The sequence below is a fragment of the Indioceanicola profundi genome (genome assembly GCF_003568845.1).
Taxonomy (GTDB): domain Bacteria; phylum Pseudomonadota; class Alphaproteobacteria; order Azospirillales; family Azospirillaceae; genus Indioceanicola; species Indioceanicola profundi.
This window is the reverse complement of sequence record NZ_CP030126.1, coordinates 3,087,530-3,311,878: the sequence shown is the minus strand read 5'-3', so window position 1 is coordinate 3,311,878 and position 224,349 is coordinate 3,087,530. Positions and strand designations below refer to the sequence as shown.

The 224,349-nt window shown below is 68.7% G+C and carries 214 protein-coding genes and 2 pseudogenes (2 of these 216 only partly in view); 109 read left to right on the top strand and 107 right to left on the bottom strand.

Translation table 11 applies throughout. The features are described 5' to 3' along the window. Positions 1–2,349, bottom strand: partial view of a preprotein translocase subunit SecA gene (gene secA / locus DOL89_RS15835; protein WP_119680023.1) — the 5' portion only. The gene continues 426 nt to the left of window position 1, outside the view; only the first 2,349 of its 2,775 coding nucleotides appear in the window; its start codon is at positions 2,347–2,349; its stop codon lies off the left edge, out of view. A 370-nt stretch (positions 2,350–2,719) separates the two neighbouring features. On the opposite strand from secA, the gene DOL89_RS15830 reads away from it, so the two are divergent. Further along, positions 2,720–3,646, top strand: a complete 927-nt coding sequence (locus DOL89_RS15830) for a peptidylprolyl isomerase (protein WP_119680022.1) — start codon at positions 2,720–2,722, stop codon at positions 3,644–3,646. Positions 3,647–3,793: 147 nt separating this feature from the next. Here DOL89_RS15830 and pnp read toward each other — a convergent pair whose 3' ends face one another. Next, entirely contained in the window at positions 3,794–5,914 is a 2,121-nt protein-coding gene (gene pnp / locus DOL89_RS15825) for a polyribonucleotide nucleotidyltransferase (protein ID WP_119680021.1), read from the bottom strand. Positions 5,915–6,131: 217 nt separating this feature from the next. Here pnp and DOL89_RS24990 point away from each other — a divergent pair, with 217 nt between their 5' ends. Beyond that, on the top strand, positions 6,132–6,269 hold the full coding sequence (locus tag DOL89_RS24990) for a hypothetical protein (RefSeq protein ID WP_162937563.1): 138 nt from the start codon (positions 6,132–6,134) through the stop codon (positions 6,267–6,269). Positions 6,270–6,282: 13 nt separating this feature from the next. Here the strand turns inward: DOL89_RS24990 and rpsO are convergent, their stop codons facing one another. Beyond that, a complete protein-coding gene (rpsO, locus tag DOL89_RS15820) occupies positions 6,283–6,552 on the bottom strand; it encodes a 30S ribosomal protein S15 (RefSeq protein WP_119680020.1) in 270 nt (89 codons plus the stop codon). A 392-nt stretch (positions 6,553–6,944) separates the two neighbouring features. Here rpsO and DOL89_RS15815 point away from each other — a divergent pair, with 392 nt between their 5' ends. From DOL89_RS15815 to trmB, 3 genes are all read left to right on the top strand, one after another. Beyond that, positions 6,945–9,161, top strand: a complete 2,217-nt coding sequence (locus tag DOL89_RS15815; protein WP_119680019.1) for a TonB-dependent hemoglobin/transferrin/lactoferrin family receptor — start codon at positions 6,945–6,947, stop codon at positions 9,159–9,161. A 23-nt stretch (positions 9,162–9,184) separates the two neighbouring features. Continuing rightward, positions 9,185–10,189, top strand: a complete 1,005-nt coding sequence (locus tag DOL89_RS15810) for a DUF6607 family protein (RefSeq protein WP_205574603.1) — start codon at positions 9,185–9,187, stop codon at positions 10,187–10,189. A 115-nt stretch (positions 10,190–10,304) separates the two neighbouring features. Further along, on the top strand, positions 10,305–11,012 hold the full coding sequence (gene trmB, locus DOL89_RS15805; protein WP_119680018.1) for a tRNA (guanine(46)-N(7))-methyltransferase TrmB: 708 nt from the start codon (positions 10,305–10,307) through the stop codon (positions 11,010–11,012). A 21-nt stretch (positions 11,013–11,033) separates the two neighbouring features. Here the strand turns inward: trmB and DOL89_RS15800 are convergent, their stop codons facing one another. The 7 genes from DOL89_RS15800 to DOL89_RS15770 all read right to left on the bottom strand — a co-directional run bounded on the left by DOL89_RS15800 (position 11,034) and on the right by DOL89_RS15770 (position 16,992). Beyond that, positions 11,034–12,203 carry an ABC transporter permease gene (locus DOL89_RS15800; RefSeq protein ID WP_119680017.1) on the bottom strand — a complete coding sequence of 390 codons (1,170 nt, stop codon included), beginning with the start codon at positions 12,201–12,203 and terminating at the stop codon, positions 11,034–11,036. Between the two features lie 11 nt (positions 12,204–12,214). Further along, a complete protein-coding gene (locus DOL89_RS15795; protein ID WP_119680016.1) occupies positions 12,215–12,928 on the bottom strand; it encodes an ABC transporter ATP-binding protein in 714 nt (237 codons plus the stop codon). A gap of 28 nt (positions 12,929–12,956) precedes the next feature. Next, the gene (locus DOL89_RS15790) at positions 12,957–14,411 is read right to left on the bottom strand and encodes an alpha/beta fold hydrolase (RefSeq protein ID WP_119680015.1); all 1,455 of its coding nucleotides are present in this window, start codon (positions 14,409–14,411) and stop codon (positions 12,957–12,959) included. Positions 14,412–14,506: 95 nt separating this feature from the next. Next, positions 14,507–14,722, bottom strand: a complete 216-nt coding sequence (locus tag DOL89_RS15785; RefSeq protein WP_119680014.1) for a helix-turn-helix transcriptional regulator — start codon at positions 14,720–14,722, stop codon at positions 14,507–14,509. Next, complete coding sequence (locus DOL89_RS15780; RefSeq protein ID WP_119680013.1) at positions 14,722–15,138, bottom strand: hypothetical protein; 417 nt, start codon at positions 15,136–15,138, stop codon at positions 14,722–14,724. The genes DOL89_RS15785 and DOL89_RS15780 overlap by 1 nt, the downstream gene beginning before the upstream one ends. 12 nt (positions 15,139–15,150) lie before the next feature. Beyond that, positions 15,151–15,372, bottom strand: a complete 222-nt coding sequence (locus tag DOL89_RS15775) for a hypothetical protein (RefSeq protein WP_162937562.1) — start codon at positions 15,370–15,372, stop codon at positions 15,151–15,153. A 114-nt stretch (positions 15,373–15,486) separates the two neighbouring features. Continuing rightward, positions 15,487–16,992 (bottom strand): amidase, encoded by a 1,506-nt coding sequence (locus DOL89_RS15770; protein ID WP_119680011.1) that lies wholly within the window; start codon positions 16,990–16,992, stop codon positions 15,487–15,489. 243 nt (positions 16,993–17,235) lie between these two features. Here DOL89_RS15770 and DOL89_RS15765 point away from each other — a divergent pair, with 243 nt between their 5' ends. The 5 genes from DOL89_RS15765 (at position 17,236) to DOL89_RS15745 (ending at position 20,847) form a co-directional block, all read left to right on the top strand. Further along, positions 17,236–17,964, top strand: a complete 729-nt coding sequence (locus tag DOL89_RS15765) for a response regulator (RefSeq protein ID WP_119680478.1) — start codon at positions 17,236–17,238, stop codon at positions 17,962–17,964. 144 nt (positions 17,965–18,108) lie between these two features. Continuing rightward, positions 18,109–18,417: a YggT family protein gene (locus DOL89_RS15760; protein WP_119680010.1), complete on the top strand. Its 309-nt coding sequence runs from the start codon at positions 18,109–18,111 to the stop codon at positions 18,415–18,417. A 5-nt stretch (positions 18,418–18,422) separates the two neighbouring features. Next, the gene (locus DOL89_RS15755; protein ID WP_119680009.1) at positions 18,423–18,758 is read left to right on the top strand and encodes a DUF167 domain-containing protein; all 336 of its coding nucleotides are present in this window, start codon (positions 18,423–18,425) and stop codon (positions 18,756–18,758) included. 51 nt (positions 18,759–18,809) lie between these two features. Further along, on the top strand, positions 18,810–19,721 hold the full coding sequence (gene folD, locus DOL89_RS15750; RefSeq protein WP_205574601.1) for a bifunctional methylenetetrahydrofolate dehydrogenase/methenyltetrahydrofolate cyclohydrolase FolD: 912 nt from the start codon (positions 18,810–18,812) through the stop codon (positions 19,719–19,721). A 76-nt stretch (positions 19,722–19,797) separates the two neighbouring features. Continuing rightward, positions 19,798–20,847, top strand: a complete 1,050-nt coding sequence (locus tag DOL89_RS15745) for a magnesium transporter CorA family protein (RefSeq protein WP_119680008.1) — start codon at positions 19,798–19,800, stop codon at positions 20,845–20,847. Positions 20,848–20,854: 7 nt separating this feature from the next. Here DOL89_RS15745 and DOL89_RS15740 read toward each other — a convergent pair whose 3' ends face one another. From DOL89_RS15740 to DOL89_RS24980, 5 genes are all read right to left on the bottom strand, one after another. After that, the gene (locus DOL89_RS15740; RefSeq protein WP_119680007.1) at positions 20,855–21,859 is read right to left on the bottom strand and encodes a sensor histidine kinase; all 1,005 of its coding nucleotides are present in this window, start codon (positions 21,857–21,859) and stop codon (positions 20,855–20,857) included. Positions 21,860–22,073: 214 nt separating this feature from the next. Next, complete coding sequence (gene infC, locus DOL89_RS15735; protein ID WP_119680476.1) at positions 22,074–22,613, bottom strand: translation initiation factor IF-3; 540 nt, start codon at positions 22,611–22,613, stop codon at positions 22,074–22,076. Between the two features lie 152 nt (positions 22,614–22,765). Further along, complete coding sequence (gene thrS / locus DOL89_RS15730; protein ID WP_119680006.1) at positions 22,766–24,751, bottom strand: threonine--tRNA ligase; 1,986 nt, start codon at positions 24,749–24,751, stop codon at positions 22,766–22,768. A 110-nt stretch (positions 24,752–24,861) separates the two neighbouring features. After that, positions 24,862–25,602: a class I SAM-dependent methyltransferase gene (locus tag DOL89_RS24985; protein WP_162937561.1), complete on the bottom strand. Its 741-nt coding sequence runs from the start codon at positions 25,600–25,602 to the stop codon at positions 24,862–24,864. A 38-nt stretch (positions 25,603–25,640) separates the two neighbouring features. Beyond that, the gene (locus tag DOL89_RS24980) at positions 25,641–26,624 is read right to left on the bottom strand and encodes a hypothetical protein (protein ID WP_162937560.1); all 984 of its coding nucleotides are present in this window, start codon (positions 26,622–26,624) and stop codon (positions 25,641–25,643) included. A gap of 131 nt (positions 26,625–26,755) precedes the next feature. Here DOL89_RS24980 and DOL89_RS15720 point away from each other — a divergent pair, with 131 nt between their 5' ends. Both DOL89_RS15720 and DOL89_RS15715 read left to right on the top strand, forming a co-directional pair. Then, positions 26,756–27,799, top strand: coding sequence for a glycosyltransferase (locus tag DOL89_RS15720; RefSeq protein WP_119680004.1), 1,044 nt, complete (start codon positions 26,756–26,758; stop codon positions 27,797–27,799). An 11-nt stretch (positions 27,800–27,810) separates the two neighbouring features. Then, positions 27,811–28,731 carry a glycosyltransferase family 9 protein gene (locus tag DOL89_RS15715; protein ID WP_119680003.1) on the top strand — a complete coding sequence of 307 codons (921 nt, stop codon included), beginning with the start codon at positions 27,811–27,813 and terminating at the stop codon, positions 28,729–28,731. Positions 28,732–28,809: 78 nt separating this feature from the next. Here DOL89_RS15715 and DOL89_RS15710 read toward each other — a convergent pair whose 3' ends face one another. Then, entirely contained in the window at positions 28,810–29,130 is a 321-nt protein-coding gene (locus tag DOL89_RS15710) for a hypothetical protein (protein ID WP_119680002.1), read from the bottom strand. A gap of 219 nt (positions 29,131–29,349) precedes the next feature. Between DOL89_RS15710 and DOL89_RS15705 the strand changes: the two genes are divergently transcribed. After that, on the top strand, positions 29,350–30,579 hold the full coding sequence (locus DOL89_RS15705) for an argininosuccinate synthase (protein WP_119680001.1): 1,230 nt from the start codon (positions 29,350–29,352) through the stop codon (positions 30,577–30,579). A gap of 183 nt (positions 30,580–30,762) precedes the next feature. On the opposite strand, the gene DOL89_RS15700 is transcribed toward DOL89_RS15705, so the two are convergent. Both DOL89_RS15700 and DOL89_RS15695 read right to left on the bottom strand, forming a co-directional pair. Then, complete coding sequence (locus tag DOL89_RS15700) at positions 30,763–31,230, bottom strand: YqaA family protein (protein WP_318658518.1); 468 nt, start codon at positions 31,228–31,230, stop codon at positions 30,763–30,765. Positions 31,231–31,236: 6 nt separating this feature from the next. Next, positions 31,237–34,023: an ATP-dependent DNA helicase gene (locus DOL89_RS15695; RefSeq protein WP_119680000.1), complete on the bottom strand. Its 2,787-nt coding sequence runs from the start codon at positions 34,021–34,023 to the stop codon at positions 31,237–31,239. A gap of 253 nt (positions 34,024–34,276) precedes the next feature. Here DOL89_RS15695 and DOL89_RS15690 point away from each other — a divergent pair, with 253 nt between their 5' ends. Next, complete coding sequence (locus DOL89_RS15690; RefSeq protein WP_162937559.1) at positions 34,277–35,131, top strand: peptidoglycan-binding domain-containing protein; 855 nt, start codon at positions 34,277–34,279, stop codon at positions 35,129–35,131. A gap of 61 nt (positions 35,132–35,192) precedes the next feature. On the opposite strand, the gene DOL89_RS15685 is transcribed toward DOL89_RS15690, so the two are convergent. Beyond that, the gene (locus DOL89_RS15685) at positions 35,193–35,831 is read right to left on the bottom strand and encodes a glutathione S-transferase family protein (RefSeq protein WP_119679998.1); all 639 of its coding nucleotides are present in this window, start codon (positions 35,829–35,831) and stop codon (positions 35,193–35,195) included. A gap of 97 nt (positions 35,832–35,928) precedes the next feature. Between DOL89_RS15685 and mtgA the strand changes: the two genes are divergently transcribed. Beyond that, positions 35,929–36,618, top strand: a complete 690-nt coding sequence (gene mtgA / locus DOL89_RS15680; RefSeq protein WP_119679997.1) for a monofunctional biosynthetic peptidoglycan transglycosylase — start codon at positions 35,929–35,931, stop codon at positions 36,616–36,618. Between the two features lie 207 nt (positions 36,619–36,825). Here mtgA and DOL89_RS15675 read toward each other — a convergent pair whose 3' ends face one another. Further along, positions 36,826–41,694, bottom strand: a complete 4,869-nt coding sequence (locus tag DOL89_RS15675) for an NAD-glutamate dehydrogenase (protein ID WP_119679996.1) — start codon at positions 41,692–41,694, stop codon at positions 36,826–36,828. Positions 41,695–41,979: 285 nt separating this feature from the next. On the opposite strand from DOL89_RS15675, the gene DOL89_RS15670 reads away from it, so the two are divergent. Continuing rightward, positions 41,980–43,080 carry an NUDIX hydrolase gene (locus DOL89_RS15670; RefSeq protein WP_119679995.1) on the top strand — a complete coding sequence of 367 codons (1,101 nt, stop codon included), beginning with the start codon at positions 41,980–41,982 and terminating at the stop codon, positions 43,078–43,080. 330 nt (positions 43,081–43,410) lie between these two features. Here DOL89_RS15670 and DOL89_RS24975 read toward each other — a convergent pair whose 3' ends face one another. The 3 genes from DOL89_RS24975 to DOL89_RS15660 form a co-directional block, all read right to left on the bottom strand. Then, positions 43,411–43,554, bottom strand: coding sequence for a hypothetical protein (locus DOL89_RS24975; RefSeq protein WP_162937558.1), 144 nt, complete (start codon positions 43,552–43,554; stop codon positions 43,411–43,413). Positions 43,555–43,947: 393 nt separating this feature from the next. Then, positions 43,948–44,337 (bottom strand): VOC family protein, encoded by a 390-nt coding sequence (locus tag DOL89_RS15665; protein ID WP_119679994.1) that lies wholly within the window; start codon positions 44,335–44,337, stop codon positions 43,948–43,950. A gap of 10 nt (positions 44,338–44,347) precedes the next feature. Beyond that, positions 44,348–45,955 (bottom strand): hypothetical protein, encoded by a 1,608-nt coding sequence (locus DOL89_RS15660; RefSeq protein ID WP_119679993.1) that lies wholly within the window; start codon positions 45,953–45,955, stop codon positions 44,348–44,350. 239 nt (positions 45,956–46,194) lie between these two features. Between DOL89_RS15660 and DOL89_RS15655 the strand changes: the two genes are divergently transcribed. From DOL89_RS15655 to DOL89_RS15635, 5 genes are all read left to right on the top strand, one after another. Then, complete coding sequence (locus tag DOL89_RS15655) at positions 46,195–46,851, top strand: LolA family protein (protein ID WP_119679992.1); 657 nt, start codon at positions 46,195–46,197, stop codon at positions 46,849–46,851. Between the two features lie 292 nt (positions 46,852–47,143). Then, complete coding sequence (locus DOL89_RS15650; protein WP_119679991.1) at positions 47,144–48,373, top strand: aminotransferase class I/II-fold pyridoxal phosphate-dependent enzyme; 1,230 nt, start codon at positions 47,144–47,146, stop codon at positions 48,371–48,373. Positions 48,374–48,491: 118 nt separating this feature from the next. Next, complete coding sequence (locus DOL89_RS15645) at positions 48,492–51,107, top strand: DNA translocase FtsK (RefSeq protein WP_119679990.1); 2,616 nt, start codon at positions 48,492–48,494, stop codon at positions 51,105–51,107. 85 nt (positions 51,108–51,192) lie between these two features. Then, complete coding sequence (locus tag DOL89_RS15640) at positions 51,193–51,429, top strand: AbrB/MazE/SpoVT family DNA-binding domain-containing protein (protein WP_119679989.1); 237 nt, start codon at positions 51,193–51,195, stop codon at positions 51,427–51,429. Between the two features lie 9 nt (positions 51,430–51,438). Next, positions 51,439–51,843 carry a type II toxin-antitoxin system VapC family toxin gene (locus DOL89_RS15635; protein ID WP_119679988.1) on the top strand — a complete coding sequence of 135 codons (405 nt, stop codon included), beginning with the start codon at positions 51,439–51,441 and terminating at the stop codon, positions 51,841–51,843. 37 nt (positions 51,844–51,880) lie between these two features. On the opposite strand, the gene DOL89_RS15630 is transcribed toward DOL89_RS15635, so the two are convergent. Genes DOL89_RS15630 through DOL89_RS15625 form a run of 3 tightly spaced genes read right to left on the bottom strand, consistent with a single transcriptional unit; the run spans position 51,881 to position 53,688 of the window. Further along, entirely contained in the window at positions 51,881–52,240 is a 360-nt protein-coding gene (locus DOL89_RS15630; protein WP_318658517.1) for a class I SAM-dependent RNA methyltransferase, read from the bottom strand. Continuing rightward, a complete protein-coding gene (locus tag DOL89_RS25955; protein WP_318658516.1) occupies positions 52,129–53,211 on the bottom strand; it encodes a class I SAM-dependent RNA methyltransferase in 1,083 nt (360 codons plus the stop codon). Before DOL89_RS25955 ends, DOL89_RS15630 begins: the two co-directional genes overlap by 112 nt. Before the next feature lie 12 nt (positions 53,212–53,223). Then, entirely contained in the window at positions 53,224–53,688 is a 465-nt protein-coding gene (locus tag DOL89_RS15625; RefSeq protein WP_119679986.1) for an acyl-CoA thioesterase, read from the bottom strand. Positions 53,689–53,828: 140 nt separating this feature from the next. Here DOL89_RS15625 and DOL89_RS15620 point away from each other — a divergent pair, with 140 nt between their 5' ends. Then, positions 53,829–54,065 carry a hypothetical protein gene (locus DOL89_RS15620; protein WP_119679985.1) on the top strand — a complete coding sequence of 79 codons (237 nt, stop codon included), beginning with the start codon at positions 53,829–53,831 and terminating at the stop codon, positions 54,063–54,065. A gap of 68 nt (positions 54,066–54,133) precedes the next feature. Here the strand turns inward: DOL89_RS15620 and DOL89_RS15615 are convergent, their stop codons facing one another. The 3 genes from DOL89_RS15615 to glgC form a co-directional block, all read right to left on the bottom strand. Beyond that, positions 54,134–56,632, bottom strand: coding sequence for an ATP-binding protein (locus tag DOL89_RS15615; RefSeq protein WP_162937557.1), 2,499 nt, complete (start codon positions 56,630–56,632; stop codon positions 54,134–54,136). 168 nt (positions 56,633–56,800) lie between these two features. Beyond that, positions 56,801–58,291 carry a glycogen synthase GlgA gene (gene glgA / locus DOL89_RS15610; protein WP_119679983.1) on the bottom strand — a complete coding sequence of 497 codons (1,491 nt, stop codon included), beginning with the start codon at positions 58,289–58,291 and terminating at the stop codon, positions 56,801–56,803. A gap of 9 nt (positions 58,292–58,300) precedes the next feature. Next, a complete protein-coding gene (glgC, locus tag DOL89_RS15605; protein WP_119679982.1) occupies positions 58,301–59,602 on the bottom strand; it encodes a glucose-1-phosphate adenylyltransferase in 1,302 nt (433 codons plus the stop codon). 459 nt (positions 59,603–60,061) lie between these two features. Here glgC and DOL89_RS15600 point away from each other — a divergent pair, with 459 nt between their 5' ends. Next, positions 60,062–61,342, top strand: coding sequence for an ammonium transporter (locus tag DOL89_RS15600; protein ID WP_119679981.1), 1,281 nt, complete (start codon positions 60,062–60,064; stop codon positions 61,340–61,342). 153 nt (positions 61,343–61,495) lie between these two features. On the opposite strand, the gene DOL89_RS15595 is transcribed toward DOL89_RS15600, so the two are convergent. After that, positions 61,496–62,467: an NADPH:quinone oxidoreductase family protein gene (locus DOL89_RS15595; RefSeq protein WP_119679980.1), complete on the bottom strand. Its 972-nt coding sequence runs from the start codon at positions 62,465–62,467 to the stop codon at positions 61,496–61,498. A gap of 134 nt (positions 62,468–62,601) precedes the next feature. Then, positions 62,602–63,702 carry an asparaginase gene (locus DOL89_RS15590; RefSeq protein WP_119679979.1) on the bottom strand — a complete coding sequence of 367 codons (1,101 nt, stop codon included), beginning with the start codon at positions 63,700–63,702 and terminating at the stop codon, positions 62,602–62,604. Between the two features lie 132 nt (positions 63,703–63,834). Between DOL89_RS15590 and DOL89_RS15585 the strand changes: the two genes are divergently transcribed. Further along, entirely contained in the window at positions 63,835–64,440 is a 606-nt protein-coding gene (locus DOL89_RS15585) for an RNA methyltransferase (RefSeq protein WP_119679978.1), read from the top strand. A 130-nt stretch (positions 64,441–64,570) separates the two neighbouring features. After that, a complete protein-coding gene (locus DOL89_RS15580; protein WP_119679977.1) occupies positions 64,571–65,053 on the top strand; it encodes a hypothetical protein in 483 nt (160 codons plus the stop codon). Positions 65,054–65,058: 5 nt separating this feature from the next. On the opposite strand, the gene DOL89_RS15575 is transcribed toward DOL89_RS15580, so the two are convergent. Genes DOL89_RS15575 through DOL89_RS24970 form a run of 3 tightly spaced genes read right to left on the bottom strand, consistent with a single transcriptional unit; the run spans position 65,059 to position 68,058 of the window. Next, the gene (locus tag DOL89_RS15575) at positions 65,059–66,048 is read right to left on the bottom strand and encodes a site-specific tyrosine recombinase XerD (protein ID WP_119679976.1); all 990 of its coding nucleotides are present in this window, start codon (positions 66,046–66,048) and stop codon (positions 65,059–65,061) included. Positions 66,049–66,059: 11 nt separating this feature from the next. Further along, positions 66,060–67,937: a hypothetical protein gene (locus DOL89_RS15570; protein ID WP_162937556.1), complete on the bottom strand. Its 1,878-nt coding sequence runs from the start codon at positions 67,935–67,937 to the stop codon at positions 66,060–66,062. Continuing rightward, positions 67,918–68,058, bottom strand: a complete 141-nt coding sequence (locus DOL89_RS24970; RefSeq protein WP_162937555.1) for a hypothetical protein — start codon at positions 68,056–68,058, stop codon at positions 67,918–67,920. The genes DOL89_RS15570 and DOL89_RS24970 overlap by 20 nt, the downstream gene beginning before the upstream one ends. 218 nt (positions 68,059–68,276) lie before the next feature. On the opposite strand from DOL89_RS24970, the gene DOL89_RS15565 reads away from it, so the two are divergent. Together DOL89_RS15565 and aroB are read left to right on the top strand one after the other, a co-directional pair. Beyond that, positions 68,277–68,873, top strand: coding sequence for a shikimate kinase (locus DOL89_RS15565; RefSeq protein WP_119679974.1), 597 nt, complete (start codon positions 68,277–68,279; stop codon positions 68,871–68,873). Positions 68,874–68,878: 5 nt separating this feature from the next. Then, positions 68,879–70,030 carry a 3-dehydroquinate synthase gene (gene aroB, locus DOL89_RS15560; RefSeq protein ID WP_119679973.1) on the top strand — a complete coding sequence of 384 codons (1,152 nt, stop codon included), beginning with the start codon at positions 68,879–68,881 and terminating at the stop codon, positions 70,028–70,030. A 31-nt stretch (positions 70,031–70,061) separates the two neighbouring features. On the opposite strand, the gene DOL89_RS15555 is transcribed toward aroB, so the two are convergent. Together DOL89_RS15555 and rlmN are read right to left on the bottom strand one after the other, a co-directional pair. After that, positions 70,062–72,809: a M14 metallopeptidase family protein gene (locus DOL89_RS15555; protein ID WP_162937554.1), complete on the bottom strand. Its 2,748-nt coding sequence runs from the start codon at positions 72,807–72,809 to the stop codon at positions 70,062–70,064. Positions 72,810–73,185: 376 nt separating this feature from the next. Further along, positions 73,186–74,388, bottom strand: coding sequence for a 23S rRNA (adenine(2503)-C(2))-methyltransferase RlmN (rlmN, locus tag DOL89_RS15550; RefSeq protein WP_119680474.1), 1,203 nt, complete (start codon positions 74,386–74,388; stop codon positions 73,186–73,188). A 169-nt stretch (positions 74,389–74,557) separates the two neighbouring features. On the opposite strand from rlmN, the gene DOL89_RS15545 reads away from it, so the two are divergent. Together DOL89_RS15545 and DOL89_RS15540 are read left to right on the top strand one after the other, a co-directional pair. Further along, positions 74,558–74,812: a hypothetical protein gene (locus DOL89_RS15545; protein WP_119679971.1), complete on the top strand. Its 255-nt coding sequence runs from the start codon at positions 74,558–74,560 to the stop codon at positions 74,810–74,812. 12 nt (positions 74,813–74,824) lie between these two features. Next, on the top strand, positions 74,825–75,025 hold the full coding sequence (locus DOL89_RS15540; RefSeq protein ID WP_119679970.1) for a DUF2283 domain-containing protein: 201 nt from the start codon (positions 74,825–74,827) through the stop codon (positions 75,023–75,025). A gap of 112 nt (positions 75,026–75,137) precedes the next feature. Here the strand turns inward: DOL89_RS15540 and DOL89_RS15535 are convergent, their stop codons facing one another. Then, complete coding sequence (locus DOL89_RS15535) at positions 75,138–75,764, bottom strand: GNAT family N-acetyltransferase (RefSeq protein ID WP_162937553.1); 627 nt, start codon at positions 75,762–75,764, stop codon at positions 75,138–75,140. Between the two features lie 240 nt (positions 75,765–76,004). Between DOL89_RS15535 and DOL89_RS15530 the strand changes: the two genes are divergently transcribed. Both DOL89_RS15530 and DOL89_RS15525 read left to right on the top strand, forming a co-directional pair. Beyond that, entirely contained in the window at positions 76,005–77,726 is a 1,722-nt protein-coding gene (locus DOL89_RS15530) for an ABC transporter permease (protein WP_119679968.1), read from the top strand. Positions 77,727–77,765: 39 nt separating this feature from the next. After that, positions 77,766–78,731, top strand: coding sequence for a retropepsin-like aspartic protease (locus tag DOL89_RS15525; protein WP_119679967.1), 966 nt, complete (start codon positions 77,766–77,768; stop codon positions 78,729–78,731). Here the strand turns inward: DOL89_RS15525 and DOL89_RS15520 are convergent. Continuing rightward, positions 78,719–79,633, bottom strand: a complete 915-nt coding sequence (locus tag DOL89_RS15520; protein ID WP_119679966.1) for a LysR family transcriptional regulator — start codon at positions 79,631–79,633, stop codon at positions 78,719–78,721. The genes DOL89_RS15525 and DOL89_RS15520 overlap by 13 nt on opposite strands. A 71-nt stretch (positions 79,634–79,704) precedes the next feature. Here DOL89_RS15520 and DOL89_RS15515 point away from each other — a divergent pair, with 71 nt between their 5' ends. Continuing rightward, positions 79,705–80,691, top strand: a complete 987-nt coding sequence (locus tag DOL89_RS15515) for an EamA family transporter (protein ID WP_119679965.1) — start codon at positions 79,705–79,707, stop codon at positions 80,689–80,691. Here DOL89_RS15515 and trpA read toward each other — a convergent pair. The 6 genes from trpA to DOL89_RS15485 form a co-directional block, all read right to left on the bottom strand. Continuing rightward, positions 80,688–81,527, bottom strand: a complete 840-nt coding sequence (gene trpA, locus DOL89_RS15510) for a tryptophan synthase subunit alpha (RefSeq protein ID WP_119680473.1) — start codon at positions 81,525–81,527, stop codon at positions 80,688–80,690. The two genes, DOL89_RS15515 and trpA, sit on opposite strands and share 4 nt — an antisense overlap. A gap of 8 nt (positions 81,528–81,535) precedes the next feature. Then, positions 81,536–82,753 carry a tryptophan synthase subunit beta gene (gene trpB / locus DOL89_RS15505; RefSeq protein ID WP_119679964.1) on the bottom strand — a complete coding sequence of 406 codons (1,218 nt, stop codon included), beginning with the start codon at positions 82,751–82,753 and terminating at the stop codon, positions 81,536–81,538. Between the two features lie 88 nt (positions 82,754–82,841). Next, complete coding sequence (vapC, locus tag DOL89_RS15500) at positions 82,842–83,231, bottom strand: type II toxin-antitoxin system VapC family toxin (protein WP_119679963.1); 390 nt, start codon at positions 83,229–83,231, stop codon at positions 82,842–82,844. Continuing rightward, entirely contained in the window at positions 83,228–83,473 is a 246-nt protein-coding gene (locus tag DOL89_RS15495) for a type II toxin-antitoxin system VapB family antitoxin (RefSeq protein WP_119679962.1), read from the bottom strand. The genes vapC and DOL89_RS15495 overlap by 4 nt, the downstream gene beginning before the upstream one ends. 63 nt (positions 83,474–83,536) lie before the next feature. Then, a complete protein-coding gene (locus DOL89_RS15490) occupies positions 83,537–85,327 on the bottom strand; it encodes a stimulus-sensing domain-containing protein (RefSeq protein ID WP_119679961.1) in 1,791 nt (596 codons plus the stop codon). Between the two features lie 154 nt (positions 85,328–85,481). Then, positions 85,482–86,180 (bottom strand): response regulator transcription factor, encoded by a 699-nt coding sequence (locus tag DOL89_RS15485; RefSeq protein WP_119679960.1) that lies wholly within the window; start codon positions 86,178–86,180, stop codon positions 85,482–85,484. Between the two features lie 187 nt (positions 86,181–86,367). Between DOL89_RS15485 and DOL89_RS15480 the strand changes: the two genes are divergently transcribed. The 3 genes from DOL89_RS15480 (at position 86,368) to DOL89_RS15470 (ending at position 91,278) form a co-directional block, all read left to right on the top strand. Next, positions 86,368–87,120: a HugZ family pyridoxamine 5'-phosphate oxidase gene (locus tag DOL89_RS15480; protein ID WP_119679959.1), complete on the top strand. Its 753-nt coding sequence runs from the start codon at positions 86,368–86,370 to the stop codon at positions 87,118–87,120. A 429-nt stretch (positions 87,121–87,549) separates the two neighbouring features. Then, on the top strand, positions 87,550–89,151 hold the full coding sequence (locus tag DOL89_RS15475; protein ID WP_205574706.1) for a phosphoenolpyruvate carboxykinase: 1,602 nt from the start codon (positions 87,550–87,552) through the stop codon (positions 89,149–89,151). Positions 89,152–89,625: 474 nt separating this feature from the next. Next, positions 89,626–91,278, top strand: coding sequence for a long-chain-fatty-acid--CoA ligase (locus DOL89_RS15470; protein WP_119679957.1), 1,653 nt, complete (start codon positions 89,626–89,628; stop codon positions 91,276–91,278). Between the two features lie 75 nt (positions 91,279–91,353). On the opposite strand, the gene DOL89_RS15465 is transcribed toward DOL89_RS15470, so the two are convergent. Together DOL89_RS15465 and DOL89_RS15460 are read right to left on the bottom strand one after the other, a co-directional pair. Further along, on the bottom strand, positions 91,354–91,689 hold the full coding sequence (locus tag DOL89_RS15465) for a hypothetical protein (protein WP_119679956.1): 336 nt from the start codon (positions 91,687–91,689) through the stop codon (positions 91,354–91,356). Positions 91,690–91,700: 11 nt separating this feature from the next. Further along, entirely contained in the window at positions 91,701–92,024 is a 324-nt protein-coding gene (locus DOL89_RS15460; RefSeq protein WP_119679955.1) for a hypothetical protein, read from the bottom strand. A gap of 151 nt (positions 92,025–92,175) precedes the next feature. Between DOL89_RS15460 and DOL89_RS15455 the strand changes: the two genes are divergently transcribed. Then, positions 92,176–92,673, top strand: a complete 498-nt coding sequence (locus tag DOL89_RS15455; RefSeq protein ID WP_119679954.1) for an Lrp/AsnC family transcriptional regulator — start codon at positions 92,176–92,178, stop codon at positions 92,671–92,673. A 65-nt stretch (positions 92,674–92,738) separates the two neighbouring features. Here DOL89_RS15455 and DOL89_RS25580 read toward each other — a convergent pair. The 3 genes and pseudogenes from DOL89_RS25580 to DOL89_RS15440 all read right to left on the bottom strand — a co-directional run. Beyond that, positions 92,739–93,254 (bottom strand): annotated as a pseudogene (locus DOL89_RS25580) (biliverdin-producing heme oxygenase); the annotation flags it as partial. A 21-nt stretch (positions 93,255–93,275) separates the two neighbouring features. Beyond that, the gene (locus tag DOL89_RS15445) at positions 93,276–94,130 is read right to left on the bottom strand and encodes a tryptophan 2,3-dioxygenase (RefSeq protein WP_119679952.1); all 855 of its coding nucleotides are present in this window, start codon (positions 94,128–94,130) and stop codon (positions 93,276–93,278) included. After that, a complete protein-coding gene (locus tag DOL89_RS15440; RefSeq protein ID WP_119679951.1) occupies positions 94,127–95,383 on the bottom strand; it encodes a UbiH/UbiF/VisC/COQ6 family ubiquinone biosynthesis hydroxylase in 1,257 nt (418 codons plus the stop codon). Before DOL89_RS15440 ends, DOL89_RS15445 begins: the two co-directional genes overlap by 4 nt. A gap of 330 nt (positions 95,384–95,713) precedes the next feature. Between DOL89_RS15440 and DOL89_RS15435 the strand changes: the two genes are divergently transcribed. After that, the gene (locus DOL89_RS15435; RefSeq protein WP_119680472.1) at positions 95,714–96,052 is read left to right on the top strand and encodes a P-II family nitrogen regulator; all 339 of its coding nucleotides are present in this window, start codon (positions 95,714–95,716) and stop codon (positions 96,050–96,052) included. 89 nt (positions 96,053–96,141) lie between these two features. Here the strand turns inward: DOL89_RS15435 and DOL89_RS15430 are convergent, their stop codons facing one another. Next, positions 96,142–96,768, bottom strand: a complete 627-nt coding sequence (locus DOL89_RS15430) for a hypothetical protein (protein ID WP_119679950.1) — start codon at positions 96,766–96,768, stop codon at positions 96,142–96,144. A 212-nt stretch (positions 96,769–96,980) separates the two neighbouring features. Here DOL89_RS15430 and DOL89_RS15425 point away from each other — a divergent pair, with 212 nt between their 5' ends. The 3 genes from DOL89_RS15425 (at position 96,981) to eutC (ending at position 100,790) form a co-directional block, all read left to right on the top strand. Next, entirely contained in the window at positions 96,981–98,516 is a 1,536-nt protein-coding gene (locus DOL89_RS15425; RefSeq protein ID WP_205574600.1) for an amino acid permease, read from the top strand. A 157-nt stretch (positions 98,517–98,673) separates the two neighbouring features. Beyond that, positions 98,674–100,059, top strand: coding sequence for an ethanolamine ammonia-lyase subunit EutB (locus DOL89_RS15420; RefSeq protein WP_119679949.1), 1,386 nt, complete (start codon positions 98,674–98,676; stop codon positions 100,057–100,059). After that, on the top strand, positions 100,056–100,790 hold the full coding sequence (gene eutC / locus DOL89_RS15415) for an ethanolamine ammonia-lyase subunit EutC (protein ID WP_119679948.1): 735 nt from the start codon (positions 100,056–100,058) through the stop codon (positions 100,788–100,790). The genes DOL89_RS15420 and eutC overlap by 4 nt, the downstream gene beginning before the upstream one ends. Positions 100,791–100,793: 3 nt before the next feature. Here the strand turns inward: eutC and DOL89_RS15410 are convergent, their stop codons facing one another. Continuing rightward, positions 100,794–102,833, bottom strand: a complete 2,040-nt coding sequence (locus DOL89_RS15410; RefSeq protein ID WP_225889823.1) for a transglycosylase domain-containing protein — start codon at positions 102,831–102,833, stop codon at positions 100,794–100,796. Positions 102,834–103,220: 387 nt separating this feature from the next. On the opposite strand from DOL89_RS15410, the gene DOL89_RS15405 reads away from it, so the two are divergent. Next, positions 103,221–105,164: an alpha/beta hydrolase family protein gene (locus tag DOL89_RS15405; RefSeq protein WP_162937552.1), complete on the top strand. Its 1,944-nt coding sequence runs from the start codon at positions 103,221–103,223 to the stop codon at positions 105,162–105,164. 27 nt (positions 105,165–105,191) lie between these two features. Here the strand turns inward: DOL89_RS15405 and pspF are convergent, their stop codons facing one another. After that, positions 105,192–106,376, bottom strand: coding sequence for a phage shock protein operon transcriptional activator (gene pspF / locus DOL89_RS15400; RefSeq protein WP_119679946.1), 1,185 nt, complete (start codon positions 106,374–106,376; stop codon positions 105,192–105,194). Positions 106,377–106,612: 236 nt separating this feature from the next. Here pspF and DOL89_RS15395 point away from each other — a divergent pair, with 236 nt between their 5' ends. The 8 genes from DOL89_RS15395 to DOL89_RS15360 all read left to right on the top strand — a co-directional run bounded on the left by DOL89_RS15395 (position 106,613) and on the right by DOL89_RS15360 (position 111,126). Next, the gene (locus tag DOL89_RS15395; protein ID WP_119679945.1) at positions 106,613–106,813 is read left to right on the top strand and encodes a hypothetical protein; all 201 of its coding nucleotides are present in this window, start codon (positions 106,613–106,615) and stop codon (positions 106,811–106,813) included. 13 nt (positions 106,814–106,826) lie between these two features. Continuing rightward, positions 106,827–107,507, top strand: a complete 681-nt coding sequence (gene pspA, locus DOL89_RS15390) for a phage shock protein PspA (RefSeq protein WP_119679944.1) — start codon at positions 106,827–106,829, stop codon at positions 107,505–107,507. Between the two features lie 63 nt (positions 107,508–107,570). Continuing rightward, positions 107,571–107,798: an envelope stress response membrane protein PspB gene (pspB, locus tag DOL89_RS15385; protein ID WP_119679943.1), complete on the top strand. Its 228-nt coding sequence runs from the start codon at positions 107,571–107,573 to the stop codon at positions 107,796–107,798. Next, the gene (pspC, locus tag DOL89_RS25575) at positions 107,795–108,520 is read left to right on the top strand and encodes an envelope stress response membrane protein PspC (RefSeq protein ID WP_225889822.1); all 726 of its coding nucleotides are present in this window, start codon (positions 107,795–107,797) and stop codon (positions 108,518–108,520) included. The genes pspB and pspC overlap by 4 nt, the downstream gene beginning before the upstream one ends. Before the next feature lie 3 nt (positions 108,521–108,523). Continuing rightward, positions 108,524–108,766, top strand: coding sequence for a hypothetical protein (locus tag DOL89_RS15375; protein WP_119679942.1), 243 nt, complete (start codon positions 108,524–108,526; stop codon positions 108,764–108,766). Between the two features lie 9 nt (positions 108,767–108,775). Beyond that, a complete protein-coding gene (locus tag DOL89_RS15370; RefSeq protein ID WP_119679941.1) occupies positions 108,776–108,994 on the top strand; it encodes an envelope stress response membrane protein PspB in 219 nt (72 codons plus the stop codon). Positions 108,995–109,058: 64 nt separating this feature from the next. Then, complete coding sequence (locus DOL89_RS15365; RefSeq protein WP_162937551.1) at positions 109,059–109,733, top strand: tellurite resistance TerB family protein; 675 nt, start codon at positions 109,059–109,061, stop codon at positions 109,731–109,733. A gap of 127 nt (positions 109,734–109,860) precedes the next feature. Then, the gene (locus tag DOL89_RS15360; protein WP_119679939.1) at positions 109,861–111,126 is read left to right on the top strand and encodes an MFS transporter; all 1,266 of its coding nucleotides are present in this window, start codon (positions 109,861–109,863) and stop codon (positions 111,124–111,126) included. Here the strand turns inward: DOL89_RS15360 and DOL89_RS15355 are convergent, their stop codons facing one another. After that, entirely contained in the window at positions 111,127–111,651 is a 525-nt protein-coding gene (locus DOL89_RS15355; protein WP_119679938.1) for a hypothetical protein, read from the bottom strand. Between the two features lie 111 nt (positions 111,652–111,762). On the opposite strand from DOL89_RS15355, the gene DOL89_RS15350 reads away from it, so the two are divergent. Continuing rightward, the gene (locus DOL89_RS15350; RefSeq protein ID WP_119679937.1) at positions 111,763–112,209 is read left to right on the top strand and encodes a cyclic nucleotide-binding domain-containing protein; all 447 of its coding nucleotides are present in this window, start codon (positions 111,763–111,765) and stop codon (positions 112,207–112,209) included. 23 nt (positions 112,210–112,232) lie between these two features. Here DOL89_RS15350 and DOL89_RS15345 read toward each other — a convergent pair whose 3' ends face one another. The 7 genes from DOL89_RS15345 to DOL89_RS15315 all read right to left on the bottom strand — a co-directional run bounded on the left by DOL89_RS15345 (position 112,233) and on the right by DOL89_RS15315 (position 118,013). Continuing rightward, entirely contained in the window at positions 112,233–112,529 is a 297-nt protein-coding gene (locus tag DOL89_RS15345; RefSeq protein ID WP_119679936.1) for a hypothetical protein, read from the bottom strand. Between the two features lie 62 nt (positions 112,530–112,591). Further along, a complete protein-coding gene (locus DOL89_RS15340; RefSeq protein WP_119679935.1) occupies positions 112,592–113,116 on the bottom strand; it encodes a L,D-transpeptidase family protein in 525 nt (174 codons plus the stop codon). Between the two features lie 56 nt (positions 113,117–113,172). Continuing rightward, the gene (locus tag DOL89_RS15335) at positions 113,173–114,498 is read right to left on the bottom strand and encodes a bifunctional folylpolyglutamate synthase/dihydrofolate synthase (protein WP_119679934.1); all 1,326 of its coding nucleotides are present in this window, start codon (positions 114,496–114,498) and stop codon (positions 113,173–113,175) included. Positions 114,499–114,521: 23 nt separating this feature from the next. Then, a complete protein-coding gene (accD, locus tag DOL89_RS15330) occupies positions 114,522–115,460 on the bottom strand; it encodes an acetyl-CoA carboxylase, carboxyltransferase subunit beta (RefSeq protein ID WP_119679933.1) in 939 nt (312 codons plus the stop codon). Positions 115,461–115,713: 253 nt separating this feature from the next. Further along, positions 115,714–116,763: a Fe(3+) ABC transporter substrate-binding protein gene (locus DOL89_RS15325; protein ID WP_119679932.1), complete on the bottom strand. Its 1,050-nt coding sequence runs from the start codon at positions 116,761–116,763 to the stop codon at positions 115,714–115,716. A 154-nt stretch (positions 116,764–116,917) separates the two neighbouring features. After that, positions 116,918–117,610, bottom strand: coding sequence for a superoxide dismutase family protein (locus DOL89_RS15320; protein ID WP_119679931.1), 693 nt, complete (start codon positions 117,608–117,610; stop codon positions 116,918–116,920). A gap of 112 nt (positions 117,611–117,722) precedes the next feature. Next, a complete protein-coding gene (locus DOL89_RS15315) occupies positions 117,723–118,013 on the bottom strand; it encodes a hypothetical protein (protein WP_119679930.1) in 291 nt (96 codons plus the stop codon). Between the two features lie 164 nt (positions 118,014–118,177). On the opposite strand from DOL89_RS15315, the gene DOL89_RS15310 reads away from it, so the two are divergent. After that, positions 118,178–118,747 carry a hypothetical protein gene (locus DOL89_RS15310; protein ID WP_119679929.1) on the top strand — a complete coding sequence of 190 codons (570 nt, stop codon included), beginning with the start codon at positions 118,178–118,180 and terminating at the stop codon, positions 118,745–118,747. Here DOL89_RS15310 and DOL89_RS15305 read toward each other — a convergent pair. Further along, positions 118,728–119,453 carry a RibD family protein gene (locus DOL89_RS15305; RefSeq protein WP_205574599.1) on the bottom strand — a complete coding sequence of 242 codons (726 nt, stop codon included), beginning with the start codon at positions 119,451–119,453 and terminating at the stop codon, positions 118,728–118,730. The two genes, DOL89_RS15310 and DOL89_RS15305, sit on opposite strands and share 20 nt — an antisense overlap. Positions 119,454–119,544: 91 nt before the next feature. After that, positions 119,545–120,036 (bottom strand): MarR family winged helix-turn-helix transcriptional regulator, encoded by a 492-nt coding sequence (locus DOL89_RS15300; RefSeq protein ID WP_119679928.1) that lies wholly within the window; start codon positions 120,034–120,036, stop codon positions 119,545–119,547. 142 nt (positions 120,037–120,178) lie between these two features. Between DOL89_RS15300 and DOL89_RS15295 the strand changes: the two genes are divergently transcribed. Next, positions 120,179–121,054, top strand: coding sequence for a TraB/GumN family protein (locus DOL89_RS15295; protein WP_162937550.1), 876 nt, complete (start codon positions 120,179–120,181; stop codon positions 121,052–121,054). 108 nt (positions 121,055–121,162) lie between these two features. Next, entirely contained in the window at positions 121,163–121,675 is a 513-nt protein-coding gene (locus DOL89_RS15290) for a GNAT family N-acetyltransferase (RefSeq protein WP_119679926.1), read from the top strand. A 12-nt stretch (positions 121,676–121,687) separates the two neighbouring features. Here the strand turns inward: DOL89_RS15290 and hslU are convergent, their stop codons facing one another. From hslU to DOL89_RS15270, 4 genes are all read right to left on the bottom strand, one after another. Beyond that, a complete protein-coding gene (hslU, locus tag DOL89_RS15285) occupies positions 121,688–122,998 on the bottom strand; it encodes an ATP-dependent protease ATPase subunit HslU (RefSeq protein WP_119679925.1) in 1,311 nt (436 codons plus the stop codon). Between the two features lie 2 nt (positions 122,999–123,000). Next, a complete protein-coding gene (gene hslV, locus DOL89_RS15280; protein ID WP_119679924.1) occupies positions 123,001–123,558 on the bottom strand; it encodes an ATP-dependent protease subunit HslV in 558 nt (185 codons plus the stop codon). 448 nt (positions 123,559–124,006) lie between these two features. After that, positions 124,007–124,396 carry a GxxExxY protein gene (locus DOL89_RS15275; protein ID WP_119679923.1) on the bottom strand — a complete coding sequence of 130 codons (390 nt, stop codon included), beginning with the start codon at positions 124,394–124,396 and terminating at the stop codon, positions 124,007–124,009. Further along, positions 124,386–126,002 (bottom strand): S1 family peptidase, encoded by a 1,617-nt coding sequence (locus DOL89_RS15270; RefSeq protein WP_119679922.1) that lies wholly within the window; start codon positions 126,000–126,002, stop codon positions 124,386–124,388. Before DOL89_RS15270 ends, DOL89_RS15275 begins: the two co-directional genes overlap by 11 nt. Before the next feature lie 170 nt (positions 126,003–126,172). Here DOL89_RS15270 and hisB point away from each other — a divergent pair, with 170 nt between their 5' ends. From hisB to irrA, 12 genes are all read left to right on the top strand, one after another. Continuing rightward, positions 126,173–126,775: an imidazoleglycerol-phosphate dehydratase HisB gene (hisB, locus tag DOL89_RS15265; RefSeq protein ID WP_119679921.1), complete on the top strand. Its 603-nt coding sequence runs from the start codon at positions 126,173–126,175 to the stop codon at positions 126,773–126,775. Further along, on the top strand, positions 126,772–127,419 hold the full coding sequence (hisH, locus tag DOL89_RS15260; protein WP_119679920.1) for an imidazole glycerol phosphate synthase subunit HisH: 648 nt from the start codon (positions 126,772–126,774) through the stop codon (positions 127,417–127,419). Before hisB ends, hisH begins: the two co-directional genes overlap by 4 nt. A 34-nt stretch (positions 127,420–127,453) precedes the next feature. Beyond that, positions 127,454–128,032 (top strand): GNAT family N-acetyltransferase, encoded by a 579-nt coding sequence (locus tag DOL89_RS15255; RefSeq protein ID WP_119679919.1) that lies wholly within the window; start codon positions 127,454–127,456, stop codon positions 128,030–128,032. Next, positions 128,029–128,757: a 1-(5-phosphoribosyl)-5-[(5-phosphoribosylamino)methylideneamino]imidazole-4-carboxamide isomerase gene (gene hisA / locus DOL89_RS15250; RefSeq protein ID WP_119679918.1), complete on the top strand. Its 729-nt coding sequence runs from the start codon at positions 128,029–128,031 to the stop codon at positions 128,755–128,757. Before DOL89_RS15255 ends, hisA begins: the two co-directional genes overlap by 4 nt. Before the next feature lie 7 nt (positions 128,758–128,764). Next, positions 128,765–129,526: an imidazole glycerol phosphate synthase subunit HisF gene (gene hisF / locus DOL89_RS15245; RefSeq protein ID WP_119679917.1), complete on the top strand. Its 762-nt coding sequence runs from the start codon at positions 128,765–128,767 to the stop codon at positions 129,524–129,526. 12 nt (positions 129,527–129,538) lie between these two features. Then, complete coding sequence (locus DOL89_RS15240; protein WP_119679916.1) at positions 129,539–129,874, top strand: phosphoribosyl-ATP diphosphatase; 336 nt, start codon at positions 129,539–129,541, stop codon at positions 129,872–129,874. 26 nt (positions 129,875–129,900) lie between these two features. After that, positions 129,901–130,266 carry a histidine triad nucleotide-binding protein gene (locus tag DOL89_RS15235; protein ID WP_119679915.1) on the top strand — a complete coding sequence of 122 codons (366 nt, stop codon included), beginning with the start codon at positions 129,901–129,903 and terminating at the stop codon, positions 130,264–130,266. An 8-nt stretch (positions 130,267–130,274) separates the two neighbouring features. Beyond that, positions 130,275–130,808, top strand: a complete 534-nt coding sequence (locus tag DOL89_RS15230) for a hypothetical protein (protein ID WP_225889821.1) — start codon at positions 130,275–130,277, stop codon at positions 130,806–130,808. Then, on the top strand, positions 130,805–131,545 hold the full coding sequence (locus DOL89_RS15225) for a glycerophosphoryl diester phosphodiesterase (RefSeq protein ID WP_119679913.1): 741 nt from the start codon (positions 130,805–130,807) through the stop codon (positions 131,543–131,545). Before DOL89_RS15230 ends, DOL89_RS15225 begins: the two co-directional genes overlap by 4 nt. A 191-nt stretch (positions 131,546–131,736) precedes the next feature. Then, the gene (locus DOL89_RS15220; protein ID WP_449768885.1) at positions 131,737–133,179 is read left to right on the top strand and encodes an NAD(P)H-dependent flavin oxidoreductase; all 1,443 of its coding nucleotides are present in this window, start codon (positions 131,737–131,739) and stop codon (positions 133,177–133,179) included. A 64-nt stretch (positions 133,180–133,243) separates the two neighbouring features. Next, positions 133,244–133,444 carry a hypothetical protein gene (locus DOL89_RS15215; RefSeq protein ID WP_119679912.1) on the top strand — a complete coding sequence of 67 codons (201 nt, stop codon included), beginning with the start codon at positions 133,244–133,246 and terminating at the stop codon, positions 133,442–133,444. A 133-nt stretch (positions 133,445–133,577) separates the two neighbouring features. Beyond that, complete coding sequence (irrA, locus tag DOL89_RS15210; RefSeq protein ID WP_119680466.1) at positions 133,578–133,994, top strand: iron response transcriptional regulator IrrA; 417 nt, start codon at positions 133,578–133,580, stop codon at positions 133,992–133,994. A 12-nt stretch (positions 133,995–134,006) separates the two neighbouring features. Here the strand turns inward: irrA and DOL89_RS15205 are convergent, their stop codons facing one another. Both DOL89_RS15205 and maiA read right to left on the bottom strand, forming a co-directional pair. Then, the gene (locus DOL89_RS15205) at positions 134,007–134,321 is read right to left on the bottom strand and encodes a hypothetical protein (RefSeq protein ID WP_162937549.1); all 315 of its coding nucleotides are present in this window, start codon (positions 134,319–134,321) and stop codon (positions 134,007–134,009) included. A gap of 543 nt (positions 134,322–134,864) precedes the next feature. Beyond that, positions 134,865–135,521, bottom strand: coding sequence for a maleylacetoacetate isomerase (gene maiA, locus DOL89_RS15195; protein WP_119679909.1), 657 nt, complete (start codon positions 135,519–135,521; stop codon positions 134,865–134,867). A gap of 56 nt (positions 135,522–135,577) precedes the next feature. Here maiA and DOL89_RS15190 point away from each other — a divergent pair, with 56 nt between their 5' ends. Continuing rightward, positions 135,578–136,333, top strand: a complete 756-nt coding sequence (locus tag DOL89_RS15190; protein WP_119679908.1) for an SDR family NAD(P)-dependent oxidoreductase — start codon at positions 135,578–135,580, stop codon at positions 136,331–136,333. Positions 136,334–136,400: 67 nt separating this feature from the next. Here the strand turns inward: DOL89_RS15190 and trxA are convergent, their stop codons facing one another. Beyond that, positions 136,401–136,721, bottom strand: coding sequence for a thioredoxin TrxA (gene trxA / locus DOL89_RS15185; protein ID WP_119679907.1), 321 nt, complete (start codon positions 136,719–136,721; stop codon positions 136,401–136,403). A gap of 317 nt (positions 136,722–137,038) precedes the next feature. Here trxA and DOL89_RS15180 point away from each other — a divergent pair, with 317 nt between their 5' ends. The 3 genes from DOL89_RS15180 (at position 137,039) to DOL89_RS15170 (ending at position 140,073) form a co-directional block, all read left to right on the top strand. Next, positions 137,039–138,178 (top strand): hypothetical protein, encoded by a 1,140-nt coding sequence (locus DOL89_RS15180; protein WP_162937548.1) that lies wholly within the window; start codon positions 137,039–137,041, stop codon positions 138,176–138,178. Then, positions 138,178–139,512 (top strand): hypothetical protein, encoded by a 1,335-nt coding sequence (locus DOL89_RS15175; RefSeq protein ID WP_119679905.1) that lies wholly within the window; start codon positions 138,178–138,180, stop codon positions 139,510–139,512. The genes DOL89_RS15180 and DOL89_RS15175 overlap by 1 nt, the downstream gene beginning before the upstream one ends. Positions 139,513–139,644: 132 nt before the next feature. Next, positions 139,645–140,073 (top strand): hypothetical protein, encoded by a 429-nt coding sequence (locus DOL89_RS15170; RefSeq protein WP_162937547.1) that lies wholly within the window; start codon positions 139,645–139,647, stop codon positions 140,071–140,073. Positions 140,074–140,082: 9 nt separating this feature from the next. Here DOL89_RS15170 and DOL89_RS15165 read toward each other — a convergent pair whose 3' ends face one another. Continuing rightward, on the bottom strand, positions 140,083–140,949 hold the full coding sequence (locus tag DOL89_RS15165; RefSeq protein ID WP_119679903.1) for a hypothetical protein: 867 nt from the start codon (positions 140,947–140,949) through the stop codon (positions 140,083–140,085). A 205-nt stretch (positions 140,950–141,154) separates the two neighbouring features. Between DOL89_RS15165 and DOL89_RS15160 the strand changes: the two genes are divergently transcribed. The 3 genes from DOL89_RS15160 (at position 141,155) to hemJ (ending at position 144,986) form a co-directional block, all read left to right on the top strand. Then, positions 141,155–142,759, top strand: coding sequence for a lysine--tRNA ligase (locus tag DOL89_RS15160; RefSeq protein ID WP_119679902.1), 1,605 nt, complete (start codon positions 141,155–141,157; stop codon positions 142,757–142,759). Between the two features lie 1,062 nt (positions 142,760–143,821). Beyond that, the gene (locus tag DOL89_RS15155; RefSeq protein ID WP_119679901.1) at positions 143,822–144,457 is read left to right on the top strand and encodes a MarC family protein; all 636 of its coding nucleotides are present in this window, start codon (positions 143,822–143,824) and stop codon (positions 144,455–144,457) included. Positions 144,458–144,551: 94 nt separating this feature from the next. Further along, the gene (hemJ, locus tag DOL89_RS15150; protein WP_119679900.1) at positions 144,552–144,986 is read left to right on the top strand and encodes a protoporphyrinogen oxidase HemJ; all 435 of its coding nucleotides are present in this window, start codon (positions 144,552–144,554) and stop codon (positions 144,984–144,986) included. Positions 144,987–145,001: 15 nt separating this feature from the next. On the opposite strand, the gene DOL89_RS15145 is transcribed toward hemJ, so the two are convergent. From DOL89_RS15145 to DOL89_RS15130, 4 genes are all read right to left on the bottom strand, one after another. Further along, positions 145,002–147,050: an alpha/beta hydrolase domain-containing protein gene (locus DOL89_RS15145; RefSeq protein ID WP_162937546.1), complete on the bottom strand. Its 2,049-nt coding sequence runs from the start codon at positions 147,048–147,050 to the stop codon at positions 145,002–145,004. Positions 147,051–147,125: 75 nt separating this feature from the next. After that, complete coding sequence (locus DOL89_RS15140; protein WP_119679898.1) at positions 147,126–148,658, bottom strand: YifB family Mg chelatase-like AAA ATPase; 1,533 nt, start codon at positions 148,656–148,658, stop codon at positions 147,126–147,128. A gap of 99 nt (positions 148,659–148,757) precedes the next feature. Beyond that, the gene (locus tag DOL89_RS15135) at positions 148,758–148,946 is read right to left on the bottom strand and encodes a hypothetical protein (protein ID WP_119679897.1); all 189 of its coding nucleotides are present in this window, start codon (positions 148,944–148,946) and stop codon (positions 148,758–148,760) included. 181 nt (positions 148,947–149,127) lie between these two features. Next, positions 149,128–149,844, bottom strand: coding sequence for an NnrU family protein (locus DOL89_RS15130; RefSeq protein ID WP_225889820.1), 717 nt, complete (start codon positions 149,842–149,844; stop codon positions 149,128–149,130). Positions 149,845–150,026: 182 nt separating this feature from the next. Here DOL89_RS15130 and DOL89_RS15125 point away from each other — a divergent pair, with 182 nt between their 5' ends. Continuing rightward, positions 150,027–151,412, top strand: coding sequence for an esterase-like activity of phytase family protein (locus DOL89_RS15125; RefSeq protein ID WP_119679896.1), 1,386 nt, complete (start codon positions 150,027–150,029; stop codon positions 151,410–151,412). A gap of 15 nt (positions 151,413–151,427) precedes the next feature. Here DOL89_RS15125 and DOL89_RS15120 read toward each other — a convergent pair whose 3' ends face one another. Then, positions 151,428–152,000: a sugar O-acetyltransferase gene (locus DOL89_RS15120; RefSeq protein ID WP_119679895.1), complete on the bottom strand. Its 573-nt coding sequence runs from the start codon at positions 151,998–152,000 to the stop codon at positions 151,428–151,430. A 63-nt stretch (positions 152,001–152,063) separates the two neighbouring features. After that, on the bottom strand, positions 152,064–152,660 hold the full coding sequence (locus DOL89_RS15115; RefSeq protein ID WP_225889819.1) for an SH3 domain-containing protein: 597 nt from the start codon (positions 152,658–152,660) through the stop codon (positions 152,064–152,066). 179 nt (positions 152,661–152,839) lie between these two features. On the opposite strand from DOL89_RS15115, the gene DOL89_RS15110 reads away from it, so the two are divergent. Beyond that, the gene (locus DOL89_RS15110; RefSeq protein WP_119679894.1) at positions 152,840–153,829 is read left to right on the top strand and encodes a 2-hydroxyacid dehydrogenase; all 990 of its coding nucleotides are present in this window, start codon (positions 152,840–152,842) and stop codon (positions 153,827–153,829) included. Between the two features lie 77 nt (positions 153,830–153,906). Here the strand turns inward: DOL89_RS15110 and DOL89_RS15105 are convergent, their stop codons facing one another. Then, positions 153,907–154,656, bottom strand: coding sequence for a gamma-glutamyl-gamma-aminobutyrate hydrolase family protein (locus tag DOL89_RS15105; protein WP_119679893.1), 750 nt, complete (start codon positions 154,654–154,656; stop codon positions 153,907–153,909). Positions 154,657–154,736: 80 nt separating this feature from the next. Further along, positions 154,737–155,810, bottom strand: a complete 1,074-nt coding sequence (locus DOL89_RS15100) for a hypothetical protein (RefSeq protein WP_225889818.1) — start codon at positions 155,808–155,810, stop codon at positions 154,737–154,739. 143 nt (positions 155,811–155,953) lie between these two features. On the opposite strand from DOL89_RS15100, the gene DOL89_RS15095 reads away from it, so the two are divergent. Beyond that, the gene (locus DOL89_RS15095) at positions 155,954–157,171 is read left to right on the top strand and encodes a pyridoxal phosphate-dependent aminotransferase (protein ID WP_119679891.1); all 1,218 of its coding nucleotides are present in this window, start codon (positions 155,954–155,956) and stop codon (positions 157,169–157,171) included. 115 nt (positions 157,172–157,286) lie between these two features. Here the strand turns inward: DOL89_RS15095 and DOL89_RS15090 are convergent, their stop codons facing one another. Both DOL89_RS15090 and DOL89_RS15085 read right to left on the bottom strand, forming a co-directional pair. After that, positions 157,287–157,979: a TorF family putative porin gene (locus tag DOL89_RS15090; RefSeq protein ID WP_119679890.1), complete on the bottom strand. Its 693-nt coding sequence runs from the start codon at positions 157,977–157,979 to the stop codon at positions 157,287–157,289. A gap of 304 nt (positions 157,980–158,283) precedes the next feature. After that, the gene (locus DOL89_RS15085; protein WP_119679889.1) at positions 158,284–159,414 is read right to left on the bottom strand and encodes a type III PLP-dependent enzyme; all 1,131 of its coding nucleotides are present in this window, start codon (positions 159,412–159,414) and stop codon (positions 158,284–158,286) included. Between the two features lie 746 nt (positions 159,415–160,160). Between DOL89_RS15085 and ccmA the strand changes: the two genes are divergently transcribed. Both ccmA and ccmB read left to right on the top strand, forming a co-directional pair. Next, positions 160,161–160,820 (top strand): heme ABC exporter ATP-binding protein CcmA, encoded by a 660-nt coding sequence (ccmA, locus tag DOL89_RS15080; RefSeq protein ID WP_119679888.1) that lies wholly within the window; start codon positions 160,161–160,163, stop codon positions 160,818–160,820. Next, complete coding sequence (gene ccmB / locus DOL89_RS15075) at positions 160,817–161,482, top strand: heme exporter protein CcmB (RefSeq protein WP_119679887.1); 666 nt, start codon at positions 160,817–160,819, stop codon at positions 161,480–161,482. The genes ccmA and ccmB overlap by 4 nt, the downstream gene beginning before the upstream one ends. Before the next feature lie 7 nt (positions 161,483–161,489). Here the strand turns inward: ccmB and DOL89_RS15070 are convergent, their stop codons facing one another. Next, a complete protein-coding gene (locus tag DOL89_RS15070; RefSeq protein WP_119679886.1) occupies positions 161,490–161,930 on the bottom strand; it encodes a MarR family winged helix-turn-helix transcriptional regulator in 441 nt (146 codons plus the stop codon). Positions 161,931–162,136: 206 nt separating this feature from the next. Here DOL89_RS15070 and DOL89_RS15065 point away from each other — a divergent pair, with 206 nt between their 5' ends. Together DOL89_RS15065 and DOL89_RS15060 are read left to right on the top strand one after the other, a co-directional pair. Continuing rightward, entirely contained in the window at positions 162,137–163,273 is a 1,137-nt protein-coding gene (locus tag DOL89_RS15065) for a homogentisate 1,2-dioxygenase (protein WP_119679885.1), read from the top strand. 128 nt (positions 163,274–163,401) lie between these two features. Next, entirely contained in the window at positions 163,402–164,424 is a 1,023-nt protein-coding gene (locus DOL89_RS15060) for a fumarylacetoacetate hydrolase family protein (RefSeq protein ID WP_119679884.1), read from the top strand. A gap of 62 nt (positions 164,425–164,486) precedes the next feature. Here DOL89_RS15060 and cobT read toward each other — a convergent pair whose 3' ends face one another. After that, positions 164,487–166,526 carry a cobaltochelatase subunit CobT gene (gene cobT, locus DOL89_RS15055; RefSeq protein ID WP_119679883.1) on the bottom strand — a complete coding sequence of 680 codons (2,040 nt, stop codon included), beginning with the start codon at positions 166,524–166,526 and terminating at the stop codon, positions 164,487–164,489. A gap of 167 nt (positions 166,527–166,693) precedes the next feature. On the opposite strand from cobT, the gene DOL89_RS15050 reads away from it, so the two are divergent. Together DOL89_RS15050 and DOL89_RS15045 are read left to right on the top strand one after the other, a co-directional pair. After that, a complete protein-coding gene (locus DOL89_RS15050) occupies positions 166,694–167,080 on the top strand; it encodes a type II toxin-antitoxin system RelE/ParE family toxin (protein WP_119679882.1) in 387 nt (128 codons plus the stop codon). After that, entirely contained in the window at positions 167,064–167,384 is a 321-nt protein-coding gene (locus tag DOL89_RS15045; protein WP_119679881.1) for an XRE family transcriptional regulator, read from the top strand. The genes DOL89_RS15050 and DOL89_RS15045 overlap by 17 nt, the downstream gene beginning before the upstream one ends. Before the next feature lie 6 nt (positions 167,385–167,390). On the opposite strand, the gene DOL89_RS15040 is transcribed toward DOL89_RS15045, so the two are convergent. The 3 genes from DOL89_RS15040 to DOL89_RS15030 all read right to left on the bottom strand — a co-directional run bounded on the left by DOL89_RS15040 (position 167,391) and on the right by DOL89_RS15030 (position 170,990). Next, positions 167,391–167,786 (bottom strand): nuclear transport factor 2 family protein, encoded by a 396-nt coding sequence (locus tag DOL89_RS15040; protein ID WP_162937545.1) that lies wholly within the window; start codon positions 167,784–167,786, stop codon positions 167,391–167,393. A gap of 148 nt (positions 167,787–167,934) precedes the next feature. Then, positions 167,935–169,860, bottom strand: a complete 1,926-nt coding sequence (locus tag DOL89_RS15035) for an AMP-dependent synthetase/ligase (protein ID WP_205574598.1) — start codon at positions 169,858–169,860, stop codon at positions 167,935–167,937. Between the two features lie 53 nt (positions 169,861–169,913). After that, entirely contained in the window at positions 169,914–170,990 is a 1,077-nt protein-coding gene (locus DOL89_RS15030; protein WP_162937544.1) for an MBL fold metallo-hydrolase, read from the bottom strand. Between the two features lie 144 nt (positions 170,991–171,134). On the opposite strand from DOL89_RS15030, the gene DOL89_RS15025 reads away from it, so the two are divergent. Further along, complete coding sequence (locus DOL89_RS15025; RefSeq protein ID WP_119679878.1) at positions 171,135–172,646, top strand: L-lactate permease; 1,512 nt, start codon at positions 171,135–171,137, stop codon at positions 172,644–172,646. 6 nt (positions 172,647–172,652) lie between these two features. Here the strand turns inward: DOL89_RS15025 and nadC are convergent, their stop codons facing one another. From nadC to DOL89_RS15005, 4 genes are all read right to left on the bottom strand, one after another. Further along, positions 172,653–173,507, bottom strand: coding sequence for a carboxylating nicotinate-nucleotide diphosphorylase (gene nadC / locus DOL89_RS15020; protein WP_119680462.1), 855 nt, complete (start codon positions 173,505–173,507; stop codon positions 172,653–172,655). Positions 173,508–173,623: 116 nt separating this feature from the next. Then, positions 173,624–175,261, bottom strand: a complete 1,638-nt coding sequence (locus tag DOL89_RS15015) for an L-aspartate oxidase (RefSeq protein ID WP_119679877.1) — start codon at positions 175,259–175,261, stop codon at positions 173,624–173,626. A 187-nt stretch (positions 175,262–175,448) separates the two neighbouring features. After that, entirely contained in the window at positions 175,449–176,489 is a 1,041-nt protein-coding gene (nadA, locus tag DOL89_RS15010; RefSeq protein ID WP_119679876.1) for a quinolinate synthase NadA, read from the bottom strand. A 248-nt stretch (positions 176,490–176,737) separates the two neighbouring features. Further along, positions 176,738–177,406, bottom strand: coding sequence for a ChrR family anti-sigma-E factor (locus tag DOL89_RS15005; RefSeq protein ID WP_119679875.1), 669 nt, complete (start codon positions 177,404–177,406; stop codon positions 176,738–176,740). Between the two features lie 298 nt (positions 177,407–177,704). Between DOL89_RS15005 and DOL89_RS15000 the strand changes: the two genes are divergently transcribed. The 8 genes from DOL89_RS15000 (at position 177,705) to metK (ending at position 186,121) form a co-directional block, all read left to right on the top strand. After that, on the top strand, positions 177,705–178,289 hold the full coding sequence (locus DOL89_RS15000) for an invasion associated locus B family protein (RefSeq protein WP_119679874.1): 585 nt from the start codon (positions 177,705–177,707) through the stop codon (positions 178,287–178,289). A gap of 151 nt (positions 178,290–178,440) precedes the next feature. Beyond that, entirely contained in the window at positions 178,441–179,832 is a 1,392-nt protein-coding gene (gene miaB, locus DOL89_RS14995) for a tRNA (N6-isopentenyl adenosine(37)-C2)-methylthiotransferase MiaB (RefSeq protein ID WP_119679873.1), read from the top strand. Beyond that, a complete protein-coding gene (locus DOL89_RS14990; RefSeq protein ID WP_205574597.1) occupies positions 179,829–180,851 on the top strand; it encodes a PhoH family protein in 1,023 nt (340 codons plus the stop codon). Before miaB ends, DOL89_RS14990 begins: the two co-directional genes overlap by 4 nt. 159 nt (positions 180,852–181,010) lie before the next feature. Beyond that, positions 181,011–181,673 (top strand): rRNA maturation RNase YbeY, encoded by a 663-nt coding sequence (gene ybeY, locus DOL89_RS14985; RefSeq protein ID WP_119679872.1) that lies wholly within the window; start codon positions 181,011–181,013, stop codon positions 181,671–181,673. Positions 181,674–181,681: 8 nt separating this feature from the next. Continuing rightward, positions 181,682–182,617 carry a hemolysin family protein gene (locus DOL89_RS14980; protein WP_119679871.1) on the top strand — a complete coding sequence of 312 codons (936 nt, stop codon included), beginning with the start codon at positions 181,682–181,684 and terminating at the stop codon, positions 182,615–182,617. Positions 182,618–182,637: 20 nt separating this feature from the next. After that, a complete protein-coding gene (gene lnt / locus DOL89_RS14975) occupies positions 182,638–184,260 on the top strand; it encodes an apolipoprotein N-acyltransferase (RefSeq protein ID WP_119679870.1) in 1,623 nt (540 codons plus the stop codon). A 112-nt stretch (positions 184,261–184,372) separates the two neighbouring features. After that, a complete protein-coding gene (locus tag DOL89_RS14970) occupies positions 184,373–184,822 on the top strand; it encodes a helix-turn-helix domain-containing protein (protein WP_119679869.1) in 450 nt (149 codons plus the stop codon). Between the two features lie 135 nt (positions 184,823–184,957). Then, on the top strand, positions 184,958–186,121 hold the full coding sequence (gene metK, locus DOL89_RS14965) for a methionine adenosyltransferase (protein ID WP_119679868.1): 1,164 nt from the start codon (positions 184,958–184,960) through the stop codon (positions 186,119–186,121). Positions 186,122–186,195: 74 nt separating this feature from the next. Here metK and truB read toward each other — a convergent pair. The 9 genes and pseudogenes from truB to DOL89_RS14925 all read right to left on the bottom strand — a co-directional run bounded on the left by truB (position 186,196) and on the right by DOL89_RS14925 (position 196,057). After that, positions 186,196–187,130: pseudogene (gene truB, locus DOL89_RS14960) on the bottom strand (tRNA pseudouridine(55) synthase TruB). Then, positions 187,120–187,704, bottom strand: a complete 585-nt coding sequence (gene rbfA / locus DOL89_RS14955) for a 30S ribosome-binding factor RbfA (protein WP_119679867.1) — start codon at positions 187,702–187,704, stop codon at positions 187,120–187,122. The pseudogene truB and the gene rbfA overlap by 11 nt, the downstream one beginning before the upstream one ends. A 164-nt stretch (positions 187,705–187,868) precedes the next feature. After that, on the bottom strand, positions 187,869–188,180 hold the full coding sequence (locus tag DOL89_RS24965) for a type II toxin-antitoxin system VapC family toxin (RefSeq protein WP_162937543.1): 312 nt from the start codon (positions 188,178–188,180) through the stop codon (positions 187,869–187,871). Then, a complete protein-coding gene (locus DOL89_RS24960) occupies positions 188,177–188,461 on the bottom strand; it encodes a type II toxin-antitoxin system Phd/YefM family antitoxin (RefSeq protein ID WP_162937542.1) in 285 nt (94 codons plus the stop codon). Before DOL89_RS24960 ends, DOL89_RS24965 begins: the two co-directional genes overlap by 4 nt. An 87-nt stretch (positions 188,462–188,548) precedes the next feature. Further along, positions 188,549–191,269, bottom strand: coding sequence for a translation initiation factor IF-2 (gene infB, locus DOL89_RS14945; protein ID WP_119679865.1), 2,721 nt, complete (start codon positions 191,267–191,269; stop codon positions 188,549–188,551). Between the two features lie 151 nt (positions 191,270–191,420). Beyond that, positions 191,421–192,155 carry an RNA-binding protein gene (locus tag DOL89_RS14940; RefSeq protein WP_225889817.1) on the bottom strand — a complete coding sequence of 245 codons (735 nt, stop codon included), beginning with the start codon at positions 192,153–192,155 and terminating at the stop codon, positions 191,421–191,423. A 66-nt stretch (positions 192,156–192,221) separates the two neighbouring features. Then, entirely contained in the window at positions 192,222–193,718 is a 1,497-nt protein-coding gene (nusA, locus tag DOL89_RS14935; RefSeq protein WP_119679864.1) for a transcription termination factor NusA, read from the bottom strand. A gap of 75 nt (positions 193,719–193,793) precedes the next feature. Continuing rightward, positions 193,794–194,525: a ribosome maturation factor RimP gene (locus DOL89_RS14930; RefSeq protein ID WP_119679863.1), complete on the bottom strand. Its 732-nt coding sequence runs from the start codon at positions 194,523–194,525 to the stop codon at positions 193,794–193,796. 200 nt (positions 194,526–194,725) lie between these two features. Beyond that, a complete protein-coding gene (locus tag DOL89_RS14925; RefSeq protein ID WP_119679862.1) occupies positions 194,726–196,057 on the bottom strand; it encodes a hemolysin family protein in 1,332 nt (443 codons plus the stop codon). 225 nt (positions 196,058–196,282) lie between these two features. On the opposite strand from DOL89_RS14925, the gene DOL89_RS14920 reads away from it, so the two are divergent. After that, complete coding sequence (locus tag DOL89_RS14920; RefSeq protein ID WP_119679861.1) at positions 196,283–197,419, top strand: alkene reductase; 1,137 nt, start codon at positions 196,283–196,285, stop codon at positions 197,417–197,419. A gap of 40 nt (positions 197,420–197,459) precedes the next feature. Here DOL89_RS14920 and DOL89_RS14915 read toward each other — a convergent pair whose 3' ends face one another. The 3 genes from DOL89_RS14915 to DOL89_RS14905 form a co-directional block, all read right to left on the bottom strand. Beyond that, on the bottom strand, positions 197,460–198,122 hold the full coding sequence (locus DOL89_RS14915) for a GNAT family N-acetyltransferase (protein WP_119679860.1): 663 nt from the start codon (positions 198,120–198,122) through the stop codon (positions 197,460–197,462). A gap of 52 nt (positions 198,123–198,174) precedes the next feature. Next, positions 198,175–199,296 carry a DNA polymerase III subunit beta gene (gene dnaN / locus DOL89_RS14910; protein ID WP_119679859.1) on the bottom strand — a complete coding sequence of 374 codons (1,122 nt, stop codon included), beginning with the start codon at positions 199,294–199,296 and terminating at the stop codon, positions 198,175–198,177. A gap of 167 nt (positions 199,297–199,463) precedes the next feature. Then, positions 199,464–199,976 (bottom strand): GNAT family N-acetyltransferase, encoded by a 513-nt coding sequence (locus tag DOL89_RS14905; protein WP_162937541.1) that lies wholly within the window; start codon positions 199,974–199,976, stop codon positions 199,464–199,466. Positions 199,977–200,181: 205 nt separating this feature from the next. Here DOL89_RS14905 and DOL89_RS14900 point away from each other — a divergent pair, with 205 nt between their 5' ends. The 4 genes from DOL89_RS14900 (at position 200,182) to DOL89_RS14885 (ending at position 203,584) form a co-directional block, all read left to right on the top strand. Next, positions 200,182–200,886, top strand: coding sequence for a CoA transferase subunit A (locus DOL89_RS14900; RefSeq protein ID WP_119679857.1), 705 nt, complete (start codon positions 200,182–200,184; stop codon positions 200,884–200,886). Between the two features lie 18 nt (positions 200,887–200,904). Continuing rightward, positions 200,905–201,564 carry a CoA transferase subunit B gene (locus DOL89_RS14895; RefSeq protein WP_119679856.1) on the top strand — a complete coding sequence of 220 codons (660 nt, stop codon included), beginning with the start codon at positions 200,905–200,907 and terminating at the stop codon, positions 201,562–201,564. Between the two features lie 284 nt (positions 201,565–201,848). Further along, positions 201,849–202,835: a winged helix DNA-binding domain-containing protein gene (locus tag DOL89_RS14890; RefSeq protein ID WP_404813471.1), complete on the top strand. Its 987-nt coding sequence runs from the start codon at positions 201,849–201,851 to the stop codon at positions 202,833–202,835. 113 nt (positions 202,836–202,948) lie between these two features. After that, complete coding sequence (locus DOL89_RS14885) at positions 202,949–203,584, top strand: MarC family protein (protein WP_119679854.1); 636 nt, start codon at positions 202,949–202,951, stop codon at positions 203,582–203,584. 444 nt (positions 203,585–204,028) lie between these two features. On the opposite strand, the gene DOL89_RS14880 is transcribed toward DOL89_RS14885, so the two are convergent. Then, positions 204,029–204,547 carry a metallophosphoesterase gene (locus DOL89_RS14880; protein ID WP_119679853.1) on the bottom strand — a complete coding sequence of 173 codons (519 nt, stop codon included), beginning with the start codon at positions 204,545–204,547 and terminating at the stop codon, positions 204,029–204,031. A gap of 64 nt (positions 204,548–204,611) precedes the next feature. Further along, positions 204,612–207,005: a penicillin acylase family protein gene (locus tag DOL89_RS14875; protein ID WP_119679852.1), complete on the bottom strand. Its 2,394-nt coding sequence runs from the start codon at positions 207,003–207,005 to the stop codon at positions 204,612–204,614. A gap of 292 nt (positions 207,006–207,297) precedes the next feature. Here DOL89_RS14875 and kynU point away from each other — a divergent pair, with 292 nt between their 5' ends. The 8 genes from kynU to ccmI all read left to right on the top strand — a co-directional run bounded on the left by kynU (position 207,298) and on the right by ccmI (position 214,954). Then, positions 207,298–208,533 carry a kynureninase gene (gene kynU / locus DOL89_RS14870; RefSeq protein WP_205574596.1) on the top strand — a complete coding sequence of 412 codons (1,236 nt, stop codon included), beginning with the start codon at positions 207,298–207,300 and terminating at the stop codon, positions 208,531–208,533. A 184-nt stretch (positions 208,534–208,717) separates the two neighbouring features. Continuing rightward, complete coding sequence (locus tag DOL89_RS14865) at positions 208,718–209,467, top strand: heme ABC transporter permease (RefSeq protein ID WP_119679851.1); 750 nt, start codon at positions 208,718–208,720, stop codon at positions 209,465–209,467. A 103-nt stretch (positions 209,468–209,570) separates the two neighbouring features. Then, positions 209,571–209,780 (top strand): heme exporter protein CcmD, encoded by a 210-nt coding sequence (gene ccmD / locus DOL89_RS14860; protein ID WP_119679850.1) that lies wholly within the window; start codon positions 209,571–209,573, stop codon positions 209,778–209,780. Then, entirely contained in the window at positions 209,777–210,244 is a 468-nt protein-coding gene (ccmE, locus tag DOL89_RS14855; RefSeq protein ID WP_119679849.1) for a cytochrome c maturation protein CcmE, read from the top strand. The genes ccmD and ccmE overlap by 4 nt, the downstream gene beginning before the upstream one ends. Before the next feature lie 217 nt (positions 210,245–210,461). Continuing rightward, positions 210,462–212,456, top strand: a complete 1,995-nt coding sequence (locus tag DOL89_RS14850) for a heme lyase CcmF/NrfE family subunit (protein ID WP_119679848.1) — start codon at positions 210,462–210,464, stop codon at positions 212,454–212,456. Positions 212,457–212,478: 22 nt separating this feature from the next. Continuing rightward, a complete protein-coding gene (locus DOL89_RS14845) occupies positions 212,479–213,009 on the top strand; it encodes a DsbE family thiol:disulfide interchange protein (RefSeq protein ID WP_119679847.1) in 531 nt (176 codons plus the stop codon). Next, entirely contained in the window at positions 213,006–213,524 is a 519-nt protein-coding gene (locus DOL89_RS14840; protein WP_119679846.1) for a cytochrome c-type biogenesis protein, read from the top strand. The genes DOL89_RS14845 and DOL89_RS14840 overlap by 4 nt, the downstream gene beginning before the upstream one ends. Beyond that, positions 213,521–214,954, top strand: a complete 1,434-nt coding sequence (ccmI, locus tag DOL89_RS14835) for a c-type cytochrome biogenesis protein CcmI (RefSeq protein WP_119679845.1) — start codon at positions 213,521–213,523, stop codon at positions 214,952–214,954. The genes DOL89_RS14840 and ccmI overlap by 4 nt, the downstream gene beginning before the upstream one ends. A 1,034-nt stretch (positions 214,955–215,988) precedes the next feature. Here the strand turns inward: ccmI and DOL89_RS14830 are convergent. Next, complete coding sequence (locus DOL89_RS14830; protein WP_119679844.1) at positions 215,989–216,957, bottom strand: hypothetical protein; 969 nt, start codon at positions 216,955–216,957, stop codon at positions 215,989–215,991. Positions 216,958–217,079: 122 nt separating this feature from the next. Here DOL89_RS14830 and DOL89_RS14825 point away from each other — a divergent pair, with 122 nt between their 5' ends. The 4 genes from DOL89_RS14825 to DOL89_RS14810 all read left to right on the top strand — a co-directional run bounded on the left by DOL89_RS14825 (position 217,080) and on the right by DOL89_RS14810 (position 220,389). After that, a complete protein-coding gene (locus tag DOL89_RS14825; protein ID WP_449768884.1) occupies positions 217,080–217,904 on the top strand; it encodes an ABC transporter ATP-binding protein in 825 nt (274 codons plus the stop codon). A gap of 118 nt (positions 217,905–218,022) precedes the next feature. Beyond that, positions 218,023–218,898: a transporter substrate-binding domain-containing protein gene (locus DOL89_RS14820; RefSeq protein ID WP_119679842.1), complete on the top strand. Its 876-nt coding sequence runs from the start codon at positions 218,023–218,025 to the stop codon at positions 218,896–218,898. Between the two features lie 90 nt (positions 218,899–218,988). Next, entirely contained in the window at positions 218,989–219,699 is a 711-nt protein-coding gene (locus DOL89_RS14815; protein WP_119679841.1) for an ABC transporter permease, read from the top strand. 15 nt (positions 219,700–219,714) lie between these two features. Next, positions 219,715–220,389 (top strand): ABC transporter permease, encoded by a 675-nt coding sequence (locus tag DOL89_RS14810; RefSeq protein WP_119679840.1) that lies wholly within the window; start codon positions 219,715–219,717, stop codon positions 220,387–220,389. Between the two features lie 148 nt (positions 220,390–220,537). Here DOL89_RS14810 and DOL89_RS14805 read toward each other — a convergent pair whose 3' ends face one another. The 3 genes from DOL89_RS14805 to DOL89_RS14795 all read right to left on the bottom strand — a co-directional run bounded on the left by DOL89_RS14805 (position 220,538) and on the right by DOL89_RS14795 (position 223,458). Next, positions 220,538–221,431 (bottom strand): alpha/beta hydrolase, encoded by an 894-nt coding sequence (locus DOL89_RS14805; protein WP_119679839.1) that lies wholly within the window; start codon positions 221,429–221,431, stop codon positions 220,538–220,540. Positions 221,432–221,503: 72 nt separating this feature from the next. Next, positions 221,504–222,679 (bottom strand): GTP cyclohydrolase II, encoded by a 1,176-nt coding sequence (ribA, locus tag DOL89_RS14800; protein WP_318658513.1) that lies wholly within the window; start codon positions 222,677–222,679, stop codon positions 221,504–221,506. After that, entirely contained in the window at positions 222,676–223,458 is a 783-nt protein-coding gene (locus DOL89_RS14795) for a CDP-alcohol phosphatidyltransferase family protein (RefSeq protein ID WP_119679838.1), read from the bottom strand. Before DOL89_RS14795 ends, ribA begins: the two co-directional genes overlap by 4 nt. Positions 223,459–223,577: 119 nt before the next feature. Between DOL89_RS14795 and DOL89_RS14790 the strand changes: the two genes are divergently transcribed. Both DOL89_RS14790 and DOL89_RS25570 read left to right on the top strand, forming a co-directional pair. Further along, a complete protein-coding gene (locus DOL89_RS14790) occupies positions 223,578–224,342 on the top strand; it encodes a zinc-dependent alcohol dehydrogenase (RefSeq protein ID WP_225889816.1) in 765 nt (254 codons plus the stop codon). Then, positions 224,264–224,349 carry the beginning of an MDR/zinc-dependent alcohol dehydrogenase-like family protein gene (locus DOL89_RS25570; protein WP_225889815.1) on the top strand. Its footprint extends 202 nt past the window's final position, so only the first 86 of its 288 coding nucleotides appear in the window; the start codon lies at positions 224,264–224,266; its stop codon lies off the right edge, out of view. Before DOL89_RS14790 ends, DOL89_RS25570 begins: the two co-directional genes overlap by 79 nt.

Genomic DNA, 224,349 nt, shown 5'->3' with positions numbered 1-224,349 from the left:
CAGATTGATGCCCTGGCGCAGATGGTCCAGATTCAGCAGGTGGTCCTTCCAGACCTGGTCCAGGATCTGAAGCAGCAGGGACTTCTCCACCGACCGCATCAGCTCGGCCCCGAAGGCGGCCTCCTTGGCGGCCATCTTGTCCTCGGCGATCTTCTGCAGCCGCTCCTCGATCTCGGCGTCCGCAATGCCCTCTTCCTTGGCCCATTCGCGTACCGGCAGATCCTCGCCGATGATGCGCAGGCACTCCTCGTGCAGCAGATCGACATTCCACTGCTCGGCATAGGCGTTGGGCGGGATGCATTTGGCGACGATGGAGGAGATGACCTCGCGCCGGAACTCGACGATCTCCTCGCTGATGTCCTCCGCGTCCATGACCTCGCGGCGCTGCTCATAAATGACCTTGCGCTGGTCATTCATGACGTTGTCGTACTTCAGCAGGTTCTTGCGGATGTCGAAATTGTGCGCCTCGACCCGCTGCTGCGCCTTTTCCAGGGCCTTGTTGATCCAGGGGTGGATGATCGCCTCCCCCTCCTGGAGGCCCAGCTTCTGCAGCATGCCGTCAAGGCGCTGGCTGCCGAAGATGCGCATCAGGTCGTCGTCCAGCGACAGGAAGAACTTGGACGCGCCCGGATCGCCCTGGCGACCGGAACGGCCGCGGAGCTGGTTGTCGATGCGGCGGCTCTCATGTCGCTCGGTGCCGATGACGTAGAGGCCGCCAGCCTTCAGCACCAGCTCCTTGGCCTCCGCAACCTCGGCCCGGATCTGCTCGGCCCGGCGCTCCCGCTCGGCCGGGTCGGCGACATCGGCCAGCTCGTGCTCGATGCGCATGTCCTCGTTGCCGCCGAGTTTGATGTCGGTGCCGCGGCCGGCCATGTTGGTGGCGATGGTCACCGCGCCCGGACGGCCGGCCTGGGAGACGATATAGGCCTCCTGCTCGTGGTAGCGGGCGTTCAGGACGTTGTGCGGGATCTTCTTCTTCTTTAGGAAGTCGGACAGAATTTCCGACTTCTCGATGCTGACCGTGCCGACCAGGACCGGCTGCTGCCGCTCCCGGCACTCTTCGATCAGCTTGACGATGGCCTCGTACTTCTCGGTCGCGGTGCGATAGACCTCGTCATCATGGTCCTTGCGCGCCACAGCCACATTGGTGGGCACGTCCACCACGGTCAGGCCGTAAATCTCGGCGAACTCGCCCTCTTCCGTCATGGCCGTGCCGGTCATGCCGGCCAGCTTGGGATAGAGGCGGAAATAGTTCTGGAAGGTGATGGAGGCCAGCGTCTGGTTCTCACGCTGGATGGTCACGCCTTCCTTGGCCTCCAGCGCCTGGTGCAGGCCCTCGGAGTAGCGGCGCCCTTCCATCATGCGGCCGGTGAACTCGTCGATGATGATGACCTTGTCATCCTTGACGATGTAGTCCACGTCGCGGGTGAACAGCTTGTGGGCGCGCAGGGCCTGGTTGGTGTGGTGCACCAGGGCGACATTCTGGATGTCGTACATGTCGCCGGACTTCAGCAGACCCATCTGCTGAAGCACCTGGGCCACCCTCTCCTGCCCGGCCTCGGTCAGGGAGACGGCCTTGGCCTTCTCGTCCTTCTCGTAATCCTCCTCCGTCAGGTGGGCCATCACCTTGTTGACGGCGATGTACAGCTCCGAGCTGTCGGTGGAGGGACCGGAGATGATCAGCGGGGTGCGCGCCTCGTCGATCAGGATCGAGTCCACCTCGTCCACGATGGCGAAGTTGAAGTCGCGCTGGACCATGTCGGCCCGGCGGTACTTCATGTTGTCGCGCAGATAATCGAAGCCGAACTCGTTGTTGGTGCCGTAGGTGATGTCCGCGGCATAGGCCTGCCGGCGCTCCTCATCGTCCTTGCCATGGACGATGGTGCCCCAGCTCAGCCCCAGGAAGTTATAGAGCCGGCCCATCCAGGCGGCGTCGCGCTGGGCCAGATAGTCGTTCACCGTCACCACATGGACGCCCTTGCCCTGCAGCGCGTTCAGATAGACCGGCAGCGTCGCCACCAGGGTCTTGCCCTCGCCGGTACGCATCTCGGAGATCCTGCCGCTGTGCAGGACCATGCCGCCGATGAGCTGCACGTCGAAGGGCCGCATGCCCAGCACCCGCTTCGCCGCCTCGCGCACGGTGGCGAAGGCGTCGGGCATGATGTCGTCCAGCGTCTCCCCCTTCTCCAGCCGCTCCCGCAGCCAGTCGGTGCGCATCTGCAACTCGGCATCGGACAGGCCGACCAGCTTCGGCTCCAGCGCGTTGATCGCGTCGACCTGCTTGCGGAAGCTCCGCACGACACGGTCGTTCGCGCTGCCGAAAAGCTTGCGGGCAATTGCACCGAACATGAATGAAGACCTCAGACGACGATGAACGCGATCGGCCGGGCGTCCCCGGCCGGGGATGGTGCGGTGCCGGTCCAGGCAGCACCTCCGCACCCGATGCGCAATCACATGGGGATGGCGGGCGCCGCGGTCAACGCGGGGACGGCCCGGGAAGCGGCCGCTCGGACGGCGCGCGACCATACCATGATCCCGCCATTTTCCAATTGTCTTGTCGGGTAGGCGTCCCCGGCTGCCGGAGGGGAGCCTTGCCCGGCGCGGCAACCCGTGCTTTAAGGCGGATGGCCGCCTTGCACCCGGGGCCGCGGGCCCCATATGGCCGCCCAAACCGGGAACGGACGAAGCCCGATCGGAACCCCGTAGAGGAAACCCTGGAATGTTCGTGAAGTCCATGCGCGCCACCCTTCTGGCCGCTTCGCTCGCCTCGGCATCGGCGCTGGCGCTGAGCCCGGCCGTCGCCCAGACCACCCCGGCCCCGGCCCAGACGGAGGGCGAGGACCCGGTCGTGGCCCGCGTCAACGGCAAGGAGATCAAGCGGTCGGCCGTGCTGGAGGCGTTGCAGGGCCTGGGGCCGCAGGCGCAGCAGGTTCCGCTGCAGGCGATCTATCCCCAGCTCCTGGAGAACATGATCGCCGGCGAGCTGCTGGAAGCGCAGGGTTACAAGCAGAAGCTCCAGGACACCGCCGAGGTGAAGGAAGCCGTCAAGGCGGCGGAAGAGGAATATGTCCAGCAGGCCTATCTGCGCCGCGCCGTCGACGCCAAGCTGACGGACGAGCTTGTGCGCCAGCGGTACGAGAAGTGGGCCAAGGAGACCGTGCCCGAGGAGGAGGTCCGCGCCCGCCATATCCTGGTGGAGACCAGGGAAGAGGCCGACGCCATCATCAAGAAGCTGAATGGCGGCGCCAAGTTCGAGGAGCTGGCGGCTGAGCAGAAGATCGACACCGCCTCCGCCCAGAACCAGGGCGATCTCGGCTACTTCACCAAGGACATGATGGTGGAGCCCTTCGCCAACGCCGCCTTCGCCATGAAGCCGGGCGAGGTGACGAAGGAGCCGGTGGAGACCCAGTTCGGCTGGCACGTGATCAAGGTGGAGGACAAGCGCAAGCAGGAGCTGCCCAGCTTCGAGCAGGTGCAGCCGCGCTTCCGCCAGGCCGTGGCCCAGGAGATCGCCCAGGAGGTGATCACCGAGCTGCGCAAGGGCGCAAAGATCGAGACCTTCAACATCGATGGCACCCCGATCCCGACCACCACCGGCGCCGACACCGGTGCAGCCGGCGGCGAGGCAGCCAAGCCGAAGAAGTAAGCACCCGGTCCCATTGGCAGAAAAGAGGGGCGGTCCGCAGGGGCCGCCCCTTTCTGCTGTGCGGACGACGAGGAAGCTGACAATGAAAAAGGCCGCCGGATCGCTCCGGCGGCCTTTCTTTTCCTTGGAGGAAGAGCGGGGGCTGGATCAGCCCTCCGCCTGCTCCTTCTTGGAGAGGTCTTCGCCGGTGGTCTGGTCGACCACCTTCATGGACAGCTTCACCTTGCCGCGGTCGTCGAAGCCGAGAACCTTCACCTTCACGGCATCGCCCTGCTTCACCACGTCAGTGACCTTGGCAACGCGCTCGTTCTTCAGCTCGGAGATATGGACGAGGCCGTCCTTGGCGCCGAGGAAGTTCACGAAGGCGCCGAAATCCATCACCTTCACGACCTTGCCGTCATAGATCTCGCCCACCTCGGGCTCGGCGACGATGCCCTTGATCCACTTGATCGCGGCTTCGGCGGCGTTGCCGTCCACGGCGGCGACCTTGACGGTGCCGTCATCCTCGATGTCGATCTTGGCGCCGGTCTGCTCCACGATCTCGCGGATCACCTTGCCGCCGGAGCCGATCACGTCGCGGATCTTGTCCTTCGGGATGTTGATCACGGTGATGCGCGGGGCGTTGGAGCTGACGGCTTCGCGCGCACCGGTCAGCGCCCTGGCCATCTCGCCCAGGATGTGCAGGCGGCCCTGCTGGGCCTGGCCCAGCGCCACCTTCATGATCTCCTCCGTGATGGAGGTGATCTTGATGTCCATCTGCAGCGCGGTGACGCCCTTCTCGGTGCCGGCCACCTTGAAGTCCATGTCGCCGAGGTGATCCTCGTCGCCCAGGATGTCGGACAGCACGGCGAACTTGTCACCTTCCTTGATCAGGCCCATGGCGATGCCCGCCACCGGACGGACCAGCGGCACGCCGGCATCCATCAGCGACAGCGAGGTGCCGCAGACCGTGGCCATGGAGGAGGAGCCGTTGGACTCCGTGATCTCCGACACGATGCGCAGCGTGTAGGGGAAGTTCTCCTTGGCCGGGAGCAGCGGGTGAACGGCGCGCCAGGCCAGCTTGCCGTGGCCGATCTCGCGGCGACCGGGGGAGCCCATGCGTCCGGCTTCACCCACCGAATAGGGGGGGAAGTTGTAGTGCAGCATGAAGTTCTCGCGGTACTCGCCTTCAAGCGCGTCCACGATCTGCTCATCCTGGGCGGTGCCCAGCGTGGCGACCACCAGGGCCTGGGTCTCGCCGCGGGTGAACAGGGCCGAGCCGTGGGCGCGCGGCAGCACGCCGACTTCCGACACGATGGGGCGGATGTCCACGGTGGTGCGGCCGTCGATGCGCTTGCCGGTCTCGATCACGGAACCGCGGAGGATGTCGGCCTCCAGCTCCTTGAACATGGCCGACACGGCCTCCGGCGCGAACTCTTCCTTCGTCGCCTCCAGCGCCTTCTGCTTGGCGGCCTGGATGGCGCCGTAGCGCTCCTGCTTCACGGTGTTGCCGTAGGCGGCGGTCAGATCGCCCCCGACCAGTTCCTTGAGGCGCGCCTTCACGGCAGCGCCGTCATAGGCCGGCGGCGGGATGTCGCGCGGGTCCTTGGCGGCCATCTCGGCCAGCTCGATGATCAGGTCGATGACCGGCTGGAACTCGCGGTGGCCGAACATCACGGCGCCCAGCATGACCTCCTCGGTCAGCTCCTTGGCCTCGGACTCGACCATCAGCACGCCTTCCTGCGTGCCGGCGACCACCAGATCCAGCTCGCTGCCGACGGCGTCGTCCGTGGTCGGGTTCAGCAGGTACTGGCCGTTCTTGTAGCCGACGCGGGCGGCGCCGATCGGGCCCAGGAAAGGCAGGCCGGAGATGGTCAGGGCCGCTGAGGCGGCGACCATGGAAACGATGTCGGGATCGTTCTCCAGGTCATGGCTCAACACGGTGACGACCACCTGGGTCTCGTTCCGGTAGCCATCGGCGAACAGCGGACGGATCGGCCGGTCGATCAGGCGGGAGACCAGCACCTCCTTCTCGGTGGGGCGGCCCTCACGCTTGAAGAAGCCGCCGGGGATCTTGCCCGCGGCGAAGGCCTTCTCCTGGTAGTTCACCGTCAGCGGGAAGAAATCCACGCCCGGCTTGGGCTGCTTGGCCCCGACCGCGGTGGCCAGCACCACGGTGTCGCCGTAGGAGGCCCAGACGGCGCCGTCGGCCTGACGGGCGACCTTGCCCGTCTCGAGCACGAGCTTGCGCCCGCCCCACGTCATTTCCTTGCGGAAAACCTTGAACATCTCTTCGTTCCTTCCATCCGAAACCCGTGTCACCCCGGATTGGGTGGCGGGCCGGGGCCCGATCGGCCAGCCCCGCGTGTGTTGCCCTCAGGCGAAACCCGTGCCCTGGCCGGTCAACCGGCCAAGCGGCAAAATGATACGCCACGCGGATGCGCGTCGCGCATCGGCGTGCGGAAAAGACGAACGGCCAGCCGGAGCTGTCTCCGGCTGGCCGTTCATGCTTTGCAGACAGGATGTGCGCACCCAGCCGGAAAGGCTGCCGGTCACGACGCCCCCGGAACGCTCCGGTCGGGCCGGAGCGGAAATCTGGGGGCGTATGCCGGTGGGCTGCACGGAGGTGATCGACCTTCTGTAGGACGTGGCCGCGGTTAGCGGCGCAGGCCCAGACGGCCGATCAGGCTTTCATACCGGGCCTGGTCGTTCTTCTTCACATAGTCCAGCAGCCGGCGGCGCTGGCCGACCATGACCAGCAGGCCACGGCGGGAGTGGAAGTCCTTGGCGTGGGTCTTCAGGTGCTCCGTCAGGTTCGAAATGCGCTCCGACAGGATGGCGACCTGGACCTCGGGCGAACCGGTATCGCCGTCCTTGGTCTTGTACTCGCTGATAAGCTCGGCCTTGCGCTCGGGCGTAATCGACATCGGATTCTCCATGTCATAAGGGATTGGAAACCGCGCACCGGGCGGAAAGCCGCCCCACGATCCGCATCCGCCGACCCATGCTGCATGGTCCGGAAATGGGTGCGCGCCCGCAGCACCCTTCGTGGCCGGGCCGGGATGTCGTCCAGCACGGTCGCGAACGGTCGCAGGCGTCGTTCGATGGCGGATGGATGCGGCAAATGCCCGCTTTGGTCAAGCGGATTCGGGGCAGCGGGCCGGATGTCGGCGATGCGCGCGATGCAGACCGGCCGCGTCCCGCAGGGACGGGATGACAAGGTCGATGCGCAGGAGCTAAGATGCAAATGCGATTGACTCGCAATTGCATCGGAACTATTGGCCCTACCCACTTCGTTCGAGATAACAGGTTGGTAACCATGACGACCTATCTGGCGCGGGCCACGCTCCCGCTGCTGCTCACAGGCCTGCCCTTCGCCGCCACGGCCCAGATGGCCGCAGGCGGTTCTGCCGCTACGGAGGCGGCGGAGTTGGAAGAGATCACCATCACCGCGACGCGCACCCGGAAGGATGTGCTGGAGGTGCCGGCCACGGTCAGCGTGACCACGGCGGAGGAGATCCAGGACCAGCTCGTCACCGACATCAAGGATCTGGTCCGGTACGAGCCCGGCGTATCCGTCCGCAGCAGCCCGTCGCGCTTCACCGCCGCGGGCGCCTCCACCGGCCGCGACGGCAACAGCGGCTTCACCATCCGCGGGCTGGAGGGGAACCGGGTGCTGATCCAGGTGGACGGCATCCGCACGCCGGACGCCTTCAGCTTCGGTCCCCAGTCCACCGGCCGCGGCGGCTTCACCGATCTGGACCTGCTGAAGTCGGTGGAAATCCTGCGCGGCCCGGCTTCCGCCCTCTATGGCAGCGACGGCGTGGCCGGCGCGGTCAGCTTCGTCACCCGCGATCCCGGCGACTTCCTGAAGGATGGCGAGAGCCTGCATGGCGAAGCCAAGCTCGGCTACAGCTCCGCCGATGAGAGCTGGAGCAAGGGCGCCATCCTGGCCGGACGGTCCGGGCGGTGGGAGGCCCTGCTGGCCTACAGCCGCCGGGACGCGCAGGAGCAGGAAACCCAGGGCGACAACGATGCCGCCAATGTGGACCGGACCGAGGCCAACCCGCAGGACATCTCCTCCGACGCGGTGCTGGCCAAGTTGGTCTTCCAGGCGACGGAGGCGCACCGGTTCCGCCTGACCCTGGACCATCTGAACCAGGATGTGGACACCGATGTCCTCAGCGCCATCGCCCGGCCGCCGTTGACCGCCGCCAGCGTCATCGGGCTGGTGGCGGAGGATGAGACCCGGCGCACCCGCATCAGCTTCGACCACAGCTATGATGCCGGGCTCGCGGCGTTGCAGTCGCTGCACTGGACCGCCTACCATCAGGATGGACGGGTCCGGCAGTTCTCGGCGGAAGACCGCAACGTTGCCGCCGACCGCACCCGCGACAGCCTGTTCGACAACGAGGTCACCGGCCTCAGCATCGACGCCGCCAGCGCCGAGCTGGGCAGCGGCTGGACCCATCGGTTCAGCTATGGCGGCGACGTCTCCCGGACCCGGCAGGAAGGGCTTCGCAACGGGCAGACCCCGCCGGTGGGCGAAAGCTTCCCGATCAAGGCCTTCCCGGACACCGATTACACGCTGGCCGGCCTCTATCTCCAGGATGAGATCACCGGGCTGGACGGCGCGCTGTCCATCTTCCCAGCGGTGCGCGTCGATTACTACCGTCTGGCCCCGGAAGGGAACGACCCGCTGTTTCCCTTCGAGACGGCATCGGCCAGCGACTGGCACATCTCGCCCAAGCTTGGCGGCGTCTACTGGGCGACGGAGGCCATCGGGGTCTTCGCCAATTACGCCCAGGGCTACAAGGCGCCCAGCCCGTCGCAGGTGAACAACGGGTTCGAAAACGTCCTGTTCAACTACCGCTCCGCTCCCAATCCGGATCTGCGGCCGGAAACCAGCGACACGCTGGAGGGCGGGGTGCGCCTGCGGCACCGGGCCTGGACGGCCAGCGTCACCGGCTTCACCGGCTGGTACGACGACTTCATCGAACAGGTCCAGGTTTCCGGCAGCCTGACCCCTGCCGACCCGGCCGTGTTCCAGTTCGTCAATCTGGGGGAGGTCACTATCCGGGGTGTCGAGGGCAAGGTCGAGTTCCAGTCCGGAACCGGCATCGGCGCCGTCCTCGCCGCCTCCTACGCCCACGGCGACTACAAGGTCGACGGGGAGAAGACGCCGCTGGACAGCATCGACCCGGTCAAGGTCGTGGCCGGCCTGACCTACCGCGATCCGGAGGGGCGGTTCGGCGGCCAACTCGCCGTGACCCAGACGGCCAGCAAGGCGCAGTCGCGGGTCTCGGGCACCTGTGCGCCGAACTGCTTCACGCCGGGTCCGTTCACGCTGGTGGACCTCACCGCCTACTGGAACCTGGGCGAGAGCGCGACCCTGCGGGCCGGCCTCTTCAACCTCTTCGACGAGAAGTACTGGTGGTGGAGCGATGTGCGCGGGCTGTCCGCCGCATCGAACGTGACGGACGCCTATTCGCAGCCCGGCCGTAACGCCAGCGTCTCCGTCACCGTGCGGTTCTGACATCCAAATCAGGGAGGTTTCCCATGAAAAGCTCCGTCCGGATGCGGGCCGCACTGGCCGCCGTCATCCTGATCGCCGGCATTCCGGCGGCGCATGCCGCCGACCCGGCCTCTGCCTGCCCTGCCCCGGTGCGGGCGGAGGACTGCGCCAGGTTCCAGCAGGACCGGCAGGCCATCCTGGCCATGGCGGGCGAATACAGGGTCCGCTTCGACTTCCGCGAAACCGTGTTCTTCCTGCCGGACTACACGCCCATCGAGCCGAAGCGCAGCAACGGGCACGAGGTGGTGCGGGTGATCGAGGATACCGGCCCCACCATCCGCCTGCAGCATCTACTGGTGGTGGAGGATGAGAACGAGAAGCCAGTGGTCATCAAGCACTGGCGTCAGGACTGGAGCTGGGAGCCGGCCAGCGTGCTGACCTACCAGTCCTCCGGCCAGTGGGCGATCACGCCGGTTCCGCCCGAGGAGCGGGCGGGCGCCTGGAGCCAGACCGTCTGGCAGACCGACGATTCCCCGCGCTATGGCGGTGTCGGTCGCTGGGCGCACGATCTCGGCGTGCCGCGCTGGACCAGTGGGGAAGGTCTGCGGCCCCTGGCGCGGCGCGATGCCGTCCGCAAGCCGCCCTATGACCGTTATCTCGCCGTCAACCGCCACGCCCTGACTCCCGACGGCTGGGTGCATGAGCAGGACAATGCCAAGCTGGGGCCGAAGGACGGCCGGCAGGTCACCTATGTGCATGAGGTGGTGCTGAACACCTACCGCCACTTCAGCGACTATCCGGTGGAGGCCGCCGACAGCTACATGGACAAGACCTCCACCTACTGGGCCGCGGTGCGCAGGGCCTGGGACGATGTCGCCGCCCGTGACGGCGGCATCCGGGTGGCGGAGGAGGCGGAGAACGGTTCCGTCACCGGCCCGCGCCTGATGGGGCTGGCGGACGATGTCGTCTCCGGCAAGACCTCCACCCCGGACGCCATCGCCCAGGCCCGCCGTATCATCGCCGAGGCGACCCGGCCGGCGAAGGGCTGAGACGGGGCGTCCGGCGCGAGCGCGGTCGAAGCGGCGGCCGATCCCGTGCCGGATTGCGGCGGCGGTGCGAGGCGTCTACAGTCCGCGCCCGCCCGCCACCTGTTCCTGCCGCACGATGACCGACGAGACGTCCCCGAACCGCATGATGCTCTATGGCCGCCGCAAGGGCCGCCCCTTGCGCAAGCAGCGCCAGGGGCTGCTGGACACGCTGCTGCCCCGGCTGGAGCTGACGGTGCCGCCGGGCGGGGGCCGCATTGATGCCGGCGCCCTGTTCGACACGCCGAAGCGCGATCTCTGGTTCGAGGTCGGCTTCGGCGGGGGGGAGCATCTGGCGGAAACGGCGGCGGCGCACCCCGATGTCGGCTTCATCGGAGCGGAGCCCTTCATCAACGGCACCGCAGGCCTGCTTCAGCATATCGATGCCAAGGGGCTGACCAACATCCGCATCGTGCCGGACGACGCCCGGCCGGCGATGGATGCGCTGCCCGACGCCTGCCTGGGCCGGGTCTATGTGCTGTTCCCCGATCCCTGGCCGAAGGTCCGCCACGCCTTCCGCCGCTTCGTCGGGCCGGAGAACCTGCCCCGCCTTTCGCGCCTGCTGAAGGACGGTGGCGAGCTGCGTCTGGCGACCGACGACATGCAGCTCTGCCGCTGGATGCTGGAGCACACTTTCCGCTACCCCGATTTCGAGTGGCTGGCCCGCACCGCTGCCGACTGGCGCGACCCGCCGGACGGCTGGCCCGGCACCCGCTACGAGCAGAAGGCCAGGGAAGAGGGGCGGACGCCGGTGTTCCTGAACTTCCGCCGCCGCCCGCGGGGGTGACGCGCCGAGGAGCGCGGGGGCTCAGCCGGCGCCCAGGATTTTTTCATCCTTCAACTGCCGGGTCGCCTGCCACAAGGCGGCCGCGGCCAGAAGCAGGCAGAGGACGCTGGCGACGGCGACCTTGCCCAGGTCCAGTTCCCCGTCGGCCACCAGCGCGCGCAACAGCTCGATCTGTCCCAGAACCGGCGCCACCTCCATGAAGCCCTCCGGCTCCCGCCCGCCGAAGCTGCCGGAAAAGGCCAGCACCACCGGCGCGAAGGACAGCAGGGTCAGGTAGGTCTGCGCCTCCTTGAAGCTCTTGGCCAGCAGCGCCAGCATGATCTGCAGGGCGGAGGCGGCAAGCGCCAGGGGAAGCACAACCAGGATCATCCTGATCTGGGTTCCCGCATCCAGCGGGATGCTGACCCGCAGCTCCTCCAGCGGCGCGAAGTGCAGCAGGTTCATGCCCAGCACCACCGCGATCGCCGTGCCCGCCATCCCGAACAGCGCCGCATTGGCCCATTTGCCCAGGATCAGCACGGAGGGGTCCACCGGCTGGCTCAGCAGCGGGTGCAGGGATTTCCGCTCACGCTCCCCTGCCGTGCTGTCGATGGCAACGGTCATGCTGCTGAAGAAGGGAGCCGCGACGAAGAAATAGAGCAGCATGGTCGCGATCTGGAGCGTGGCGGCGCCGGCGGCGGCAACGTTCGCGCCGATGACCTGGATCGGACGCATGGTTTCGGCCGGAACGCCGCGGGCGATCAGACGGGCATGGGCGATGTCCGATCCGTAACTCTCGATCTGGGCGGCGACCTTGCGGGCCGCGAGGGTGGAACTGTCGCGCCGCTCGTCCCGGAACAGGGTCAGTTCCGCCGGCTCCCCCGCGCGATAGCGGTCGGGATAGTCGGGCGGAATGACCAGGACGGCGTCCGCGCCGGCCAGGGCCGGGATTTCCGCCGCCGCGCCCTCCCGGCGCTCCACCTTGATGTCGCGCCGCTCCAGCTCCGCCACCAGGGTGGGGGCGTGCGCCGCGCCGTGGACGGCCAGACTGACCGGGCGGTCGTTGCCGACCTGCTTGGCGATCATGGTCAGCATCGCCAGCACCAGAACCGGCCCGAACAGGGCGTACATCAGGGCGGCGAAGAGGGACCGCCGGTCGCGGCTATGATCGATGAACTCCGTGCCCAGCACGGTGAAGAGCTGCCTGCGCATCGGTTTTCTCCTCACGCCGCCAGTTGCACGAAGGCGTCCTCCAGGCTGGCGGCGCCCGTTCTCGCCACCAGCTCGGCCGGGCTGCCCTCCGCCACCGTCCGGCCGCCGGCGATGCAGACGATCCGGTCGGACAGCTCCGCCACCTCCGCCATGACGTGGCTGGACAGCAGGATGCAGCGCCCCTCCGCCCGCAAGCGGCGGAGCGTGTCCCGCAGCAGCCGGATGCTCATCACGTCCAGCCCTCGGGTGGGCTCGTCCAGGATCAGGTTGGGCGGCGCATGCACCAGGGCGCGGGCCAGGGCCACCTTCATGCTCTGCCCGGTGGAAAAGCCCTCCGTCCGCCGGTCGGCGATGTCTTCCATGCCCAGCTCGGCGATGGCGGCCCGGATTGCCTGCTCCATCGCCGGCCCGTCCATCCCGTGCAGCCGGGCGAAATAGCGCAGATGCTCCCGCACCGTCAGGCGGGGATACAGGCCGAAGGCATCGGGGAACCAGCCAAGCCGCTGCCGCGCCCGCTTCGGGTCCGCCGCTACTTCGATTCCGTCCACCGCCACCCGTCCGGCATCGGGACGCAGCAGACCGACCAGACAGCGCAGGCTGGTGGTCTTGCCCGACCCGTTGGCGCCCAGAAGGGTGGTGATCTCCCCGTCCCGTGCGGCGAAGGAGACCCTGTCCACGGCCGTCACCTTCTTGAAGCGCTTCACCAGTCCGCTGATCTCAAGCATGTCCTTGTCTCCTCCGGTCCGGTGCGGGTCAGGGGGTGGGGCCTTGCGGCGTGGTCATGAAGGGCGGACGGCCCCGCTCGCCCAGGCAGGCGGCATCCAGCCTGCTGCCGTCCGCGGCCTCCACGAACTCGGCGATCAGATCGCCGGCGCAGGGCGCGCCGCCCGTCACGATGTGTCCGGTGGCCGGGGCGACCAGATGCCAGGCGCGCGGCAGGTGGGCCGCCGCTTTGTCGGCGGATGCAGGCGGCGTCACCGGGTCCAGCGCGCCGGAGAGCAGCAGCACCGGCACATCCGTGGTGACCGGCTCCGCATAGCCGTCCGGCAGCGGGTCGGCGGGGAAGTCCCGGCACATCGTGCGCCAGCTTGCCAGCCAGCTCTCGCCGGTGAAGCCGGCGGCCAGCGGCACGCCCTCCGTCCGCGGCACCTCCTCCCGGCATAGGGAGGAAAGGGTGGAGCCCAGGAACATGGTGTCGCGCACGACGCTGCCGGCTCCGAAGGCCAGGGGCACGATGGACGTCGCATCCCCTTTGCCGATCAGCCGGTCCAGCGCATAGGGCAGCTTGGCGGCGGTGATGGTGGAATAGAGGACCGCACGCACCGACTGGGCGGCGCCGTCGCGGCTGAGCGTCACCGTCTCCACCTTGCCGTTCAGCCCGTCCGCCATGGTGACGGTGCTGCCCTCCCCCAGCTCCTCAAGCCACTCCTGGAAGCGGGCGCCCAGGTCGGGATAGGTCCCGGCACAGGCGGCATCCGCGGCGCAGGCCTCGAACAGGGCGTCCAGCGCCGCCTGGGAATGGGCGGGCTCTCCCGTCAGGAGAAGGTCGTTGGGCGGACTCACCCCGTCCAGAACGGCGCTGCGCACCGATCCCGGATATGCGCGCATGTAGAGAAGCGCCGTGCGTGTGCCCCAGGAACCGCCCCACAGATCCAGCTTGGCATAGCCCAGCGCCTGCCGCACCGCTTCGATATCCTCCACCACGTCCAGGGTGGAATAGCGGCGAAGGTCGGCGTTCCACCCGGCGCGGCACGCCGTCAGCGCCTTCGCCATGGATTCCGTGTTCAGATCCAACGTGATTGCGTCGTCTCCGGGCAGGCTGCAGGCCAGCGGATTGCTGCGGCCGGTGCCGCGCTGGTCCATCAGCACGATGGCCCTGGAATCCCGCACCTTCGCGAGCGCCGTCCCCACCAGCGGCCCCATGTCGTTCGCGGCCTGCCCCGGCCCGCCGGCCAGCAGGAACAGCGCACTGTCCGGCGGCTTGGCGCTGCCGCGGGCCGGCAGCACCGCCACATGCAGCTCGATTGTCCGCCCCGCCGGAGCCGACCGGTCCTCCGGCACCGTGATCCTGTGGCAGGTGGCAAGGTCCGTCACCCCCGGCACATGACAGGGCCTACCGACGGATGGCTGCGCTGCCGCGGGAGCCGCGGCCAGAACGCCCAGCGCCAACGCGGCAGCCTTCAACATGGAGATGGTCGCCTTTCTCATTGATCCTCCTGCGGTTGCGCATGTCGGCGTGGCGGGGGCGGGATCGCCGGGGTGGGACGGCGATGGTCGGGTGCGGGCCGCTTCGACCCTGTACGTTACTCCGCAGCTTTCGGCGCTTCGTCCGGCAGCAGGAAAATGGATTCCACCGGAAGGGCGAAGAGGCGGCCGATCTTCAGGGCGAGCGGCAGGGAAGGATCGTATTTTCCGGTTTCGATGGCGTTCACGGTCTGGCGCGACACGCCCAGCCGCTCCGCCAACTCCCCCTGCGACCATTTCCGCTCCACCCGCAGCATGGGCAGCCGGTTCTCCATCACAGATATCTCCGCGTCGCCCAGACGCCGCCGGCGATGGAGCCGATGGAGAAGGCGGCTCCCAGTACCAGCGGACCGTTCACCGGCAGGTCCGGCACCCGCTGGAGCAGCGTCAGGGTGAAAAGGGCGGTCAGCATGGCGGCGGCGCCCCATACCATCATGACCATGTGGCAGAGCCGGAACAGCTCATCCTGACGCAGGACGAAACGGGCGTAGATCACGCTGCCCAGCAGCAACGGCGCCAGCGGGGACAGGGCCGTCAGGAGGCCGCCCGGCCCGATCCCGAACCTGAAGGGCAGACGGGCCAGCAGGATACCTGCCGCAATTGCGACGATGGTTGCCAGGACATCGCGCTTGTCGCGGCGGGTCAGGCTGGACCAGCGGAGCCAGAGGCCGGCATGGGTGATCTCCGCCATCTCCTCTCCCCCTCAGTCCCGCAGATGGTCGAGCGTCGCGTCCAGCACCAGCAGGGCGGCGGCAATGTCCAGCGCCACTCCGGTCAGCGGGCCGTGGCGGGAGGGCGCGTCCTGCGGCGGCAGGGAAATCCGGCTGCCGGCCAGGAAGCCGGCCCCGAACAGGGCGACCGCGGCCAGCAGCGCGTATCGCGTGCGGGCCCGCCGCTTACGATCCCTGGCATCCGGGTTGATCACCGCCGCCACTCCCTGTGGCTGGCCCCTTCGGGCGTTCATCTCGTCACGCTATGTGACAAGCATCCTTTACACCTGTCAAGGACCTTTTACACCCCGGCTGCTTCCGCCGGCCGGCTACAGCGGCGGATGGCGGTCGGCCCAGGGGCAAGCCTGCTCCAACTGGGCGGCCAGGGAGATCAACGTCGTCTCCTCTCCGAAGCGGCCCACCGCCTGTACGCCGATGGGCAGGCCGGCGGGAGCCGCTGGTGTCGGCGCGGCCCAGTGCAGGGGAATACTGGCGGCCGGCTGGCCGGTTACGTTCCAGACCGGCGTATAGGGGATGAAGCCGAAGGCGCGGATCACCGCCTGGTCCAGGAACGGCCCCAGCTTCGCCAGCCCGCCCATCCCCAGAACCGCCGCCATTTCCTGCGCGAACGCCTCCGCCCCCGCCGGCTTCAGCGCCCCCCTGGACAGTGGCGGCTGGGCCAGGGTGGGGGTCAACAGCACATCGTATCGCTCGAAGAACGGGGCGATGAGGCGGGACTGGCGGTGCAGCCGCTCGATCGCCAGGGACAGATCCTCCGCAGAGAAGCTTCGGCCCAGCAGGCGGGCCAGCCAGGTAGCTGTCTCCACCTCTTGCCGTCTGGCCTTCGTGCCGGTCTGCGCCTCCGCCATGGCGAACTCCTGCGCCACGGCGGCGAAAAAGACGGTCATGAACCATTTCAGGAAGTCTGGATGCAGGTCGGGCGTTGCTTCCTCGACCTCGTGCCCCAACTCGGCGCAGAGCCGGGCAGCCTGGTCCAGAGCGCGCATGCAGTCGGGATGGACCGGGACGTCCACCGGCGGCTTTGAAGAGACAGCGATGCGGAGCCTTCCGGGCGGCCGGTCCAGCGCCGCGGCGAAGGATGTCTCCGGCGGGGCGATGCCATAGGGCGCCCCGGCATCCGGCCCCGCAACGGCATCCAGAAGGCGGGCGCTGTCGCGGACGGAGCGGGTGACCGCATGGGCGATGCTGGCCCCATGCCAGCCCTCCCCGATATAGGGGCCGTTGGGGGTGCGCCCGCGGCTGGGCTTCAGCCCGAACAGGCCGCAGCAGCTGGCCGGGATGCGGATGGAGCCGCCGCCGTCGGTGGCATGCGCCATGGGCACGCTGCGCGCCGCCACATGCGCCGCGGACCCGCCGGAGGAGCCGCCGGGCGTCCGGCTCCCGTCCCAGGGATTGTGGGCCGGGCCGAAGGTCTTGGGCTCCGTCACCGGCATCAACGACAGTTCCGGCACCTTGGTGCTGCCCAGCAGGATCAGGCCGGCGCGGCGGAACCGGGCCACCAGTTCGCTGTCCCGGTCGGGCGTCCAGCCCCGCCATATGGCGGAGCCGTTATGGTACGGGATGCCCGCCGCCACATTCATATTGTCCTTCAGCAGGAAGGGCACGCCGGCGAAGGGGCCGTCCGGCAGGGGTTCCTTCGCAGCCTTGCGGGCACAGTCGAATGCCCGCTCCACGATCCCGTCCAGCGCCGGTTCCACCGCCTCGATCCGGGCGATGGCGCTGTCCACCAGCTCGGCCGGAGAGACTTCGCGTCTGGCGACAAGCTCCGCCAGACCGGTGGCGTCGTGCTGCCCATAGGCCTGCCCGAGGGACATGCCCGACCTCCCTTTCTGTTCCGCTTCTGATTGCCCGGACATGGCCGGGGACGGAAGGGTACGTGAGGATTGCGGAATGCGCGAGAGGCGCAATCTCCAGCTATAATCCTTAGGGGATAGGTTTCCAGAGTTGCAGCGAACCCCGATCGGGGGCATTCCTTAGATTGGTTGCAGATATGCGGCGGAGCGCTGCCGGCGATGGCCGGCGGCGCCATCCGCGCGCCGGAACGGGGTCCCGGGGTCATGACGGACGGCCGCAAGATCTTGATCGTGGACGATGAGGCGGAGCTGCGCGAGCTGCTGACCGCCTATCTGGGACAGCAGGGATTCGATGTGGCGGCGGCGTCCGGCGGGGATGAGCTGGACAAGCTGATGATGCTCGGCCAGCCGGATCTGGTGCTGCTGGACCTCGGCCTTCCGGGAGAGGACGGGTTCAGCATCGCCCGCCGATTGAAGAAGCCGGACGGCAGCGGCCCCGCCATCATCATGGTGACCGGCGCCGGCACGGTGGTGGACCGTGTCGTGGGACTTGAGCTGGGGGCCGACGATTATGTCGCCAAGCCCTTCGATCTGCGCGAACTGCTGGCGCGGGTGCGCGCCGTGCTGCGCCGGGGTTCTGCCAAACCGACCGCCGCCGCGGCGCCGGAGGCGGATGGGCGGGAAATCATCGGCTTCGGCCCGTGGAAGCTGGACATGGCCGCCCGCTCCCTGCGCCGGCAGGATGGCGACCTGATCGAGCTGACGGCCATGGAGTTCGACCTGCTGGCGGTTTTCGCCACCAAGCCGAACCGGGTGCTGACCCGCGACCAGCTCCTGGACATGGCCCATCACCGGGACAACGAACCCTTCGACCGCTCCATCGATGTCCGGATCGCGCGGCTGCGCCGGAAGATCGAGATCGATCCGGCCCGGCCGCAATACATCAAGACCATCCGCGGCGCCGGCTACATGTTCACGCCGAAGGGCGAGTAGCGGCGGCGGGCGCAAAAGGCCGGACAAACCGGAAGTGGCAGACCGCTTGCTCCGATGGCCGGCGGTCCGCACACGGGCGCACTCTGGACATGTGCGGGGTGCCACATTACGTTCCGGGTGCGCGCAAGACTGCATGGACCCGATATGGCCCCGCTCCTCCTCGCCCTGCTCAGCCTCATCGACATGATTCTGGGACTGTATGTCTGGGTCCTCATCATCTCGGCGGTGCTGAGCTGGCTGATCGCCTTCAATGTCATCAACACACACAACCGCTTCGTCTACACGGTGGCCGACATGCTCTACCGGCTGACGGAGCCGGTGCTGCGGCCCATCCGCAACGTCCTGCCGAACCTGGGCGGGGTGGACATCTCCCCGGTAATCGTCATCCTGATCATCTTCTTCCTGCGCAACCTGATCGCCGGTTACGCGCCCTACATCGCGGCTGCGGCCTGACCGGAATGCCCGCCGCTCCGGCCGCCGCGATCGAGGCTGCCGCGGGCGGCGTGCGGGTGCATCTGCGCGTTTCGCCCAAGGCGTCGCGCACGGCTGTGCAGGGTATCGCCGAATCCGCTCCCGGCCGTATGGCCGTGAAGGTCGCCGTCACCGCCCCGCCGGAGAACGGCAAGGCCAACGAGGCGGTGCTGAAGCTGCTGGCCAAGGAATGGCGGCTGCCGAAGACCAGCCTTGAGGTGGTCGCCGGTGGCGCGGACCGCTCTAAAATTATACACGTAGCCGGAGAGACGGCGGAGCTGCTGCCCCGCCTCACGGACTGGGCCGCCGGGCTCGTCCGTTGAGGGGGCGTGCTGCCGCCCAGTCCCTTGTTTCCAGTCCGGGTGGCACACGACATGTCTGAAGCACGCATCATCGACGGCAAGGCCTTCGCGGCCGATCTGCGCGGCCGCATCGGCGTCGCGGTCCATCGGCTGAAGACCGAAAAGGGGCTGGTGCCCGGCCTGGCCGTGGTCATCGTGGGCGAGGACCCGGCCAGCCAGCTCTACGTCAAGAACAAGGGGGAGCAGAGCCGGATGGCCGGCCTGCACTCCGTCACCCACACCCTGCCGGCGGAGACCACGCAGGAACAGTTGCTGCGGCTGGTCAACCAGTTGAACCACGACCCCGCCATCCACGGCATCCTGGTGCAGTTGCCCCTGCCGAAGCACATCGACTCCAACGCCGTGCTGGCCGCCATCGATCCGGACAAGGATGTGGATGGCTTCCACATCGTCAATGCCGGGCGGCTGGCGGTGGGCTTGCCCGCCCTGGTGCCCTGCACCCCGCTGGGCTGCCTGATGCTGCTGAAGGACGTGATCGGCGAGCTGCGCGGTCTGCACGCCGTCGTGGTCGGTCGCTCCAACATCGTCGGCAAGCCCATGGCGCAACTGCTGCTCCAGGCCGACTGCACCGTCACCGTCGCCCACAGCCGCACCGTGGACATCGCCGAGACCTGCCGCGACGCCGATATCCTGATCGCCGCCGTGGGCCGGCCGGAGATGGTGCGCGGCGACTGGATCAAGGAAGGCGCGGTCGTCATCGATGTCGGCATCAACCGCGTCCCCTCCGCCGATCCGGAGAAGGCGGCCCAGGGTAAGACCCGCGTAGTCGGCGACGTGGCGTTCGAGGAGGCCAAGGCCGTGGCCGGCGCCATCACCCCGGTGCCGGGCGGGGTGGGGCCGATGACCATCGCCTGCCTGCTGCTGAATACCGTCACCGCAGCCTGCCGCAGCCGGGGCCTGCCCCTGCCGGAAGAGCTGGTCTGATGTCTTCCCGGCCGGGCCTGTCCTCTGCCGGCCGCTTCCTGCATTTCAACTGCCCGGACAGTAACGGAGGTGCCGGTTGATCACGGCCTATGTCCGCACGGATGACCGGCTCCATGCCCTGCCGCTGGAAGCGGGGGCGGACATGCCGGCGGGGACCGTCTGGCTGGACGTGCTGCGTCCTGAGGAGGCGGAGCGGGAGGACATCTCCACCCGCCTGGGCGTCGATCTGCCGACCCAGGAGGACATGCGCGAGATCGAAGCCTCCTCCCGCCTCTATACCGAGGACGACGCGGCCTATCTCACCACGCCCGTCATGTCGCGCGGGGAGGATGGCCGGCCGGACCTCGGCATGCTGACCTTCGTGCTGACGCCCACCGTGCTGATCACCGTCCGTCACACCGAACCGCTCTGGCTGGCCATCTTCGCCGCCCGCGCCCTGCGCCAGCCGGGGCTGGTGACCGGCCATCTGGACGCCATGCTCGGCATCCTGGAAGCGGTGGTGGACCGGGCGGCGGACGTGCTGGAGATCGTCCGGGGCGAACTGGACCAGCTCTCCCAACAGGTGTTCAGCGAGCTGGATGAGCGTGGGCCCGCCAAACCGCATGGCCGGCAGCATGAAAGCCGGAAGCGTCAGGCCGTCAAGCGTCGGCAGGAGAAGCGCAAGGCCGAGTCGGACGCCCTCCGCGGCGTCATCACCGCCATCGGCCGCGCCGGCGACCTGACCCACAAGGTGCGCGACAGCTTGGCCGGGCTGGAGCGGCTGGGCGCCTTCGCGGTGGCGGTCGCAGGCCCGAGAATGGCCAAGGACCAGAAGCTCCGGCTGAAGACCATCAGCCGCGACGTCCACTCCCTGGTGGAGCATGCCGGCTTCCAGGCCATGCAGACCAATTTCCTGCTGGACGCCACGCTGGGCGTGATCAACATCCAACAAACCAATATCATCAAGATCTTCTCGGTCGCCGCGGTGGCCTTCCTGCCGCCGACCCTGATCGCCAGCATCTACGGCATGAATTTCGAGTACATGCCCGAACTGTCCAAAGTCTGGGGCTATCCCGTCGCCCTGGTCCTGATGGTGATCAGCGCCGTGCTGCCGCTCTGGTACTTCAAGCGGAAGAAGTGGCTGTGAGTTTGGGCTAAACCTGCCACGCCACGCTTGCCCTGGTGCCCAGCGGCCCGGATTCGATCTCCAGCTCGCCATCGATCTGGGAGGTCAGGGTGCGCAGCAGCATCATGCCCAGGCTGTTGGCGTTGCGCCAGTTCAGCCCGGCGGGCAGGCCGCGTCCCTCGTCGGCGACGGTCAGGCGGATGGTCCCCCTTCCGTCGCGGGCCAAGCCGATGCGGATCGGTCCGGGACCGCCGGCATAGGCATGCCGGTTCGCATTGACGACCAGTTCGTTCACGATCAACCCGACCGGCACGGCCTGCTCCACCGGCACCTCCAGCGGGGCGTCCGGCATGTCGAAATGGAGGCGTTCGGGATCGGCCACGTCCACATTCTCCGCCAGCGGGCGGAGCAGGGCGGCAAGGTCCACATCGCCGGCGCGGTCGCCCTGATACAGCAGCCGGTGCACCTCCGCCACGGCCCGGACCCGGGCGGTGGCATCGTCGAACACGGCGCGGGCGGCCTCGTCCCGGGTGCGCATCCGATGGAGCTGGACCAGGGAGGCCACCATTTGCAGCGAGTTCTTCATCCGGTGGTTCATCTCCCGGATCAGAACGGTCCGGGCCTTGGCGGCAGCGCGGAGTTCCTCCTCCGCCAGCCTGCGGGCCGTGATGTCGGTGAGAACCAGGGTCAGCCGGACCGGCGCGCCGGTCCGGCTCCGCTGCAAGCGCCCGCGCTCCGCCATCCAGCGGATGCCGCCGCCGACATCGACGATCCGCGCCTCGCCCTCGAAATCCTCGCCTGCCTCCAGGAGGTCGGCGATGCGTCGGCGGAAGGCCGGCTGCTCCTCCGGATGGTAAAGAGCCGTGAGCCCGTTGAAGTCGGCATTGTCGGGGCCCGTATCCGGCAGAAGCCCGGCCGGACGGGACATCCAGCCCAGCCGATCCGTCGGGATATCCCAGACAGCGATCAACGCACCGCTGGCCTCCAGGATGGTGAGGAGGGTGTCATCGGGTGCGTCACAAAGGGTGTTCACGTGCCTACTTCCAATGCGCGGGCTGGCGCTCGGCCAAAGAGGTTGCACGTTGTATGAAAGAGGTGGGTAGCGTCAATCGCGGTCCATGCAGGTCACGGGTTCGTCACGCAGCCTGAAAGCACGAAACCCCCGTCCGCGGGATCGCCGCGGCGGGGGTTCGGGGTCCGCTGGCCCTACGAGGCAGGGGCCGGGTCGAGAGGTGCGGGGCGGCCGCTCAGCGCGGCGCCAGCACCATGACCATCTGCCGGCCTTCCAGGCGCGGCATCTGTTCGACCTTGGCCATTTCCTCAAGTTCGTCGCGCACGCGCACCAGCACGTCCATACCGAGATTCTGGTGCGCCATTTCACGCCCGCGGAAGCGCATGGTGACCTTCACCTTGTCGCCTTCCTCGATGAAGCGCCTCATGTTGCGCATCTTGATCTCGTAGTCGTGCTCATCGATGCCGGGGCGGAGCTTGATCTCCTTGACCTCGATGACCTTCTGCTTCTTGCGCGCCTCGTTGGCCTTCTTCTGCGCCTCGTACTTGAACTTGCCATAGTCGAGGATCTTGCAGACCGGCGGGTCGGCATTGGGGCTCACCTCGACAAGGTCGAGGCCGGCCTCTTCGGCGGCGAACAGTGCGTCGCGCAGGCTGACGACGCCAACCATTTCGCCATTGGCATCAACAAGGCGGACGGAACGGACATTGATCTCGCGATTGATCCGGGGGCCATCGCGCTGGGGCTCCCGATCAGTGGTGGACGGCCTGGCTATGGAACCTTCTCCTTCGGCTGTGGGCGGCCGGCGACGGGTTGGACAGCGGCTGCCCCGAACAGAAGCAGCCGGACCCGAGCCCTGTCCGGCGGATAAATCCGCCGGTCGTCGATCCACCCTGTTGGCGCACGCCGGTTGAATCCGGCGTGCCGTTAGAACGCAGACTGAATGGCGCCGTTCCCCGCCGGGGAACGTGCTTCGACCATAAGATTAGCGACAGCTTCGTCCAGGGCAAGGATTTCCTGATCCTTCGACCCCAGACGGCGGATGGCGACGGTGCGGTTTTCCGCCTCGCGCCCGCCGACCACGAGCATCACCGGCACCTTGGCCAGGGAATGCTCACGGACCTTCAGGTTGATCTTTTCGTTGCGGACGTCAAGCTCGGCCCTGAGACCGGCCGCCTTCAGCGCCGCCGCGACATCCGCCGCATAGCCGTCGGCTTCCGAGGTGATGGTGGCGACCACCACCTGCACCGGGGCCAGCCAGAGCGGGAACTTGCCGGCATAATGCTCGATCATCATGCCGATGAAGCGCTCGAAGCTGCCCAGGATGGCCCGGTGCAGCATGACAGGCCGGTGGCGGGCGCCGTCCTGGCCGATATAGCTGGCATCCAGCCGCTCCGGCAGCACGAAGTCGAGCTGCAGCGTGCCGCACTGCCAGGACCGGCCGATGGCGTCGGTCAGGTGGAACTCCACCTTCGGGCCGTAGAAGGCGCCCTCGCCGGGCAGCTCCTCGAACGCTAGCCCGTTGGCGCGGAGCGCCTGGCGCAGCCCTTCCTCCGCCTTGTCCCAGACATCGTCGGAGCCGGCACGCACATCGGGGCGCAGCGCCAGCTTCACCGCGATGTTCTCGAAGCCGAGATCCTTGTAGACGCCGAGCTGGAGCTTGAAATACTCCGCCGCCTCGGTCGGCACCTGATCCTCGGTGCAGAAGATGTGGGCGTCGTCCTGGGTGAAGTTGCGCACGCGCAGGATGCCGTGCAGCGCGCCGGAAGGCTCGTTGCGGTGGCAGTTGCCGAACTCGGCCATGCGCAGCGGCAGGTCGCGGTAGCTCTTCAGCCCCTGGCGGAAGATCTGCACATGGGCCGGGCAGTTCATGGGCTTCACGCCCAGCAGCTTCTCCCGCCCCTGCTCGTCCACGCTCTCGCGGATCTTGAACATGTTGTCGCCATACATGTCCCAGTGGCCGGAGGCCTTGAACAGGCTGCTGTCGAAGAGCTGCGGCGTACGCACCTCCACATAGCCGGCCTCCTCCAGCTTGGCGCGCATGTAGCGCTCCAGCGTCCGGTAGAGCGTCCAGCCCTTGGGATGCCAGAACACGCTGCCCGCCGCCTCCTCCTGGACATGGAACAGGTCCATCTCCTTGCCCAGCTTGCGGTGGTCGCGCTTCTCCGCCTCCTCGATCATGTGGAGATAGGCGGCCAGCTCCTGCTCCGTGCGCCAGGCCGTGCCGTAGATGCGCTGGAGCTGCGGGTTCTTCGCGTCGCCGCGCCAATAGGCGCCGGCCACCTTCATCAGCTTGAAGGCGTGGCCGACCCGGCCCGTGCTGGGCAGGTGGGGGCCGCGGCAGAGATCGTACCACTCGCCCTGGCGGTAGATCGTGATGGTCTGGTCCTCCGGCAGGTCGGAGATGATCTCCGCCTTGAACTTCTCGCCGATGGACTTGAAGTGCTCGATGGCCTCGTTCCGGTCCCAGACCTCGCGCGTGAAGGGCCGGTTCTCATCCACGATCTCGTGCATCCGCGCCTCGATCCTCACCAGATCCTCGGGCGTGAACGGCGTCTCGCGGTAGAAGTCGTAGTAGAAACCGTTGGCAATGGCCGGGCCGATCGTCACCTGCGTGCCGGGATACAGCTCCTGCACCGCCTCGGCCATGATATGGGCGCTGTCGTGACGGATCAGCTCCAGCGCCTCGTCGGACTTGGCCGTGACGATCTCCAGCGCCGCATCCTGCTCCACCGGCAGGGCGAGGTCCTTCACCTGGCCGTCCAGCTTCACGGCAAGTGCGGCCTTCGCCAGCGACTTGGCGATGGAGCCGGCGATCTCGGTGCCGGTCACGCCGCGCGCATAGGTGCGCACGCTGCCGTCGGGCAGCGTAATGGCGATCTGGTCGGCAGCGTTGATCTCGGCCACGGACATGGCGGTTCCCAATGCAAGGATGGTTTCAGGAACCGGGACATTGGGTAGCGGGTCCACCCATTGTCAAGGCCGGCAAAGGCGCGGCTGGGTTGCCCGATGGCGCAACGGCGTCAGGCCGTGGCCTCGGCGATCAGCACCAGCTCGCGGACCAGCGGCCCGCGGGACGTCCAGCGATTCAGCAGCCATTGGCGGAGCTTCTTGCCCGACAGGCGGGCCGGCGGCTCCGTCCCGTAGCCGGACAGGCGGATGTCGCGGAACCCTGCCTCCTCCAGCATGCGGGTCAGCATGTACTGGGTGACGGGGGTTATGTGACCGTATTTGCGGAAATGCTCCTCATCGAAGAAGGGATGCTGCCCGCGGCGCAGCCAGCGCTCCACCATGATGGGAGCCTCGACATTCGGGGTGGTCAGCAGCAGCCGGCCGCCCGGCTTCAGCAGCGCATGCAGCTTGCGCGTGAAGTCCCACGGATTCTCAAGATGCTCGATGATCTCCAGCGCCGTGACGGCATCGAAGGGGCCGGGGAAATGCTCCGGCCCGTCCACGTTCAGGTCGGCGGTCAGGAAGGGGATGCGGTCGGCCAGCCGGAAGGAGCCCGTGGCAAGGTCGCTGGCGGTGACGGCGAACCCGGCCTCCGTCAGGCGCAGGGCAAAGGCGCCGGAACCGGCGGCCATGTCCAGGACCCGGCCTCCCGGCGGGAAGCCGCGCGCCGCAAGCCCCGCCGCATGGGCGTGCAGGCCGGTCAGCGCATGCACCACCAGCCCCTTGTAGGTTTCCATGTCCGGCGTCAGGGCGGCCTCGCCCTGGCGGAAAGTGTCGATACGGGAAACGGGGCCGCTCATCTTCTCATCCATCTCAAGGATATCCGGCAACGCGCCGACAGCGCCGGTGACTACCAGCGCAGTTCCGGCGCGCGCTTGCGGAGCGAGGTCAGGAACCGCTGCCCGGCGCTCTTCTTTTTCTTCTTCTTGTACAGGCCGACGACCGGTTCCGTGCCCCAGCGCCGCACCACCTCCTCCAGCAGATGGGGGTGGCGGTCGTACTGGTGCAGCACGGCGCTGACGCTGCCGTCGGGATTGTGGACCAGCCCTTCGGCGTCGAGGACCAGTTCCTCCGGCCGGGCGCGGCCCACCGTGGCGACCAGCCCGTAATTGGGGCAGATGGCGGTTCCGGCGATCAGGCGGCCATGGGCCAGCATGTTGCAGGTGGCCTGGTCCACGCCGAAGCCGAAGGTGCGCACCACCTCCGCCCGCGGGATGGCCGCCAGCAGCAGCGACAGCCGGCAGAACTCCAGGATCTGCTCCCGGTCGCCCAGCACCGTGCCGACGCAGACGCATCCCCGGTCGCCCAACTGGTCGGCCAGCTTCCGCCCGACCACGCGGCTCATCCAACGCAGATTGATGCCGCCGCCATTGGTGCGGAGCGTGTTGGGCTCGTCCTCCAGATAATAGCAGATTGGCGCGGTGGCTCCGGCGAAGGGGTCGGACTGGAACACCACGTCGCGCACATCCGTCACCAGCGCGCGGGCGGCCTGGGGATAAAGCTCCAGGGCGCGGATGCTGTACAGGAAGCGGGACACCACGATATGCGGCGCATAGGCGCCGGCGAACTCGTCGGGCGCGTCCGCCGGGACGGCGGCGACATCATGCTCCGCCAGGAATGCTTCCATGACCGGATCGGGCCGGATGATCAGGGCGGCGGGCGCGGACGTCACCGCGCGCAGCGACTTCACGAACGGGGTGACATCCGCGACGCCATAGCCGACAGCACAGCCGATCACCATGCCCGGCCCGGTGGAGGCGGCAGGGGCGGGCAGCGGAGTCCGCGCCGGCCAGAGATCGCCGGCCCGGGCCAGCCAGTTCAGATACGCCGTCATCGGGGCCGGACCTCCGCAAGGTTGCGGCGGGTGGTATCCGCCATCGGGGGCGACGGGTCAATGGGCTGCCCTGGACATGGGGGGCCGGCATCCCGTAAAGCAGGCAGGCCGAGACAGGGGCTCTTGCACCGATGCGCATTCTCCACGCCGCCAACTTCAATCTGAAGAAGGACGGGCGCGACTATTTTCTGACGGCGCACAAGCTCTCCGCCGGGTGGACCCGGCTGGGGCACGCCGTCTATGACTTCTCCGACCGGGATGTCGCTAGGGCGGCGACCCCGTTCGGGGCCAAGGCGCTGGGCGTGCGCAGGATGAACCGCCGCTTCCTGGACACCGTGGACAATATGCGCCCCGACCTGGTGGCGCTTGGCCAGAAATGCATGGTCGCCCCGGCCACGCTGAAGGAGATGCGCCGGCTGCATCCGGCCGTGCGGGTGCTGCAATGGAACCACGACCCGCTGTTCGACGCGCCCAATGTGGAGGCGCTGAAGGCCAAGCTGGAGCTGGCGGACGCCACCTTCGTCACCTCCGCCGGGCCGGAGCTGCAGGCGCTGGCCCGGCCGGGGCGGGCCGTGGCCTTCATGCCCAATCCCCAGGACCGCAGCATGGAGCAGGGGCGGAGCTTCGCCGCCGAAAGCCATGCCGCCGACCTGATCTATACGGTGGGCACGGCCGGTTTCACCCGGCAGGTGGGCGGGGAGACGCGGGATGTCCGGCAGTTCTGCCAGGACCTCCGCAAGCGCCTGCCGGAGCTGCGCTGCCGCTTTCCCGGCCTGCCGGGGGAGCCGATGCTGTCCGGCGCCGCCTACCATGCCGCCCTGGCGGAAAGCCGGATGGGGCTGTCCCTGTCGCGGCGCAGCGACCACCATCTCTATTCCTCCGACCGGATGGCCCATCTCATGGGCAACGGGGTGCTGACCTTCATCGACCGGCGCGCCGGCTTCGCGGACATCTTCACGGAGCGTGAGGCCGCCTTCTACGGCAGCGTGGAGGAGCTGGAGACCAAGCTGCGGACCTTCCATGCGGATGAGCCCGCCCGCCGCGCGGTGGCGGAAGCCGGCTGGGCCAAGGCGCACTGGATGTTCGACGGCACCATCGTCGCCCGCTACCTGCTGGAGGTGGCGTTCGGTCTTCCCCTGTCGGGCGATTACGCCTGGCCCCTGCACCAGTATTAGCGGACCCCGCCTTGCCTTCGCCCAAGCGCATCCTTTTCGTCGGCTGGACCCGGATCGGCGACGCCGTCATGTCCACCGTGGCGCTACGCCACATCGTGGAGACCTGGCCGGATGCCCGGCTGACCATCATCGCCGGCACGCTGGCGGAGCAGGTGCTGCGCCATGTGCCCAATGTCGAGCGCATGATCGTCTACCGCAAGCGGTCCTGGAACCGGCACTGGCTGGAACTGCTGGCGCAGACGGTGACGCGGCGCTGGGATCTGGTGGTCGATCTGCGCGACAGCGCCGTCGGCTATCTCGCCCCCAGCCGCCGCACGCTCCGCTTCCGCAAGGGAGCGGTTCCGGAGCTGCGGGTGCGGGAACTGGCCCGGCTGCTGGGGCTGGAAGCCCCGCCATGGCCCGCCATCTGGCTGTCGGAGGCCGAGCGCGCGGCAGCCGGACGGCTGGTGCCGGAGGGGCGGCCCGTGATCGCCGTGGCCGCCAATGCCGGCCGGCCGGAGAAGGTCTGGCCGACGGAGCGGTTCGTGGAGGTGGTGCGGAGCCTGTCGGCGCCCGACGGCCCTCTGCCGGGGGCCAGGGTGCTGATCGCCGGCGGGCCGGGGGAGGAGGGGTTCACCGCGGTGCTGCGCGCCGCCTTCCCCGATGCCGTCGAACTCGCCGGGCGGGAGGAGCTGCTGGTGCAGGCGGCCTGCATCGGCCGGGCGGCGCTTTATCTCGGCAATGACAGCGGGCTCAGCCATGTGGCGGCGGCGCTGGGCGTGCCGACGCTGGCCGTGTTCGGCCCCACCGACCCCCGCCAGTACGCCCCCTTCGGCCCGCATGCCGCCTACGTGGGCGGCACCACGGACGGACCCGCGCGCGGGATCGAGGATGTGCCGGTGAGCGAGGTGCTGGCGGCGACGCGCGCACTGCTGGACCGCCGGATCGGGTAAGAAGGTCCGGCATCGTGACGGGCCGTCGCAGATGCCGGCTCCCGCTACGCCCGCGCCGAGTTACGGCCAACCGCCCCCTTACCGCAGCGGGTCATCATCCGGATGCACCCGCGACTTGTACTCGTCATGCACGGTCTGGTCATGGCCGGAGCGGTTGGAGAAGAAGACCAGCGCCATCAGGCCGCCGCCCACGATCACCGAGCCGATTCCCCCCAGGATCAGGGCGATGATCCCATGCCCGCTGACCTCCCCCTGCCCGTCCGCCTGCGCAGCGGCCCGGTCGGTGGAGGTCCAGACATCCACCGCCATCCAGATGGACACGCCCAGCAGCGCGACCAGGACCACGATGATGAACAGGGCGCCAGTGGACAGGCGCGGACCGGAACGGGGACCGGACATGCTGGTTTCCCTGAAACGAAGCGAACGGTTCGGCGGCGAGCCTAATGGCCGGCCATCCCCCCCTCAACCGGACAGAGCAGCGCAGGTCGCGCATGGCTCCCAAACGCGCGCCGGCCCGTTCCCGCCGGCCCCGCATCTGGACAGGCGGGGAAGCCGCCGCTAACGTCCGGCCCCGTCAAATCTTTCCCTGCAACCCGCTTACACGCAACGGATCGTCCCATGAGCAGCCCCAGCAGCGGTGTGAAGAAAGTCGTCCTGGCCTATTCCGGCGGCCTCGACACCAGCGTCATCCTGAAATGGCTGCAGGAGACCTACCGATGCGAGGTGGTGACCTTCACCGCCGATCTGGGCCAGGGGGAGGAGCTGGAGCCGGCGCGGAAGAAGGCGGAGATGTTCGGCGTGAAGCCGGAGAACATCTTCATCGACGATCTGCGCGAGGAGTTCGTGCGCGACTTCGTCTTCCCGATGATGCGCGCCAACACGCTCTATGAGGGCACCTATCTGCTGGGCACCTCCATCGCCCGGCCGCTGATCGCCAAGCGCCAGATCGAGATCGCCAACCAGGTGGGCGCCGATGCGGTCGCCCATGGCGCCACCGGCAAGGGCAACGACCAGGTCCGGTTCGAGCTGGGCTATTACGCCCTGAAGCCGGACGTCACCGTGATCGCCCCCTGGCGCGAGTGGGAGCTGAACAGCCGCACCGCCCTGCTGGACTTCGCCGAGAAGCACCAGATCCCCATCGCCAAGGACAAGCGGGGCGAGGCCCCCTACTCCACCGACGCCAACCTGCTGCACATCTCCTACGAGGGGAAGGCGCTGGAGGACCCCTGGGTGGAGCCGGACGAGGACATGTTCACCCGCACCGTCGCCCCGGAAAAGGCGCCGGATCAGCCGGAATATGTGGAGATCGAGTTCCTGAAGGGCGACCCGGTCGCCGTGAACGGGGAGGCGCTGTCCCCCGCATCCCTGCTGACCCGGCTGAACGAGCTGGCCGGCAAGCACGGCATCGGCCGCCTGGACCTGGTGGAGAACCGCTTCGTCGGCATGAAGAGCCGCGGTGTCTACGAGACGCCGGGCGGCACGCTGATCAGCATCGCCCGCCGCGGCATGGAGAGCATCACCCTGGACCGCGAGGCCATGCACCTCAAGGACGAGCTGATGCCGCGCTATGCCAAGCTGATCTACAACGGCTTCTGGTTCAGCCCGGAGCGCGAGGCGCTGCAGGCCCTGATCGACAGCACCCAGGCTACCGTCAACGGCACCGTGCGGCTGAAGCTGTTCAAGGGCAGCGCCCGCGTGGTGGGCCGCCAGAGCCCGAACAGCCTCTACCGCCTGGACTACGTCACCTTCGAGGCGGACAGCGTCTACAACCAGAAAGATGCCGAAGGCTTCATCAAGCTGAACGCCCTGCGGCTGCGGCTGGGGACGATCGCCAAGCAGAAGATGTGAGGCGGGTCGGGGCAAAACAGTTCGGCGAGCGCCCCCGCAGGGGATGGCGGTTGCAGGGATTTTGACAGAGTTCCGTAGGTCGCAAGGAGCGGAGCGGATTGCGACAACCCGGTTCCGACACCGGCATAAATCCCGTAGGTCGCAAGAAGCACAGCGGATTGCGACACCCCGCCCCGCCGCCCCCTACCCCAGCCACCCCAGCGTCGCCAGGGTCAGCACCACGTAGCGCGCCGCCTTTCCGATCCCGACCAGCAGGGTGAAGAGCCAGAAATTCACCCGCAGGCTCCCCGCCACCACGGTGAGCGGGTCGCCCAGGAAGGGCGTCCAGGCCAGCAGCAGGGATGGCAGGCCCCACCGGACGAACACCGCCTCCGCCTTCAGAAGCGCCTTTTCCGGCACGGGGAACCAGCGGCGGCCGCTGAAATGGCGCAGCCAGCGCCCGGCTGCCCAGTTGACGCAGCTTCCCAGGGTGTTGCCCGCCGACGCCACGATCGTCAGCAGCACCGGATCGTGGTGCCCGCCGGCCAGCAGCCCCACCAGCAGGAATTCCGATTGGGCCGGGAGGATGGTGGCGGCCAGGAAGCTGACCAGGAACAGCGACCAATAGGCCCAGAGGCCGGGCTCCATCCCGCCGGTGAACCAGTCCAGCACGCGGCCCTAGCCTTCCGCCAGGAATTCGCGCGTGATCGCCACCGCATTCTTCAGGCCGACCCGCTGCATCTCCACCCCCTCCGGGAACGCGCCCTTCAGGCGTGAGGGCATCATCGGGTCCAGCAACACGAAAACGCCGACATCGTCCGCCCGCCGCACCAGCCGGCCGAAGGCCTGGCGCAGCCGGAGCCGCGTGATCATGTCGTCATAGCGCTTGGCCCCGGCGACCTTGTCGAAATGCTCCCGCCGGGCGCGGTGCAGGATGTCGGGGCGGGGCCAGGGCACGCGGTCGAACACGATCAGCCGCAGGCTGCGCCCCGGCACGTCCACCCCGTCGCGCACGGCATCCGTGCCCAGCAGGCAGGCATTCTCCTCCCCCCGGAAGATGTCCACCAGGGTGGAGACGTCCATCCCGTCCAGATGCTGGGCCAGCAGCGGCAGCCCGGCCTGCTCCAGCGGCAGGCCGATCCGCTCATGCACGGCGCGCAGGCGCTGGATGGCGGTGAACAGCCCGATGGCCCCGCCATGGGAGGCCAGGAACAGCTCCCGGTAGGCGGCGGCGACCTGCTTCAGATCGTCCTTGCGCACATCAGTGACCACCAGCACCCGCGTCTGGGCGGCATGGTCGAAGGGGCTGGGCACGGCGGCGCGCAACGGCGGCTTCGCCATGTGGACGGCCCCGGTGCGGATCGCCGCCGCCTGCCAGTCCAGCTCCGGATCGCCGGTGCCGTCGGTCAGCGTGGCGGAGGTCACCACCATGCCATGGGCCTGCCCGCCGACGCTGGCGGCGAAGGGCACCGTGGGGTCCACCCAGTGGCGGTACATGCCGACATCCATGTCGCGGCCGTCGGACCGCTCGATCCCGAACCAGTCCACATATTGGGGCGGCGTGTCCTCCCGCAGGGCGGCCAGCATCTGCCGCCAAGCCGCCACCTCGTTCTGCGCCCGACGCTTCAGGGAGCGGGCGACGCTGTCGATGCGGCGGCGGGTCTCGCTTTCCAGCTCCTCCGACTCCTCGTCCAGCATCTCCTCCAGCCGGATCGCCAGCTTCTCCAGCGGGCGCAGCAGTTTCGCCAGGGCGGCGTCCAGCTCCGCCGCGGTCTCCAGCAGCCCCTCGATGGGCGGGCGCGTCTCCGTCTCCAGGCTGTAGGGGTTGTCGGGGCCGTGGGCGCGGGCATAGGTCTGGGTACGAACCATGGCCAGGAACGCTTCCGCCGGGCCTTGCGTGATGCCGCCATTGATGCGCTGGGACCAAGCATCGCCGGGCAGGGCGCGGGCGGCCTGCACGATCTCCTCCAGCAGCTCCATGGCGGGGGCGTCGCCGCCCACCAGATCCTCCACCCGGCGCTTCAGGCCGCGGGCGCGGCTGCGCCCCGACACCTCCGCCCCGATCAGCCAGCGGCGCAGCTCATGCGTCTCGAAGGCGGTCAGATGGCCGGCGAAGGCGTTGTCGGCGGCGTCGAACACATGGTGCCCCTCGTCGAAGACGAAGCGGGTCGGCACATAGGCGTCGTCCCCGCCGCCCAGCGCGGCCTGGATCATCACCAGCGCATGGTTCGCCACCACCACATCCGCCTTGCGGGCGCGGCGCACCGACTTCTCGATGAAGCATTTCTGATAGTGCGGGCAGGCGCTGAACACGCATTCCCCCCGCCGGTCGGCTAGGGCTAGGGTGCGGCCCTTGCCCAGTATGTCCACCAGCCAGCCGGGGAAGTCGCCGCCCTGCATGTCGCCGTCGCGGGTGCAGGCGGCCCAGCGCGCCATCAGCCCCACGGCGGTCATGTAGGCCGGCTGGGTCTGGGCCACCCCGACCGCCTCCTCCAGGTTCAGCAGGCAGAGATAATTCTCCCGCCCCTTGCGGATGACGACGCGGCGGGCCTTCTTCTCCGGATCGGGGTGCAGCCGGTCCAGCTCCTTGTCGATCTGGTGCTGGAGCTGGCGGGTATAGGTGGAGATCCAGACCGGCCCCTTGTTCTTCTCCGCCCACAGGGTGGCCGGCGACAGGTAGCCCAGCGTCTTGCCGACGCCCGTTCCGGCCTCCGCCAGCACCAGGTTCGGCGTGCCCGCCATCTCCCGCGGGGTGAAGGCGGTGGAGCAGGCGCTGGCATAGTCCGACTGCTGCGGCCGCGGTTCGGCATGGATGCCGGTGGCGACCAGCTCCGCCAGCCGGCGGCGGGCCTCGGCGGGTTCCACCAGGAACTGGCCCGGCGGCGGCTCCGGCGCGTCGGCCTGCCATTCCTTGAGCTGGCCCCACACCATCAGGGAGCGGCGCGGGTCCCCGCCGCCATCCGGCCGGCCGAGTGCGGCGAGCACCGCCGGCCCCCAGCCCCAGCCGGCCCGGCCCATGGCGAAGGCGATGCCGGCGGCATCCGACCGGTCCTTGCGGTGCGGGTCCATCAGCTCCGTCAGCAGGGCGCGGGCGGCGTCCACCACCGCCACCGCCTCCCCTTCCGCATCCTGCGGCATGTCCAGGCCCAGCGCCTCCGCCAGCCCCTTCGGGGTCGGCAGGCAGAAGCGGGCGGGCCGGACGAAGGCGAACAGCTCCAGCACGTCGTAGGCGCGGAAAGGATCGGTGCGCAACCGCCGGGCCACGGCGCGCGCATGGCACAGGATGGGGGGATCGTCGCGCAGCCGCCGGGCCGCCGCCTCCGGCTCCAGCACCTCCACCTCCCCGTCGGGGGTCACCAGAGTGGCATGGCGCGCCCCCACCACCAGCGCCGGTGCGGGCGGCAGCAGCAGGCGGCGCCCGGAATGGGCGGGAGCCGGGCGGTGGAGGTCTGGCGTCAGCGTCATGGCGCGGGAGTATAGGGGGCCGGCCTTTACCGTACACCAACAAAGCGGGAACGCCCGCACTTGTCGCTGCCCGGCCCCGCCGCCGGTTGCCAGTCATCCAGAAGCAGCAGAGCCCGACCCGCATGCCACAAAAGGTCACCACCCCACACCAAGGTGGTACGTGAGGAAATACGGGAAATCCTGTTGGGCATGCACGAAGCGATTGAAGCGGCCGCGCATCGGCGTCAGCCGCACAACTGAGGAAGGAATCACCATGAAGTCCAAGCTTCTGGTCACCACGATCGCCGCTGCGGCTCTTTTCGCTGGCGGCGCAATGGCGCAGCAGGGCGGCACCTCCACGGATTCCGGTTCCATGGGCACCACCGGCACGGCCGGCACCACCGGCGCCACGGCCGGAGGGTCCATGGGCGGGTCGCACGCCGACCCCGAGGTTGACGCCCCCTCCAGCGCCACCGGCGGCATGGGCGGCTCCAGCAGCGTCAGCGGTGCGGACACGGCCGGCGCGCCGGGCGGCCCGGCGGGCGGCATGGGCGACCAAGCCTCGACCGGCGGCACGGACACGAATGTCGGCACCGGCTCGACCGCCGGCGCGGGCATGAGCGACGCCACCGGTTCCAGCGGGTCCACTGGTTCCACCGGCATGGCCGCCTCGGGTTCGGGCAGCAGCTCTGGTTCGGCTCAGGCCAGCATGGAGCCGCCGACCTATAATGGCCAGCAGCTCGACAGCCAGCAGATCCGTCAGGTTCAGCAGGCGCTGAGCGAGCAGGGCCAGGATCTGGATGCCGACGGCATCTGGGGCCCGAACACCAAGGAGGCCCTGCGCTCCTTCCAGGAAGCCGAGAACATCGACGCGACCGGTGAGCTGGATGAGCAGACCGTCTCCGCCCTCGGCGTCGATCTGGAGTCCGAGGTCGGCATGGGCGGCTCCGCCTCCGGCAGCAGCAGCATGGGAAGCACCGGCGCCGCGTCCGAAGGCATGGGCGAGGGCGCTACCCAGGTGACCCCGGGCGAGGGTTCCGACCCGTCCGAGGCGCAGCTCGTCCCCGATGCCGAGGACGACAATGCGGCTCCGGTCCGTGACCTGAGCACCGCCAGCGGCGGCAACTGATCGACCGTTTCCGTTCCATGACGTTCGGGCCGTCCCGCAAGGGACGGCCCTTTTTTCATGCTCAGAAATACGGCTCCGCCAGCCCCTCCCGCTCGAAGGCGCGCCGGACCGCCGGGCGGGACATCATCCGGGCGGCATGGGCGCCGAGATTGGGCAGCAGCCGCGGCGGGCGGTGCTGGAAGTTGCGGCCCCAGCGGACCATCATGAACAGGAAGATGTCGGCAACGCCGTAGGCATCCCCGCCCAACCAGTTCCGTTTTTCCAGCTCCGCGTCCAGCAGGTCGAACATGAGGTTCAGCCGCTGCTCCGCCGTCGCCTTCACATCGGCCACGTTGGCGGGATCGGCGACGTGGCGCTCGGGATAATAGAAGCAGACGAAGGCGGGATGGACCGTGTTGGCCAGATGGACCAGCCACTGGCAGGCCAGCCCCCGTTCCATGGTGCCGACCGCCGGGATCAGCCCGGCTTCCGGATGGCGGTCGGCCAGATACAGCAGGATCGCCGCCGTCTCGAAGACCGGCTGCCCGCCTTCCAGCAGGGTCGGGATGCGGCCCGTCGGGTTCAGGGCAAGATATGCGGCCGTCCTGTGCTCTCCCGCAGCGGTGTCCACCCGCACCAGCTCATAATCCGCGCCGATCTCCTCCAGCGCGATATGGGGGGCGAGGCTGGCCATTCCGGGATTGTAGAAGAGCTTGTACATCCAAAACCTCCACTGATCGGCACCCGCGGACGATCGGGCGCGTTAGAATGGAGCCCACCCCTTCGCGCGATGCAAATTCGAAACGGACCGGACACCCATGCTGCGACGGCTCTTCCGCTGGACCGCCCTGCTGCTGATAGGGCTGGTGCTGCTCAGCATCCTGTGGGTGGCGGCCTACCGGATGGTGCCGGTGGGCTGGACGCTGCTGATGCCGATCCGCGCACTGGAAGGGGCGGCCCCGATGCGCAAGGAGTGGGTGCCGCTGGATCGCATCTCCCCCAACCTCGTCCACGCCGTCATCGGGGCGGAGGACAGCCGCTTCTGCCAGCATGCCGGCATCGACTGGGACGCCGTGCGCGCGGCCTGGGCGGAAAACCAGGAGGGCGGGCGCATGCGCGGCGGCAGCACCATCTCCATGCAGACGGCCAAGAATGCCTTCCTCTGGCCATCCCGCACCTGGCTGCGCAAGGGGCTGGAGGCGTGGTTCACCATCTGGGTGGAGCTGCTCTGGCCCAAGGCCAGGGTGATGGAGGTCTATCTGAACATCGTGGAGTGGGGCGACGGCATCTATGGCGCCGAAGCCGCGGCCCGTAGCCATTTCGGCAAGGCCGCCGCCGATCTCACGCGTCGGGAGGCTGCGGCCCTGGCCGCCGTGCTGCCCAGCCCGCTGAAATGGAGCGCATCCAAGCCCGGCCCCTATGTCCGCAACCGGACCGGCATCCTGGAACGCCGCGCCGCCATCGTCCGCCGGGAGGGGCTGGCGGGGTGCGTGCTGCCGAAAACGTAGCCGACTCTACAAAACGGATTTTCACCAGATAGGGACGAGGGAAGTCGGCCACGCTGCGCGTGACCGACCTACAGCATTTTCAGCCGCCTGGAGCGCCAGTACACGTAGGTCGGTCGGGCAAAGCCCGGCCGACATTACAGCGCCGCTCTACATCGAATAGACCCGAAGGAAGTCGGCCACGCTACGCGTGACCGACCTACGTTTTCTTTATGCCGCCACAAGTGCGCGGAGCTGGCGGGTGGCCACGGCCAGCATGGCGATGTCCACGGAGGTGACGGCGTGGAGTTCGCCCAGCAGGGTCTGGACGCGCTCCACCGGGCCGGGGCAGCCGGCGACGAAGGCGGCGGTCAGTTCCGCTACGGCTTCCGGCCCGGATGCCTTCGGCCCCTCCGTCAGGGTGCGGGTGGCGAGCCTGGCCTGGAGCATCCAGAGCTCATCCGCGATGGCGCTGGCGGCTTGGCGCTGCCAGTGGTTCTCCGCCTTCACATTGGCCGCCCTTTGGCGCAGCCAGTCGAAGCCGAACCGTTCGCCCTGCGCGAAGTAGAGGGCCGCCACCTCCTGCGCCGACCGGCCGGTGGCGCGGGCGATGTCGGCCACGTCGGTGGCCGCCGCCAGCACCGGCAATGCCGCGATCCGGCGCGCCAGCTCCTCCGGGACGCCGGCCGCGACCAGCTCCGCCGCCTGCGCCTTCAGCGCCTCGCGCGCCGCTTCCGACAGGATGCCGTCCAGGGAGGCCGCGAGCGCCTCCACCGTGGGCAGCAGCCGGTCCACCTCCGCCTGGATGTCCAGCGGGTGCCTGCCATTGACCAGCAGCCAGGGGATGGCCCGGCGCATCAGCCGGTTGGTGGCCAGGACCATGCCGGTCTGCACGGCGGCCGGCACCACATTGTCCAGCGCCTCGATCCCGTCCCAGGTGCGGAGCAGCCCGAATGCCTCCCGCACCACGATGTAGGCGCGGGCGACATCGCCCTCCGACCGGCCGGTCTGCTCCACCATCTCCCACACGAAGGTGGGGCCGACGCGGTTGACCATGGCGTTGGTGGCCACGGTGCAGATGATCTCGCGGCGGAGCTGGTGGCGGCTGATGGCGTCGGGGAAGCGCTCCTGCAGGGGAACGGGGAAGTAGCGGCGCAGATCGTCGGCCAGCTTGGGATCGTCCGGCAGCTCGCCCGCCAGGGTCTTCTCGAACAGGTCGATCTTGGCATAGGCCAGCAGCACCGCCAGCTCCGGCCGGGTCAGGCCGCGGCCCTGCTGGGCGCGGGCGGCCACCTCCTCGTCATCGGGCAGGAACTCGATGGCGCGGGACAGCTTGCCGGCCTTTTCCATGCTGCGCATGAAGCGGGCCTGATCCTCCAGGCTTTCGGTGGCCGTCGCCTGCGCCACGGTCAGCGCCTGGGTCTGCTTGTAATTATGCGCCAGGACGAGGCGCGCGACCTCGTCCGTCATCTCCGACAGCAGCGTGTCGCGCTGGGCCAGGCTCATCCCGCCCTGGTCCATGACGTCGCGCAGCAGGATCTTGATGTTCACCTCGTGGTCGGAGGTGTCGACGCCGGCGGAATTGTCGATGGCGTCGGTGTTGAGCCGCACCCCGCCCATCGCCGCCTCGATACGGCCGCGCTGGGTGAAACCGAGATTCGCCCCTTCGCCCACCACCTTGACCCGCAGCTCGTCGGCATCGACGCGGATGGCATCGTTGGCCTTGTCGCCGACTTCGGCATTCACCTCGTCCGACGACTTCACATAGGTGCCGATGCCGCCCAGCCAGAGCAGGTCGGCCGGTGCGCGCAGGATGGCGCGCATCAGGTCGGTGGGCGTCGGCCGGTCGGAGGCGAGGCCGAGCAGCGCCTTGATCTGGGGGGAAATCTGGATCGACTTGGCCTTGCGGTCGAACACCCCGCCGCCGGGGGAAATCAGGGAGGCGTCGTAATCCGCCCAGCTCGACCGCGGCAGGTCGAACAGGCGCTGGCGCTCCGCCCAGCTCGTCTCCGGATCGGGGTTGGGGTCCAGGAAGATGTGGCGGTGGTCGAAGGCGGCCAGCAGGCGGATATGCTTCGACAGAAGCATGCCGTTGCCGAACACGTCGCCCGACATGTCGCCGACGCCGACCACGGTGAAAGCTTCGGTCTGGGTGTCGTGCCCCATCTCGCGGAAGTGGCGCTTCACCGCTTCCCACGCGCCGCGGGCGGTGATGCCCATCTTCTTGTGGTCGTAGCCGGCGGACCCGCCGCTGGCGAAGGCGTCGTCCAGCCAGAAGCCGTAGTCGCGCGACACGCCGTTGGCGATGTCGCTGAAGGTGGCCGTGCCCTTGTCGGCGGCCACCACCAGATAGGGATCGTCGCCGTCCAGCCGGACCACATCCTTGGGCGGGATCACCTCCCCCGCCTTCAGATTGTCGGTGATGTCCAGCATCCCGCGCATCAGGGTCTTATAGCACTCGATGACTTCCGCCATCAGCGCGTCGCGGCCCGCACTGGCGGGCGGCGGGTTCTTGACCACGAAGCCGCCCTTGGAGCCGACCGGCACGATCACCGCGTTCTTGACCATCTGCGCCTTGATCAGGCCCAGGATCTCTGTGCGGAAATCCTCCTTGCGGTCGGACCAGCGGATGCCGCCGCGCGCCACCTTGCCGCCGCGCAGATGCACGGCCTCCACCCGCGGGCTGTAGACCCAGATCTCCACGAAGGGCCGGGGCAGCGGCAGCTCGTCGATGGAGCGGCTGTCCAGCTTGAAGGAGAGATAGGGCTTCGGCCGCTCCTCCGCATCCTTCTGGAAATAGTTGGTGCGCAGCGTGGCCCGGATCAGGTTCAGCATGCGGCGGAGGATGCGGTCCTCGTCGCTGTTGGTGACCTTGTCCAGCGCATGCTCGATCTCGATGATCAGCCCCATGCGCCGGCTGTCCACCTCCCCCCCGCCCAATTGGGCGCGCAAGGCGGGATCGTGGCTGGTCAGGAACAGGTTCAGCAGCAGCCGGGCGACGCCGGGATGGGCGGCCAGCGTGTCCTCGATATATTCCTGGCTGAAGTCGAACCGGGCCTGCTTCAGATACTTGGCATAGGCGCGGACAACCGACACCTCCCGCCAGGTGAAGCCGGCCGTCAGCACCAGCCGGTTGAAGCCGTCGGTCTGGGCCTCGCCGGTCCAGACCCGCATGAAGGCGTCCTCGAAGGCGGGCTTGATCCGGTCCAGCTCCACCGGGCTGCCATCCGCCATTTCCATCTGGAAATCCTGGATGAACAGGGTCTCCGTCCGGTCCGGCAGGTCGATCTCGTAGGGCCCGCCCTCCGCGATGATGCGCAGGCCCAGATCCTCCAGCATGGGAAGCACCCGGGACAGGGTGACCGGGCGGCCGTCATGATAGACCTTGAAATACAGCTCGTGCCGGTCCGCTTCCACCGGGCGATGGAGGTTGAGGGCGATCCGCCCGGTCTCCACCACCCGCTCCATCCGGCCGATATCGACCATGGCCTGATCGGCGGTATAATTCTCGCGGTAGCTGGCGGGCAGGCAGGCGCCGTAGCGCCGGGCCAGCTTCAGCCCCCGCTCCTCCCCCAACTGCTCCACCAGCGCCTGTTGCAGCCGGTCCTGCCAGCCGCGCGCGGCTTCCACCAGTTGCCGCTCCAGCTCGGCGACATCCACCTCGGGCACCTGCCCCGGCACGGTCTGGACAATCAGGTGCACGCGGGCCAGCACGCTTTCGGCAAGCTGGACGTTGCAGGACGCCGTGGCCCCGCCATAGGCCTTCTCGATGATCCCCTGCATGCGGCGGCGCAGATCGGTGTCGTAACGGTCGCGCGGCACATAGACCAGGCAGGAGACGAAGCGCTCGAACGGGTCCTTGCGCACGAACAGCGCCACGCGCTGCCGCTCCTGCAGGTGCAGCACGCCGATGGCGGTCTCGAACAGCTCCTCCTCGGGGATCTGGAACAGCTCGTCCCGGGGGAAGGTCTCCAGGATGTGGACCAGCGCCTTGCCGTCATGGCCCTTGGGGTCGAAGCCGGCGCGGCGCAACGCCCCGGTCACCTTGTTCCGCAGGAACGGCACGTCGCGGACGGAGCGGTTATAGGCGGTGCTGGTGAACAGGCCGACGAACAGCCGCTCCCCGATCTCCACCCCTTGGTCGTCGAACACCTTCACCATCACGGCGTCCAACTGCACCGGCCGGTGCACGGTGGACATCCTGTTGGCCTTGGTGACCATCATGAAGCGCGGCTGGCGCACGAAGCTGCGCACCTCCGGCGGTAGGCTGGAGAAGTTGCGCAGCCCGTCGAACACGCTGACCTCGTCATCAGCCAGGATGCCCAGCCCCTGACCGCGCTGGATATCCAGCGTGTCCTCGCCGCTCTCCTGGCCGAAGCGGTATTCGCGCACGCCCAGGAAGATGAAATGATCCTCGTCCAGCCAGTGCAGGAAGGACAGACCCTCCGTCACCTCCTCCGCCGGCAGGGGCAGCGGATTGGACTTGGTCTCTGAAACGGTCTGAGCGATGCGCCCGCGCATGGCCTGGAAGTCGCGCACCGCCGCGCGGACATCGCGCAGCACGCCGGCGATGTCGCTGCGCAGCCGCTCCAGCTGCTCCGGCCCGGTCTGCTGGTCGACCTCGATATGCATGTAGCTTTCCGCCAACGCATCGTCCGGAGCATCGCCATTGTAAAGCTCCGCCAGCCGGCCGGCCCCATCGCGGCGCACCTTCACCACCGGGTGGATCACCAGATGCACGGTGAGGCCGTGGCGGTTCAGCTCGGCGGAAACGGAATCCACCAGGAACGGCATGTCGTCATTGACGATCTCCACCACCGTATGGGGGGCGTGCCAGCCATCCGAATCGACCCGCGGGTTCAGCACCCGCACCAGCGCCTCGCCCGGCTGGCGCACGGCGCCGAATTGCCAGATCGCCAGGGCGGCGCCATAAAGCTCATCCGCGCTGGAGCGCAGGATGTCGTCCGGGGGCACGTTGGCGTAGAACTGGCGGACGAACCGCTCCCCCATGGGGACCTTGTCGCGGGACAGCCGGTCACGCACCCGGTCCACCACCTGTTCCGTCAGTTCGACCTTGCGCTGCTCGAGCTTGAGCGCCATGGCGATTCTCTCCCGAAATGCTGGGCCCGATCATTGGACGCCGGACCATCATGCTGGCCCGTTTTGTCGCAGGAATCGAGGCTGGGAGCAAACGCGGCCTGACCTTGTCATGCCCGCGCAATGCTTGTGCGTTGGCGGGTTTGCGTCCGCCAGTCCATTGCCTTAAAAGCCGATGGGACGGCATGTTCCTGTCGCCCGGCGAAGACCGGGTATTCGCAGAGGGGGAGGGTGCGCTTGGGCGCGGCGGACTCGGGCATTCCGGGAGGGGCACCGGCGGGCGGCGGAATGGCCGCCCCGCCCCCGTCCAGCGCCATGGTGCTGGGCCTGACGGCCGCGATCGTCGCGGTGACGGAGGAGGTGCCGCGCGTGCTGGTCGTGCGCCGCATGACCCACGACCTGGCTACCCCGGAACAGCGGGCCGAACCCTCCCGCATTCCCGCCGACAGCCTGGACGCCCTGCCCTTCGGTCCCTTCGCGGCGGAGCGCGACCGAACGCTGGAACAGGGGCTGCGCCGTTGGGTGCATGAGCAGACCGGCCTGCCGCTGCGCTATGTGGAGCAGCTCTATACCTTCGGCGACCGCTACCGCGACCCGCGCGAGCTGGAGGGCGGCCCCCGCGTCGTCTCCACCGGCTATGTCGCCCTGGTGAGGGAAGCGCCGCTGAGCGGGTCGGGCGCTGCCGAATGGCACGACTGGTACGATTATTTCCCTTGGGAGGATTGGCGCGACGGCAGGCCGGCGCTGGTGGGCGAGGTGATCCGCCCGGCGCTGGAACGCTGGGCCGGTCTGACCGGCGATCCGGCGCTGAAGGCCCAGCGCCAGGACCGAATCTCCGTCACCTTCGCCCCCGATGAGCAGTGGGACGAGGAGCGGGTGCTGGAGCGCTACGAGCTTCTGTACGGGGCGGGGCTGGTGGAGGAGGCCCGGCGCGACCGCGCCATCCGCGCCCGCCACGGCCTGCTGGACCGCAGCCCTGCCCCCGCCGGCAAGCTGGACGACCAGTGGGCGGAGGAGGCCTGGACCGACCAGCCGGAGGTGGCCCGCCTGCTGGGCACGCCCATGGCGCTGGACAACCGCCGCATCCTGGCCGTGGCGCTGGGACGGCTGCGCGGCAAGCTGAAATACCGGCCGGTGGTGTTCGACCTGTTGCCCGCCGAGTTCACCCTGTTCCGCCTGCAAAGAACGGTGGAGGCGCTGTCCGGCGTCCGCCTGCACAAGCAGAATTTCCGCCGTCTGGTGCTGAGCGGCGGGCTGGTGGAGGCCACCGGCACCCAGGAATCCAACACCGGCGGCCGCCCCGCCGAACTCCACCGCTTCCGCCGCGGCGTGCTACGGGAGAAGGCCGTCGCCGGCGTCGGCCTGCCGGCCATGCGGATCAGCGATTAGGCAGGTGCCGTAGGTCGGATCAAGCGCAGCGCCGATCCAGCACACCGCGCCCCTTCCGCACCACCGTGTCGGAACAGAGCACAGCCTTCGCCTGTCCTCCGGGCCACTCGACGCCGTTCTTCCTGTGCAGGGCTTGGTTCGGGGTGCTGGAAAGGATGAATAGGATGAATGGGATGGCGCGCCGAACCGGCGGAGCCAATTCCTCAGCACCAGCCCGCACCGGCGGAAGAGATGCTTACCCTTATCCTATTCATCCCATTCATCCTTGCTGATTCCAAACTGTCTGCCGGAGCCGGCGCGGGCAGCGCCTGATGGCCGGGCCGGTGACATCTAGAAAGATGAAAATGATGAAGAGGATGAAAATGATGGTGTGGGGCTATTCGGCTTCCGCCTCAGCTCCTGCCCGGTCTTCATCACTGCCTGCGGCGCGCTCGGTTCATCATCTTCATCCTTTCCATCTTTTTCATCATTCATGATGTCTCGGACCTCGATGCCGAAGCGCGGACAGCCCTGTCGGCCACGCTACGCGTGACCGACCTACTCCGGACATTGGTCCGTAGCGCCTGCCGCCTGGGCTTGTACACCGCAGAGCCGTAGGTCGGTCACGCGTAGCGTGGCCGACATTCATCGCTCATCCGCGCCATTGGACGCCGTCCCTCCTGTGGGGAGGCTTGTTTCGGGATATGGGAAAGGATGAATGGGATGGATAGGATAACGGAGCCCCCATCACCTGCCAGTGCAGGTCGGTGATCCAGGACTGGCTCCGCCGGTCCAGCGCGCCATCCCATTCATCCTATCCATCCTTGCCTGACACTAAACCGGCCGCCAGAGCCCGCACGGACAGCGCCGAATGGCACCCGCCCGCCGCTACGGCTTTGGCTCCAGCAGGTCCCATGTGTTGCCGTACAGATCCTCGAACACCGCCACGGTCCCGTAGGGCTCATGCCGGGGCGGTTCAAGGAAGCGAACGCCGGCGGCGCTCATGCGGGCGTGGTCGCGGGCGAAATCGTCGGTGTGCAGGAACAGGAAGACCCGGCCGCCGGTCTGGTCGCCGATGCGGGCGGCCTGCTCCGCATCCGCTGCCTGGGCCAGCAGCAGCCCCGTGCCGGCGCCCTGTGGCCGGACCACCACCCAGCGCTTGCCCCCGCCAAGGCTGGCGTCCTGCGCCAGCTCGAACCCCAGCGCGCCGGTGTAGAAGGCGATGGCCTCGTCGTAGTCGCGGACCAGCAGGGTCAGCAGGGCGATGCGCCGGTCCATGCGGGCTTCCTCAGCTTGCAGCCAGCATCAGCCGCTGGGCGGCGAGGCCGGCGAATTCCTGGAGTTCAGGGCTTTTCCAGTAGCGGGTGCGCTTCAGCTCCGCATCCACCAGCAGGGCCACGGCGCGCAGCAGCGCCGCCTCCCCTTCCGTCACTCCCGTATCGTCGCGCAGCCGGGCCGTCGCGGTCTGCATCAGCCCCTTGTCCAGCAGGGACAGCCAGCCGGCCGGATCATCCTCCAGCCGGCGGGCGAATCCGGCCAGGCGGGCGGCATGGATCAGGCGGTCGCGGGCCTGTTCATAGCCGGGCTGGGTGAAGCTGCGGGCGAAGCCGTCGCGCAGGTCCTCCAGCACATGGCCGCGGAAATCGGTGTAGCCGGTGCCCCAATGCAGATTACGGGTCAGTGCGCGGCGCCAGCGCGCGGCAAAGTTCAGCAGCCAGTCCAGCGCCTCATGGTCCGGCGTCGGGCGGGCAAGGCTGCGGCACGCGGCGACGCAACGCTCGATCAAGGCGGGGTAGAGATCGGCCTCCACCTTCTTGATCATCCGGCCCAGATGGTCGCGGATCACCGGCCCGTGCCGGTCGCTGGAGAGCAGACCGAACTCCTCCGCCGTGATCAGCAGCCCGTCCATCGCCCCAAGCGCCCGGTCCAGCGTCGTACGGCGTGCCGGAAGGGCGACCAAGGGGCCGCGCACCCCGCCGGGCGCGGCGATGGCGGACAGCTCCTCCGCCAAGGCGGTGGCGGCGCGGGCCAGATGGCGGGCCAGGGCCGCGGCCAGCATCTCCCGCCAGGAGGCAGGGGCGACGGAAAGGAAGGCTGGCAGGGCATCATAGGCCAGATGACGGTTCAGCAGGGTCAGCGGCACCATGCGGCCGATGTCCGCCTGCCCGCTCTTCGCGCCCACCGGAACGGCTGGCAGGGCGGCTGCCTGCTCCACCAGGCTTTCGACCGGTTCCGCCCGGCGGCGGGCCAGGGTGTCCAGCGCGCGCTCCACCAGCGCCGCCACATCGCCGCCGCCGGCCAGCAGCCCGCGGATCAGCACCAGATCGTCCCGGACCAGGGGACGGGGAGCAGGAAGGCCGGCGCTGCGCGCTTCCGCGACGCGCCATTCATTCAGGCGGGTGAGAAGGGACTGGCCGGTCTGGGCGCTGTCCAGCACCGGCGTCAGGGCCGCGGCCGCCTCCGCCCGCAACCGCTCCCGCATCGCCTGCGCCTCGCCAGTGGCAAGGGCGCGGTCGATGGGCGAGTGTGCCGCCATCTCCTTCAGCCGCGAATCGCACTGGCCCGCCAGGGCGCGCATGGGCCCGCCCGCCAGCCACGCCCACACGGCCCCCAGATCCAGGGCATGGATTACCCCCGTGGGCGCCAGCTCCGGCCGGAGGAACAGCGGGTCGCGGCACAGGAAGGGATCGAAGATGGCGGTAAAGAGCCGGCGGGCATGCTGGGAGCGCTGGGCGTTCAGCCGCTTCACCAGGGCTTGGCGCACGGCGGCCTTGCGCGGACCGTTGCCGCCCTCTTCCTCGATACAGTCCAGGATCTGGCCTGCGGCGTCCCGCGGCAGCTTTTCGATCAGCGTATCGATCTGCCGGCCGATATCCTCATCCGGGGCCACGGACACTCTCCCTATCCCTGCGCAGGCCGAGCTTACCACGTTCGGACAGGTTATGTCAGAAATGCAAAGCTCCTGTAAGCAATTCCACAGGCGGTATTCCCCATGCGGCATGGCCCGGAAAAGCCCTTGCCAGGGCAGGGGGCGGCTGGTCCAGTGGCCGCCCTGCCGCCACATCTCCCGCAGCCGGCCCAAATCCCGCCTTTTTGAAGGGTGAAGCTTCCGGCATGAGCAAGAGCAGAATCCCCATGCGCACATCCCATCGAACCAGCTTTCTGTTCGCAGCGGTCGTCGCCGGCCTGACCCTGTCGGCCCCGTCCCTTCCGGTTTTGGCGCAGCCGGCGGCCCCGGCCGCCCCCGCCGTCGCGAGCGATGCCGAGATCGCGCGGGTGGAGGAGTATCTGAACGGCATCCGGACCCTGAAGTCCGATTTCGTCCAGGTCTCCAGCGACGGCGCCGCGGCGGAGGGGACCTTCTACCTGTCCCGGCCCGGCCGTATGCGGATCGAGTACGATCCGCCGGTGGAGAACTTCATCGTTGCCGACGGGCGCTTCGTCTATTTCTGGGACGCCGAAATGCGGGAGCAGTCGAACGCCCCCATCGGCAGCACCCTGGCCGACTTCCTGCTGCGCGGCGACATCCGGCTGTCCGGCGACGTGACCGTCACGGATGTGCAGCGCGACGGCAACCTGCTGGAAGTCTCCCTGGTCCAGACCAAGGACCCCGGCCTGGGCCAGCTCACCCTGGTGTTCGAGGACCAGCCGTTGCGCCTGCGCAAATGGCGGGTGCTGGACGCCACTGGTCAGATGACCGAAGTGGCGCTGCAGAACCCGCAGCAGGGCGTGGAGCTGGATCGCAATCTCTTCTTCTTCCGCGACCCGACCCGCCGGCAGGAGCGGGACTGAGCGGGGGGCAGGGGGCGCAACGCCGCCCCCTGCCCGGCGGGCTTGACCGTGCCCCATCGGCCACAGGTCTTTTCACGGTTTTATCCACAGCCTCCGCACACTATCCAGGGCAGATTTCCGACTCTCATCAATGGCTTAGCGGAGTTTTCACCGACTCTCTCAGAGAATATCCACAAGCTTCGGATTCTGCGGGGTTTTTGCCCTTAGGGCAGGCTTGTGCCACCATCCGCTGGCAGGTAAACTCGTTTTCGTTTCGTACCCTATGATGCCTGCGGGCGGGCGGATTCCTGACATGCGCGGCACTGCCGACCTCCATGCCCCGGCGATGAATGGCCGCCTCGGGGCCTTGAGCGACTATCCCTTTCCCCGGCTGGCGGCCCTGCTGGCCGATGTGACGCCCAGCGCCAACCGGCCGCCTCTGGCGCTATCGGTGGGAGAGCCGCAGCACCCGCCCCCGCCCATGATCGCGGAGCGGCTGGCCGCCAACACTCCCCTCTGGAGCAAGTACCCGCCCACCGCCGGCACGCCGGATTTCCGCAATGCCGTCGCAGGCTGGCTGACCCGGCGCTACGGCCTGCCCGACGGCATGGTCGATCCTGAGCGGATGGTGCTGCCCCTGTCCGGCACGCGCGAGGCGCTGTTCCTGATCGCCCAGGTCACGGTGCCGGAGACGAAGGCCGGTCGCCGGCCCGCGGTGCTGATCCCAAATCCCTTCTACGCGGCCTATGAAGGGGCGGCGGTGATGGCGGGGGCGGAGCCGGTGTTCCTGCCGGCATCCGCCGAGACCGGCTTCCTGCCCGACCTGGACGCGATCCCCGAGGAGGTGCTGGCCCGCACCGCCCTGTTCTATCTCTGCACACCGGCCAATCCCCAGGGGGCCATCGCCGACCGCGCCTATCTGAGGAAGGCCCTGACCCTGGCCCGCGCGCACGGTTTCACCCTGCTGGTGGACGAATGCTATGCGGAAATCTGGGACAAGGCGCCCCCGCCCGGCGGGCTGGAAGTGGCGCGCGACATGGGGGGCGAGGAGCCGACGGCGAATCTGCTGGTCTTCCACTCCCTGTCCAAGCGGTCCAACGCGGCCGGGCTGCGGTCCGGCTTCTGCGCCGGCGACCCCGATTTGATCCAGGCTTTCCAACGGCTTCGCAGCTATTCCATGGCCGGCGTGCCGCTTCCCGTGCTGGACGCCTCGGCGGCTTTGTGGCGGGATGAGGCGCATGTTGAGGAAAACCGAAACCTTTACCGTGCCAAGATAGATGCGGCGGAGGCGGCCCTGGCCGGAAGGCTGGGCTTCTACCGCCCGCCCGGCGGATTCTTCCTGTGGCTCGACGTGGGCGACGGGGAATGGGCCGCGCGGGAGCTCTGGCGTCAGGCGGCCCTCCGGGTGCTGCCCGGCGCCTATCTGACCCGTCCGGATGCGGACGGGGCGAACCGTGGCCACTCCTTCATCCGCGTGGCCCTGGTCCACGATACGGAAACCGTGGCGGAGGCCTGCGCCAGGATCGCCGAGATCCTGTCCTGAGCAGCCCGACGCCAAGGGGAAGGGAGCCGTAGCAGCGTATGGGAAGACGACCTGCCCGCCTTCAGCTTAAGCCCGTGGCAGCACGGGCCCGAGACCCTATGCACCGAGTGAATCAGCAATGACGATACGCGCCACCGCGAGCCGATCCGCCCCGAGGGGAGCCGCCTCCCGCCGTCCGGCCAACACCGGCAAGGGCCGCCTGATGCCGGAGGAGGCTGCCCGCTTCCTGAAGCGCCGGATGGTGGAGCTGGGCGGGCTCGTCCTGCTGCTGCTGGGCGCGGCCGTCGCCGCGGCCCTCGCCACTTATGCGCCCACCGACCCGTCCTGGAGCACGGCGGTACCGGGGGACAGCGCCCGGGTGCTGAACCTGCTTGGGCTGCCGGGCGCCTACACGGCGGACGTTCTGGTGCAGGCGCTGGGCGTCTCTGCCTATCTGATCTCGGCGTTGCTGGCCGGCTGGGGCATCGCGCAGATGCGTCACCGCGACATCGGCGGGCGGGCGGTGCGGGTGGTGGTCGGACTGGGTTCCGTCCTGCTGACCGCCACTGCCATGGCCGGGCTCGGAGCGGGCGGCAGCGCCATGCTGCTGGGCGGCAGCACCGGCGTGATGTTGATGAACCTGATCATGCAGGCCAGCCTGGGGCTGATCGGCTATGCCCATGCGCTGGGCACCGGCCTTATCCTGCTGGTCCCTGCCCTGTTCGCCCTGCTGTCCGCCCTGGGCGTCGCCCCGCGGGAGGTGGCGGGCGGCATCCGCGGCCTGCTGAGCGGCAAGGGCAAGGCGGCCCGCAAGGGCAGTGCCGGTCTGGCCGGCATCGTGGGCGGCGTGCTGAACGCGCCAGTGGCGCTGGGCGGCAAAATCGCCGATGCGTTGACCGGCGCTGTCGCCGACTTCCGCGCCAAGCGCAGCGCCGCACCTGCCCGCCCAGCCCCGCGCCCGCGGGCCGAGCCGGCCTTGGCTCCCCCGCGCAGCATCACGCTGAAGAAGGACATGCCCGATCCGGAGCAGGAGCCGGAGCGCGAACGGCTGCGGGCCCCCGCCCCTCCGGCCCCGCCGCCCGCCCCTGTCGAGGAGGAGGATGCGGAGGAGCCCCGCAAGTCCCGCTTCGCCGCCATCGTCGCCCCCCGCCCCAAGCCGCCGGAGCCGGCCCGCAAGCCCGCCCGCCAGCCGGTGCTCTCCTTCGAGCCGGCGGAGGATGGCGTCTACGAGCTGCCGCCGCTGGATGTGCTGCAGATGCCCGATCCGGCCTCCCGCGCCGCCGGCGGGCTGGACGAGGAGGCGCTGCGCCAGAACGCGGCCCTGCTGGAGGGCGTGCTGGAGGATTTCGGCGTCCGCGGCGAGATCGTGAAGGTCAGCCCCGGCCCGGTGGTCACGCTCTATGAGCTGGAGCCCGCCCCCGGCACCAAATCCAGCCGCGTCATCGGCCTGGCCGACGACATCGCGCGGTCCATGTCCGCCATCTCCGTCCGTGTCGCCGTGGTGCCGGGCCGCAATGTGATCGGCATCGAACTGCCGAACCGCAAGCGGGAGACCGTGTACTTCCGCGAGCTGCTGGAGACGGAGGCCTATGCCAAGACCCAGGCCAAGCTGGCGCTGGTGCTGGGCAAGGATATCGGCGGCGGCCCGGTGATCGCCGACCTTGCCCGCATGCCCCACCTGCTGGTGGCCGGCACGACGGGTTCGGGCAAGTCGGTGGCCATCAACACCATGATCCTGTCGCTGCTGTACCGGCTGCCGCCGGACAAGTGCCGCTTCATCATGGTGGACCCGAAGATGCTGGAACTCTCCATCTACGAGGGCATCCCGCACCTGCTGGCCCCCGTTGTCACCGACCCCGGCAAGGCCGTGGTGGCGCTGAAATGGGCGGTGCGGGAGATGGAGGACCGCTACCGCTCCATGTCCAAGCTGGGGGTGCGCAACATCGACGGCTACAACGCCCGCCTGAAGGAGGCGCGGGAGGCCGGCGAGGTGCTGACCCGCCGCGTGCAGACCGGCTTCGACCCCGACACCGGCAAGCCGATCTTCGAGGAGCAGCCCATCGACCTGACGGAGCTGCCCTACATCGTCGTCATCGTGGATGAGATGGCGGACCTGATGCTGGTGGCCGGCAAGGACATCGAGGCGGCGATCCAGCGCCTGGCCCAGATGGCCCGCGCTGCCGGCATCCATCTGATCATGGCGACGCAGCGCCCGTCGGTGGACGTGATCACCGGCACCATCAAGGCCAACTTCCCGACCCGCATCAGCTTCCAGGTCACCAGCAAGATCGACAGCCGCACCATCCTGGGCGAACAGGGGGCGGAGCAACTCCTCGGCCAGGGCGACATGCTGTACATGGCCGGTGGCGGCCGCATCACCCGCGTCCACGGCCCGTTCGTGAAGGATGAGGAGGTGGAGTTGATCGTCCGCCACCTGAAGGCCCAGGGCGAGCCCATGTATGTGGAAGCCGTCACGGAGGAGGAGGACGACACGCCCTTCGACAGCGACGACGGCGAGGGCGGCGGCAACGCCGGCGGCAGCGGCGACGATCTGTACGACCAGGCCGTGGCCGTGGTGACGCGGGAGCGCAAGGCCAGCACCAGCTTCATCCAGCGCCACCTGCGCATCGGCTACAACTCCGCCGCCCGCCTGATCGAGCGGATGGAGAAGGAAGGCGTGGTCAGCAAGGCCAACCATGTCGGCAAGCGCGAAGTCCTGGCCCGCGACATCGAGGATCACGAGCGGGTGAACTGATCGGGCGGTGCTTCCCGGCTCTATTGACCGGGAAGCCCTCCGCTCCCATGCTGACCGCCGGATATTTCCATGGCGGGGGCTTCATATGGCAACGGTCGTGACGCCGGACGGTCAGGTGGCGATCCCGAAGGCCATGCAGGAGCGGCTGGGCCTGAAACCGGGAAGCCTCGTCGATCTGGAGCTTTCGCCGGACGGCGCGCTGCTGATCCGCCCCGCCAAGCCGGCATCCGCGGCCAAGGGGCGGTTCGATGCCCTGCGCGGCAGTTCCACCAGCGGCCTCACGACGGATGAGATCATGTCCATGACGCGCGGAGAGGATTGACCTTCCGCCATGGCCACCTTTGTGGATACGAACATCCTACTGGACATCGTGACCGCCGACCCGCAGTGGGCGGACTGGTTCGTGCAGATGTTGGAAACCGCCGCCGAACGCGGGCCACTGGTCGGCAACGCCGTGACCTATGCCGAATTGTCGCTGAGCTTCAGCGACGTGGCCGAAACGGATGAAGCCATCAGGCACTTCGGGCTGGAGATCGAGGCGATCCCCCCAACAGCCCTGTTCAACGCCGGACGCGCCTTCCTCGCCTACCGCCGACGCGGCGGCGTACGTACATCGGCCCTGCCCGACTTCTTCATCGGCGCACATGCGGAAAGCCTTGGTGTTCCGCTGTTGACCCGCGATGCACGGTTCCGCACGTACTTCCCCGCTCTGACGATCATCGGGCCCTCGGCCTGATGCAAGGCGTACAGCCGTACGCCCCCTCCCCCGCCGCTCAGCGCGTGAAAAGGGCCGCCAGTTCCAGATGCGGGGACCAGAGGAACTGGTCCACCGGCTGCAGCCAGACCAGCCGGTAGCCGCCATCGGCCAGGGTGCGGGCGTCGCGGGCGAAGGTGGCGGGGTTGCAGGAGATGGCGGCGACGCGCGGCACGTCGCTGCGGGCCAGTTCCGCCGCCTGGGCCTGGGCACCGGCGCGGGGCGGGTCGAAGACCACGGCCTGGAAGCGGTTCAGCTCCGCCGCCGTCAGCGGCTCCTTGAACAGGTCGCGCCGCTCGACACTGATGCGGCCGCCGGCACCGCCAAGGGAACGTACGCCCCCCTCCAGCGCCCGCAGGGACCCCGCATCCCCCTCCACCGCATGTACCGCCGACCGCCGGGCCAGCGGGAAGGTGAGCGTACCGCTGCCGGCGAAGAGGTCGGCCACGCGCCCGGCCCCCTCGGTTGCCTCCAGCGCCGCGGCCACCAACGCCGCCTCCCCTTCCCGGCTGGCCTGGAGGAAAGCGCCGGGGCGGGGCTGACGGTGGCGTCGCCGAAGCGGACGATGCCCTGCCGGCGGAGCGCGATGGGCTCGGCCGGCGCACCCGGCCTGGGCCGGCGGGTCAGGCGGGCAAGGTCGTGGCGCTCGGCAAAGGCGGCCAGGGCTTCCAGCGCCGCGAGGTCAGGCTCCGGCCCGCCCTCCAGCACCAGATCGACGCCGTCCTCCAGCACGGTCAGCGCCACATCCAGGGTCTGCCCGTCCGCCAGCCAGCCGGCCAGCAGCTCCCGCAATGGTTCCAGCAGCCGGTCCAGTTCCGAGCCCAGAACAAGGCATTCGTTGACATCCACCAGCCTGTGGCTGGCGCGTTCGTTGAAGCCCAGCCATTGCCGCTTGCCCCGCTTGGCAGCGGACAGCACGGCGCGGCGGCGGCCACCCGCGGGCGTGCGCACCAGGGGACGGATCTCCACACCTTCCAGCAGCCCGGCGCGGGACAGGACGGTTTCCACCACCTGCGCCGTCCAGGCCACATAGGCGGCATCGTCCATGTGCTGGAGCGCACAGCCGCCGCAGGTTCCGAAATGGCGGCAGGCCGGCTCCGCCCGGCCAGGGGCCTCCTCGATCAGGCTGACCGGCACGGCCTCCCAGCCATCGCTGCGGCGGGCGCCGAAGCGCGCCATCAGCCGGTCGCCGGCCAGGGCCTGGGGCACGAACAGCCGGTGGCCCTGCCATTCGGCCACGCCGTCGCCGCGCGCACCGACGCGGCCCACCGTGATCTCCACGGGGCCGCGGGTGGGCGGCTCCTCCGGCTTGCGTCCGGCGGGGTTCTGGCGGCGGTGGGCTTTGGTCAAGGCTGCGGCTCCTCAGGCGGGGACGAGCAGATGGCGCGCCAGACCGCCTCTCGCAAGGTCCGGGATCGGCACCGGGCGGCGGGTCTGCGTATCGATCAGCACCAGCACGCATTCGCTGGTCGCCATGCAGCGGTCCCCGATGAACAAGGCGGAGCCCAGGGTCCAGCTCGTCCGGCCGATGCGCAGCACGCCGGTGCCGATGCGCAGACGGTTCGGCCGGTGGATTTCCGCCTTGTACTCGATCACGATGCGGGCGGCGACGAACTGGTGGTCCAGATTGTCGCGCAGGCCGATGGCGTCGTGGAAGGCCACCCGCCCGCTTTCGAAATAAACGCCAATGGCATTGTTGTTGGCGTGCCCCAACGGGTCCAGATCGTTGAACCGCACATGCTCATCCGACCAGTGCCGGTAGAGGGCTGGATCGGTGAGTTGGACGGCGCCGGTGTCGGCGGGGCCGGAAGTGCCGGTGAATGTCACGGCTGGAACCTCTTATCGGTCGCGGGGTTGGCGCGGGACAGGGGATAGAAGGTGCCCGCCGATTTGACAAGAAGCCGGCATGAAAGGGTGCTAGAACCTGCCTCATCTGCCACCACATCCACCGGGAAAGGGTCTTCCCAATGAGTGACGCCAACAACTCCGCCGCCGAACAGCTTTTCGACAAGGCGCTGGACATCGCCGAAAAGCACCTGGAAGCGGCCATGAAGGAAGCCGGCCCGCTTTCCGCCTACGTTTCGGTCGCCATGATCGAGGTCGCCGTCAACCAGGCGGTGGATGAGACCAGCCACACCGATGTGGTGGACATGCTGCGCGATCTTGCCAACCAGATCGAGCAGGACGCCGACGAGGAGGAGTAAGTCGGGCACGATCCGGTCGGCGCGGGGCGGCGATTGCCGCCCCGGCCCGCCGGACGGGTCCAGCTTTTTCAGGCGGCCCGGTCGCCGGCCAGCGCTTCCGCCAGGATCTGGCGCAGACGCCTCGGCTTGTAGGGCTTGTCCAGATGATACCGGTTCGCCGGCTCCGGCCCGCCATTGCGCGGGCCGTTTGCCGTCCGGTCATAGCCGGTCAGCATCACCACCGGCATCTTGGGCCAGGATCGGGCCACCCGCTCCGCCAAGGTCCGTCCGTCCATGCCGGGCAGGCCGATGTCGGTCACCAGCAGGTCGATCCCGCCATCCTCCGCCCCGGCATGCTGGTCCAGCAGGTCCAGCGCCTGCTCCGCTGACCCGGCCTCCAATACCTTTAGCCCCATCTCGCGCAGCAGGGCGGCGGTGGACAGGCGCACGAGAACTTCGTCTTCCACCAGCAGCACCGTGGCCGCACGGGTGAGGGCGACCGGCTGCTCCGCCGTTTCCGACGCGGCGGCAACCACCTGCAAGCCGCGCTTGGCCGGAAAGGCCAGCTCGAAACAGGTGCCCTTGCCCGGCTGCGTCCGCAGCCGCATCTCGCCCCCCGACTGCTCGACGAAGCCGTAGACGGTGGAAAGGCCGAGGCCGGTACCCTGCCCGGCCGGCTTGGTGGTGAAGAAGGGTTCGAACACCCGGGCGGCCACCTCGGGCGGCATGCCGGTGCCGGTATCCTCCACCGACAGGACCACACGCTCCCGCCCTTGCTGCCCTTCCGCCTCCAGACGGGTGGAGATGAGAAGGCGTCCCCCGGTGGGCATGGCGTCGCGGGCGTTCACCGCGAGGTTCAGCAGCGCATTCTCCAACTGCACCGGGTCGACCAGCACGGGCGGCAGGTCCTGGGCGCGGTCGAGATGCACTTCCACCCGCTCGCCCACCGCGCGGCGGATCAGCGTGCCCGCCTCTTCCAGCAGAAGGTTGATGTCGGTTGCGTGCGGCTCCAACGGCTGCCGCCGGGCGAAGGCCAGAAGCCGGCGCACCAGACTCCCGCCGGCCGTCGCGGCCTTCCGCGCCTGATCCAACCTTCCCATATTGGCCGGATCGGCGGGGCGCTCGCGCACCATCTCCAGATTGTTGATGACGGCCGTCAGCAGATTGTTGAAGTCATGGGCCACCCCGCCGGTCAGCAGCCCCACCGTCTCCATCTTCTGGGCCTGGACCAGCCGCTGTTCCGCCTGCCGCCGTTCCGTCACATCGCGGGCCGAGCCCAGAATAACGTTGACCGCCCCTCTTTCGTCCCGCAAGGGCACCAGCATTGTTTCAAAGGTACGGGTGCCGGCCGGGAGGTCCAGCGTTTCCTCATAGAGCAGCGGCTCGCCCAGCCGCCGACACTCCTCGTAGCGGGGCAGCACGGCACGGGCGAGGGAGGGCGGCAGCATCTCCTGCACCAGACGTCCGACCGCCCGGGAGAGTTCGAGCCCCAGCGTCTCCAGGGTCGCGGAGTTCAGCGCTTCGTACCGGAATCCGTCCCGCCCGACCGTCAGCACCCAGTGGCACTGCGGCGAATGCTCGAAATAGCCGCGATAGCGGGCCTCGCTTTCCCGCAGGGCACGGGCCGTCTCGGCCCGCCGGTCGGCTTCCAGGCGCAACGACTGCATGGCCTGCCGTTCCCGTCGGGCCGTCCTGGCAGCCATGAGAGACAGCATCAGGAGGATCAGCGTCGCCGGCCCGGCCACGGACGAGTAGATCAGGACGTTCCGCCGCCAGGGCGCCAGGACATCCGCCATCCTCCGGTCCATCCGGATCAGCGCGGGAAAGGGGGTCAGCGCACTGGTGGCGGTGAGATACTCCGTACCATCGGCGGTCCCGACGGTGCGGAGCAGATTGCCTACGGCAGCTTCGCCCGTCGAGGACGCTCCCGTCGTGGACGTGCCGGCGAAAGGATTGGCAGCCCCGGCGAATGGCTGCGCCCCCTCCGGCCAGCGGGCCAGGACCGCCCCGTCGTTCCGCAACAGACCGACCGTGGTGTCGGGATGCTCCACCACCGTGCCCCAGAAGGACTGAAGATAGCCGGGCTCCAGCCAGGCCATGGCCACACCGTTGAACTGGCCGCTGGGCGCCTGCAGGCGCAGCGCGTAGCTGAACTGCGCCCGGCCAGTCAGCTTGCTGGCATGGGAGCCGCTGAGATAGGCGACCGTGCCCTGGCGCGCTGCCTGCCAGTAATCCCGGTCGAGCACCTGAATGGGAGGAGCGGGGAAGAGGAGCGTCGCCATGCGCAGGACGCCGTTCTCGTCCATCAGCGCCAGCCCGTCCACATGATCGTACCGGTCCACCCGCATCGCGAGGCTGAGCTGGAAATCCCGGTCGGCGGTCAGATCATCCCAGTCCAGCCCTTGCCGGCTGCGCGCCGCGACATCCGCCGCCAAGTCGGACAGCAGCAGTTCCTGTGTTTCGAACACCTTGAGCGCATGTTCGCGTACGGCATCCAGATCGCGTTGCAGGGAGCCTTCGGCGGCCCGGATCACCTCCGTACGGTTCATCAGCGCCGCCAGGAGAAGGACGAGCAGCGGGATGACCACTGTGGCCGGAACCAGCCAGCGGAAATAACTCTGTGTATTCGATCCTGAATGCCGGCCGGGTGTCAAAGACGACCTCTGTCCGTTCCGGAATAGAGGGCGGATCGCCCTCCCCCGACCGTTCGGGCTATGACATCGTTCAAAAGCCAGAACTGGAGCTCGGCGAACAGTTTACTGGGACATAGAAGTGCTGTCCACCTGAAGGGATGTATAGAGACCGAGATAGGCCTGGGCGGACGCTTCCCAACCGACATCGCGGCCCATCGCCGTGCGCTGGACCTGACGCCACAGTTCGCCATGGCGGTACAGTCCCGCTGCCCGCTCCACCGCGCGGAGCAGGGCAGGCAGGTCGACCGCGTCCGTGACAAATCCGGTGGCGGTCCGGTGGGCCAGCGCCGCCTCGGTCACGTCGGCCACCGTGTCGGCCAGCCCGCCGACCGGGGTGACCAGCGGCAGGGTTCCGTAACGCAGGGCGTACATCTGGGTCAGCCCGCAGGGCTCGAACCGGGACGGAACCATCAGCACGTCGGCCCCGGCCTGCACCCTGTGCGACAGCCCCTCGTCATAGGCGAGGCGGAGGCCCACCCGCCCCTTGTGATCCGCGCTGGCGTCGGCCAGCGCCTGCTCCAGCTCCGCCGAGCCGGTGCCGAGGACGGCGACTTGCCCGCCCAATCCCATGATGCGCGGCAGCGCCTGGACGATCAGGTCTATGCCCTTCTGGTGGGTCAGGCGGCTGACCACACCGAACAGCAGGGCGTCAGGCCGCACCTCCAGCCCGAAGGCGCGCTGCAGGTCGGCCTTGTTGGCCGCCCGCCGATCAAGCTGGCCCGAATCGTAACGCTGGGTGATGAAGGGATCGGTCGCCGGGTCCCAGTGGCGGAGGTCGATACCGTTCAGGATTCCGGACAGGACGTTGGCACGCCGGCGAAGCACCCCGTCCAGCCCGAAGCCCATCTCCCACCCCTGGATTTCATGGGCGTAGGTCGGGCTGACGGTGGTCAGGCGGTCGGAATAGACCAGCCCGGCCTTCAGGAAGCCGACCTTGCCGTAATATTCCAGCTCCTCATGGGTGAAGGTATCCGATGGCAGGCCGAGCGGACGCAGAACGTCCGGCGGAAACAGCCCCTGGAAGGCCAGATTGTGGATGGTGAAGACGGTGCCGGGAACCGGCTTGCCGTCGAAAACCCAGCCGGCATGCCGCAGATAGGCCGGCACCAGCCCGGCCTGCCAGTCATGGCCGTGGATGATGTCCGGCACCCAACCGTCGCCGTCGCCCTCCAACCCCATCAGCGCCGCCGTCCGGCACAGGGCGGCGAAGCGCAGGTGGTTGTCCGGCCAGTCGCGCCCGTCCGGCCTCTGGTAGGGATTGCCCTCGCGCGCGAAGAAGGCCGGCGCGTCCAGCGCGTAGACGGTGAGGTCGTCCTCCCCCAGGCTGCCCAGCAGACGCGCACGGGCGCCGTCCGGCAGTCCGGGCAGGGCGGGAAGGCTCCGCACCGTCCGCATCACCCGCAGCCGGTCCAGCACGCCGGGATAGCCCGGCAGCAGCAGCCTGACATCCGCGCCGAGCGCGCGCAAAGCCGGGGGCAGGCTTGCCGCGACATCGGCCAGCCCGCCGGTCTTCACATAGGGGAAGCATTCCGACGCAACGAACAGGATACGCATGGAAGATGTCTACCCCGGCAGCCGGGCCAGCATGTCCCGCGTAATCAGCACCACGCCGTTGTCGGTGCGGTGGAAGCGGCGGGCATCCTCCTCCGGGTCCTCGCCCACCACCAGATTGGGCGGAATGCGGCAGCCGCGGTCGATCACGGCCTTGGTCAGGCGGCAGTTGCGGCTGATCTCCACCTCCGGCAGCACCACCGTATCGGTGATCTGGCTATAAGAGTGGAGCCTGACCTTGTTGAACAGCAGCGACCGGCGCAGGACCGAGCCGGAGATGATGCAGCCGGCGCTGACCAGACTGTCCACCGCCATGCCGCGCCGGTCGTCGTCATCGAACACGAACTTCGCCGGGGGCAGCTGCTCCTGATAGGTGAAGATCGGCCAGTTGCGGTCGTAGAGGTCGAGCGAGGGCGACACCTTGCAGAGTTCCAGGTTCGCCTCCCAATAGGCGTCCACGGTTCCGACATCGCGCCAGTAGGCCTCGTTCCCCTGGGCGCGGTTGTAGACGCAGCTGTCCGCGAAGAAATGGGCCATCACCTTCGCCCGCGGCACGAGGTACGGGATGATGTCCTTGCCGAAATCGCGGGAGGAGGACGGGTCGCGGCTGTCCCGCTCCAACTGGTCGTACAGGAAGTCGGCGTTGAAGATGTAGATGCCCATGCTGGCCAGCGCCATGTCCGGCCGGCCGGGCATCGGCGGCGGATCGGTCGGCTTTTCCAGGAAGCTGATCACCTGCCCGGTCTCATCCACATGCATGACGCCGAAGCCGGTCGCCTCCATCCGCGGCACCTCGATGCAGCCGACGGTGCAGTCGGCGCCGGTGCGGATGTGCTGGGCCAGCATGGCGGCGTAGTCCATCTTGTAGACATGGTCGCCGGCCAGGACCAGCACCCACTCGGCCCGGTGGGTGTTGAGGATGTCCAGGTTCTGATACACCGCGTCCGCCGTACCCTGGTACCAGCTCGTCTCGTCGATCCGCTGCTGGGCCGGCAGCAGGTCGACGAATTCCCCGATCTCGCCGCGCAGGAAATTCCAGCCCCGCTGCAGGTGGCGCAGCAGCGAGTGGGACTTGTACTGTGTCAGCACGCTGATCCGGCGGAAGCCGGAATTGATGCAGTTCGACAGGGCGAAGTCGATGATCCGGAACTTGCCGCCGAAATGCACGGCCGGCTTTGCGCGCCGGTCGGTCAGTTGCTTCAGCCGGCTGCCGCGCCCGCCCGCCAGCACCAGCGCGATGGCGTGCTTGGGCGCTTGGCGCAGTTCCTGGGCGAGTTGGCGGTCGATCTGACCGTCATAGGACGGGGCTGACATGCGAAGTACCCTCCCTTTCGTGCGCGGAAGCCGATTTCGGACCGGTATTAATTCTTAGGGGCCAGTCATAGGCGACACCAATGCGGGGACCCTGCCACAAATTCGCAGGTGCGGCACCCTGGCTAGGCGGCAGCCTATCACCATCCATTAGGCCGATATGCCTTTTTCCTGTGCATCGACCGTTGGGCAGGGCTGTCCGGGTCGGAAATGGCGGCACGGCTCAGGAAACAAGCCGTTGAAGCGGCTGGAAAGAGCAAGGAAACGGCAGGGCGGATGTCTGCCTATTTTTCAGGCAATCGGTCGAATTATTGCGCACCAAAGATGTATGCCCTGGGGTGGACGCGCCAACCGATCCTGAGATTTTCCGCAGATTTCCAAACCGGCACGATCTTTGAATACGAAGCTCCCCGGCGTGTGCGGCGGCCGCTCGGCCCCGTGCCCACAGACAAGGGGAGCCATATGAATCGTCTGTCCACTATTCTCCTCGCGGCGTGCCTGGCACTGGTCCCGGGTCTGGCGTTTGCCCAGGACACGCCGACGCTCGACTCCGGCGACACCGCTTGGATCCTGACTTCGACCGCGCTCGTCCTGATGATGACCATTCCGGGCCTGGCCCTCTTCTATGGCGGCATGGTGCGCAAGGCCAATGTTCTGACCATGGTGATGCAGAGCTTCGCGATCTGCTGCCTGGTTTCCGTGCTCTGGGTGGTGGTCGGCTACAGCCTTGCCTTCGCCGAGGGCAACGCCTTCGTCGGCGGCCTCAGCAGCGTGCTGCTGGCCGGGACCACCACGGAGGATGTCAGCGGCTCGATCCCGACGCTGCTGTTCATCATGTTTCAGATGACCTTCGCCATCATCACCCCGGCGCTGATCACCGGCGCCTTCGCCGACCGCATGAAGTTCTCGGCCCTGCTGCTGTTCATGGCGCTGTGGTCCCTGATCGTCTATTCGCCGGTCACCCATTGGGTGTGGGGCGGCGGCTTCCTGGCCGGTGACGGCGTGCTGGACTTCGCCGGCGGCACCGTGGTGCACATCAATGCCGGCGTCGCCGGTCTGGTGGCCTGCATCATGCTGGGCAAGCGTACCGGCTACGGCTCCGCCGACATGAAGCCGCACAACCTCGTCCTTTCCCTGATCGGCGCGTCCCTGCTGTGGGTGGGCTGGTTCGGCTTCAACGCCGGTTCCGCCGTGGCCGCCAACGGCTCCGCCGCCAATGCCATGCTGGTGACCCAGGTGGCCGCCGCTGCTGCGGCGCTGGCCTGGATGTTCGTGGAATGGGGTGCGAAGAAGAAGCCGTCCGTGCTGGGCATCATCTCCGGCGCGGTGGGCGGTCTGGTCGCCATCACCCCGGCCGCTGGCTTCGTGGACGTGTCCGGCGCGCTGGTCATCGGCCTTGCCGCGGGCGTGCTCTGCTACTTCGCCTCCACGGCCCTGAAGCACGCGCTGAAGTACGATGACAGCCTGGATGTCTGGGGCGTGCATGGCGTCGGCGGCATTGTCGGCGCGGTGCTGACCGGCGTGTTCGCCCGTGAGGCGATCGGCGGCACCCCCGGCCTGATCGAGGGCAATGCCGGTCAGGTGCTGACCCAGATCTGGGGCATCGTCGCCACCATCGTCTACTCGGGCGTCGCGACGGCGGTGATCCTGTTCGTCACCAAGATGCTGGTCGGCCTGCGGGTCGAGGAAGAGGCCGAGCGCGATGGCCTCGATCTCGCCCTGCATGGCGAGACGGTGCACTGAGCATCCGGAGTTCCGGTGGGCCGGGTCTGAGCGAGACCGTCCCGGCCCACCGATCAGACCCCGCCGCCGGGCAACCGGCGGCGGGTTTTTTCTTGTGCGGAGATGGCGGCGGGTGGACAGGCCGACAGGCTTCCTCCCCGAAAGCCGCGCCGCCTACTCCATCGTCAGCACGACCTTGCCGGTGCTCCTGCGGCCGGAGAGCAGCTCGAAAGCCTCGGCATAGCGCTCCAGCGGCAGGCTGTGGCTGACATGCGGCTTGAGCTGGCCCTTGCTCCACATCCCCAGCAGCTCCATCAGACTCTGCCCCAGCCGCTGCGGGTTGTTCTGGCGGTAGGCGCCCCAGAACAGGCCCAGCACGGCGATGTTCTTGACCAACAGCAGGTTGGCCGGAACCTGCGGGATACGGCCGGCGGCGAAGCCGATCACCACCATCCGGCCTTCCCAGGCCATGCAGCGGAGCGCCGCGTCGAAGACGTCGCCGCCGACCGGATCGAACACCACGTCCACACCCTTGGGCGCCAACTCCTTGACCCGAGCGCGGAGGTCCTCTGTGGCGTAGTTCACCAGATCATCCGCCCCATGGGCCTTGGCCACATCCAGCTTTTCGGCGGAGCTGGCGGCGGCGATGACGCGAGCCCCCATTGCCTTGCCGATCTCCACCGCCGTCAACCCGACGCCGCCGGAGGCGCCCAGAACCAGCAGCGTCTCCCCCGGCTTCAAGTTGGCGCGGTCGGTCAGGGCCAGATGGCTGGTGCCATAGGCGACGGGGAAGCTTGCGGCTTCGGCGAAGCCCATCTGGTCCGGGATCGGCAGCACGGCCGCGGCATCGGCCACGGTCTGCGTGGCGAAGGCGCCGCGGGTCAGCGCCATGACGCGCATGCCGGGCTTCAGATGGCGCACCCCCTCGCCCACTTCCGCCACCGTACCGGCGCATTCCATGCCGGGGATGAAGGGGAAAGGCGGCTTCTCCTGGTACTTGCCTTCAATGATCAGCGTGTCGGCGAAGTTCATCGCCGCCGCCTTGACATCGATCCGTACCTGCCCCGGCCCCAACGGCAGGTCCAGCACCTCCTCCAGGCTCAGTGTCTCCGGCGGTCCGAAGGATTTGCACAGCACTGCCCGCATGGTTCGTTTCCTCCCTTTTCGTGATTTTTCGTAGGTCGGATCGAGGCCTGGAAGGGCGATGATCCGACACACTTCCACCGGTCTTCACCACCGCGTCGGATCATCGCCATGGGCTCGATCCGACCTACGGAACCCTAAAACGCTGCCCGCAGCACCCCGCAATCGAAGCCCTTGCGGTTCGGAATGCCGGGCTGCACCAGGGGCAGCAGCGCCTCCCACTCCGCATCTGACAGCAGGCCCAGCTTCCGCAGGATGGCGGCTGCGGCCGGGCCGGCGGCGCGGCTTGCACCGTCGTCGATCTTGACCGCAATGCCAATGCCGGCCTCCGGCACCACCACGCAGCAGACGCCCTCCGCCCCGGCCTTCACCAGGATGTGGCCCTTCACCATCTCCATGAAGGTCGTGTCAAAGGTGCCGGTGCCGCCCACCATCTCCGGATGCCGGCCCCAGGCCGCGGTCAGGCGCTTCGCCGCCTCCGCCCGCCGGTCAGGCAAATCCACCGGGTCGGCCATCCGCGCCATGCCGAAGGCCAGCGCCTCCAGCGGGATGCCGATGGTGGGGATGGAGCAGCCATCCACGCCCCAGGGGGCGTTCGACAGGTCCTGGCCGGTCACCTGCTCGATGGTGCCCATGATGCGCTGCTGCACCGGGTGCTGGTAGCCGACATAGCCCTTGGTCGGCTCCCCCCGGTGCAGGGCGGTGGTCAGCATGCCGCTATGCTTGCCGGAGCAGTTGTTGTGAAGCTGGGTCGACGTCTCGCCGCGCTTCAGCATCGCTTCCCAGGCGGCGACGTTGTAGGGCGTGTGGCTGCCGCACTCCAGGTCCGCTTCGGAGAGGCCGATGCGGTTCAGCCAGGCGGCCACGCGCTCGGTATGCATCGGCTCCCCGCTGTGGGAGGCGCAGGCCAGGGCCAGTTCGGCGTCGCTGAGCTGGAAGGCGTCGGCCGCCCCCGTCTCCACCAGCGGCAGGGCCTGCAACGACTTGTTGGCGCTGCGCGGATAGATCAGGGAGCTGCGGTCGCCCCAGCCCGCCTCTACCGTGCCGGAGGCATGGACCACGGCGGCGCGGCCGCGATGGATGCTTTCCACCATGTTGCCGCGGGTCACCTCGACCAGGATGGGGCTGGCGGCATCGTCGGGCAGGGCGATCCCGGCGACGCCGGTGTCCCGGGCGTCATGGCCGTGATCGTGGCTGCAGCCCGGACCGTGCCGGTGGGGAGTGGTATCGTTGGACATGATGTCCCTTGGGTCCAGAGTTCATTGCCTTCGGGCTCGAGTCCGAAAACGGCGCACACCTTGCCCCGCCGCCATGGCCTGTGCAAGAAGCACCCCGCCGGCCGAGGAAGGCTTCAGCAGGAGAGGTACGTCATGCGTGGATATTTCGCCCTGGGCGCAGAGGGGATCAGCAAGTCCGGCAATGTCGGCACCATCCTGCGCACCGGCCACGCCTTCGGCGCCAGCTTCATCTTCACCGTCAATGGCCGGGTGGATCTGAACGAGGTCCGTGCCACGGACACGTCCGGCGGGGTGGACCATGTTCCCTTCTACGCCTGGGAGAAGCCGTCCGACATGGCCCTGCCGGAGGGGTGCCAACTGGTGGGGGTGGAGCTGGTGGACGAGTCGATCCCCCTGCCCAGCTTCCGCCATCCGCTGCGCGCCGCCTACATACTGGGGCCGGAGCGGGGCAGCCTGTCCAAGTCCATCGTGGAGCGTTGCGCCCACATCGTGCAGATCCCGACCAAGTTCTGCGTCAATGTCTCGGTGGCCGCCGCCATCGTCACATATGACCGGATGATCAGCCTGGGCCGCTTCGCCGAGAGGCCGGTGCGCGCCGGCGGCCCGACGGAGCCGGTGCCGACCCATAAGCATGGCAAGCAGCGGGTCCGCAACCCCGCCTCCTGGCGGATGCGCCCGCTGCTGGGCGGCTGGCCGGGTGCCGATGAGGAGGGCGGGGCCGGAGGCGGCGCTGTCTGATATCCCATGCCTGCCCCTGGCCCGGGAGCCTATGGATGCCCAGATTGTTGGCAGGGTGTGACCGTCGCCACTGCGTGGACGGCGGCCGCATTCATGCTTACTGTTCAGTCTCCCGAACCGGAGCTCGCCCATGACCCCGTCCGCCATCGGCCGTATCGCCGGCCCCGCCGCCCTGCTTCTGCTGGCGGCCCTGGCCATGCCGAGCCCGGTGTTGGCGCAGCAGGGACCCGGCGGCGAGGGCCCGCTGCCCAATCCGCTGGCCCCCAAGGCCACCGGCCCGCAGCCGACGCTGGCCCCTGAGGAAGAGGGCGGCCCGCCCCCGCCGCCCAACACCCAGGAGCCGATGGAGGAGATCACCGTGATCGCCCCGCGCCGGGTGATGCCGGACTTCCAGACCGTGGACGAGTTCCACCGCGCCGAGTTCGAGGCCATCCGCGGCGAGTATGAGAAGGCCGCCCCGCCGCCGCCCCGCGCCTATGAGGTGTTCGAGATGGGCAGCAGCATGGGCGACCCGAACACCCGCTCCAGCGTGCGCGACATGATCCGCAGCGCCCCCTCGGCCCGCGAGACCCTGTCCGGCGGCCCACCTAAAGCCGACCCGGAGCAGCGCTGAGGGCGTCAGCCCTTCCGCTTCGCCAGCGGATGGTGCTCTTCCACTGTCTGTTTCAGCCGTTCCGTGACCACATGGGTGTAGATCTGGGTGGTGCCGATGTCGGCGTGGCCCAGCATCTTCTGCACCGCGCGTAGATCGGCGCCATGGTCCAGGAGGTGGGTGGCGAAGCAATGGCGCAGGACGTGGGGGCTGACCTTGGCGGGGTCGATGTCCGCTTCCAGCGCCAACTCCTTCAGCAACTGGCCGACGCGCTGGCGGGTCAGGACGGAGCTGCCGCTGCGTGACGGGAACAGGAAGGCCTGCTGCTTCTGCTCCCGCCCCGGCACCATGAAATAGGGCCGGTCGGGCAGGTAGGCGGCGAGTGCGTCGCGGGCCGGCTGCGACAGCGGCACCAGCCGCTCCTTCCCGCCCTTGCCGCGGACCAGCAGGGCGCGCCCGTCGCGGGTCACGGCCCCCACCGGCAGGCCCACCAGCTCCGACACGCGCAGGCCGCTGGCATACAGGATTTCCAACAGGGCGATCAGCCGCCGCCCCTCCGGCCCGCCGCGCCGGGCCGCCGCCTCCAGCATCAGCCCGACATCCTGCTCGCTGAGGATTTTCGGCAGGGGGCGGCCCAGCCTGGGGCTGTCCAGCACGCTGGAGGGATCGTCGCCGCGCATCCCCTCGCTGACCAGGAACTTGTAGTATTGGCGCAGCGCCGACAGGCGGCGGGCCACCGTGCGCGTGGCCGATTTCGCCTTGATCTCCCCGTCCGACAGATGGGCCAGATAGTCCCGCAGCTCATCGCTGGAGGCGCGGTCCAGCGGCACCTTGGCCGTATGGGTCAGGAAAGCGGCGGCGTCGGCCAGGTCGCGGGAATAGGCCTCCCGCGTGTTCTTGGATGCGCCGCGTTCCGCCACCAGCATGTCCAGGAAGGCGTCCACCCGCGGCGGCAGGGGCGGACGCGGCTTCTTCGGGCGGCCGGGGCGGGATTTGGCGGCTGGGGTGGTCGGCATGCGCCTGTCCGTCAGGGATCGATCAAGGCGGCTGCCGCTTCCGTCGCCAACCGCCGCGCCTCCGACTCCAGCCCGGCCCGGCGCAGCCCGTCCGCCGCCAGGGAAGTGTCGAGCGCGGCGGTCGCGGCGGGACCGCCGCTTCCGATCATGTGGGCGGCCAGCAGCAACGCCTCCGCCTCCCGCCCTTCCCCCGCGGCCTCGGCCAGCCGGGCTGCCAGCAGGGGATCGGGAGGAGTGGCCGCGCCGCCGGTCGGGATGGTGCGGCCCTGGATCAACAGGGCGTCCAGCGCGGCACGGTCCATCGGCACGCCAGCAGCCCACATCACGGCCACCACTCCGGTGACCCTGGCCATGGCATCCGTGTTGTCCGGGGTCGCCCCCAACCCCTCTGCCCATTCTGCGAAGGCCACGTCGGTGGGGCGGGCCAGCCCGTTCAGGGCCGCCAGCGGCCAGAGACGGTAGAACAGCGCCGGATCTGCATTCCCGCCCAGCAGTTCCGCCCTCGCGATGTCCACCCAGGCGCGGGCCAGATCGGCACGGCCCTGCAGCAGCAGGGTGCGGGCAGCGAAGGGGGCCAGGAAGGCGTAGGTGCCGCTGGGCGCGAGCTGCCCGATCTCCTGCGTCAGGATGGCGCCATAGGTGCCGGACAGAAGCGGCAGGTCACCGGCGGCCACGGCGGCGCGCAGCAACTCCGCCTTGATGCCGGGGCTGGCGGCGTTGCGCAGGGCTTGCACCGCCAGCGCACGAGCCTGTGCGCCCTGGCGGTCGGCGATGGCGGTCAGCGGGTCCCGCAGCTCATTGTCCGGGATGCTGACGGATTGATAGACGGCGGTGAGCTCCGCCGGGGTCAGCAGCCCCAGCGAAGCCGCCTGCTCCGCCGCGGTGAGCCGTAGCGCGATCGGCACGTCCGGTGAGCGGGCGAGCGCCGCCAGCGCAGCCGGGCTGCTCACCCGCGTCTCCGGCTCCGGGCTGCGCTTGCTGGCCAGGATCAGGGCAAGCTGGGGGGCGGTGGGCTGGAACACGCCCTTGACCGGGGCGGTGCGGCCGGCCGCGGCGGATTCGGCGAGCAGCAGGAAATCCTCATCCCCGTCCCCCTGCTCCCGCAGCAGGTCGACGCCCAGCGTGGCGGCGGCCAGTTCGCCGGCACGCATCTGGCAGGCGATCTGGAACTTCAGCCAGACCGGGTCCTGGAAGCGGCGGACATTCTCCCCCACCTCCGCGCAGGCGGCTTCGGCATTGCCGGCCAGCAGCCGCCCGGTGGTCCAGGCGCGCGCTGTGGCCTCATCCTCCAGCGCCGCCGGCACCTTGGCCGCGAACCCTTCCGCCCCCGCCCAGTCGCCCAGCAGCGCCAACCGCTCCAGCCGCCGGGCCGCGAAGCCCCGCTCCCCCGCCTCCCCGGCGGGAGGCGCGATGTCGGACAGCAGCAGCCGCGACAGTGCCGCCCGCATGGCGGCGGAGGATATCCGTTCCGGCAGTGTGGCGATCAGCCCTTCGGCCAGCGGGCGCGGCGTACCGGCCCAGGCATCCTGCGGCAGGCCGCCGGAACCGGGCATCAGCGTGCCGCCGCCGTCGACGGACAGGGTGCCCAGCGCCTCCACCTCCAACCCGCTTGGGGCGGTGGGCTGTGGCGCCGCCGGCTGCTGCGCCTGCCCGAACGGGACCAGCCGCAGGGGTGCGCCGCTCTGCGAAGGTCCCGGCTGAGGAGCGCCGCCCTGCGGCTGCGGCGCTTCAGCGGCGGGCTGCTCCTGCACCGGCGCGGGGCCGAGCGGGGATGGTCCGAGCGGGGTAGGCTGCGCCAGGGCCGCCGGTGCGGCGCCCAATATCAGTGCAAGGGTCAGCGCCCGGACCAATATGGCGGTTGGGCGGAGGTCAGCGGCTGAAGCGCTCATCTGGAATGGTCCGTTCGACCGGTGCGGAAGGCGGCGGCATGTCCCAGGTTGCCAGGAAGACGCCGATACCCACAATGGCGACCAGGACCAGAAGGAGAAGAATCTTTATGAGTGTGTTCATCGCACCGGATGCTCGAATCGGACAGGAACGGATGCTCCCGCCCGCCTGTCATGGCGGAGCCTGACAGGGCGCGGGAGCAGCGGGGTTGGGACAGGCGGATCGGCTGTGCTATGGATCGGACCAGTGGCAGGCATATCCCGGACGGGCGGCACTGTAGCGTCCAGCATGAGGGCTGGCAACGCCGGCCGGGGCAGCGACCGCCCGCCAGAGGACGTTCCATGACGCATCTGCGCGTCCATATCCCGGCCGAGATCATCCCGCGCACCATCGTGCTCGTCGGGTTGATGGGGGCCGGCAAGACCAGCATCGGCCGTCGGCTCGCCACCCGGCTGGGCTTGCCCTTCGTCGATGCCGACCATGAGATCGAGGCCGCCGCCGGCTGCACCATCCCCGAAATCTTCGAGCGGTTCGGGGAGGCCGGCTTCCGCGACGGGGAGCGCAAGGTGATCGCCCGGCTGCTGGATGGTCCGGTGCATGTGCTGAGCACCGGCGGCGGAGCCTTCATGGACCAGGAGACACGGGCGCTGATCCGGGAGAAAGGTCTGTCCGTCTGGCTGCGGGCGGAGCTGGACCTGCTGGTCCAGCGCACCGCCAGGCGCGACCACCGCCCGCTGCTGCGGTCCGGCGACCCGCGGGAGATCCTGCGGGGCCTGATGGAAAAGCGCTATCCGGTCTATGCCGAAGCCGATCTGACCGTGGACAGCGACGACAGTCCGTTGGAGGAAACCACCGACCGGGTGGTGGAGGCGTTGCACCTGCATCTGCTGGGCGCACCCGCGCCGCAGGAATCCGCATCCCAGGAGAATGAACGGTGAACTCTATGGCGATGGACGCTGGAAAAGCCGGCGCGGTCGAGACGGTGCGGGTCGAGCTGGGGGAGCGCGGCTACGACATCCTGATCGGCCCCGGGCTGGTGGAGGATGCCGGCCGGCACATCGCCGGCGTGCTGCCGGGCCGCAAGCTGGTGGTGATGACCGACAGCACCGTGGCCGGGCTGCATCTGGACCCGCTGATGCGCTCCCTGGCCGCGGCCGGGCTGCCGGTGGCGGAGCCCATCGTGGTGCCGGCGGGGGAGGCGTCCAAGGATTGGACCGCCCTGGGCGGCGTCATGGACGGGCTGCTGGCCCGCGGGATCGAGCGGAAATCGGCGCTGGTGGCCCTTGGCGGCGGCGTCGTCGGCGATTTGGGCGGCTTCGCGGCGGCCATCGCGCTGCGCGGGATCGACTTCGTGCAGGTGCCGACCACCCTGCTGGCGCAGGTGGACAGCTCCGTCGGCGGCAAGACCGGCATCAATTCCAAGCACGGCAAGAACCTGATCGGCGCCTTCCACCAGCCCCGGCTGGTGCTGGCCGACACCGGCGTGCTGGACACGCTGCCCCGGCGGGAGCTGCTGGCCGGCTATGCCGAGGTGGTGAAGTACGGGCTGATCAACGATCCCGGCTTCTTCGACTGGCTGGAGGCGAACGGCAGGGCGGTGATCGAGGGCGATGCGGCCGCCCGCAACCACGCCATCCGGGTGAGCTGCCTGGCCAAGGCCGACGTGGTGGCCAGGGACGAGAAGGAAGGCGGGCTGCGCGAGCTGCTGAATCTGGGCCACACCTTCGGCCATGCGCTGGAGGCGGAGGCCGGCTACGGCGCCGCGCTGCTGCATGGGGAGGCGGTGTCCATCGGCATGGCGATGGCCTTCGACCTGTCGGTGCGCATGGGGCTGTGCCCGGCGGAGGATGCGGAGCGGGTGCGCCGTCACCTGTCCGATGCCGGCCTGCCGGTCGGCGCGGCCCATCTGAAGCAGGCCGCCCCCCATGGCGACTGGCGGCCGGAAACGCTGCTGGCCCACACGGCCAAGGACAAGAAGGTGAAGGACGGCAAGGTCACCTTCATCCTGGCCCGCGGCATCGGCCGGTCCTTCCGCTGCCGCGAGGTGGAGCCGGCCGACGTGCTGGCCGTGATGGCCCGGGGGCTGGAGGGCTGAACGCCCTCCCCCCTTTCCCTTCCTTGAGCCCTCAGCGGGCGTGGGCCGGGCCGCGGAACACGGCGTTGGCCAGCAGGGTGCCCAGCCCTTCCATGAAGCCGCGGGCGGTGGGATCGGCCGTGAAGCCGATGATGTGGCCCTTGCCCACCTGCTCCGCCACCACGAAGGGCTTGAAGGCGAGCTGGCGGCGGTTCTCCTCCCAGATATGGCCGCTGGCGAGCAACTGGTCCGGGGCCAGGAAGCTGGCGACGTTGACGCCCTTGTCCAGCGTTGTCGGCGTATAGATGTCGGCCCCCTGCATCAGCACATGCACCTGCGGCTTCACGCCGGCGCCCAGCCAGTGCTCCCCCTCCACCGAGGCGCGCAGCAGCACGCCGGCGACGCTGTCGGGCGGGCGCTTTTCCGGGGCGATGGCGGCCTTCAGCTCCTCCGCGCTGGCGATCAGCGTGCCGGGCACGGTCGGGCCCTTGCCCTCCTCGTCGCCATCGCCGTTCGGCTTGGGCTTTCCGCCCTCCTCGCCCTCCGCCGGCATGGCGGCGGCGTCCTCGCGGCGGATGGAAAGCAGGTCGGCGTCCGGATCGGCCAGGAAGCGCATGGCCCCGCCCAACCCGATCAGCACCCCGCCGCGCTCCACCCAGCCCTTCAGCGCCGCGGCCCCGTCCTCCCCGAACCGGCCCATATAGCCGCGGCCGGAGGGCAGGATGACGACGTCGAAGCGGGAGAGATCGGTTTCCGCCAGCCGGTCGGTGCGGATGGCGGAGACCGGCCAGCCCATCTGCCGCTCGATCACGAAGCGGGCGGAGCCGGCGGCCGTGGGGTCCGTCGGCTCGTCCCAGGCCATGGCGATGCGCGGGGCCTGCACCTGCACCACCTTTTCCGAGCCGAAATTCGGCCCCGCCGTGACCCAGCTATCGTCCACGCCCACCACCCGCGCCCCGCTGGCGGCCGCGATGCGCTGGACCGCTTCGGCCAGGCCGTCCGCGTTGCGCCCCCGCTCCAGGATCAGCGTGCCGCCGGGATAGGCGGTGGCGCCATGGGTGAAGCCCTCGTCCGCGGACTTGACCCACAGCCCTTCCGCCAGTGCGGCCGTCAGGAACCGGGTGGCCGCGGCATCGCCCCAGGGCACCAGGAAGCCCAGCTTCGCCTGCGGGTTCACCACCTCGCCCTTCGGCTCCTCCGGCGGCAGCGGGGCCGTGGCGGCGTCCACCCGGTTGCAGGCGGCGACATCCAGATTGTAGAGCAGCGGCAGCGACCAGGCGGTGACGTCGTAGATCTCGTCCGGCAGGCCGCGGGCGCGCCGCCGCTCCTGCTCCTCCGCGAAGGCGGGGTCGAGCTGCACCTGCGGCTCCATCAGCACGCGGATCAGGTCGCGGGCCGGCTGGGCGGTGTCGATGACGTAGCTGCCGGGCTGGTACTGGGCGCGGCAGGCGCTGAAGGCCGCATCGGCCCGCCCCACCTCGATCCCCTGCCGGGCCAGCAGCCGGGCCAGCTTGTCCGCCCCGGCACGGTCGGCCTGGGCGGGGATGATCAGGAAGCGGCCGCTGTCGCGCCGCCCCTCCTCCACGCCCTGGACGCGATCCTCGTAGAAGCCGCGCAGGAACTGCTGCCGGTTCTTCGCCGCCACCTCGACCGTGGAAAGGGCGGCCACGGTCTGGCTCAGCACCGTGTCGGCGAAGCTCAGCATGTCGCCATTGCTGCGCCGCGCCAGCAGCCCGCGGGCGGAGCCCTGCTCATAGGTCATCGCCACGGCCCCCTGGTAGGAGGGCCAGCCATCGCCATAGCCGGGGTAGAAGAGGTCGAACACCTCCCGCGTGAAGTAGTCCAGCCCCAGATCGTCGAACCAGCGGGCATTGTTGCGGCCGATCAGCTCGCGGGCCGCGGCCATGCGCTCCGGCATCCAGGGATTGGTGGGCTGGGCCGCGGGCGGGAAGAAGTAGCTCTCGTCCGTGTACATCTCATGCAGGTCGGCCAGCACCACCGGATGCCAGTCCAGGATGGCGCTGGTGTGCCCGCGGCTTTCCGGCTGGGTCTGGGCGAACCAGTCGCGGTTGAGATCGAACACATAGTGGTTGAAGCGCCCGCCCGGCCAGGGCTCGTCCCGCTCCGCCGAATCCAGGTCGGGATCGGGCAGCAGGCCGCGGGCGGCGATGGTGGAGGCCAGGAAGCGCGCCCGCCCGTCCGGGTTCTGCAAGGGGTTGATGACCACCACCGCATTGTCCAGCATCTCCGGCACCCGCGCATCGCCGCGCGCGGCCAGCAGATGATAGGCGGTCAGCAGGGCGGCATCGGCCGGCCCGACCTCGTTCCCATGGACGGAGGCCGCGATCCAGACCACGGCGGGCAGCCCGGCGATCAGCTCCTCCGCCGCGGCGGCGTCGGTGGCGCGGGGATCGGCCAGCCGGCGCATCCCGCCTTTCACCGCGTCGAGCCGGGCGATGTTCCGCGGGCTGGAGATCACGGCGTAGAAGAGCGGCCTGCCCTCCCAGCTCCGCCCGTACTCCACCAGCCGCACCCGGTCGGGGGCGGCGGCGGCCAGGGCATCGAAATAGCGGCGGATATCGGCCACCGGCGTCATGTCCGCGCCGAAGCCGAAGCCGGTCACGGCTTCGAGCGCCGGAATGGCGGGGTCGTAATCCGCGCCGGGGAAGGGCGGCAGCGGCTGGTTGATGGGCAGGCCGCCGGGAGCGGTGGCGGGAGCGGGCCCTTGCGCCAGCGCGGCCCCCGCCAGCAATGCCCCGAGTGCCGCCCCGCCCAACAACTCCGCCAACCTGCACGCCATTCCCGTCATCCCTTTGCTGCGAATGCGAAGGGTTCGGAGATTGGCGGGAAACGGGGCGTCATGCAATCCGGAAGGGGAAGCGGCCCCACGGCCGGATGGCTAGGTGGGCGGGTCCGCCCCCTCGTGAATCGCGGGCGACGGTCTGACCGCTCCCTCCCCGGCGGGGAGAGGGGAAGGGGTCCGCTGCCCGCATCGACAGCCCGGCCGATCTCCCTAACCGAGGCCATCGCAGCCAAGGCAAGCCGACGGAGAGGATAGAACCGATAGGAAGAGCGCTGCCAGCAGCCCCCTCTCCCCCGCGGGGAGAGGGCTGGGGTGAGGGGGCTTCAGACCCTTCTCCGAACGAACCGCACGGACCGAAAGCCCGGCCGCCCCCTCAGATCCCCAGCACCGCTTCCTTTTCCGCCACGCGGGCGGCGTATTCGGCGGCGAGCGCCTTGTGGGTTTCGAGCTGGGCCGACTTCTGGGCGGCGGTGGGGCGCTGGCTCTCGCTCTTCAACTGGCCGCAGGCGGCCAGGATGTCCGAGCCGCGCGGGGTGCGGATCGGGCTGGCATAGCCGGCATTGTTGACGAAGTCGGCGAACTTCTGGATCTGCCCCCAGTCGCTGCACTCGAAGGGCGCGCCCGGCCAGGGGTTGAACGGGATCAGGTTCACCTTGCTGGGAATGCCGCGCAGCAGCCGCACCAGCTCCCGCGCGTCGGCCATGCTGTCGTTGACGCCCTTCAGCATGACATATTCCCAGGTCACGCGCCGGGCGTTGGACAGGCCGGGATAGTTCCGCACCGCCTCCATCAGCTCCTTGATCGGATATTTCCGATTGATGGGCACGATGCGGTCGCGCAGCTCGTCGTTCACGGCGTGGAGGGAGACGGCCAGATTGACGCCCAGCTCCTCCCCGCAGCGCTTCATCAGGGGCACGACGCCGCTGGTGGACAGGGTGATGCGCCGCTTGGAGATGGCGATGCCCTCCCCATCCATGGTGATCTTCAGCGCGCGGGCGACATTCTCGTAGTTATAGAGCGGCTCCCCCATCCCCATCATCACGATGTTGGAGAGCATGCGCCCGTCCGGCGGGCTGGGCCATTCGCCGAGATGGTCGCGCGCCAGCATGACCTGGCCCACGATCTCGTCCGCCGTGAGGTTGCGCACCAGCCGCTGGGTGCCGGTATGGCAGAAGCGGCAGGTGAGCGTGCAGCCCACCTGGGAGGAGACGCAGAGCGTGCCGCGATCCTCCTCCGGGATATGGACCGTTTCCACCTCCTGCCCGTCGGGCATGCGGCACAGCCATTTGCGGGTGCCGTCGGTGGATTTCAGGTCCTTGACCGCGCTGGGCCGGTCCACGACGAAGCTTTCCGCCAGCTTTTCCCGCGCCGGCTTGGCCAGCGTGGTCATGGCGGCGAAGTCGGTGACCCCGCGGTAATAGATCCAGTGCCAGACCTGCCGCGCCCGGAACTTCTCCAGCCCCGCCGCCGTCAGGCACGATTCCAGCTCCTCGCGGGTCAGCCCCACAAGGTTCGTCTTCCCATCCGCCCGCGGCGTGGCCCCGGCGAACTGCTTGCTATGATTCTCGATTCCCATGGCGCGCATAGATGGGGCCGAACCCGCCCGGAGTCAAAGGGGGAGCGCGCAGGTGGGGGGTGCGGGGGATGCGGGGGATGGGTGCACGGACAAGCATCAATCCGCCAAGTTGCCAATCTTCTATAAGTGGTATATGCGAGTCTGATCATAACCAGGGGGCGCGGGGCTGATGGATCATGACGAACCCGAGCGCCTGCCGCCGCCACCGTTCTGGCGGACGCGGTATTTTGCCAACAGTGTTCTGCCGCGCCGGCCCTATCTCGATCCGCTTGAGATACGCCGGATCGTTTCCGCGCCGAATGGCAAGGAGACGCAAACAGATGGGCGCATCAGACTCTACGTCTACTCCGAGACACTGGGGTGCTATCTGCGTGTTGTGTTACTGTCGGACGGCGAGACTGTTCACAATGCCTTCCCGGATTAGGGCTGAGGAGCGATGAAGACCAGCTACGATCCGAGTACGGACAGCCTCTATATCGAAGTTCGCCCCTTGCCTGCCGCCCGCACCGTAGAGGTCGAGCCGGACGTCATCGTAGACTATGGCGCAGATGGGCAACCAGTCGGTTACGACATCCAGCACGCCTCCACGAAGCCTGACCTTGTTGCCCGCCTGATCCTGACGCCTGCAGCCGCGTAGAGCCAATGATCCGTAGGTCGGTGCGAGCGGAGCGAGGGCCGACGCGCTGTGGGGCGGGATGTCGGCCCTCGGCTTCGCCTCGCACCGACCTACGGGCCGTTCCGGGCCCCTCTCACACCGGCTTGCCGTACAGGCGCAGGCCGCAGATGCAGCCCTCGTCCTGGCTGCGGTGGTGGCAGGTGAAGGAGTGGCGGTCGCAGTCCTCGGCCCAGGGGCGGGGGAGTTCGGCGAATGGGTGGAAGCCTTCGCGGGTGAGGACCGGGCCCAGATTGGGGCGGCCGGCGATGGTCCAGGCCGGCACCACCAGCCCGTCGGCTCCGTCCAGCCGCAGGCGCTGCGCACAGCCCCGGAACAGCTCCCCGCCCAGGCCGCGGCCCTGCCACGCCGGATCGACGGCGATGGTCTTCAGGATGGCGAGATGGCCCGCCGCCTCCGCCCGCAGCAGCGGCTCCGGCCGGGGCTGGTCGCGGAGTGCGGGGTAGAGGCCGTCCAGCTCCCCCGCCGCGAGACGCCAGCCGAAGACGAAGCCGGCGATGTCGCCGCCGGTCCCCTCCCCCTCGGCGCCGGTACCGCCGGTGGCCAGCGCCACCCCGAACACCAGCCCGGGCCGGGACAGCACGGGGGAGAGGTCGCCCAGATAGCCGTCGCCCAGGCAGCGGTCGGCCAATCGGCGCACCTCCGCCTCATGGCCGGGCTGGAAGGGGACGATCTGGACAGGCGGGGCGTCGAACATGGTCACGGGCTTCTCTGCGGGGCGCGTAGGGGGTTCCGGGGAAAGCATAGCGGAAGGGCCGGCGGACCCCTTCGGATCGAAAGGGTTAAGGTTCCGCCATGTCGGGTGGATGTCCTGCATGTTTCCAATGTTGCAGCAACGGGGCCGGTTCGGGGTCGGTTCGGGGGCGGATGCGCCAGGCGGGTGGCTGCCCACGGTTCCCGTGGCTTGCGAACCGGTCGCAATACGTGGGAAAAGGGTGGCACCATGGTTGACCGCCCGCTCTCCGACCTGTCCATCCCCGTCAGCCCGGATTCCGGGCCGCCGCAGCACCCGACCGGGGCGCGATGGCGGCGCACCGTGCCCAGCGGCTGGCTGGCGGCGTCGCTGGTGATCGCGCTGCTGGTGGCGCTGCCGGTGCTGATCGTGGGCAGCCGCATCATGGTGCCCACCGACGGGGTATGGAGCCATCTGGCCTCCACCGTGCTGCCGCGGTACCTGGGCAACACGGCGGCGCTGATGGCCGGGGTGGGAACCGGCGTGCTGGTGATCGGGGTGGGAACCGCCTGGCTGGTCACCATGTGCCGCTTCCCCGGCCGGCGGGCGCTGGAATGGGCGCTGCTGCTGCCCATGGCGGTGCCGGCCTATGTGATGGCCTATACCTATACCGACCTGCTGCAATATGTGGGGCCGGTGCAGACCGCCCTGCGGGAGACGTTCGGCTGGACCCGGCGGGACTACTGGTTCCCGGAAATCCGGTCGCTGGGCGGGGCCGTCGCGGTGCTGTCCTTCGTGCTGTACCCCTATGTCTATCTGCTGGCCCGCGCCGCCTTCCTGGAGCAGTCGGTGTGCGTGCTGGAGGTGAGCCGGACGCTGGGTGCGGGGGCGTGGCGCACCTTCCTGCGGGTGGCGCTGCCGCTGGCGCGGCCGGCCATCGTGGCGGGGCTGGCGCTGGCGATGATGGAGGTCCTGGCCGATTTCGGCACGGTGCAGTATTTCGCCGTCGACACCTTCACCACCGGCATCTATCGCACCTGGTTCGCGCTGGGCGAACCGGTGGCCGCGGCCCAGCTTGCCGGCGTGCTGCTGCTGTTCGTGCTGGTGGTGCTGGCGATGGAGCGGACCAGCCGCGGCCGCGCCCGCTACCACCATTCCACCGGCCGCTACCGCCCCCTGCCCAGCTATGAGCTGACCGGCTGGCGGGCGGCGGCTGCGCTGTCGGCCTGCCTGCTGCCGCTGCTGCTGGGCTTCGCCGTGCCGGTGGGCGTGCTGTTCAAGCTGACGCTGGAGGGGGGCGACGCGCTGTTCGGGCCGGTGTTCCTGACGCTGGCGACGAACAGCTTCACCCTGGCCGGGATCACCGCCCTGGCCGCCGTGGCGCTGGCCAGCCTGATCGCCTACGGGCTGCGGCTTGAGCCGACACCGCTGCTGCGCGGGGCGGCGCGGGTGGCCTCCATGGGGTATGCCGTGCCGGGCAGCGTGATCGCGGTGGGCATCCTGATCCCCGCCGCCGCCCTCGACAATGCGGTGGACGGCTTCATGCGGGCGCAGTTCGGCGTTTCCACCGGGCTGCTGCTGTCCGGCACCATCGTGGCGCTGGTCTATGCCTATCTGGTGCGCTTCCTGGCGGTGAGCTTCAACACGGTGGAGGCCAGCCTGGGCAAGATCCGCCCCAGCATGGACCAGGCCGCCCGCGTGCTGGGATACGGCCCCGGCCGCACCATGACCCGCGTGCACGCCCCGCTGATGAAGGGCAGCCTTCTGACCGCCGGGCTGCTGGTGTTCGTGGATGTGATGAAGGAGCTGCCGGCGACGATGATCGTCCGGCCCTTTAATTTCGACACGCTGGCGGTGCGGGTCTACACCCTGGCCAGCGACGAGCGGCTGGCCGAGGCCAGCACCGCCGCCATCGCCATCGTGGCCGTGGGCATCATCCCCGTGGTGATGCTGTCCCGCGCCATCGCCAAGAGCCGCCCCGGCGAGGGGTGAGGCAGGCATCCGAAACGCGCCGCCCCATGTTGATGGGGCATGGGACGCTTTCTCGCTTTTCTCCTCCTCCTGATCCTTCCCGCCTGCGGCGAGATGCCGGGGCAGTCGCCGCCGGAGCTGGCGGAGCCGGTGGTGCTGCCGCTGGAGCGGAACACGCGTGAGCTGGTAGTGCCGGCCCGGATCAACGGGCTGGGCCCCTTCCCCCTGGTGCTGGACAGCGGCCTGTCCGGTACGCACCTGCTGGCGGAACCCGTGGCCGACCGGCTGGGGCTTCGGCGCAGCGGCTTCGCGGTGGGGGCGAGCTGGGGCGGGTTCAGCCTGGCCCGCTTCGCCACGGTGAACCGGATGAATCTGGGCGCGCTGACCCTGCGCGACACCAGGATGGCGGTGATGGACCTGCCGGCCGGTGTCACCCGGCGGGCCGGGCGGCCGGACATCGCCGGGCTGCTGGGCGGGCCGCTGTTCCAGGCCTATGCGGTCACGGTGGACGTGCTGGCCGGCACCGTTACCCTGTCCCCGCCGGGCGGCCCGGCCCCGGCGGATGCGGAAATCCTGCCGCTCTCGGGAGGGGAGCTGCCCGGCGTCACCCTCGCCATCGATGGCGGGCCGGTGATCCTGGCCGTGGATACCGGCGCGACCAGCGACATCACCATCACGGAGGAGGCGGCGCGGCGTCTCGGCCTGACCGCCCGCTACGGCCCCGGCCGGCGGGCGGAGGTCACCACCGCCGCCGGCCCGCTGGAGGTCGCCACCCTGAGCGTGGAGCGGGTCGAGCTGGGTCGCCTCGCCATCTCCCATGTGGAGGTGGATGTGCTGGAGGGCAGCCTGCTGGGCGGCGACGGGCTGCCCGCCGGGGTGGACGGGGTGGTGGGGCTGGGGCTGCTGACCCAGTTCCGCTTCACCATCGACGTGTCGTCCGGCACCCTGGCGCTGGTTCCCCTGGCCCGGCACGACCTGGATTTCTGGGAGGCGTTGAAGGGTCGGCGGGCGGCCTATCCGCCCTGATCCGCCCAGCGCCCGGCCAGCATCCGCAGCACCTCCGCCACTGCGGCGCTGCCGCGGCTGAGCGGGCGGTCCTTGCGCCAGGCCAGTACGATCTCCCGCAGCACCGCCGGCTCCACCAGCGGGGCGGAGACCAGCGTTCCCGCCGCCAGCTCATCCCGGTAGGCGGAGGGGGCATGAATGGTCCAGGCCATGCCCTGGCGGGTCAGGGAGGAGAGGCCGGCCAGGCTGTCCACCTCCACCACCACCTCCAGCGCGATACCCTGCCGCTGCGCCTCCGCCTCCAGCAGGGCGCGCAGCCCGTGGCGGCGGCCGGGCAGCAGCAGGGGGCGGCCGGCCACGGCGGCGAAGGGGACCGGCCGCCCGGGCTCCAGCCCCGCATCCGGTCGCGCGATCAGATGCAGCGGCTCCGCCGCGACCTGTTCCGTGTGCAGCGCCGGGCTGACAACGCCCTGATAGAGCAGCCCGACATCCACCCGCTCCCCCAGCAGCCCGTCGCGCACCAGCCCGCTCAACTCCTCGGTCACCGTCAGGTTCAGGCGGGGATGGCGGGCGCGCAGCTCCGTCACCAGCGGGGCGGTCAGGAAGATGCCGACGCTGGGCGGCAGGCCGATGGTGACATGGCCGGTCACCACGCCCTTGCGCTCCGCCAGGGCGCTGCGGATGCCGTCCACCCCGTCCATCACCTGCCGCGCCCGGTCCAGCAGCAGCAGCCCGGCCTCGGTCGGCACGGCTCCCCGCCCGGTGCGGTCCAGCAACCGCTCGCCCAGCGCCTGTTCCAGCCGGCGGATCTGGGCCGACAGGGCCGGCTGGGTCAGATTCAGCCGCCGCGCCGCCTCCGTGAAGCTCCCAGTTTCGGCGATGTGCAGGAAGGCGGCAAGCTGGCGGAGGTCGAAATCGTTCATTAGCAGAGCTTATAGCTGATAAAACCATCATCAATTGGATTTATCATGGCGGCACGTACAGCTTATCCGGCATGAGCACTGCCGATTCCGCCCCCATCATCCCCGCCCCTGCCGCAACAGCCCCGGCCGAACCCGCCGGCGCTGCACGAACGGGCGACCGCGCCAGCCTCGTCGCCCCCCTGCTGGTGTTGAGCGCCACCACGGCGCTGGCCTTCAAGGGAATCGTGGCCAAGCTGGCCTATGGGGCCGGGGTGGACGTGGCGGGCATCCTGCTGCTGCGCTTCGGGCTGGCGGTCCCGATGTTCTGGCTGATCTACCAGTTCTTCCTGAAGCAGCCGAACCAGGCCCCGCTGCACTGGCGCGACGTGCTGCTGTGCGTGCCGACCGGGATATTGTTCGCCATCGCGACGGAGGCGGATTTCCGGGCGCTGGTCTATCTGGATGCCGGCACGTCGCGGCTGGTGCTGTTCACCTATCCGGCCATCATCCTGCTGGCCATGGCGGCGATCGAGCGGCGGATGCCGGCGTTGCGCACCGTGGTGCTGATGGCCGCCACCTATGGCGGGCTGCTGCTGGTGCTGCGGCCGGCGGCGGGCGGTGCCGCCGCGGCGGCGGATTACTGGGTCGGGGCCGCCTGGGCCTTCACCTCCGCCGTGACCTACGGGTTGTTCCTGGTGGCGAGCCGGCCGGTGATGAAGCGCACCGGATCGGCCCGCTTCACGGTGCTGTCCAACACCATCACCTTCCTGATCGTCATCCCCTTCGGCCTGCGCCATGGCGTGCCGGAGGTGCCGAGCCTTCAGGCCTTCACCTGGGGCACCATCATCGCCGCCGTCTGCACCGTGCTGCCCTTCTTCCTGATGAATGAAGGGGTGCGGCGCTGGGGGGCGGAGCGGGCCAGCCGGCTGTCCCTGGTGGGGCCGGTGGTGACCCTGGCCGCCGCCTGGATCATCCTTGGCGAACAGCTCGGCCCGCTGGAGCTGGCGGGGGCCGCCATCGTGATCGCCGGCGTGGCGGCGCTGGAGCTGGCCGGCAAGAAGGCCGGGGCGAAAAGCTAGCCCCGACCGCCGCGGACACCTTCTGCCAGGGCACGGACGAAATCCAGCACGGCGGGCACCAGCTCCGGCGTGGGGCGGCCCTCCGCATCCAGATTGGCTTCCACCTGCCGCACGATGGCGGAGCCGACCACCGCGGCATCGGCCACCTTCGCCACCTCCGCCGCCGCCTCCGGCGTGGTGATGCCGAAGCCGACCGCGATGGGCAGGCTGGTATGGCGCTTCAGCCGCTCCACCGCCCCGCTTATATCGCCGGCACTGGCGCTGCCCGCCCCGGTGATGCCGGTGATAGAGACGTAGTAGACGAAGCCGGAGGTGTTGGCGAGCACGGTCGGCAGGCGCAGATCGTCCGTGGTCGGGGTGGTCAGGCGGATGAAGTTCACCCCCGCCTTCAGGGCCGGCAGGCACAGCTCTTCATCCTGCTCCGGCGGCAGATCCACGACGATCAGCCCGTCCACCCCGGCCGCTTTCGCATCCGCCAGGAAGTGGTCCACGCCATAGCTGTAGATCGGGTTGTAATAGCCCATCAGCACGATGGGCGTGTCCTGGTCCCCGGCCCGGAAGGTCCGCACCAGCTCCAGCGTCCGGCTCATGCGGGCCCCGTTCGCCAGGGCGCGCAGGCTGCTGGCCTGGATGGCCGGGCCGTCCGCCATGGGATCGGTGAAAGGCATGCCGAGCTCGATCACGTCCGCCCCGGCCCCGGGCAGACCCTTCAGGATGGCGAGGCTGGTGTCATGGTCCGGGTCGCCCGCGGTGACGAAGGCCACCAGCCCCGCGCGGCCGGCGGATTTCAGGTCGGCGAAGCGGCGGGCGAGGCGGCCGGTCTCGGTGATGGTCATGGTCTCGCTCACAGCTCCACGCCCAGATGCTTCGCCACGGTGAAGATATCCTTGTCGCCGCGGCCGCTGAGATTCAGGACCATGAGGTGGTCCTGCGGCAGGGTCGGGGCCAGCTTGCGGATATGGGCCAGGGCATGGCTCGGCTCCAGCGCCGGCAGGATGCCCTCCGTCCGGGCGCAGAGCTGGAAGGCGTCCAGCGCCTCCCGGTCGGTGGCGGAGACATATTCCACGCGCTTCACATCGTGCAGCCAAGCATGCTCCGGCCCGATGCCGGGATAATCCAGGCCGGCGCTGATGCTGTGGCCCTCGATGATCTGGCCGTCATCGTCCTGCAGCAGGTAGGTGCGGTTGCCGTGTAGCACGCCCGGCCGGCCGCCGGTCAGGCTGGCCGCATGCCCGCCGGGCACGTCCACCCCATGGCCGCCGGCCTCCACCGCCACCATGCGGACGTCGTGATCGTCCAGGAACGGGTGGAACAGGCCCATGGCGTTCGAGCCGCCGCCGATGCAGGCCACCAGGCTGTCGGGCAGCCGGCCCTCCATCTCCAGCATCTGGGCGCGGGTCTCTTCCCCGATCACATTCTGGAAGTCGCGCACCAGCATGGGATAGGGGTGCGGGCCGGCCACGGTGCCGATGATGTAGAAGGTGTCGGCGACGTTGGTGACCCAGTCGCGCAGCGCCTCGTTCATGGCGTCCTTCAGCGTGCGGCTGCCGGACTTGGCGGCGCGCACCTCGGCCCCCAGCAGGCGCATACGGAACACGTTCGGCTGCTGCCGCTCGATATCCACCTCGCCCATATAGATGGTGCAGGGCAGGCCGAAGAGGGCGCAGACCGTGGCGGTCGCCACGCCATGCTGGCCGGCGCCGGTTTCCGCGATGATGCGGGTCTTGCCCATGCGCTTGGCGAGCAGGACCTGACCCATGCAGTTGTTGATCTTGTGCGCGCCGGTGTGGTTCAGCTCCTCGCGCTTGAAGAAAATCTTGGCACCGCCAAGCTCCTTCGTCAGCCGCTCCGCGAAATAGAGCGGGCTCGGCCGGCCCACATAGTGGGTCAGATAGTGCTTCAGCTCCGCGTGGAACGCCGGGTCCGCCTTGGCGGCCTCATAGGCCTTTTCGAGCTCCAGGATCAGCGGCATCAGCGTCTCGGCGACGAAGCGCCCGCCATGGATGCCGAAATGCCCGTGCTCGTCCGGGCCGGAGCGGTAGGTGTTGAGCGGCTGGTTCATCGGTGTGGACCCGTGTTCTCCCCTGCGGGGAAGGGAAGTTAGCGGGTCGCGGCGGGATTTCCAATGCCGGACGGCGCGGGGCTGGGTTTCACAGCACCTTCAGACCCAGATGCTTCTCCATGCCCACGAAATCTCGGTCCCTGTGCAGGAGCGTGTGGCCGTTGGCGATGCAGAAGGTGCCGATGAACAGGTCGGTGGTCCGCCGGATCGTGACCCCGACGGCGCGCAACCGGCGGAAATTGGCCGCAGCCTCGACCGCCAGAGCATCGCCCGCCATCGGCATCACCTCGAACTGGCGCAGGGCGGATTCGAGCGTCGATGCATGCCGGTCGCCGCGCGCGCCCATCAGCACCTCCGCCAGCACGATGTCGCCGACGATGATGTCGCCGGGATCGGCGGTCAGGCGCAGATGCCGGGTCTGCTCCGTATCCCGCTGGGCGAAGAAGTCGATCCAGACGGAGGTGTCGACAACGATCATGTGCCGGTGCGGTCCAACCCGTCCCTGTCCGCATCCGGCAGGCGAGGCCCGCCATCTTCCCGGATGGCATTAAGGTCGCCATCCCAGCCGATGCCCCAGAGCGTATCCAGCGCCTGCCGCCGCCGATGACGCAGAACCACCTCGCGGAGCGCGCTGTCCACGGCGGCCTTTTTGGTGGTGGCGCCGGTCGCCTTCATCGCCTCCGCCAGGAGTTCGTCGTCGATGTCGATGTTGGTGCGCATGGCGGCAACCCGATGTGTATGAATCACCCTGATCATACACATGGGCATAAGGCGGCGGAAGGTCTAGCGCGGCAGCACCACTGTAAACTGCGCGCCCTGCACCGCCCCGTCGGCATCCTTGATGTTCTCCGCGAAGATGCGGCCGCCATGGGCGTCCACGATCTGCTTGGAGATGGAGAGGCCGAGGCCGGAATGCTTGCCGAAGGCCTCGCTCTTGGGGCGCTCGCTGTAGAAGCGGTCGAAGATGGCGTCCAGCTTGGCTTCCGGGATGCCGGGGCCCTGGTCGGCGCAGGTCACCTCCACCCGGTCCGGCCAGGCCCGCGCGGACAGCAGCACCAGCCCGCCGGCCGGCGAGAAGCTGAGCGCGTTGGAGACCAGGTTCTGGAACACCTGGGTCAGCCGCCCCTCGATCCCCGGCACGGTCAGGTCGCCGGCGCGGCCGCTTGGCGGGGGCAGCTCCACCCGCACCTTGGGCTTCTTCGGCACGGCCGGATCGCCGTCCCCGCCCTCATCCTCGCGGCAGATGGTTTCGTCATGCAGCCCGGCCAGCCATTCCAGCAGGGCGCGCAGATCCACCGGCTGCGCCTGCGCCCGCGACAGCTCCGCATCCAGGCGGGAAGCGTTGGAGATGTCGGAGATCAGCCGGTCCAGCCGCTGCACATCCTCATGGATGATGGCGAGCAGGCGGCTGCGCTGCTCGTCCGTCTTCACCCGCTGCACGGTTTCCACGGCGCTGCGCATGGAGGTCAGCGGGTTCTTGATCTCATGCGCCACATCGGCGGCGAATCGCTCGATGGCGTCCATCCGGTCCCAGATGGCGGCGGTCATGTCCTTCAGCGCCACGGAGAGATCGCCGATCTCGTCATGCCGGCGCGACATGTCCGGGATCACGGCCTGTCGCCCGTGGCCGTGCCGCACCTCGTCCGCCGCCTCGGCCAGCCGGCTGATCGGGCGGGCGATGGTGCGGGCGAGATAGATCGACAGCAGCACGGTGACGGCCAGCGCGATGCCGCTGAACTTCAGCATGTCCATGCGGACCTGCCGCACGGCCTCGTCGATTTCCCGCCCCGTGCGGGACAGGTAGACGGCGCCCAGCACCTGCTTGAAGCGCTGTACCGGCACCGCCACGGTCAGCAGCATGTCCTCGGTGCCGTCGCCGCGGTCGATGCGCCAGACGCCGCGCCCGACCTCTCCCGCCAGCGCCTTCTGCACATCCGGGAAGCGTGTGGCGTCCGCTTCCATGTTCATGGGGTAGCGGGGCAGATGCTCCCGCCCCGGCACGGCATTGACCACGCGGTCATAGATGTCGCGGCCGAGCTGGGTAAGTGGGCTACTATCGGGAAGCGGCGGCAGCGGTTCGATCTGCACCGTGCCCTGCGGCCCGCCCAGCACGCGGCTGTCGGCCACCAGCTCCCCTGTCGCGGCGTACAGGCGGGTGCGGGTGTCGGTGGTCTCCACCAGCCGCCGCACCATCTGCCGGCCCAGCTCGAAGGAGAGTTCCGGAAGGCCGTCGGCGAACTCGTCATAGCCGGGCTCGATGGCGCCTTCGGCCAGGGCGGCGGCGGAAATCCGCCCCTCCACCGTCAGCGCGTCCAGCTCCGCATTGATCAGGCGCTGCTGGTACTGGCCGAGATAGAGCAGCCCGCCCAGCAGCAGCAGGGCCGCCAGCACATTGACCGCCAGGATGCGCAGGGTCAGTGGGGAGATCAGCCGCGGCCGTCCCCGCCGCCGGGACGGGCCGTCCTGTGCCGGCCGTGCGGGCTCGGCCGGTTCGGCCTTCCTCCTGCTGGCGGGTTTGGCCGGCGGCTTCGCCGGGGCGGCCGGACGCGGCTCCGCGCGCAACTCCGCGGTCATCTCATCACCAGAACAGGCAGACCAGCATCCCGCCCGTCATCCCGACGAAAGCCGGGACCCAGGAGTCCCGGGGACGGTGCCTGCCGCCCCTGGGTCCCGGCTTGCGCCGGGATGACGGAAATACAACGCACTGGCAATGTCCCGATGGTGACGATCAACTGTCCTTGTACCGGTAGCCGACGCCGTACAGCGTTTCGATCTGCTGGAAGTCGTCGTCCACGGCCTTGAACTTCTTGCGCAGCCGCTTGATGTGGCTGTCGATGGTGCGGTCGTCCACATAGATGTGCTCGCCATAGGCGGCATCCATGAGCTGGTCGCGGTTCTTCACATGGCCGGGCCGCTGCGCCAGCGCCTTCACCAGCAGGAATTCCGTCACCGTCAGGTCGATCTGCTGCCCCTTCCAGGTGCACATGTGGCGGGCGCCGTCCAGCACCAGCTCGCCGCGCACCATGGTCTGGTTCGGATCGGGCGCGGTCTTGCCCGTGGCCAGCTCGCCCCGCCGCAGCAGGGTCTTGATCCGCTCGATCAGCAGGCGCTGGCTGAAGGGCTTCTTGATGTAGTCGTCGGCCCCCATGCGCAGGCCCTGGAGCTCGTCGATCTCGTCATCCTTGCTGGTCAGGAAGATGACCGGCACGGCGGAGGTCTGGCGCAGGCGCTGCAACAGCTCCATCCCGTCCATGCGGGGCATCTTGATGTCCAGCACAGCCAGGTCCACCGGCCGCGAGGTCAGGCCGCGCAGGGCCTCGTCCCCGTCGGAATAGGTCCGGACCTCGTAGCCTTCCGACTCCAGCGCGATGGAGACGGAGGTCAGGATGTTGCGGTCGTCATCGACCAGGGCGATCGTCTGGGGCACGTTTGCTTCTCCAACCTTTGCCGGCCGGTGCGGGTAGCCTTGCCATTCTCACCGCGGCCACCCCCCTTTGCCAGGGGAAAGCTCCGCCTGCAATATGTCATCCTTTGGGCCGCTTCGGGACCGTTTACCCCATTTTTGCCATATGCCGGCGTGGCCGTCCCAACCCGCCGGCCAAGGATGTTCCAGCATGACGGATCAGCAGCAGCCGGAGATGCCGGCCTGGACAGGCGAATATCCCACATCCGCCCGCGCCGTGATGCGCGCCCAGGGACAGGCCGCCATGGCGACGGCCCAGCGGGATGCCGATGGCTGGCCCTACCCGTCCCTGGTGCTGACCGCCTTCGATCTGGACGGCTCCCCCCTCCTCCTGATCTCCGGCCTGGCCGACCATACGCGGAACCTGGCGGCGGACAGCCGGGCCGGGCTGCTGTTCGACGGCACGGCCGGGCTGGAGGAGCCGCTGACCGGCCCGCGCGTGTCGCTGCTGGGACGGCTGGAACCGACGGAGGAGCCGCGCCACCGCGCCCGCTATCTGGCCCGGCACCCGTCGGCGGAGCTGTATGCCGGTTTCGGCGATTTCCGCCTGTGGCGCATGCGGGTGGAGCGGGCGCATCTGGTGGCCGGCTTCGGGAAAATCCGCTGGATCGGGGCGGAGGAACTTCTACCCCCGCCCGCGGCCTGGGAAGCCCTGACCGCGCGGGAACAGGACGTCGTGGGGCACATGAATGCTGACCATGCGGACGCTGTCCGGCTCTACGCCACCGTGCTGCTGGGCCGGCCGGACGGGGAATGGCGCATGACCGGCATCGATCCCGACGGCTGCGACCTGCGCTGCGCAACCCGGACGGCACGCCTGGAATTCGGTACGTCGGTGGATAGTGCGGAAGCGGCGCGGGTGGAGCTGGTCCGGCTGGTCCGGAAGGCGCGGGCGGGCGGCTGACCCGACTGCGGCAACGCACCGCGGAGCGGCAGGGGGCGGGCACGGCGCTTTGTGCGTTCCTGCTGGACGCGGAGCGCGCGGGTGCCTGATGCCGGATTTGGCGATGCCATTCGGCTTCCAGGCTACGCCCGTACACCCTGCGCTTTCGGGGTATGCAGAACCTCTTCCGATGCATGGCTCCTCGCGTTCCGGGCGATTGCAGCGCTCGAAAGAGAACGGTAAGTGTACGGATGCCGCTACACAGAACCGTGGGCATGGCGCATAATCGCGCCTTGCGGAAACGGTTCTGAACTTGAGGAATCCTGCGGGACGGCAGGAATCATAACGGTCGGGAGCAGGTGCCGACCGAGGTAACGCTGGTGCGGGCACTACACGAATCAGGCCCGTCCGTGCGATAAACGGATCATTTGGGAGAACGCAAACGTGGAAATGACCGGACCCGTGATCAGCAGCTATGGCCTGGACCATCTGGGCCTTGTGAATCTGAAGGCGGCGCACTGGAACCTCAGCCCGGCGCAACTCTATGAGCAGGCGTTGCTGCGCGGCGAGGCACGGCTGTCGAGGCATGGCGCCCTGGTGGCGCTGACGGGCCAGCATACGGGCCGGTCCCCCAACGACAAGTTCATCGTGCAGGAGGAGACCACCTCCGACGATATCTGGTGGGGCAACGTCAACAAGCCTATCTCGGAAGAGGCGTTCGACCGGCTGCAGTCCCGCATCCAGGGCTATCTGCAGGGCCGCGAAGTGTTCGTGCAGGATCTGTGGGCCGGCGCCGACCCGGCGCACCGCCTGCCGGTCCGCATCGTGACCCAGCATGCCTGGCATAACATGTTCGCCCAGAACATGTTCATCCGCCCGCCGCTGGCTGAGCGGACCGAGTTCGAGCCGGCCTTCACCGTGCTTCAGGTGCCGGACTTCAAGGCGGTGCCGGAGCGCGACGGCACCCGGTCCGACGTGTTCATCCTGTGCAATTTCAAGAAGCGGCTGGTCCTGATCGGCGGCACCTCCTATGCCGGCGAGATCAAGAAGTCGATCTTCTCCGTCCTGAACTTCCTGCTGCCGGCCAAGGGCGTGCTGCCGATGCACTGCTCCGCCAACATGGGCCCGAACGGCGATACCGCCATCTTCTTCGGCCTGTCCGGCACCGGCAAGACCACCCTGTCCGCCGACAGCTCCCGCACCCTGATCGGCGACGACGAGCATGGCTGGGCCGACAGCTCCGTCTTCAACTTCGAGGGCGGCTGCTACGCCAAGGTGATCCGTCTGTCCGCGGAGGCGGAGCCGGAGATCTACGCCACCACCCGCCGCTTCGGGACCATCCTGGAGAATGTGGTGATGGACCCGGACACCCGTGAGCTGGACCTGGATGACGGGCAGTACACGGAGAACACCCGCGCCAGCTATCCCATCGACTTCATCCCGAACGCCAGCGCCACGGGCACCGGGCCGCAGCCGGACAACATCATCATGCTGACGGCCGACGCCTTCGGCGTGCTGCCGCCGATCAGCAAGCTGACGGCCGAGCAGGCGATGTACCATTTCCTGTCCGGCTACACCGCGCGGGTCGCCGGTACGGAGAAGGGCGTCACCGAGCCGCAGGCCACCTTCAGCACCTGCTTCGGCGCGCCCTTCATGCCGCGCCACCCCACCGTCTACGCCAAGCTGCTGGGTGAGCGGATCGCCCGCAACGGCGCCAATTGCTGGCTGGTGAACACCGGCTGGACCGGCGGCGCCTATGGCACCGGCAAGCGCATGTCGATCGGCCACACCCGCTCCCTGGTGCGGGCGGCGCTGGACGGACAACTCGCCACCGTCAACCACGCGCCGGAGCCGAACTTCGGCCTGCTGGTGCCGGAGGGCTGCGAGGGCGTGCCGGCCGACGTGCTGTTCCCGAAGAACACCTGGTCGGACAAGAGCGCCTACGACACCACGGCGCGCGAGGTCGCCCGCCGTTTCGAAGCGAACTTCCAGCAGTTCGCCGACCATGTGGACGCCAAGGTGCGGGCCGCGGGAATCCGCAGCGCCGCGTAAAGAGGCCGAAAAGGCCTGAGTTTAGGGTGGAGATGAGCCGGGCCGGCGGGGCAACCCGCCGGCCCGGTTTCCGTTTGCACTGCTCGGGTCGGCGCCTGCGACGACAGGCCCTTTCCGCTGTTGTCGCCACGCACATCAGCGAAGGGGCAAGCCTATGGCAGACAAGCCTTTATGGAGACGGGCAGGCCCGCCGGGACGCCGGCCGGGGGCGCGGGTGAAGCCGGCCGTGGCCGGTGCCACCAAGGGCCTTGCGGGGACGCCGGACCTGTCCAGCGGGAGCAGCATGCCGCGGGGCCGGCCGGGGGCTGTGCGTGCCGCTTTCCGGGTGCTTGCATTGGTAGCGGTGGCTACGCTCGCAGGCTTGGCGCTGCTGGTCTTTTGAACCAACGGTATGGTCGGATAGGGGCTGGAAATTTCCTCGCGGAAGCCTCAGTAATAGAGGCAACGACAAAATACGAACCGGGAGGATAGTTCATGCTGCGCGGACAGATGATGGATCGACCCCTGCTGACCACGTCGATCCTCCGCCATGCCGCCCTGTACCATGGCAGCACCGCCGTGACGTCGCGCTTCGGGCAGGAGCCGAAGCACAGCTACACCTACCGCGATGCCTGGGACCGGGTGCAGCAGCTGGCGAATGTCCTGACCCGACTGGGCATCAAGGCGGGCAGCCGCGTCGGCACGCTGGCCTGGAACGATTTCCGGCATTTCGAGCTGTATTACGCGGTACCGGCCATCGCCGCCGTCTGCCACACCGTCAACCCGCGCCTGTTCCCGGAACAGCTCATCTACATCATCAACCACGCCCAGGACGAATATCTGTTCGTCGACCCCATGTTCGTGCCGCTGATCGAGAAGCTCTGGCCGAACCTGAACGGGGTGAAGGGCGTCGTCGTGATGACCTCCCCCGACTTCATGCCGAAGCAGACCGGCCTGCCCAACCTGCTGTGCTACGAAACGCTGATGGCGGAGGCGGCGGAGGGGTTCGAGTTTCCCGAGTTCGACGAGAATACCGCCTGCGGCCTCTGCTATACCTCCGGCACTACCGGCAACCCCAAGGGCGTGCTGTACAGCCACCGCTCCGCCGTGCTGCACGCCTACGGCTTCCTGACCGCGCCCGGCATTTCGGTCACCACCAGCGATGCCGCCCTGGTGGTGGTGCCCTTGTTCCATGCCAATGCCTGGGGCTACCCCTATGCCGCTGCCATCGCCGGGGCCAAGCTGGTCTTCCCCGGCCCGAAGCTGGATGGAAAATCGGTCTATGAGCTGATGGAGGAGGAGCAGGTCACCGTCTCCTCCGGCGTGCCCACGGTGTGGCTGGGGCTGCTGGCCCATATGCGCCAGAGCGGGGCGAAGTTCAGCACGCTGAAATCGGTCACGGTCGGCGGCTCCGCCATGCCCAAGGCGATGCTGGAGGAGTTCGAGCTGACCCATGGGGTCACCTGCATGCAGGGCTGGGGCATGACGGAGATGAGCCCGGTGGGCACCATCGGCGCCCTGAACCCGGAGCAGCAGAAGCTGCCCGTCGCCGAGCAGCACGAGGCCAAGCTGAAGGCCGGCCGCGCCCTGTTCGGGGTGGAGATGAAGATCATCGGCCCCGATGGCAGCGAGCAGCCCCGCGACGGCGAAAGCTATGGCGAGCTGGTGGTGCGCGGCCCCTGGATCACCAGCGGCTATTACAATGACGAGGCGGCGAACCGGGGCGCCTTCACCGAGGATGGCTGGTTCAGGACCGGCGACGTCGCCACCATCGACGAGACCGGGGCCATGGCCATCGTGGATCGTGCCAAGGACGTCATCAAGTCGGGCGGCGAGTGGATCAGCTCCATCGACCTGGAGAACGCCGCAATGGGCTTCGAGGGCGTGCAGGAGGCCGCTGTGATCGGCGTGCCGCACCCGAAATGGCAGGAGCGCCCCCTGCTGGTCGTGGTGCCGCGCACTGGAGCCAGCATCGGCAAGGCGGAGCTGATGGCCTATCTGGAGCGGCATGTCGCCAAATGGTGGCTACCCGACGACATCGTCTTCGTCGACGATCTGCCGCACAGCGCCACCGGCAAGCTGCTGAAGGTGGAGCTGCGCCGCCGCTTCGCCAACCACCCGCTGCCCGGCATCCAGGCAGCAGAGTAACGGACGGACAGCCGAAGCCCCTCTCCCGCAGGCCGGGAGAGGGGCTTTGTTTTGGGCCGTCGCGAAGAGTGGCGCTCAGGCGGCCAGCTCCTCCGCCGCCCGGTTCGGGGCGGCCCGGCGCTCGCTGGTCAGCACCTGCCGCATCAGCGGAATGGTGGACAGGGTGCGGGCGATATAGTCGCTTTCCTGCCGCGTCAGGCCGCGGACCCGCACATCGATGCAGAGTTCCTCCTCCGCCTCCAGAAGCCGGGCCTGGACGGAGCTGGGAACGAGGCCGCGCTTGGCGAAGGGCTCCAGCGCACGGGCGAGCGCCGAGGGGTCCGGGTCCATGCGCAGGGCGAAGCAGGCGGTCCGGTCCGGATCGGTGGGCCGGATTTCGGCGGCGGGCGGGGCGAGAACGGGGGCGGGCATCCGGTCGATCCTCAAGCTGCTGCGGCGTGACGGGCGGCCGGATCGGCCTCCTCCCGGCCGACGGTGAAGCCCTCAAGCTCGGCCCGGCGCAGACAGCGCGCCAGGGCTCCCGCCTCATCCCCATCCACGCCGGGCAGCACCAGGGCGAAAGCCGGGCGCACCCGCGCCGTTTCCAGCGCCAGATCCACCGCCAGGTTCAAATCCCCGGTGGGCAACCGCCGCCACGGAACCTGCGTGTGGCGGGACAGGGGCCGGCCGCAGGCCAGCGCAATCCGGATGCCCGTGGACTCGTCGGTGTAGACGGTCAGGCTTGGATGATGGCGGTCGGCGGTCATCGGCTTCCTCCTTGATGCGGTCCCTGCCCGGCAATGCGGGCGGGATGCGGGAACTCTAGCCGGGAGCTTGGGGAATTACTTTGCGAAGATCGCCGACCTGGAGGAAACTACGCATGAATGATGCGCCGCATCAGGCGTGAGGAGAAGCACCATGCAGAAGCCCCTGGACCGCACGGACTGGCGCATCCTGGATGTACTGCAGAAGGACGGGGCCGCCACCGCCGCCGAGGTGGGGGAGCGGGTGGGCCTGTCCCAATCCCCCTGCTGGCGCCGCATCCAGCGGCTGGAGGAGGACGGGATCATCAAGCGCCGGGCCGCCCTGCTGGACCGGAAGAAGATCGGGCTGAACACCCTGATTTTCTCCCAGGTGAAGCTGGAGGCGCACAGCGGCGACAAGCTGGATGAGTTCCGGGAGGCCATCCGCCGCATTCCCGAGGTGCAGGAATGCTTCGTGCTGATGGGGCAGGTGGATTTCCTGCTGCGGATCGTCACCGCCGATGTGGAGGCCTATGAACGGCTCTTCTTCGAGAAGTTGTCCAAGCTGCCCGGCGTGCGGGAGATCAACTCCATGATCGCCGTCTCCGCGGTCAAGGAAACGACGGAATTGCCGCTGCCGGCCTCCGCCCTCTCCGGCTCCGATGGTTCGTAGGCCGCCAGGAAGCAGCCGAACAGGGCTTCCGCCGCCCGCACCGCCTCGTCAATGGCCGCTTCGTTCCCGTCCAGCCCGGCCAGCAGGCCGCAGACATGCCGCCAGCGCTCCCCGGCCTTCATCCCCTCTCCGCCATGGAAGCGGGTGAAGCCGTCGGCCTGTTCTCCGAAGCGGCGACGCAGATGCTTGGCGATCATGGCCCCGCCCAGCGCCGATCCCTCCAGCACATAAAGGCAGCCCAGCACGGCCCCGCGGCCCGCATGCAGCCCGGCCATGGCCGCCTCGGCCGCCGCACCGGCCCCCACCCGCGGGCTGCCGCCGCCCAGCGCCTCGATGTCGGCCAGCAGGGCCGGGGCGCGATTGCCGCCGCAGGGATTGGCGATGCCGGCCGCCGGGCAGGCCCGCCCCAGCCAGCTCTCCGCCGGCCCGACCACCGCCAGGGTGCGCAGCAGGAAGTCCCGGTACTGCTCCGCCCGCACGCCGTCGGCCATGATGCGGGCCGCGGCCCCCGTCGCCTCGATCCGGTCGTGCAGCCCTCGCGTGGCCGCGCGCAGCCGGTCCAGCGCCGGAAGCTTGTCCATGTCGGTCATACGGGTTCCAGGCTAGATGGCGGTGCGCAGGCTCAGCAGCTCGGGGAAGAAGGACAGGTCCAGCGCCTTCACCAGATAGCTGACTCCGCCGGTGCCGCCGGTGCCGGGCTTGTAGCCGATGATGCGCTCCACCGTCTTCATATGGATGAAGCGCCATTGCTGGAACCGGTATTCCAGATCCACCAGCTTTTCCGCCAGCTCGTACAGATCCCAATGGTGGGAGGTGTCGCGATAGACCTCCGCCCAGGCGGCCTCCACCGCCTTGTCCGCCCGATAGGGCCGGGTCCAGTCCCGCTCCACTACATGGCCGGGCAGATCGAAGCCGCGCCGCTTCAGCAGGCACAGCGACTCGTCGTAGATGGAGGGTTCGGCCAGCGCCTCCAGCAAGGCGGCATGCACGGCCGGGTCGCCGCCATGCACGCCGACGGTGCCGGCGTTCTTGTTGCCCAGGATGAATTCCAGCAGCCGGTACTGCCAGGACTGGAAGCCGCTGCTCTGGCCCAGATGGGGCCGGATGCGGCTGTAGTCGGCCGGAGTCATGGTGGACAGCACGTCCCAGCTCTGGATCATCTGCCGCTGGATCTGCGCCACCCTGGCGATCATCTTGAAGGCCGGCCCCAGCTCCCCCGTCCGGATCTGCGCCCGCGCTGCCCGCAGCTCATGCAGGCTCAGCTTCATCCACAGCTCGGACGCCTGATGGATGATAATGAACAGCAGCTCGTCATGCTCGCCGGAGCGCGGATGCTGGCTGGCCAGCAGCGTGTCCAGCCCCAGATAGGCCCCATAGGACAGGTCCGGCCGCTGATGCACGCCCTCGGCGGAGAGGTCGACGGCAGGGGGGCGGGCGGTGGGGTCGCTGTCCGTCACAGCGCCTCCCCCTTCACCATCCGCGGCAGGTCGCCGACCACGCCCATGGCGTGGCGCATGAAGAAGCGCTTCACCGGGCGGAAGGGCGGAAGGCGGTCGATGGCGGCCATGCCGAGACGGCGGGCCATGGCCAGCGGGGCGATATTGTTGCTGAACAGCCGGGTCAGCAGGTCGGTGGTGGCCAGAAGGGTCATGGTATCCACCCGCCGCCAACGCTGGTACCGGTCCAACACGTCGGCGGCGCCCGGGTCCAGCCCGACGCGGACGGCGTCCACCACCACCTCCGCCAGTGCGGCCACGTCGCGGATGCCGACATTCAGCCCCTGGCCGGCGATGGGATGCATGGTGTGGCTGGCTTCGGAGATCAGGGCCAGGCGGCGGTCGGTGTAGCGCTCCGCATGCATCAGCCCCAGCGGATAGCAGGCGCGCGGCCCCACCGGCCGGATGCGGCCCAGCCAGTCGCCGACGCGGCGCTGCAGCTCCGCCGTGAAGCGGGCTTCGTCCTGCTTCATGTACCAGGGCACCATTTCCGACCGCTCGGTCCAGACGATGCTGATGCGGTTGCCGGTCAGCGGCAGCATGGCGAAGGGGCCGGCGGGCAGGAACAGCTCCACCGCCACGCCGCCATGCGGCTCCTCATGCTCGATATTGGTGATGATGGCGTGCTGGTTGTAGGACCAGCCCGTGGTGCGGATGCCGGCATCCTCGCGGCACAGGCTCCGCTTCCCGTCCGCCCCCACCACCAGCCGGCTCCTCACCGTCCGGCCGTCGGCCAGGGTCAGGGCGACGCCGCTCTCCGCCCGGTCCAGCGCGGTCACGGCCACAGGGGCCAGATGGGTGACGGTGCCTGCCAGCTCTTTCAGGCGCTTGAACAGGGCCCGGCGGATGGTGCGGTTCTCCACGATCCAGCCGAAGGGCGCGTCGCCGACGTCGCGGTGGTCGTAATGCAGGAACAGCGGGCTGTTCTGGTCGGTCACGCGGATATCCAGGATGGGCCCGGCCTCATCCACGCAGTCGGCCCAGAGGCCGGCCCCGTCCAGCACCCTGGCGCTGCCATAGGCGATGGCGGTGGTGCGGCCGTCGAAGGCCTCCGCCATCTGCGACTCGGGCGGGTCGCGGTCGATGACGATCACGGGCACGCCCGCCGTGCCCAGCGCGCAGGCCAGCGTCAACCCGGCCAGCCCGCCGCCGACGATGGCGACCTCCGCCGTCAGGGCTGACTCGTCGGGTGCGGAGTTGGCGGTGGTGTTCATCTGCGATCCTGGAACGATCCTGTCGGGAGGGCCGGGTGCCCCGCCTGTTCATATAGGTGTCCGGCGGGCAGGATTCCCCACCCGGCGATTCCTGTCCAGCGGGCGCGGGGCCGCAGGCGGGGATCGCACTTGCCTAAATAATAGGCGGGGCTTGCCCAAGGGCGCGCCGTTCGATCGGGTTTGCCACCGGCGGGTTACACGGTTTCCGCCGCAATCCAAACCCGGCACGGTTCTTGTAAGATCGATTGTAGATGGGCCGCGCCAGTGCGGCGCATGAACAGAACGGGGCAGATGCCCCCGACAGGCATGGATCAGAAAGGGGAGAGCGCGATGAAGCTCGTCATGGCCATCATAAAGCCGTTCAAGCTCGACGAGGTGCGCGAGGCTCTGACCGCGCTCGGAATCCAGGGACTGACCGTCTCCGAGGTGAAGGGCTTCGGCCGGCAGAAGGGGCAGACGGAAATCTACCGCGGCGCCGAATACTCGGTCAGCTTCCTGCCCAAGGTGAAGGTGGAGGTCGCGGTGACGGACGAGCTGGTGGACAGCGTCGTCGACTCGATCCAGAAGGCCGCCAATACCGGCCGCATCGGCGACGGCAAGATCTTCGTCATGGATGTGGCCCAGGCGGTCCGCATCCGCACCGGTGAGTTGAACGCCGAAGCGCTCTGACCGGGCTTCGCGACCGCGCGCGATCCGGACAACGGCACCGCTCCTGGTCCAGGGGCGGTGCCGTTCGTCCATAGGGCTGCGGGCAGGCCTCAGGAGGTTCCGCCGCTGCCCAGCGACTTGGCCGCCGCGGCGCGGTCCTCCGGCAGCTTGCCGCCTTCCCGCCCGTCTTCGTTGATGCCGGCACGGCCCTGGCCGCCAGCGTCGTCGGGAAGCCGGTTGTTCGGCACGCCGGCGCCGCGGGCCGGGCTGTCTGCGATAGGATCGGGGGCCGGCACCGTGCCGCCCACGCCCTGCCCGCGCGTTCCGCCCACCGTGCCGCGGCCGACATCCGGCCCGATGGTGGCCGGCCCGCCGACGGTGGAACCGCTGCCGGCATCCCCCTCCCGGCTGGAGCCGGAACCGGCACTGCCGGGCAGCCCGGCATCCCGCGCGGCACTGTTCTGGCCGGAAAGGATGGAGACGGCATGCTCCTCCTTCACCCCGCGCGCCTTGTCCTCCGGCGAGGGCTCGACCCGCTGCGGCTCCTCCGTCTGGCCCTCGCGGGCGAAGCCGGGGCGGCCGGTTGCGCTGTTGCCGAATCCGGTGGTGCCGGTGGTTCCGCCGCCCTGCACGCCGGGATCATGATCGCGCCCGCTTTGGCGCCCCCCGTCCGGCCCCGGCGCGCCGGTGCCCATGGCATTGTCCTGGGGTCCCGGACCGTTCCTGTCGGCAGCCATGCCTCGCTCCCTTGCTGATTGAGGTTCGGCAGGACAACAGGCGGGACGGCCAGACTTCACGGGGCGGGCGGATTTCCGCGTGCGGGGGATACGCCCAAACTCCCCATTGACTTCGTTCGCGGGCTGAACCGATCCTTCCAGTGGGAGAGCGCCTCCAAACAATGTCGCCATCGGCCAGACAAGACAAAAGGCCGGGCAGGACAGGAGGTATCATGTCGGAAGAGACGATTGTTCCCTCGCCCATGCCGGTCGGCGGCTTGTCGCAGAAGGCTGGCGGGGTCACCTACACTACGGTTGAAGCCGGTTATTTTGAGAAGCGCGGCCTGCGCCGCTATGCCGGGGTCTGGTCGCTGTGGGCGCTGGGCGTCGGCGCCGTGATCTCCGGTCATTTCTCCGGCTGGAATTTGGGGCTGGCGGCCGGCGGCTTCGGCGGCATGGCCATCGCCACCGTGCTGATCATGTGCATGTATCTCGGGCTCTGCTTCTCGCTGGCGGAGATGTCGCCGGCCCTGCCGCACACGGGCGGCGCCTACAGCTTCGCCCGCACCGCCATGGGGCCGTGGGGCGGCTTCGTCACGGGGCTGGCGGAGAACATGGAGTTCGTGCTGACCCCGGCCGTGATCGTGTTCTTCATCGGCTCCTATCTCGGCAGCATCTTTGAAACGGGGGCTGCGTTCCAGCCGGTCTGGTGGATCGGCTGCTACATCCTGTTCGTGTCGCTGAACCTGGTGGGGGTGGACCTGTCCTTCCGGGTGTCGCTGTGCGTCACGCTGGCCGCGCTGGCGATCCTGGCGGTGTTCTGGATCAGCGCCATTCCCCATTTCGACTTCGCCCGCTGGTCCCTGAACATCGGCGCCGGGCCGGACGGGGCGGCGGTGGAACTGCCGGAGGGCGGCGGTCCCTTCCTGCCCTTCGGCATCGCGGGCGCCCTGGCCTGCCTGCCCTTCGCCGTCTGGCTGTTCCTGGCCATCGAGCAGTTGCCGCTGGCGGCGGAGGAGTCGGTGGACCCCAAGCGGGACATGCCCAAGGGCCTGATCCTCGGCATCTTCACCCTGATCTTCAGCGCCTTCATGGTGCTGTTCCTGAACAGCGGCATCCCGAACGGCGCCTTCGCGCTCTCCACCTCGGGCGAGCCCCTGCTGGACGGGTTCAAGGCCATCTACGGGGACGAGACGGCGAAGATCCTGGCCCTGATCGCGGTGATCGGGCTGATCGCCAGCTTCCACACCATCATCTTCGCCTATGGCCGGCAGATCTATTCGCTGTCCCGCGCGGGATATTTCCCGCGGGCGCTGTCGGTGACCCACGGCACCCGCAAGACCCCGCATGTCGCCCTGGCCGCGGGCGCGTTGATGGGCCTGGCGGTGCTGCTCACCGTCTGGTTCGTGGCGGGCGGGGAGGCCGGCGGGGCCTTCATCGGCGGCACCCTTCTGAACATGGCCGTGTTCGGGGCCATGATCAGCTACATGATGCAGGCCACCTCCTTCATCCGGCTGCGCATCAAGTTCCCGCACATCGAGCGGCCCTACCGCAGCCCGCTGGGCATGCCGGGGGCGGTGGTCACCATCGTGATCGCGCTGGCGACGATCTATTACCAGCTCCTGGACCCGGTCTACCGGGCCGGGGTGATCGGGGCCGCCATCTGGTACGCCTGCGGCATCGCCTACTTCGCCGCCATCGGCCGGCACAAGCTGGTCCTGTCGCCGGAGGAACGCTTCGCCATGACCGGCGGGCGCGAGGCGCATTGAGAGGACGAGCGGCCTTTCCGGGCCGCCCTCCTTCTTCCCGTCATCCCGGCGAAAGCCGGGACCCAGGGCCCCAGGGGCGGTGCGGGCCGCCCTAGGCCCCGGCTTCCGCCGGGGTGACGGAGCGTTGTTATCGTGACAGAGCGGCAAGGATGCGCGCATGAGCTTCACAGCCACCCTCGGCGGCACGCGCCATGTGTTCGCGGACCTGAAGACCCTGATGGCCAAGGCCACGCCGGACCGGTCGGGCGACCGGCTGGCGGGGCTGGCGGCGGAAAGCGGGGCGGAGCGGGTGGCCGCGCGCATGGCCCTGGCCGACCTGCCGCTGAAGCATTTCCTGGACGAGGCACCGATCCCCTATGAGCGGGACGAGGTCACCCGGCTGATCCTGGACAGCCATGATGCGGCGGCCTTCGCGCCCGTGGCGTCCATGACGGTGGGCCAGTTCCGCGACTGGCTGCTGTCCGACGCCGCCACGCCGGAGGCGCTGGGCGCCCTCGCCCCCGGCCTGACGCCGGAGATGGCGGCGGCCGTGTCCAAGCTGATGCGCAACCAGGACCTGATCGCCGTGGCCCGCAAATGCCGGGTGGTGACGGCGTTCCGCTGCACCATCGGCCTGCCCGGCCGGCTGTCGGTGCGCCTCCAGCCCAACCACCCCACCGACGACCTGAAGGCTATCGCGGCCAGCATCCTGGACGGGCTGATGTATGGCTGCGGCGATGCCGTGATCGGGATCAACCCCGCCACCGACAGCGTGGGCCAGACCATCGCCCTGCTGGAGATGCTGGACGATCTGCGCACCCGCTGGGCCATGCCGGTGCAGTCCTGCGTGCTGGCCCATGTCACCACCCTGATCCAGGTGATGGAGCGGCAGGGGCCGGCGGATCTGGTGTTCCAGAGCATCGCCGGCGGCCAGGACGCCAACCGCGCCTTCGGCATCGACCTCGCCCTGCTGGAGGAGGCGCATCAGGGGGCGCTGGCGCTGAAGCGGGGCACCGTGGGCGACAACGTCATGTATTTCGAGACCGGCCAGGGCAGCGCGCTCAGCGCCGACGCCCACCACGGGGTGGACCAGCAGACGATGGAGGCCCGCGCCTATGCCGTGGCCCGCCGGTTCCGGCCGCTGCTGGTCAACACGGTGGTGGGCTTCATCGGGCCGGAATACCTCTATGACGGCAAGCAGATCATCCGGGCCGGGCTGGAGGACCATTTCTGCGGCAAGCTGCTGGGCCTGCCCATGGGGGTGGATGTCTGCCACACCAACCATGCCGAGGCGGACCAGGACGACATGGACACCCTGCTGACCCTGCTGGGGGTGGCCGGGTGCAGCTACATCATGGGCGTTCCGGGCGCCGACGACGTCATGCTGAGCTACCAGAGCACCAGCTTCCACGACGCCCTCTATGTCCGCTCCGTCCTGGGGCTGAAGCCGGCGCCGGAGTTCGAGGCGTGGCTGGCGCAGATGGGCGTCATGGACCCGGCCGGCCGGATGCGCCCGCAACTGGCGGACAGCGGTGCCGCCCGGCTGATCGGGAGTGTCGCATGAGCGGGCGGGACCCCTGGGCGGAGCTGCGGCGCTTCACGCCGGCCCGGATCGCGCTGGGGCGCAGCGGGGACGGGCTGCCCACGGCGCGGATGCTGGAATTCCAGCGGGACCACGCGCTGGCGCGCGATGCCGTGCATCAGCCCTTCGATCCGGAACGGGTCGCCGTCAACCTGTCCGGCATCGAAACGATCCAGGTCCGAAGCCAAGCGCCGGACCGCGCCGCCTATCTCCAGCGCCCCGATCTCGGCCGGCGGCTCGATCCCGCCAGCGCCAAGGGGCTGCCGCCCGGACCGGTGGAGGCGGTGATCGTGCTGGGGGACGGGCTGTCGGCGCGGGCGGTGCACGACCACGGGGCGGCGCTGGTGCGCGCCCTGCTGGACCGGCTGGGCGGCTGGACGCTCGGCCCCGTGGTGCTGGCGCATCAGGCGCGGGTGGCGCTGGGCGACCATGTGGCCGCGGCCTGCGGGGCCGCCATGGCGGTGATGCTGGTGGGGGAACGGCCGGGCCTGTCCGCGGCGGACAGCCTTGGGGCCTATCTGACCTGGAACCCCCGGCCGGGCCGCACCATGGATTCCCAGCGCAACTGCGTGTCCAACATCCGCCCTGGCGGCTTCCCGCCCGACGCGGCGGCAACCCTGATCGCCGGGCTGATGGGGGAGGCGCGGCGGCTGAAGCTCACCGGCGTGGAGCTGAAGGCGGACGCCGCGCTGGCCCCGCCCCCGGCTCCGTGACCCCTAATTGCCGGTCAAGCGGCGCAGCAGGTCGCTGATCGGGTCCGATTGCTGCGTCGGGCGCTGGGTGCCTTCCGGCGTGGGTTCGTCCTGGACCGGATAGGGCTGGGTCTGGGCCACCAGCGGCCCGGTATGGGGATTGGTCAGGCCGGGCAGGTCGCGCACCGGCAGGCCCTGGTGCGCATCCAGCATGATCTCCTTCCACAGCACGGCCGGCAGCCCGCCGCCGGTGACCCGGTTCATGGAGGAGCCGTCGTCGTTGCCCATCCAGACGCCGGCCACCAGATCGGCGGTGAAGCCGACGAACCAGGCGTCCTTGTAGTCCTGGGTGGTGCCGGTCTTGCCCGCCGCCATGCGCCCGCCGAGATTGGCGGACTTGCCGGTGCCATAGGCGATGGGGGCCAGCAGCAGCCGGTTCATGGCCGCCACGTCCGGGCCGGACACGGCATGCCCCGCCCCCGACCCGCGCCGCTGGTACAGGAGCTGGCCGTTGACGTCGCGGATCTCCAGGATCGCATAGGGGATAACCGCCCGCCCGTCATTGGCCAGGGTGGCGTAGGCGCCGGTCAGCTCCAGCAGCGTGGTCTCGCTGGTGCCCAGCGCAAGGGAGAGGTCGTTGCGCATGTTGCCGGTCAGGCCGAGACGCTTTGCCATGGCGATGCTGCGCGGCACCCCCGTCTCCTCCAGCAGGCGGATGGTGGAGGTATTGACGGAATAGGCCAGGCTGTCCCGCAGGCTGATCTCCCCCCGGAACTTGCCGTCGTAATTGCCGGGGTTCCACTTGCCCTTGCTGTAGGGCGCGTCCATCAGGACGCTGTCCTCCCGCCAGCCGGCCTCCAACGCTGCCAGATAGACCACGGGTTTGAAGGCCGATCCCGGCTGGCGCAGGGCCTGGGTGGCGCGGTTGAACTGGCTCTGGTCCCAGTCCCGCCCGCCGACCAGGGCGCGCACCGCGCCATCCGGCGTCATCACCACGGCGGCGGCCTGGCTGACCTTCGAATCCGCGCCCTTGCTGCGCAGGATTTCCGCGATATGGCTCTCAGCGGAGCGTTGGGTGTCGGCGTCGAAGGTGGTGTAGATCAGAAGGTCGCCATGGTCGGACCCGACGAAGGCGGCCACCTGGTCGGCCACCCAGGCGGCGAAATAACGCCCGTCCCCTTCCGATCCGGGCTTGCGCCGGGGTACGGCGGGGCCTTGCGCCATCGCTTCCTTGGCCTGTGCCTCGGTCAGATAGCCGGCATCCACCATCGCGGCCAGCACCACCTCCGCCCGTTCCCGCGCCCGGTCGGGATTGGCCGAGGGGGCGTAGCGGCTGGGGGCCTTCAGCAGACCGGCGATCACGGCGGATTCCCGCAGGTTCAGCTCGGTGGCCGGCTTGTGGAAATAGGTGCGCGCCGCGGCATCCACGCCGAATGTGCCGGCCCCTAGATAGACCCGGTTCAGATAGGCGGTGAGGATCTGCTCCTTGCTGTAGCGCGCCTCCAGCCACAGGGCCAGGATCGCCTCCTGCGCCTTGCGCTTGATGGTCTGGTCCGGCGTCAGGAACAGGTTCTTGGCAAGCTGCTGGGTCAGGGTCGAACCGCCCTGCACCACGCGCCCTGCCCGCCAGTTTGTCCAGGCGGCGCGCGCGATGCCGATGGGGTCCAGCCCGAAATGCCACCAGAAGCGCCGGTCCTCCGTCGCCACCACGGCCTCGATCAGGTGCTGCGGCAGGTCCTCCATATGCACGGTGGCCCCGCGCAGGTCGCCGAAGCGGTGGAAGGGCGCGCCGTCGGCCGCCACCAGCGTCACCGCCGGCCGCCGCTCGAACTTCACGGCATCGGCCACGTCCGGCATGTCGTGGGCGAACCAGGCCACGGTGAACAGCACGGCCAGGAAGCCCCAGATGGCCGTCACCACGCCCCATTTGGCGATGCTCCGCCCCCAGCCGCCGCTTTTCTTAGCCGGCTTGGCCTTCCGGGGCTTCGGCCCCTGGCCGGGCGGCTTCGGCGGTTTCGGCGGCGCCGTCAGCGGTTCACCCTGTTTCCTGCCTGTAATGCTCACGGTTCCGCCATGCTGTGTCGGTTGTGGAGGCGCGCCGTTCGATCCGGGGCCGCTGCGGCGTTTCACCCAAACTAAGGGAAACCCGCCTGCATCCCAAGCCCGCAGGGTTTCCCGTCCGCAGGCGCGCCGGCCCGAAGGTGACCTGCACAGCCGACCATCTGGTGTGCGAATTCGACGATTTCACGGCAGTCCGGGGGTGAAAGCTGGCCAGCGCCGGAAGCTGTTGCCCGGCGGACACCATCGGCGCTCCGAAGCGCGGTGTTGCAGGCCGCCACCTCCCTTTCGGAGAAGAAGAATATCCGTTCTTTTGGGGTTGCGGCGGCCATGTCGATACCCCCTCAATAAGAAGGTATTTGCACCCGTTGTTGCGGAGGGGAGAGTATGGGGATGGCGTTTCGACGTGGCGTCGCAGGTCTGGCCACGTTCGGTATTCTGACATTCGGGGCCATGGGCGTCATGACGGCCCGGCCGGCGCTTGCGGCGCCGCCGCCGGTGGAAGCCTATGCCATGCCGGCGGCATCGCAGGTGGAGCTTTCACCCAACGGCACGCATGTGGCCTATCTGGCCCTGGTCAACGGCGTGCAACATCTGGTCATTCAGAAGCTGGAGACGAGCGCGGGCGACAAGCCGGTCGTGATTCCGCCCGGCGACTACCAGTTCGCCACGATCCAGTGGGCCAATTCCGACACGATCATTTTCCAGGTGATCGGCCGTGACAGCATTTTCGCCGACGGCCCCGGCCGCCGGGTTCCCGTCCGCTTTTCCCGCATGGGCGCGGTGGAGCGGGACGGAAAGAACCTGCGCGTGCTGTATGAGCCGAAGTTCGAGCCCGGCTATGCCGCCTGGACCAGCGGCGGCATCCTGCAGTTCATCGATCACGACCATGTGATGATCGTCGCCCCGGACGGCCGCAGCCAGGTGATCGGCCGTCTGAACATCTATACCGGCAAGATGGAGCGGCTGGAGCGGAGCCGGGCCAGCGGGCTGTCCTTCATGCCCGATCCCAGCGGCAAGTTGCGTCTGGCCACAAGGTTCGACGACCGGACCAAGACCCAGCGCTTCCTGTTCCGGACCGGCCTCGATGCCGAGTTCCAGGAAATCTCCCGCATCTCGCTGGACGACGATACCGAACTGGTTCCGCTCGGCTTCGGGAAGGACGACACGCTCTATGTCGTCTCCAACCATGAGTCCGACACCAGCGCCGTCTATACCTTCGACCTGAAGGCCGGGACCTTCAAGGAGAAGATCCTCGCAGAGGAGCGGTTCGACGCCGCCTCCCCGATCATGCGCCGCGGCGAAGTGATCGGGCTGTCCTATTACCGCGACCTGCCGGTCCACATCTTCTTCGATCCCGCGATCCAGAAGCTGCAGGAAGGGCTGGACAAGGCGGTGCCGGACAGCACCGAGGTGGTGATGGACTGGACGCAGGACGGCCGCTTCACGCTGCTGCTGAGCCAGGGTCCGACGACGCCGACCGCCTACATGGTGTTCGACCGCCAGAACAAGCAGCTCGTTACCCTGGCCGACACCTTCCCCGGCATCCCGCAGGAGGCCATCGGCCGCCGCGAGGCCGTCAGCTACAAGGCCCGCGACGGGTGGGACATCCCCGCCTACCTGACCCTGCCGCCGGGACGCGAGGGGGGCAAGCTGCCCTTCATCGTTCTTCCGCACGGCGGTCCCATCGCCCGTGACGACCAGTCATTCGACACCCTGTCCCAGTTCCTGGCCAGCCGCGGCTATGCCGTGCTGCAGCCGAACTTCCGCGGTTCCGCGGGCTACGGAACCAAGTTCATGAAGGCCGGCCGGGGCGAGTGGGGCGGCAAGATGCAGACCGACGTGGTGGATGGGGTGCGCTGGGCCATCGAACAGGGAGTCGCCGATCCCGACCGCATCTGCATCGTCGGCTGGTCCTATGGCGGCTATTCGGCCCTGATCGGCGCAGCACAGGACAGCGGCCTTTTCAAATGCGCCATCGCCACCGCGCCGGTGTCCAACCTGGACCGGCTCTGGAAGGAGCTGGCGTGGAGCACCGACGGTACGGAGTTCAACCGCTCCCTGTTCTTCTTCGGAAACAGGGACAGCTTGCAGGCGGTCTCCCCCTATCACCAGGCCAAGCGGGTGGAGATTCCGGTGCTGCTGATCCATGGCGACATGGACGTCCAGGCCTTCGTCGAGCACAGCCGCGACATGGCGGCCGCGTTGAAGGATGCCGGGAAGCCGTATGAATATATCGAGATCAAGGGCATGGACCACAGCCCCCAGACTGCGGAGCAGATGATCGGCATCTTCTCCGCCTGGGAGCGGTTCCTGAAGCAGCATATCGGGAACTGAGCCGTTCCCGACGAGCGTGGCGGAGGCTCAGGCCTCCGCCATCTCCTCGCCGTCCCCGGCCTCGCCGGAGCGGCTGCGCTTCTCCAGAAGCTCGTACTTGCGCAGATAGCCACGGAACTGGTGGTAGTTCAGGCCGAGGTCGGAGGCGGCGCGCTTCTGATGGTACTGGTTCCGCTCCAGCGCCGCGCGCAGCAGCGCCTTCTCGAAATCGGCCACCTGTCCCAGGAAGTCGCAATGGCCCCCGTCCTTGGGCCAGAGATGAACCACAGTGTCGGCCGGCAGCACGATCCCGGAGATGGGACCGGGCAGGCCGTTCGCCCCGTTGCCCCCGTTCGGCGCGGCCGGCGCATGGCCGTTGGCGCCGGCGGGAACCGCCGGAAGCTGGGCCATGATCGGCTCCCGCTCATAGATCGCCATCTGGCGGGGCCGCCAGGGGCTCTCGAACGGGTCGAACTGCACCTCGTCGATCGGGTCCGCCGGGTCGGCCTGCTTGTAGACGGCCCGCTCCACCACATTCTTCAGCTCGCGCACATTGCCCGGCCATTCGTAGGACAGCAGGCTGTCCATCGCTTCCGGCGTGAAGCCGGCGAAGAAGGGGCGGTCGAGCTCCCGCGCCATGGCCACACCGAAATGCTCCGCCAGCATGGAAATGTCCTCCGGCCGGGCGCGGAGCGGCGGGATGGTCAGTACGTCGAAGCTCAGCCGATCCAGCAGATCGGCGCGGAACCGGCCCTGATCCGCCATGCGGGGCAGGTCGGCATTGGTGGCGCCCACCACCCGCACATCCACCTCGATGGTCTGGGTGCCGCCCACCCGCTCGAACTCGCCATATTCGATGACGCGCAGGATTTTCTCCTGCACGCGCACGCTGGAGGTCGCGATCTCGTCCAGGAACAGCGTGCCGCCGTCCGCCAGCTCGAACCGGCCCTGGTGGCGCTTGGAGGCGCCGGTGAAGGCGCCGGCCTCATGCCCGAACAGCTCCGTCTCCAGCAGCGTCTCCGACAGGGCGGCGCAGTTCAGCTTGACGAAGGGCTTGTCCCAGCGCGGCGACAGATAGTGCAAGCGGGCACCCACCAGCTCCTTGCCGGTGCCCCGCTCCCCGATCACCAATGTGGGCCGGTTCAGGGCCGCGGCGCGGGACACATGCTCCATCAGTTCCAGGAAGCTGGGCGCCTGGCCGATGAGGGACGGAGGGCTGGCGGCTGCGTTCATGGGGTCTGCCACCTTCGATGCGGCCAGGAGATCGGCCAGATTGGCGGGATCGGCGACCCAGTGGTGGGAATCGCGAAATCTTGGGCGAAGCCTATGCCGGGCCGCTCCTGCGGTCAAGGCCGGAAATGGCGGGATTCCTAGGTTTTACAGAGCTTCCGGACCATTCGCCCGGCTTGGCACGCGGTTTGCTGTTTATCCCAGCGACACATCGGGAACCGTGAAGCAGGAGACCGCAGATGACCGACCATACGTTCGATCAAGGATACCGCGATCGCACCGTGGGCCGGACGGCCGCCGAGGACCGGACCGATCTGTCCGGCCCGTCGGGCGGGCTGCTGCGGGACCTCTATGAAGATTTCCGGGCCGTTCCCGTGGAGGCCTGGATCATCCTTGCGGTCGCGACCGTGATGAGCAACCTTTTCATTGCCCTTGCCTGAAGGAGACCCCGACATGGGCATCTTTTCCCGTCTCGGCGACATCATCAATTCCAACCTGAATTCCATCCTGGACCGCGCGGAGGATCCTGAGAAGCTGATCCGCCTGATGATCCAGGAAATGGAGGATACGCTGGTCGAGGTCCGCTCCTCCGCCGTGAAGACGGTGGCGGAAAAGAAGGAGATCGAGCGCAAGCTGGCCGACCGCCGCCGCGAGGCGGAGGAGTGGGAGCGCAAGGCCGAGTTCGCCCTGTCGAAGGACCGTGAGGACCTGGCCAAGGGCGCCCTGGTGGCCCGCAGCCAGATTGCCGAAATGGTCGATGCCATGAGCCGCGAGCTGGAGCGGCTGGACGAGGCCCTGTCCAAGACCAACGACGACATCGGCAAGCTGCAGGCCAAGCTGGCCGACGCCAAGGCCCGCGAGAAGGCGCTGATCGCCCGCCATAAGACTGCGACAAACCAGTTGAAGGTGCGTACGCAACTGTACGATACCCGCATCACCGATGCTTTCAGCCGTTTCGAGCAGGTCGAGCGCAATCTCGATGTGCTGGAAGGCAAGGCCGAGGTCATGGAAATGGGCCGCAAGAGGAGCGTGGCGGAAGAGATCGCCGAGCTCGAAGCGGACGCCAAGGTCCAGTCCGAGCTGGACGCGCTGAAGGCGCGTATGGCGCAGAAGAAGGGTCAGCAGCAGGGCTGAGGACGGGCCGGGCGCCCCTGACAGGCGGCGCCCGTTCCATCTTCCACCCGACGGGGGGCATCGATGTCCGAGTTTTTTATCGTCCCGGTCATCATATTCATGGTCATCGTGGCGCCGGTCTGGATCATTTTCCACTATGTGACCAAGTGGCGTATCGCGAAGACCCTTTCCGCCGATGATGAGCAGATGATGGCCGACCTGTACCACAGCGCCGGCCAGATGGAGGATCGCATCCGCCAGCTCGAGAAGATCCTGGATGCGGAAGCGCCGGGATGGAGGGCAAAGTCATGACCCAGGAGGACAGGACGACCCCGCCGCCCTTCCCGGGCCGCCGCGACAAGGGGAACTGGCGCTGCTCCTACCGTCCCGGACGGATGCAGGGCGGCTACCGCTCCGGACGGGGCGGCGGCCAGGACTGGGCCGAGGATTTCCTCGGCAAGCCCAGGGACATGAGCTGGAGCGCCTATCTGGGCCTCGGCGGACTCGGCGGACGCCACGACCGGCGCTATGATGAGGGCGGCGCCGGCGGCTGGTACGGGACCTCCGGCAATGGCGCGGCGCAGGGCGCGGCCATGGATGCGGGCCGCGGGCAGGAGACCTCCTCGATGAACCGCATGGACCCTTATTACCGCTCCCCCAACCCGAACCGGCTGTACCGCAACAAGCGGGAAGGCAAGCTGGGCGGGGTCTGCGCCGGGATCGCCGACTATTTCAACGTGGACAGCGCCCTTATCCGCATCGGCGTCGTGCTGGGGCTGTTCATCTCCGGCCCGATCTTCCTGGTCGGCTATGTGATCCTGTGGATGATCCTGAAGGAGCGGCCGACGCACCTGTTCGACTCCCCGGAGGAAGAGGTGTTCTGGCGCTCGGTCACCACCAAGCCGGACCAGACCCTGGCCGGATTGCGGTCCAAGTTCCGGACGCTGGAGCAGGAGATTTCGGCCATGGAGGGCTATGTCGCCTCCCCGGAATTCACCCTGAACCGCCAGTTCAAGGACCTGGAGAAGAACTGAACCATGAGCGCCGGCCTTCTCATCCCCATCCTGGCGCTCCTGATCCCGATCGTCGCCATCGTGACCCGCGAGATGCGGAAATGGCAGCGGCTGGATGTGGAGGCGGCCAAGCGCGACGTCGATGTCCGCCGCCATGTCCGCGCGCTGGAACAGATCGAGAAGCGGGTGGGCGACATCGAGGCCTATGTGACCAGCCCCGAATTCCAGCTCAACCGCGAGCTCGGCCGGCTGGCCGACCAGCCCTGAGGTACTGACATGTCCGGTGGAATCCTCATCCCCATCCTCGCATTGATGATCCCGATCACCGCCATCGTGATGAGTCACCTGACCAAGTGGCGGGCCATGAAGGTGGGCGGCCTCTCCTCCAAGGTGGAGACGGAGCTGCTGACCCGGGCCGAGCGGCTGGATGAGCGGGTGGTGCAGCTGGAGAAGATCCTGGACGCCGAGGCTCCGGGCTGGCGCGCCCGGCGCTGAGCGGAACGGCCCGTCCTCCACCCTGTTGCCCCTTGGGCAGCGAACGGGAGGAAAGAAACCGGCCATGGCGAATATTCAGCGCATACTCGGCACCTTGTTGGCATCCGGCCTGGGCGGGCGCAGCGCCCGCGGATCGGTCTTCGCCAGCGCCACCCGCACGCCCCTCCATGCCTCGCGCGGGGGCATTGGCCAGACGGGAAGCCTGGCAAGCCTGGGGTATCTGGCCTATCAGGCCTACCAACAGATGAAGGCGGCGAACCCGGCGGCGGAGAACGCGCCCACGGTGCATCTGCAGGGGCGCAGCGCCCACGGAACCGGCCCGTCCCTGGGCGACCGCATGGCCGAGCAATTGGTGCGCGGCCCGGCCCCGGACGATCCCGCCATGCGGATCGGCGACCAGAAGGCGCTGCTTCTGGTCCGCGCCATGGTGGCCGCCGCCAATGCCGACGGACATATCGACCGGGAGGAGCGCGGCCGCATTCTGTCCATGCTGGACCGGGCGGGAGCCAGCGGCGAGGAGCGCCAGATCCTGGAGCGGGAGCTGGAGAACCCGCCGAGCCTGGAGGATATCGCCGGCCATGCCCGCACCGGCGGGCCGGAACTGGCGGAGGAAATCTGGCTCGCGTCCCACCTCGCCATCCGCCCGGACAGCCCGGCGGAGCATGATTATCTGGACCGGCTGGCCGGGCATCTGAACCTGGACAGCGCCCGTCGGGAGGAGTTGCGCCGGATCGCCTGATGGCAAGCGCCGCACGCCCGGCGCAGTTGCATGACAGGGCGATATGTCGTTATGGGATAGTGGACGGGGCCCGCGCGGAAGGGTATGACCGGTCTGCCGCTCATCCGCCCCTGCCGCCGGACTTCTATTGAAGCTGACTTCCACGGAATGGCGCCTCAGCGCCCTGATGACGACGGTGCAGCTTGTCGGCGTGCTGTCCTTCATGATCGTCATGCCGTTGGGGCCGGATTTCACCCGCGATCTGGGCATCCCGCCGGCCCAGGTGGGTTGGATCATGGCGGGCTACACCATCGCCTCCGCCTTCGGCGGCATCAGCTCCGCCCTGTTCATCGACCGGTTCGACCGCCGCCCTGCCCTGGCTATGGCGCTCACCGGGCTGATCCTGGGCAACATCGCCGCCGCCATGGCCTGGAACCTGGAGAGCCTGATCGCGGCGCGCATCTTCTCCGGCCTGTTCGGCGGACCGGCGGCTGCCCTGTCCGTCTCCGTCGTGGCGGACAATGTGCCGATCGAGCGGCGCGGGCAGGCCATGGGCATGGTCACCAGCGCCATTTCCATCGGCGCCGTCTTCGGAATCCCGCTGGGGCTTGAGATCGCGCATCTCACCTCCTGGCGGGTGACCTTCCTGGCGGTCGCCGGGCTTGGCGTGGCGCTGATGATCTTTTCCATGACCATGCTGCCGTCGCAACGGCTGCATCTGGCCGATATGCCGGCCGATAGGGGAAATCCGCTGATGCGGCTCATGCGCATCGCGGCGCGCCGCTCCACCCTGCTGGCACTGGCGCTGGCGGCGGTGGCGATCATCCCCGGCTTCATGGTGATGACGAACCTGCCGGTCTTCCTGCAGTTCAACCTGGACTTCCCGCGGGAGGATCTGGGCCTGCTCTACATGGTGGGCGGGGTGGTGAGCTTCTTCGGCATGCGCTGGACCGGCCAGTTGGTGGACCGTTTCGGCTCCACCCCCGTCACGCTCGCCACCACGGCCGGCATGGCGGCCACGATCTGGCTGATCTTCGTGGGTCGGGACTGGGTAGCGCTGCCGGCCCTGCTGCTGGTGCCCTGCTCCATGATGTTCAATACCGCCCGCATCGTGGCCCAGAGCACCGCCGTCTCCAAGGTGCCCGATCCGGGGGAGCGGGCGGGGTTCATGGCGCTGGTGCAGGCCTGCACCCAGGTTTTCAGCTCCATCGGTGCGATGGGGGCGGCAACCGTGCTGGACTCCGCTCCGGACGGATCGCTGCTGCATGTCCAGACGGTGGCGATCCTGGCCATCCTGGTCAGCGTGCCGGCCCCCTACCTGATGTGGCGGTTGGAACGGATGGTTCCCCGCCATGCGGCCAGCAGCCACCGGGTAAAGGCCGTCGCAGCACGGGCCAACACGCCGCCCGGCTGATCAGCCGCCCGTTTCCCCCAACAGAGTTCTCAGAGTTGCGGCCGCGGCTGCCGGCTCCGCTTCGCCCACCACCCGGTCGGGGGCGCGCTGCCCCTCCGGCACCGGCAGCGGCGTGCCGCCGGGCGACCAGACGGCGATCAGCGGCCGGGGCTGCCGGCGCGCCGCGATCTCCAGCAGCGGCTTCAGCTCGAACCGGAAGGCACCGCTGCCAAAGGCCGCCCCGTCCAGCAGCAGCAGCGCCGGCCGGACCCGCGCCGCTATGGCCAGGCTGGCTGCGGCGCGCCGCTTCTTCCAGGCATGGTCCACCGGCTGCCCGTCCGGGTCCAGTATCCAGTGCCCGCCCGCCATCAACCCGCCCGCCGGCGGCAGTGGCGCGAGCTCCACCCCCGCCAGAGCGGGCAGGCGGATGCCGCCCCAGGCCAGCACCGTGGCGGCCCCCGCCGCGGCCAGCGCTTCCACGAGGTGCAGGGTGTGCCGCTCCCCGGCGGGGTCGAGCGGTTGGGCCAGATACAGGATCGCGCTCATGCCCAAGCCGGTAACATGGCATCCGGACGCGGTCGAGAGGCTGGACAAGCCCGCCGGGCTGCGGCACCACTTGACCTATCGTTTTGGAAGCCGCCTGGGAGAACACGCCCTGTGAGCATTGCCGAGGATGTGGAGGCGCTACGGCGCATAAAGCTGTTCGCCAACATCGAGGTGTCCAAGTTGAAGCTGCTGGCCTTCACCAGCGAGCGCGTCGGGTTCGAGGCCGGCGCCGTGCTGTTCCGGCAGGACGAGGTGGCGGATGCCGCCTATGTGGTGCTGGAGGGCGAGGCGGAAATCATCGTGGAAACGCCCCAGGGACCGGTTGTCGTGGCCGTGGTGGAGAAGAACGGCGTCCTGGGCGAGATCGCCATCCTCTGCGACGTGCCCCGCACCGCCACTGTCCGCGCCCGCACGCAGCTGAGATGCCTGCGGGTCTCCAAGGAGCAGTTCTTCCGCCTCATCACCGAATTTCCGCAGATGGCGGTGGAGATCATGCGGGAGCTGGCCCAGCGCCTTGAAAAGACCACCCGCGAGCTGGGCGAGGCCCGCGGGGGCTGAAGCCCGACGGGCAGGGCGTCCGGTCAGAAGCGGTCCCGGTCCCGGCGCGGCCAGAAGCCCCAGAGCAGCAGAAGCAGGCCCGGCGCCAGGACCGTGATCACCGCCGGCCAGAGCAGGGCGGGCAGCACCGCATTGTCCCACAGGGCCGGGCTGACATGCCGCTGGATGCCGGCCTGGAGCAGGTTCAGGCTGGGCGGGTGCAGGCTGTACCAGACATCGCCCACCGTGCCGGCCGGCCCGTCCATCGCCAGATCGCGCAGGAACAGGCCGAAGGCGACGGCGATCAGCAGCAGGCCGAGGATACGGGCCACGAGGCGCATGGGCCGATGCTCCTTCCTTGTTCGCTCCCGGTTCGTTCCGGGTTCGCTTCGATCCGGCCGGGTCAGGCGGGCACGACCAGCCGGTCTCCCGGGCCGCACAGCGCCAGTACCTCCAGCAAATGCGGCAAGGGCAAGGCCACGCAACCGGCCGTGGGCATGAAGCCCGGCTGCTGCTCCGCCGGACGGCTCACATGCAGGAACACCGCGCTGCCCAGGCCGGGAACCGGCGGGTCGTCATTATGGCCCAGCACCACGACCACGTCATAGGCATGGTCCTCCCGCCACATCTCCTCATGGCCGGCGGCGAAGGGACGCCTGACGGGGCGGTTGTAGTCCGGGTGGGCGGGGTCGTCGCACCAGCCGTCGTCGGGCGTGATTTCCGAAACCGGCAGGGCGGTGCGGGGTGCCGCCAGCCGGTCGGGCCGGTACAGTACCCGGCGGATGGGCCAGGCCCCCACGGGCGTGCCGCCATCCCCCTCCCGCTTGTCCGCAACGATGCCGCCGCGCCCGATGGCGCAGGCATAGCGTCGTCCGCCGACGTTCAACACATGCCCCCCGCCGGGGGCGGTTTCGACGATCAGGTCCATGGATGGGTGTTAGCCGCTACCGGGCCGCATGTCCAGGCGGCGGCAGCGGGTCCGGTCTAGCCATTGTCCCGCAGCACCGTTCCGGCGAGATAGAGCGAGCCGCAGATCAGGATGCGGGCCGGCTGGTCCGCGCCATAGGTCAGCAGCCGCACGGCCTGCTCCACGCTGACCGCCGGCTCCACTGCCGCGATGCCGGCGTCGCGGGCCAGGGCCGCCACCTCGGCCGCCGGCAGGGCGGCTGGTTCGTCCGGGATGGAAACAGCGGCCACGCGGCGCACATGGGGGGCCAGCGGACCCAGGAAATCCAGCGGGCGCTTGCTGCCCAGCATGCCGAAGACAAGGTCCAGCGGCCGGCCGTCGTCAGCCCAGCGCTGCGCCTGCGCCGCCAGCACCTCGCCGGCGCTGTCATTATGTCCGCCATCCAGCAGCAGTTCCCAACCGGCGGGCAGGATGTCCGCCAGCGGGCCGCGGGTCAGCCGTTGCAGCCGGGCCGGCCATTCCACGGCGGCGAGGCCCCGCATCACGGCCTCGTTCGGGATCGCCACCGGCAGATGCTCCGACGCGGCGACGGCAAGGCCGGCATTCAGCACCTGGTGCGCCCCGGCAAGGCCGGGGGCGGGCAGCTCCAGCACCCGGCCGCCGCCGCTGTAGCGCATGCCGGTTTCCGTCACCTCCGCGTGCCAGCCCTCCGGCGCGCCAAACAGGCGCAGCGGCGCGCCCAGTTCGGCGGCCCGCGCCCGGAACACGGAGGTCACGGCGGGGTCCGCTTGGGGATAGGCCACGGCGGGCGCGCCCGGCTTCAGGATTCCGGCCTTTTCCGCCGCGATCTCCTGGATCGTGCCGCCCAGGAACTGCATATGGTCCATGCTGATGCGGGTCAGCACGGAGACGGCGGGCCGGTCGATCACGTTGGTGGCGTCCAGCCGGCCGCCCAGCCCCACCTCCAGCAGCGTCAGGTCGGCCGGAACCTGGGCGAAGGCCTGGAAGGCGGCGGCGGTGGTGATCTCGAAGAAGGTGATCGGGTCGTCCCCGTTCAGCCGCTCGATCTCCTCCAGCAGCTCCGCCAGCGCCGGATCGCCGATCAGGGAACCGGCCAGCCGGATGCGCTCATGGAAATGCACCAGATGCGGGCTGGTATAGACATGCACCTTGTACCCCGCCGCCTCGGCCATGGCGCGCAGGAAGGCGACGGTGCTGCCCTTGCCGTTGGTGCCGGCCACATGGGCAACGGGCGGCAGCCGCCGCTCCGGATTGCCGAGCTTGGCCAGCAGCCGCTCGATCCGGCCGAGCGACAGGTCGATCACCTTCGGATGCAGCCGCCGCATCCGCTCCAGCACGGCTTCCAGCCGCGGCTCGGCCGGGGCGACCGCCGCCTTGATCATGACTCGGGCGTCCTTGGTCAGCGTTATTCCGCGGTCTGAACCGGCACCGGACCCGGCCGGGTCGCCGTCAGCCGCTCGTCGCGCGGCAGCATCTTCAGGATCTCCGCACCCGGACCCGGCCGGCGCAGCAGGTCGATGACGCGGCCCAGCGTGGATTTCAGCTCCTTGCGGTGGACCACCATGTCCACCATCCCATGCTCCAGCAGGTATTCGGAGCGCTGGAACCCTTCCGGCAGGGTCTCGCGGATGGTGCTTTCGATCACGCGGGCGCCGGCGAAGCCGATGATGGCCCCCGGCTCGGCGATATGGATGTCGCCCACCATGGCGAAGCTGGCGGTGACGCCGCCGGTGGTGGGGTCGGTCAGCACCACAAGATAGGGCAGCCCGGCCTCCTTCACCATTTCCACCGCGATGATGCTGCGCGGCATCTGCATCAGCGACAGGATCGCCTCCTGCATGCGCGCACCGCCCGAGGCTGGAATGGCGATCAGGGGAACCTGCTGCAGCACGGCCAGCTTGGCCGCCGCCACCAGCGCCTCACCCACCGCCATGCCCATGGAACCGCCCATGAAGCCGAAGTCGAAGGCGGCGATGACGGCCGGCTGGCCGTTGATGGCGCCATGCGCCACGATGATGGCGTCCTGCCGCCCGGTCTTGGACTGGGCGTCCTTCAGCCGGTCCGTATAGCGCTTCTGATCCCGGAACTTCAGCGGATCGACCAGCACCTTGGGCAGCTCGATCGTCTCAAAGCCCGGATCGAACAGCATCTGCAGCCGCTTCTCCGGCCCGATGCGCATATGGTGCCCGCAATGCTGGCAGACATGCAGGTTCTCCTCCAGGTCGCGATGGAAGATCATCGCTTCGCAGGAGGGGCATTTGTGCCAGAGATTGTCCGGGACATCCTTCTTGGAGGACATCAGGGACTGGATCTTGGGCCGGACGAAGTTGGTGAGCCAGTTCATGCAAGCGCTCTCAGGACGGGTCGCGATCCGCGCAGGCGCGATCAAGCCGCGACCGCCATCGTGGGACTGGTGGATTGGGTAGTCCTGTTGACCTCGTTCCGTCAACAGGGCAGGCCCGCGGATCAGGGTTCCGCATCTTGCCGTCGCATCGAACCCTGCCGGGATGACAAGAAAATGGCCCGCCGTTGCCAGCGGGCCATGAGGTGGTTCCGGAGGACGACCGGAACGGGACGGTTCGGACCCGGCGCGGCGCTTACTTCCAGCCGGCGCGGTCCATGATCTTGAGCGCCTCGGCGTTGTTGCGGCCGTATTCGGCGGCATTCAGCTTGTCGGCGGTGAATTCGCCCCAGGCGGCCACGGTGGGGTGCGGCGGCACGCTGCTCAGCACCGGATACTCGTAGTTCGCGTCGGCGAAGATCTTCTGCGCCTCCGGGCCGGCCAGGAACTCGATGAACTTGATCGCGTTCGCCTTGTTCGGCGCATGGGCGGCCACGCCCGCGCCGGAGATGTTCACATGGGTGCCGCGGTCGTTCTGGTTCGGGAAGAACACGCCCACCTTCTCCGCCTGCGCCTTCACCTTCGGATCGTCGGAATTCAGCATGCGGCCGAAATAGTAGGTGTTGGAGATGGCGACGTCGCCTTCCCCGGCCGCGACGGCCAGGATCTGGTCGGTATCGCCGCCCTGGGGCGGGCGGGCCAGGTTGGCGGCGATGCCGCGGGCCCACTCCTCGGTCTTCTCCGGCCCGTGCGCGGCCAGGATGGAGCCGGTCAGGGACTGGTTGTAGACGTTGGTGGAGCTGCGGATCAGCAGCCGGTCCTTCCACTTCGGATCGGCCAGATCCTCGTAGGTGGACAGCTCTTCCGGCTTCACCGCGTCCTTGTTGTAGATGATGACGCGGGCGCGGCTGGACAGGCCGAACCAGTGGCCGTCCTTCTCCCGGTACTGCGGCGGGATGGTCTTGCTCAGATAGTCGGAGCTGACGGGCTGGAGGATTCCGGCCTCCTGCGCGCGCCACAGCCGGCCGGCATCCACCGCGACCAGCACGTCGGCCGGGCTGTTGCGCCCTTCGGCCTTCATGCGCTCGATCAGCTCGTCATCCTTGCCTTCGATCAGGTTGACGCGGATGCCGGTTTCCTTCTCGAAGGCATCATAGAGCAGCTGGTCCGAATCGTAGTGGCGGGAGGAGTAGATGTTCACCTCTCCCGCAGCCAGGGCGGACCCGCCGCCCAGCGCCAGCAGCGCCGTGCCGATCACCACTCCCAGCGCACCGCGGCCCAGTGCGCGCCGACCGATCATGCCCATTGCGATACTCCTCCCCAACCCGGGTTCTGCGGATCGATGTTGCGAATTGTTCGCAGTTGCGCGCAGATTGGCCGCAGGGCCGGGGCCTGTCAAGGGCAAATGCGACCCGTTCTCAGAACGGGCCCCGGCCAATGCGCAGGCTGGAAGGCTTCGCTCAGCGGCCCGGCTTTTCCGGGGCCACGCCGGCATCCGCCATGGGCGAGACAATCACGCCGCAGGCGATGCGATTGCCGGAATCGCCGGCCGGATCGGTGCTGTAATCGTCCACCGTGGCGTGCAGCACGACGGAGCGGCTGCCGCTGGGCAGCAGGCTGGCAGTGCCGCCGGGCTGGATCTGGACGCTCTGGGTGAAGTAGTCGACCTGTACGACCCCGTCCTGCTCGGCATAGACGTTGGGCAGGTCGCCGGCATGCATGCCCTTCTCGCTGAGGATGCCGTGGCTGTTGCCGCCTGGCGCGTAGTGGCCGCCGGCGGACTTGAAGTCCGGCGGCTCGCAGGCTCCGTTCTGGTGGATGTGCAGCCCATGGCCGCCGGCCGGAACGTTCTGAAGGCGGATCTGCACCAGCGTGCCGTTCGGCGTCTCGACGAAGGCCACCGTTCCCATGCGCTCGCCCTTGGGGCCCTGCAGCTCGGCCGTGGCCGTCATCTGCACGTCGGCACCGGCCGGATTGGTCTGTTGCAGCAGCCGGTCGTCCGGACTGGTCTGCGTCTGGGTGCCGATCGGACCCCGACGTTCGGTCTGGGCGGCGGCGCCCCCGGCGCTCCCGCCCTGCTGGGCGACAGCCGGGGCGGCCAGCAGCAGTAGGGCCGTGGCGGCGGTGGCGGCGCTGATCTGATGGCGCGGCATGGGATTCTCCCTTTCGTTGGTCGTGGCCCTGGCAACCGGCACGGGCGCTCACGGGTTCCCGCCCGCGGCGGGCGGATGCCCGCGCGGCAGGGACGACGCGCCCGGCCGTCCGTCAGTGCTTGCGGCTTACCAGTTTGAAGAAGCGGCTCTTGTTGCCGTCGATTTCGTCCTGATAGAGGAAGGCCAGCTCACGATCCTCGAAGGTCTTGAAGAACTCGTCCCAGGTGATGGGCTCCAGCCCTTCTTCCTGCTCGTCGAAGTCGATGCGCAGGATGCCGCCGTCATCGCCCTTGTGCGTGCCCTTCACCGATGCCGGACGACCGTTGCGGGCTTCCGCCCATTTGCGGATCGTCTCGTGGTCGGTGGTCGTCTGGGCTTCGCTGCCGCGGGCTCCGCTTGCCATGGATGTCCTCCTGTCTGTCCGGTTCTGAGGAATGTCCCAGCGTCGGGACCTGTCGCCCTGTCAACCGGTGCGGCCCGATCCTCGTTCCCGATCCACGGCACCCTTGCAAATGCGAATGACTCTCAATATCCTGCATGCCACACCATGGATGGAGAGGTGCGATCATGCGCGTTGCGGATGGTGGACAGAAGCTGCCGCCCCTGGCGGCCGGCGTGGCGAGCGTGGCATGGCCGCGGACGCCGCTGGACTTCCGCCCCATGGACATGCCGCCGGCCCAGCAGCCGCGGCCCCTGTCCGTGTTCGACCTGTCCCCGGCGGAGCAGTTGCTGCTCTGGTCGGCGCGGCGCTGGCGGCACGGCCGCCACCGCTGGCAGGAGGTGGAGGCGGAGTTCCGACGCCATCTCGGCGCCCGCTGGTCGGACGCGCTGCTGCCCTGGGACATGGCGCTGGACCTTCTGCACCGGCTGCCCCTGGGACAGCCGGACATCCAGAACGGCTGCGTCACGGCGCTGAGCGGGGATGAAGCCGCGCTGATCCGGCTGGTGTCCCTGCTCCAGCAGGGTAAGACCGCCAGCACGGGTCTTCTCCTGGCCCGGCTGGCCCGCCCCTACGACCGGGAGGAACTTCTGGAATGGCTGGACCTGACGGCAGCCGCCCTGCCTCCGTTGCCGCTACGGGCGGTGCGGCCCTGCGCCGGAGCGGCGGCAGTGCGGCCTATCCTGCCTGATTGTTGACCAGGTCGATCACGCTGACATCGCCGACCAGCGTGGTGCGCTCGACCCGCAGCCGGTTTCCGGGGCCGTGCAGGAAGCGGCCCGGCCCGACCAGCCGCGGAGCGTCCCCGCCGCCGATGAAGAAGGGCGCCACCGCCAGCCGCAGCCGGTGGAACGCCCCCGCCTCCAGGAACAGGGTGAGGACGGAGCAGCCGCCCTCCACCAGCAGGCGGCGGATTCCGCAATCGGCCAGCGCCGCCAGGACCGTTCCGGCCCGCAGGTCCGGCAGTCCCACCACCTCCGCAGCGCCGCCCAGCCTGCTCCGCAGGTGCGCCGCCTTGGCAGCCGGGCAGAGCACCAGGCGCGGGCCGCCAACGGCGAAGAAGCGCGCGCCGGGATCGAGGTCGCCGCTGGCGGTCAGCACCACCTTGGCCGGCTGTTCCGGCAGGCCCGCCGTCCGGCGTTCCTCGATCAGGTCGGGAAAGCGCACCGTCAGGCGTGGATCGTCGCGCCTCACGGTGCCGGCCCCGACCAGGATCGCGTCCATGCCGGCGCGCAGCCCGTGCACTTCCCGGCAATCCTCCGGGCAGGACAGGACCAGCGGGGCGGGGCCGCAGCCGTCGATATGGCCGTCCAGCGACATAGCGGCCGAAAGCTGGACCATTTCCAGCGGCAGCGGCCCGACTCCGCTGCCGGTTTCGCCCATCAGCCCGACCTGCCCGTCCATGCGCGCCTTTCATCCAAGGGCCGGCAACATGCCGGCTGTCTTGAATCTAACGGTGGTGTCGGCGGGGCGATCCGTCCAGCCCTGATCGGGATTACTCCCGCGGGAGCCGGCCATGCCGGGCCGGCGGGCAGTAGGTCCGCTCCCGCAGCGACGGGCCGGAGCCTGCGAACCGGTCCAGAAGGCCGGACAGGAACCCCGCCACCAGCGCCGCCTCCTCCCGGCTGAGATCGTCGGCCAGACGGGCATCGAACTCGACCAGCAGCGGCCCGGCCCGGGTCACCACCTCCCGCCCCGCGTCGGTCAGCCACAGGCTGGTGGCGCGTCCGTCGGCAGCACTCGCCTCCCGCACCGCCAGCCCCTGCCGCTCCAGCCGGCGGGCCAGGGTGGTGACGGCCGACTTGTTCAGCCCCAGCCCCGCCGCCAGCTCCGTCAGCAGGCAGCCCTCATCCGCCGCGATCCGCGTCAATGCGGCAAGTTGGGTGGAGGTGATCGAAAAGCGCGAGTCCAGCTCACGGTCCACGAACCGGGTCAGCGCATGGCTGGCCCGGGTCATCAGGAAGAATATCTGGTGGCCGGACGACATGCGGGAGAATGTAACCGTTGTGGTCCGTTAGCGCAATAACCAGTCCGCATATGGACCATAACGGTTACACTTGGTCCTGCCGCTTCCGGCGCTTATCCTGCCGGTCGCGCCGGGCATCCGGCATGCAATCGGGAGTAACGGAATGATCGTCTGGGCACGGTGGGCATGCGGCGCTATTGCCGCGGCGGCGATGGGAATTGCGGCGGTCCAGCCGGCCGCGGCCAAGCCGCCCATGTGGGAAGTGACGGATGCCGACAGCCGGATGGTCCTGTTCGGCACGGTGCACGTCCTGCGGCCGGACACGCAGTGGAAATCCGAGGAGATGCGGAAGGCGCTGGAGACCGCGGAAGAGGTCTGGTTCGAGGTGGACCCGATTCGGCTGGAGGACCCGGTCCTGATGGGCCGCATGGTCCCGCTGATGCTGGACACGAACAACCCGCTCTCGTCCAGGCTGGACCCGGCCCTGTACAAGCGGTTCGGCGCCATGGCCGCGGAACTGGGCGCGCAGCCGGCCCAGCTGGACCCCTTCAAGCCCGCCCCGGCCGCGGTGATGCTGGCCGGAGTCGCCATGGTGCGGGCAGGCTATTCGCCCGACAGCGGCGTGGACAAGGCGTTGCGCCGGCTGGTGCCGGACTCCGCCGTGCGGGAGCTGGAAACGGCGGAACAGCAGATCCGCTTCATCGCCGATCTGCCGGACGACGTGCAGGTGGCCCTGCTGGAAGCCACGCTGGACGACATGGCCGAGCTGGGCCATCTGGACAAGGTCGTCGCCTCATGGGCGGCCGGCGACATCAGCGGGCTGGAGGATGTGTTCGTCGCCGACCTGCTGAACGAGCATCCCCATGCCTATGAGGTGTTCGTGCGGGCACGCAACCTGGCCTGGGCCGACGCCATGGAGGCCGAGCTGAAGAAATCCGGTACGGATTTCGTCGCCGTCGGCGCGCTGCATCTGGTCGGGCCGGACGCCCTGCCCAAGCTGCTGGCCGACCGTGGCTATACGGTGCGGCGGATCGACTAACAGGTGATGAGGATGTACGTGCGTGGGCTGTGAAGCAGTTCACGCACAGGATGCGACGGACAGGAATAGGTTGCACGCTCCAGCGCAACTCTCCCGCCCAGGTCAAAGATGTCGCCGCTTCCCGTCCTGCTGCATGAGCGCCTGTCCTGCCTGCCCCGTCCCCTGTCCTGCCACCCGGCGATGCCCGACCATGTCGGCGAGATGCGCGCCCTGATCGCGGCGGAGGTGGAGGAAAGCCTGGCCAACGCCCCGGCGGAGGTGCGCGGCATGATGACGGGCATGCGGCTGGACGAGTGGCGCTCCGGCCTGCGCCGCCGCAGGCCCGGCGCGACGCCGCTCATACTGTTGGGGCGGGAGGGGGTGGCGGGCGGAATGGTGCTGGACTGGACGGGCTCCGGCCCCATCCTGCTGCTGGACGGGGTGATACATCCCGCCCTGCGGAACGGCGGCCTGGGCGGGCAGGTGATCGCCGGACTGTGCGCCCTGGCCGGACAGGCCGGCCGGCCGCTCAGGATAACCCTGCTCTACAACAACCCGGCCCGCCGCCTGCTGGCCCGACACGGCTTCCGCCCGGTGCAGGAATCGGGCGTGGACGTGGTGCTGGAGCGGGCGGCGGGGTAGGGCGTACGCGTCTTACAGGATGAACTTCGACAGGTCCGTGTTCTGCGCCAGCCCTTCGAGCTGGGCGCGGACAAATTCCTTGTCGATGGTCACGGTCTGGCCGCCGCGGTCGGAGGCGTTGAAGCTGACATCCTCCAGCAGGCGCTCCATCACCGTGTGCAGGCGGCGGGCGCCGATATTCTCCACCGTGCGGTTGATCTCCGCGGCCAGATTGGCCAGCTCGTCGATCCCGTCCTCGGTGAAGTCCAGGATCACCTCCTCGGTGGCCAGCAGCGCGATATACTGCTTGATCAGGCTGGCTTCCGGCTCCGTCAGGATGCGGCGGAAATCGTCGCGGGTGAGCGGCTGGAGATTGACCCGGATCGGCAGGCGGCCCTGCAGCTCCGGCAGCAGGTCGCTGGGCTTCGCCAGATGGAAGGCGCCGGAGGCCACGAACAGGATGTGGTCGGTCTTCACCGGCCCGTGCTTGGTGTTGACGGTGGTGCCCTCGATCAGGGGCAGCAGGTCGCGCTGCACGCCTTCGCGGCTGACATCGGCGCCGCCGCGCTCCGACCGGGCGGTGATCTTGTCGATCTCGTCCAGGAAGACGATGCCGGTCTGCTCGGTGACGTGGATCGCCTCCTTGGTCACCTTCTCCTGGTCCAGCAGCTTCTCGGCCTCCTCAGCCACCAGCACCTCGTAGCTCTCCGCCACGGTCATGCGGCGGGTCTTCATGCGGCCGCCGAAGGCCTTGCCGAAGATGTCGCCCAGATTGACCATGCCCATCTGGGAGCCGGGCATGCCGGAAATGTCGAAGGTCGGCATGCCCGGGGTCTGGTTGTCCTGGACCTGGATCTCGATTTCCTTGTCGTTCAGCGTGCCTTCCCGCAGCATCTTGCGGAACTTGGCGCGCGTCTCCGTGCCGGCGCTCTCGCCGACAAGGGCGTTCAGCACCCGGTCCTCGGCATGCAGCTCCGCCTTGGCCTGGACCTCCTTGCGCAGCCGCTCCTTGGTCAGGGTGATGGCGATCTCCACCAGATCGCGGACGATCTGCTCCACATCGCGGCCGACATAGCCGACCTCGGTGAATTTGGTGGCCTCGACCTTCAGGAAGGGCGCGTTGGCAAGCTTCGCCAGCCGGCGCGCGATCTCGGTCTTGCCGACTCCGGTGGGGCCGATCATCAGGATGTTCTTGGGCAGAACCTCCTCGCGCAGCCCCTCGGGAAGCTGCTGGCGGCGCCAGCGGTTGCGCAGCGCGATGGCGACGGCGCGCTTCGCCTCATGCTGGCCGACGATGTAGCGGTCGAGCTCGGAAACGATCTCGCGGGGGGAGAAGGCGGTCATGGTCACATCTTCTCCACGACGACATTGTGGTTGGTATAGACGCAGATATCGGCGGCGATCTTCATGGCGCGGCGCGCGATGGATTCGGCGTCGAGGTCCTGGTCGATCAGGGCGCGGGCGGCGGCCAGCGCGAAGCTGCCGCCGGAGCCGATGCCGATGATCCCGTCCTCCGGCTCCAGCACGTCGCCATTGCCGGTGATGACCAGGGAGACATCCTTGTCGGCCACGGCCATCATGGCCTCCAGCCGGCGCAGATAGCGGTCGGTGCGCCAGTCCTTGGCCATTTCGACGGCGGCGCGGGTGAGCTGGCCCGGATGCTGCTCGAGCTTGGCCTCGAGCCGCTCGAACAGGGCGAAGGCGTCGGCGGTGGCGCCGGCGAACCCGGCCATCACCTGCCCGCCGGCCAGGCGGCGGACCTTCTTGGCATTGGATTTCATGACGGTCTGGCCCATGGAGACCTGGCCGTCACCGGCGATCACCACCTGCCCGCCCTTGCGGACACACAGGATGGTGGTGCCGTGCCACTGGATCGGATCGTGGCTGGAAGAGGTATTGGACATCTGACCTGCCGGTTACGGAAGGGGCGGCTCGGCGCCACACGCCGGCCCCCGGAATCGATCCCTGCTATGTGGGCAGGGGCAAGAACGGATCAAGCGGGGCGGGGATGCGCTCGATCATGCGCCGTGGGGGGCGATGTCGGGGCCTTGTGTCGGGAGGGGTGAGGACACGGGCTTGGCGTCGGGAGGGGAGACATTCTAGAAAGATGAAAATGATGAACAGGATGAAAATGATGGAGGAGAGCATCGTCTCCAGCTGCGAGGACCTTCAGCAGCCATGGCATGAACAAATCCGGATCTTTACCGGGCGCAAAGCGCCCATTTCAAAATTGATGTCGGCGAATGGCAGACTGAACCAGTCCGCCGCGCCCCATCATATTCATCCTGTTCATCATTTTCATCTTTCTAGAATGTCTCCCTTCCAACGCTGGCTCTCGAAGCTGTCCCACTCTCAAAACCCCTCGCCCAGATACAGCCGCTTCCATTCGATCCTCGGCCGCCCGAAGTTGACGAGCAGCGCCACCGAAAGCCCGCTTGCCCTGAGATAGTTGAAGGTCTGCGCGACGTGGGGTGAGACAAGCCGTTCGACGCATTTCAGTTCGACAATGATCCGGCCATCCACGACCAGATCGGCCCTATAGCGGCCAACCTGCTGGCCCTTGTAAGTGACGCTGAAGCCGACCTCTTCCTCAACCAGGATGCCCTTCAGTGAGAGTTCGCGGACCATGGCGCGCCGGTAGACGGCTTCCAGGAAGCCATGGCCGAGGGTGTTGGCAACGGCGAATGCCGCTCCAAGCACCTCGGCGCTCAGCGGGTCGTCCCTCTTCACATCATTGCCCATCCGCTGCCGTTCCCGCCGCCTTCAGCACGATCCCGAGCCGCTCCAGCGCTTCCGGGATCGGGATGAAGTAGTTGATGCCGTGGTCGGTTTCGCCGACGCCGGACACGGTCAGGCCGATCACATTGCCGTGCCCGTCCATCAGGGGCCCGCCGCTGCTGCCGGGCTGGATGGCGACGTCGGCCTGGAGGAAGAGCTGGCCGCCCTCACGGGTGCGCCAGGCGCTGACGATGCCGCGGGTGAGGGTGCCGCTGTGGCGCTCCAGCAAGGGCGCGCCCAGGGCGAATACATCCTCGCTCACCCGCGGCCGAGCCAGCCGCAGGGGCATCGGGGGCCAGCCGCCGCGCGGCACCCGGACCAGGGCCACGTCGCGCATCGGTTCCCGCCGCTCCACCGTGCCGACCAGGGCAGTGCCGTCCGCCGTGACCACCCGCACGCGGGCGGCGTGCCCCACCACATGGGCGTTGGTCAGGACCAGCCCGTCGGCGATGAAGAAGCCGGAACCGTGCCCCGCCCCCGCCGCCACCATCACCCCGCCGGCCTGCACCCGCTCCGCCCGCCCGGCCAGGGGAGCGGCATAGGGCGGGAGGGCCGGGATCGCCAGTGCCGGCCAGCGGGCTCCTAGATGGACCGCATCGGGAGAAGCCGACACGCCGGGAGCATCCTGCCCGTCTGGAGCGGCGCGGTCTCGCCTGCCCGAACTCCGGTCGTCTGCCGGGAGCGCCGCCGGCGGCACCTCCGTGGACAGGGCTGGCATGGACCGGGCGGGCGGGAGGCCAGGAGAAGCATCGTCCAGGTCTGCAATGTCCCGCTCCCCGGCCATGCCGCCCGCACCCTCGGCGAGGTCCGCGCCCGTGCTCCAACGGGCCGGGCCGGGGGTATCGTCCGGCCAGGGATCGACGCCGTCCGCCCCCGGCTGCGCCTCCGCCCTCTGCGGCCGGGCGCCGCCATCGCGGGACAGGCGCAGGCGCAGCCGGGGGGAGCGGGCAAAGCGGGCAGCGGCGTCATAGAGCGCGGCGTGGACGGCCGAGAACTCGCCATCCAGGGTGGCCCCGTCGGTCTCCCCCCGCCCCTCCGTGACCTCGGTCGCCAGAGTGCGGCGGGTCAGGCGGTCGAACAGGCTCCATTCCACCCGCACCACCGCCTCCCCGCTCGCCCCCTCGCTCCAGCCGGTCAGCCAGTTCACGCGGTTGCAGAGGGCGACGCGCAGGCCGGTGACCCGGCCGGCCACCTGCATCTCCGCCCGCTGCATGTCTTCTTCCACCTCGAAGGGGCGGCGGGCCTGGCCGGCCACGTCCAGCCCGCCCTCCGCCAGCCCGTCCTCAACAGTCCCCTGGGCATCGGACAGGAGCTGGCGGGCCGTGGTCCAGCCCAGGCGCTGATAAGGCGGGGCGCAGAGCAGGCCGAACTCGTAGCCGCCGAAGTCGGTGCCGCGCGGGATATCCACCCGCACCCGGTTCAGCAGCACCGGCGCCAGCCGTCCCGGCTGCGGCATCGTTTCCGCAGGGGCCCCCCTCCGGTCCTCCGGCAGGCCTATCCCACCGCAGCCGGTCAGCAGCAGGGCCGTCGCCAGGACGGCCGGAACGATGATGGCGGAAGCTGCGCGCATGCCGGGCGCCTTCCCGTTTTACGAGAGAAAGGAACCCTATCCTGCAAGTGTAGTCGCGGCAATGCGCCCGGCACGCATCAGCCTTGGCCCAGGCGGGACGGGCCCCTGGCTGGACAGGGCGGGGGGTGGCTGCTACCTAACCGGTGACACCCGAGCCAGAGGGGCCGCCCATGAGCCGCCGCGCCACGGTCGAGCGTACGACCAAGGAAACCCGCATCAAGGTCACCGTCGATCTGGACGGCACCGGCCGGTACGAGGTCAGGACCGGCGTCGGGTTCCTGGACCATATGCTGGAGCAGCTCAGCCGCCATTCGCTGATCGACCTGGAGGTGGAGGCGGAGGGCGATCTGCATATCGACTTCCACCACACCACCGAGGACAGCGGCATCGCCATCGGCGAGGCGGTGAACCGGGCCTTGGGCGACCGCAAGGGCATCCAGCGCTACGGCCACGCCTATCTGCCGATGGACGAGGCGCTGACCCGCTGCGCCATCGACCTGTCCAACCGCCCCTACCTGATCTGGAAGGTGGGGTTCACCCGCGACAAGCTGGGGGAGATGGACACGGAGCTGTTCAAGGAATGGTTCCAGGCCTTCGCCCAGGCGGCCGGCGCCACCCTGCATGTCGAGAACCTGTACGGCGAGAACAACCACCACATCGTGGAGAGCTGCTACAAGGCCCTGGCCCGGTCCCTGCGCGCCGCCATCGAGATCGACCCCCGCAAATCCGACGCGGTGCCCAGCACCAAGGGCGTCCTGGGCGGTTCGCTGTGAGCACGGTCGCGCTGATCGATTACGGGTCCGGCAATCTGCGCTCGGCCGCCAAGGCGGTGGAGCGGGCGGCGCTGGAGAACGGGATGGGGTTGACGGTGGAGGTCACCGACGACCCGGCGCGGGTGCGGGCGGCCGACCGCATCGTGCTGCCCGGCGTCGGCGCCTTCGGCGACTGCATGCGCGGCCTGCGCTCCGTGCCCGGCATGATGGAGGCGCTGGAGGAGACGGTGATCCGCGGCGGCCGGCCCTTCCTCGGCATCTGCGTCGGCATGCAGCTGATGGCCCGCATCGGGCGGGAACATGGAACGCATGAGGGGCTGGGCTGGCTGGATGCCGAGGTGGTGCCGCTTCGGCCCGCGGACCCCAGCCTGAAGATTCCCCATATGGGGTGGAATGCACTGGAAGTGCGGCAGCCGGGCCATCCGGTTCTGGCCGATATAGAGGCGGGACAGCACGCCTATTTCGTGCATTCCTTCCATATGGTGCCGAAGGACCCGGGCCGGATTCTGGCCGCGGTGGACTATGGTGGGCCGGTGGCGGCCATCGTCGGGCGCGACAATCTGGTGGGAACGCAGTTCCATCCGGAGAAGAGCCAGGCGGCCGGGTTGGCGCTGATTTCGTCCTTCCTGCGCTGGCGGCTGTGAGCCGTCAGGCATCCACGACACCCGAGGTCGGCCCATGAGCGGCTTGAAGGCAGTCACCGAGGTCGAGGAGATCGACAGGTTCCGGGCCAGCGACCTGGAGGATCTGTGCGATGCGACCGATGCGGCGATCAAGGACGGCGGCGGATTCGGCTGGGTGGACCCGCCCGACCGCGCCGCCATGGAACGCTATTGGAAAGGCGTGCTGGCGGTTCCGGAACGTACGCTGTTCGTCGGACGGCTGGACGGCATCATCTGCGGCTCCGCCCAGCTTGTGCGCCCGACCCGGAACAACGAGGCGCAGCGCTTCGCCGCCACCCTGACCACCAGCTTCGTCGCCCCCTGGGCGCGCGGCCACGGCCTGGCCCGCAAGCTGACCCTGGCGGTGGAGGAGCGGGCGCGTACGGAAAAGTACAAGGTCCTGAATCTGGACGTACGCGACAGCCAGAAAGCGGCTATCACCCTGTATGAACAGCTTGGCTATCAGCGCTGGGGAACACATCCTTATTATGCCGAGGCGCATGGGCAGGTCTTTGCCGGTTTCTTCTACTACAAGGACCTGACCGCCAAGGCGAAGCCGACGACCGACATCACCGGGGTACCGCTCTCATCATGATCATTTATCCGGCGATCGACCTGAAGGACGGGAAGGCCGTGCGCCTGCTGCGCGGCGAAATGGATCAGGCGACCGTCTTCAACATCGACCCCGCCGAGCAGGCGGAAAGCTTCCAGACCGCCGGCTTCCGCTGGCTTCATCTGGTGGATTTGAACGGCGCCTTCGCCGGTCGCCCGGTGAATGCCGAGGCGGTGGAGCGCATCCTGGCGCGCGTGGAGCTGCCGGTGCAGCTCGGCGGCGGCATCCGCGACATGGCCACCATCGGGCAGTGGCTGGAGCGCGGCGTGACCCGCGTGATCCTGGGCACCGTGGCGGTGAAGAATCCCGAGCTGGTGAAGGAGGCCTGCCGCACCTTCCCCGGCCGCGTGGCGGTGGGCATCGACGCCCGCGACGGTTATGTGGCGGTGGAGGGCTGGGCCGAGACCAGCGAGATCAAGGCGCTGGACCTCGCGCTGAAGTTCGAGGATTGCGGTGTCGCCGCCATCATCTTCACCGACATCAACCGCGACGGCGCCATGGCCGGGGTGAATGTGGAAAGCACGGCCAATCTGGCCTGCCACCTGACCACTCCGGTGATCGCCTCGGGCGGCGTTTCCAGCATCAAGGACCTGGAGGCGTTGAAGGCGGAGGCGCATACCGGCATCGCTGGCGTCATCTGCGGTCGCGCCCTGTATGACGGCCGGGTCGATCCCGCCGAAGCCCTGGCCCTGATGGGCGACCGGTGAGCCGCTTATGCTGAAGAGCCGCATCATCCCCTGCCTGGACGTCAAGGACGGCCGTGTGGTCAAGGGCGTCAACTTCGTGGACCTGATTGATGCCGGCGACCCGGTGGAGCAGGCGCGGGTCTATGACGCCGCCGGCGCCGACGAGCTGACCTTCCTGGACATCACCGCCAGCCACGAGAACCGGGACACCATCTTCGACGTGGTCCGCCGCACGGCGGAACAGGTGTTCATGCCCCTGACCGTGGGCGGCGGCGTGCGGGCTGTGGAGGATATCCGCAAGCTGCTGCTGGCCGGGGCCGACAAGGTGTCCATCAACACCGCCGCCGTGAACCGCCCCGACTTCGTGCGCGAGGCGGCGGAGAAGTTCGGGGCGCAGTGCGTGGTGGTGGCGGTGGATGCGAAAGCCGTCGCCCCCGGCAAGTGGGAGGTCTTCACCCATGGCGGGCGCAACCGCACCGGCCTGGACGCGGTGGAATGGGCCCAGCGCATGGCCGAATACGGGGCCGGCGAAATCCTACTGACCAGCATGGACCGCGACGGCACCAAATCCGGCTTCGATCTCGGCTTGACCCGCGCCGTGGCCGACGCCGTGCCGGTGCCGGTGGTCGCGTCCGGCGGCGTCGGCACCCTGGACCATCTGGTGGACGGGGTGCGGGAGGGCCATGCCTCCGCCGTGCTGGCGGCCAGCATCTTCCATTTCGGCACCTTCTCCGTCCGGCAGGCCAAGGAACACATGGCCGCTGCCGGCATTCCCATCCGCCTGGATTGAAGGACAGCCCCGATGGCCAAGTCGAAACAGGATGCCGGCATCCTGGATGAGCTCTACGCCACCATCCTGTCCCGCAAGGGCGCCGATCCCGACAGTTCCCACACCGCGCGGCTCTTCTCCCGCGGGCGGGCCAAGATCGCCCAGAAGGTGGGCGAGGAGGCGGTGGAGACGGTGATCGAGGCCGTGCGCGGCGACCGTCAGAAGCTGGCGGAAGAGTCGGCGGACCTGCTCTACCACCTTCTCGTGCTATGGGCCGATGCAGGGCTTGACCCCGCGGAGGTCTTCTCCATCCTGGAGAACCGCAAGGGCATCAGCGGCATCGAGGAAAAGAAGAGCCGCAAAAGCTGATAGAACGCAGACTCCGGGGGGACCGAATGGCCTACGATCCGAACAACATCTTCGCCAAAATCCTGCGCGGGGAGATTCCCTGCAATAAGGTGTTCGAAGACCAGCATGTGCTGGCGTTTCATGACATCCGGCCGCAGGCCCCCACCCACATCCTGGTGATCCCCAAGGGCCCTTATGTCAGCCATGCCGACTTCGCCGAGACCGCCCGGCCGGAGGAGATCGTGGCCTTCACCCGCGCGGTGGGGCTGATCGCCCAGCAGGCGGGGGTGGAGGATACCGGCTACCGGCTGGTCGCCAACCACGGGCCGGACAGCCACCAGGAGGTACCGCACTACCATGTGCATATCCTGGGCGGCCGGCCGCTGGGCCCGATGCTGGTCCGGGTGGACTGACCCCAACCGTGGCCCGCAATTTCGGACGCTATCCCGCGGCGGCGCTGCGGGCGGACTGGCTGCGGGCCGGGGCCGGGCTGGCGCTGACGCTGTTTCCCTTTCTGCTGGCCCACCCGCATCCGCTGATCGCCGTGCCACTGCTGGCGGCCGCATTTCTCTTCGTCCTCTTCGCCGCCCGCACCGGCCAGCGCCAGTTGACGCGGGTGGAGGTGGATGAGGAAGGGCTGATGCTGCACGCGCCCCTGGGCGCGGCCATCCGCTGGCGGGAGATGCAATCCGTCGATCTCCGTTACTACTCCACGCGCCGGGACCGGACCGGGGGGTGGATGCATCTGGTGGTCAAGGGCCGCACCCCCGCCGGTAAACCGCGCCGGATCGGCTTGGAAAGCACGCTGGACGGGTTCGAGGCGGTGGCGGAGATGGTGGCGCGGGCGGCGGAGGCCAACGGGCTGCGCCTGTCCGCGGCGACGCAGGAGAATTTCGCCTCGCTCGGCTTCCCGGTTGCGGAGCCGCCGGCGCAACAGGAAAGGGGCACGCCATGATCGAGCTTCCGCGCATCATTGGGCACCGCGGTGCCGCCAAGCACGCGCCGGAGAACACACTGGCCGGCATCAAGGCCGCGGCGGCCCAGGGGGCGACATGGGTGGAAGTGGACGTCAAGCTGACCTCCGACCGCATCCCCATCCTGATGCATGACGATCTGGTCGACCGCACCACCAACGGAAATGGCCCGGTGGCGGAGAAGGCGCTGGCCGACGTCAAGCAGCTCGACGCCGGGCGCTGGTTCGGGGCCGCCTTCATCGGCGAGCAGGTGCCCACCCTGGCGGAGGCGCTGGACCTGGTCTGGCGGCTGGGCATGCGCATCAATCTGGAGATCAAGCCCTGCCCCGGCCGGGCGGAGGAGACGGCCGGGGTGGCGCTGACCCTGGCCCGCTCCCTCTGGCCCGAGGGCGCGCCCCCGCCGCTGGTCAGCAGCTTCGATTTCGCAGCGCTGGAAATGGCGCGCACCGTGGCCCCGGACTGGCCCATCGGCTACCTGATCGACCGCCGCCGGCCCGACTGGGCCGAACAGGCCGACCGGGTCCGGGCCGCCACCATCCATGTCAATGCCCGGAGGGAGGATGAGGCCAGCATCAAGGCCTACCGCGCCACCGGCCGCCCGGTGCTGGCCTATACCGTCAACAGCCTTCCGGCGGCGCGGGAGGTCCTGTCCTGGAGTGTGGCGGGCGTCTTCACCGACACGCCCCAGACCCTGGCGCCCCTGATGGCGGGCGGTTGACGGGCCGGGGGCCGGCTTCATGTGTTCCGACCGCCCCGGCGGAAGCCAGGATGACGGAAATAGCAGGTGGATACCAGGGCGGTTTGTCTGTTGGCGATGTGCCAACCGGCCCAGCGGCATTTGCTACAGGCTGTAACAAAGCGTGAGGCAGGCTCTTCCGCTGCGGGGCCAATTCCTATATGCAGCCTTGCATGCGCCCGCAATCAGGGCCGCAGGAGCGTGTTTCGGAGGGAACGTTGAAGGCGTTGCAGTCCCTGGTCATGTCCGGCAAGGAAGTTCTCCCGCTGGTGGAAGGCGGCAAGGGCATTTCCGTGTCCAACGGGGAAAGCTCCGGCGCCTGGGCGGCGGCCGGCGGCATCGGAACCTTCTCCGGCGTCAATGCCGACTTCTATGACGAGGACGGCAACCTGGTCCCCCAGGTCTATCGCGGCCGCACCCGGCGGGAGCGGCATGAGGAGCTGATCGCCTACGGCATCCAGGGCGGCATCGCCCAGGCCCGCATCGCGCACGAGATGTCGAACGGCCAGGGCCGCATCCACATGAACGTGCTTTGGGAGATGGGCGGGGCCGAGCAGATCCTGCACGGCGTGCTGGAAGGGGCCAAGGGCCTGATCCATGGCGTCACCTGCGGTGCGGGCATGCCCTACCGCGTGGCGGAAATCTCCGTGAAGCACGGCGTCCACTATTACCCCATCGTCAGCTCCGCCCGCGCCTTCCGGGCGCTGTGGCTGCGCGCCTACAGCAAGTGGCCCGACCATCTGGGCGGCGTTGTCTACGAGGACCCGTGGCTGGCCGGCGGCCATAACGGCCTGTCCAATTCCGAGGACCCGCTGAAGCCGGAGGACCCCTATCCGCGCGTCGCGGCCCTGCGCACCATGATGAACGGCTTCGGCCTTCAGAACGTGCCGATCGTCATGGCCGGCGGCGTCTGGTGGCTATCGGAATGGCAGCATTTCCTGGACAATCCGGAGATCGGCCCCGTCGCCTTCCAGTTCGGCACCCGCCCGCTGCTGACGCAGGAAAGCCCGATCAGCACCGCCTGGAAGCAGCGTCTGCTGACGCTGAAGCCGGGCGATGTCTATCTGAACAAGTTCAGCCCCACCGGCTTCTACTCCTCGGCCGTGCGCAACCCCTTCCTGGAGGAGCTGCGGAAGCGGTCCGAGCGGCAGGTGGTCTATTCCAACGATCCCGTGGGCGACCACACGGACGAATTCCTGATCGGCCCCCGCGGCCGCCCCGTCTACCTGACCCCGCACGACAAGGAGCGGGCGGAGGGCTGGGTGCGGGAGGGCTTCGACACTGCCCTGAAGACCCCGGACACCACGCTCATCTTCGTGACCAAGGAGAAGAGCCGGGAAATCCTGAAGGACCAGGTCGACTGCATGGGCTGCCTCAGCGCCTGCCAGTTCTCCAACTGGGCGCAGAACGAGGAAGGCACCACCGGCCGCAAGGCCGACCCGCGCAGCTTCTGCATCCAGAAGACCCTGCAGAACATCAGCCACTCGGACGATACCGAGGACCAGTTGATGTTCGCCGGTCACAACGCCTATCGCTTCGGCCAGGACGAATGGTACGCCAACGGCTTCGTGCCGACGGTGAAGGAGCTGATAGACCGCATCCAGACGGGGTACTGACCCCGCCCGGCGGGCTCCGTGCCGCCGGTGTGAACCCGCGGCCCTGTCCCCGTGTTAAGGGGACATGGTTGCCTGGACCCTGATCCCGATCTGCCTATTGGCCGTGCTCATCGCCGTTCTGGCGATGGGGCGGCTTTCCATGCTGTTGCGGCTGGATGCACAGGCCGCCGACCAGGATTTCCTGCGGGCGGCGGTATCGCCGCGGGGCGACAGGGCGCTGGTTGCCGCCGCCGCGGCCCTGGTCCTTCTGGTGGGGCTGGGATGATGCCGCGCTTTTCGCAGTTGCAACGCAGATCGGAATCATTCCAAATATATCCGCCTGCGTTGCAGTGCATCCGAACGGGGATCGCCTGTCAGGCCCTCTTCCAACGGTGCATCTGCCCGCTCATATGCTGTTCATGAGCATGACGAGACCCTACAGCCACGCCCTGGACCGCCTGACCAAGGCCGGTCTGCGCCCCACCCGCCAGCGCCTTGCACTGGCGAAGCTGCTGTTCGACGGGCAGGAACGCCATGTCACGGCGGAACAGCTGCATGGCGAAGCAGCCGCCGCCTCCATGCAGGTATCGCTGGCTACCGTCTACAACACGCTGCACCAGTTTACCGGCGCCGGCCTGCTGCGCGAGGTGGTGGTGGAAGCGGGACGGTCCTACTTCGACACCAACACCGACGACCACCACCACTTCTTCTATGAGGGGTCCGGCAAGCTGCAGGACATTCCGGGGGAGCATGTATCCCTGGCCGCGATCCCCAATGCGCCCGCGGGCACCCGCGTGGCCCGCGTCGATGTCATCATCCGCCTGACCGAGGGCTGAGCGGACGCCCGCTCAGTCCATCAGGATCGCGCCGATCTCCGTGTCGTCGGCGAACCACATGCGGGCGGTCTTCGTCATGCAGACATTCTTGGACAGGTCGTAGGTCAGGAACCGGCTCGGCCCGCCTTCCACCAGCCCGACCACAAGCTGCCCGCCGGGGCTGTCCCGCACCTCGGCCGGCACCTCTCCCCGCGTAAAGCGCTGCCGCACCTCCTGACGCATCATCTGGCAACGGTCGAGCGTGCCGTAATCGAAGAAAAGATACGCCAGCCCGCCCAGGATCAGCAGGACCAGGATCAACGCGGGGTGCCAGTGGAAATTTCTCATCTCACATCCGAAAAGACCTGAACCGGCCGGAGCTTAGCACGGCCGGGCGCTGGTTCACGACCCGGTGCGGTTCGGGGCTTGTGTCATCTCGAAAGGCGGGCGTCGGGGCTGTTGACATTATGAAAGATGAAAAAGATGGGAAGGATAAAGATGATGGACCGGGCGCGCCGCAGGCAGTGATCAAGACGAACCGGAAGCTGAGGCTTAGGCGAATGGCCCCGCTCCATCATTTTCATCCTTTCCATCTTTTTCATCTTTCGAGATGTCACCAGCCCATCCATTCGACCCTGTCCGCGCCAGCCCCGGCAGGCATTCGGTTATCAGGCAAGGATGAATGGGATGGATAGGATGAGGGAGAGCACCTCATCCGCCGGTGCGGGCTGGTGATCCAGGACTGGCTCCGCCGGTCCGGCGCGCCATCCCGTCATCCTTGCCAATTCCCCGCCCCCCCCTCCACAGGGAGAACAGCGTCAAATGGACCGGACAGGCGAAGGGTTTCGGCCACGCTGCGCGTGACCGACCTACGTTTATTGTCAGCACGACCTATGCGGCATCCGGCTGATTCTCCGGCGCTGCATCGGCGAAGGCCGGCAGGGTGCGGCAGTGGGCGTCGATGGCGACCAGGGTGGGGCAGCCGGAGAGGTCGCACTCGAAACGCCGGGCGTTGAACATCTGCGGAATCAGGCAGAGGTCCGCCATGCCGGGCGTGTCGCCGAAGCAGAACCGCCCGCCCTCCTGCGGGATGCGGCCCGGCCGGTCCACCATACGCTCCAGCGCGTTCATGCCGGTTTCCACCCAGGTCCTGATCCAGCGCTGCACCTGGTCCTCCCCCTGGTGCAGGGGGCCGCGCAGATATTTCAGGATGCGCAGATTGTTGATCGGGTGGATGTCGCAGGCGATGCCGTGGGCGAAGGCCCGCACCCTGGCACGCGCCAGCGCGTCCTTCGGCAGCAGGGCCGGTTCCGGCCGGGTCTCCTCCAGATACTCCACGATGGCCAGCGACTGGGTCAGCAGGTTGCCGGCATCCTCCAGCGAGGGCACCAGCCCCAGCGGGTTGATGGCCCGGTATTCGGGCCGCAGATGCTCCCCCCCGTCCTTCAGCAGATGCACCGGCACCGCCTCGTAGCCAAGGCCCTTGAGGTTCAGCGCGATCCGCACCCGGTAGGCGGCGGAGGAGCGGAAATAGGTATACAGCTTCATGTCTCGTGCTATCCGTTCCGGGCTCGATGGGGTCTGGCCTTGCTGCGGAACTGTGCATGGAAAAGCTTCTGAACGGCAAGCTGGCGCTGGTCACTGGCGCCTCACGCGGGATCGGCGCCGCCATTGCGGAGCGGCTGGCGCGCGACGGCGCCGATGTCGCCATTCATTACGGTCAGGCGGCGGCGGAAGCGGAAAGTGTGGCCGCGGCCTGCCGCGCCCATGGCGTGCGGGCGGAAATTTTCCAGGCCGATCTGGTGGAGCTGGCCGAGGAGGGCGGGGCCGTCCGGCTGTACGCCGAAACCATGGCCCGCATGGGTACGCCCGACATCCTGGTCTGCAACGCCGGAACCGGCGGCTTCGGCCCGGTGCGGGAGCTGGTGCCCGCAGAGATATCCAGGGTGCTGGCCGTGAACGCCGGCGCGCCGCTGCTGCTGGCGCGGGAGGCGGCGCGGCACATGACGGCCGGCGGGCGCATCGTGCTGGTGGGCAGCGTGATCGTGGACATGCCGGTGGGGCTGCGCGCCCTTTACGCCGCCAGCAAGGGGGCGGTGCATGCCATGACCGGCGTGCTGGCGCAGGAGTTGGGGCCGCTGGGCATCACCGTCAACGCTGTCGCGCCCGGCGTGACCGCCACCGACCGTTTCAAGTCCGGCGACATGAGCCGCGCCGCCCAGGTCATGGAGCGCACCGCGCTGGGCCGCATCGGGGAGCCGGCGGATATCGCCGCCGTCGTGGCCTGGCTGTCCGGCCCCGGCTCCGCCTGGGTGACCGGGGAGGTCGTGGGCGCGCATGGCGGCCTGAGAGGGCTTTAGCGCCGCCCAAAGGAAAAGGGGCCCCGGATCGTCCGGAGCCCCTTTGCCTTGACCCTTTGCCGGCCGATCAGAGCGACTGCTCGATCCAGCTCTTGAGCTGCTGCTTCGGCAGGGCGCCGACCTTCGTGGCGGCGACCTGACCGCCCTTGAACAGCATCAGGGTCGGGATGCCGCGGACGCCGTACTTGCCCGGGACCATCGGATTCTCGTCGATATTGATCTTAGCGACGGTCACCTTGCCGGCCAGCTCCTCGGAGATTTCCTCCAGCGCCGGGCCGATCATCTTACAGGGGCCGCACCATTCCGCCCAGAAGTCGATCAGGACCGGACCCTCGGCCTTCAGAACGTCGGCTTCGAAGCTGGAGTCGGTCACCTTGGTGGTGCTCATGGTGATGTTCCCACGTTGGGGATCCCGGGTTTGGCCCGGCTGACCCCAGGTTTGGTATACCGGTGGCACAGAAGCCACGGCGGCTTGTCGCCACAGAATGTAGGAGCACCCCCCGCAGCGGGTCAAGGCACAGCCCCCGGCACGGCAGGGCTGCGCCGGACGGGGTTCAACAGCCGGCCGCCGTACCAGGGGCGGTTTGCCGCGGTCCGCCCCGCACGATGTCACCGGCAGCCACTGGCGCATCTGCACAATTTATATAAAATTGAGAAGGTGCGATTTTCCAACAGGATGCGCCGATGGCGGCGGGCAGTCACAGCATGGATGAGACAAAGCGGATCGGTCGCCAGAGCGTCGGCGTCGCGGAGGAGTTCATCCCCTCCACCTTCGCCGAGCGGGGGGTGGCGGTTCCCTTCACCACGCCCCTGCTGGCCCAGGCGCGCCTGCGGCTGGACCGGAACGAGCAGTTCGAGTTCCTGCTGCCCAACTTCACCGGCGGCAAGGGCGTCTATGTGATGCCCTGGAAGACGGTGCCGTCCATGATGACGGTGACCCTGCACGACCGGCTGCTGTTCGATGCCATCTCCAAGCTGGAGGTGCATTCGCCGGAGTCGATCCGCCACGCCTCGCTGGAGGTTCAGGCGTCCGGCGTGGCCGGGCCGGATGCCGCCCTGGCCGCCGCCAAGGCGCTGGACAGGGACGGGCAGTATCTGGTCCTGACCCAGTTCATCCTGGTGACGGAGCTGCTGAAGCTGGTCGGCATGGGGGCGGCGGACCTGCTGCGCCCCGGCATGAATGTGGACGAATCCAGGCGGATGGCGCGCCAGGCGCTGGGCAAGGTGGCCCAGATCGTCAAGGTCCAGCCGGAGATGCTGTCCGCAGTGGTGGAACGGCTGGGGGCGGTGGTGGCCCCGGTGGGACTGCCCTACTGCCCGGAACCGGGCCGGCTGCGGGCGCTCGCCACCCGGCTGGACGAGTTCTGCGCGGAGCTGGACCGCTGGGCCAATCTGGACCTGTCGGACGCATCCGATCTGGCGCGGTTCGTCGCCGAGGTGGGGCGGCACACGCTGGAACTGGTGAAGATGCGGATGGTCCAGATGGACAAGGTCTGCGCCGACGCCAAACAGATCATCCATGGGGAACAGCGCTTCCGCACCGCCATCCTGGCCCATGTGGGCCGCATCTCCTGGCTGCTGGACGGCTGGGACTTCATCCTGGCCATGTGGGAAAGCGTGCGCGATGCGCCGGGCGAGGCGCAGCAGAGCATGGTGGCCGACATCTCCCGCCTGGTGCCGGTGATCCCGAAGGAGGAGATCGCCATGAGCACCGAAAGCTTCGACATGGACGCCCTGGCCCGCATCCAGCGCCGCTGGGTACGGGTGAACGAGGACTGGCGGACCGGCGCGCTGGACATGCCGGCGGTGATGCGCATGGAATCGCTGAAAGCGGGAGCGGCCTGATGTCGGGAGGGGACGGCAACGCCGACGAATGGTCCCGGCTGGCGGCGGAAAGCGCCCGGCTACCGGACGGCAAGTTCCTGAAGATTTATGAGCTGCTGGAGCAGATGCGCGAGCGGCCGGAGGTGCAGGGCGCCTTCGAGACGATCCGCCCGCGTTTGACGGAGTTGCGCCCGCCCCGCCGGCTGGCGGTATCCCGGCTGTTCTTCCGCCCGGTGGAGGATGTGCTGGACGATCCCATGGGATACCAGCGCCGTCTGAACCGCATATCCCGCGCGGTGCTGGCCCCGTGCTGGCGGGCGTTGCGCGACCGGCTGCCCCACGGTCTGGTGGCGGAGATGCAGTCGACCCTGTCCACCATCGATTCGCGGGACGCCCGCGCGCTTGCCGTCGTCGGCGAGCCGCTGTGGACGGCGGGAGCGGCGGCGCTGGACCAACTGCTTGTGGAGGTCCGGGCCAACCTGAAGCTCCAGGTCACCCTGTTCGGCCGGGACGAGGACGTGCTGAACCAGCTCGCCACCGTGGCGGATGTGGTCCGCATCGGGCCGCGGATCGAGGCGCTGAAGCTGGCCCTGCCGGCCAAGCCCATCGGCGAGCTGGCGGAAAGCCATGTCGAGATCGTCAAGACGGCGATGATCGAGCTGGGGCGGGAGAATCCCCGCCACACCGGCCCTGCCCTGCTGGTTCTCACCAGCCGGATGAGGCGGCCCGGCGACCTGCTGCGGATGCTGCAGGAGGTCAGGCTGGGCGGCACGCCGCAGGAGAAGGAGGGGCTGACCAGGGAGCTGTCCGGGATCGTCGTCGGCAACCTGCTGCGCCAGACCTCCGACATGGACCGCGAGGCCGCATCCGCCGACAGCAGCGAGCTGGCCGCCACGGCGGAACGGCTGACCGAGGGGCTGAACTCCGTGAACGAGGCGGTGCTGGCGCTTCGGGACAAGGAGATGTCGAGGAAGGTGGACGGAGCGAGGACGGAAATCGGGGAATTCGTCAAGCGCACCATCGTCAGCGACGTGGACCAAGCGCTTCTGGGCACGCTGTTCGGGCCCGACGCCGCCGTCGATCCGGACGAGAAGGTCCGGAAGGCGGAACAGCTGGCGCTCGCCCTCCGCAAATCCGCCCGTCTGGCCCCCCATCTCGGCATCAAGCGGGAGGTGGATGCCAAGATCAACGAGATCCGCCGGCAGGTGGAGGCCGGGACCGAAACCGTTCTGCGCGGCCAGCCCGGCGCGGAGGTCCAGCGCCGCATGTTCAACAGCCTGCGTGTGATCGAAATTCTGGCCGGATCGGACGAGGCGGAGCGGCTGTTCCGGGAGTGGCAGCGCCGATCGGTCTGAGCCATCCCCCTTTCGGCAGCCGGAAACCACCGTCCATCGGGCTTGACGGCCACGGAATATCACGGTTCGATATTCGAAATAAAAAGCACCGGCATTATGGGCGCCGGGCAGGTCGGGCAGGCGGGGACAATCATGGCGGCGATCGAGATGGGCCGGGACCGGCGTGGGGACGCCGGACTTCTCCCGGCTTTGGGCGGTGCCTTTGCGATGCTGGCGGCGGCGGCCATCGGCGGCGCGGCGGCCTATGGAGCGACTTTCCTGCTGACGGATATGGCGCCCATGCTGGCCGCCATCGGCGGGGCCACGGCCTATTTCGCCATGGCGCATTATCTGGTGCATGAATGGCGCGGGGTGGAGCCGATCCGGCTGCTCACCGTCAACTTCTTCTTCATTTGGGCGCTGCTGTTCCTGGGCGGGGTGGCGGTCCTGGTCACGACCGCCCTGGCCGGCGCTCCCGGCGGCCCGCCGGCGATGGCGATCCTGGCGGGGCCGCCGGTGCTCGCCGCCCTGCTGACCGCCCTTCCGGCGCTGGCCGTGGGCGACAGGGCGCCGGCGGACTGACCCGGCCGGTTATTCCTGCCGCTTCGGAAGCAGGCCGCCGATCAGCATCTCCGCCACCCGGCCCAGCAGCCACAGCATCACCACCGGCAGGACCAGGATTTTCACCACATAGGCCACGGTCAGGGCGATGACGGTGTCGGCCAGACTGGCCGCGGCCCCCGCCGCCTGACGGATCTGCTCGCCAATGTCGGTCATGGCGCGCAGCCGCTCCAGCCAGGACCGGTCCTGCTCCGCCGCGGGGTCGGTTGGCAGCGTAGGCAGGTCGATGGCGGCCAGCTCCGCCTCCGCCCGGTCGAGCGTGGGCTGCACCAGCCCCTCTGCCACCTGCTCCGTCGCCAACACGGCAACCGGCAGGCCGACCTTGGCGACCAGGGCCGCCACCAGCAGCAATTGCCCGCCCCGACGGAAACCGCTGCCGATTGCCCCCGGCAGCCAGAGCGCCGTCGCCGCCAGCAGCAACCCCAGCGGCAACAGGACCCCGAAGCCGTAAACATCCCCCGCTGTGACCAGCAATGTCGCAGCGCCCAGCGCCACGGTGGCGGAGAGCATGATGGCGCTGAACCGCTCGATCAGGTCGTTGATGGGGTCCAGCGCCTGACCGGGCACGACGGTGCCCTCCACCCCTGCCCCGACCGACACGCCCGCCGTCACCTCCGCCGACTGGAGCACGGAAATGGCGGCGTTCAAGGTGCGGGCCGTCGCGAACAGGGCGGCCGCGCGGGTGAGGTTCTCCTCCAGCACCCGCTCCCCCGCCCCGGCCAGCGTGCCGGGCAGCACCGCCCGTTCCGCCCGGTCCAGCAGCCCCGCCCAGGCCACAAGCGCCAGCAGGGCGAACAGCAGGGACATGCCGAGGCGGGTGCGCAGGAACGGGAGCATGGGGATGCCTTGGCCTGGGGAGCAGAGCGGTCAAGTCTAGCGCCGATCATGGCGATTTGGCGAATGCGGGGGTGAACCATGCGAAGCGGGCCGGACCTGCGCCGCCGACTGTTGGTCTGGCCTGCATCTCCCGCCCGTTGACCGCATCCCGCCCAGCCCCTAGGGTTCCGGCTCTTTCAACCCTTTTCCGACTGTGGTGAGTGATATGTCCGGCGATACTGACCTGGCGTTGCAGGCGAAGGCGTGGCCGTTCGAGGAGGCGCGCAAGCTGGTTGCCCGGTACGCCGAGAAGAAACCGGAAAAGGGCTATGTGCTGTTCGAGACCGGCTACGGCCCGTCCGGACTGCCGCATATGGGCACCTTCGGGGAGGTGGCGCGCACCACCATGGTGCGGCAGGCGTTCCAGCGCATGCGCCCGGACCTGCCCACCCGCCTGTTCGCCTTCAGCGACGACATGGACGGATTCCGCAAGGTGCCGGAGAATGTGCCGAACCGGGAGATGCTGGCCGAGCATCTGCACAAGCCGCTGACCAAGGTGCCCGACCCGTTCGGCAAGTTCGAAAGCTTCGGCCACCACAACAACGCCATGCTGCGGGGCTTCCTGGACAGCTTCGGCTTCGAGTACGAGTTCCAGTCCTCCACCGACTGGTATACCTCCGGCCGCTTCGACCAGGCCCTGCTGCGGGTGCTGGAGCGCTATGACGAGATCATGGCGGTAATGCTGCCCACGCTGGGCGAGGAGCGGCAGGCCACCTACAGCCCCTTCCTGCCCGTCAGCCCCAGCACCGGCCGCGTGCTCCAGGTTCCCATCCTGGAGCGCAATGTGGACGCCGGCACCATCGTGTTCGAGGATGAGGACGGCAGGAAGGTGGAGGCGCCGGTCACCGGCGGCCACACCAAGCTGCAGTGGAAGCCGGACTGGGCCATGCGCTGGTTCGCGCTGGGCGTGGATTACGAGATGGCCGGCAAGGACCTGATCCCGTCCGTGGAGCTGGGCCACAAGATCGTGAAGATCCTGGGCGGCCGCCCGCCGGAAGGTTTCAATTACGAGCTGTTCCTGGACGAGAAGGGCCAGAAGATCAGCAAGTCCAAGGGCAACGGCCTGACCATGGAGGAATGGCTGCGCTACGCCCCGCCGGAGAGCCTGTCGCTCTACATGTTCAACAAGCCGCGGGCGGCCAAGAAGCTGTATTTCGACGTTATCCCGCGCGCCGTGGACGATTACCTGACCTTCATCTCCAAGTTCGACGCGCTGGACCCGGCGCAGAAGATGGAAACGCCGGTCTGGCACATCCACAATGGCAGCATCCCCAACGACGTGAAGGGCACGGCCGGCCTGACCTTCGGCCTGCTGCTGAACCTCGCCGGGGCCGCCAATGCGGAGAATGCGGAGGTGATGTGGGGCTTTATCCGCCGCTATGCGCCGGGCGCCTCGCCGGAAACGGCACCCTTCCTGGACCGGCTGGTGGGCTATGCCGTCACCTACTACCAGGACTTCGTGAAGCCCACGAAGCGCTTCCGCGCGCCGAGCGAGCAGGAGCGGGCGGCGTTGGAGGATCTGCGCGCCGTGCTGGCCGGCCTCAGCGCCGAAGCCGGGGCGGAGGAAATCCAGAACCAGGTGTTCGAGGTCGGCAAGCGCCACGGCTTCACCGAGCTGCGCGCCTGGTTCCAGGCCCTGTACGAGGTTCTGCTGGGCCAGACCAGCGGTCCCCGGATGGGCAGCTTCGTCCAGCTCTACGGTGTCCAGGAAACCATCGCCCTGATCGACACCGCCCTGAAGCCGGGCGGGGCGGAGGGCGGGCTGGGCTGAGCCCTTAGCGGTCGGGCCGGAGATATTTTGAAAGATGGGAAGGATGAGGATGATGGACTGAGCGCGCCGCAGGCAGTGCTCAAGACCGGGCGGGGGCCGAGACGGAAGTCAAATGGCCCCGCACCATCATTTTCATCCTGTTCATCTTATTCATCTTTCTAGATGTCACCGGCCGGCCATTTGGCCCGGTTCGCACAGGCCGTGAAAGACGGTTGGTTATCAGGCAAGGATGGATAGGATGAATGGGATAGCGCGCCGGACCGGCGGAGCCAGTCCTTCAGCAGCAGCCCGCACCGGCAGGTGATGGGGGCTCCGTTATCCTTATCCATCCTTTCCCCTATCCAGAACCAAGCCTCCCCACGGGGAGGACGGCGTTCAATGGCGCGGATGAGCGATGGATGTCGGCCACGCTGCGCGTGACCGACCTACGGCTCTGCGGTGTACAAGCCCAGGCGGCAGGCGCTACGGATCAATGTCCGGAGTAGGTCGGTCACGCGCAGCGTGGCCGACAGGGTTGCCCGTTAGAGCCTCGGCGTCGAGGCTGGTGACATCATGAATGATGAAAATGATGAAGATGATGGACCGGGCGCGCCGCAGGCAGTGTTCAAGACCAATCGGGAGCTGAGGTGAGAACCGAATAGCCCTGCACCATCATTTTCATCCTCTTCATCATTTTCATCTTTCGAGATGTCACCAGCCCGGACATTCGGCTCGGTTCCCGCAGGCCGTGAGAGACTGTCTGGAATCAGGCAAGGATGAATAGGATGGATAGGATGGATAGGATGAGGGAGAGGACCTCATTGGCCGGTGCAAGCTGAATTATACAGGATTGGCTCCGCCGGTCCGGCGTGCCATCCCATTCATCCTATCCATCCTTTCCAACACCCCGAACCATCCCTCTCCACAGGGAGAACGGGATCAAATGGCCCGGAGGATAGGCGAAGGGTGTCGGCCACGCTCCGCATGACCGACCTACGCAGAGACTGGCCGTGCAGGCCGCGTGCATCCCGGCCCCCGGTCGATTACCTTCATCCGCCGCTCTCTTCCGGATAGCCCGCCGCCATGGAACCCTGGTCCGAATATTCCCGCTTCGTCATCGCGCTGTTCGCGATCCTGACGCCTTTCGCCGCCATCCCGATCTTCCTGTCCCTCACCGAGGGCCGGTCGGAGCAGGAGCGGGCGTCGACGGCCAGTTCGGCGGTGTTGACGGTGGCGGCGGTGATGCTGACCTCCGCCTTCCTGGGCGACCTGATCCTGAAGGTGCTGGGGACCAGCCTGGACAGCTTCCGGGTCGGCGGCGGGCTGGTGCTTCTGCTGATCTCGCTCAGCATGCTGAACGCCAAGGTCTCTCCCGTGCAGCACACCGCGACGGAGGCGAACGAGGCGGAGCAGAAGGCCGCCGTGGGCGTGGTGCCGCTGGGCATTCCGCTGATGGCCGGCCCCGGCTCCATCTCCGCCGTCATCATCCAGATGCAGCGCGGCGAGGGGTGGGAGCATGCGGCCATGGTGGTGGCCTGCATCCTGTTCGTCTGCATGCTGCTGTGGATCAGCCTGCGCATGGCGGTGCCGATCGGGCACCGGCTGGGCCAGACGGGCCTCAACATCATGAACCGGCTGTTCGGCCTGTTGCTGGCCGCGGTGGCGGTGGAGATCATCGCGACAGGCCTGCGCGCCCTGTTCCCCGGCTGGCAGACCTGAACGGCGCGGCATACCGACCACTTTCCCTTTGGCGGCTTCCCCTCGCTCCACGGGCACAGTAGAACGTCCCCACGCCACAAGGGAGCCGGCAAGAATGGACATCTATCTCTGGGTCAAGGCGCTGCACGTCCTGGCGATCATCTCCTGGATGGCCGCCATGCTCTATCTGCCCCGCTTGTTCGTCTACCATACGGAGGCGGAGCCGGGGTCGAAGCAGTCCGAGACCTTCAAGGTGATGGAGCGGCGGCTCTACAAGGCCATCATGACCCCGGCCATGGTGGCCACCTGGGTGTTCGGCTTCGCGCTGGTGGCGCTGGAACCGGGCTGGATGCAGGGCCAGGGCTGGCTGCACACCAAGATCCTGCTGGTGATCGGCATGTCCGCCGTGCACGGCATCCTGGGCAAGCACCGGAAGAACTTCGAGGCCGACCGGAACGTCAAGACGCACAAATACTTCCGCATCCTGAACGAGGTGCCGACCCTTCTGCTGATCGGCATCGTCATCCTGGTGATCGTGAAGCCGTTCTGAGGCGGGCGGCAGCCCTTATTCCGCGAACATGTAGGCGCAGGCAGCACTATCGACGTCGCGGGCCTGCATCCGGTCCCAGAACCCTTCGGCCCGGCCCAGCAGGTCGGGCACCTCCCCGGCCAGCAGGAACCCGTCCGCCACGGACCGGTCCGCCGCGGCCCGCACCTGGGCCAGATAGGCGGCCTTGTCCCCGTAGCGCTCCGCCAGGGACAGGCGCGGGTCGCCATCCTCGGCGCGCTTGGCCGCCGTCAGTGCGAAGGGCAGGAAGCTGCCCTGCCAGCGGTCGGTGGCCCCCGGCGCGCCGGCCGCCTCGTTCCTCGTATTCCAGCCCGTATGGGTCCCCAGCGGAGCTTCGATGTCCGGCAGGCGGATGCCGCCCAGGTCCAGCCCGTCTTTGTCCGGGGCCGGCACCAGCACGGGATAGGGCTCACCCCAGATCGGCGGCACCGTGTCAGCGATACCGGCGCTGGCGAATCGGGGGCCGTTGTCCAGCCGGGCGGGCACCAAGGGGCCGTCGGGTAGGCGCAGGCCGGGAATGGCGGGGAAGTCGCGCTTGTACGCCTCCGCCGTCACCAGCGTGCCGTCGGCGATGGTGGGATGGCGGTTCGGCGGCGGGGCCGTGCCGTCGCGTACCCAGTCGCGCAGGGCGACGGTGATGGCGCGCATGGCCCGCTGATGGTCCAGCGGGTTGACGCAGTTGGCGAAGGTGCCCCGTTCCCGCTGGCGCGCGACGAAATGCTGCGCGCCGGACAGGTGGTAAATCCGCACATTCTCCGGCGGGGTCACATCCTGCCGCCCGTCCGGCGTGGTGTGGATCAGGCTGGCCGCACGGTTCCAATATTCCGCACTTGTATTGGTGAAGACCAGCTTGGGCCCGTCACCCTGAACCCGGTCCAGCAGCCCCGCCTGTTCGCCCGTCACCGGATTGGTGGTGGGCGCGGGGGCGAAGGGGTGGAAGTCGGTGGGATAGATATGGTCTTCCCACATGCTGAAATGCCGGGTGGTCTGGGCGAAGCGATGGTTGAAGCTGCCCTTGCCGCCGCCGGCCACATGGATCACCGCCCCGTCGAACACCGGCCGCCCCTGCTCATCCACATGGAAGCCCTGCCACAGCATGTGGCTGATGAAGCGGCCGGACTGGCTGATGCCGTAGGCCAGAACACGGTCTGGCCGGGGTGCCCCGGCGATCCCCTGCTGTTTGGCATGGGACAGGATGTCCCGCACGGCCGCCAGACCGAGCCCGACCACCACCGGGTCCTGTGCCGTGAAGACCAGCTCATAAATGCGGCCGGGCTGGAACCCGCCCTCCAGCCGGATCAAGGTGGGCCGCCCGTCGGGGCCGGTCTCGAAGCGCCAGGAGTCGCGAGGCAGCGTGGTGCGCTGGCCGCGCGGCGCGTCCCGCACGCTCAGCACCGCCTCCGGATCGTCCGGCACGGCAGGCATGTAGCCCTTGGCCCGCAGCCCGGTCCAGTCCAGGGCGTCGGCCTCGGCGCTGGGCACCAGCTCATAGGCCACCTTGCCGATGATGGGCGCCCCGTCCGGCTGGCGGGCCACCGGCAGGCTGGCCTGGAGGTTCTCCGCGATCCCCACATCCCAGTTCCACGCGGACCACAGCAGGGTAAAGCCCTGCCGCATCAGGAAGCCGGTGCCGGCATCCTCCGCCGTCCGGAGGTCCGGCGTGGCGCGGGCGCCGTTCAACTGGCCCAGGATGCCGATGCCGCCCCGGTTCGTGACTTCATAGAGCAGCGTGCTGTCCGCCTTTGCCGGATCGGCCGGGCGCAGCATGACGAAATCGCCGGAGAAGTTCACCAGACCGCGCCCGTCGCGCGGGGCCAGCTCCACATCGACGATGGCGGCATTGGCGGGATCGTCCGGATCGACCGCGTAATGCACCCGGCCCCGCACCATCTCATAGGCCCCGGCCTCGCCAAAGCTCATTCCCTCCGCGAAAGGTGTCCGCTCCGTCACCTCCACCCGTTCCACCGCCGCTTGGGCGGCGGCGGGCATCAGAAGGGCGGCCAGAAGGACAAGATGGCGAAGCGGGCGCACAGGGGACCGGAGCATGGGCCGGGCAATCTCCAGATGGGAGCACGGCCACATGCTGCACGCCATCCGCCTGTTGTTACAAGCTCCGTGCCCTCAGCGCCCCGGCACCGTCCGCCGGTAGCTCAGCGCCTCGGCCACATGGATTCGGCGCACCTCCGCCTTCCCGTCCATGTCGGCCAGGGTACGGGCCACGCGCAGGACGCGGTGGTAGCCGCGAGCGGACAGCCGCAGCCGCTCCGCCGCTTCGGTCAGCAGCGTGCGGCCGGCGCTGTCCGGGGCGGCCACCTTCTCCAGCAGCTCGCCATCCGCCTCCGCATTGGTGCGGATCACGGGGGCGCCCTGATGGTTCAGGCTGGCATAGCGCTGGCGCTGCACCTCCCGCACCTGCGCCACCCGTGCCGCCACCAACTCCGTTCCCTCCCGCGGGGGCGGCAGGGACAGGTCGGCCGGGGTGACGGCGGGCACGTCCACATGCAGGTCGATGCGGTCGAAAAGCGGGCCGGAGATTTTCGACTGGTAGTCCTGGGCGCATTTCGGGGCGCGGTTGCAGGCCAGCGACGGATCGTCCAGATGGCCGCAGCGGCAGGGATTCATGGCGGCCACGAGCTGGAACCGCGCCGGATAGACCACATGGTGGTTCGCCCGCGCGATGGTGGAGCGGCCGGTTTCCATGGGCTGGCGCAGGGCCTCCAGCGTGCCGCGCTGGAATTCCGGCAGCTCGTCCAGGAACAGCACGCCCTGGTGGGCCAGGCTGATCTCCCCCGGCTTGGCGCGCATGCCCCCGCCCACCATCGCGGCCAGGGTGGCGCTGTGATGCACTTCCCTGTAGGGCCGCCTGCGGATCAGGCGGCCGCCTTCCAACTGGCCGGCGACGGAGTGGATCATGCTGACCTCCAACGCCTCCGCCGGGTCGAGCGGCGGCAGCAGGCCGGGCAGGCGGCTGGCCAGCATGGACTTGCCCGATCCGGGCGGACCCATCATCAGCATGTTGTGGCCGCCGTTGGCCGCCACCTCCAGCGTGCGCTTTGCGGTTTCCTGGCCCTTCACGTCGCGCAGGTCGCGGATTGAGCCCGGATCGTCCGCCTGTTGCAGCTTCGGCTCCGGCCGGGAGAGCACCTGGGTGCCCTTGAAATGGTTCACGATGGACAGCAGGGAGGGTGCTGCCAGGATTTCCAGGTCGCCGGCCCAGGCCGCCTCACCGCCGCAGGCGGCCGGGCAGATCAGCCCGCGCCCCTGCCCGGCCGCATTGATGGCCGCCGGCAGCACCCCCGCTACCGGGGCGATGCCGCCATCCAGCCCCAGCTCCCCCAGCGCATGGAAGCGTTGCAGCTCATCGCCGGGCAGCACGCCCATCAGCACCAGCAGGGCCAGTGCAATTGGCAGATCGAAGTGGGAGCCTTCCTTCATTACATCGGCCGGGGCGAGATTCACGGCCAGCCGCTTGTGCGGGATGGCGATGCCAAGCGCATGCAGGGCGCTGCGCACCCGCTCCCGGCTTTCGCCCACCGCCTTGTCGGGAAGGCCGACGACGGTGAAGGCCACCTGCCCGTTGGACATCTGCACCTGGACGTCGATGTCCAGTACTTCGATCCCCTGGAAGGCGACCGTACCCACGCGCGCGACCACCCGCCCCTCCCGCAATACCCGTGGAGCGAGTGTATGATGCACACTTATATGCATCAAGGCTGCAGAATGCCTGCCTGATGCGATGGCGAAGGTCTGCGGTCAGCGCCGCTTCGGCCCCTGGTCGTCCGGTTCCATCCGGCTCACAACTTCGAGCGCATAGGCCAAGGGATCGAGCAGGCCCAGACGCGGATCGATGCCGTACTTCTGGCATTCCGCTTCGTAATTCAGCCGGGCGGACAGATAGGGGTCCTCCTCCGAGGCGAACTCCCCGGAGGTCTGTAACTGCATAAGCTTACGAAAAGAGTCTGACGGCATGAGGACACTCCCCTTGCAGGTCATTTTTTTGCGAATATGCCATGAAGTAAGGTTGTTTTATAGAACTTTTATTACACACGACAGTGTGCACGAACATGTTCACATGAGAAACCGGCCTAAGTAATAGAACTAAACTCGTAGGAAACTCCGACTTTCAGCGCGGAATAGCCGGTACCCCGAACAGAACCGGATGCAGATGCAGTATTAGGCCGTACAACACGGCCACCGCGGCCAGCCGGATCAGGCCGAATTCAGCCGCGGCGCGCGCCAGACTCTGCTGTCCCCGGACCACCGCGGCGAAAGGAACGAAGCTGGTGGACTCCTCGAACCTCTCCCAATCCAGCCCCAGGGCGGCACGTCGTTTTCCGTCGATCAGCATGGCGCCCACCAGCCCGAGCGCCCCCAGCGTGCCGAAGAAGATCAGGCTGCCGACATCCCCGTTCGGCGGCAGATGGGCGGCCGCCCAGATGGTCACGCCCCACAGGAACGGGTGCCGGGTGACGCGAAGCAGTCCCCGCGCGGGCTCGGCCGTGTGCAGCGCCTTCTCCTGCCCGACCGAGGTGGGGCTGCGCACGGTCAGTCCCCCGATGACGAGCAGCAGGGCGACGGGCATCAGCAGCAGAGGCGCCCAACCCTGCCAGGGCGCCCAGTCCCAGAGCTTGACATAGGGCACGCCGCCATAGGCGGCCACCAGCCAGGCGAAGGCGACCGCGGAGACGAGGGAGTAGAGGGAGAGGTAGGCGTTGACGCCGATCCGATCCACCAGCAGGGGGCGGAGGCGCGTGCTGGACACGCCGAAATGCGTCGCCAGCAGGAATGCCCCCGCCAGCGCCAGCCCTCCGACCGATCCCACCAGAACGGATGCGCCCATTACCGTTTCCTCATCCATTCCGTCATCGCGCCCCGGTGCGGACCTTGCCGTCGCCGGCTGCGTTTCCCTGTCACCATGCCATATCGCGGCCACGCTTGGGAGGTATCCGGGCCGGCGAGGGCTGCATTCGCCGCCAGGGGCGGGGCATACTTCACGCCAAACAATGGGAGGACCCGTCCGGCATGAGACTGCGCCCGTTCCGCCGCTTCCGCCTGCCGCATCCTGCGACCGCCGCACTGACGGCCCTGGCTCTGACGTTCGCTGCGCCGGCACCGGCGCAGGATCGCGCCCTGCCCGCGCGCCTGGACGGCATCGCCGTGCTGCCGGCCGGGAGCGCGCTGAAGCCGCCGGCGGACGCGCCGCCGCTGCTGCTCAGCACGGGCAAGTTCGCCAGCGACGATGGACGGCGGGTGGAGGCACTGGGTGCTATTCCCGTGCACGGAATGCCGGGCCTGCCTGTGCTGGGCCAACCGCTCCAGGGCATTTCCGGGCTGCGTCACGGACCGCAGGGGAGCTACTGGGCCATCACCGACAACGGGCTGGGCGCCAGGACGAATTCCGTCGATGCCATGCCCGCCATCCACAGGCTGCGGCCGGACTGGAGCGACGGCGCCGTGCGCCATCTGGAGACGATATGGCTGTCCGACCCGGACCGGCTGATGCCCTGGCCCATCACGCTGGAAGGAACCGACCGGCGCTACCTGACCGGCGCCGACATCGACCCTGAAAGTCTGGTGGCCGCCGGCGACGGGTTCTGGGTCGGGGAGGAGTTCGGCCCCTGGCTGCTGCGCTTCGATACGAAGGGCCGGCTGATCGGGCTGTGGGAGGCGGTGGTGGACGGCCGGCCCGTCCGGTCCCCCGATCATCCCTCGATGCGGCTGCCCGCCAAGCCGGACGGAAAGATCTCCTTCGACATCGCCCGCTCCCGCGGGTTCGAGGGGATGACCGCCTCGGCGGATGGCCGCTATCTCTACGCCTTGCTGGAAGGGCCGGTCTGGCGGGAGGGCAAGCCGGAAACCTTCGCCGACGGCAAGCCCCGCCTGCGCTGGCTCGAATTCGATGTGGCGGCGGATTCCGGCAGCGGCGGATGGACCGGACGGTCCTGGACCTACACGCTGGAGCGCGACGGCAATGCCATCGGCGAAGTCACCTGGCTGGACCAGGACCGCGCCCTGGTGCTTGAGCGTGACGAGGGCGAGGGCGATGCGGCCCGCGCCTGTCCGGACGCCAATACGCCCCGCCCCGACTGCTATCCCCGCCCGGCCCGCTTCAAGCGGCTGTACATGGTCACCCGCGCCGGCGTGAAGGATGGCGGCGCGCTGCGCAAGCTGGGCCATGTGGATCTTCTCGCGATCCAGGACCCGGAAGTCCACAGCGGCAGCGTGGGCGGCGAGGGCAGGTTCAACTTTCCCTTCGCGACCATCGAGAGCGTAGAGCGGGTCGGCGACAGCCAGGTGCTGATCGCCAACGACAACAACTTCCCCTACAGCGCCGGCCGCACACCCGGCACGGCGGAGGATACCGAATTCATCCTGCTGTCCGTGCCGGAGCTGCTGGCGCTGAAGTGACAGGGCGGGACGGCATCAGCCCGTCCGGCCCAACGCCCTGGCCGGATTGCCCGCGACGGTCGCGCCGGGCGGAACATCGCGCGTCACCACGCTGCCAGCCCCGATGATGGCGTCGTTCCCGATGCGGATGCCGGGCAGGATGATGGCACCGCCGCCGATCCAGACGTTCCGCCCGACGGCAACCGGCTTCCCGCTCTCGAACCCCTGCCGCCGCAGCTCCGGATCGCGCGGGTGATCCGCCGTGAGAATCTGCACCATGGGGCCGATCTGGCAGCCGTCGCCGATCTCGATCCCCACCACGTCCAGGAACACGCAGCCGAAATTGGCGAAGACCCCGTCGCCCAGGCTGATATTGTAGCCGTAGTCGCAATGGAACGGCGGGCGAAGCACCACCCCGGCTCCCACCTTTCCCATCAGTTCTTCCAGGATCGCCCCGCGCCGCGCCGCCTCGTCGGCGCCCGTGGCGTTGTAGGCGCGCAGCAGCCGATCCGCCCGCAACGCGTCGGCCGTGATTTCCGGCCCAACCGCACGGTACAGCTCTCCCGCCAGCATCTTCTGCTTTTCGCTGCGCCCGTCCCCGTCCTGCATCGTGCTTCCCCTGTTCGCGTCCGCATGGCTGGACAACAGGCGGCATGGCGGCGGAGCGCCGCCTTAATCCTCCACCCGCTCGTCCGGATAGACGCCCCAGATCTCATCCCGGCGCAGCCAGCCGCGGATTCCCTGCATTTCCACCAGGCACCAGGCATCCTGACAGCTCAGCAGCCGACCCATGACGCCCGGCTCCGCCTGGGCGAGGGCGGGAGAGGAGGAGTCCGCGCTCTGCCGCAGGGTCCGAATCTCGCCCAGAACCACCACGGCGCGGCGGCCCGACAGCATGGACTGATGCACCCAGCCCTGCGTGCCTTCCCAATCGCGGATGCGCCGCCAGGTGTCGAACTCCGCGGTCACCTCCACCGGCATGCCCTGGCGCACGAACACCCAGTCCACCGGATAGCGCACGCCCGGCCCCGTGCGCACATTCACCTCGCCCGAGCGCAGGGTGACGAAGCGCGGCACCGGCAGGCCGCTACGGATGATGGCGTCCGGCCGGGGGTCCGTCTCCGCCGGCTCCTCCTGGGCGAAGGCGGGCGGAACCATGGCGGGCAGGCAGGCCGCCGCCAGCCCGAGGGCCGTCAGGCACAGACCCAGCCCACCGTTGCGCACCGCCCGAAGACGATCCTGCTTCATCCCGACCTGCACCACCGCCATATCGCTTCCGCACAGCCTTGCCAATGCGGGGAGTTTGTGCTCCGCAGGATGTCGCGGGTCAAGGGGCGGGCATGCCTCGGCTCCGTGCGCCTGCCGGAAGCGGCAGCCCCCTTGCCGGATGGACAGCCGGCGGGACCGCTGCTATGGCAGAAGGGCAGTCCGGAAGCAGAGTATCCGCCATGCCGCCAACCAAGAAGCCGCTGGTCGTCGTCACCCGCAAGCTGCCCGACGTGATCGAGACGCGGATGATGGAGCTGTTCCAGACCCGCCTGAACCTGGACGACCATCCCCTGTCCCGTGCCGAGTTGGGGGAGGCGATGGCCACGGCGGACGTGCTGGTCCCCACGGTCACGGACCGCATCGATGCCGGCCTGATCGCGGAGGCGGGGCCGCAGCTGAAGCTGATCGCCAATTTCGGCAACGGCGTCGATCACATCGACCTGCGCGCCGCGCGGGAGCGGGGAATCATCGTCACCAACACGCCGGGCGTCCTGACCGAGGATACGGCGGACATGACCATGGCCCTGATCCTGGCCGTGGCCCGCCGCCTGTCGGAAGGCGAGCGGCTGGTGCGCGCCGGACGGTGGAGCGGCTGGGCCCCCACCATCATGCTGGGAACGCGCCTGACGGGAAAGCGGCTGGGCATCATCGGCATGGGCCGCATCGGCCAGGCCCTGGCCCGCCGCGCCAAGGGCTTCGGCCTGTCGATCCACTACCACAACCGCAAGCGCGTCCACCCCGATGTGGAGACGGAGCTGGAGGCGACCTACTGGGACAGCCTGGACCAGATGCTCTCGCGCATGGACATCGTCTCCATCAACTGCCCGCGCACTCCGGCGACGTACCATCTGCTGAATGCCCGCCGGCTGCAGTTGCTGAAGCCCAGCGCCATCGTGGTGAATACCAGCCGCGGCGAGGTGATCGACGAGGCCACCCTGTCCAGGATGCTCCAGCGCAAGGAGATCGCGGGCGCCGGGCTGGACGTGTTCGAGCATGAGCCGACCATCGACCCCAAGCTGCTGAAGCTCGACAATGTCGTGCTTCTCCCGCACCTGGGCAGCGCCACCTATGAGGGGCGCGTGGACATGGGGGAGAAGGTGCTGGTCAATGTGAAAAGCTTCATTGACGGCCACACCCCGCCCGACCGCGTGATCCAGTCGGATTTCTGAGGATCAGGCGACGCCCCATAGCGACCCGCAGGTCGGACCTCGCTATGCTCGATCCGACCTGCCTTTTCGCGCCGCCCTCACCGTCCGGCCGCGCGCAGGCGCACGGCCTCGCCGAAGGCCTTCAGCATGGCGGTGGAAGCCTCGTCTTCCCAGAAGCGCCATTCCGGGTGCCACTGCACCGCCAGGGCGAAGGGGTGGTCCTCCACCCGCACGGCTTCCACCAGCCCGTCGGGGGCGGCAGCCTCCACCGCCAGCCGGGGGGCCAGCCGGTCGATGCCCTGGCCGTGCAGGGAGTTGACGGTCAGCTCCTCCCGGCCGGTGATGGCGGCCAGATAGCCGCCGGGGGTCAGGCGGACCGTGTGGGCGGGACCGTACTGCACCTCCACCGGCGCATCCTTGTCCTCCCGGTGGTCGTTCAGTCCGGGCACCTCGTGCACGCGGGGATGCAGCGTGCCGCCCAGGGCCACGTTCAGCTCCTGGAAGCCGCGGCAGACGCACATCACCGGCACGCCCTTGGCGATGGCGGCCTTCAGCAGCGGCAGGGTGGTGGCGTCGCGGTCGGCATCGTGCGGCGGCGCCTCCGTTCCCGGCGTCCGGCCATAGAGGGTGGGATGGACGTTTGAGGGGCTTCCGGTGAAGAAGAGCCCGTCCAGCCGGTCCACCACCGCCTCCACATCGTACCAGTCGCCCAGCGCCGGCAGCACCATGGGCCAGGCGCCGGCCCCGTGGCTGACCGCGCGGACATATTTGTCCCCGGCCACATGGAAAGGGTGGTTCCCGATCTGGCGGGCGCAGGCCGGAACGCCGACGAGGGGCAGGCTGGACATGAGGCGCTCTTCACTGGTCAGGGGCAGGGCCGCAGGGTGGCCGCCCCCGGGGCAGGCTGTCAACCGGGCCGGCCGGCAGATCAGACCTTCCCGGCGCTCTGTTCAAGCATCAGGATGTGGTCCAGACCGGGCATGATCTCGCTGCGGATGAACTCCACCCGCTTCTGCGGGCTGCCGCCGCCGCGCGGGAAGCGTTCACGCCAGAGCGCCGTCTTCACCGCCAGCCCGCACAGCACGCCGCCGATGGTGACGTGGTGCGCCTCGATCTGGCTGCGCACCTCGCGGAAGCTGTCGGCGCTGATGTCGGTCCAGAAATCCTGGGAGCGGCGGTCGAAGGCCTCGAACCGGCCGGTGATGGAGGTGGTGATGCCGGTCAGCTTGCTGCGGACGTCGTCCAGCATGCGCATGACCAGTCGGTCGCGGGCGATGTTCTCGCTCTCCCCTGCCTCGTCGGCCCATTTCAGGAAGCGCTGCACCTCCGGCACGATGCCGTCCAGGCAGCTCCGGAAGTAGGCCAGGCTCAGGAACACGTCCCCGTATTCCTCAAGGAACTCGGGAATCTCGTTCAGTTCGACCTTCAGCCGGTCGGAGAGCCGCCGCAGGTTCCGCAACGCCTCCTCCCGGTCCGGGTTGGACAGCATGGACAGGATGTCGGAGGTGTCGCCGATGCGCCGGTCCTCCGTCCCGTAGACCTGCTGGATCAGCGGCCGGGTGAAATCCTTCATATAGCCGGTCAGCTCGCCCCGCTTCTGGGCGGACAGGCGCAGGAAGGCCGTGTCGTTGACCTCGATCCCCAGCCGGCGCAGCTCCTTGCGCAGGGTATAGACATCGAAGCTGTTGACCTGGGTCAGCTTGGCGACCTGGGCCGTATCCGCCTGCAGCTCGGCCTTGTGGGTCGGGAACAGGACGGGCAGCCGGTCCGGATGGACCTGCCCGCTTCCCGTCGCGCGGTCCTGGAACACCTCCACCACCGTCTCCAGACGGGCGTTCCGGATCAGCTTGGCACGGCGCAGGCCGGGCGTGCGGATCGGCAGCATCCCCAGCGGAAGGATGTGCAGCGCATCGCGCGACATGTCGTCGAACAGCATGCCGGGATCGCCGCCCTGCGGCGGGGCGGATGCTGCGGAACCGGAAACGGGGGGAGGATGCGTCATGGCGCGTAAGCTGTGCGTAAGGGGAACGCGATGCAAGGGAGCTGATGGCGCAGGCCCCGCAATGTTCCAGGCCGGCGGGGCTTCCATGGCTGGAGCGCCCCGCGCTATGGTGCGCCGGCCCCGCCCGAGAGGAGCTGCGATCCATGCACGCCCACCCCGATCTTTCCGGCCTCCGCCCGACGGTCGCCGGTCTGGAGGAGACGCGCATCCTCCAGATCATCCAGTACGGCCGGGGCCGGCCGGGGCTGATCCCGCTTTGGGTCGGAGAGGGGGACATCCCGACGCCGGACTTCATCCGGGAAGCCTGCGACCGCGCCATCCGCGACGGGCAGGTCTTCTACACCCACCAGCGCGGCCTGCCGGAACTGCGGGCGGAGCTGGCCAGCTATCTGACGCGGGTGCATTGCGCGCCCAACGGCGCCGCCCCGGTGGGGGAGGACCGAATCACCGTCACCGGAAGCGGCATGCAGGCCATCATGCTGACCATGCAGGCCCTGCTGGACCCCGGCGACGAGCTGGTGGTGGTCACGCCGGTCTGGCCCAACGTCGTCTCCGCCGCCCGCCTTGTCGGCGGCGTGGTGGTCGAGGTGCCGCTACAGCCGGTGGAAGGCGCTGGTCCGGCGGACTGGCGGCTGGACCTGGACGCGCTCGCCGCCGCCGTCGGCCCGCGCACCAAAGCGGTGTTCGTGAACTCCCCCGGCAATCCCACGGGCTGGATTCTGGAGCGGGCGGAGATGCAAGCGCTGTGGGATCTGGTCCGGGTGCGCGGCGTCTGGCTGATCGCGGACGAGGTCTACAGCCGGCTGGTCTACGACCGTCCCGCCGCTCCCTCCTTCCTGGAAATCGCGGGGCCGGAGGAGCGGCTGGTGGTGGTCAACAGCTTCTCCAAGAACTGGGCGATGACGGGCTGGCGGCTCGGCTGGCTGACCACGCCGCCGGAGATGGGGCTGGCGCTGGAGAAGCTGGTGCAGATTAACACCTCCGGCACGGCGGAGTTCGTGCAGATGGGCGGGCTGGCCGCGCTACGGCATGGGGAGGCGTTCCTGGAGGAGACCGTGGCGCGCTGCCGTGCCGGGCGGGACATGGTGACCCGCGCGCTGAACCAGGTTCCCGGCGTGTCGGTCACGCCGCCGCCCGGCGCGTTCTACGCGTTCCTGCGCCTGTCCGGCGTGACGGATTCGCTGGCCTTCGCCCGCGCCGTGGTGGACCGCTGCGCCGTCGGGCTGGCGCCGGGCAGCGCCTTCGGCGGGGGCGGCGAAGGGCATCTGCGCCTGTGTTTCGCCAGCTCCCCCGCCCGGCTGGAAGAAGCGGTGGCGCGGCTGGCGCCCGCCCTGGCGGAGTTGCTTCCGGACCCGCGTTGAGCTGGACGGAACCGGGGCTCGATCGCTCCGGCGCGATCAGACCAGAGAACCAATGAAAAAGGCCGGCGCCCCGGGGCGCCGGCCTTGATCACTCGACCGGTCGAACCGGCCTCGATCAGAAGGTCTTGGAGACCGAGAAGACGAACTTGTCGTCGGCGATGTCGCTGTTCGGGACATCGGTCGTGGAGTACTGACCGTCGAACACCCAGCCCTCGTAGCTGTAGGACAGGCCGAAGTTGGTGTTGATGTAGTTGTCCAGCTCCTCGAAGCCGTTCCAGCCGGCGCCGACATAGGCGGTCCAGGAGTCGCTCAGGGCCAGATCGACGCCGTAGGCCAGGTACCAGGAGTCACCGCTGTTGCCGGAATAGTCCGGGCTCCAGTAGGCGGCCACGTTGTAGGTGGTGATGCCCAGCGTGTAGCTCAGGTCCGTGCCGAACTCGAAGTAGTCCAGATCCTCGCCGCCGGCGCCGGTGTAGTAGTAGTACAGCGCCTGGGCGGAGTAGGCGAAGTCGCCCACCTCGTTGGCGAAGCCGACGAAGAAATCGACCTCGTAGTCGGCATCAGAGCCCTCGAAATCCACGTTCGACGCCCAGACGCCGCCGAAGAACCCGGACTCGTGCGCGGCATCCACACCGATCTGCAGGGCGGGGTCGCTGTTCGTCTGGCTGACGCCGCGGAACAGATAGTCCGTCGTGGCAGTGACGGTGGCGGAGATGTCGACCGGCAGATCCTGGGCCTGGGCCGAGCCAGCAGCACCCATCACCAGGGCGGCCACCGCCGCGGACGCGAGCAACCGGGGAAAACGCATTGAACCGCTCCTTGTGAGGCTTATCCTTGAGGCGTGCGCGATGCAGCAAATACAGCGCGCCGCGCAGAACTCTCTATGAGCCGTGGAAAACCGCTTCGTTCAAGCCTGTAGTGGTAGTGCAGCGCCAGCGAAGGGCGAGTTTCCAGGCAAGTGTTGCAGAAAAATAACGCACCTGCACCATAGGAGGCGATGCGGTTGTCGGCCTGCGGATATGGCCGCCGCCCTTGATCCAGCCATGAAAAAGGGCCCGCCCCTTGCGAGGCGGACCCTGTTCCGGCAACCGTTTCCGAACCTGACCTGACAATCAGATGTAGTAGGCCCGCAGCGGCGCGAAGCCGTTGAAGTTCACCGCCGAGTAGGTGGTGGTGTAGGCGCCGGTCGCCTGGATCGCCACCGTGTCGCCGATGCGCAGATTGACCGGCAGGCGGTAGTCGGACTTCTCGTACAGCACGTCGGCGCTGTCGCAGGTCGGGCCGGCGATGATCACCGGCTGGGTCTCGCCGCCGTCATGCTCGGTGGTGATCGGGTACTGGATCGCCTCGTCCATGGTCTCCGCCAGGCCGCCGAACTTGCCGATGTCCAGATAGACCCAGCTCTTCTCGTCGTTGGCGGACTTGCGGGAGATCAGCACCACCTCGGAATGGATCACGCCGGCATTGCCGACCATGCCGCGGCCCGGCTCGATGATCGTCTCCGGGATGCGGTTGCCGAAATGCTTGCGCAGCGCGTCCATGATGGCGTTGCCATAGGCCTCGCTGGTCGGCACGTCCTTCAGGTAACGGGTGGGGAAGCCGCCGCCCAGATTGACCATCTTCAGCGCGACACCCTTCTCCTCCAGATCGCGGAAGATCTTGGCGGTGGTGGCCAGCGCCTGCTCCCACTGGCCGACGTCCCGCTGCTGGCTGCCCACATGGAAGGAGACGCCGTAGGGCACCACATCCATGCCGGCGGCCTGCAGCAGCAGGTCGTGCGCCATCGCGGGCTCGCAGCCGAACTTGCGGGAGAGCGGCCAGTCGGCGCCCTCGCCCGAGGTCAGGATGCGGCAGAACACCCTGGAGCCCGGCGCATGGCGGGCGATCTTCTCCAGCTCCTCGATGCTGTCGAAGGCGTAGAGACGGATGCCCAGCGCATAGGCACGGGCGATGTCGGACGCCTTCTTGATCGTGTTGCCATAGCTGATGCGGTCCGGCGTGGCGCCGGCGTCCAGCACGTCCTGGATCTCGTTGACCGAGGCGGTGTCGAAGCTGGAGCCCAGCCCCACCAGCAGGCGCAGGATTTCCGGCGCCGGGTTGGCCTTCACCGCGTAGAAGATCCGCGAATCGGGCAGGGCGTTGTTCAGCTTCGTGAAATTATCCGCCACCACGTCGAGGTCGACGATCAGGCAGGGCGTGGCGGGAGCGGTCTCGCGGAAGAAACGGGAGATCTTCTCGGTCATCTTGGACTCCGAGGCGGCAGGCGGTGGCGGTATGTGCGGAAAAAAGAGGCTCAGCCGGGCGGATGCCCGGTTCCGATCAAGCAGGCCGATAACGGCGGGCCCGAACGGCTCACATACAGGCGCTGTGGCCTGTTGCCGAAGTCTGACTGGAAGAAATAGTGGCAGGCGCGGCCGGCCCACCGACAACAACATCAACCATCGTAGCCTCCAATTCGCCGCCTTGCTTAAGGGACGGTCGGGGGGTACGCGTTACGTCGTTGCATAACCCCACCGGGCTGACGGCGCCGTCCGGGTCCCAGTTGCTGGGGGGACGGGAGTGGGGGCCATAGGCACGTGCGCTGCGACTGCGGCGGTATATAGGGCAAGATGCCCCGGTCCAAAAGGGATTTTTTTGGACCAGGAAATGCGTCCGCCGCGTGGCAGCGGGCAGATTTTGGAAGATCGGCCAGGGATCACATTTTGGCCATTTTCCGGCGCCAATTCGAACAAGGGCCGATGGCCCACTTCGACACGGAACCGCCCTGCGCCGACGGCGCGGGCCAACCGCCGGAGCTTCGCCCCCCAGCGACAGTGGCGGCGGCCTGCGGCGGTTCCGCCAGCCCGCCCCGGCTGGCACCATCGACGGCCACCGCACCGGCCCCGTGCGGTGGCCGTTCCTTTCGGCGGCAGCGGCCTTTCCCTTTTCCGCCCGTCCGTGGCAAGGTGCGGCCCGCCCGATCCGCCCGCAACGCACCAGCCCCTCCGCCATGCTCCGATTCGAAGGCCGCGCCCTGACCTGCCTGCGCGGGGCCCGTGTGGTCTTCACCGATCTGGAATTCGCCCTGCCGTCCGGCGGGGCGCTTGTGCTGGTGGGACCGAACGGCAGCGGCAAGTCCAGCCTGCTGCGCCTGATGGCCGGGCTGTCCAAGCCCTTTTCCGGCGAACTGCTGTGGGATGGCGGCCGCGTCGCCGACGATCCGGAGGCGCACCGCGCCCGGCTGCGCTATGTCGGCCATCTGGACGCCGTGAAGCCGGCCCTGACCGCGGCGGAGAACCTGTCCGGCTGGGCCGGCCTGTCCGGCGACGCCGGCACGGCCCGCGACCGGGCATTGGCGGCGCTGGAGCGGATGCGGATCGCGCATCTGGCCGAGGTGCCGGGCCGCTACCTCTCCGCCGGGCAGAAGCGGCGGCTGAATCTGGCCCGCCTCGCTCTCGACCCGGCTCCGCTCTGGCTGCTGGACGAGCCCACCACGGCGCTGGACCGCGCCAGCGTGGCCCGATTCGCCGAGACTATCGCCCGGCACCGGGAGGCCGGCGGCATGGTGGTGCTGTCCACCCATACCGACCTGGATCTGGAAAGCCCGCAGGTGCTGGACGTGTCGGATTTCGGCATCGATCCCGACGATGCGGCGGAGGAGCTGGCATGAGGGCCTTCCTGCGCCTGATCGGACGCGACCTGCGGCTGGCGCTGCGCCAGGGGGCGGATGCCGCCACGGCAGTGCTGTTCTTCGTGCTGTGCGTGGTGCTGTTCCCCTTTGGCATCGGGCCGGAGCCCAACATCCTGGCCCGCATCGCGCCGGGCGTGATCCTGGTGGCGGCCCTGCTGGCCTCCCTCCTCTCGCTGGAGCGGCTGTTCCAGACGGACCATGAGGACGGGTCGCTGGACCTGCTGGCCCTGTCGCCCCTGCCGCTGGAGGCGGTGGCGCTGGCCAAGGTGGCGGCGCACTGGCTGATCACCGGGGTGCCGTTGATCCTGGCCAGCCCCGTGCTGGCCGTGCTGCTGAACCTGCCGGCGGACGGGTACGGCACCCTGCTGCTGGCCCTGGTGCTGGCGACACCGCTGCTGAGCCTGATCGGTGCGGTAGGAGCGGCGTTGACGCTGGGCGCGCGGCGCGGCGGGGTGCTGCTGCCGCTGCTGATCCTGCCGCTCTACATCCCCGCCTTGATCTTCGCCGCCGCGGCCATCGACGCCGCGGTGACCGGGCTGGAGCCGCGGCCGCATTTGCTGCTGCTGGGCGGGCTGCTGGCCGGCGCCCTGCCGCTGGCCCCGTTGGCCGCCGCCGCTGGGTTGCGGGCGGCGCTGGATTAGAGCTCCCCTACTCCTCCGCCATCCGGTCCAGCCGTGCATCCAGCCGGTCCAGAAGCCGGGTCAGCTCCTCCCGCTCCGCCGGGGCGAGGCAGTCCAGCAACTGCCGCTCCCACTCCAGCGCCAGCGGGGCGATCCGCTCATAGAGGTCGCGGCCGGCCGGTGTGAAGGAGAGGCGCAGCAGGCGCTGATCCTGCTGGTGCACGGCACGGGCCAGGAAGCCGGTCTCCACCAGCCGGGCCACGGCGCGGCTGACCTTCGCCTTGTCCATCTGGCTGCGCTCAACGATGTCGTTGGAGCTGAGCGGCTGTTCCCGCCCCAATATGGCGATCACCCGCCATTCCGGGATGCTGATCCCGAACTGGTCCTGGTACCGGCGCGCCAGCTCCTTGCTGACGCGCTTGGCCAGCACGTTGATCCGGTAGGGAAGGAAGGTTTCAAGCTGAAGCATCGTGGGAGCCACGTTTGCGCGGGATCGTTCCACTTGCAAGCATCTCGATCATCCGGCAACCTCGTTTCGTTTGAAACGGTCGGGCCGGAGCCGTTCATCCTTCGACAGGCTCAGGATGAGGTTCGGCGAGGCACCGCAGCCGGGTCGCCCTCACCCTGAGTCCGTCGAAGGGCGAGGGCGCGCACAGAAACGGGAGGTCCAGAGCGATGCGCCGGTACATCCAGTTCCCCAAGGTCGAGGGCACGGCCAGCCGCCAGGCCCACGCCAACCTGCCCGAGGGCACCTATGAGCGGGAGATCGGAAAGGAGGGGTTCTTCGGCCCCGCCACCCACATGTACCACCGCAACCCGCCCACCGGCTGGCTGAGCTGGGAGGGGCCGCTGCGCCCCCGCGCCTTCGACGTGGTGAAGGAGCTGGAGGGCGGGGCCACGCCCTGGGCGGCGCGGGAGTTCCTGTACAACGCCCATTGCCGCATGCGGATCTGGAAGTGCGACGCGCCGATGGACCATCTGGTCCGCAATGGCGACGGCGACGAGCTGATGTTCGTGCATGAGGGGGCGGGCGAGCTGTTCACCGACTACGGCCATCTGTCGGTCACCGCCGGCGACTATGTGATGCTGCCGCGCAGCACCATGTGGCGCCTGTCGCCCACCAGCCCGGTGACCGCCCTGCTGATCGAGGCGACGGGGTCCAGCTATCAGCTTCCCGACCGCGGCATCGTCGGCCCGCACGCCGTGTTCGACCCGGCCATGCTGGACACGCCCGCCATCGACGACGCCTTCCTGTCGCAGCAGTCGGAGACCGGTCCCGACGGCGTCTGGAAGGTGCTGATCAAGCGGCGGCACGCGCTGAGCACGGTGACCTATCCCTTCAACCCGCTGGATGCCGTGGGCTGGAAGGGCGATCTGGCGCCGGTGCGGCTGAATGTGAAGGACATCCGGCCGCTGATGTCCCACCGCTACCACCTGCCGCCCAGCGCACACACCACCTTCGTCGCCAACCGCTTCGTGGTCTGCACCTTCGCCCCGCGCCCGTTCGAGACGGACGAGAACGCGATCAAGATCCCGTTCTTCCACAACAACGACGATTACGACGAGGTGCTGTTCTACCACGCCGGCGACTTCTTCAGCCGCGACAACATCAAGGCCGGGATGGTGACCTTCCACCCCTGCGGCTTTACCCACGGCCCGCACCCCAAGGCCCTGACCAAGATGCTGAAGCAGACCAAGCCGGCCACCGACGAATATGCCGTCATGATCGACACCCGCGACGCGCTGGAGGTGGCGGAGCTGCCGGCCGGGGTGGAGCTGGAGAGCTATGCCGACTCCTGGCGGGTCAAGTAGACCGGACGAGCGGACACACGCCCGCGCGGTTCGGTGAGCGAAGATGCCGGGCCGCCGAACATCCCCTGACCAAAGAACGCCTGATCACGGTGCGACGCACCTGATCCGGCCTACCAATTGAGAGCACGATGAAACTCGCAACGCTGAAGACCGGCGGCCGGGACGGCATGCTGGTGCTGGTCTCCCGGGACCTGAGTCGCTGCTGCCCCGCGCCCGCCATCGCCATGACGCTGCAGCAGGCCCTCGACCATTGGGACAGCGCCAAGCCGGCGCTGGAAGGCGTGGCGGCGGAGCTGGAGGCCGGCGTTGCCGAGGGGATCATGCCCTTCGATGAGGCCGCCTGCCATTCGCCCCTGCCCCGCGCCTACCAGTGGGCGGACGGTTCGGCCTATGTCAACCATGTGGAGCTGGTGCGCAGGGCCAGGGGGGCGGAGATGCCGCCCAGCTTCTGGACCGATCCGCTGATGTACCAGGGCGGGAGCGACGCCTTCCTGGGTCCGCGCGATCCCATCCTGATGGCGGATGAGGGCTGGGGCATCGATCTGGAGGGGGAGGTGGCCGTGATCACCGGCGACGTGCCCATGGGGGCCACGCCGGAGATTGCCAGGAGCTGCATCCGCCTGATCATGCTGGTGAACGATGTCAGCCTGCGCGGCCTGATCCCGGCGGAGCTGGCCAAGGGCTTCGGCTTCTTCCAGTCCAAGCCGTCCAGCGCCTTCAGCCCCGTGGCGGTGACGCCGGACGAGCTGGGCTCCGCCTGGGACGGGGCCAAGCTCCATCTGCCGCTGGTCAGCCACGTCAACGGCAAGCCCTTCGGCAGGCCGGATGCCGGGGCGGACATGACATTCGACTTCCCCACCCTGGTGGCCCATGCGGCGAAGACCCGGCCCCTGGGGGCCGGCGCCATCATCGGGTCCGGCACCGTGTCCAACAAGGACCCGGACGGCGGCCCCGGCCGGCCGGTGGAGGAGGGCGGGCTGGGCTATTCCTGTCTGGCGGAAATCCGCACCATCGAGACTATCCGCGAGGGCAAGCCCCGCACCCCCTTCCTGCGCTTCGGCGACCGGGTCAGGATCGAGATGTTCGACGCGGCCGGCGGATCGATCTTCGGCGCCATCGATCAGGAGGTGCGGAAGTACGAGGGGGTATGAGTCATCCAGGTCCGCCATCCCGGCGCAAGCCGGGACAGCGGAAGGAAAAAGCGGCAGCGGCGTTACAGCACGCCCTTCCGCACCGCCATGGCCGTCTTGCTGCCGCGCGGCAGGCTGGCCAGGGCGCTGGTGCGGGTGCCGACGGCGACGCTGGGCGCGGAGGGGCCGCCCGGTCCGCGGCCGGCGCCCGGGCTGCGGCCAGCGGATGGCTGGGGAGACGCGGCGGGGGCCTTGGCGGACCAGCTTCCGGGCCGGCCGCCCTCCTCGAACAGCTCCGCCAGCTTCTCCATCATGGTGCCGCCGAGCTGTTCGGCGTCCACGATGGTGACGGCGCGGCGATAGTAGCGGGTCACGTCGTGCCCGATGCCGATGGCGACGAGCTGGACCGGGCTCTTGGTCTCGATCCACTCGATCACCTGGCGGAGGTGCTTTTCCAGATAGCTGCCGGAGTTGACGGACAGGGTGCTGTCATCCACCGGCGCGCCGTCGCTGATCACCATCAGGATGCGGCGCTGCTCCGTCCGGGCGATCAGGCGGTTGTGCGCCCAGAGCAGCGCCTCCCCGTCGATATTCTCCTTGAGGATTCCCTCGCGCAGCATCAGGCCGAGATTCTTGCGCACCCGCCGCCAGGGGGCGTCGGCCGCCTTGTAGACGATATGGCGCAGATCGTTCAGCCGGCCCGGCTGCGGCGGCTTGCCGGCCTGTATCCACTTCTCCCGGCTCTGCCCGCCCTTCCAGGCGCGGGTGGTGAAGCCCAGGATTTCCACCTTCACCCCGCACCGCTCCAGCGTGCGGGCCAGGATATCGGCGCTCATGGCGGCGATGGTGATCGGCCGGCCGCGCATGGAGCCGGAATTGTCGATCAGCAGCGTCACCACGGTGTCGCGGAAATCCGTCTCGTTCTCCCGCTTGAAGGAGAGCGGCACGATGGGGTTGGCGACCACGCGGGCGAGCCGGGCGGCATCCAGGATGCCCTCCTCCAGGTCGAACTCCCAGGCGCGGGTCTGCTTGGCCATCAGCCGGCGCTGCAGCCGGTTGGCCAGCTTGGCGATCATGCCGTGCAGGTGCTGGAGCTGGTGGTCCAGCAGGGTGCGCAGGCGGGACAGCTCGTCGCTGTCGCACAGCTCCGCGGCATCCACCACCTCGTCGAAGGCGGTGAGGAAGGCCTTGTAGCCGGCCGGATCGGGCTCGTTGCGCCAGCGGTCGGGGCGGTAGGGCTCGCCCGGCGTGCCCGGCTCCTCGGACCCTGCGCCCTCGCCCATCTCGGCGGCATCGTCGCGGGCCTCCTCGCCGGCGCCGGTCTCCTCAACCTGGGTTTCGCCGGTCTCGTCGGACTGGACCTGCTGCTGGTTGCCGCTGTCCTGCTCGCCGCCGGAATTGTCCTGATCGGGGTCCTGACCCTGCTCCTGATCCTCCCCGCTCTCGTCCTCCTGGCCCTCTTCCATCTCCGGCTCGGCCCCGACCTCCATGTCGAGGTCGGTCAGAAGGCGGCGGACGGAGCGGGCATAGGCGTCCTGGTCGTCCATCAGCCCGGCGAGGCTGCCCAGCGAGTCGCCCAGCTTGTCCTGCACCCAGGGCCGCCAGAGCTCCACGGCGGAGCGGGCGCTGGGCGGCGGCTCGGCCCCGGTGATGGCCTCGCGCGCCAACAGGCGCAGCGCGTCCGATAGCGGGGCCTGGTCGCGGTCGCTGATCCGGTCGAAGCCCTGGCGGCGGTACCGCTCCTCCAGCGCCGCGCCCAGATTCTGGGCCACGCCGATCATGTCGCGGGCGCCGATGGCCTCTACCCGCGCCTGCTCCAGCGCCTCATAGGCCTGCCGGGCGGTCTCGCCGGTGGGCATGCGCAGCGCGTGGACGTCGGCATCGTGGTGCTTCAGGCGCAGGGCCGCGCTGTCCGCCGCCCCGCGCACGCTGGCCACCTCCCGCGCGTTCAGGTCGCGCGGCGGCAGCGGCACGCGGACGCGCGCACCCAGCAGGCTGCTGGCCGGCGCGTTCGGCGCATCCGCCGCGAAGCCCACCGTCAACTCGCGCTTCTCGGAAATGGCGCGCACGCATGCGCTGGTGGCGCGCTTGAAGGCTTCGAGCGGAGTATCCTGCTGTGCCATGCCGACTGCCTGAAACCACGGAATAGGTCGGCTTCCATATTGGCACGGAAAACGGCACTGGGGAGGGTTGAAATCGGGCAGCGGGATTGCGCCGGGCCGATACGGCCGGAACAAGCTTCACCAACGCCCCACTTGATGCCCCATAGCTTGGGGGCTATATAAAGACCATGGCTTGGCTGGTCCGCTTCCATGATGAATTCGAGCTGGAGTTCCTGGCGCTGACCGCTGCCGTCCAGGATGAATTGCTTGCGCATGCGAAGCTGCTGGCTGCCGAGGGACCGGCATTGGGGCGTCCGCACGTTGATACCCTAGCCGGATCGAAGCACGCCAACATGAAGGAAATGCGCTTCATGGCGGCCAACGGCGTCTGGCGCGTGGCATTCGCCTTCGATCCGGAGCGGGCTGCCATCCTGCTGGTGGCGGGAGACAAGGCCGGCGTCTCGCAGAAGCGGTTCTATCGTGGCTTGGTGGAGCGGGCCGACCGCCGCTTCGATGATCACCTGCAAAGCCTGAAGGCAAAGCGGAAGGACAGGAAACATGGGCCGATCACTTGACGAGGTCATGAGCAGCCTGCCGCCGGAGCGGCGCGAGGCCATAGAGGCGCGGGCTGCGGCGTTGACTGCGGAGGTCGAGGGGCTGCGCGCATTGCGGGTCCTTGCCGAGCGCAGCCAGGAGCAGATCGCCGATGCCCTTGGCATCAAACAGCCGTCGGTCCACAAGATGGAGCGGCAGGCGGACCTGTACCTGTCCACGCTACGGCGTTTCGTGGAGGCGGCGGGCGGAACATTGGAGCTGCGCGTGCAGCTTCCCGGCAAGGAACCGATCCGGCTTTCGGGGATCGGCGATATCCGCCCCTGAGCAGCGTCAGTCGGCCACCCGCGTCACCTGACTGGACAGCAGCCGCCAGCCTTCCTCCTTCCAGCTCCAGACATTGGTGTAGAGGAAGGCGCCGGTGACCGGCTGGCCGAGATGGGTGACGGTCAGGGTGGCGCGGGCGGTGACCAGGGCCACATCCGGGGCGGCGAAGCGGGCCTGATGATCGGCCAGCTTCAGCTCCTGATAAATCACCCAGTCGAACTCGGCCAGGCGCTGGGCCTTGTCGTTGAAGACGCCGTTGAAATCGATGCCGAGGAAGGCATCGTCCACCATCCTGGCATAGGCCGCCCGGTCGCCGGTCAGGCGGGTGGCCATCAGGGTGCGGTCGGCAAGAAGCGGGTCGGCTGCGGGAATCGGCCGGGACGTGGCGGAATCGGCGGACATGATCAGGGTTCCGGATCGCGGAAGCGGCATCGCAGGCGCCCCAAGGGGGCTACCCGCATGCGTTCTTATGTCCCCATTAGCTGAAGGCTACCGGACCGATTTTCAATGACAGCGGGGAGCCACGGCGTTTTCGCCGCACCGGCCCGCCTCACGCCTCGTACAGCCCGTCGATCTGGTCCTGGAGCTGTTTGACCACCAGATTGCGCTTGATCTTCATGGTGGGCGTCATCAGCCCGTTCTCCATGGTGAAGGGGTCGGCGACGATGCGGAATTTGCGGATGCGCTCCACGCCGGACAGACCCTTGTTGGCGCGGTCGACGGCATCGGCGACATGCTTGCGGAAGTCGGGGTCCTGGACCAGCTCCTCCAGCCGCTCCGGCTTGCCGCGCCGTCTGGCCCAGGCGCGCGCGATCTCATGGTCCGGCACCACCAGCGCCACGATGTAGGGCCGCCGGTCGCCGCAGACCACGGCCTGGGCGATTTCCGGTTCCAGCGTCAATTGGCTTTCCACCCGGGCGGGGGAGACATTGTCGCCGCCGGAGGTGACCAGAAGGTCCTTTTTCCGGTCGGTGATGACGATGCGGCCCTTTTCGTCGAAATGGCCGACATCGCCGGTGTGCAGCCAGCCATCGATCAGCGCCCGCTCGGTCGCGGACTCGTCCTCCCAGTAGCCGTTCATCACGTTGGGGCCGCGCACCAGGATCTCGCCATCCTCCCCGGTCACCACCTCGCAGCCCTTCACCGGCGGGCCGACCGTATGGTGCGCGATGCAGGAGACGCGGTTGACGCTGATCAGCGGGGCCGCCTCCGTCTGGCCGTAGCCCTGGAGCAGCCGCACGCCCAGCGCGTCGAAGAACAGCCCGACCTCCTCGTTCAGGGCGGCCCCGCCGCTGACCAGCGCCTTGATCCGCCCGCCCAGCTTCTGCCCGATCCTGGCGCGCACCAGCCGGTCCATGGCCCGGTTCAGCAGCGCCCGGTGGAAAGGCAGCCGGCCGCCGCGGCGGTACCGCTCCTTCCCGAGTTCAAGTGCCAGGTTGAACAGCTTCTGCCGGTACCCGCCCTGCCGCTGCACCTCGCGCACCATGCGCTGCTGCACCACCTCCATCAGGCGGGGCACGACCAGCACGATGCTGGGCTTCACCTCCCCCAGATTGGCGGCCAGCTTGTCGATGGATTCCACATAGGCGATCTCGGCCCCCAGGAAGACCGGGAACATCTGGCCGCAGGAATGCTCATAGGCGTGGGAGAGCGGCAGGCAGGAGAGGAAGACCTCGTCCTCCAGCCCGATCTCGTCCAGCACCTCGAACGCGCCGATGCAGTTGGCCAGCACCGCCCGGTGGCTGAGCATCACGCCCTTGGGCAGGCCGCCGGTGCCGGAGGTGTAGATGATGCAGCTCGTCCGGTCGGCGGTGAAGCTGCGCGACAGCTCCTCCGGGTCGAGGGCGCTGTGGTGCGGCGGCCTCCGCTCCTCCTCTCCCGCCTCGTCGGGGGCCGGAACGGCGGTGTTGCCGCCGCGGGCCAGGGGCAGCATGTCGTGTCGAAGCGGGGTCGGGGCCGGTAGGCCCAGCTTCTCCGCCCCCTTCTCCAGCAGGGCGTCCCAGCCAAGGGTCCGTAGGGCCGGGTCGGCCGGCACGTCGGCGGAGCCGATGGCGACAAGGGTGCGGCAGCAGCCCACCTGTGTTGCCGCCGCATAGACCTTGCGCGCCAGGGCCTTGCCGGACACGATCACCACGCAGGCCCCGCTGTTGCGCAGGATATGCACATAGTCCGGCGTGCCCACGGTGGTGTAGGCGGGAACGGTGATGGCCCCCAGGCTCATGATCGCGAAATCGGCGATCAGCCATTCCGGCCGGTTCTCCGCCACGATGCAGACCCGGTCACCCTGTTTCACGCCCAGCGCCGCAAGGCCGCGCGCGGCATCCACCACCTGGTCCCGCACCTCCGCCCAGCTCAGCCGCACCCAGTCGCCGTCGCGCTTGACGCGCAGCATGGGCCGGCCGCCCAGCCGGGCGGCCTGGTCGAAGAACATGGCGGGCAGCGTGGCCCACTCCTCGAAGCGCGGCATCACCGCCATGCGGACTTCCTTCCTCCTGGCCTTCCAAGGGTCCGGGCGGCATCCCGCCGGCGTCAGGCCCCCAGCTCCCGGTACCATGCGTCGAAGGCGAAGGCGAACACCTTCGGGCTGAACTGGAACCAGTCGCCCAGCCGTTCCGGTATGCTGAACGCGGCCGCCGCCTGTTCGGCCGGCTGGCCGGCCTTGTGGGCCTTCCGCGCCGCCTCTCCCACCAGGGCCAACAGCTCGCGATAGCGATCCATCTCCGGCTTGTGGGCCAGATTGCCGTGGCCGGGGACGTAGAGCGCGTCGGCCTCGGTCAGCAGCGTGTCGCAGGTGGCGTTCCAGCGCGATGGCGTGCTGTCGCCGTAATAGGGGAAGATGCGGTTGAAGACCAGATCGCCGGTGAAGATCACCCGCGGCTCCTCCAGCTCGATGGTCACGTCGCTGTCGGTGTGGCCGCCGCGCGGAACCAGCGTGACCACCCGCCCGCCGAGGTCGATGCGCACCGGCTTCACCGGATCGGTCATGATCCGGTTCGGCGTCATGAGCTGATGGGTGGTGGGGGCGAGGTCGGATGCCGCCGCCCCCGCTTCCGGCGGTGCTGGGGTGGTGTAGCGTTCGACGGCCAGATCGCGCGTCACGCGGGTGGCGACAATGTCCGGCCCCTCCGCCCCGCGACGATAGCCGCCAAGCCCGCCGGTATGGTCGGCATGGAAATGGGTCACCACTACATGGGTCGGCCGCCGGCCGGTGAGCTGTTCGGCCATGTCGGACACCCAGGCCGCGCCGGCTGGCTGGTTGAAGCCTTCGACCACCAGCACCCCGTCCCGCCCGGCGATGATGCCGCCGTTGGACATGGTCTGAAGCTGCGGATTCGCCGGGTCGGCCCAGGGGGTGGAGACCACGGCCCAGACCCCGTCCACGATCCGCTCCACCCGGGCGAAGGATGTGCTGGCCACCGGCGCGCCGGAGGCCTTGGCGGCCCCTTCCGCCGACCAGGCCCGCTTCGCCGTGCCGGACAGCCCCGCCATGCCGAGGGCCAGGAAGCCGGCGCAGCTCAGCGTGCGGGACAGGAAATCGCGGCGCGAGCCGCAGGAACAGCCCGGTCCGTGCAGCCGGACGGGATCAATATCGAACATAGGGCGCATGGCGTTTCCTCCCCCGATTGGTTCCGCCAAGAGGATGACGCGGCGCAGCGAAGTTGCAAGCACTGCCCGCATTTGCGATGCCTGCCCCCAGCCATGCCCGGCCATTCCGCCCGCCGAGCCCGTTGCAGAGGGTCCATTTGTCAGATGCAGGCATTCCTCGCCACCCTGCCCATCGCCCTGATCCTTGTCCTGATGGTGGGGCTTCGCCGTTCCGCCGCCACATCGGCCCTGGTGGGGCTGGCCGCCGCGGTCGCGGTGGCGCTGGCGGTGTTTCCCGTGGAACAACCGGGGCGGCTGCTGGCCGGTGTGGGGATGGAGGCCGGGTTCACCACGCTGACCATCCTGTGGATCATCTTCCCCGCTTTGTGCCTGCATGAGCTTCAGACCCGCACCGGGGCGGTGGACACGCTGCGGGGCGGCCTGGCCCGCCTGTCCGCCGATCCGCGGCTGCTGGCCATCCTGATCGGCTGGTTCTTCGGCCTGTTCATCGAGGGGGCGGCCGGGTTCGGCACCTCCGCCGCGCTGGCGGCCCCCATGCTGGTGGCGGTGGGCTTTCCGGCCCAGCGGGCCGTGGTGCTGGCCCTGATCGGCCATATCGTCGGGGTCAGTTTCGGGGCGGTGGGCACGCCGGTCCTGCCCCAGATGGCCGTCACCGGGTTCAGCGGGCTGGAGCTGTCGGCAGCGGTGGGAATCATGCATGCGGCGCTGGGCGGGATCATCATGGCCTTCCTGCTGCGCGCCGTGGCGGCTGGCGCGCCGCTGCCGCAGCCGACACCCGGCCTGCCGGCCTGGGGCTGGGGCGTGCTGGCCGCGGCGGCGGTGCTGGCGCCCTATCTCCTGCTGGCGCTGTTCGTGGGGCCGGAGCTGCCAACGCTGGGCGGGGCGCTGCTGGGCGGAACCTTGTTCGTGCTGGCCTTGAAGCGCTTCGGCGGCACGGCCGGGGCGATGGCGGATGCGGAACAAGGCCGCGGCATGCTGTGGGCGGGGCTGCCCTATCTGGTGCTGGTGGCGCTGATCCTGGTGAGCCGGCTGATCCCCGACCTGAAGGAGGCCCTGCGCGGGGTGGAGATCGGCTGGACCATGACGGGCGGCTTCTCCGGCACGGTGCAGCCGCTGTACCACCCCGGCACCATGCTGCTGGCCGGGTTCCTGATCGGCGGGCTGATGCAGGGGGCCAGCGGAGCCAAGCTGGGCGGCGCTGCCAAGGCCGCGGCCCTGCGCCTGCCCAAGGTGGCGCTGGCGCTGGTGGCGATGCTGGCGCTGGCCCGGCTGATGGTGCATTCCGGCATGATCGAGTCCCTGGCCGCCGCCGCGGCCGCCGGGCTGGGACCGGTCTGGCCGGTGTTGAGCCCGTTCGTGGGCGTGCTGGGCAGCTTCGTCACCGGCAGCGCCACCGCCAGCAACATCCTGTTCACCGATTTCCAGGAGGCGACGGCCAATGCGCTGGGGCTTCCGGCGCTGCCGCTGCTGGGGGCGCAGAATTTCGGGGCGGCGGTGGGCAACCTGATCTGCCCGCACAACATCATCGCCGCCTGCGCCGTGGTCGGGCTGGCCGGGCAGGAGGGGGAGGTGCTGAAGCGCACCGCCCTGCCCGCCCTGGTCTATGCCGTGGCCGGTGGGGCGCTGACCTGGGTTCTGGTGCTGTGGGCGGCGTGAGCCCACTCAGACCGGTTCGAAATCCAGGCCGACATCGAAATTCTTCACGCTGTGGGTCAGCCAGCCCAGACTGATCAGCGTGACGCCGGTTTCCGCCACCGCCCGCACCGTTTCCGGCGTCACGCCGCCGCTGGCTTCCGTGATCATGCGGCCATCCACCATCCGCACGGCCCGGCGCAGGGTGGCGGGGTCCATATTGTCCAGCAGCACGGCATCCGCTCCCAGCGGGATCAGCTCGGCAAGCTGGTCCAGCGTATCCACCTCCACCTCGATCTTCACCATGTGGCCGATATGGGCGCGGGCGCGCTCCACCGCGGCTTTCAGCCCGCCGGCGGCGACGATGTGGTTGTCCTTGATCATCACGGCATCATCCAGGCCGAAGCGGTGGTTGCTGCCGCCCCCGACCCGCACGGCGTACTTCTCCAGCATGCGCAGGCCAAGCGTGGTCTTGCGGGTGCAGACGATGTGCGCTCCGGTGCCCTCCACCGCCGCCGCCAGCTCATGGGTCTGGGTGGCGATGCCGCAGAGCCGGCCCAGCAGGTTCAGCGCCGTCCGCTCCGCCGACAGGATGGGCCGCGCCGCCCCTTCCACCACCGCCACCGTGCCGCCGGCCGCGACACCGGCGCCATCCGCCGCCTGGACGGTGATGGACAAGGCGGGGTCCAGCAGGCGGAAGGCGGCCAGCGCCGGTTCCAGCCCCGCGATGACGCCCGGCTTGCGCGCCCGCAGGATGGCGCGCGCCCTGGCCTCCGCCGGCACGCAGGCATCCGCCGACAGATCGCCGGCCCGCCCCAGATCCTCCCGCAGGGCGGCGCGGACCAGATCCTCATACATGACGGGATAGAGCGGGGCGTGGGGCATGGCGGTCTCGGGCATTGCTATCGGTAGGTCGCGAGGAGCGAAGCGGATTGCGACATGTGGACGGGCGCGAGGGGAAGGGATCGTCGCAATCCGCTTCGCCGCTCGCGACCTACGGATCAGGCCGGCACCAGCTCCGGCGTCGCGACATCGGCCAGCGTCAGCACCTGCCGGCGGAGCCATTCCGGCCGCGGCTGCGGCCAGTCGGTGCGGGCGTGGGCGCCGCGGCTTTCGGTGCGGCCAAGGGCGGCCTGCACCACCAGCCGGCTGATGAGCAGCCGGTTCCGCAGCTCCCCGGCTGCCCGGACATCCCCTGCGGCAAGCCCGGCCATCCGGCGCAGCCGGTCGGCCCGGTGCTGGAGGTCGGCAAGGTCCATGAGGGCGCGGGACAGGCCGGCACCGTCGCGGACCAGCCCCGCTGTGCGGGCCATGACCGTGCGCGCCGCATCGGCCAAGCCGGCAAGCCCGGTACCGTCCGCGGCAACCGCGGGAGCCTGCGGCACCGGCGCGTACGGCGCCGGGGCGGGGTGGGCCAGGATGGATGCCGCCGCACGCTCGGCGAAGACGATGGCTTCCAGCAGGCTGTTGCTGGCCAGGCGGTTGGCCCCGTGTACGCCGGTGCAGGCCACCTCGCCCGCCGCATACAGCCCCTGTACGCTGGTGCGTGCGTCCAGGTCGGTCACGACGCCGCCCATATGATAGTGGGCGGCGGGGGCGACCGGCACAGGCTGCACCGCCGGGTCGATGCCGGCTTCGGCCAGGATGGCGGCCACGGTGGGGAACTTGGCGGCCCCGCCCGCCACCCAGATCGGGCGCAGATCCAGGAACACGCGCTGTCCAGCGGCGATGCGGGTGCCGATGGCGCGGGCGACCACGTCGCGGGGGGCCAGCTCCGCATCCGGATGCTCATCCGGCATGAAGCGGCGGCCGCTTCCATCCAGCAGATGCGCCCCGGCCCCGCGCAGGGCTTCGGTCAGCAGGGGCGTACGCCTCCCGGCTTCGGCGGCGAGGGCGGTGGGATGGAACTGAACGAATTCCAGATCGGCCAGCTCGGCCCCGGCCAGCGCCGCCAGCGCCAAGCCGTCGCCGGTGGACTCCTCCGGGTTCGTGGTGTGGCGGTAGAGCTGCCCGATGCCGCCGGTGGCCAGCAGCACCGTGCCGGTGCGGTGGAACACCCAGCCGGCATCGGCGTGGTGGGCCAGCACGCCGGCGATCCGCCCTTGCTCCACCACCAGTTCCCAGGCGAAGGCGCCGGTGCGGATGTCCACATGGGGGGCCTGCCGCACCCGGCTGGCCAGCCAGCCCGTCAGGGTGCGGCCGGTGGCGTCGCCGCCGGCATGCAGGATGCGGCTGGCGCTGTGCGCCGCCTCCCGCCCCAGCAGGATGCGCCCGGCCCCGTCCCGGTCGAAGGGCAGGCCGCGCCCGATCCAGGCGTTCAGGCGCTGGGCCCCCTCCCGCGTCAGCAGCTCGGCCACCAGGGGATCGGTCAGGCCGGCGCCGGCCGCGACGGTGTCGGCGGCATGGCTTCCGGCGCTGTCGCCGTCCCCCACCGCCGCCGCGATGCCGCCCTGCGCCCAGTTGCTGGAGCCGCCGGGCAGATCGCCGGTCTTGGTCAGCAGGGTGACCCGCCGCGGGGCAAGGCTGAGCGATGCGACCAGCCCGGCCATGCCGGAGCCGATCACCACCACCTCCGCCTCCTCAACCCGCACACCCGGCCGCTGCGGGCCGGACCCGATCCTGAAGACGCCGCCATCCATGTGCCGATGCCTTTCACTTCACTGCGTTTGACGGGCAGTAGAGCTACCGAATAATCCACCGTCACCCTGGCGAAAGCCGGGGCCCAGGAGTCCCAAGGCCAGAATTACCAAAGCCGGTGCTGGCGGCCCCTGGGTCCCGGCTTTCGCCGGGATGACGGTCCATGAAGCGGGGGGAAAGACGCCCGCCCTACTTCACCGCCAGCATCCGCTCCACCGCCAGCCGGGCGCGGCTGGAAACAGATGCGTCGACTTCCACCCGCGGCTCCAGCGTGACCAGGGATTCCAGGATGTTGGACAGGGTGATCTTCTTCATGTGCGGGCAGAGATTGCAGGGCTTCACGAACTCCACATCGGGGTTCTGGGCCTGCAGATTGTCCGCCATGGAGCATTCGGTGATCAGCAGCACCCGCTTCGGCTGCCTGCCTTCCACGAAATCCTGCATGTTGGCGGTGGAGCCAACGAAATCCGCCTCCGCCAGCACGTCGGGCGGGCATTCCGGGTGGGCGATGATGGTGATGTCACCCTTGAAGCGGCCGCGATAATCGCGGAGCTGCGCGCCGGTGAAGCGCTCATGCACCTCGCAGTGACCCTTCCAGGTATAGACCTTCTTGGAGGTCTGGGTCGCCACCCACTTGGCCAGGTATTCGTCGGGGATGCACAGCACCTCGTCGCCCGGAAGGCTCTCGATCACCTTCACGGCATTGCCGGAGGTGATGCAGATGTCGCTTTCCGCCTTCACCTCCGCCGAGGTGTTGACGTAGGTGGCGATCGGCACGCCCGGATATTTCTGCCGCAGCAGCCGCACATCGGCCGCCGTGATGCTGTCGGCAAGCGAGCAACCGGCGGAGCCGTCGGGGATCAACACCGTCTTGGCCGGATTCAGGATCTTCGCCGTCTCCGCCATGAAATGGACGCCAGCCAGCACGATCACGTCGGCATCGGTGTCCACGGCGCGCCGGGCCAGCGCCAGGCTGTCGCCCACGATGTCGGCCACCGTGTGGAAGATTTCCGGCGCCTGGTAGTTGTGCGCCAGGATGACGGCGTTCTTCTCCCGCTTCAGCCGGTTGATGGCATGCACCAGCGGGGCGTGGAACGGCCATTCCATGGCCGGGATCACATCCTTCACCCGCTCATAGATCGGGCGCGTCGCCTCCGCCACGGCGGGCGTGTAGGAAAGGTCCAATTCGGCAAGGGCGGCCCGGGCTGCGGCCTGCTCCGTAACACTCATCAGCGTGTCCTCCGGCCCGTCGCCTTCCGGCTTACCCGGTGGGGACGGTCTGTCTGCGGCCGTGGCGGCATGCACGACCCTTATGCTCGAACTGAGCATTAATATGCTTATGCTCGCCCAGAGTATAAGTGGGAGTCAAGCTGGACTTTGGGGGAACAGGGCCGCTCCCCGATGCAGGCCCGCCCTGCGTCAGCCTGGGAACTGGCCTTGGCTGAGGGCAGCGCGGATGGCGTAACCCGCAACGGAGGTCAGAGGCGGAGGAAGGAATTCAGCAGGCGTCCGGTCGGACCGGTGAGCCTGAGGGGCGCATCCGTGACGAGCAGGCATACGCATTCCCCGCTCTCACCCGCCATTGGCCGGTGGTCCACGCTCCCGTCGCAGAAATCCAGGTCGCCGCGCTGGAAATGCCGGTCGCCGTCGCTGTAGCCGCCGGAGAGCACCAGCGTCAGCTCGGTTCCGGCATGAGTGTGCCGGGGCAATGCCGTGCCGGCGGCGACCCGCAGCAGCCTGGCCCTGGCGGTGCCGGAGCGGACGGGCACGGTCGCCTGGGCCAATCCCGGCAGGATACGGGTCCAGGCCACCTGGTCCAGGTCGCCGCCGACATATCCCCGCAGGGGTTGCGGCAGGACCGGCAGGCCGGCGGCGGCGGGCTTGGCGCAGGAACGGGACAGGGTGGCGACTTCGCCGCCCGGCGCGTCGAGCCGGTTCAGGAAGGCGGTCAACAAATCCTCATCGACCGGCGGGGCTGGCAGATCGTCCAGCAGCACGCCGCCCAGCGTTTCCAGCCGGCGCACCTCTCCACGGCAGACCAGGCAGAGCGCCAGATGGGTGGCCAGCGCAAGCGACTGCGCCTCCCCCAGCCCGCCGGCGGCATAGGCCATGAGCAGTTCGTCCGGGGCGTGGTGGAGCGGGCTCATGATGCCCGTCCCGGCGTTGCTCCGGAGCGGCGAAGGGCCGATGGGGCGAGGCCGACCTCGCCAAAGGAGCCACTCTCCCGGCCCTTGCGATCCGGGAGATAAGGGGTCATGTGTCCGGCAGCCGCCCGACGGAAGGTCGCTTGTCCCATGATTGCCGATACGGCTGCGAACGCCGTTCGGATCAATCCCGGCGGCGGAATTCTGTTGGAATCGTTAATCCGTGGTGACCATCCGCCAAGGAGGCAGGGTGCTTAAGCCTTTCGTTAGCCCGGTGGAATCCGTTATTGTTCGTCCCGCCATGCGTTCGACAAACCGACACTCCCCCGCGCCATCCCCTTCCGCCCGCCGGCCCGTCCGGGTGCTGGCCGCGCTTGCGCTGACTGCCGGGCTTGCCCTGGCCGCGTCTGCCGGTCCCGCCTCGGCCCAGTCCAGCGAGCCGAAGCTGATCGGCACCTTCCGCGACTGGAACGCCTTCGTGCTGGACGAGCCCGGCGGGCGCGTCTGCTGGATGGCCAGCAAGCCCACCAAGGACGAGGGCAATTACAGCCGCCGGGGCGACATCTTCGCCCTGGTGACCCACCGTCCCTATGAGAAGAGCCTGGACGTGGTCAGCTTCGTCGCCGGCTATCCCCATGCGGACGGGTCCGAGGTCACGGTCCAGATCGGCAACAGCCGGTTCGAGCTGTTCACCGAGGGCGATACGAGCTGGGCTCGCGACGACAAGACCGACCGCGAGATCGTCCAGGCCATCCGGGCCGGCAGCTCCATGGTGGTGCGCGGCACCTCCTCCCGCGGGACGCGGACCACGGATACCTACAGCCTCGCCGGCTCCTCCGCCGCCTACGACGCCATCAACAAGGCCTGCGACGTCAGCGGACGCTGAGGTCGCGGATGGGCCGTGGGCCGCGTTCGCGCGTTAGCACCCTTGCAACCATCGTCCGCACGCGCGGTTGACTAAGATGCGGCGGTGCTTATCTTTCCGCGGTTTCCGCCGCCACGTCCGTGTCCGGCGCGACCGGTGTTGAGGGTGTTCCTTGAAGAAGAAGCTCTTCATCAAGACCTACGGGTGCCAGATGAATGTCTATGACAGCGGCCGCATGGCCGATGTCCTGGCACCGCTTGGTTATGAGCCCACGGACGCGCCCGAGGGCGCGGACATGGTGATCCTGAACACCTGCCACATCCGGGAAAAGGCGGCGGAGAAGGTCTATTCCGAACTGGGCCGCATCCGGCAGCTTCAGAAGGACAAGGCGTCCGACGGCGGGCGCATGGTGGTGGCCGTGGCCGGCTGCGTGGCCCAGGCCGAGGGTGCGGAGATCATGGTCCGCGCCCCGCATGTGGACATGGTCTTCGGCCCCCAGACCTATCACCAGCTTCCCGAGATGGTGGCCCGCGCCGTGCGCGGCACCGGCGGGGTGGTGAACACCGACTTCCCGGTGGAGAGCAAGTTCGACCTGCTGCCGGAGGAGAGCGCCGCCCCGGCCGGGCCGGCTGCCTTCCTGAGCGTGCAGGAGGGCTGTGACAAGTTCTGCACCTTCTGCGTGGTGCCCTATACGCGCGGCGCCGAATTCTCCCGCCCCGTCGCCCAGGTGATCGCGGAGGCGAAACGCCTTGCCGCCGCCGGCGTGCGCGAATTCACCCTGCTGGGCCAGAACGTCAACGCCTACCATGGCGAGGCCCAGGACGGCACTGTCTGGGGCCTGGGCCGGCTGATCCGCGGGCTGGCCGAGCTGGAGGGGGTGGAGCGCATCCGCTACACCACCAGCCATCCGCGCGACATGGACGACGACCTGATCGCCGCCCATGGCGAGGTGCCGCAGCTCATGCCCTTCGTGCACCTGCCGGTGCAGTCCGGCAGCGACCGCATCCTGGCCGCCATGAACCGCAAGCACACGGCCGACGATTACCGCCGGATCGTGGAGCGCATGCGCGCAGCCCGGCCGGATCTGGCCTTGAGCAGCGACTTCATCGTCGGCTTCCCCGGCGAGAGCGACCAGGATTTCGCAGACACGCTGCGGCTGGTAACCGATATCGGCTTCGCCCAGGCCTACAGCTTCAAGTACAGCGCCCGCCCCGGCACGCCGGCCGCCGGCATGGACGGACGGCAGGTGCCCGAAGCCGTGAAGGATGAGCGGTTGCAGGCTCTGCAGCAGCTCCTGAACGCCCAGCAGGTCGGGTTCAACGAATCCTCCGTCGGACAGGTGCAGGACGTGCTGCTGGACCGCGTCGGCAAGAAGGCGGGCCAGTTGCTGGGCCGCGGCCCCTATATGCAGTCCGTGCACCTGATCGCGCCCGAGCGGCTGCTGGGCAGCGTGGCGCCGGTGCGCATCACCGCCGCCTTCGCCAATTCCCTGACCGGCGAGGTAGTGACCCTGGACGACCACGCCGCGGACGCTGCGGCCGGAACAGAGGAGGTGCGGGTTTGACGGTACCGGATGGCCCGAGCTTCGTTCCCACCGGGAACGACCGTCGCATCGACCTGACCTTCGACGACAACCGCCTGTTGCCGCTGCTCTTCGGTGAGCATGAACAGCATCTCAGCCGGATCGAGAAGAAGCTGGGCGTGACCCTGGTCAGCCGCGGCAATGTGTTGACCATCGCCGGGCCGGCGGATTCCGCCGATGCCGCCCGCGCCGCCCTGGACACGCTCTGGGACCGGCTGAAGGCCGGCATGGGCGTCGGTGCGGCGGAGGTGGATGCGGCGCTGCGCATGGCGACCGCCGTGGACGTGTCGTTGCGGGAGGCGGCGCTGTCCGCCCTGGCCGATCCGAAGGCCGGCCTGCGCACAAAGCGCCGGGCAATCGTGCCGCGCAGCCCCACCCAGGCCAAGTATCTGGACGCCCTGTCGCAGTATGAGCTGGTTTTCGGACTGGGCCCGGCCGGCACCGGCAAGACTTATCTGGCCGTAGCCCAGGCGGTGAGCCTGCTGATCGCGGGTCAGGTGGACCGCATTATCCTGTCGCGCCCCGCCGTCGAGGCGGGGGAGCGGCTGGGCTTCCTGCCCGGCGACATGAAGGAGAAGGTGGACCCCTATCTGCGCCCGCTCTACGACGCGTTGCACGACATGCTGCCGGGCGATCAGGTCACCAAGCGGCTGGAGAACGGGGTGATCGAGGTGGCGCCGCTGGCCTTCATGCGCGGCCGCACCCTGTCCAATGCCTTCGTGATCCTGGACGAGGCGCAGAACACCACGCCGATGCAGATGAAGATGTTCCTCACCCGCCTGGGCGAGGGCAGCCGCATGGCCATCACCGGCGACATCACCCAGATCGACCTGCCGTCCGGCCAGAAATCCGGCCTGAAGGATGCCATCCGCATCCTGAACGGGGTGGAGGGGGTCGGCTTCGTCAGCTTCACGGAGGCCGACGTGGTCCGCCATCCGCTGGTTGGCCGCATCGTCCGCGCCTACGACGCCGACGTGAAGGCCGGGCCGGAGGGGGCGTGAGGTGAAGCCGGCCTCCTTTTCTCTGTCACCCCGGCGGAAGCCGGGGCCCAGGGGCCGCCCGCACCGCCCTTGGGACTCCTGGGTCCCGGCTTTCGCCGGGATGACGACAGGTTTGAGAACACCGGGGACGGAAACCGTGGATCTCAAAGGCATCCACTCATGACCGGCAGCACCGAAATCCTGGTGACGGTGGAGCATTCCGCCTGGGAGGACGCCCTGCCCGAGGTGGAGGCGCTGGTGCTGCGCGCCGCCGAGGCAGCGCTGGCCGGGGCCGTCGAAGACGATCTCTACGATATTCCAGCGGGCCCGTCGGAGCTGTCGGTGGTGCTGGCCGACGACGCCATGGTGCATGAGCTGAACCGCACCTACCGCGGCAAGGACAAGCCCACCAATGTCCTGTCCTTCGCCCTGTTCGCCGATGCCGAACAGGAGGAGACGGATGAGGATGATCTGCCCATCCCGGAAGGGGTGGACGGAAAAGACGGCGACGAGGATGCCGAATCGCTGGCACCATCCGCGCCCCCTCCTGTACTGTTGGGCGACGTAATTCTCGCCTATGAAACCGTGGCGCGGGAATCGGCTGAGCAGGGCAAGTCCCTGGCCGACCACCTGACCCACCTGGTTGTTCACGGGGTACTGCACCTGATCGGGTACGACCATATCGCCGATGACGAAGCCGACGACATGGAGCGGCTTGAGACCGGCATTCTGGACAAGCTCGGCATCCCCGACCCCTATGCCGGCAGCGACGGTTACCGTCCGCCGGATGAGCCCGATGACCCCGACGGCCGAAAACGGCCGGGCGCGGCGCCCACTTCCTAGATAAGACGATGGCCGATCTCAGCGACAGTCGAACGCCCCGTGAAGACGGGGCCGAAGATCACAACTCCCTCTCCCACCAGTTCCGGGGATGGCTACGCGCCGTCCTGGGCGGCCGCGGCGACAATACGCTGCGCGATGCGATCGAGGAGCTCATCGAGGAGCGCGACAGCGCGGAAAACTCGATCGCAGCCGACGAACGCATATTGCTGGCCAACATCCTGAAGCTCCGGGACCGGACCGTGGTGGACGCCATGGTCCCCCGGGCCGACATCGTGGCCGTTCCCGCCGACATCACCCTGCCGGAGCTGGTCAAGCGCTTCTCCGAAGAGGCGCACAGCCGCATGCCGGTGTTCCGGGAGAATCTGGACGATGTCGTCGGCATGCTGCACATCAAGGATGTGCTGGGCTGCGTGGCCGACCAGAAGCCGTTCAACATGCAGGCCATCATCCGCGAGGTGCTGATCGTGGCGCCCAGCATGCCGGTCCTGGACCTGCTGCTGCACATGCGCCAGACCCGCCAGCACATGGCGCTGGTGGTGGACGAGTTCGGCGGAATCGACGGGCTGGTCACCATCGAGGATCTGGTCGAGGAGATCGTCGGCGAGATCGAGGATGAGCATGACGACGCGGTGGAGCCCAAGGTTGTCCCCCGCGCCGACGGCACCCTGATCGCGGATGCCCGCCTTCCGATAGAAGATTTCGAGGCCCGGGTGGGCCGGATCTTCGAGGAGGATGAGCTGGAGGATATCGACACGCTGGGCGGTTTGGTCTTCTCCCTGGCCGGCCGCGTGCCCGCCCGCGGGGAGCTGCTGCGCCATCCCTCCGGCGTGGAATTCGAGGTGATCGAGGCCGACCCACGCCGTATCAAGCGCCTGCGGGTCCGCAACCTGCCCCCGCCGCCGGAAGACGAGGCCGCTCCCGCAACGAGGGCTGCCGCGTCGTGACCCTGGGTGGAGCCGCCGCGATGGCGACGCCGCATGCCCCGCTGAACCGTACGGCGGAATGGCTGGGCGCGCTGACCGGCTGGCGGCGGGCCCTGGCCGCCGCCGCCGCCGGGGCCACGGCGGCCTTCGCCCTGTCGCCGGGCTATGCCGTGCCGCTCTGGTGGCTGTGCCTGCCCGTGCTGATCTGGATGATCCGCGGCAGCGCTACCGCCCGCGGCGCCTTCTGGACCGGCTGGTGGTTCGGCTTCGGCCATTTCGTCTTCGGGCTGTACTGGATCAGCTTCGCCTTGTGGGTGGATATCGCCCGCTTCTGGTGGGCCGTGCCGCTGGCGGTGGCCGGCCTGCCCATGCTGCTGGCCATCTTCACCGGCTTCGGCGCGGCCCTGTTCAAGTCGCTGGCCTGGCGCTGGCGTCTGCAGGGAGCCGCGGAAGCGCTCCTCTTCGCCGTGATCTGGACGGCGATGGAGTGGCTGCGCGGCCATCTCTTCACCGGCTTTCCCTGGAATCTGGTCGGGTACGGCTGGTCCGCCTGGCTGCCGGTGCTGCAGTTCGCGTCGGTCGCCGGGATCTACGGCCTGTCGCTGCTGACCGTGGCCGCCGCTGCCATGCCGGCCGCTTTCGCCGGCCCGCCGGAGCGCCGCCGGCAGGCCATGGCGGGAACCGCCGCCGGGCTGGCCCTGTTCGCTGCCATCGCCGGCTGGGGCGCATGGCGCATGGCGGGAACCGAGGGGCGCGCCGCGGAGGATGTCACGATCCGCATCGTGCAGCCCAATATCTCCCAGAAGATGAAAAGCGACCGGGACGCCCGGCTCGCCAATTTCCAGCGTCTGCTCCAGCTTTCCAGTTCCGCCGGTTGGGACAAGGTCACCGCCGTCGTCTGGCCGGAGACAGCCATTCCCTGGCTGCTGGTCGAAGGGGAGCCTTTTACCCTCTCAGTGACAGAGGCGCTGGCGTCGGTGACCCCGCCCGGCGGCTACATCCTGGCGGGAACGCCGCGCGCCACCCTGGACGGCGAGACCGGCGGCACGCGCTACTGGAACGGCATGGTGGCCGTGGACAGCGCCGGCCATCTGGCCGCCACCTATGACAAATTCCACCTGGTCCCCTTCGGCGAGTACATGCCGTTCCGCAGCATCCTTCCGGCCGGCGCGGTCTCGGCCGTCGCCGCATCCGCGGGCGATTATGCCGCCGGCCCGGGGCCGCGGACACTGGACCTGCCGGGCCTGCCGCCGGTCGGACCGCTGATCTGCTATGAGGTGATCTTCCCCGGCAATGTGGCCGCATCCGTGGCCCCCGACGGGGCGGAGGGGCCGGGCCGCCCGGCTTGGCTTCTGAACCTGACCAACGATGCGTGGTACGGGGAGACATCCGGCCCCCACCAGCATTTCGACATCGCCCGGGTTCGTGCGGTGGAGGAAGGCGTGCCGCTGGTGCGCGCGGCCAATACCGGTATTTCCGGCATCGTCGACCCCTATGGGCGGATTACCGCCTCCCTCGGATTGGGGCGGGAGGGAGTTGTCGACGCTGCCCTGCCCCAAGCGGTTCCGGACGCCACCCTGTATGCGCAATATGGTGACTGGACCCTGGTCACATTATTACTTTTCCTGTCTTGCCTGATTGTTCCACTCGCGCGACGGATGTAGATCGTGGCATATCTTCGTATGCAGCTATGCTTCGATGTGCCTCAAGGCCGGACTTGACCGCATAAGAACGTATGTCATAGGCTGCCACCAGTTCAGACTGGAGGTTGCGATTATGGAGACAGCGACACGGGGGCGTCGTGGCGGCGGACGCCCGCGCCTTGGAAAGCCCAACCCCGTCGACGTGCATGTCGGGTCTCGTGTGCGGCTTCGGCGGACGCTGCTGGGAATGAGCCAGGAGAAGCTGGGCGAAGCCATCGGCCTGACCTTCCAGCAGGTCCAGAAATATGAGCGGGGCGCCAACCGCATCGGCGCATCCCGTCTGTTCGACCTGTCCCGCGTGCTGGACGTGCCGGTGTCCTTCTTCTTCGACGACATGCAGCCGGACGGGGCCGAGGCCAAGCCGGCGAGCACGCCGGAGGAGTCCGGAGAGCTGGACCCGATGGCCAAGCGCGAGACGCTGGAGCTGGTGCGCGCCTATTACCGCATCACCGAACCGGCGGTCCGCAAGCGCATCTTCGAGCTGGCGAAGGCCGTCGCCGCATCCGGTACCGAAAAGGTCTAACCCGTCAGGTTGTCGAAGCACTTGACCGGCCCGCCGCGGATTGCGACAACACGCCGCCAGGACTGCGTCCGGGCAACGTGCGCCCTTCGACGGGTACGGCGCACGTTCCAGAACATCCAGCGCCGAGGGGTCCCCGTGGCCAAGTCGAACTACATCTTCACGAGCGAGTCGGTGTCCGAAGGGCACCCGGACAAGGTCTGCGACCGCATCTCCGATGCCGTTGTCGATCTGTTTCTGAGCCACGATCCCTATGCGCGCGTCGCCTGCGAGACGCTGGCCACCACGAACCGGCTGGTTCTTGCCGGCGAAGTCCGCGGTCCGCAATCCGTCCTCGACGAGGTCGAAAGCGTCGCCCGCGCCGCCGTCAAGGACATCGGCTATGAGCAGGACGGCTTCCATTGGGAGAAGCTGGATTTCGCCTGCCACCTGCACCAGCAGTCGGCCGACATCGCCGTCGGCGTGGATGCCGCCGGCAACAAGGATGAGGGTGCCGGCGACCAGGGCATCATGTTCGGCTATGCCTGCGACGAGACCCCGGGCCTGATGCCGGCCCCGATCTTCTACTCGCACAACATCCTGAAGTCCCTGGCCGATGTCCGCCATTCCGGCGAGGTGGCTTGGCTCGGCCCCGATGCCAAGAGCCAGGTCTCGCTCCAGTACATCAATGGCCGCCCGGCGCGCGCCACCTCCGTCGTCGTCTCCACCCAGCACAATGAGGGTGTGAGCAACGAGGAGATCCGCGAGACGGTCCGCCGCTATGTGCAGAGCGTGCTGCCGGACGGCTGGATGTGCCCGGAGGATCAGTTCTACGTGAACCCCACCGGCCGTTTCGTCATCGGCGGCCCGGACGGCGATGCCGGCCTGACCGGCCGCAAGATCATCGTGGACACTTATGGCGGTGCGGCTCCGCACGGCGGCGGCGCCTTCTCCGGCAAGGACCCGACCAAGGTTGACCGCTCCGCTGCCTATGCCGCCCGGTATCTGGCCAAGAACGTGGTCGGCGCCGGTCTGGCCCGCAAGTGCACGATCCAGCTCAGCTACGCGATCGGCGTGTCGCACCCGCTGTCGGTCTATATCGACACGCACGGCACCGGCGAGGTGGATGAAGACAAGCTGTCCGACGTGCTGCGCCAGCTCATGAATCTGAGCCCGCGCGGCATCCGCGAGCATCTGAAGCTGAACCGGCCGGTCTATGCCCGCACCGCCGCCTATGGCCACTTCGGCCGCGAGCCGGATGCCGAAGGCGGCTTCTCCTGGGAGAAGCTGGATCTGGTCGAGCAGCTCAAGGCTGCTTTCTAAGCCGCATCGACGCCGATAAGGAAAAGGCCGCAGGATCGCTCCTGCGGCCTTTTTCATATGTCCTCGTGCGGCGTCTACAAATTCAGAACCCGCACCGGCTTGACCTCCGCCCCTCGACCCGCACCAGCGCCACCGGACGGCCGGCGCAGGTCGCAAGGGCGGTGCCGTCGCCGACCGCCTGCTCCACCGCGCGCAGCCGCTCCAGGTCCGACCGGCGGAGCAGACCCACAGCCTGCCCCTGGCGCAGACGGAAGGCCTCCGCATCGCTGAGGTCCAGGGCCGGGATCTGGTCCAGGGCGGTCTCGATGGGCAGCAGCGGCGGCTCCGCCTCCGGGTCCTGGGCAAGCCTCTCCAGTTCCTCCAGCGTCATCGCCTCGGCCAGAGTAAAGCGGCCGACGCGCAGCCGGCGCAGCTCCTCCACATGGCCCACCGTGCCGAGGGCAACCGCGATGTCGCGGGCAAGGCTGCGCATATAGGTGCCCTTGCCGCATTCCACTTCGATCACCGCATGGTCGGGATCGGGGCGCTCGGTCAGCAGGATGCTGTCGATGCGGACGTCGCGAGCGGCGAGATTCACCTCCTCCCCCTCGCGGGCGAGGTCATAGGCGCGCTCGCCATCCACCTTGATGGCGCTGTAGCGGGGCGGGATCTGGCTAATCCAGCCGGTGAAGCCTTCCAGCGCCGCCTCGATCTCCCCATCCGTCGGGCGGGACGGGTTGGTGGAGATCACCTGTCCGGCGCGGTCGTCCGTATCCGTCGCCTCCCCGAACTTCAGGACGAAGCGGTAGGTCTTCTGCCCGTCCATGGCGAAGTTGACGGTCTTCGTGGCCTCGCCGAAGGCGATAGGCAGGATGCCCGTGGCGATGGGGTCGAGCGTGCCGCCATGGCCCGCCTTCTCCGCCTTCAGCAGCCAGCGGCACTTGGCCATCACCTGGGTGGAGGTCATGCCGCCCGGCTTGTCGATCACCAGCCAGCCATGCAGGGGCCGCCCCTTGCGCTTACGCGCCATGGCGGCCGTCCTCGTCATCGTCCGGCTCGGTGCCGTTCATCCCGTGGGAGGTGCCGTTGACGCGGTCGTGCAGCGGGGACTCGCCGTCCTCCTCGTCCAACTCATCCAGGATAGCGTCGTCGTAATCCTCGTCCCCGGCTTCGAGCTGGTCGTCCCGGTCCAGCGGCACGCCCTCGGAATCCAGGTCGCGGGCCACTGCCGGGTCGTGGAGGAGCCGGTCGATCTTGCTGGCGTAGTCGAAGCTGGTATCCGCCTCGAAGCCCAGCCGCGGCGTATGCTGGAGCCGCACCTCGCGCGCGATCTGGCCGCGCAGGAAGGTGGCGGCGCGGTTCAGCGCCGCGATCAGCTCCGGATTCCCGCCGCCCAGCGGCATGACATAGGCGGTGGCATTCTTCAGGTCCGGGCTGACCCGCACCTCCGTCACCGTGACGTTGACGTCGTGCAGCACGGGGTCGCGGAAGTCGCCGCGGCGGAACACATCGGCGAGCGCATGGCGGATTTCCTCGCCGACGCGGAGCTGACGCTGGGACGGGCCGTGCTGGCCGGGCTTGGTGCTGCCTTTGCCTCTGGGCATGTTTGATATCCTTCTGGTCTTACCATCGGCCGCGGGATGGGACCGCGCGCCGCCAGTGGGTGGCTTCACTACTCTGTTTCAACGGTCGAGGAGAAGCGCCGTCACCACAGGACCGGGATGCCGTAGGCGGCGAGACGGGTGTCCGCCGTCATCAGGGTCATTCCCTACGTCTGCGCCTGGGCGACCAGCATGCGGTCGAACGGATCGCCATGGATGTGAGGCAGGCGGCCGATGGCCCGCGTATGCTCGATCCGGATCGGCAGCAGGTGCCAGCCGAACAGCGCAATCGCCCCGGCGACGTCGTCCGGGGCATTCAGTTTCCCGAGAGCCCGCTTGATCTCGGTCTCCCAGGGAGAGGCGATGCTGACCCAGCAACGCCCCGCATTCTCCTGGATGAGCTGGCGCTGCCGCGATCCAAGCCGCGCATGGTCGAAGAAGGACCAGAGCATCACCTGCGTGTCGATCAGGAGCTTCACGGCGTCTCCGGCATATCGCCCTTCGGCCATCGCGTGAATGCGTCGGCGAGATCGGCTGGCAGCGGGGCATCGAAATCGTCGGCAATCCAGCCCTTGTCCTTCCATATCCCGAAGGGCGGTGCGGCTGCGGCCGCGTCCTCGAGCGGTTCGGCCGCGGGCGGGCTGAGCCTTGCGACCGCCCGCCCGTTCTCGGTCAGCACGATCTCCTCCCCCTGGCGTACGCGGGCCACCAGGGCGGCCAGATCGGCCTCGTCGCTCTTCAGATCGATGTGACCGGGCATGGGGACCTCCCAAAAGAGAACGGCCGGCGCTGCGGTGAAGCATAGCGCCGGCCGTCCGGACTTGGAACGGGGGATGGGGCCTGGGGCTTACAGCTCCCGGGCCACCTCCTCCATCTCGAAGGCCTCGATCAGGTCGCCGGGGCGGATGTCGTCGTAATTCTCGAACGCCATGCCGCACTCGAAGCCCTCGCGGACCTCGCGGACCTCGTCCTTGAAGCGCTTCAGCGTCTTCAGGGTGCCCTCGTGGATCACCACGTTGTCGCGCAGCAGGCGGACCTTGGCGCCGCGCTTGACGATGCCTTCCACCACGCGGCAGCCGGCGACCTTGCCGACCTTGGTGATGTTGAACACCTCCTGGATCTGGGCATTGCCCAGGAAGCGCTCGCGCAGGCTCGGGGCCAGCATGCCCGTGAGCATCTGCTTCACGTCGTCGATGATGTTGTAGATGATCGAGTAGTACCGGATCTCCACACCATCGCGCTTGGCCATCTCACGCGCCTGCGGGTTGGCACGCACGTTGAAGCCGATAACCAGGCCGTCGGACGCGTTCGCCAGCGTGATGTCGCTTTCGGTGATGGCGCCGACGCCGGACATCAGCACGCGCACCTTCACCTCGGCATTGTCGCCGGCGACCTTCTCCAGCGCGCCTGCGATGGCTTCGACCGAGCCCTGCACGTCGCCCTTGATGACGACCGGCAGTTCCTTGACGTCGCCCGCCTGGATCTTGCTGAACATCTGCTCCAGCGATCCGCGCCCCTGCTGTGCGGCCAGGGCCTCCCGCTTCTTGCGCTGGCGGTACTCGGTGATTTCACGGGCGCGGGCCTCGTTCTCGACCACGGCAAGGTCGTCGCCGGCCAGCGGCACGCCGTTCATGCCCAGCACCTCCACCGGGCTGGCGGGGCCAGCCTCCTGGACGTTCTGGCCGCGATCGTTGACCAGGGCGCGGACACGTCCCCACTCGCTGCCGGCAACCACGATGTCGCCGACCCGGATGGTGCCGCGCTGGACCAGGACGGTGCCCACCGGGCCGCGGCCCTTGTCCAGCTTGGCCTCGACGATGACGCCTTCGGCCGGCCGGTCGGGATTGGCCCGCAGCTCCAGGATCTCGGCCTGCAGGAGGATGTTCTCCTCCAGCTTGTCGAGGTTCAACCCGGACTTGGCGGACACTTCCACATCCAGCACGTCGCCGCCCATGGCTTCCACCACCAGCTCGTGCTGGAGCAGCTCGTTACGGACGCGGTCCGGCTTGGCCGAGGGCAGGTCGCACTTGTTGATGGCGACGATGATCGGAACCTTGGCCGCCTTGGCGTGGCGGATGGCTTCGACCGTCTGCGGCATGACGCCGTCGTCGGCCGCAACCACCAGCACCACCACGTCGGTGACGTTGGCGCCGCGGGCACGCATCTCGGTGAAGGCCGCGTGGCCCGGCGTGTCGATGAAGGTGATCGCGCCGGACTCGAGCTGCACCTGATAGGCGCCGATGTGCTGGGTGATGCCGCCGGCCTCGCGGGCCGCCACATCGGTCTTGCGCAACGCGTCCAGCAGCGAGGTCTTGCCGTGGTCGACGTGACCCATGACCGTGACGACGGGCGGACGGGGCTTCATATCCTCCGGCCGGTCCTCGATGCCGCGGACACCGATTTCGACGTCGGCCTCCGACACGCGGTAGGGGCGGTGCCCCAGCTCGGTCACCACCAGCTCGGCGGTGTCGGCGTCGATCGCCTGGGTGATCGTGGCCATGACGCCCATACGCATGAGCGTCTTGATCACGTCGGCCCCACGCTCGGCCATGCGGTTGGCGAGCTCCTGGACCGTGATCACCTCGGGGATGGTGACGTCGCGGGTGACCTTCTGGGTTTCCTGCCGGCCATGCAACCGCTGACGCTCACGCTCGCGGGCACGGCGGGCGGCGGCCATGGAGCGGCCGCGGACACCGGAGTCGTCATCGCTGAGCGCCTGGGAGACGGTCAGCTTGCCGCCACGGCGCTTGTCGCCGCCCTTCGGAGCCTTGGCGGCCGGGGCCGGAGCCTTCGGCGCGCCCTTGCCGCCGCCGCCACGACGGCGAGGCGCCTCGTCCTCGTCCTCGACGACGGGGGCGCGTCCGGGCAGGATCGGGGCGCGGGTGGTGACGTCGGTGGCGGTGCGGGCCTCACGGCTGCGCGCCTCCTCGGCCTTCCGGGCCTCCTCGGCCTTCTTGGCCTCTTCCTGCTCACGGCGCTTGCGCTCCGCCTCTTCCACGGCGGCCTTCTCGGCCTCCTGGATGCGGCGCAGCTCTTCCATTTCGCGGCGACGGACAGTGTCCTCGTCCATCGGCTCGAGCGCAGCGGCGCGCTCGGCAGCCACGCGGGCCTCGGCCTCGGCGCGGGCGGCGGCCTCGGCGGCAGCTGCCTCCTCGCGGGCCAGCTGCTCGGCGACGGCACGCTCCTCCGCCTCCGTCAGGGCGCGGCGCTGTTCTTCGACCGCGGCGTCCTGGAGAACGCGCAGGCGCTTCTCACGCTCGGCTTCGCTGAGCCCGCGCAGGGCCCCGCCGCCGCCGCCGCCGCGCTGCGGGCCGCGGCCGGACTGCACGCCTTCCGCCGCCCGGCGTGCGGCAGCGCCGCCGTCGGCGACGCCCGGCACCGCACCCTTTTCGAAGGTGCGCTTGCGCTTGACCTCCACCGCAACCGTGTTCTGCCGGCCATGGCTGAAGCTCTGGCGCACCGTGCCGGCGCCCGCCGCACCGGGTGCGGCGGGCTTGCTGAGTCCCAGCGTCTTTCCAGACAGGCTGAGTTTGCCCTTGTTGCGGTTCTGGTCGTTCGTATCCGTCATCCGAAATCCGAAATGTCCTGGCGGCGGCAAGCCGCCAAAGTTGAACCCGTACAGCCTTGGCCCCTTGCCCGGCCGGTCCACGCCGGGCTGGAACCTTCCCGCCGCCCCCGGGCCATGCCCCGGAACGGAAGGAACCTCATGTCCGCCGCGGTCAGGCGGCGGAAATCTCGTCGGACGGGGCGCCCAGCAGCATCTTCAGGCGCCGCACATCCCGTCTTATCCGGCCGGCCAGCGGTCCGTCGGCCAGCACGACATGCACGGCCTCGTCCCGCCCCAGCGCCTGCCCCAGCTCCCGCCGGTCGAACAGATCGACCGGTTCGAGCCCGCGGGACCCGGCGAGCGGGGCCAGCTTCCGTCGGCCGTCGGCAGCGCCGTCGCGCGCCTCGAGCCAAACGCCGGGGGCATTCCCCTTGCCGACCCGCCCCAACTTCAAGGCGGCGTGGGCCTTTTCGAACCCGGCCACCGCCCCGCCGCCGCGCGACGCCAGACCGATCAGGTCCAACAGACGCCGCCGCATCAGGGTGGCCAGCAGGTCCTTCAGGTCCGCCGCCACTACGACCTTCCGACGGGCCGCTCGGGAAAAGACGTTCTTACCGACCGCCTTTTCAACCAGATCGGCCTCCGCCGTCAACCATAGGCCACGTCCTGGCAGGGTTTCCTCCAGGTCGGGGACGACCTGGTTCTCCGGCCCCACCACGAACCGCACCATGCGGTCCTTCTTCTGGACGGAGCCGCTGACGATGCAGCGGCGGAGCGAGCCGTTCCTGCCCCCAAGCACTTCCGGCTCGTCCAGAACCGCATCCGGTCCGACCGCCTCCGGCTCCGGCACATTCCCGGGCATCTGCCCCGGACCGCCCTTGCCGATACTCTCGGTTCCGGACCTCATCTCGCCTGCGGCTCCCGTCAACTCCGAACCCGGATGCCGGACCCTTCCGGGCCCGGCATCCGATCCTTACTCCGCGGCGCCCTGCTCATCGGCGAACCAATGGGCGCGGGCGGCCATGATGATCTCGTTGGCCTCGTCCAGGGACATGGCGTCCTTGCCGATGATGTCCAGCAGCTCGTCGCCAGCCAGATCGGCCAGATCGTCGATGGTCTTGACCCCATTCTCGCCCAGCTTCACCAGCATGGCGGGATTGAACGCCTCGACCGCGGCGACCTCGTCGGTGACGCCCAGCTCCTGGCGGCGGGTCTCGAGCTTCTGGTTCTGCTCCTCCAGGAAGACCTGGGCGCGGTTCTGAAGCTCGGCCGCCACATCCTCGTCGAACGCGTCGATCGAGGTGAGCTCGGCCAGATCGACGAAGGCGATCTCCTCGACGGAGGTAAAGCCCTCGGTGACCAGCAGATGGGCGATCACATCGTCCACGTCCAGGGCTTCCATGAAAAGCTCCGACCGCGACGTCATTTCCGACTGGCGGCGCTCACGCTCCTCCGCCTCGGTCATGATGTCGATGTCCCAGCCGGTCAGCATGGAGGCGAGGCGGACATTCTGGCCGCGGCGGCCGATGGCCAGCGAGAGCTGGTCGTCGGGCACCACCACCTCGATCTTGCCCGTTTCCTCGTCCAGCACGACCTTGGCCACTTCGGCCGGGGCGAGCGCGTTGACGACGAAGGTGGCCGGATCGTGGTTCCAGGGGATGATGTCGATCTTCTCGCCCTGCAGCTCGCCCACCACGGCCTGGACGCGGCTGCCGCGCATGCCGACGCAGGCGCCGACCGGGTCGATGGAGCTGTCCTTGGACAGAACGGCGATCTTGGCGCGGGAGCCGGGGTCTCGGGCCACCGCCTTGATCTCGATGATGCCGTCATAGATTTCCGGCACCTCCTGCCTGAACAGGCCGGCCATGAACATGCCGTGGGTCCGGGACAGGAAGATCTGCGGGCCGCGCGGCTCCTGCCGCACGTCGTAGATATAGGCGCGGACGCGGTCGCCGGTCTTGAAGTGCTCGCGCGGCAGGGTCTCGTCGCGGCGCAGGATCGCCTCCGCCCGGCCGAGATCGACCGTGACGTTGCCGTACTCCACGCGCTTGACCAGACCGTTGACGATCTCGCCGACGCGGTCCTTGTACTCGTTGAACTGGCGCTCGCGCTCAGCCTCGCGGACTTTCTGGACGATCACCTGCTTGGCGGTCTGGGCGGCGATGCGGCCGAAATCGATGGGCGGCAGGGTATCGACGATGAAGTCGCCGATTTTGGCGCCCGGATTCTTGCGCTGCGCCTTGGCGAGCGGGATCTGGGTGGCCTCGTTCTCCACCTCCTCCACCACCTCAAGGTAGCGCTGGAGCTGGATGTCGCCGGTCTTGCGGTCGATCTTCGCCCGGATGTCGTGCTCATGCCCGTACTTGGAGCGGCCGGCCTTCTTGATGGCCTCTTCCATCGCGTCAAGGACGGAGTCCTTGTCGATATTCTTCTCGCGGGCAACAGCGTCGGCTACGTGCAGCAGTTCCATCGAAGCGATTCCTGCTTATTCCTCATCCGGCCCACCCGCCATGGGTGCGCCTTTCGTTGTCAACTCGGGCTCGTGTCAGGCGTCCCGCCCGTCCGCGTCGTCCGGGGCGTCACGCCTGGACCTGCGCGGCCGGTCTTCGACCTCCATCTCGCCGCCTTCGGTGCCGGGAGCGGCGCCGGCGCGCGCCTCCGCCGCTCGCTTCAGCAGTTCCGGCGTCAGCAACAGCTTGGCGCGGGAAATCGCGGCGAAGGGAATGCGCGCCACTGGCGCCTCCGCCTCCTCCGGCTTTTCCGTCACGCTTTCCGCCGCGGCGGCGCGGGCCGGCATGGGCTCGGCCAGGCTCGACTCGGCGGATTTGCGCTTGCGCTGCTTGGTCTTCGGGGCCTTGCTCTTGGCCGGCTTGCCGGCGTCCGGCTCCAGCGTCAGCAGGACGATGTCGCCCTCCACGCCCTGGATGCGGCCGACGAAGCGCTTGCGGCCCTCCACCAGCTCACCCGTCTCCACCCGCGCCGCCATGCCGACATTGCGGGCGAAATCCTTCAGCCGGGTCAGCGGCTGGTCGATGCCGGGGGAGCTGACCTCCAGCGTGTAGGCGGTGGGGAGCGGGTCCTCCACGTCCAGCACGGCGGCAACGGCCCGGCTGATATCGGCGCAATCATCCACGGTCATGCCGCCGCCGTCCTGGCGTTCGGCCATCACCTGAAGGATGGGCCGGGCGCCGCCGGTCAGATGCACGCGCACCAGCTCATAGCCCATTCCCTCAATGGTGGGGGTGATGATCTGCGAGAGGTGTTCCGTGACGTCCATGCGGTGCCGAATCCAGTCCTTGGTCGGGTGGTCCGCGCCTGGAACGAGGACGTCCAGGCGAAGCGGACCCCAGATAAACAAAAAGGTGGGCCGATGGCCCACCCGCAAAGCGATCCGGCCTGCCAACCGCATCGGCTGGCCGGTTCGTTATGGGATTTGCGGTCTATATAGTCCCTTCACGCCTCCGGGGAAAGCGCTTTTCACATCCCGGCCGGCAGGGATGCGGAATCGTCGGCCTGCGCCGGTCCGACCGGAGCGGCCAGCAGCTTGTCGATCCTGCGTCCATCCATGTCCACCACCTCGAAGCGCCAGCCCTCGTGTTCCACCTGTTCCCCGGCCTTGGGCAGGTGGCCGAGCCGGAACAGCACGAAGCCGGCCAGCGTATGATAGCCGCCATCCGGGTCCCGCAGCCTCCTGATGCCCAGCAGGGCCTCCACCTCCTCCACCGCCAGCATGCCGCCGAGGAGGAAGGAGCCGTCAGCACGGCGCGCCACTTCATCCTCCTCCACATCCTCCCGGCCGGGGAGTTCCCCAGCGATAGCCTCCAGCACATCGGTCAGGGTGGCGACGCCTTCCACCGACCCGTACTCGTCCACCACCACGGCCATCTGCTGCCGGTGCTGGCGGAACAGTTCCAGGAGGCGCAGCACCTCGGTCCCGTCATGCACCACCAGCGCCTCGCGGGTGGCCGCGCGCAGGTCGAGCTCGCCGCCGACCAGCAACTGGTCCAGCAGGTCGCGGGTGGCCACCACCCCCACCACATCGTCCAGCGATCCACGGCAGACCGGGATGCGGCTGTGCCGGCTTTCGACGATGTTCCGCCGCAACGTCTCGATATCGTCGTCCAGGTCCAGCCAGACCATGTCCAGCCGCGGCGTCATCAGCGAGCGGACGGAGCGGTCGGCCAGCCGCATCACGCCTTCGATCATCCGCCGCTCCCCCGGCTCGATCACGCCGGAGGCGCTACCTTCGGCGATCATGCTCTTGACCTCCTCCTCCGTCACCCTGCTCTCCGGCTTCTCCGGCAGGCGGAGCAGCCGGATCAGACCCTCGGTGCTGGCCCCCAGCAGCCAGACGAAGGGGGCCGTGGCACGGGAGACGGCGCGCATGATGGGGGCCGCGAAGGCGGCGATGCCTTCCGCGCTGTTCAGAGCGATGCGCTTCGGCACCAGCTCGCCTATGATGAGCGACACATAGGTGATGACCACCACGACCAGGGCGATACCCACCGTTTCGGCCTGTTCCCCCAGCCAGCCCTGGGCGCGCAGGGCTGCGCCCAGCCTTTCGCCCAGGGTGGCCCCGCCGACGGCGCCGTTGATGACGCCGATCAGGGTGATGCCGATCTGCACGGCGGAGAGGAAGCGGCCGGGATCCTCCTGGAGCTTGAGCGCCGCGGCCGCGCCCCGGCTTCCCGCCTGCTGCATCTGCTGAAGCCGGACCTTGCGGGCGGAAACCACCGCAAGTTCGGACATGGCGAAGAACCCGTTGAGCAGGATGAGCAACAGGACGGACGCGATTTCCAGATAGACCATGACACCCGAATGGCGGCCTGGACCGTCGCGCGGCCCACCCCGGCACTATACCGGGGATTCGGGCCGGGCGGAATGGGGAGCCGCCTCTCATCCGCCAAGGGCATCCGCGTGGCACCGCCCCGTCCGATCGGTCCGGCGTGCGCGGATTGTGACCCGGATCACTTAATTGTACCGATTGGTACATTATGTTGCCGCCATCTTTCCCTTGGCGACAAGGCATTTTCCATGAGCATTCCAGACCTGTTCACGCCCATCCGTCTGGGCGAACTCGAGTTGCGCAACCGGATCGTGATGGCGCCGCTGACCCGTGGGCGCGCGGCGGAAGGCAATGTGCCCTCTTCCCTGGCCGTGACCTACTATACCCAGCGTGCCGGCGCCGGGCTGATCGTGTCGGAGGCCAGCCAGATCCTGCAGGAGGGGCAGGCCTATCCGCGCGCACCCGGCATCCACACCGATGCCCAGGTTGCCGGCTGGCGGCGGGTGACCGATGCGGTGCATGCGCAGGGCGGGCAGATCGTGCTGCAGCTCTGGCACACCGGGCGCAACTCCCATCCCGTCTATCAGGAGGATGGCGGGCTGCCGGTGGCGCCCAGCGCCGTGAACGCCGGCGGCATCACGCTTGGCCGGAACAATGAGAAGCTGGACCGCGTCACCCCCCGCGCCCTGGAGACGGAAGAGGTCGTCCAGCGGGTGGAAGCCTTCGCCGCCGCCGCGGCGCGGGCGAAGCAGGCCGGCTTCGACGGGGTCGAGATCCATGGGGCCAACGGCTACCTGATCGACCAGTTCCTGCGCGACGGCTCCAACCTGCGCACCGACCGCTATGGCGGCAGCATCGAGAACCGCGCCCGCTTCCTGTTCGAGGTGACGGAGGCGGTGATCGACGCCTGGGGCGGGTCCGGCCGGGTCGGCCTGCGCCTGTCGCCGGCGGGCGAGCATAACGGCCAGTATGACAGCAATCCCACGGCCGTGTTCACCCATGTGGCGGAGCGGCTGAACCGCTACGATCTGGCCTTCCTGCACGTCATCGAGCCGGCGCTGGAGGGGCACCGGATGGGTCCGCCGCCGGGCAAGCCCAGGGTGGCGCCGACTTTGCGCCGGATCTATACCGGGCCGATGATCCTGAACGGCGCCTTCGACAAGGCCAGCGCCACGGCCGCCCTGGCCGACGGTTCGGCCGACGCGGTGGCCTTTGGCACGCCCTTCATCGCCAACCCGGACCTGGTGGAGCGTTTCCGCCGCGACCTGCCGCTGGCGGAGGCGGACAGCAGCACCTTCTACACCGACGGGCCGAAGGGCTATATCGACTATCCCAGCTTCGAGGACAGCCTGCCCCAGGCCTGGAGCACCGCCCAGGTGGCCTGACCGGCCATTCTCCTGTCGGCGGCTCCTACCGGATATTCCGTCAGGCCGCCGACAGGGGGCGGAGCTGCCGCCCGTCCGGCGTGAAGTTGTCCGGCGACAGCCAGGACTCGAACCGCGCCGCCATGTCCGGCCATTCATGGTCCAGCAGGCCATAGACGGCCGTGTCCCAGTTGACGCCCTTGCGCCAGGCGCTCTGCCGGATCACCCCTTCGCGGGTGAAACCGAAGCGCTCGGCCGCGCGCATCGACTCGGCATTCCGGGTGGTGCAACGCCATTCCAGCCGCCGATAGCCCAGCGTGCCCAGCACATGGCCCGCCAGCAGGTAGAAGGCCTCCGTTCCGCCGGTGCGGCGGGCGAGGGCCGGGCCGTAGACCAGCCCGATCTCCGCCGTGCCCATTTCGGGGTCGATGCCGAGAAGGAAATAGATTCCGGCGGGCACGGGACCCTCGGGCGCGGTCTTGTCCATCACGGTGAAGATGGCGACGCCCTCGCGCCCGATGCGGGCGGCAAGCCAGGCCGTGAATTCCGCCTCGTCATAGAAGGGGCCGGACGGGATGTGGGTCCAGAGGTTCGGGTCCGCTCCGATGGCGCGCCACAGCCCCGGCGCATGCAGCCCCACATCCGCCCGCTCCAGATCCACCGTGCGCCCGGCGAACAGGGTTGCATCAACCGGCGGGCGGGGCAGGTCGGGCGGCGTCGTCATGTCCGGTCTTGAAAGTCTGGCCGGGAAAGGCCGGGGCCGGAGCCCCGCGGCCTCACACCCGCATGGGCATCAGCACATAAAGGGCGCTGCCGTCGGCGATATCCTGCACCACCGTCGGGCTGCCGGCATCCGCCATCTTGAAGCGGGCCCCGTCGCCTTCGATCTGCTGGGTGATGTCCAGCAGGTAGCGGCTGTTGAAGCCGATCTCCAGCGCGCTGGCGTCGTACATGACCTCCAGCTCTTCCGTGGCGCTGCCCGCTTCCGGCGAGGAGGCGGAGAGGGTCAGCACGCCGCGGTCCAGCGACAGCTTCACCGCACGGCTCTTCTCCGTGCTGATGGTGGCGACGCGGTCGACGGCGGCGGCGAAGTCCTTCGGATTGACCTCAAGCGCCTTGTCGTTGCCGACCGGGATCACCCGCTCATAATCCGGGAAGGTGCCGTCGATCAGCTTGCTGGTCAGGGTGATGCTGTCGAAGGCGAAGCGCACCTTGGTGTCTGAGAGCTGGACCTCGATCAGGTCCGCCGCCTCGTCCAGCAGCTTGCGCACTTCCAGCACGGTCTTGCGCGGCACGATCACGCCGGGGATGTTGGCGGCGCCGTCCGGCAGCGCCATTTCCACCCGCGCCAGCCGGTGGCCGTCGGTGGCCACGGCGCGCAGCATCTGCGCCTCGCCGGCGGCCTTCGGCTTGGTGGCGTGGACGTAGATGCCGTTCAGATAATAGCGCGTCTCCTCGGTGGAGATGGCGAACTTGGTCCGGTCCACCAGCATCTTCAGCTCGGACGCGGTGAGCTGGAAGCGATGCCCCAGGTCGCCGCCCGCCATCTGCGGATAGTCCTCGACCGGGAGCGTGCCCAGCTTGAACTGGGAGCGGCCGGAGCGGAGCGTCAGCAGATCGCCGGTGGCGTCCAGCTCCACCTGGGAGCCGTCGGGCAGCTTGCGCGCGATGTCGTAAAGGGTGTGCGCCGGCGCGGTGGCGGAGCCGGGGCGCGAGATGTCGGCCGGGACGCTCTCCACGATCTCGAGGTCCATGTCGGTCGCGGTCAGCGACAGCTCCCCGTTCTCAGCGCGCAGCAGAACGTTGGAGAGAATGGGAATCGTGTTCCGCCGCTCAACAACGCTCTGGACGTGGCCGAGAGACCGAAGCAGGGCCGCACGCTCGATCGTGATCTTCATCGCGTTCCGTTTCTCTACCCGCCGCCGCGATCCGGACCGGTTCGCCACAGCGCCTTAGTTTCACTCCTCCCCGGAAGGGGGCCACACAATAGCATAAGCGATTGGGAGGAACAGAGCTTCTTGCACTGCGCCGGATTAAGCCTGCGGTTGCGCGGAGGGCAGCCGCTTCAGAAGACCAGCCGGTGCAGCTCGTGCGGGCCGGTGGATCGCTCCACCACTCCCTGGCGGATGAAGCCGCACTTGCCCGCCACGCGCTGCGATGGCGCGTTGGCGGCGGCGATGAAGGCGACAAGGCCGGGCAGCGACAGCACGTCGCGCGCCAGAGCCACCAACGCCCGCGCCGCTTCGGTCGCCAGACCCCGCCCCCAGGCGCCCGGCATCAGCACATAGGACAGTTCGACCTCCTCCGCCCCCTGCACCTTCGTGGTGCGGATGCCGGCCCGGCCCAGCAGGGCGCCATCGAGGCGGCCATGCAGCAGGTAGATGCCGAAGCCCCTGCGCTGCCAGTGCTCCAGATTGAGGCGCATGTAATTTTCGGTCATGGCGCGGTCCTGCACGCCCCCGATGCTGGCCATGACGACGGGGTCGTTGTGCATGGACAGGATCACCTCCTCGTCCCGCCGGGTCAGCCGGGCGGCGGCGATGCGTTCGGTGTTGAACCGGTCGGGTGCGCCGAACATGGGGTACCGGGTGAGCCGCTTTAGGAAGTGGAAATAGCATTGCACCTTTAACGCGCATGCCGCAAGCCCAGGACGGCCGGCATCAGCGCCGCGCCGGCCCTGAACCTGAATGGTCATTCACCTTCGGCTGATTGACTCACACGCGGGCGCGGCGTAGAGCCTTTCGCACCTGCGACACAAAATACTAGGGGGAATCGCTGGAGCCATGAGCAAGAAGGTCTATTCCGACGCCGTCGCGGCCCTGGCGGGGCTGCTGCGGAACGACATGACGATCATGGCCGGCGGGTTCGGCCTGTGCGGCATCCCGGAGAACCTGATCGCGGCCATCAAGCTGTCGGGGGTCAAGGGGCTGACCGTGATCTCCAACAATGCCGGCGTGGACGGCTTCGGCCTCGGCGTGCTGCTGGAGACCCGGCAGATCTCCAAGATGATCAGCTCCTATGTCGGTGAGAACAAGCTGTTCGCCCAGCAGTACCTGTCCGGCGAGCTGGAGCTGGAGTTCAATCCCCAGGGCACCCTGGCCGAGCGCATCCGCGCCGGCGGCGCCGGCATCCCCGCCTTCTTCACCAAGACCGGCGTCGGCACGCTGGTGGCCGAGGGCAAGGAGGTGCGGGAGTTCGACGGGGAGACCTATGTGATGGAGCGCGGCCTGAAGGCCGACCTGTCCATCGTGAAGGCCCATATCGGCGATACCGAGGGCAACCTGATCTACCGGATGACCGCTCGCAACTTCAATCCGATGATGGCCACCGCCGGCGAGGTCACCGTGGCCGAGGTGGAGAAGCTGGTTCCGGCCGGCGAGCTGGATGCCGACCACATCCACACCCCCGGCATCTTCGTCCAGCGCATTATCGAGGGGAAGAACTACGAGAAGCGCATCGAACAGCGCACCACCCGGAAGCGCGGCTGAGAAAGGGAGACCACGACCATGGCTTGGACCCGTGACGAAATGGCCGCCCGCGCCGCCAAGGAACTGCGCGACGGCTTCTATGTGAATCTGGGCATCGGCATCCCGACCCTGGTGGCGAACTACATCCCCGAGGGCATGCATGTGACGCTGCAGTCGGAGAACGGCATGCTGGGCATGGGCCCCTTCCCCTATGAGGGGGAGGAGGACCCGGACCTGATCAATGCCGGCAAGCAGACCATCACCAAGCTGCCCCACACCAGCTTCTTCAGCTCCGCCGACAGCTTCGGCATGATCCGCGGCGGCCATATCGACCTGTCGGTGCTGGGCGCCATGCAGGTGGCCCAGAATGGCGACCTTGCCAACTGGATGATCCCCGGCAAGATGGTCAAGGGCATGGGCGGGGCCATGGACCTGGTGGCCGGCGTGAAGAAGGTGGTGGTGGTGATGGAGCACACCGCCAAGGACAAGGCCACCGGGGCCGACCAGCCCAAGCTGCTGAAGGCCTGCGACCTGCCGCTGACCGGCACGCGGGTGGTGGACATGGTGGTCACCGACTTCGGCGTCTTCACCATCGACAAGCATGGCGACGAGGGCATGAGGCTGATCGAGCTGGCCCCCGGCGTCACGCTGGACGAAATCAAGGCCAAGACCGAAGGCGAGTTCACCTCCGCCCTCTGACCCGGTCCGGGGTCCAGGAGTAGAGCCGCCCGCCGGGGGAAGCCCTGGCGGGCGGTTCTTGTTTCCGGGGTCGGGGCCGACGCCGCCTCCTCTCTTGCCAGCATCCCCGCCCTGCGGCACTCTCCCGTTCCCTTCTTGTTCGCCTGGGTGCATCCCGTGCAGGTCTCCATCCCCAGGCGCTGGCCTTCCGGCTGGCGCGGCAGCATCTGTCTAGCCCGGCCCCGGATGCGCTCACCGCCGCACGGGCGCTGCTGGGCGCGCAGGCGCAGGTCTATTCGGCCGGCGTGCTGCAACTGCGCGTCCGGTCCGCCACCGGGTTCAGCGAGGCGGCGGCCGAGGCGGCGCTGTGGCGGGACCGCAGCCTGGTGAAGCTGTGGGCCCAGCGCTCCACCCTGCATCTGGTGCCGCGGGAGGATCTGGGGCTGCTGCTGGCCATGCGGCGGCTGCGCGTCGGCAATTACCACAACTGGTATGAGAGCGAGGGGCTGAGCCCGGCGCAGGTGGAGGCGCTGGTGGCCGCCGTGGCGGAGACGCTGGCCCTGCATGGACCGCACAGCCGCATGGACCTGTCCCGCCGCCTGGTGCCCACGCTGGGCGAGTGGGCGCGGCCCTGGCTGGAGCATAGCTGGGGCGGGGTGATCAAGCTGGCCTGCGCGCTCGGCCATGTCTGCCACGGCCCGGCGGTGGAGGGGGAGGAGCGGGAGGCCAAGTTCGTCCACCTGCCCGGCTGGGCCGGCGATGTGGAGGCGGCGGAGCCCCGTGCCGCCATGGCGGAGATCCTGCGCCGCTATCTGGCAGCATATGGCCCCGCCGCCCCGGCCGATTTCCGCAAGTTCGTCGGGCTCTATGCCGAACCGGTGCGCGACGCCTTCGCCGATCTGGCGGCGGAGCTGCTGCCCGTCGACTTGGCCGGCCGCCCGGCCTTCGCATTGGCGCGCGACGAGGAGGCCCTGCGGACTGCCGAGCATGCGGAGGGGGCCATCGCGGTCACGCCCCTGTTCGATCCCTATCTGCTGGCGCACAATGACACCGGCCAGTATCTGGCCGACCGGTTCCGCCCGGCCGTCTACCGCACCGCCGGCTGGATCAGCCCGGTGGTGCTGCGCCAGGGCCGGGTGGTCGCCACCTGGACCCACAAGCGCACGCCGCGGGGCTGGGAGGTGGAGATCACGCCGCTGGAGCGGGTCTATAAGAAGGAGCTGCCCGCCATCACCCGAAAGCTGCGCCTGCTGGCCGGCGGAGAAAAGGTGGAGGTGCGGCTGGCGGGCTGAGTGGCCCCGCATGCCACCCCTGCCCGCCCGGTGGTTGCGGATGGGGGCGGGGCGGCATAGATGGGGCGCGGTTCGAGCTTACCCCCATTGCGTCCCGCCGAAAGCCTCCTGCCGTGAACGACCTGCTGCTGACCGCCGCCATCGCCTTCTTCGTGACCATCGACCCGGTGGGGCTGGGACCTGTCTTCGCCGGGCTGACCGGCGGGATGGAAGGGCGGCAGCGCCGACGCATGGCGATTAAGGGCACTCTGATCGGGGCCGCCATCCTTCTGACCTTCGCCTTTGTCGGGGAGGCGCTGCTGCACGGGCTGGGAATCAGCACGGCGGCCTTCCGTATCGCCGGCGGCATCCTGCTGCTGCTGCTGGCCATCGATCTGGTGTTCGCCCGCGAAAGCGGCCTGCGCACCACGACGGAGGATGAGAATGTGGAGGCACGCCACCGCCCCGACATCTCCGTCTTTCCGCTGGCCATCCCGCTGATCGCCGGACCGGGGGCGATGACCAGCATCGTGCTGTTCATGGGCCGGGCCGGGGGCGACTGGGCGCTGCAGGCCGCGGTTCTGGGCGTGCTGCTGGCGGTTCTTGCCGGCACGCTGCTGGTGCTGCTGTTCGCGGGCGAGGTCAGCCGCGTGCTGGGCCGCACCGGCATCAACGTCATCAACCGCGTGCTGGGCATCCTGCTGACAGCCCTGGCCTGCCAGTTCGTCATCGACGGGGTGGTGGAGAGCGGCATCCTGAACGGTGCCTGACGGTTTGGCGCGGAAGGGTCAGTGACATATAGAAAGATGAAAATGATGGGAAAAATAAAGATGATGGACTGAGTGCGCCGCAGGCGGTGATCAAGACCATGCAGGGCTGATCCGTAGCCGAATGGCCCTGCACCATCATTTCCATCCTGGTCATCATTTCCATCTTTCGAGATGTCACCGGCCCGGCCATTGGGCGCTGTTCGCGCAGGCCGTGAGGGACGGTTGGTTATCTGGCAAGGATGAATAGGATGAATGGGATGGCGCGCTGGACCGGCGGAGCCAGTCCTGGATCACCGGCCTGCACCGGCAGGTGATGGGGGCTCCGTTATCCTATTCATCCTTTCCCAAAACCCAGATCGGCTCCTCCCATAGGGAGAAAAGCGCCGAATGGCTCGGATGGCTGTCGGCCACGCTGTGCGTGACCGACCTACGCTTGTCTTGAGGCTATGCGCGAACCCTGCGGCGGGTGAAGCGGTCGCGGATCTGGGCGAAGGTGACGGGGCGGAAGTCCCAGACGTCGACGCCGACATCCACCTGCCGCGTCATGCCCTTCAGCGCGCCGTGGCTGTGGCCGTGCAGGTTCCAGGCGCCCTTGTACATGCCGTTCCAGGTGCGGAAGGCGTAATGGCACAGCACCAGCCCGGTCCCGTCCTCCGCCGTCAGCTCCGCATAGCCGGCCACGCTGGTCCAGCCGGCCAGGGCCAGCGTGTCCGGCCCGTCATTGTTGCCGTAGATCAGGTGCTTTGTGCCGTTCAGCCGGTCCAGGATGGCGGCCATCGCGGCGGCGCTGCGCCGGATGGCGAAGTCGCCCAGATGCCAGACGGTATCCTCCGGCCCCACCACCTCGTTCCAGCGGGAGATCATGGCCTCATCCATCTCCGCTACGCTGCCGAAGGGCCGCTTGAACCGCCCCATGGCCCCGCCATGGCCGAAATGGCTGTCACTGGTGAAATAAACCGCCATGAACGCTCCCGCCCTGCTCTCCTTCCCTGTGCAACAGGGGAATGGGCCAATCCGGCGCGGGTCGTCAGGGTGCTGCCTGGAGCTCGAAATTCAGCGTCCATTCCGCCGGGCCGGGCAGAAGCGGGCTGGGGCGGCCTTCGCGCCAGTCCTGGTGGCCCTTCAGGTAATAGGGCGACAGCGGATGGCCGGACTGGCTGCCCGGCATGTGGAAGATGCCGTCGCGCTCATGGCCGGGGCTCACCACCATGCGCTGGCTGGCGCCGAAGCCGCGGCCCTGGGCGCGGGGCTGATAGACGTCGCCGGGAAGGGGATCGTCCTCCGGATCGGTCAGCAGGGCAAGGCCGGGCACGAAGCGGCTCAACGGATGGCGCACACCGGGCCGGTTCCGCTCCCCCCAGCGATAAGACGCCGGGTCGCCGCCGGCCTGCTGCTCCACATCCTGCAGCAGGGAGGCGACGGCGGTGCGCAGAACGGCATCCCAGCTCTCGAACCCCGGCGGCACCAGATGGGCCGGCCGCTCCTGGAGCAGCCGCCAGGCGGGACCGTCGGCCTGGGTGCTGATCCGGCGGAAGGCCGGCCGCTCCCCCAGCGGGATGCCCAGATAATTCTCGTAGAGGAGGCGCAGCATATCCGTCCGGAACTGCCGCACCAGCCGGTAGCCCACACTGTCCGGCACCGCCCGCCCGCCCCAATCCTGCACATAGGGCCGCAGGGCCTGGGCCTCGGGATCGCTCTTGGCGAGGTCCAGCGCCGCCAGCAGCGTGGTCTGCCAGCGTTCCAGCACCACGGCGCGGTCGTCGAGCTGGATGGCGAGGTGGTCGGCTTCCGTGAAGCGGTCCTTGGCGAACAGCAGCTCCCTGATCTGCCGCGCCCGGTTGCCATGGGCATAGCCGCCATCGCCCAGCCTGGCGAAATCCTCCCCGCCGACCGTGCGGGAATTGGCGGTCCAGAGCCGGCTGTGGTCCGGGTTGCGGACGACCGGCACCTCCGCCGGCTCCAGCCAGCCGTTCCAGCCCTTGGTGCCGTCCGCCCAGCTTTCCGGCAGGCTTCCGTCGAAGCCGAAGCGGCGGGGAACGCGGCCGATGATGGTCCAGGCGATGTTGCCGTCCCGGTCCCCTACCATCAGGTTCTGGTTGGGAAGGCTGGTGCGGTGGGCGATGCCGATGGCCTCATCCACGCTGCGCGCCTGCTCCAGCGCCAGCAGCCCGCCCATGGCCCCGGCATCCATGTCATGCGCCACCCAGTGCCAGGCCAGCTTGGCCCCGTTGGAATCAGCGCCCACCACGGGCCCCCAGACCGTCTCCTCCACCACCAGCTCCTCGCAGGTGTCGGCAGCGGTGCAGAGCCGCTCCGTCACGCGCTCGATCCGGCGGTTGCCGTCTGGCGTGCGGTAGGTTCCCTCCTCCGCCCCCGGCTCCAGCCGCACGGCGTCGCCGGTGTCGATGTAGGTGTTGGTGAAGCCCCAGGCGATGTGGCCGTTGCTGCCCACCACGATGTTGGGCGCGCCGGGCAGGCTGACGCCCACGATGTCGTTCCGGATTTCCCCCGCCGGGCCGGTCAGCACCAGCCGGGTGCGGAACCAGATGTTGGGCACGCTGTGGCCCAGATGCATGTCGTCGGCCACCATGGCCCCGCCATGCCCGGTCAAGCCGCCGCCCACGGCCCAGTTGTTGCTGCCGAAGGCATGCTCCGGATCGGGCATCCGCGGCACGGCCTGCGCCCGCTTTCCCGCAGGCAGGGCGGCAGGCAGCGGCGGTTCCGGCAGAGAGGTGCCGTCGAGCGCCGCATCGAAATCCGTGCCGCTGGGATAGAGGAACGCCGCCCAGTCCGGACCCAGCGCCTGTGTCACGGCATCCAGGTTCCGTTCCCGCGCCCCGCTGCTGTCCTGCAGGTCGAAATACATGGCGAAGGTCGCCAGCATCGTATCCTCCGCCCGCCAGGGTTCCGGCGTGTGGCGCAGAATGGCGTATTCGAAGGGCCGGGCCGACAGCTCGCCGAAGCCCTGGTTCACCCCGGCCACATAGGCGTCCAGGATGCGCCTGTCCTCCCCCTGCATCGCGGCGACGATCCGGCCGGCGCGCGTGCGGAAGCGGTGCAGCCGCCGGTCCCGGTCCAGCGGCAGGGCGGCATCCCCGACCAGTACCGCCAGCTCCCCCGCCGCGCTCCGCCGCAGCAGGTCCATCTGGAAGAAGCGCTCCTGCCCATGCAGATAGCCCAAGGCACGGGCCATGTCGGCGCGGTCGGCGGCGATGATGGTGGCGATGCCGCCGGCATCCCGCTGCACGGTGACGCGGGATGCGATGCCCGGCGTTTCCACCACCCCGTCCAGCCTGGGCAGGCTGGCGCGCAGGAAGCCGTATCCCGCCGCCCCGGCCAGAACCGCCAGCACGGCCACCCCGGCCGCCATATAGCCCAGCCCCCGCGCGACCCGCGCCCCGGCGCCCCTGCGCTTCCCCATCGCACCCGATCCCGTATTCTTCAGCTTTCGGGGAAAGGTCCCACGAAAGCGGGAGCCGTGCCAGAGGGTTGGGTCGGAAGGGGGGAGGTTGGCTCTGCTCCCAACAACTTTCTCCGTCACCCCGGCGGAAGCCGGGGCCCAGGGGCCACAAGCACCGCCCTCAGGACTCCTGGGTCCCGGCTTCCGCCGGGATGACGGTCTCGAGGGTGGTTACGTTTTCCGTAGTCCTTGACCATCCCCATCCGTGCCCGCCTATGCTCCGCCCTCTTCCCCGTTCCGCAGGATTCCGCCCATGACCTTGACCCGCGCCGATCTGGAAGCCCTGGACCGTGACGATCCGCTGGCCGGGTTCCGCAGCCGGTTCAGCCTGCCGGAGGGTGTCATCTATCTGGACGGCAACTCGCTGGGCGTGCTCCCCAAGGCGACGGCGGCGCGGCTGGCCGATGTGGTGCAGCGGGAATGGGGCATGGACCTGATCCGCTCCTGGAACAGCGCGGGCTGGATCGACCTGCCCCAGCGGGTGGGCGGGCTGATCGCCGGCATCGTCGGGGCGGAGCCGGATGAGGTGGTGGCCGCCGACAGCACCTCCGTCAACCTCTTCAAGCTGGCGGCCGCGGCGGTGAGGCTGCGGCCCGGCCGGCGGGTGATCCTGTCCGAACCCGGCAATTTCCCCACCGACCTCTACATCCTGCAAGGGCTGGCGGAGATGCTGGACGGTCAGGTGGAGGTGCGGCTGGCGGAGCGGGAGCGGCTGGCGGAGGCATTGACGGACGAGGTTGCCCTGCTGCTGCTGACCCATGTGCATTACAAGACCGGCCGGGTGCACGACATGGCGGGCCTGACCGCGGCGGCGCACCGGGCGGGTGCGCTGACCCTGTGGGACCTGTCGCACAGCGCCGGGGCGTTGGATGTGGAGCTGAATCGCTGCAACGCCGATCTGGCGGTGGGCTGCGGATACAAGTATCTGAATGGCGGACCGGGCGCGCCCGCCTTCCTCTATGTCGCCCGCCGGCATCAGGATGCCGTGCGGCCGCCCTTGTCCGGCTGGATGGGCCATGCCGCCCCCTTCGACTTCCGCGACGATTACGCCCCCGCCCCCGGCATCACCCGCCATCTCTGCGGCACCCCCTCCATCCTCGGCCTCGCGGCGCTGGAGGAAGGGGTGCGCATCATGGCGGAGGCCGACATGGCGCAGGTCCGGGCCAAGTCGGTGCGGATGGGCGATCTGTTCATCCAACTGGTCGGGCAGATGTGCCCCGACGCCTTCGGCCTGCTGTCCCCGCGCGACGGAAGCCTGCGCGGCAGTCAGGTCAGCCTGACCCATCCGCAGGGCCATGCCATGGTCCAGGCCCTGATCGCCCGCGGGGTGATCGGGGATTTCCGCGCGCCGGACGTGCTGCGCTTCGGCTTCACGCCGCTCTATCTGCGCTACGTGGACGTCTGGGACGCCTCCCGCCATCTGGCGGAGGTGGTGCGGAGCGGTGAATGGCAGGAGGAGCGGTTCCAGGCCAGGGGCAAGGTGACGTGAGGAGTGGGGGCAGGCTTCAGGGTGTGAGCTTCCCGATTCATCCTGAGCCTGTCGAAGGATCACCCCACCCTTCCCCAACCGCACGGTTTTCCCGCCGATCCATTCCCTGATCTGGATCAATTCGCCCTATGCGTCTTTGGTGCCCGTGGGAAAGGGCGGGCGGGCATGCTAAATAAGCTCCGCTATGCACCGATTCGCGAACCCCGCCCGTTTCCTGCGCCTCGCTGCCCTGGTCTTCCCCTGGGCGGTGGGCCTCACGCTTGTCTGCTTCGCCGCCGGCCTGTGGATGGCCTTGGTGACTTCCCCGCCGGACTACCAGCAGGGGGACACGGTGCGGATCATGTACGTCCATGTGCCCGCCGCGTGGATGAGCCTGTTCGTCTACACCACCATGGCCGCCGCCGGGGCCGCCGCCCTGGTCTGGAAGCATCCGCTGGCGGAAGTCTATGCCCGCGCCGCCGCCCCGCTGGGGGCCGGCTTCACGGCGCTGTGCCTCGCCACCGGGTCCCTGTGGGGGGAGCCGATGTGGGGCACCTGGTGGGTGTGGGATGCCCGCCTGACCAGCGTGCTGATCCTGTTCTTCCTCTATCTCGGCTACATGGCGCTGGTGAATGCGTTCGACGATCCCACCCGCGGGAACAAGGCCGGCAGCATCCTGCTGCTGGTGGGGGTGGTGAACGTGCCGATCATCAAGTTCTCGGTGGAATGGTGGAATACGCTGCACCAGCCGGCCAGCGTGATCCGCATGGACGGCCCCACCATCTCGGGGGAGATGCTGTGGCCCCTGTTCGTCATGGCCCTCGCCTTCAAGGCGTGGTTCGTGGTCACCGTGATCCTGCGCATGCGGGCGGAACTGGCGGCGCGCCGCATCCAGGCCCTGCGCCTGACCCAGGCCGCCAGCGCCACCTCCGCCGAGGCGGTGGCGGCGGAATAGGGAAGCGGTGCCGCAAGGCCCCCGTGCGGCGGGTGGTCGCGATATCTAAACATCCGCGCAGAACGCCCCACCTGTGCGGAAGGGAGAGTGGAAGGCCCGAGGGATGACCGAGTTCTTCGCCATGGGCGGCTATGCCGTCTACATCTGGACCAGCTACGGGCTGGCAGCCCTGATCCTGGTCGGGCTGCTGCTGGCCTCCATCCGGTCCTTGCGCGCCAACGAGCAGGTCCTGACGGCGCTGGAAGCCGCGCAGGGTGAGCGTCGGCGCCGCCGCGCCCGCACCGCCGCCCCGGCGCAGGAGGCCGCACCATGACCCGCAAGAAGCGCCGCATGTACATACTGGGCCTGGCGCTGCTGGGCCTCGGCACCGCCACCGCCCTGACGCTGTCGGCGTTCGAGGAGAACATCGTGTTCTTCTTCAGCCCCAGCGACCTGGTCTCCAACCCGCCGGGCGACCGCTCCGTCCGGCTGGGCGGGCTGGTGGAGGAGGGCTCGATCCAGAAGCTGGATGGCGGCATGACCATCGCCTTCCGGGTCACCGACACGGTCCAGACCGTTCCCGTCACCTATACCGGCGTGCTGCCCGACCTGTTCCGCGAGGGCCAGGGCGTGATCGCCGAGGGCAAGCTGGCCGACGGCGTGTTCCAGGCGCGCGAGGTGCTGGCCCGCCACGACGAGACCTACATGCCGCCGGAGGTAGCCGACGCCCTGAAACGCGCCGGCGAGTTCCGCCCGGAACCGCCGGGCCGTGCCGTGTATGCGCCGGAGGCAGAATAAGCAGGTCCGGGGGAGTGCGGGGGACTCCTGGACATCCAGGCAGGTTGCTTCCGTTTCTCACCGTCATCCCGGCGAAAGCCGGGATGACGGTGTGGGTGGAACGGTCTGGAATGGGATTTAGAAGGCCGTATCCCGCCCCTCATCCCGAGCCGCCGAAGGATGAATCCATCAAGCGCCGCGTTCCAGGCGTGCCGAGGACAAAAGAGGTTTTGCGTCCATGATCCCCGAGATCGGCCATTACGCCCTGGTGCTGGCGCTGCTGCTGGCGATCGTGCAGTCCAGCGTGCCCATGATCGGGGCCGCGCGCGGCAATGCGGCCTGGATGGAGCTGGGGCGGACCGCCGCCTATGGGCAGCTTCTGATGGTGGGCACCGCCTTCGCGGCGCTGACCTACGCCTATGTGGTCTCCGACTTCAGCGTGCTGAACGTGGTCCAGAACAGCCATTCGGCCAAGCCGATGCTGTACAAGGTCAGCGGCGTCTGGGGAAACCATGAGGGCTCGCTGGTCCTCTGGGTGCTGATGCTGGCCCTGTTCGGGGCGGCGGTGGCCTGGTTCGGCGGCAACCTGCCGCCCAGCCTGAAGGCCAGGGTGCTGGGCGTGCAGGGAATGATCGGGGTGGGCTTCCTGATCTTCATGCTGGCCACCAGCAACCCCTTCATCCGTGTCTTCCCCGTCCCGGCCGACGGCAACGACCTGAACCCCCTGCTCCAGGACCCCGGCCTCGCCTTCCATCCGCCCTTTCTCTATCTGGGCTATGTGGGCTTCAGCCTGGCCTTCAGCTTCGCCGCCGCCGCCCTGATCGAGGGGCGGGTCGATCCCGCCTGGGGGCGCTGGGTGCGGCCCTGGACCCTGGTGGCCTGGTCGTCCCTGACGCTGGGCATCGGCATGGGAAGCTGGTGGGCCTATTACGAGCTGGGCTGGGGCGGCTGGTGGTTCTGGGACCCGGTGGAGAACGCCTCCCTGCTGCCCTGGCTGGCGGGCACGGCGCTGCTGCATTCCGCCATCGTGGTGGAAAAGCGCGATGCGCTGAAGACCTGGACCGTTCTGCTGGCCATCCTGACCTTCACCCTGTCGCTGGTGGGCACCTTCCTGGTGCGCTCCGGCGTGCTGACCTCCGTCCACGCCTTCGCGGTGGACCCGGAGCGCGGCGTCGCCATCCTGATCCTGCTGCTGCTCGCCACCGGCGGCGGGCTGCTGCTCTACGCCATGCGGGCCAGTTCGCTGAAGGTCGGCGGGCTCTTCGCCCCGGTCAGCCGCGAGGGCGCGCTGGTGCTGAACAACCTGCTGCTCTCCGTCGCCTGCGCCGTGGTGCTGATCGGCACGCTCTATCCGCTGCTGCTGGATTCCATGACGGGGCAGAAGATCTCCGTCGGGGCGCCCTTCTTCAACGCCACATTCGTGCCGCTGATGATCCCGCTGGTGGCCGTGATGGCGGTGGGGCCGCTGCTGGCCTGGAAGCGGGGCGATCTGGCGGGCGCGCTGGGCCGGCTGAAATTCGCGGCGCTGGTCACCGTGGTCTGCGTGCTCTGGGCGCTCTACATCAACGGGGTGAAGCCGGTGATGGCGCTGGTCGGCATCGCCATGGCCGCCTGGGCCTTCTTCGGCGCGGTGGCCGAACTGGCGGACCGGGTGAAGCTGTTCCGCATCCCGCTGGGGCAGAGCTGGGACCGGGCAAAGGGCCTGCCGCGCGGCGCCTGGGGCACCACCCTGTCCCATGCCGGGCTGGGCATCGCCATCGCCGGCATGGTCGGCACCAGCGCCTGGCTGACCGAGGATATCCGGGTCATGAATATCGGCGACACGGCCAGCGTCGCCGGCTACGAATTCACGCTGGAGAAGGTGGAGAGCGGGCGGGTGGACAACTACACCACCGAGACCGGCACCTTCCTGGTCTCCAGCGGCGGCGACTTCGTGGCGCGGCTCCATCCGGAGCAGCGCTGGTACCCGGTGGCCCGCATGGAAACCACCGAGGCCGCCATCCACACCACCTTCTACTCCGACCTTTATGCCGTGCTGGGCGACCGCAGCGAGCAGGGCGAGGGTTGGGTGGTGCGCATCTACCACCACCCGCTGGTGCCCTGGATCTGGTTCGGCGCCATCGTCATGGTGCTCGGCGGCCTCGTCAGCCTGTCCGACCGCCGCTTCCGTCTGGGCGTGCCGGTGCGCCGCGCCGCCAAAGCCCCGGCCGCCGCCGCGCAGCCGGCGGAGTGATCGCAAGGACCAAGAAGAACCGATGCCCCGCCTGATCCTGTTCGTTCCCTTCGCACTGTTCCTGGTGCTGGTGGGCTATTTCGCCGTGGGCCTGACCCGCGACCCGTCGGAGCTGCCCTCCGCCCTGATCGACCAGCCGGTGCCGCAATTCGAGCTGCCGCCGGTGCAGGAGAACGGCCAGGGTCTGGCCACCGCCGACCTGAAGGGCGGGGTGCAGTTGGTCAATGTCTTCGCGAGCTGGTGCGCCCCCTGCCGGATCGAGCATCCCCTGCTGATGCGCCTGGCCAAGGAGGAGGGGGTGACGATCCACGGCATCGCCTACAAGGACAAGCCGCAGGACAGCCAGCGCTTCCTGGCCCAGCTCGGCAACCCCTACCAGCGCATCGGCGCAGACCTGGACGGGCGCATCGGCATCGAATGGGGCGTCTATGGCGTGCCGGAGACCTACATCGTCGATGCGGAAGGCCGCATCCGCTACCGCCATGTCGGCCCGCTGATGCCCTTCGACCTGGATGAGAAGATCCTCCCGCTGATCCGGGAGCTGCAGAAGTGAAGCGCCTGATCCCCCTGCTCCTCGCTTTGACGCTGGCCGCACCCGCGCTGGCCGTGATGCCCGATGAGAGGCTGGCCGATCCGGCGCTGGAGGCGCGGGCGCGGGAGATTTCTAAAGAGCTGCGCTGCCTGGTCTGCCAGAACCAGTCCATCGACGACAGCAACGCCCCGCTGGCCCGCGACCTGCGCGTGCTGGTGCGGGAGCGGCTGACGGCCGGCGACAGCAATGAGGAGGCGCTGGACTATATCCACGCCCGTTATGGCGACTTCGTGCTGCTGCGCCCGCCGGTGAAGCCGGAGACCTGGGCGCTCTGGTTCGGGCCGGCCGTGGTGCTGGTGCTGGCCGGCGCCGGTTCCGCCTTCTACCTGCACCGCCGTCGGCGGGAGGTGGAGACCACCGCCGCCGCTCCGCTGACCGCGGATGAGGAGAGGCGGCTGGAGGCGATGATGGCCGGCGGTGATGACGAGAACAACCGCGGCCACGCGGGCAATACCGGGGATACGGCACGGCTATGATCGGTTTCTGGATCGGGGCGGCGGTTCTGACCGCCATCGTGCTGCTGCTCCTGCTGCGCCCCCTGCTGCGCCCGCCGGTCGATCAGACCGGCCCCGCCGACTATGCCCGCAAGGTCTACAAGGATCAGGTGGAGGAGATCGAGCGCGACCTCCAGCGCGGCGTGCTGACGCCGGAGCAGGCCAAGGCCGCCCGCGCCGAGGTGGGCCGCCGCCTGCTGGCCACCGCCGACAGGGCCGGCGGGGATGGAGCCGCACCGGCCACCGGCCCCAGCCATAAGCTGGCCGTGGGCATGGTCGTGCTGTTACCGCTGGCGGCACTGCTGATCTATATCCAGATCGGCCGGCCGGAGCTGCCCTCCGTCCCCTTCGCCCAGCAGCAGGCCCAGCGCCCGCCGGTGCCGCCGCAGGTGCTGGACGCGCTCGCCAAGCTGGAACAGAAGCTCCAGGAGGACCCGAACGACCTTCAGGGCTGGACCCTGGCCGCCCAGACCTATGCCGCCATGGGCCGGCATGAGGAGGCGGCGGAGGCTTATCGCAAGGCCGCCGGCCTGTCCCAGGGCGATCCGGAACTGGTGTCCAGCTTCGCCGAGGCGCTGGTCATGGCCAATGACGGCATTGTGGGCGAGGAGGCGTTGCGCGCCTTCGAGGCGGTGCAGGAACAGGATGCCGGCAACCCCCGCGCCGCCTTCTATCTGGGGCTGGCGCGGCAGCAGGCCGGCGATCCGCAAGGCGCGATCGGCCGCTGGGCGGAGCTGATGCGCCGCAGCCCGGCCGACGCGCCCTGGGTGCCGCTGCTGCGCCAGCGCATCCACGATGTCGCCACCCAGGTCGGCATCGACCCGGTAGAGGCCACGCCGGACCCCCTGCCCCCCGTCGGCGCCGGCCAGCCCCAGGCCGGCACGCCCACGGACAACGGCGGCAATGCGGCCCCCCTGCTGACGCCGGAGCAGATGCAGGAGATGGCAAATCTTCCGCCGGAGGAGCAGCAGGCCGTCATCCGCTCCATGGTCGAGGGGCTGCAGGCCCGGCTGGAGGAGAATCCCGGCGATGCGGAGGGCTGGCGTCGCCTCGCCCGCGCCCGCGGCGTGCTGGGCGAACCGGCAGCGGCCGCGGAGGCCCTGCGCCGGGCGACAGAGGCTGCGCCCGACCGCACCGACATCTGGCTGGATTACGCCCGCGCCCTGGCGGAGGCGGATGCCGCGGACGGGGCGGAGGTTCCGGCCCAGGGCTTCATCGACGCCCTTGCAAAAGTGCTGGAACTCGACCCCGCCAACCCGCAGGCGCTCTACTATCTGGGGGCCGACGCCGCCCGGCGCGGCGAATCCGGCAGGGCGCGGGAGCTGTGGACCAAGCTGCTGGGCATCATCCCGGAAGCCAGTCCCGACCATGCCGAGCTGAAACGCCAGCTCGACGCGCTGCCGCAGGGGTAAGGCGGCGGCCGGGAAGCCGGCTTTGCGATGTCAGGCATTGGGGTCCGAGACATTTAGAAGGATGAAAAGGATAGGAAGGATGAAGATGATCGACCGGCCGCGCCGCAGGCGGTGATCAAGACCGGGCAGGGCTGATCTGTAGCCGAATGGACCGGCTTCATCATTTTCATCCTCTTCATCATTTTCATCTTTCTAGATGTCACTGGCCCGGCCATTGGGCGCTGTTCGCGCAGGCCGTGAGGGATGGTTGGTTATCTGGCAAGGATGAATAGGATGAATGGGATGGCGCGCTGGACCGGCGGAGCCAGTCCTCAGCCATCAGCCTGCACTGACGGATGATGAGCACTCCGTTATCCCATCCATCCTATTCATCCTTTCCCAAAACCCAGACCGGCTCTTCCCATAGGGAGAAAAGCGTCGAACGGCTCGGATGGCTGTCGGCCACGCTACGCGTGACCGACCTACGGCTCTGCGGTGTACGAGCCCAGGCGGCGGGGCCGCTACGGACCTATGTCCGGAGTAGGTCAGTCACGCGCAGCGTAGCCGACAGGAGTGTCTGCGCTTCGGCATCGAGGTCCGAGACATCATGAATGATGAAAAAGATGGAAAGGATGAAAATGATGGACCGGGAGCGCCGCAAGCAGTGCTCAAGACCGGGCAGGAGCTGAGGCGGAAGCCGAATGGCCCCGCACCATCATTTTCATCCTCTTCATCATTTTCATCTTTCGAGATGTCACCAGCCCATCCATTCGACTCTGCACGCGCAGGCTCCGGCAGACGGTCTGGAATCAGGAAAGGATGAATAGGATGGATAGGATGAGGGAGAGCATCTCATCCGCCGGTGCGGGCTGGTGATACAGAATTGGCTCCGCCGGTCCAGCGCGCCATCCCATTCATCCTATTCATCCTTTCCAAAACCCAGACAAGCTCTCCCCACAGGAAGAACAGCACCGAATGGCCCGGATGGTTGTCGGCCACGCTGCGCGTGACCGACCTACGTTGCCCGGTATCGAATGGTGTCTGCGCCGCAAATGTCAGCGTGGCGCGGCGCGGTTCGCCAGACGCCAGTGGCTGGCTTGGCTGTATTTGCGGGCAAGGTGCTGATAGGTCTTCTTCAGCAACGCCTCCAGCGCCGGCCCCTTGTCCAGCGCCACCTCCTGCCAGCCGTCCAGCAGCTCGTCCCAGGGCATCAGGGACTGGTGCAGATCGTCCCGCATCTCCCGGATATAGCTGACGTTCTGTTCGAACTTGTTCAGCATCGCCAGGATTTCGCCGGTCTGGGCGTCCACCTGGGCGAAGCGGCCCTCCAGGTCGGTGATCGGCGGCAGGGACAGGGACTGCATGCGCACGATCTCCTCCCGCACCGTGCGCTCATTCTTATAGATGCGGTGGGCGGCTTCCAGCCCGCGGCGGATCACCGCGAGCTGGCCCATGCGTTCCCGCAGCGCCTCGATAAAGGCCAGCTCCTTCGCCAGCGTCTCGATCCGCTGCTCCACCACCACCTCCGGGTCGCCGCTGATGGCCAGCTTGTCCGCGATGACGCGGAAGGCTTCGTTGACGCGGGCCTTGGTGGTCGGGTCCTCGACGATCTGCTCGAGCTCCGCCGGGCTGGAGATCACCGTCTCGCCCCCGGTCAGCCAGGTCACGAGCTGCACCGTCAACCGCCCTTTGGCGATCAGATAGTGGCGCTCATCCACCCGCCAGCTCGCCGTGCCGTCGATCAGCTCATTGGGGATCGTGTCGCCGGGCCGGATTTCGCGCACATAGTTCAGCCCGTTGACCACCATTTTCAGAAGCTGGCCGTCGAAGCCCTTGGGGTCGATCTTGAACTCGCCGTACAGCCGCTCGACCGGCACTTCCGCATCGAGCTTGCCCAGTTTCAACATCATCACCGGCTCCTCCGTGGAGCGGGAGAGGACGAACCGGCATCCTTCGACGGTAAAGACCTTGTGTTCGAACAGGAAATGCGTGCTGCGGTTTGGACCCGGCTGGATGCCGCTCATCTCTCTCATGCCCTGGCGGTCGGAAGCCGGCGCAGGATACCACGCCCGTTCGCACCTGGGGAATCTCCGCCGCGCGCAAATGGCTTTGCTTGCAGACGCTTGGCGGGATAGCTTGCCGGGTCATGCCCCCACAGCCGCGTCCCTGCCCCGCCCCCATGTCCCTGCTCACATCCGACGAAACCCCCGCCATCCTGGTCGAGGATCTGCACAAGAGCTTCGGTGAGCTGGAGGTGCTGAAAGGCATTTCGCTGACGGCGCGGGAGGGGGACGTGGTCGCCCTGATCGGCTCATCCGGATCGGGGAAGAGCACCTTCCTGCGCTGCATCAACCTGCTGGAGGTGCCGGACAGCGGCAAGGTCTGGATCACCGGCGAGCTGATCCGGATGCAGCCAGCCAAGGACGGCAAGGCCAGGCCCGCCGATCGCGCCCAGGTCGACAGCATCCGCCGCCGGCTCGGCATGGTGTTCCAGAGCTTCAATCTCTGGACCCACATGACCGTGCTGGAAAACGTGATCGAAGCGCCGGTGCATGTGCTGAAGCAGCCCAGGGCGGAGGCCGTGGCGCGGGCGGAGATGCTGCTGGCCAAGGTCGGGCTGGCGGAGAAGCGGAACGCCTATCCCCAGCAGCTTTCCGGCGGGCAGCAGCAGCGCGCCGCCATCGCCCGCATGCTGGCGATGGAGCCGAAGGTGATGCTGTTCGACGAGCCGACCAGCGCGCTGGACCCCGAGCTGGTGGGCGAGGTGCTGCGCGTCATCCGCGATCTGGCGGAGGAAGGCAACACCATGCTGATCGTGACCCACGAGATGGCCTTCGCCCGTGAGGTCGCCAGCAAGGTGGTCTTCCTGCACCAGGGCCGGGTGGAAGAGGAAGGAACGCCCGAGGCGGTGTTCAACAATCCCGCCTCTGAACGCTGCCGCCAATTCCTGATGCGCGAAGCGCGGGTGTAGGCGCAATGCCGCGCCCCGCGGGCCTTGACCATGGGCGGCGGCGGAACGGAAAATCCGGACGCATCAAGTTCAACGACCCCCGCCGGAACGGGGACTTCGAGCAGGGAAAGGGTATGGAATGAAGAAGAGGATCGCCGCGGCGCTGGCGCTGGCCGCCACCTTGGCGCTGGCCGGGTGCGGTGACGACCAGCCGAGCGGACAGGCGGGGGTGGACACGCCCGTGCCCGATCCGCTCCGCATCGCGACGGAAGGCGCCTACCCGCCCTACAACATGACCGATCCCAGTGGAAAGCTGATCGGGTTCGAGATCGATCTGGCGAACGAGATCTGCCGCCGCCTGGAGGTGGCGTGCCAGATCACGGCCCAGAACTGGGACGGCATCATTCCCGGCCTCCAGGCCGGGCGCTATGACGCCATCATGGCCGGCATGTCGATCACGACGGAGCGGCAGCAGGTGGTGGACTTCACCACCGGCTACGCCACCACGCCGGGCTATTTCGTGGCGCTGAACGACAGCCCGCTGCACCAGCTCGACACCGGGCTGGAGCGGGTGAACCTGACCGTCATCGACCCGGTGGAGCAGACCGCCATCGACCAGATGAAGGAAGCGCTGAAGGGCAAGACGGTGGGCGTGCAGGTCGCCACCATCCACGCCAATTTTCTGGACACCTACCTGGGCGACGTGGTGAGCATCCGCCGCTACGACACGCAGGAGAATCTGGCCCTGGACCTGTCCGCCGGCCGCATCGACGCCGGGCTTGCGGACGCCGTGGCCTGGTCGCCCTTCCTGAACAGCCCGGCGGGCCAGAATGCGGGCTATATCGGGCCGGGCTTCGACGGCGGCGTCTTCGGCCAGGGTATCGGCATCGCCGTCCGCAAGGACGAGCCGCGCCTGCTCGCCGCCCTGAACGACACCATCGCCGCCATGAAGGAGGACGGCACCATCCGCCAGATGGCCGAGCAGTGGTTCGGCTTCGACGCATCGATGCATTGAGCTTGAACGCGGGGAAGGCCCCTCGCCCATTCCCCTCTCCCCTTGCGGGAGAGGGTTTTCCACAGCATCCCCCGGAGACCATCCCCGCCCATGTTCGAGCTGTTGAGTTTCGGTCCCACCGGCTGGGGGGATGAGATGCTGCGCGGGGCCGGGGTCACCATCGCGGTGGCGCTGCTGTCCTATGCGGTGGGCATCCTGCTGGGCTCCCTGGCGGCGGCGGCGAAGCTGGCCGGCGGCCCGGTGCTGCGCGCCGTTGCCGGCACTTACACGGTGGTGGTCCGCGGAGTGCCGGCGCTGCTGATCATCTGGCTGCTGTTCTTCGGCGGGGCTGGGCTTGTCACCTGGGTGGCCGGTGTTTTCGGCTATGGCGGACGGGTCGAGCTGTCGGCATTCGCCGTGGGCGTCGCCGCCGTGGGCATCGTATCCGGCGCCTATTCGGCGGAGGTGATCCGGGGCGCTGTGCAGGCCGTGCCCAAGGGCCAGATCGAGGCGGCGCTGTCGCTGGGCATGCACCGATTCCTGATCCTGCGCCGGGTCCTGATCCCCCAGGCGCTGCGCTTCGCCCTGCCCGGCCTGGGCAATGTCTGGCAGCTCACCCTCAAGGACACGGCCTTGGTCAGCGTCACGGCCCTGGCGGAGTTGATGCGCACCGCCCATGTGGCCGCTGGCGCGACGCGGGACCCCTTCACCTTCTATGTCGCCGCGGCGGTGATCTATATGGCGCTGACCACCGGCTCGGAAGCCGCCTTCCGCTGGGCGGAGCGGCGGTCCGAGCGCGGCGTGCGCCGGGTCGCGGGCTAAAGGAGGAGCAGGGCAATGAATATCGACCTGATCCTGTCCAGCCTGCCGCAACTCCTGTCCGGGGCCGTGCTGACGGTGCAGCTCGTGGCGCTGTCCCTGCTGCTGGGGCTGGTGCTGGCGGTCGGGGTGGCGATGGCCCGCCTGTCCGGCTTCCGCCCCTTGTCGGCGCTGGTGGGCGGCTATGTGTTCGTTTTCCGCTCCACCCCGCTGCTGGTGCAGCTTTTCCTGATCTATTACGGCATCGGCCAGTTCGAGGCGGTGCGGGACAGCGTGCTCTGGCCCTTCCTGCGGGAACCCTACTGGTGCGCCATCCTGGCGCTGACCCTGAACAGCGCCGCCTATACCGGGGAGATCATCCGCGGCGGCATCCGCTCGGTCCATTTCGGCCAGATCGAGGCGGCGCGCTCGGTGGGCATGTCCGGCTTCCTGCTCTACCGCCGCATCATCCTGCCCCAGGCCTTCCGCCAGGCTCTGCCGGCCTATGGCAACGAGGTGATCCAGATGGTGCAGGCCAGCTCCCTCGCCTCCACCATCACGCTGATGGAGCTGACGGGTGCGGCCCGCGCCATCGCCGCCCGCACCTTCCAGCCGGTGGAGGTGTTCGTCATCGCCGGCGCCATCTACCTGATCCTGAACACCGTGCTGACCAAGCTGGTGCAGCACTGGGAGCGCCGGCTGAAGCACGCGTGAGGCGGTGTCCGTTCTGCCGGCCCGCATGTCCCTGCCCTAGCCGCCTGCGGCAACGACAGGCTCAGGGCGAGGACATGCTCCCGCTTGCGAAGATGTCGAAGGAGCCCCCTCACCTTGCCCTTGTCAAAGGGCGAAGGTGGCCGCCGACCTACTTCCCCAGATAGGGGAACAGCCAATGCAGCGCGTGGATCAGCCCTACGGGGAAGGTGGTTTCGTGCACGGTGCCCTCGATCACGTCGCTGCGCACGCGCAGGCCGGGATAGTTGCGGGACTGGAGCCGCTTCGCCATCTCCTGCTGGTCGCCGACCATGTCGTTGGTGGCGAGATAGCGCGGATCGTCGGAGGCCGGGTTCACCGTTTCGAAGGAGCCGATGGCGAAATAGATGGCCGCCCTCATGTCCTTGTTCTTCGCCGCGTAGCGCGCCTCCAGCTCCAGCAGCGCCTTGCGGGCGTACCAGATGGACGGGCTGGTCAGGATGTAGCTGGAGAACAGCTCCGGCTCCGTCAGCGCCACCCACAGGCCAAACAGGCCGCCATAGGACTGGCCCGCCAGGGTGCGGCGCGCGGGATCGATGCGGTAGAGCCGCTCCAGCTCCGGCATCGCGTCCGTGCGGATGAACTTCAGGAAGGCGGCGGCTCCGCCGATGCCGGGGTTGTTCGGATTGGTCCAGGGCGTCAGGTCGCGGTTGCGGCTGGCTGTGCCGGACTCGCCCTCCGCATAGCCGATGCCGACCAGGATGAACTCCTCCATCTTCTTCTGGCTGAACAGCAGCCGCGAGATGCCGGAGGCGACCTGGAAGGTGTAGGGGCCGTCGGTCATGTAGATGACCGGATAGCGCCGCCCGGCATTCGCCGGGTCATCATATCCCGGCGGGGTCTTCACGAAGATCCCGTAGCGCCGCTTGGCCACGGCGGACTCGATCGTGTGGACAGCGCTACGCTCGATCTCGAAGGCCGGAGGCGACGCCTCCGCCGCCTTGGCCGGCTGCACACAGAAGCCCAGCACCGCAATCGCGCCCAGAACAGCCAAACGCACTTTCATCGCTCCCTGCCCGGTATGGGGAGGAAATGTACGTGCGGGTCTGCAAATTGGGATAGTGAAAACGGGACGACGTCAGAACATGTGCCCGGACTTCTCCGCCTTGGTGCGGAGATAGGCCTCGTTGTGGCCGTTGCTGGGGAAGATGTGGGGGACGCGGTCCACCACCTGCACGCCGCATTTGGCGAGCTGGGCCATCTTGTCCGGGTTGTTGGTCAGCAGCCGCACCGCCTTGAAGCCCAGCGACTTCAGCATGCTGGCGGCCGGGAAATAGACACGCTCGTCGGCGTCGAAGCCCAGGGCGGTGTTGGCGTCCACCGTGTCCAGCCCGCCATCCTGGAGCCGGTAGGCGCGCAGCTTGTTGACCAGCCCGATGCCCCGCCCCTCCTGCGCCAGATAGAGCAGCACCCCTGCCCCGGCCTCCGCGATCTCCTTGATCGCGCCGCGGAGCTGCGGGCCGCAGTCGCAGCGCAGGGAGCCCAGCAGATCGCCGGTGAAGCATTCGCTGTGCAGCCGGGTCAGCACCGGCTCGCCCGGCTTCGGTTCGCCGATCACAATGGCCAGATGCTCCGGCCCGCCGTCGGACGGGCGGAAGGCCAGGATGCGGGTGCGCTCCGCATCCTCCAGCGGCACCGTGGCCTCCGCCACGCGGTAGAGCGTGCGGGCGGTCTGGTCGCGGTAGGCCAGGATGTCCTCCTGCCGCACCGGCAGCAGGTCGTGCTTGCGGGCGAACAGGGCCGCGTCCCCTGCCCTCGGCACCTCCGCCACGATGGCGGCCGGCAGCATGCGGGCCAGCTTCACCAGCAGCAGCGCCGCCCCTTCGGGGGTCGAACCGGGCGGCAGCTCCTCCGCCGGCGGCAATGCGGCGGCGCGGGGGCGGGCGGGCTGATGGGTAGGGTCAGCCAGGGTGCGGGCCAGATCGGGGGCCAGGGCTGTGCCGGGGCGCAGCAGCACGGTGCTGCTCTCCGCCACCTGCAGCCCCAGCGCCAGGGCGCGCTGTCCGCTGATCGCCAGCACCGGCGACTGTCCGCCCAACACCTGCAGGGCGGACAGGCCGGGGGCCGTGGCCGATTCCGCCGCCTGGACCAGAAGCGTGCAGCCGTCGGCGGTTCCCAGCACCACCGTTTCCGCCCGGCGCAGCTCCGAAAGGGCGCGGTCCACGGCACGCTGGGCGGCGCGGTCCAGGGGGCGGTTCAGGTCCGCGGGAAGGATGTCCAGGGCCATGTTCGTACTGCCGATCGGTGCGGTCATATCCGGCCTTCCGAATGTGTAACGTCCGGGCGGCCGTCCTGTCGCAGAAGCCAGACCGTATCCACCAGGAAGGAGAAAAGCAAAAGTCCAAGAGCGGCACCAGCCGCAAGGCCGGTCCAGGGCGGCCCGACAAGCGGGGTAAGCCCGGCGGCAAGGGCCGCGATCTGCACCACGCAGACCACCCGCCGCCGCTGGCTGAAGGGAAGCCGCCCCTGCAACCGGGGCACCGCCATGCCGGCCAGCACGAACAGATGGCGCAGCAGCCCCGCCAGTAGAACCCATGGCCCCGCCTCCCCCAGCCGCCAGAGCAGCAGGGCCAGGATCAGGGTCAGCAGCGTGTCCAGCCCCATGTCGAAGCGGGCGCCGTACTCGCTGGACATGCGCTGCCGCCGTGCCACCCAGCCATCGGCCCCGTCCAGGGCCAGGGCCATGACGGCGATGGCGGAGACCGCCCACAGGCCGGCAGCGCCGAGATGCGGGATCACGGCCAGCGCGCCGCCCACCAAGCTGATCAGCACGCCGCGCGCCAGGGTGACCCGGTTGGCGTCGCCCCAGCGCCGGTGCGGCGCATGCAGGGGCAGGCCCCGCGCGGCGTTGGCCGCGACCAGCAGGAACACGGCGAGCGAACCGGCGGCATAGGGCACCGGCATCCCCAGCGCCTCTCCCAACGCCGCCCCCGCCCCGGCGGCGATGGCGGCGGCAACGGCCAGATGGGCCGCCACTTGCCGCGCCAGCGTGTGGTCCGCGCCTGCGGACGAGGGATGGAGTCCAATGCTCATGCGATAAAGGTTGGGCTCCGCCCCAGGGAAGCAAGGGCGGCGGAAACGATGCCCTGCCTTGACCTCCGCGCGTGCCCGCTCCACGCTGCCGCGCGATGACCAGATCGGGACCGGAATGCATGAGCGGCACGGCACGCGCCTTTTGGGTGGTTGAACCCGGCCGGGGCGAGATTCGGGCGGAGGAGCTGCGCCCGCCCGCCCCTGGCGAGGCCATGGTGCGCGCACTCGCCAGCGGGATCAGCCGGGGCACGGAGAGCCTGGTGTTCCGGGGCGGCGTGCCGGACGCGCTGCGCGACACGATGCGCTGCCCCTTCCAGTCCGGCGATTTCCCCGGCCCGGTGAAGTACGGCTACAATCTGGTGGGCGTGGTGGAGCAGGGGCCGGCGGAGCTGCTGGGGCGGCGCGTCTTCCTGCTGCATCCGCACCAGGACCGGATGCTGGTGCCGGTCGAGGCCTGCCGGCCGGTGCCGGACGGGGTGCCCACGGCCCGCGCCGTGCTGGCCGCCAACATGGAAACGGCGCTGAACCTGCTCTGGGACGGCGGCGTGCTGCCCGGCCAGCGGATCGCGGTGGTCGGGGCCGGCGTGGTGGGGCTGCTGGCCGCCTTCCTCGCCGCCCGGATTCCCGGCACCTCCGTGCAGCTCATCGACATCGATCCCGTCCGGGCCGCGGTGGCGGCGGCGCTGGGCGTTCCCTTCACCGGGCCGGAGCATGCTTCGGGGAACCGCGATCTGGTGATCCATGCCAGCGCCAGCGATGCCGGGCTCGCCACCGCGCTCGGGCTGGCGGGGTGGAGGCCACGCTGGTGGAGGCGTCCTGGTATGGCGACCGGCCGGTCGCGGCCCCGCTCGGGGCGGGCTTCCATCCCAGGCGGCTGCGCCTGATCTCCAG

Coding starts and splice junctions, on each gene's coding strand:
- trpB (WP_119679964.1), bottom strand. CDS start 82,753: ATGAACCAGCCGCTCAACACCTACCGCTCCGGCCCGGACGAGCACGGG.
- DOL89_RS15060 (WP_119679884.1), top strand. CDS start 163,402: ATGAAACTCGCAACGCTGAAGACCGGCGGCCGGGACGGCATGCTGGTG.
- DOL89_RS24960 (WP_162937542.1), bottom strand. CDS start 188,461: ATGCCCGGTCACATCGATCTGAAGAGCGACGAGGCCGATCTGGCCGCC.
- hslV (WP_119679924.1), bottom strand. CDS start 123,558: ATGTCCAATACCTCTTCCAGCCACGATCCGATCCAGTGGCACGGCACC.
- cobT (WP_119679883.1), bottom strand. CDS start 166,526: ATGGCACAGCAGGATACTCCGCTCGAAGCCTTCAAGCGCGCCACCAGC.
- DOL89_RS15085 (WP_119679889.1), bottom strand. CDS start 159,414: ATGACCGAGAAGATCTCCCGTTTCTTCCGCGAGACCGCTCCCGCCACG.
- DOL89_RS24975 (WP_162937558.1), bottom strand. CDS start 43,554: ATGAATGATGAAAAAGATGGAAAGGATGAAGATGATGAACCGAGCGCG.
- DOL89_RS15270 (WP_119679922.1), bottom strand. CDS start 126,002: ATGCGCGCAGCTTCCGCCATCATCGTTCCGGCCGTCCTGGCGACGGCC.
- DOL89_RS15600 (WP_119679981.1), top strand. CDS start 60,062: ATGAATCGTCTGTCCACTATTCTCCTCGCGGCGTGCCTGGCACTGGTC.
- hemJ (WP_119679900.1), top strand. CDS start 144,552: ATGGACATCTATCTCTGGGTCAAGGCGCTGCACGTCCTGGCGATCATC.
- DOL89_RS15830 (WP_119680022.1), top strand. CDS start 2,720: ATGTTCGTGAAGTCCATGCGCGCCACCCTTCTGGCCGCTTCGCTCGCC.
- DOL89_RS15470 (WP_119679957.1), top strand. CDS start 89,626: ATGCTGCGCGGACAGATGATGGATCGACCCCTGCTGACCACGTCGATC.
- dnaN (WP_119679859.1), bottom strand. CDS start 199,296: ATGAAGATCACGATCGAGCGTGCGGCCCTGCTTCGGTCTCTCGGCCAC.
- DOL89_RS15645 (WP_119679990.1), top strand. CDS start 48,492: ATGACGATACGCGCCACCGCGAGCCGATCCGCCCCGAGGGGAGCCGCC.
- nadA (WP_119679876.1), bottom strand. CDS start 176,489: ATGAGTGTTACGGAGCAGGCCGCAGCCCGGGCCGCCCTTGCCGAATTG.
- trpA (WP_119680473.1), bottom strand. CDS start 81,527: ATGACCATCACCGAGACCGGCCGCCTCGCCCGCCGCTTCGCCGACCTG.
- DOL89_RS15370 (WP_119679941.1), top strand. CDS start 108,776: ATGTCCGGTGGAATCCTCATCCCCATCCTCGCATTGATGATCCCGATC.
- ccmD (WP_119679850.1), top strand. CDS start 209,571: ATGACCGAGTTCTTCGCCATGGGCGGCTATGCCGTCTACATCTGGACC.
- DOL89_RS14825 (WP_449768884.1), top strand. CDS start 217,080: ATGCCCCCACAGCCGCGTCCCTGCCCCGCCCCCATGTCCCTGCTCACA.
- DOL89_RS15095 (WP_119679891.1), top strand. CDS start 155,954: ATGCACGCCCACCCCGATCTTTCCGGCCTCCGCCCGACGGTCGCCGGT.
- DOL89_RS15065 (WP_119679885.1), top strand. CDS start 162,137: ATGCGCCGGTACATCCAGTTCCCCAAGGTCGAGGGCACGGCCAGCCGC.
- DOL89_RS15770 (WP_119680011.1), bottom strand. CDS start 16,992: ATGTCCCTCGGGCAGGCCTATGGGCAGCACGACGCCACCGGTCTGGCG.
- DOL89_RS15030 (WP_162937544.1), bottom strand. CDS start 170,990: ATGCGCCCTATGTTCGATATTGATCCCGTCCGGCTGCACGGACCGGGC.
- DOL89_RS15105 (WP_119679893.1), bottom strand. CDS start 154,656: ATGTCCAGCCTGCCCCTCGTCGGCGTTCCGGCCTGCGCCCGCCAGATC.
- DOL89_RS15035 (WP_205574598.1), bottom strand. CDS start 169,860: ATGGCGGTGATGCCGCGCTTCGAGGAGTGGGCCACGCTGCCCGCCATG.
- trmB (WP_119680018.1), top strand. CDS start 10,305: ATGACCGACGAGACGTCCCCGAACCGCATGATGCTCTATGGCCGCCGC.
- DOL89_RS15050 (WP_119679882.1), top strand. CDS start 166,694: ATGGCTTGGCTGGTCCGCTTCCATGATGAATTCGAGCTGGAGTTCCTG.
- DOL89_RS15695 (WP_119680000.1), bottom strand. CDS start 34,023: ATGACGCTGACGCCAGACCTCCACCGCCCGGCTCCCGCCCATTCCGGG.
- pspB (WP_119679943.1), top strand. CDS start 107,571: ATGTCCGAGTTTTTTATCGTCCCGGTCATCATATTCATGGTCATCGTG.
- DOL89_RS14865 (WP_119679851.1), top strand. CDS start 208,718: ATGCACCGATTCGCGAACCCCGCCCGTTTCCTGCGCCTCGCTGCCCTG.
- nusA (WP_119679864.1), bottom strand. CDS start 193,718: ATGGAACTGCTGCACGTAGCCGACGCTGTTGCCCGCGAGAAGAATATC.
- thrS (WP_119680006.1), bottom strand. CDS start 24,751: ATGTCCGTGGCCGAGATCAACGCTGCCGACCAGATCGCCATTACGCTG.
- DOL89_RS15760 (WP_119680010.1), top strand. CDS start 18,109: ATGGCCCCGCTCCTCCTCGCCCTGCTCAGCCTCATCGACATGATTCTG.
- DOL89_RS15460 (WP_119679955.1), bottom strand. CDS start 92,024: ATGACCGCCGACCGCCATCATCCAAGCCTGACCGTCTACACCGACGAG.
- DOL89_RS15340 (WP_119679935.1), bottom strand. CDS start 113,116: ATGGACCTGATCGTCGAAACCGCCCCCGGCGGGGGGCATGTGTTGAAC.
- DOL89_RS15290 (WP_119679926.1), top strand. CDS start 121,163: ATGTCGCCGCTTCCCGTCCTGCTGCATGAGCGCCTGTCCTGCCTGCCC.
- DOL89_RS15130 (WP_225889820.1), bottom strand. CDS start 149,844: ATGGGCGCATCCGTTCTGGTGGGATCGGTCGGAGGGCTGGCGCTGGCG.
- DOL89_RS15325 (WP_119679932.1), bottom strand. CDS start 116,763: ATGGGCATGATCGGTCGGCGCGCACTGGGCCGCGGTGCGCTGGGAGTG.
- DOL89_RS15490 (WP_119679961.1), bottom strand. CDS start 85,327: ATGACCGCGGAGTTGCGCGCGGAGCCGCGTCCGGCCGCCCCGGCGAAG.
- DOL89_RS15520 (WP_119679966.1), bottom strand. CDS start 79,633: ATGAACGATTTCGACCTCCGCCAGCTTGCCGCCTTCCTGCACATCGCC.
- rlmN (WP_119680474.1), bottom strand. CDS start 74,388: ATGGGAATCGAGAATCATAGCAAGCAGTTCGCCGGGGCCACGCCGCGG.
- hisF (WP_119679917.1), top strand. CDS start 128,765: ATGCTGAAGAGCCGCATCATCCCCTGCCTGGACGTCAAGGACGGCCGT.
- DOL89_RS15420 (WP_119679949.1), top strand. CDS start 98,674: ATGAGCTTCACAGCCACCCTCGGCGGCACGCGCCATGTGTTCGCGGAC.
- DOL89_RS15515 (WP_119679965.1), top strand. CDS start 79,705: ATGAGCACTGCCGATTCCGCCCCCATCATCCCCGCCCCTGCCGCAACA.
- vapC (WP_119679963.1), bottom strand. CDS start 83,231: ATGATCGTTGTCGACACCTCCGTCTGGATCGACTTCTTCGCCCAGCGG.
- maiA (WP_119679909.1), bottom strand. CDS start 135,521: ATGAAGCTGTATACCTATTTCCGCTCCTCCGCCGCCTACCGGGTGCGG.
- DOL89_RS15545 (WP_119679971.1), top strand. CDS start 74,558: ATGGATCATGACGAACCCGAGCGCCTGCCGCCGCCACCGTTCTGGCGG.
- DOL89_RS15530 (WP_119679968.1), top strand. CDS start 76,005: ATGGTTGACCGCCCGCTCTCCGACCTGTCCATCCCCGTCAGCCCGGAT.
- DOL89_RS15115 (WP_225889819.1), bottom strand. CDS start 152,660: ATGGCGGTGGTGCAGGTCGGGATGAAGCAGGATCGTCTTCGGGCGGTG.
- eutC (WP_119679948.1), top strand. CDS start 100,056: ATGAGCGGGCGGGACCCCTGGGCGGAGCTGCGGCGCTTCACGCCGGCC.
- mtgA (WP_119679997.1), top strand. CDS start 35,929: ATGCTGCGACGGCTCTTCCGCTGGACCGCCCTGCTGCTGATAGGGCTG.
- DOL89_RS15255 (WP_119679919.1), top strand. CDS start 127,454: ATGAGCGGCTTGAAGGCAGTCACCGAGGTCGAGGAGATCGACAGGTTC.
- DOL89_RS15235 (WP_119679915.1), top strand. CDS start 129,901: ATGGCCTACGATCCGAACAACATCTTCGCCAAAATCCTGCGCGGGGAG.
- lnt (WP_119679870.1), top strand. CDS start 182,638: ATGGCGACGCCGCATGCCCCGCTGAACCGTACGGCGGAATGGCTGGGC.
- DOL89_RS15670 (WP_119679995.1), top strand. CDS start 41,980: ATGGCCGCCCCGCCCCCGTCCAGCGCCATGGTGCTGGGCCTGACGGCC.
- ybeY (WP_119679872.1), top strand. CDS start 181,011: ATGACCGGCAGCACCGAAATCCTGGTGACGGTGGAGCATTCCGCCTGG.
- DOL89_RS14845 (WP_119679847.1), top strand. CDS start 212,479: ATGCCCCGCCTGATCCTGTTCGTTCCCTTCGCACTGTTCCTGGTGCTG.
- DOL89_RS15110 (WP_119679894.1), top strand. CDS start 152,840: ATGCCGCCAACCAAGAAGCCGCTGGTCGTCGTCACCCGCAAGCTGCCC.
- DOL89_RS15355 (WP_119679938.1), bottom strand. CDS start 111,651: ATGAGCGCGATCCTGTATCTGGCCCAACCGCTCGACCCCGCCGGGGAG.
- DOL89_RS15800 (WP_119680017.1), bottom strand. CDS start 12,203: ATGCGCAGGCAGCTCTTCACCGTGCTGGGCACGGAGTTCATCGATCAT.
- DOL89_RS15045 (WP_119679881.1), top strand. CDS start 167,064: ATGGGCCGATCACTTGACGAGGTCATGAGCAGCCTGCCGCCGGAGCGG.
- hisA (WP_119679918.1), top strand. CDS start 128,029: ATGATCATTTATCCGGCGATCGACCTGAAGGACGGGAAGGCCGTGCGC.
- DOL89_RS15595 (WP_119679980.1), bottom strand. CDS start 62,467: ATGCGGGCAGTGCTGTGCAAATCCTTCGGACCGCCGGAGACACTGAGC.
- rbfA (WP_119679867.1), bottom strand. CDS start 187,704: ATGCCCAGAGGCAAAGGCAGCACCAAGCCCGGCCAGCACGGCCCGTCC.
- ccmE (WP_119679849.1), top strand. CDS start 209,777: ATGACCCGCAAGAAGCGCCGCATGTACATACTGGGCCTGGCGCTGCTG.
- DOL89_RS14970 (WP_119679869.1), top strand. CDS start 184,373: ATGGAGACAGCGACACGGGGGCGTCGTGGCGGCGGACGCCCGCGCCTT.
- DOL89_RS15480 (WP_119679959.1), top strand. CDS start 86,368: ATGACGGATCAGCAGCAGCCGGAGATGCCGGCCTGGACAGGCGAATAT.
- DOL89_RS15025 (WP_119679878.1), top strand. CDS start 171,135: ATGCAGGCATTCCTCGCCACCCTGCCCATCGCCCTGATCCTTGTCCTG.
- DOL89_RS15755 (WP_119680009.1), top strand. CDS start 18,423: ATGCCCGCCGCTCCGGCCGCCGCGATCGAGGCTGCCGCGGGCGGCGTG.
- DOL89_RS15135 (WP_119679897.1), bottom strand. CDS start 148,946: ATGCAGTTACAGACCTCCGGGGAGTTCGCCTCGGAGGAGGACCCCTAT.
- DOL89_RS15155 (WP_119679901.1), top strand. CDS start 143,822: ATGGAACCCTGGTCCGAATATTCCCGCTTCGTCATCGCGCTGTTCGCG.
- DOL89_RS15120 (WP_119679895.1), bottom strand. CDS start 152,000: ATGCAGGACGGGGACGGGCGCAGCGAAAAGCAGAAGATGCTGGCGGGA.
- DOL89_RS15425 (WP_205574600.1), top strand. CDS start 96,981: ATGTCGGAAGAGACGATTGTTCCCTCGCCCATGCCGGTCGGCGGCTTG.
- DOL89_RS15675 (WP_119679996.1), bottom strand. CDS start 41,694: ATGGCGCTCAAGCTCGAGCAGCGCAAGGTCGAACTGACGGAACAGGTG.
- DOL89_RS15220 (WP_449768885.1), top strand. CDS start 131,737: ATGCGCCCGCAATCAGGGCCGCAGGAGCGTGTTTCGGAGGGAACGTTG.
- DOL89_RS15000 (WP_119679874.1), top strand. CDS start 177,705: ATGCGTTCGACAAACCGACACTCCCCCGCGCCATCCCCTTCCGCCCGC.
- DOL89_RS15345 (WP_119679936.1), bottom strand. CDS start 112,529: ATGCGCCTCGTGGCCCGTATCCTCGGCCTGCTGCTGATCGCCGTCGCC.
- DOL89_RS15710 (WP_119680002.1), bottom strand. CDS start 29,130: ATGTCCGGTCCCCGTTCCGGTCCGCGCCTGTCCACTGGCGCCCTGTTC.
- DOL89_RS15650 (WP_119679991.1), top strand. CDS start 47,144: ATGCGCGGCACTGCCGACCTCCATGCCCCGGCGATGAATGGCCGCCTC.
- DOL89_RS15310 (WP_119679929.1), top strand. CDS start 118,178: ATGCGCGTTGCGGATGGTGGACAGAAGCTGCCGCCCCTGGCGGCCGGC.
- DOL89_RS15160 (WP_119679902.1), top strand. CDS start 141,155: ATGTCCGGCGATACTGACCTGGCGTTGCAGGCGAAGGCGTGGCCGTTC.
- DOL89_RS15305 (WP_205574599.1), bottom strand. CDS start 119,453: ATGGACGGGCAGGTCGGGCTGATGGGCGAAACCGGCAGCGGAGTCGGG.
- DOL89_RS14915 (WP_119679860.1), bottom strand. CDS start 198,122: ATGACGACGCCGCCCGACCTGCCCCGCCCGCCGGTTGATGCAACCCTG.
- DOL89_RS14805 (WP_119679839.1), bottom strand. CDS start 221,431: ATGAAAGTGCGTTTGGCTGTTCTGGGCGCGATTGCGGTGCTGGGCTTC.
- DOL89_RS15795 (WP_119680016.1), bottom strand. CDS start 12,928: ATGCTTGAGATCAGCGGACTGGTGAAGCGCTTCAAGAAGGTGACGGCC.
- DOL89_RS15315 (WP_119679930.1), bottom strand. CDS start 118,013: ATGGCAAGCGGAGCCCGCGGCAGCGAAGCCCAGACGACCACCGACCAC.
- DOL89_RS15655 (WP_119679992.1), top strand. CDS start 46,195: ATGCGCACATCCCATCGAACCAGCTTTCTGTTCGCAGCGGTCGTCGCC.
- DOL89_RS15810 (WP_205574603.1), top strand. CDS start 9,185: ATGAAAAGCTCCGTCCGGATGCGGGCCGCACTGGCCGCCGTCATCCTG.
- DOL89_RS14850 (WP_119679848.1), top strand. CDS start 210,462: ATGATCCCCGAGATCGGCCATTACGCCCTGGTGCTGGCGCTGCTGCTG.
- DOL89_RS15565 (WP_119679974.1), top strand. CDS start 68,277: ATGACGCATCTGCGCGTCCATATCCCGGCCGAGATCATCCCGCGCACC.
- DOL89_RS24990 (WP_162937563.1), top strand. CDS start 6,132: ATGCTTTGCAGACAGGATGTGCGCACCCAGCCGGAAAGGCTGCCGGTC.
- DOL89_RS15580 (WP_119679977.1), top strand. CDS start 64,571: ATGACCCCGTCCGCCATCGGCCGTATCGCCGGCCCCGCCGCCCTGCTT.
- pspA (WP_119679944.1), top strand. CDS start 106,827: ATGGGCATCTTTTCCCGTCTCGGCGACATCATCAATTCCAACCTGAAT.
- DOL89_RS14895 (WP_119679856.1), top strand. CDS start 200,905: ATGGCTTGGACCCGTGACGAAATGGCCGCCCGCGCCGCCAAGGAACTG.
- DOL89_RS15365 (WP_162937551.1), top strand. CDS start 109,059: ATGGCGAATATTCAGCGCATACTCGGCACCTTGTTGGCATCCGGCCTG.
- DOL89_RS15375 (WP_119679942.1), top strand. CDS start 108,524: ATGAGCGCCGGCCTTCTCATCCCCATCCTGGCGCTCCTGATCCCGATC.
- DOL89_RS14905 (WP_162937541.1), bottom strand. CDS start 199,976: ATGTTCGGCGCACCCGACCGGTTCAACACCGAACGCATCGCCGCCGCC.
- DOL89_RS15780 (WP_119680013.1), bottom strand. CDS start 15,138: ATGGCGGAGATCACCCATGCCGGCCTCTGGCTCCGCTGGTCCAGCCTG.
- DOL89_RS24985 (WP_162937561.1), bottom strand. CDS start 25,602: ATGGATGAGAAGATGAGCGGCCCCGTTTCCCGTATCGACACTTTCCGC.
- nadC (WP_119680462.1), bottom strand. CDS start 173,507: ATGCCCCACGCCCCGCTCTATCCCGTCATGTATGAGGATCTGGTCCGC.
- DOL89_RS15175 (WP_119679905.1), top strand. CDS start 138,178: ATGTCGGGAGGGGACGGCAACGCCGACGAATGGTCCCGGCTGGCGGCG.
- DOL89_RS14795 (WP_119679838.1), bottom strand. CDS start 223,458: ATGAGCATTGGACTCCATCCCTCGTCCGCAGGCGCGGACCACACGCTG.
- aroB (WP_119679973.1), top strand. CDS start 68,879: ATGGCGATGGACGCTGGAAAAGCCGGCGCGGTCGAGACGGTGCGGGTC.
- DOL89_RS14900 (WP_119679857.1), top strand. CDS start 200,182: ATGAGCAAGAAGGTCTATTCCGACGCCGTCGCGGCCCTGGCGGGGCTG.
- folD (WP_205574601.1), top strand. CDS start 18,810: ATGTCTGAAGCACGCATCATCGACGGCAAGGCCTTCGCGGCCGATCTG.
- DOL89_RS14810 (WP_119679840.1), top strand. CDS start 219,715: ATGAATATCGACCTGATCCTGTCCAGCCTGCCGCAACTCCTGTCCGGG.
- DOL89_RS15635 (WP_119679988.1), top strand. CDS start 51,439: ATGGCCACCTTTGTGGATACGAACATCCTACTGGACATCGTGACCGCC.
- DOL89_RS15440 (WP_119679951.1), bottom strand. CDS start 95,383: ATGAACACCACCGCCAACTCCGCACCCGACGAGTCAGCCCTGACGGCG.
- DOL89_RS14925 (WP_119679862.1), bottom strand. CDS start 196,057: ATGGTCTATCTGGAAATCGCGTCCGTCCTGTTGCTCATCCTGCTCAAC.
- pspC (WP_225889822.1), top strand. CDS start 107,795: ATGACCCAGGAGGACAGGACGACCCCGCCGCCCTTCCCGGGCCGCCGC.
- DOL89_RS15570 (WP_162937556.1), bottom strand. CDS start 67,937: ATGAGCGCTTCAGCCGCTGACCTCCGCCCAACCGCCATATTGGTCCGG.
- DOL89_RS15015 (WP_119679877.1), bottom strand. CDS start 175,261: ATGGATGGCGGCGTCTTCAGGATCGGGTCCGGCCCGCAGCGGCCGGGT.
- glgA (WP_119679983.1), bottom strand. CDS start 58,291: ATGCGTATCCTGTTCGTTGCGTCGGAATGCTTCCCCTATGTGAAGACC.
- DOL89_RS15475 (WP_205574706.1), top strand. CDS start 87,550: ATGACCGGACCCGTGATCAGCAGCTATGGCCTGGACCATCTGGGCCTT.
- DOL89_RS15665 (WP_119679994.1), bottom strand. CDS start 44,337: ATGGACCGGCGCATCGCCCTGCTGACCCTGCTGGTCCGCGACTACGAC.
- DOL89_RS15190 (WP_119679908.1), top strand. CDS start 135,578: ATGGAAAAGCTTCTGAACGGCAAGCTGGCGCTGGTCACTGGCGCCTCA.
- DOL89_RS15430 (WP_119679950.1), bottom strand. CDS start 96,768: ATGGCTGCCGACAGGAACGGTCCGGGACCCCAGGACAATGCCATGGGC.
- ccmI (WP_119679845.1), top strand. CDS start 213,521: ATGATCGGTTTCTGGATCGGGGCGGCGGTTCTGACCGCCATCGTGCTG.
- DOL89_RS14980 (WP_119679871.1), top strand. CDS start 181,682: ATGGCCGATCTCAGCGACAGTCGAACGCCCCGTGAAGACGGGGCCGAA.
- DOL89_RS15620 (WP_119679985.1), top strand. CDS start 53,829: ATGAGTGACGCCAACAACTCCGCCGCCGAACAGCTTTTCGACAAGGCG.
- DOL89_RS15455 (WP_119679954.1), top strand. CDS start 92,176: ATGCAGAAGCCCCTGGACCGCACGGACTGGCGCATCCTGGATGTACTG.
- DOL89_RS15005 (WP_119679875.1), bottom strand. CDS start 177,406: ATGAGCCCGCTCCACCACGCCCCGGACGAACTGCTCATGGCCTATGCC.
- DOL89_RS15495 (WP_119679962.1), bottom strand. CDS start 83,473: ATGCGCACCAACATCGACATCGACGACGAACTCCTGGCGGAGGCGATG.
- DOL89_RS15765 (WP_119680478.1), top strand. CDS start 17,236: ATGACGGACGGCCGCAAGATCTTGATCGTGGACGATGAGGCGGAGCTG.
- DOL89_RS15040 (WP_162937545.1), bottom strand. CDS start 167,786: ATGTCCGCCGATTCCGCCACGTCCCGGCCGATTCCCGCAGCCGACCCG.
- DOL89_RS14880 (WP_119679853.1), bottom strand. CDS start 204,547: ATGGCGGTTTATTTCACCAGTGACAGCCATTTCGGCCATGGCGGGGCC.
- DOL89_RS24980 (WP_162937560.1), bottom strand. CDS start 26,624: ATGACGGCGTATCTGAACTGGCTGGCCCGGGCCGGCGATCTCTGGCCG.
- DOL89_RS15540 (WP_119679970.1), top strand. CDS start 74,825: ATGAAGACCAGCTACGATCCGAGTACGGACAGCCTCTATATCGAAGTT.
- kynU (WP_205574596.1), top strand. CDS start 207,298: ATGACCTTGACCCGCGCCGATCTGGAAGCCCTGGACCGTGACGATCCG.
- ccmB (WP_119679887.1), top strand. CDS start 160,817: ATGAGGGCCTTCCTGCGCCTGATCGGACGCGACCTGCGGCTGGCGCTG.
- DOL89_RS15555 (WP_162937554.1), bottom strand. CDS start 72,809: ATGGCGTGCAGGTTGGCGGAGTTGTTGGGCGGGGCGGCACTCGGGGCA.
- DOL89_RS15815 (WP_119680019.1), top strand. CDS start 6,945: ATGACGACCTATCTGGCGCGGGCCACGCTCCCGCTGCTGCTCACAGGC.
- DOL89_RS15125 (WP_119679896.1), top strand. CDS start 150,027: ATGAGACTGCGCCCGTTCCGCCGCTTCCGCCTGCCGCATCCTGCGACC.
- DOL89_RS15225 (WP_119679913.1), top strand. CDS start 130,805: ATGATCGAGCTTCCGCGCATCATTGGGCACCGCGGTGCCGCCAAGCAC.
- DOL89_RS14920 (WP_119679861.1), top strand. CDS start 196,283: ATGAGCATTCCAGACCTGTTCACGCCCATCCGTCTGGGCGAACTCGAG.
- hisB (WP_119679921.1), top strand. CDS start 126,173: ATGAGCCGCCGCGCCACGGTCGAGCGTACGACCAAGGAAACCCGCATC.
- DOL89_RS15170 (WP_162937547.1), top strand. CDS start 139,645: ATGGCGGCGATCGAGATGGGCCGGGACCGGCGTGGGGACGCCGGACTT.
- DOL89_RS15435 (WP_119680472.1), top strand. CDS start 95,714: ATGAAGCTCGTCATGGCCATCATAAAGCCGTTCAAGCTCGACGAGGTG.
- DOL89_RS15690 (WP_162937559.1), top strand. CDS start 34,277: ATGAAGTCCAAGCTTCTGGTCACCACGATCGCCGCTGCGGCTCTTTTC.
- infB (WP_119679865.1), bottom strand. CDS start 191,269: ATGACGGATACGAACGACCAGAACCGCAACAAGGGCAAACTCAGCCTG.
- DOL89_RS15205 (WP_162937549.1), bottom strand. CDS start 134,321: ATGAGAAATTTCCACTGGCACCCCGCGTTGATCCTGGTCCTGCTGATC.
- DOL89_RS15145 (WP_162937546.1), bottom strand. CDS start 147,050: ATGCTCCGGTCCCCTGTGCGCCCGCTTCGCCATCTTGTCCTTCTGGCC.
- DOL89_RS15335 (WP_119679934.1), bottom strand. CDS start 114,498: ATGATCAAGGCGGCGGTCGCCCCGGCCGAGCCGCGGCTGGAAGCCGTG.
- pspF (WP_119679946.1), bottom strand. CDS start 106,376: ATGAACGCAGCCGCCAGCCCTCCGTCCCTCATCGGCCAGGCGCCCAGC.
- DOL89_RS15585 (WP_119679978.1), top strand. CDS start 63,835: ATGCGTGGATATTTCGCCCTGGGCGCAGAGGGGATCAGCAAGTCCGGC.
- DOL89_RS15590 (WP_119679979.1), bottom strand. CDS start 63,702: ATGTCCAACGATACCACTCCCCACCGGCACGGTCCGGGCTGCAGCCAC.
- irrA (WP_119680466.1), top strand. CDS start 133,578: ATGAGCATGACGAGACCCTACAGCCACGCCCTGGACCGCCTGACCAAG.
- DOL89_RS15090 (WP_119679890.1), bottom strand. CDS start 157,979: ATGCGTTTTCCCCGGTTGCTCGCGTCCGCGGCGGTGGCCGCCCTGGTG.
- ribA (WP_318658513.1), bottom strand. CDS start 222,679: ATGACCGCACCGATCGGCAGTACGAACATGGCCCTGGACATCCTTCCC.
- DOL89_RS15465 (WP_119679956.1), bottom strand. CDS start 91,689: ATGCCCGCCCCCGTTCTCGCCCCGCCCGCCGCCGAAATCCGGCCCACC.
- DOL89_RS15405 (WP_162937552.1), top strand. CDS start 103,221: ATGGCGTTTCGACGTGGCGTCGCAGGTCTGGCCACGTTCGGTATTCTG.
- DOL89_RS15640 (WP_119679989.1), top strand. CDS start 51,193: ATGGCAACGGTCGTGACGCCGGACGGTCAGGTGGCGATCCCGAAGGCC.
- glgC (WP_119679982.1), bottom strand. CDS start 59,602: ATGTCAGCCCCGTCCTATGACGGTCAGATCGACCGCCAACTCGCCCAG.
- DOL89_RS15720 (WP_119680004.1), top strand. CDS start 26,756: ATGCGCATTCTCCACGCCGCCAACTTCAATCTGAAGAAGGACGGGCGC.
- DOL89_RS15100 (WP_225889818.1), bottom strand. CDS start 155,810: ATGACGCATCCTCCCCCCGTTTCCGGTTCCGCAGCATCCGCCCCGCCG.
- DOL89_RS15165 (WP_119679903.1), bottom strand. CDS start 140,949: ATGCTCCCGTTCCTGCGCACCCGCCTCGGCATGTCCCTGCTGTTCGCC.
- DOL89_RS15180 (WP_162937548.1), top strand. CDS start 137,039: ATGGATGAGACAAAGCGGATCGGTCGCCAGAGCGTCGGCGTCGCGGAG.
- DOL89_RS14815 (WP_119679841.1), top strand. CDS start 218,989: ATGTTCGAGCTGTTGAGTTTCGGTCCCACCGGCTGGGGGGATGAGATG.
- hslU (WP_119679925.1), bottom strand. CDS start 122,998: ATGACCGCCTTCTCCCCCCGCGAGATCGTTTCCGAGCTCGACCGCTAC.
- DOL89_RS15320 (WP_119679931.1), bottom strand. CDS start 117,610: ATGCCGCGCCATCAGATCAGCGCCGCCACCGCCGCCACGGCCCTACTG.
- accD (WP_119679933.1), bottom strand. CDS start 115,460: ATGAACTGGCTCACCAACTTCGTCCGGCCCAAGATCCAGTCCCTGATG.
- DOL89_RS14940 (WP_225889817.1), bottom strand. CDS start 192,155: ATGAGGTCCGGAACCGAGAGTATCGGCAAGGGCGGTCCGGGGCAGATG.
- DOL89_RS24970 (WP_162937555.1), bottom strand. CDS start 68,058: ATGAACACACTCATAAAGATTCTTCTCCTTCTGGTCCTGGTCGCCATT.
- DOL89_RS15705 (WP_119680001.1), top strand. CDS start 29,350: ATGAGCAGCCCCAGCAGCGGTGTGAAGAAAGTCGTCCTGGCCTATTCC.
- DOL89_RS15215 (WP_119679912.1), top strand. CDS start 133,244: ATGGTTGCCTGGACCCTGATCCCGATCTGCCTATTGGCCGTGCTCATC.
- DOL89_RS15790 (WP_119680015.1), bottom strand. CDS start 14,411: ATGAGAAAGGCGACCATCTCCATGTTGAAGGCTGCCGCGTTGGCGCTG.
- DOL89_RS14875 (WP_119679852.1), bottom strand. CDS start 207,005: ATGGGGAAGCGCAGGGGCGCCGGGGCGCGGGTCGCGCGGGGGCTGGGC.
- DOL89_RS15275 (WP_119679923.1), bottom strand. CDS start 124,396: ATGGGCAATGATGTGAAGAGGGACGACCCGCTGAGCGCCGAGGTGCTT.
- trxA (WP_119679907.1), bottom strand. CDS start 136,721: ATGAGCACCACCAAGGTGACCGACTCCAGCTTCGAAGCCGACGTTCTG.
- DOL89_RS14820 (WP_119679842.1), top strand. CDS start 218,023: ATGAAGAAGAGGATCGCCGCGGCGCTGGCGCTGGCCGCCACCTTGGCG.
- DOL89_RS15240 (WP_119679916.1), top strand. CDS start 129,539: ATGGCCAAGTCGAAACAGGATGCCGGCATCCTGGATGAGCTCTACGCC.
- DOL89_RS15685 (WP_119679998.1), bottom strand. CDS start 35,831: ATGTACAAGCTCTTCTACAATCCCGGAATGGCCAGCCTCGCCCCCCAT.
- DOL89_RS15395 (WP_119679945.1), top strand. CDS start 106,613: ATGACCGACCATACGTTCGATCAAGGATACCGCGATCGCACCGTGGGC.
- DOL89_RS15300 (WP_119679928.1), bottom strand. CDS start 120,036: ATGTCGTCCGGCCACCAGATATTCTTCCTGATGACCCGGGCCAGCCAT.
- DOL89_RS14930 (WP_119679863.1), bottom strand. CDS start 194,525: ATGGACGTCACGGAACACCTCTCGCAGATCATCACCCCCACCATTGAG.
- DOL89_RS15575 (WP_119679976.1), bottom strand. CDS start 66,048: ATGCCGACCACCCCAGCCGCCAAATCCCGCCCCGGCCGCCCGAAGAAG.
- rpsO (WP_119680020.1), bottom strand. CDS start 6,552: ATGTCGATTACGCCCGAGCGCAAGGCCGAGCTTATCAGCGAGTACAAG.
- DOL89_RS15525 (WP_119679967.1), top strand. CDS start 77,766: ATGGGACGCTTTCTCGCTTTTCTCCTCCTCCTGATCCTTCCCGCCTGC.
- DOL89_RS15070 (WP_119679886.1), bottom strand. CDS start 161,930: ATGCTTCAGCTTGAAACCTTCCTTCCCTACCGGATCAACGTGCTGGCC.
- DOL89_RS14790 (WP_225889816.1), top strand. CDS start 223,578: ATGAGCGGCACGGCACGCGCCTTTTGGGTGGTTGAACCCGGCCGGGGC.
- pnp (WP_119680021.1), bottom strand. CDS start 5,914: ATGTTCAAGGTTTTCCGCAAGGAAATGACGTGGGGCGGGCGCAAGCTC.
- ccmA (WP_119679888.1), top strand. CDS start 160,161: ATGCTCCGATTCGAAGGCCGCGCCCTGACCTGCCTGCGCGGGGCCCGT.
- DOL89_RS14830 (WP_119679844.1), bottom strand. CDS start 216,957: ATGAGCGGCATCCAGCCGGGTCCAAACCGCAGCACGCATTTCCTGTTC.
- DOL89_RS15785 (WP_119680014.1), bottom strand. CDS start 14,722: ATGGAGAACCGGCTGCCCATGCTGCGGGTGGAGCGGAAATGGTCGCAG.
- DOL89_RS15295 (WP_162937550.1), top strand. CDS start 120,179: ATGATCGTCTGGGCACGGTGGGCATGCGGCGCTATTGCCGCGGCGGCG.